The sequence below is a fragment of the Aquiflexum gelatinilyticum genome, assembly GCF_024813435.1.
Classification (GTDB): Bacteria; Bacteroidota; Bacteroidia; order Cytophagales; family Cyclobacteriaceae; genus Cognataquiflexum; species Cognataquiflexum gelatinilyticum.
Genome location: NZ_JANAEZ010000001.1, coordinates 104,912 through 335,597, shown reverse-complemented (window position 1 = coordinate 335,597; position 230,686 = coordinate 104,912). Strand labels below are relative to the sequence as shown.

Genomic DNA, 230,686 nt, shown 5'->3' with positions numbered 1-230,686 from the left:
AATCTTGGTACGAAGGCGCCAAAAATGTCTCGTTTGTCAATCCGTCGGACAAAGTTCTCCAAGCTGATTCCCAATTCAACTGGGAAACGATGGGATTGAAATTCCCAAACACCACCATCAAAGAATTTGAACCTAACAGGCTGCTGGCTTGGGAATCCAAGATCAAAAGTATTCAGGGATACCATGTTTGGCTGATCGTACCTACAGCTGAAGGGTGCAAAGTCATCACAGAAGAGGCGCAAAACGGTTGGCTGACATTTTTTGAGAAGACTTTTCAGGGTAAAAAGCTCCACAATCTCCATGATGTTTGGCTACGAGAACTGAAAATGAGGGCTGAAATGGTAGATTAAACAAAAAGGGTATGAATTCGAATAAAGTTTGATTGCTTGAAGGATGCCGGGATTTTCAGATACAAAGTTGAGTTTCTATGTTTGTTCTTTATGGATTGGATTACCTTTAGGAAAACATCAGAAAATGCGTGAAATCATCGTTATCGGAGCTGGACTGAGTGGGCTTACTGTTGCATATAACCTTCGGAAACGGGGGATTTTTTGTAAAGTATTGGAAGCACAAGATAGGATTGGGGGAAGGATTCAAACTGTATTCGGAAAAGCGGGTACTCCCATGGAAATGGGGGCGACTTGGTTTGGTGATGTCCATGTACATCTTTTGAAGCTACTTCAGGAGTTGGAAATCGGCTTTTTCAAGCAAAAAGAAGAGGGCATCGCCTTGTTTGAGACCATGTCCTTTGAGCCTCCCCATCAATATTATATCCCGGCTTCAGAGTCTTCTTCCTACAGGGTTCAGGGTGGTACTTCGTCTCTGATCTCCGCTTTGGCAAAATATGTAAGAGAGGAAAACATCATCCTCAACATGCACATTCTTGAAATAAGCGAAGACAATGATCAACTCATACTGATGGACCAAAATGGAAAGGAATACCTTTGTCATCATCTTGTGGTCGCGATGCCTCCTAGGATTTTTGCCTACGGCATCAAGGTACATCCTGAGCTGCCCAAAGAAGCTTCCGAAATCCTTCAAAACGTTCAGACTTGGATGAGTGGTTCGGTAAAATTTGCTGTGGAATATGCTTCCCCATTTTGGAGAGAAAAAGGATTTTCAGGGAATGTTTACAGCCAATCAGGACTGGCAACTGAAATATATGACCACACTGATTTTGAGGAGTCAAAGTTTGCACTCAAAGGATTCCTGAACGGCAGCGCATCTCATTTTAGTCTCGAGGAGAGAAAGAAGAGGGTCATCCAACAACTTGTACAATACTACGGGCACGAAGCGGCAGAATTCCTCAGCTACACCGATAAAATCTGGGATGACAAATACGTCAAGTCTCCCCAAGATGGGTTTTTGCTTCCTCATCAGAACAACGGCCATCCGATTTTCAATGGCTCTTTTATGGAAGGCAAGCTCTTTTTGTGTGGAGCTGAGACTGCCAAAACCTATGGTGGTTATATGGACGGTGCGGTAAAGGCAGCCCATGTGGTCTCAGAAAATTTATTCAGCCAAATCTTATGAAAAAACTTTTGTTGCAGATCGCCTCGGTCTTATTGCCAAACATGGTCGTAGGACGGGCATATCAGGCACTTACCAACCCACAGATCAAGAGGCTACGCGCACATGAAATCGAAATTCTGGAAAGGGCAGAAAAAGAACAAATCCATTTCAACGGATTTTTGATCCAAACATACAAATGGGGAAGTGGCTCCAAAAAAGTCCTTTTGATCCATGGATGGGAAGGTCAGTCCGGGAATTTTGCTGAAATCATAGAGGGTCTGTTGCGTGCAGATTACACCGTCTTTGCCTTTGACGGTCCCTCACATGGCAACAGTTCCAAAGGTCCGACAAGTCTGATGGAATTCACCAAATTGGTGGGAGAGATGATCAGAAAGTTTGAGGTGACCAAGTTGGTCAGCCATTCCTTTGGAGGGGTAGCCACTACATATTCACTGAGTACCAATCCCGACATCCGGATCGAAAGATATGTCTTGCTTACTGCCCCTGATAAGTTTTCTGAGAGGATTGACCATGTTGCAAAACAGATGGGGATTTCTGAAAATGTAAAAAGAAAACTGATACAAAGGTTAAAGAAAGAAACCGGGATGGAAGTGAGTGAGTTGAATGTTTCTTTGTTTGTCAAAAAGATTAACGTAGCAAAAGGGTTGATCCTTCAGGATAAAAATGACAGGATTGTACCTCTTTCCCAATCCAAGGCAGTACATCTAAACTGGAAAGCTTCGACTTTGGAAGTCCTTGAGGGAACCGGCCACTTCAGGATTTTGCGTGATCAAAAAGTAGTGGACAGGATTGTAGCTTTCTTGGGATAGTCACCTCAGAAGGTTCAATGGCTAAAATTGAGAATCTTAGCCGCCATTGACTTTCATGGTTTCATTGTCAAACCTGTAGACGACACCATTGTCCAATTCAATTTCCAAATCAAAAGTAAGTTCGATGTTCCCGGAAGGTACGCCGACAAATTTGAGGTAAAGCCGCTCATTCTTGAGGAATCTGTGTCTGTTGCTGATGAAATCGTTCAGGTTATATTCCTGCTGAAAATTCTGGGTAAGGACGAATTTTTCATTGATCACAGCGCCTTCCTCCAAGGTTTCGTTTTCATTGACAATAAGATTTTTTTTATTGATGATCCTGATTGACCTCAGCGTTTCAATGGAGTAAGATTCAGGTGGGCTGCAGGCATAGGCTGTATTCAAAAAGAAAGAAACCTTTTCTTGGCTTTTGATTTCGCTGACAGGCTTCAGTCCTGAGACCCAAAATGCCTTGTATAAAGTCTGATGGAAATAGTACCGGTTTGGATCAAAGGCAAAATTCTTATCAGCACGGAACAGCGTTTCTATTGAAAAAGTGGTGATGGCGAAATCTTCTGTTTCAAATACTGGATTGCATCCACAGGGACCGTTGCATTGGTCTATACAGGAAACAGGCACAATCCCCATAAAAAGCAACAATAATAATCCGGCAGCAAGATTCTTTGTCATTCTATTTTTGATTTGGATTTAAATTTAACCAAAGCTTATTTGTAAGAAACCATAAAATGAAAAAGTTGTTCTAAGCATTTTTAAAAAACCTTTGAATCTGAAACTGTCCCTGCTTTGAGTCTCTTTTCAATTTGAATGAAACTAGGTGTGATAATTTAGCCTTTGTTTATATATTCATCTTCTTTTTAATTTAACCATAAACCACATGTCCCTAAACACCCTTAACGAAAGGCCAGAGTTTATATCAAATGAAAAACTCAACAAGAAGATAGGTTATTTTTCTGCCCTTATCGATGAATTAAGCAAAAGAAAACTTTCTGAAAAGGAGGTGGAAACCATCAATGATGAAATCCAAAACATCAATTCCATCTCTATTTCTGAAAAAGACTTCGCCAAGGCCCTCACCAAATCACAAAGCAATGTGTTAAAGGTGATTGAAAAGGAGTCAAAGCTTGTGGTAAAGAACCATTACCGTAACCTGTGGCTTGTCCTGGGCATGTCAACTTTTGGAGTTCCTCTCGGTGTTGCATTTGGGATTTCCATTGGCAATTTGGGCTTGCTGGGCTTAGGTCTTCCGATTGGAATGGCGATCGGAGTTGGATTTGGTACTACGTTGGATGCCAAGGCAGCCAAAGAAGGAAGGCAACTAGATGTGGTTTTGACACCCTGATTTGATCTTTTATCCATCCGGTTTATGCAAATGACCAATATGAAAGCTGCTGTATATTATCAATATGGACCCCCTGAACTGATTCAGGTCAAGGAAATTCCTAAACCCATTCCAAATGATGACGAGGTACTTGTTAGGGTTCATGCCACGACAGTAAACAGAACAGATTGTGCGATTCTCCGAGCCCATCCTTTTATCATGAGATTTTTCACAGGATTGACCAAGCCAAGTAATCCTATTCTGGGGACAGATTTTGCAGGAATGGTAGAGGGGCTTGGAAATTCTGTAAAGGGCTTTAAAATCGGTGATCGGATTTTTGGCTTTACTGATCAGGGAATGAGTTCTCAGGCAGAATACCTTGTCTGCAAAACAGAGAAATTCATAAGCCACATGTCAAAAAACGTAAGCTTCCAACAAGCTGCAGCAAGTATAGAAGGTGCCCATTATGCCATCAATTTTATCAACAAGGTCAAGTTAGAAAAGGGACAAAGGGCTTTTGTCAATGGTGCAAGCGGTGCCATCGGGTCGGCTATGGTGCAGCTGTTGAAGTATCAAGGTCTCCATGTAACGGCTACCTGCACATATAAAAACTTGGGACTGATCAGTTCTTTGGGAGTAGATAAAGTCATTGACTACGAAAAGGAAGATTTCACACTAATCGGGGAAACTTTTGATTATGTTTTTGACGCTGTAGGTAAAAGCAGTTTTGGAAAATGCAAACCAATTCTGAAGCCTAAAGGGATCTACATTTCCTCGGAGTTGGGACCAAAAAATCAAAATCCAATCTTAGCACTTGTCACGCCTTTGATGGGAGGAAAGCAAGTCAAATTCCCTTTTCCTTCCGACATTAAAACCAGTTTGGCTTTGATGAAGAAAATGATGGAAGAAGGAAAGTTCATGCCACTTATAGACAGAGAATATTCATTCGATGATATTTCCAAAGCATATGCTTATGTCGAAACAGGTCAAAAAACAGGGACTGTGACCATTAACCTTTTATAGAAATAACCGTTTCTTCAGTCAATTTTCTCCTAATCTCTTCCAATGAAAGCCATTGTTAATTCCAAATATGGAACACCTGATGTCCTACAACTGATGGAAGTTCCAAAACCGGTTCCGAAAGACACTGAGGTTTTGGTAAAAGTCCATGCTACCACAGTCAATAGAACAGATTGCGGATTTAGAAAGCCGGATTACTTTATCATCCGATTGTTTAATGGCTTTTTTGAACCTAAAGTAAAAATACTGGGATCAGAATTTGCGGGAACAGTGGAGTCTGTTGGTTCCAAAGTCAGTAACTTTAAAACAGGTGATGAAGTCTTTGGATTAAGTACCAAAAAATTCGGGGCACATGCCGAATATATCTGTGTTCCTGAGTCAGGTTCCATAGCTATCAAACCTGTGAACTTTTCCTTTGAGGAAGCGGCAGCAGTTTGTGATGGATTGATGCTTGCAAATGGATTCCTCAAAAATCTCGATTACACCAAATCTCAAAAAATCCTCATCAATGGTGCCTCAGGGTCAATTGGGATAGCTGGAGTGCAGTTGGCCAAATACTTTGGGGCACAGGTGACGGCAGTTTGTAATACCAAGAGTATGGGCCTTGTCAAGTCATTGGGAGCAGATGAAGTCATCGACTACACAAAAACAGACTTTACACTTGCAGGCAATGACTTTGATTTTGTCTTTGATGCGGTGGGGAAAAGTTCCTATTTCAAATGCCGTAAATTACTCAAGCCAAAGGGCGTGTATGTTTCGACAGAATTTGGATACCTAGCCCAAAATGTATTCCTGACCCTATTGACACCTTTATTCGGTGGAAAAAAGGTTAAATTCCCGATTGTGACAGACAGTAAGTCAGACATTGTTTTTTTCAAAGAACTGATCGATTCAGGGAAGTACCGGGCAGTAATTGACCGGCGGTATCCTTTGTCGCAAGTCATTGAAGCCACCAAATATGTAGAGAAAGGTGAGAAAACCGGAAATGTGGTGATTGACATTGGATAAGGGTTTTTTGGAATCCTTATATTTCATTTTTTTTCAGATCTTTAATATGAATATTGACCAATTTGCTATGAAAAAAATAAGCTTCTATATCTTGGGAATAATAACAGCCTTCTGTTTTGGGTTTCTGATAAAACCTTCAGAGTCAATTTCAAACCACATAAACAACGACGAAACTTTAGAAAATATGAAACTAGGTGCATTTTCAGTCAGCCTGAGTGTCAAGGACCTACAGGCTTCCAAGGCTTTTTATGAAAACCTTGGGTTTACACAATTTGCGGGCTCTATGGAGCAAAATTACCTCATCATGAAAAATGAAAAAACACTTATCGGACTTTTTCAGGGAATGTTTGAAGGTAATATCCTGACATTTAATCCCGGATGGGATGAGAATGCTGCCGAACTTGAATCCTTTGAGGATATTAGAGCCATCCAAAAGCATTTGAAATCAAAAGGGGTCAAATTGGATGCTGAAGCAGATGAGAATTCTTCCGGCCCGGCAAGTTTGATGGTAAGAGATCCCGACGGGAATTTGATTTTGCTGGACCAACACCTGTAATTGAGGTAGGTTGCTTAAAATCAAAAAAAGAAACCTATATGTCTTGATCTTTTTGTTCAATTCATTGTAGACAAAGTTTTGGAAGGGAAACTTTATTTTTTTGCAAAGTATTGTGTTATTTTTTAGTAGTATGCTTAATGGTAAAAAATTCAAAAAAATGATTTTTACTCCATGTTTTAGGCTATTTGTATACAAAATTAACCTATTGAATAATACGCATTTACAATTATTTTTCTAAATTGCTAGAGAAGTTTTTAAAATTCATCACTTAACTTATTTAATCTTAGATATGCCACAAAACAGACCTATTAAAATTGAAGGAATTGAACCCAACGGAACTTTGAGGTTATCTGATAAAGGAAATACTATTGTTCAAAGAGGAGACACAGTAACCTGGAGTATCCATCCTGGTTCTAAGGTTCAAAAAATTAACAATATTGTTAAAAGTGGTGGGGTTGAAGTTTTTAGCGAAAAACCTGCGCCTATTGGAAGTTCAGGACATTGGAGAGGAACAATCAGCCCTACTATACAGGATGGTTCTGAGCAAAAGTATGATATTCATTATACACCTGAGGGAAGCACAGAAGTAGTTGTATTTGATCCAAAAATTATAGTGAATTCCCGATAAGTCAAGAGTAAAAAAAACAGTAAGGGTAGTTTTTGATCCTTCTTTAAGTTAGACTAAGATTCAGCTTATTCAAGGTTGTTTTTTCTTAAAACCGAATATTACTTGTTCATGTTCTCTTAGTTTCAGAGAAGGATTATTTTGTTTTACCTATTATTTGTCATTTGTCCATTTTCAACCATAAATTTTTGAAACCATGAAAATTCATTACATCACTATTGAGGGAATTGAGTCCAGAGGAAAATTAAAGCTCTCGGATAAAGGATTCACAAAAGTAAGTCCGGGAGATTTGGTGATTTGGGATATAGTTCCGGATGAAGGGGTGGTCAAAGTTAACAAAATCCTAAAAGACGAAAACTCCAACAATGTTTTCAGTATAGGGCCGGTAAGAATCAAAAACTCTACTGCTTGGCTTGGAGTGATAAATCCAACAATACTTCATGCTGAGGAAGATTACACCATCGAATACACCGCAAAAGACAAGGATTTTAGATTTGATCCTAAAATTCAAGTTAACTCTTGACTCCACTTATGAGATTCAAGATTAAAAGACATTTTTTTTCATTGACATGTTTTTTCTGTCTTTTATACCTCCATGTTTTTGCGCAAGATCAAAAACTAGCAGATAGTCTTGCAAAAGTTTATGAGCAAGGAAATGTGCCTGATGAAGATAAACTTGAGCTTTTAAGAAATCTCTCTTTCAATGAAATGAGGGATCTTGACTTGGGTCTGCGCTATGCTGAGGAACTGATTAATCTGTCAGAAAAGCTTGGAAATGACCTTTACCTATATCGTGGGTATTTGCAAAAAGGAAATAAAATCAGGTACCAAGGTGATTTGGATTTGGCATTGGATGCCTATTTTAAAAGTGCTCAGGCAGCCAAAAAAGCCAAATACAAAATAGGGGAGGGAACGACATACATTGCAGTAGCTGATGTTTATTCTTTTTCCAACAACCCTGCCAATGCGATGCTTTATTACCATAAGGCGATTTCCACTCTCAGGGAGGCAGATGATTCCGTTGCATTGGCTTCTGCTATACTCAATGCAGGAGATGAGCACCTTAATGTGAAGAATTATGATTCAGCTTTGGTTTATTTTAGGGAATCAGAATTGATTTTTGAAAATGTGGATTATCCGACCGGAAAAGCCTTTAGCCTAGGAAATTTGGGAATGGTTTATGCCAATTTTGGTCAAAGTGACCTAGCTGAGAAAAACATCAACGAAGCGATTTCAATTTTGGAAGAATTGGGAAATTTTTATCCTATCTGCACCTACCTTATCTCCATGTCAGATATTTATTTGGAAAAGGGGGATATCCTCATGGCGATGAACTGCGCAGCAAGAAGCCTAAAACTTGCACAAGTTCACGGACTTAAAGAGCAAATTTCTGATGCAAACCTCAAACTTTCTGAACTATATGAAAAAGAAGGGGACTTAAAAAAGTCCCTTGTCTATTTCAAAGACCACATAGCATATAGGGACAGCATCAATAACCTTAAATCTGTTCAAAATATGGCTGATCTCAGGACTGATTTTGAGGTTTCTCAAAAACAAATTGAAGTAGATCACTTAAATAAAGAAAGGGAAAATCAAAGAATAATCCTGATTTCTTTGGTAGTCATAATGGTTTTGGGGATTATTATTTTGGCGACCTTGTTTTGGTATTATAAAAATATCCAGAAAGAAAAGAAAAGGTCTGAAACCTTGTTGCTCAATATCCTGCCTTTAGAAACTGCCAAAGAGCTGAAATTAAATGGAAAAGTTGAAGCTGTCAAAGCGGAAAAGGTAACTGTGTTATTCACTGATTTTGTTGAGTTTTCTACTTTGGCAGAAAAAATTGAGCCAGAAAAATTGGTGCAAAGCATAGATTTTTATTTCAAAAAATTTGATGAAATCATCACCAAATATGGACTCGAAAAAATCAAAACGATTGGAGATTCATACATGTGCGCCGGAGGGATTCCAACTCCTAAAGAGGGCCATGCTTTCAGCATGGTCATGGCGGCTAAAGAGATGATGGCTTTAGTAGAGAATTCCAAGAATAATAATGACGGCTTGCCCCACTTTGAAGTTAGGATAGGAATACACACAGGACCTGTCGTAGCTGGAATTGTCGGCATCAAAAAATGGCAATATGATATATGGGGGGATACTGTAAACATTGCCTCAAGGATGGAATCCGCTTCTGTTCCGGGTAAGATCAATATTTCTGAAAGTACCTATAATGAAATCAAAAATGAGTTTAAATGTGAATATAGGGGGGAGATTGAGGTGAAAAACAGGGGACTGTTGAAAATGTATTTTTTGACCTGATTTACCAAAAGTAATTCTGGCAAACCGATGCCCCCAAGGGTCAATTATTGATCACTTTATTTGGTTTGAATCTTATTTTCGTCTTATCATTGATAAGATTTATTTTAAAACTTTAACATCAAGGATACACAATCATGCATAAAGTCAATCTCTCAGAAAAATTTTCACTTTTTCAGGATTATTGGAATCCTAGAATAGTAGGAGAGCTCAATGGACAACAAGTAAAACTAGTCAAATTCAAGGGGGAGTTTGTCTGGCATAAACATGACCTTGAAGACGAATTGTTTTTTGTGGTCGCCGGACAATTCAGGATGGAGTTTAGGGATAAAACCGTTGAATTGAAAGAGGGTGAATTTTTGATAGTCCCTAAAGGGGTCGAACACCGTCCTGTGGCTGAAGAAGAGGTTTCTGTAATGCTTTTTGAACCAGCGACAACATTAAATACAGGCGATCAAAAAGGCACATTGACAAAAGAAAGCCTAGAGAAAATCTAATTAGGGATTGAAAAAAGGAAGTCAGACTTTTAGCCCCATAAATCCTCCATCAATATTGAAATTGCTTCCTGTTATGAAGGAGGCAACATCAGAACCAAGGTAATAAACCATGGCAGCGATTTCCTCAGGTTTTCCCATCCTTCCTATCGGTTGGGTTGCTGCTAATTTTGCAAACATTTCCTTTTCTTGGCCAGGATAGTTTTTTGCCAAGAAACCGTCGACAAATGGTGTATGCACTCTTCCGGGGGAGATGCAGTTGCAACGGATATTTTGGCTAACATAGTCTCGGGCTATAGATAGGGTCATAGACATTACAGCCCCTTTGGTCATGGAATATGCAAACCGGTCAGGAATTCCTATTGTCGCTGCTACTGAACACATATTGATTATAGCCCCGCCGCCATTGGCTTTGAGCTTCGGAATTGCTGCCTGACTACAGGTAAACACGCCTTTTGCGTTGACTTGAAAAACTCTTTCAAATTCTTCTTCTGAAGTATTTTCCAGATTTCCGATATGCGAGATTCCGGCATTGTTTACCAAGACATCGATCTTTTCAGGAGTTCTTTCAAAGGTTTTTTTGACCTCCTCTAAATTCGATACATCAGCTTGGAGGAAAGTAACCTTATTTCCTTTTTCTAGTAGGTCTTTTTCCACTTCTGTTCCCAAAGACTCATTGTAATCAATGAAGTAAACATTGTTTCCCTTTGATGCAAAAAGCGTGGTGATGGCCAAGCCAATACCACTTGCCCCTCCCGTGATGATGATGTTTTTCATAGCCTAAATATAGGAAGGTGATTCCAAAATAGTAACCTGCGGTGGAGTGGGGGAGAGGCTATTTTGAGGTTTTTTTTATTTTTTTCTTTTCTAATGAATCCAATTGAAATTCAACAAGCAAAAGTTTAGGAACAACATTTGGGAAAGGAAATAAACTGAGGAATTGAAATCAGTCTTTTGTTTTCCAAAATCAATCGTTTAAAGTGAAAAATGAATAGTTATATAATTATGCTATAATAAACTCAAAATATCAATTTTGTGAACAAAATAAAGTCAGAATTGGCAAAAAAACAGTAAGATTGCCATGTATTTAATGCGGAATTTGAATCTTTAGAAGAGTCGATAATTCCCCCATGAAAGCAAAATTACTAGAGCGAAGGAAGCCATTTGACAAATCCTTTATCTCAGCCATCCACAACTACCCCCATTTTCTCAATATCTGGCATTACCATCCCGAGCTAGAATTGGTCTTTATGATCAAAAGCAAAGGTACACGGTTTGTTGGAGACAGTATACTGCCATTTTCTGAAGGTGAATTGGTTTTGATAGGTGAAGATGTGCCCCACATGTGGCAAAACGACAAGGAATATTTTGAAAAAGAAAGCAATCTTACTGCTGAGTCCATCACGCTGCATTTCAGGAAGGATTTTGGAGGGGAACAATTGCTTGATATTCCCGAAATGATCCAAATCAAAACACTTTTTGAAAAGGCTTCACAAGGCATCCTTTTTAAAGGACCTATTTTGGAGACTGCAAAGGAGAAGTTACTTGCGATCCATAATGCTGAGGGATTTTCAAGGTGGATAGGTTTGGTAGAGTTTTTGCAAGAATTGGCCTTGGAGACTGATTTTAGGTATCTTTCATCAAAAGGTTTCCAACATCCTAAAGAAAAAAACGGGGATAGCAGAATTGATAAAGTGTATTCTTTTACATTCAACAATTTTCATAGAAACATCACGTTGGAAGAAGTAGCTGATATTGCAAACCTCAATCCAACAGCATTTTGTAGGTTTTTTAAGAAAAATACCAAGAAAAACTATTCCAAATTTCTGAATGAAATCAGAATAGGATATGCCTGTAAGATGTTGCTTGAAGAGAAGATGAATATCTCAGAAATAGGTTACGAATCTGGATTTAATAACCTTTCAAATTTCAACAGGCAATTCAAAGCCTCGATGGGGCTTTCTCCCTCTGAATATCTTTCAAAACACAAAAAGTAATTAAAGTAAAACTTTAATTAAATTACATTAACTATTTGGCATACTATTTGGTAAAGTAAATTTCCCAAGCTTTTATCAAAACCAAATAGCCATGAGTAAGAGATTAAGCGTTTACATTCTTTTAATTTTTAACCTATTGGGTTCCTGTATGCCGGGTTCGGAGGAAGGTGACCTCAGTCCTATCTATGATGATTATTTGGTGCTGATGGTAATTGATGAAAGCAGCATAGATAATGGTATTGAGCCTAATAATTTTTCTGAAACAGATGTCAACGACCAAATCGCTTCTGTAGGGCAGAGGGCGCAACTAAAGTTTTTTAAAGATAATGTGGGTAAAACCATTGACCTGAATACAGGTCAAGTAGGGGATGAAGGATGGTTTGCATTGAAAAATATTCCCAATAGATGGGTTAATGCAGGTCCGACTGACAACGGCGCTCAGAATTACCTGACCCCAGGTCCAGGTTTGGGTGCCCCAAATATTGATGGCGAACAAGATATATTGTTAGACGAAATTCCTTTGGTTGCTCCGATGAGGGCTACAGGTTTAAAAATGCTTGTAGGTTCCAAGGTTTTGGCAGTAGTGTATGACAGCGATATCAGCATAAACTATTCCCCTTTGGAAGGAAATCTTCAAGGTGCGAATCTTGGATTGGTAGCTTTTGAGGTATTGGAAGTGAAATCAAAAATCGGCAGCAGCGACTCTGAACTTCCTGTTGTAACTATAAAAATTTTGAATGTAGAGTCAACAACTCAGTTTGGTATTGTGCTGTTCTCAAATGCCCCCGAGCCGTTTTCCTCTTCTGAACCTAAGGATACCAATCCACCTGCAACAGTCGATATGCCTGTTTTTGTTTTGGCAAATTAGAATCTTTTCATTTATTTTTTTATTTAACCGTTTTCCACATTTGGTCCTTTGAAAATTTCCAGAAAAAACCACCTTCATAACCCATAAACAAACTGAGGTGAATGAAGATAGCAGGCCAAACCGCCTCTAAATAAATTACCAAGACGCAAAGGATCAGACCAAACCCAAGGCTAGACCAGGCTTCTTTTGGCGGAGCAAAAATGTGGATCAAGGCATAACATATAATATTGACGAGGATTCCTACAGGTAAAGAGGTAATTAATAACAAATCATTTAGAAAAAATCCCCTAAACCATATTTCGTAAGAAATCAGGAATAAAATACGAAACAGCAAATATATAAAAATTGTAAATGTTGCAGGGTGCGGCTGGAATACATGGAATTTAAAATCTGATTTATTCACTTGAGATTTTCCGACCAAAAAGGCCAAAATTCCCAAAATAAGGACTAAAAAAACCTGAAAGTAGGTGGGTATAATTGGACCAAAAAGAAGCAGATAGGAATAGGTCATTTCGGATTTGATCAAAGGAATAATTCCCCACAGCAAAATCCCTGAGGCCAATAAAAAAAATTGGATCTTATTATTTTTTGACCATCTATTTTCAGAAAAAAACTTAAGACTTTTGGTATGGTAAGCCCACCAACTTATCAAAAACAGAATGAAATACGCAAACCCATGATAAACAAATCCAAGGTATAGGTTATTGATCATGGATTAGGGAGTTAAAAGAAGACAGTCTTTCCTGATTTTACCGATTCATCGCACGCAAATGCGATTTTAAGGCTATTGATGGCATCTTCTAGATGGTCAGTCAGATCAATATTTTCCTGAATAGCTTTTAGAAAATACTGTTGTTCCCTATCACAAAGTCCCTGATGATCAGGTTCGTCAGTCATGTCGATCCAAAAATCTTTTTTTGTAAAATGATTTTTTCCATCCAAATCTGAATGGTGTACTTTGATACTTTCGGTTTTGGTATGGGAATCCACATCATCTGATTTTCCAACTGATCCTGCTGATTTGGCTACGATAGAAACGGCGCCTTTTGGCCCGAAAACGTCTTTGATAAAGAAGGCATTGTCGGAAATCATCGGACCCCATCCTGCCTCATACCAACCTACTGATCCGTCCTCAAACCTGATTTGAAGTTGTCCATAATTGTAATTGTCTAAAGGGATTTCATCCGTTAGCCTTGCGCCAATGGCCGACACCGAAACGGGTTTTGACCGGGTCATCTGACACATCACATCAATGTAATGTACCCCACAATCAACGATTGGACTTAGACTTTTCATGAGATTTTTATGGACATCCCACATAAAGCCATGACTTTGTTGATTGAGATTCATCCGCATGACGAGTGGTTTTCCAAGTTTATGTGCTTCCTTGATGAACCTCTCCCAAGATGGATGATGCCTCAAAATATACCCCACGACTACTTTTTTATCAGCTTTTTTGGCAGCATCTATGATCCTTTGCGATCCTTCGACTGTGTCCGCCAATGGCTTTTCGATAAAAACATAGCAGCCATTTTCCAGAGCTTTGATGGCCATTTCCTCATGGGTATCGGGATAGGTAGAAATACACACCGCATCAGGTTTTGATTTGGTCAAGCCCAATTCAAAATCATCGTATAAAGGATAATTTGAACCTAATTTTTCATTCAGTTTGACTTTGCTTTCTCCCCTGGCTACAAGGCCACAGATTTCAAATTCAGGCATATTGTGATAAGAAGTGGCATGGGAAGCACCCATATTTCCACATCCGACTACAAGGATTTTAAATGGTCTTGACATTTATTTTGATGTTTATGGCTCTAATTTTTTCAAATCCGGAAGTCAGAATATTTTCAATTTCCCTTTGCAAAAACCTCCTTGATAGCTTCAAGGTAGTCAAATCCATGACCTTCTGTAGGTTCAATGTGATTTCCTTCCAGATATTCATTCCAGCAACAAACCATCACGGTATTTCCATTGGAGGCTCTATATTTTTCGGAAAACTTTTGTGCTTCCAAAAGTTTGGCTTTGAAAGTTGATTTGGTACTATGGACTTTGTCTTTGTATGGTTCACTCGGAAATCCTGTGGCTTGGGGCCATGTACCGCCCATAGGCCTCATATCCCAACCCATGGCCACAGGAATTTGGTATTCAAAATCTGAATCTCCCTTAAACTTCTCTGACCACATTTCCCAATGGCTTTTGTAATTTGAGCGCATATCATCATAAGACCTATTGTCTTTATCCATAAAGCTATGATAAACGTATGCCGTCATTCCTTCAAATCCCATCCCTTTCAGTCTTGGGACATAATCCTGAAAAAGTAATTTGTCAGTATAGTTTCCTCCACGCCAAAGCTCTCTAGGATTATTGGCCACCCATTTCGTGGGCAAAGCATATTGTCTCTCTCTTTCAGCCATAGCACCTGCAGCCACTGCTATGAATTTAATTCCTTTCAAGCCTGCTTTTTGTGCCAAACTTTTGGATCTGTCAAGCAACTCTTTCATTGTAATTCCATAGACAGAAGCCCTAGCCTCAAGGTCTTGCGGAAAATAAAGGTAAACAATTGGTCTCCCTTTATCATCCTTGAGATAATCCTTCCTATTGAAATATTTGTCAATCCATAACTGGGTGATTTTATCATGAACTTGAAGGTAAAGTTGACGATCAGGAACCTCACCTCTATAATTTCTACCTGCTGATAAGCTAGCTGGTGAGCCTACATCAAGCCAATGTCTCCACCTTTCTTCACTGTCATCAACCCAGTTTATGGCCCACTTCATTTGTTTTTCGGCAGGAAGTTTTTCGTTTTCGCTTAATAATACAGTCAGTTGCTCATTCCATTCTTCCATTCCCGGAACAGCGGTTCTCCCATCTTTGGTAGGATCAGTTTTCCAACCTTTGGGATAGTATGTTTTTGCCTGTGGAGCAAAATTCATATGATAGTAATAGTGCCTGCCAAAAAACCAATCGTATGCAAAAAAATCTATGCCATAGCTTTTCATATATTCAAGTTGCTTTTTCGCGACTTGAGGATCATTTCTTTTATAAAACCCTTTGAGACTAGGATGTGGTTTTCTTTCCAAAAATGGACCTTCATAAGGATTTTGAGCATTATAAATCCTTCCCTTTGGTCCCCATATCGCCGTATTGTTGAGGTGTCCGCAATTCTCTCTTCCTGTCAGACAAGCCCAAAAGCTGTCAATATCTTTGTTTGGGTCAGGAGAAAGATTCCATGATGGCATAAAGTAAACACCTATAAGATTACTTTTCTCAGCTTTTTGATTTTGTCCTTCATCGCTTTCTAAAGGGTCCAAAGCAATTGAGTTTTTTGAGTTGCCCAACAAAGAAGGGGAAGATTCTGGTTCAAATACAGTGGATTGCAGGGTAGTTTTCTTTGAAGAACAGCTTTCGGGACCATACATGAGAAAGGTCAAAAGAAAAAGATAGGGCAGTAATTTGATCATAGGAAAATGACTTGATTGATTATTTCTTAAAAATAAAAAACCGTGATGGAAAAGCCACCACGGTTTAAATTTATTACACAATCTTATTTTATTTTCTTGCAATAGCTTTTTTGGCTGCCTTCACAATATTCTCAGCGTTCAAACCATATTTTTCCAGCAATTGTGTTGGGGTCCCGGATTCGCCAAATGAATCCAAAACACCGATATATTCTAGTGGAGCCGGGTTGTTTCTTGCCAAAGATTGGGCAATACTGTCTCCCAAACCGCCATTGATCTGATGTTCTTCGGCAGATACAGCACAACCTGTCTTGGCGATAGATTCCAATACTGCAGCTTCGTCAAATGGCTTGATGGTGTGGATATTGATCACTTCTGCATAGATGCCTTCTTCGCGGAGCATGGCTTCAGCTACAACTGCTTCCCAAACAAGATGTCCTGTTGCAAAGATGGAAACATCTTTTCCTTCGATCATTTTCCATGCTTTTCCAATTTCGAATTTCTGATCTGCAGGTGTGAAAATTGGCCATACAGGTCTTCCAAATCTCAAATATGCGGGACCGACATGGTCGACCAAAGCCAAAGTTGCAGCTTTGGTTTGGTTATAATCACAAGGATTGATCACAGTCATGTGAGGTAACATCCTCATCATTCCGAGATCTTCCAGAATCTGATGTGTTGCGCCATCTTCCCCTAATGTGAGACCTGCATGAGAAGCACAGATTTTGACATTTTTATCGGAGTAAGCAACTGATTGTCTGATTTGGTCATAGACGCGGCCTGTTGAAAAGTTTGCGAAAGTGCCTGTGAAGGGAATTTTTCCACCGATGGACAATCCGGCAGCCAAGCCAATCATATTAGCTTCAGCGATACCTACCTGAAAAAATCTTTCAGGAAATTCTTTTTGAAAAGCCCCCATTTTCAATGATCCGATCAGATCAGCACAAAGTCCTACAACATTTGGATTTTTGCGGCCTGCCTCAAGCAACCCGTCACCGAATCCTGAGCGGGTATCTTTTTTATCCGTGTAGGTATATTTTAAATCTAAGGTCTTTTCCATGTTAATAGTCTCCTAAAGTTTCTTCCAATTGTCCCAAAGCATTTTCAAGTTCAGCATCATTCGGTGCCACACCATGCCATTTATGAGTACCTACCATGAAGTCCACGCCATAACCCATTTCGGTATACAGCAGAATCATCACAGGTTTTCCTTTTCCGGTAAGGCCTTTTGCTTCAGCCAGGCCATTTACTACTGATTCTATATCGTTTCCTTTCTTTATTTCGATCACATCCCAGCCAAATGCTTCCCATTTGGCTTTTAGGTTTTTCAAATCCATCACTTTAAGAGTCGGTCCATCGATCTGCTGACCGTTATAGTCAATAGCCGCAATCAAGTTGTCAACTTTATGGTGTGCAGCATACATGCCAGCTTCCCAAACCTGACCTTCCTGCTGCTCGCCATCACCCATCATCACGTAGACAAGCTTATCGTCTTTGTCGATTTTTTTGGCTTGCGCCACACCGATGGCTACTGAAAGTCCCTGTCCCAATGAACCGGAGGCGATTCTGATTCCGGGTAGGCCTTCGTGCGTGGCTGGGTGGCCTTGAAGTCTAGAATTCAATTTCCTAAAAGTACCCAATTCCTCTGTGCTGAAGTATCCGCTTCTGGCCAATACACTGTACCAAAGTGCAGAAACGTGCCCATTGGAAAGAAAGAACATGTCTTCACCCTTGCCATCCATCTTGAATTTGCTGTCGTGCGTCATCTCATTGAAATAGAGCGCAACAAAATATTCAGTGAGGCCTAAGGCAGCGCCAGGGTGTCCTGACTGTACGGCATGAACCATACGGAGGCAATCCCTTCTAACTTGAGAACAGATTTGTTTTAGTTGATCGATTGATTGTTTTTCCATTAGTTGGAATTATTTGAGTATTTGATTGGTATGGTTTTTAGTATCTACTTTTTCGATTATTTCTGTCAAAACCCCCTCTTCATCAATGACAAAAGTGGTTCTGGCAGTTCCCATATACTTTCTGCCATACATTGATTTTTCTACCCAGGTACCGTATGCTTCATGGACTTTTAGGTCTTCATCGGCAATGAGCGGGAAGGGGAGGTTTTGTTTTTCGATGAATTTGAGGTGGGATTTTTCGGAATCTGAACTTACTCCAAGCACGATAAAACCTGCTTTTTGCAATGTATCATAATTGTCTCTTAGATTGCATGCTTGGGCAGTACAACCTGGAGTAGCGTCTTTTGGATAAAAATAAAGTACTACTTTTCTTCCTTTGAAGTCGGAAAGTTTGATGATGTTTCCGTTTTGGTCTTTGGCTTCAAAACTAGGTGCCGGATTTCCTACTGCTAATGACATAATGTTTTTTGTTTAAAGTTGAAGATTGATTAAAGTTTGGTGGTATAGCGTTTTTCATTCCCTGCCATATCCCTTACTATCAATAGAACTTCTCCTTTGAATGGTTGTTTATCTAATTTTTCGGACCAGATCACACTTTGTTTGTGTTCATACCTCATGAGTATCCATTTTCCGTCCACATAAGCTTCAAAATCTTTGATACCGGATTTATCATCTTTGATCACAAATCTCATTTCAGCTGTGTTGACTTTTATAGGCGCTATTGTGGGAGCAGTCTTGTCTAAGTCCAAAACAAAAGTACCAAAATTTCTGGTTTTGAATCTGATATCTTCATTTTCCCATTCACCACCAACAAATGATTTTCGTCCATTATCCGCCTGAAAATAGACATGAGTGTTTTTTTTGTCCCCTGTATATCCTGTATTTCTGATCAAAACCTCCATGTTGCTTTGAAGGTATTCAGCGGGACTATTGATTCTGATGGTTGGCCCATGGCCATTTTTTTCCCTTTTTATGCGGAGAAATAGATCATCCAAAAGTGTGTTTTCTGAAAATTTGATTTCGACATCATTATTGGCAAAAGAGATTTCTTCGCCAAAGGGAATTTTGACAAGAACCCCTGGTTTTATGACTTCTGTACAAAGGTCTACCGAGTCAGGAACGCCATAGCGCATATCCCAAAGGTAATTTCTTCGGCCATCTTGGATATAGGCAGGAGGGATTTCCATTTCAAGACTGTTGACAAAAATCTTGGCCAAAGTACCCCATTCTGAACCGGTAGTCTGAATGACCATCACTTCCCTATTGAATGATATATTGGTAGTTTTATTTGCAGAAATGGCCTGGCTTCCAATTTGTGTTTTTGGATCTTCTCCTTCAACCTGCAGACTTAGAACCCGCGCATTGCCGAAGTAGTCCTTCATCGTGACTTTGAGCTGCTTTTTCTCCCCGGTTTTGGCAGAGATGGCGCCTGCTGTCAGGGAATCAGGTTCGTAAATTTTGAGTTGGTTGTTGGGATATTGGTACAGTCTGATAAACCTGTTTTGGTACATATGACTCAAAAAGAACCTCCCTTTATTGAAATCGACATGGTCAACATTGATACGGTAAAGCGGTTTTTCGTTTTCGAGCATTTCTATGACAGGAATTCCAAAAACATTATTGACACCGTCCATTTTATCCACCGCATAGATTTCTACACCAACTCGTCCGGTAATTTTTACAGGTTGGTGAAGAATATACCTTCCGCCTTCGATGATGGGGGTAAATTCTTGTCTTTGGTATCGGCCATTGACCCTAGCATCAGAATCGAGTGGGCTTAGGGCGATTTTGTATAAGACAGGAAGTGTTTTGTCTACCACTTCTTTGAACCCAAAAATAAATGGGTCTATGGCCCTGTCAAGGCTGTCTCTGATTTCAAAATGCAAATGCGGTCCACCCGAACTCCCTGTATTGCCGCCGTTTCCTATGATTTCCCCTTTTTTGATGGGGAGGAATTCAGGGTCAGGAAATACTTCCAATTCGTTTTTTTGGGCAAAATACATCTCCTTCCGCATGAATTCCATGATCTTGGGAGAGAGATTCCTGAGATGGGCATAGACCGAAGACTGACCGTTGGTATGCTTGAGGTAGATGATATTGCCATAGCCAAAGGAAGAAATTTTGATCCTGTACACGTATCCATCAGATATGGCGAGAATCGGTTCTCCATCGACACCGCCGATTTTGACGTCTATTCCTGAATGGAAATGGTTGGGACGGATTTCACTGAAATTTCCTGATAGGAGATTCCTGCTTCCGGGCTTGACCGGAAAAAGGTATTCCTGGGCATGGAGGAGGAAAGGAAAAAATAAAAATAAAATGAGGAGGTATTTACTTGACTTCAAAATCCAATAGCTTTTTATCTTCTATAAATGCTTCTAACCTATCTCCAATAGAGACTTTTCCAACCCCCGCAGGAGTTCCGGTAAAGATGAGGTCTCCTTTTTTCAAGGTGAAAAATTGGGAAACATATTCAATGATTACAGCAAAATCAAACAGCATCATGGAAGTATTTCCTTTTTGCCTCAACTCCCCATTGATATGGAGGTGGAAATTGATATCTGCAAAATTTTTGAACTCCGACACCGGTAAAAATTCGCCGATGGGAGCGGATCCGTTAAAAGCTTTGGCGATTTCCCAAGGAAGTCCTTTTGCTTTGCACTTATCCTGAAGGTCTCTTGCAGTGAAGTCAATTCCAATCCCGATTTCATCAAAGTACCGGTCAGCAAATTTTTTTTGGACATGTTTGCCTTCCTTGCACACCTTCAAAACCAATTCTACTTCATGGTGGATATTCTCCGAAAAGTCAGGATGGTAAAAGGGAGCGTTATTTTTGAGAACAGCAGTATCAGGTTTCAGAAACACCACAGGAGCAGTTGGGCGCTCGTTTTTCAGTTCCTCGATATGTTCCGCGTAGTTTCTTCCGATGGCAATAATCTTCATAAGGGAAGGGGAATTTTGACTAGGGCAAAGAAAGGGATTTTTTGTGGAAAGACATAGGGATATTGTACAGCAAAAAGATTAAAAAACTGGAAAAAGAGATGGTTTTTTTATCCTAAGGTTGCATTTAAAACGTGTTTAAAGAAACCACTATTTTAAGATTTGATTTACTTTTTGAACGAAAAAATCAAATTAGAACTTGCAAAAAGTTTGGGGATTTTTGATAATTACCCGACAAATTACGTGATTTTTGAATGGAGAAGAAACCCTCAATTCTAAGTGAGCGCGGTATAGTCAATTACAAAAAGTCCCTATAGTCTGCCCATGACATTTTGAATGTGGAATTGTAAGGTTGGATAAACCATTCCAAAGAGTGGAGACTTTCCGCAAAGGTTTGAAGAAAAGATCCGTTGAGGGATTGAAAGAAATATCGGGTCTTGATAATAACACTTTGGAAGCTGAATTGTCTCTCTCTGCCAAGACCCTTCATAGAAAAGATGTTTTTGATGAAGATCAATCTGAAAAGATGTATGAATTGGCAGAGTTATATGCTTTGGGTACCAATTATTTTGGCAGTGGGGGTTTTGAGCGTTGGATGGAGAGGCCACTTTTTACCATTTGAAATAGAATTCCCCTTGATCTTCTTGATGTTTCTGAATGGCTTGATATTCTAAAGACCGAGATTATGCGCCTGCTGTGCGTTCTATTGTTGATAAAACTTCAATCAACTTTGTGATCAATCCATTATCCCAAAATTTTCCTTCAGTTTCTTTCCGGGTTTATCCTCTAAATTTAGATCTAAGGATTATCTGTTAAAAAAGGAAAAAGGCTCAAGATTTGATCTTGAACCTTTCAAAGGAAAAATTTCATTTCTTCTTTTCATCGGTTTTTTTTTCCGGTAACATCAGTTTGATTATAAAACCAAAGCCTATGATCAGGTGGAGAAGAATCAGAAATAGGATTATTTTTGTACCGAAGGTCATGGTTTTATTTGATGGAATGGTTTAATATCATCAAAACTCAATGAAATGCTTTCAATTTAGGACAAATTCACTATGATTATCAGCAACTTGAGTTTCGAAATCCTGATACTATTTCAACTTTATGCCAACAATATTTTTATCTATTTCAATATAATACCCTAAACCTTATTGTGCCGGGAATTTCTTTCATGGCTTCGATCATTTCCGGTGAATAAGCTTTGTCAATATCCGAAATCACATATCCGATTTTTTCATTGGTCTTAAGGTATTGACCGACAATATTGATATTATAACTGGCTAGGATTTGGTTGATTTTTGCCAATACACCGGGTTCGTTTTGGTGGACGTGGATCAACCTGTGTGCATCCCTTAGGAAAGGCAATTGGATATTGGGGAAGTTTACAGAGTTGTAAGTATTTCCCGTATTGATGTATTCCATTATTTTGCCCGGGACAAATCTTGCTATGTTTTGCTGCGCTTCTAGGGTAGATCCTCCGATGTGGGGTGTCAAAATGGTATTTTTCATGCCGATCAATTCAGATGCAAAAGGCTCATCATTATTTTTAGGTTCATGCGGAAATACATCCACTGCAGTACCTGCGATATGTCCTGATTCCAAAGCTGCTTTCAGGGCAGGAATATCTACAACATGACCTCTGCTAAGATTTACCAAGTAGGAGCCCTTTTTCATCAAATCAATTTTGGATTTATCGATAAGACATTTGTTGTCTTTTCTGCCATCCACATGTAAGGAAATCACATCACAGGTCTTAAGCAATTCATCCAAAGAATCAATTTTTGTGGCATTTCCGAGCGCAAGTTTTTCGATGACATCATAGTAGTAGACATCCATGCCCATGTTTTCTGCCAAAACTGAGAGTTGGGCACCGATATTTCCATATCCTACGATTCCTAATTTTTTACCTCTGATTTCAAAACTGCCTGAGGCAGATTTATCCCATATACCTTTGTGCATGCCATGGCTTTTGTCATGGAAGCCACGCATCAGGAATATGATTTCGGCAATTGCCATTTCCACTACTGAACGGGTGTTGCTGAAAGGCGCATTAAATACCGCGATTCCCTTTTCGGTACAGGTTTCCAAGTCAATCTGATTAGTGCCAATGCAAAAAGCACCTATGGAAATCAGCCTATTCGCATTTTCCAGAACTTTTTTTGTCACATTGGTTTTGGAGCGGATGCCAAGGATACTGACATTTTTGATTTTTTCAGCAAGTTCTTCTTCGTTAAGGGCAGAGCTGATAACTTCTATATTATAGCCTTCATGTTTCATCAATTCCACGCCGATTGGGTGGACATTTTCTAGAAGGAGTACATTGATTCGACTTTTTGGGTAAGAGAATTTCTTGTTCATTTTATTGACATAAAGGATTTCATCTAAACTAGGGGCAATGTGGTCCGCTTTGGAGGTCACTTTTGGTCTTTCGACATTTTCAGTGAATGCATAGAATTTATTGGCAAGGCCTGATTCTTTGATTTCATAATCTGTGTAGCCATCTCCGATTACGTAGATGTCTCCTTCGAGATTGAGTGTTTTTATGGTTTTGGATTTACCACCGTTTTTGGAAAGGACATTCTCCCGATCGAAATCAATTATTTTGCCCGCATCATCATATATAAACTCATTCGCAAAAACATTTTCAGCTTTGATTCCATACTCCCCGACTATGGGAGTGATAAAATCCTTAAAGCCGTTAGAAATGATGATGATGTTGTCAGCGTTTTCTTCAAAAAATTCTTTGTTCCGCTGGAAGGATTTGGAGACTTTGGTTTTCAGTTCAGAGATCAATTCCGAAATCTGAGGCTTGGAAGCTTCCAATATATCCAACCTTCTTTCAAGGCTTTCGCGGAAGTTGAGACTTCCTTCCATCCCAAGGTCTGTGATGTTTTTGATGGCCTGTATTTTTTCAGCTCTCTTTGGATCATTTTTTAGGCTGATTTCTCCCAATACATCCAATGCTTCGACTTGGGTAAAAGTACTGTCAAAATCAATGATAAATTTCTTGCTGCTGGGCATTATTGCTGTGGATTTTTTATGATCTAAGCTCAAAATTAGCATATTATTAAAAAGTAAACCCTTTTATTGAACAAAATACTTTTGTGATTTTTGGCACTTACCCCTGAAATCGATTGAGAAGGTTGTATTTACATTTATCCGATGAGCCTTTCGCCTGTCAACTCATTGACTAACCATTTGATATCCATGTTTTCATCATATTCAGAATCAAGAACGAATTTTTCTTTGTCCAATAGAAATCGGTAAATAAACCAATCTGTTTTTGGTGTTGGAATATTTAGGATATCATTGAAATGTATCCATTCCAAGGTCCCTTCATTGCATTCAGGAGGAGGGATTTTTTCGATTTCAGCCCAATACACATAATTGATCCAATTATAGTTGATAGGGGAGGTTTCAGTCAGGATACCACAAAATTCCATGGTCTCTACCTTGATTCCAGTCTCTTCCCTAGTTTCTCTGAATGCTCCTGTCAGCGGAGTTTCAAAAGGATCCAACTTGCCACCAATTGGTGTGTAAAGGTCCTTATTGGGTTCCTTTAACCGCTTCAATAGTAAGAAGCTGTCTCCGTTTTTGAGCACGCATATTGTTGCTGTTTTTTTTATTCCAAGTGGTACGTTACTCATCTATTGAGTTGTTTTTGAAATGCTTCAATAAATAGACCTACATCATGTCCGTCCATCAGTGCATGGTGCACATGGATTGAAACGGGCATGGTTTTGATTCCTCGTGATTCTGTTACTTTTCCAAATGAGATCTTTGGACAAGAATCGGGAAAAGAAAAACTTCTCGCATGTGACAATGAAGTGAAGTCTATCCATGGTATCGATGAAAAGTGAACCACGTTTTCTCCTGAGCCTGCAGGAATTAGACCAGTGCTGTTTCTAACTTTTTCTATTTCTATTTTGGCAGATTTTTCAAATTCTATAAAATCTTCGAAGTAATCCAAATAAGAAAAGCCAAACGTCCCATTTTCCCTATTGATAGTTGGAGATGCATTGATTTTATCAAAGACAAGGACTTGACCGTTTTTGATTCTGTACCTGAATGCTTCTATGGAATTGACTGCCTGAAGAGAGGAATGTAGATAATAGAGAAAGAATGAGCTGCCTTTTGATTTGGAAGTCTCATATGCTTTTGTGCAATCCATCCTGACTGTCAACCCAAAAAACGGTTCTTCAAATTTACTGAAAAACAAGAAGTGGTCTTTTCGGGACCACTTTTCGATATCAAGAATCCTGTACATTCTTAATTTTTTATTTTATGGATTTAATCAATCTTTCATTTAGACTCACATAATCTGGGTTTTTAGCTTCCTTTGCCATTTCCATGGATTTGGTTGCACTTTCAATGGCTTCTTTTTTCTTACCAAGTGCCAATTCAATTTTGGCTTTCAAGTGCATCGTCCAGTATTTTGGATCTTGACTGACGGATTTTGTGATCCATTCAAAAGCCTGGTTCATGTCCTTGTTGTTGGTAAAATAATAATTGGCAGCCTGATAAAGCAATCCCGGATTCTCTGCTTCTTTATCTATCACCAAAGCCTTTATTTCTGCCATCACTATGCTGTCCACTTCGGTCTCTATCCGGAATTTCACCCTAGTGTTTTCCCATTTCATTGCGATGGTAGCTCCGGTATCCGTCATGTCCACGAAATTGATTTCCATGGTTTCATATTTTTGACCGGTTTTTCCGGGCTTCACATTAAACCTTACTAGGTCATCTTTTGGATCATATCCTACGGCACCCCACAATTTTGTATTTTTAGAAAGAATAATTGTCCATTCTGTCTTACCGGGAATGGAATAAAGCGCGTAAGATCCAGCTGGAATTAAATTCCCTTCAACTTTTGCCTCATTTTTAAAATTGATAATCGTAGCGGCATTTGCCCCTGTTCTCCAAACTTCCCCGAATGGAACTAATTCTCCAAATATTTTTCTTCCCTTCGTACTTGGACGGCTATATTCAATTATGACATCAGTAAGTCCAATTTTTTGGCTGATGGTAGCCGAAGGACTCGCCTGTGGCATTTGGATTTGTTGCCCTATTGCTAGGGTTGAAAATGTTGCAAATAATATAAATTGCAATAAAATGGATTTGGTTTTCATTTTTTTGTATATTAATTTAGTTAATCTAGATTTAACAATTGTAAAGATAATAATTTATTCAATGTGTATTATTTAAAGCCTTTTGAAAAGGTGGTACGGTTAATTTTAAATAATAGGTCCTTTTGTAACCGCTTAAAAAATTGTTTTTTTACTTAAGGAGATAGAAAAGCAATTTTGAACCGAATTAAATTTTAAAAAGTCAAATGAGTATAGCAATAATTTCACCTGGGAGAGACGTAAGTTCTTGGGTAAAAACATTTGAAAAGGTTGATTCAGGAATTGATGTTCAGGTTTTTCCAAATATAATTGACAAGAAATCTGTCGAAGTCGTCATTCTGTGGCAGCATCCAAAGGGGATTCTCAAGGAATTTCCAAATCTCAAATTGATCTGTTCTATGGGTGCTGGAGTTGACCATATTTTGAGTGATTCTGAAATACCCTTTTCAATGCCAATCACAAGGATTGTTGACCCTGGACTTACTATTCCTATGACAAATTATGTGGTCATGGCTACATTAAATTTTCAAAGGCAGCTTTTTAGGTATCAAACAAACCAAAAATTAAAAATTTGGGATATGAGCAATCCTGAACTGGAGACAAGAGTGGGAGTGATGGGGGTAGGTGCTTTGGGAAGTGATGTCATCGAAAAATTAAAGTTGCTTCGGTTTCCTGTTTTTGGATATGGAAACAGCCCAAAGTCAGGTACAGATTATCCTTATTACCATGGTGATGAACTTCCTTTATTTTTGAAGGAAGTAAATTTGATTATATGTATGTTACCCTTAACACCTAGAACCGAAAATATCCTTGACATGGGTTTTTTTCGTAAATGCAACAAAGGGACATATATAATTAATGTAGCGAGGGGTAACCATCTTGTCGAAGAGGATTTATTGGCCGCAATTGATGAAGGAATCATTTCAGGTGCTTTTTTGGATGTTTTTAGAAAAGAACCTTTACCAAAAGAGCATCCGTTTTGGAATTCTGATAAAATCACAGTCACCCCGCATATAGCAAGTGTTACCAATCCGGATTCAGCTATACCACAAATAATTGAGAATTATAAAAGAATCAAAAACCATGAACCACTTCTGAACAAGATAAACCCAATTTTAGGATATTAACCAGTAAACAAAATGGACACTACTTTTAAGATTGTTTGCCCAACAGATTTCTCAGAATGTTCACTCAATGCCATTGAATATGCTGCCAAGCTAGGGGAAATGTATAATGCTGATTTATTTTTATTCCATGTACCTGATAAAGATGATTATCAAAAACTGGCTTCAAATGAATTTCACTCTGGAGATCAATACTCTTTTATCCAAAAGAAATTGGACAGTTTGGTAAATATCGTTAGCCAAGAAAGTATTCCAAAAGGTTTGAAATCTTGTCAAAGCGAATTCATTGAAGGCAAAACGGTAAATACCATATTGGAGTATGCTGATGTCAAAGATGCTGACCTTATCATTATGGGTACTGAGGGAGTCAATGATTTTAAACAAAATTATATCGGGACAAGGGCAAGTAGGCTTGTGGAAAAATCCGAAAGAGATGTGATGGTCATTCCCCGAAAGGTATTTTTCAAATCACCAAAAAAATTGGTTTATGCTACAGATTATCTTGAAGAGGATAAACTCGCAATTCAAAAAGTGGTGGACCTAGCCCGAAATTGGGATAGTGAAATAGATATTGTTCATGTGAGTACCAAAATGAAAAATATAGATAAATCACTGCACATAACTATGGTTCAGGAACTTAAGCCATTTTTAAAATATGAAAAAGTCAACTTTGTCCTCAAGTCTTACAGGGACGAACCAGGTCTTGGATTGGAAAATTATCTGATCATTTCCAAAGGAGATATCTTGATTACCTTGAGCAAAAAGAAGACATGGTTTGAGCAGATATTTTCTAATAACCTTTCCCGAAAGATGTCATATTTCATCAATAAGCCACTCTATGTAATCAAAAAAGTTTAGTGATTTTATTTGGGTTCATTATTAAATTTTGACTTTATAAACCCGAAAAATTCATGACGGGTGGAAGGATTAGTCAAAATCTTTTTGATTACCATGAAATAATCTTTTACAGTTACCTTTTTTGATTCTTCTTCACGTTGGGTCACTTTGGTATCGTGAACAGAATCTTTCCTTTGTGAAGGAATTGGTTCAGTATTTTTATTTGGGCTATAACCGATCAGATCATCTGCCTTTGAAAAACTTGATTTGGCTCGTTCCTGATAGCCAAGTTTCTCTTCAAGCAATCCTTTGTTATTGTATGCTACCGCGTCTTCAGGATCAAGCTCAATGGCTCTTTCATAGTCCTCGATAGCTCCTTTCAAATCTCCGATTCTGTCCCTAAAGTATGCCCTGCTGGAAAAACGGTAAGGATTTTTTGGGTCTAGATTGATAGCTCTATCAAACTCAGCCAAGGCTTCCTCATCATTTTTCATCAAATGAAGTACCACTGCCCTGTCATTGATATAGCTTGGATTGTAGGGGTCCAAGTCAATCAGTTTATTGAAATCTGCCAAAGCAGAGTCAAAATCACCCAAACGTGAAAAAACACGGGCCCGGAAAAAATAGTATTCTGTATTGTTTCCGTCTTCCTTGATGCAAAAATTAATTTGGGAAAGGGCATCTTCGAATTTGCCTTCCTTGAAATGAGCGATACTTAATTGAAATTCTTTCACTTGCTTGACTGTTAATTTCTGAAGTAAATACAAAACTAGGGCTAATAAAGTTTAAAATTAATCAGACCTTATTCAGGTATTCTTTCCCTAAAATGTTTTCTTTATATATTTGAATCGAAAACTCAAACCATGGCCAACAAAGCGGAAGATGTATTAAAAGACCTAAAGTCAGGAAAATATGCACCTATCTATTTTTTACAGGGAGAGGAACCTTTTTTTATAGATCAAATATCTGATTTCATTGAAACCAATGCCCTTCAGCCACATGATAAAGGATTTAATCAGGTGGTCATGTACGGCAAAGACGTAACGGTCCCTGATATCCTGAACAATGCTAGAAGGTTTCCTATGATGGCAGATAGGCAGGTTGTCATAGTCAAAGAAGCACAGAACATCCCCCAACTTGGTAAGGACGAAATAGATCAGATGCTGATCAATTATATCAAAAATCCGCTGCCGAGTACCATTTTAGTTTTTGCCCACAAATACAAAAACCTTGACGGAAGAAAGGCATTGGCCAAGGAATTGGATAAAAGTGCGGTTTTTGTAAAATCTGAAAAGATAAAAGACAACATTTTGCCTTCTTGGATTGAAAGTTATGTGAAGAGTAAAGGACATACCATTGACAATTCAACCTCAGTTTTTTTGGCAGACAGTATTGGTAATAACCTAGAGGTAATTTCCAACGAACTTTCAAAGATGTTTCTCAACCTTCAAGGCGAGACAAAAATCACCAAAGATCACATTCAGAAGTTTATCGGGATCAATAAGGAGTACAACAACTTTGAGCTTACCAAAGCGATGGGAGTCAAAGATGTCGTCAAGGCAAATAAAATCATCCATTATTTCTCCCAAAATCCCAAAAGCCATCCCCTGATTCCAATCATTGCGCTGGTTTATGGATTTTTTAGCAAAGTCGCTTTGGTACACTTCAATAAGCAAATGGCTGATGCCGAACTTGCAAGAATTACAGGCGTTCATCCCTATTTTATCAAAGAATATAGGATAGCTGCAAATAATTACCGCTTAGGCAAGGTTATTGATTGCTTCGCATATATAAAAGAAGCGGATTTGCGTTCTAAAGGAGTCGATGCAAACGGAATGGAGAGTAAGGAGATTCTTAGAGAACTAGTATTTAAAATCATGCATTAAAAGGCATCTATTCACCCATGAGGAAAAGTTTCATTTTGTTTTTGATATTGTCGTGTGTCCACAACTTAAGTGCGCAGACAGGTCTATACCAATCAGGAAAGCAGGTTATTTTAGATGATAATTTTGAATTATTCAATAAGCACCTGTTCAGTGGTTCAAGATTTGAATATGAAGAGTTAAAAAATTCCGATCTAAACAATAACCAACAGGTTTTGGTAGATTTTTACCATGCTGTATCAGCCCTTAAGATAGAAAATCCCGGGTCAGCTGATCTCGTTAACCATTTCATAAGGAATTATCCCAATCATCCCAAAAAGAATGAAGCGGCTTTTATTTTGGGAAGTTTTTATTTTGACAGGAAAAATTACCGGGAGGCCATTCCGGCATTTCAAAAAATCGAAACTTCAGCCATCAAACCTGAGCAAAAATCAGAGATCTATTTCAAAACAGGTTATTCCTATTTTTTACTCAAAGACTTCAAAAATGCTCTCAATTATTTCAATCAAGTAAAAGTCGAGAAAGGGGGATATTCTGCTGATGCGTACTATTATGCAGGCTTTATTTCTAAAGAATCAGGAAACTATGATCAGGCAATAAAGGATTTTAAAGAAGCTGAAAAATCCGGGTTTTATGCTTCAAAAGTCCCGTACATGCTTGCAGGGATTTATTATCAACAAGGATATTTTGATGAATTGATTGATTATGCTGAGCCGGTACTTAAATCCAGACCTAATCTTGACAGAAAAGAAGAAATCCACTTGTACCTTGCAGAGGCCTATTTTGAAAAGAGAAACTTTGCTGCTGCGGCTCAAAATTATGACCTTTTTGTAAATGCCAGAAAAAGGGATTTGGACAGGTCACAGGTTTATAAAGCAGGAGTCGCCCAATTCGAAACAGGAAACTTCCAGAGAGCGAGTGATTATTTTAAGGTGTCTGCGGTCATCGAAGATGAGATCGGGCAGGTTTCCAGCTACTACCTTGGACATGCATATCTCAAATTAAACAACCCGCAGTTTGCGTCAACGAGTTTTAATGCCGCATATAAAAATACGAGCAATCCAAATATCAGAGAAGATGCCTTGGTGAATTTTGCCAAAGTCAACTTGGAAAGAGGAAGTTTTCAGGAAGCGGTCAATGCGTTGGATGCTTATTTGGATAACTATCCAAATGGGATTTATGCCAATGAAGCAGAAAATTTGCTTACGGATGCATTGATCAATACAAACAATTACCTCAGGGCAATCGAACATATTGAAAAAATGTCCCGCAAGTCTGAAAGACTAAAAGCCGCCTATCAGAAAATCACTTTCTATCAAGGTTTGGTATATTATAGAGACAAAAAGCATGATTTGGCGACAAACTACTTTGACAAGTCTCTTGCCTCACCTATAGATAAGGATTTGGTCGTCCAAGCTCATTTTTGGAAAGGTGAAAATTTTGCTGCTACGAATAGAAGTCCGCAAGCCATCAAATCTTACGAAACACTCCAAAGTCTTAAACCAACAACAACTGATCCTTATTTGGTAAAATCCTATTATGGTTTGGGTTACACCTATTTTAACCTTCAGCAATATACCAAAGCCGAAAACCAGTTTAGGCAATACGTAGACAAAGGGGGTAAAAATGATGATCCTGACAAGTATGACGAGGCATTGGTGAGGTTGGGAGATGTATATTTTGTTCAGAAAAAATTCACGGAATCACAATCCGCTTTTCAAAGGGCTATCAATGAAGGTGGTTCTTCGGTAGATTATGCTTATTTCCGCTCAGGTGTTGTTTTTAATTTTCAAAACAGAAACACGGAGGCCATAAGTCAGTTGGACAGGTTGATTTCAGGATATCCCAACAGCCTATATTTTGAAGATGCAATTTACCAAAAATCACAGATCAATATGGAAGAATCCCGCTATGCAGATGCGAGGGAAGGTTATTCCAGGTTGATCAGCAGCCGTCCCAACAGTCAGTTTGTTCCCTTTGCATTGGAGGGAAGGGCTGTAGCCAATTTTTCCCTGCAAAATTATGATCAAACCATAGAGGATTATAAAAGGATTTTACAGAACCATCCCAATTCTTCGAATGCAGAAGCGGCACTTGTAGGATTGCAGGAAGCATTGGCGCTTCAAGGCAGGTCAGAGGAGTTTTCTCAATACCTTGGTACCTACAGAAACGCCAATCCTGACAACAAAAGCCTTCAGAACCTTGAATATGAGGCAGCCAAAAACCTTTACTTCAGTAATTCATTTGATCAAGCTATCAATGCTTTTTTAGGCTATCTTAAAAACTACCCTCAATCTGCCAACCGTGATGAAGCCAATTACTTTATCGCCGATGCACATTATAAGTTGGGGCAAAAAGAGAAAGCCTTGGAATATTTTTACCTGATAGAAAAAGTAAAAGCCTCAACCCAACGAATTAAAGCAGTCCAAAGAATTGCTGCTCTTGAGATGGAACAGAGTAATTACAAACAGGCTATAGGCTTTTACAGAGAAGCCATCAATTATTCGAGAAATAAAATTGAGGAATTTGAGGTTTTTTCAGGATTAATGAATGCCTATTATCAAACCCAAAAGTTTGATTCTGCGGGCTATTTTGCGGATAGGGTGGTTCAGTTGGGAAGCGTCACCCAAGATGCAGTTCCCGAAGCAACTTTGCTCAAAGCAAAATCACAAAGGGAAATGGGTAAAGAAACAGAAGCAGATGAGACACTTATGGAATTGATCAATGAATACAAGACTGTTCATGGAGCTGAGGGACTATTTCTATTGGCAGAGGGCCAATCCCAAAAGCAAAACTATGAGCAATCAAACAATACCATATTTGATTTCTCGGGACCTTTCTTCCCTTATGATTATTGGTATGGGAGGTGTTTTATTTTGTTGGCGGATAATTACCTGAAGTTGGACGAAGTGTTTCAGGCAAAAGCGACTTTGGAATCTATTCTTGAAAATTCCAATAATGACGAAGTTAAAGAGATGGCAAACAAAAAATTGGCTGAAATAAAATAATATGAGAGGAAATCAGATGAAACGATCAATCCAAAAGGCTTTCATATTCGGTATTGCAGGTCTTGTTTTATTTTTGGTGACTCCGGAATTGGTTTTTGCCCAAGAAAAAGGGGAAGTCAAAGACCAGGAATTTATCATCCGAAAAGACAGGATATTAACCTTGCCTGTGCAGCCAAGGAGATTTGAAAGAACTCCAACCTTGCCGTCAGCAAAAAGCAATTCAAGCTTCAATTATGAGGTAAAGCCATACTTTCTTTCACTTCCTCCAGTAGGAATCAAAGCAGAGGCTGCCCAGAAAAATTTCCCAAAAACAGCCGAAGAACAGTATAGGGGATTTGTAAGACTTGGATATGGAAACTATGGCTCTCCATTATTGGAAGGACGATATAATATTTGGGAAGATGAAAACTATGACTTTGGAGCAAAATTTAAACACCAAAGCTTTGCCAAAGGTCCTGTAAGAGGAAATCAATCGTCGGAAAGTTTTACCGATTTCGGCTTGGATGGCACTTACTTTATGGATGTATTCCAGGTTTTTGGCGGGATCAAATATGACAGGCACGAATTCAATTTCTATGGATTTGACCCTTCGAACTTGAACTTGGCAGATTATGTCCCGAGCCAAAATATTTTGAACACATTCCGTCTTTTTGGAGGAATTCAGGACATTGACAAAATGGAAGGTGTCAATTATGCTGTAAAGTTAGATATCAGGGCTTTCAATGATAACTTTCAAGCTGCTGAAAATGAAGTATCTGTAGATGCCAATTCTTCCTATTGGTATAACGATAATTTACAGGGATCAATAGACTTTGATTTGTCACTTACAAGTCCTAAAGATGAGTTGTATGGTGATATCAACAGGAATTATTTTAAAATCAAACCTAATATCGGATATCAGGACGAAACTTTGAAAATCTTTGCGGGAGCCAATATTATTTTTGAAAATGATGTCACACTAAATAAAAAATCGGACTTTCATATTTTTCCAGCCGTAGGTGGAGAATATAGGCTTAGCAAAGAAATTGGTGTCTATGGGATTTTTGAAGGAGATGTTTTGAGAAAAACATATTACGATTTTGTATTGGAAAACCAATTTTTGGGTCCAAGTACCCAATTATTGAATACTATACAAAATTTTAAAACTGGAGCGGGGATCAAAGGAACAGTATTAGGAGGGGTAACTTATGAGGCTGGTTTTAACATTGGAAAGTATAGAAACATGCACTTTTTTGCCAACGGAGCTACAGACAGTTTGAGATTCAATTTGTTGTTTGATGAAAATACACGAGTATTAAACTACACAGTAAAAGTAGGTTGGGAATATGAAGGATGGTATAAAATGACGGCAACAGCTGATTATTATCACTATACATTAAGTACTTTGGGAGCTGCTTACCAAAGACCCGAATGGGAATTAAAAATCCACAACCAGTTTACTCCTGCCGATAAATGGCTGATTTACCTAAATGCCGATTTCATGGGTGGAATTGTTGGTTTCAACCAACAAAGCGATCAGACTCAAATTTTGCCTGCGATTATGGATATTCAGCTTAAAGCGGATTATCAGGTCACAGAAAGGATTTCTGCATTTGCCATTGGGAATAACCTATTAAACAGAAACAATCAAAGGTTCCTGAATTACCCTGTCAGGGGAATCCAAGGTATTGTGGGAGCAACAATTAAATTTTAGATTTACTGTGGCTTTGATTGATACCTTTGTTCAAAAATCAGTTTTGCAAGTCACCCAATTCGCTTAGTTTAAAAAGTTTTATAGACCAAGATCATTAATGGAAAACGATTCTGAAAATAACCTCGATCCGGCTGACAAAGACTATGGTTTTCCATTTGTGAAAGTGGAACCTTTACAGAATACCTCATCACATGAAGTTTCTCATCAGTCTGAGGATATCAAAGAAAGTGAACCCAAGAAAAATGAAATTTTGGAGGAACAAGTATCTGGGACAAACGACCTCAAGTTTGACTCACCGGAAATTCCTGAAAGTAAGAAAAAGAGCTCAGCCCTTTTGCTTTTTAGTCTTGTGCTTTTGATCCTAATTGTTTTGGCTTCTATGGCTTACTTCTTATACTATGAGCCGGGACAATCAAACTTGGAAGAAAAAGGCGTAATGGTAGAGAATAAAGTTGCAGAGCCGCAGATCCAACAAGCGCATGAAATAGATGAACCAGTTGAAACAATAAATGATTCTATCGTTTCAGAAGTTGAAGAAATACCAGCTCCTGTGGTTACTGAACCTGCAACCACTTCATCAGCAACAGGGAAATTGAATATATTAACAGCAAAAGAAGAAATAAGGTATTACCATTTAATAGTGGCAAGTCTCCCAAATGAAAAAATAGCAAGAGAGGAAGCACAGATTTTCTTGGATAAAGGAAAAGAAATTTGGTTGATCTTTCCTTATGGAGATACCAAAAATTACCGCCTTTCCGTTGGTAAATACAGCAGTTTTAAATCAGCAACAGATGCCTTGGCTGGTGCCAAAGCGGACTTTAATGAATCTACCTGGATTTTGAAATATTAACATGATTTTAGCACAAACTTTGAGTACTGATGGCCAAATGATGGCCGATTCCCTGTCTATGATGGAACCTGGCAAACCTAGTATCGGATTGCTTGATTTATTGATTAAAGGCGGATATATGATGATCCCGCTTTATATCTTGTTTGTCATAGCTGTATTTATTTTTGTCGAAAGACTGATTACGCTTCGAAAAGCAGCGAAATCCCCCAAACACCTGATGGATCAGATTAAAATTTTGGTTCAAAGCGGAAAAGTTGACCAAGCCAAATTCCTTTGTCAGGGAGAATCTACTCCAGTGGCCAACATGATTGCAAAAGGTTTGGAAAGAATCGGAAGTCCACTCAAAAACATTGAAGTTTCTATTGAAAATGTCGGAAAAATTGAGATCTATAAATTAGAAAAGAACCTTGGAATTCTTGCGACAGTAGCGGGAGCAGCACCTATGATAGGTTTCTTGGGTACCGTCACAGGCATGATTCAGGCTTTTATTGCTGTGGCCCAAGAAGAAGGAATGGTTTCTCCAAAACTATTGTCAACAGGCATCTATGAAGCGATGATTACCACTGCTGCCGGTTTGGTGGTAGGGATCATAGCTTACTTGGGTTATAATTACCTGGTCAGTCAGGTTTCCAAATTAGTACACAGCATGGAATATACCTCTGTGGAATTCATAGACTTATTACAGGACAAATAATATGGGCTTACAATCCAAACATAAAGTAGATGCCGCTTTCAGCATGTCATCGATGACGGATATCATTTTTCTTTTGCTGATATTCTTTATGCTGACATCCTCTTTCATCACTCCTTCAGGGCTTCCTGTAAATTTGCCTTCAAGCGAAACTTCGGATATTGTAATGCAGGAAGTAACCGTGACAGTAACCAAAGACCTCAAGTTTTCCGTTAATGATAAGGTAGTAAGCAGAGATCAGATCAAAACCGAATTGACAGCCTTATTGAAAGATAAGAAAGGCCAAGTGGTTCTTCACATCGATAAGCAAGTGCCTGTGGAATATTTGGTTGAAATCGGAGGAATAGCTGCAAACCTAGAAGCCAACGTTTCTATCGCAACACAACCGTTCAAATAGCATGCAGATTTGGGAAACAGATAGCCAAGAAGCTGAAAACAAAAGAAAAGCGCTGATCATTACCATTTTGGTGAATGTGTTGCTATTGATTGCCATTTATTTCATTGTGGTATGGAAAGAACAGATTCCACCTCTTCCTACTTATGGGATGGAATTGAATCTTGGATTTACAGATCAGGGAAGCGGAAATAACCAGACCACCACCCCTTCAGCAGAAACTGCAACCAATAACACAGAATCACCCGCTCCTGGAGAAGTTGCTGCCAAACCTGTGGAGTCTTCTGTACCTGTTTCTGAACCAAAAACCCAAGCTGCCAAGCCAAAATCTTCTCCGGCCAAAACTACCTACGAAGCACAATCCCAAACGCCTAGTCCAATAAAAGGGAGTGAGAAATCAAGTACTGCAAGCAAAGAACCTAGCCCTGCAAAAAAGGATCCTACACCAATAACCCAACCATCCACCTCTGAGGCAGAGAAAACGACTACCAAAGCCGAAGAAAAACCCAAAGTTGACCAAAGGGCAATTTTCGGAGCAGGTGGAACTTCGGGCACAAGTGCCAAAACGGCAAAAGGAAGTGCCCAAGGTTCATCTAACCAAAAAGGTGATGAAGGAAAACCTACAGGAACTGTAGATGGCAGGGCTATTATGGGATCAGGAACAGGGGAAGGAAATTCAGGACCTGCTTCGGGAGTAGGTTTAGAACTTGCAGGATGGGATTTCGCTTCCCGACCGACTATCAACGATAATGTGTCTACCCGAAACGGTAAAATAGTTTTTAAAATAACCGTTGATGACAGCGGTAAAATAGTACAGGCAGTTCCATTGGAATACAACGTCTCTAATGAAGTCCTCGCTTACTACAGGACCGTAGTAAATAAAGTCAACTTCAAGCGCCAATCTGGAAATCCCACAGCCGATTATTCTACTGGTAAAATCACTTTTATTATCAAAGTAGATTAATCCATGACTTACCAAGAAACGTTGGACTTTCTGTTCAATGCATTGCCGATGTTTCAACGGGTCGGATCTGCTGCATATAGGAATGACCTTAATAATACCCACGCAATTTGTGCTCACCTTGGTAATCCTGAGCATTCACTGAAATGTGTCCACGTAGCCGGTACAAATGGCAAAGGAAGTACTTCCCATGCCATTTGCTCAGTTCTGATGGAAGCAGGTTACAAAGTGGGATTGTATACCTCGCCACATTTGAAATCCTTCACCGAAAGGATCAAAATCAACGGAGTTGACATTCCTGAAAATGAAGTGGTTGATTTCGTTGAAGCCAATAAAGCATTTTTGGAGGAACTGAAACCCAGTTTTTTTGAGATGACTGTCGGTATGGCTTTTTGGTTTTTTGCCAAAGAGAAAGTTGACATTGCAGTGATTGAGGTGGGCATGGGAGGAAGATTGGATTCGACCAATGTTATATTGCCGGAAGTTTCGGTGATTACCAATATCGGTTTTGACCACATGCAATTTTTAGGGAATACATTGCCCTTGATAGCGGCAGAAAAAGCCGGAATAATCAAGCCAAAAGTTCCTGTGGTGATAAGTCAAAAGCAGCCAGAAACATTTTCTGTTTTTCAGACCAAGGCTGAAGAATTCAAATCCCCCATTTATTTTGCAGAAGATTATATCAAGGTGAAAAGGTCCGGATTTAGCAGCTCAGGAAGACCTGAATTTGAGATTACAGATGCTGGCAAGAAATATTCAATCGAGATCGACCTGTATGGCAATTACCAAGAAAAAAACCTCGCAGGGATGCTTCAGGCAATAAATATCCTCAAAACTTTGGGATGGAATATTGAAGAAAGTGCTATTAAAACTGGATTGTCAAAAATCGTGACCAATACAGGACTTAAAGGCAGATGGCAGATTTTAGGAAAAAACCCAATGGTCGTTTGCGATACAGGTCACAATGAAGATGGCATCAGAATGATCATTGAGCAGATTTTTGAACAGAAATTCAACAATCTATTTATGGTCATCGGGACGGTGAATGACAAAGATGTTTCAAAGGTTTTGTCCATGCTTCCCAAAAATGCTTGGTATATTTTCTGTCAGGCTACTATTCCAAGAGCAATGGGAGCAGAGGATTTGGCTCAAAAGGCCTTTGATTGCGGATTGAAAGGAGAAATAATCCCTGAAATAAATGAGGCTATCCAAAAAGCTAAAAACTTGGCTTCAAAAGAGGACTTAATATTTATCGGTGGAAGTACATTTGTAGTTGCCGAAATCAACGATTTGTAATTATGAGCAGAAGAAAACTGGAAAGATTCAAACAAAACGAACAAAGCCGAAATGTGATTCAACCCGGAAAGGAGCTTTTTGAAACAATAAAAGGTAATTGGAAATCTGTTCAGTTTGAAAATGAAAACCCTTTGGTTGTGGAATTGGCCTGTGGAAGAGGAGAGTTTACGGTTGGATTGGCTAGAGAATATCCCGGAAGTAATTTTATAGGGGTAGATATCAAAGGATCGAGAATCTGGAAAGGAAGTACAATCGCCATTTCTGAGAACTTGCACAATGTGGCATTTTTGAGAACCCAGATCCAGTTGTTGGACAGGTATTTTGATGAGGGGGAAATTGCTGAACTGTGGATCACATTTCCAGATCCATTTCCTCGGGAAGGAGATGAAAAGCGTCGCCTCACCTCCCCAAAATTTCTAGAAATGTATAAGCCTTTATTGGAAAAAAATGGAATTATTCACTTCAAAACCGATAATACAGGTTTGTTTGATTACACGTTGGAATTGATCCAAAACCGGTTTGACTGTGAAATAATGATATATACCCATGATTTTTATGATTCTCCATATAAGGATGAACACCATGGAATTCAGACCAAATATGAGAAAATGTTCAGTGAGAAAGGTGAAAAAATCAAGTATTTGAAATTCAGATTTAAAGATTTTCAACCTGTCTAATTTTTTTTAATCAAGCTTCATTTCCATTACAATGTCATCCATGACGAATCCGTTTCCTATGTCGATCACCTCCCTGTAGGCTTCATAAAAACCGATGTGCTTGTAAAATGAAATTGCACTTTCATTGAATCTGTTCACATTAAGGTATAAAAACTTATCTCCATTCATAAGTGCTATGTCCCTAATGTGGTTGATGAGTTTTTTGCCGATTCCTTTTCCTTGGGTACCGGGCAAGATGTAGATTTTGTGGATTTTCGTTTTTGTGTCATTCTTACAATGAACTTCATAGGATGCAAATCCCAAAAAATCTCCATCCTCTTTTGCCAAAAGGAAAACATGTCCCTTTTCATTGACCTGCTGTTCCAGCGCTTTTAGGTCGTACATCCAACTCAACATAAATTTGATTTGGTCAGGAGTAAGAATGTTGGAAAATGTAACAGGCCAAGTTTGATGGGCTATTTTTTGAACAATAGAAAGCTGTTTTTCTGATGCTTCGTTGATTTCTATCATGGATATATAAGGGGAATTTGTTCCAAGTATGATTTTTTTCATTGATTTTTTCCTAACCCAAAAAAACAAAAAACCCTTCAGAATTGAAGGGTTTTTATTTGGGTGAATTAAGCAAAAAAATAAATGGTCGAAAAAAAATAATACTTTGAATGAAAAAAGAATTTCTGAGATAGATAAGCGTAATCGAGAATTGTGTTTTAAATTTTCATTGTTTTTTCAAATGGATTAAGGTAAAAACATTGGGTGATTTGACCTTTTGTCCTTATCGATGAGTTAAAACTATACAAACGAAACCAAATAAACAAAATAAAAAATATGCAAAAATCACATGAATTTCATTTTTATTGTTTTTAATTTAAAAATTCCAAATAATAGTTTGAAGTATAAATTCATATATTCCAAAAGCATTTATTTGATTTTTTAAGGTTTTGGAAATTTGTATAACTTTAACTTTTATGAATACCAATGCCATTTTTACTTCTACCATCTGAAGCCGCAAGGCAAAAAAAAAATTAAAAAAAATGAAAAATTTTTTTTCTGGCGGTTTTAGAAGCTATAAAATCGTCTTGGACTTATAGATTTAAATTTTTCGGGTTAAATTTTTTCTCTATATCTGACGATTTATTTTTATTTTCCTTGAAGTAAGACCCATAATTTCCTGAAATAAGATTTTAACATCTTCCAATTCCATTAAAAATGAAAACAAGAAAAATTTTCCCCATGATTCTAACCTTCCTATTTCAACTTTTTCCTGTTTTTCTTTTTTCACAGAATTTTGATTTGGATTGGGATAGAAATCTGAATTTTAAAAGAGTTAAAGAAAATGAGATTAATAGCCCGGTTCCTGTTTTCTCTTTTCTGCTTAATGGTGAAAAAAAGTATTCGAATGATTTTTTACCGAATGAAAAGTCTTGGAATTTGGATGGGCGGGTTTCCCTAAGTATTGACAGTATAAAGAAAGGCCAAGACAACTGGACTGCTGTCTTTACTTTTTCCAATATTTCAAAAGATACGCTGAAAGTCGAAAATTTTATTCCCTTTGGAGGTTTGGAAGATCAGGTCTACATCACCGGAAAAGGCGATCACCGGTTATCCCGTTCCCACCTCTTCAGGCCGGGATATGATCCGGTCAATGTCATCCTTCCTGACAATGCATGGGAATTGGGCTATTCCAGTTTTGAAGTCGGAAATCAAGGATTTGCCGGTTTAATGAGACGCAAGTATTGGGATGGCGCCCAAAGGAGAAGGTTTGAGACTATTTTGCCTCCCAACTCCAATGTCAGCTACAGGATGTATGTAGATTCCTTTACGGGTGATTGGCAGGAAGGATTGAAGCTGGTTTTCCAAAAGAGGTTCCTTTACGATTTGGATGATTTTGACTACAGCATGTATCAAAGGGAAGACCTGAAATGGATCCGAAAGTCTTATGCGATGCATTTAATGATGGCTTGGGATGCTGATTTTTATGATAGGGAAGGAGAGAGGTTTACCATTTTTGATTTTCAACAAAGGAACAAGGAATGGTTTGGCGGGGATGATGTGATCGGAATCTGGCCAACATGGCCAACTTTGGGATTGGACCAAAGAAATCAGTGGGATTTGTTCAGAGATCTGCCGGGTGGATTGGATCAGTTGGCATCGATATCTGATAGTTTGAATCGGCTTGGAACCAAATTCTTTATTTCCTATAACCCCTGGGATGAAAGTACCCGATTGGAAGGGCATTTGGAGGGCATGACTGCTTTGATCAAGGCCACCAAAGCTGATGGCGTAGTCTTGGATACAAAAGGGAGTTCTAGCCTTGAAATACAGCAGGCTGCTGACTTGGCAAAACCCGGCGTAGTCATGTACAGCGAAGGGATGGCTGTACCCAAAGACATGCCGGGGATTGTTTCCGGAAGGGTTCACAATGCACTTTATTATCCTCCTTTACTAAACCTCAACAAACTGATCAAACCGGATTTTGCGATTTTCAGGGTGGCTGAATTGGCCTATGACCGGATCAGAAGGGAATATGCCACCTCATTTTTTAATGGATATGGAACTGAACTGAATATTTTCAGACCCGGAAGGCCTGAATGGATGAAGGAGGATTATCGGTATTTTGGAAAGACCTTGAGGATTTTGAGGGAAAACCATTCCAATTTTATTTCATTTGGATTCACTCCCCTGATACCCACTTTGTCTGATGGGGTTTTTGTCAATAAATGGCCTTTGGAAAATAAAACCATATACACCATTTTAAGTCTTAAGCCTGAGGGATTTTTTGGAAATCTTTTCGAAGTTGAAAAACCCAGGTCCGATTGGCATTATGTCGATCTTTGGAATCATGAGGAAATGCTGGTTCAGGAATCAGAGGATAAACATTTGATTCCTGTCGATTTGGAAGCTTTTCACCAGAAATGGCTTGGGACAAACAACGAAGGTGCCGTGGGGAGTATTGCTTATTTCCCCAAATTATTAGAGGTGGGTTTGGAGCAAAATAAGTTGAGTATCAAAGCCTCCAAAGGAAATGAAATCAGGGTTTGGGCGGGGGTTCCGGAATATGGGAATTCGTATTTGAGTTTAAATTCAGGCCTGAATACTGTGGACATTCGGGATAATTTTGGCCGGTATGAAGGCAAAATAGTGGTCCAATTGTTTGAGTCAGAAGAATTGATGGATGAACAAGTCATCGAAATGGAATATGGAATTCCGAGATTGATAAGTTCACCCGAAAAGACCCCAAGATCTGACAAAGCGCCAAAGGGAATGGTAAAAATCCCTTCGGGAAGTTTTGAAATGAAGGTTTCTCAGGGAGATCAATTTATCCCTTATCCTACAGCAGGCTATCCTCGAACTATTTCAATGGATGGTTTTTATATGGATAGGTATCCTATTACCAATCAGGAATTTAAAGAATTTTTGAAAGCTACAGGTTATCAGCCTTTGGATAAAAGCCGTTTTCTTGCCCATTGGGTCAATGGCCAAATTCCGGAAGGTATGGAACAACATCCGGTTGTGAATATAAGCCTTGAGGATGCTCAAGCCTATGCCAAATGGGCCGGAAAAAGATTGCCAACAGAAGCAGAATGGCAATATGCTGCCTCGTCGGGTGATGGAAGGGATTGGCCTTGGGACCAAAACCTTAAAGTGAAAAAGAGGTTTGAATATGTGACCAACACCCTGACTGTAGAGCATTTGGATGGATTGGGGGAAGAGTTTTGCAATATTGGGAATGGAATACCTGAAGCAGTGGGAAGCCATCCGAAAGGTAAAAACCCTTGGGGTTTGGAAGATTTGGTGGGTTCAGTCTGGCAAATGACGTCGGATATTTATGACAATGGAACCAATCAGATGATGATTCTGAAGGGTGGTTCCTATTTCAAGCCCTCCTCAAGTTGGTGGTATGTACAGGGTGGTCCGAGGGAAACACATTACCGGCAGATGCTGCTGAGGGTTTCTCCGGGATTTGAAAGAAATGAAACTGTGGGATTTAGATGTGTTGCGGATTATTAAATGAAACTTTGTAAATGACCATTTCTGAAAAAATTGCCAATCAGGTATTGGAAGCTGAACTTCAGTTTCAATTTAGCCGAAGCAGCGGCCCCGGTGGGCAAAATGTAAACAAAGTCAACTCCAAAGTTGAGCTCAGGTTCAATATCCCAAATTCACAGATTCTTGATGAAACTGAAAAATCGACCCTTTTAGAAAAACTTTCATCAAAAATCGATACAGAAGGAAACCTGATTATCCAAAGTCAGGAGAAGAGGTCGCAGATTCAAAACAAAGAGATTGCTGTTAGAAAATTCTATGACCTGCTCAAAAAAGCTTTTCATAAAAAGAAAATAAGGAAAGCCACCAAACCTGGGAAAGGTGCCATTGAGGATAGATTAAAGGAAAAGAAAGCCCTTTCCGAGAAGAAAAAAGGAAGGAGAGGAGAGTGGTGATTAATTTTCGTCAATTTTCAAATAGTGGTTAACCTTCACTCTTAATGCCGGAATCTGATTCAAATCCATTCCCCATAAATACTCATTGGCAAGTACCGTTTCTACGATTTCTTCGTGGCTTTCCTTTTTCCATACTTTTTTGAAAAACGCCAAAACCGCAGATTCATCTTTCAGTGGAATGTATTCACCATTGAAATCTCCTTTGTAAAACCGAATGAGGTCAGCAAATGACCGGATTAGATTTTCAGGAAATTGCCCGGTGCGAATATGGTATTCCAAAATTGTCGGTAAGACCCTGACCCTGAACTTAGAAATGGAGTTGAGGGAAATGGATATCAATTCATGCCTGATGAAGGGATTTCTGAACCTATCCAAAACTTCAGCAGCAAATTGCTCCAACTCTTCTTTTGGTAAATCAAGTGTCGGGATGATCTCTTTATAAATGGTGTCTGAGATATATGTTGAGATCTCAGGATCTTCCATCGCTTCCCCTACAGTCCTGATTCCTCTCAGATATGCAACAGGAACCATCGCCGTATGTGCACCATTTAAGATTCTGACTTTTCGAAGGCGATAGGGTTGGAGATCCTCGACTATGTGCACGTTCAGCCCTGTTTTTTCTGTTTGGAAAACAGCCTTCAATGCCTCAGGGCCTTCTATTGCCCAAAAGTGATAAGGCTCCGCAACCACTGCCAATTGGTCTCTAAAGCCTGTTTTCTTCTCAAACTCTTCAATATTCTCTTTTGGAAATCCAGGAACAATCCGGTCAACGAGCGTATTGCAGAAGGTGCATGTTGTGTCTATCCAAGCAAGGAATTCCTGAGGGAAATTCCACAATGCCGAATACCTGATCACACATTCTTTGAGTTTGTCCCCGTTATTTTCAATAAGTTCACAGGGGAGAATTGTCATGGTTTTGCTTTTATCACCTTCAAAAAAAGTAAACCTCTCGTAAAGCAATGCCGCCAACTTACCCGGAAATAATGCCGGTACTTTTTTGGGATCGGTATCTTTTTCATCGAAAACTATTCCTGCTTCCGTGGTATTGGAAATGATAAATTCCAAATCAGGATTTTTGGCCAGATCCAAATAGAAACCATATTCCAGATTAGGATTGCTTACTCCGGAGACCGAGGTGACAAGCTTATATTCATCGATGATTCTTCCGTTCTGAAATCCCCTTACGAAAACATGATAATTAAAATTCTGTCTTACAAAATCCTCAGGAATGGATTTCCCATGGCTTTGGATGATATGTATGGAACCGTCAAACTCAGTTTTTTCATTCAAAATCTCAATCATCCAATCGGCAAATCCACGGAGGAAATTCCCTGTCCCGAATTGAAGGACTTTTACAGGCCTTTTTTTCTTTGGTACCAAAGAGATGGAATCAAGGTTTGTCATAGCAGATTTAAATCTAAAATTAGACAGCAGTTTTATGGCTGTTTACATAAAAGTTTGTCAAACATCAGGGATTTTTTCTAAACTTTGATGCACTAAACAGAAAAAATATGCCTGCATTGGTTCTTGTTGAGGTCAGTATTCATGACCCTGAATTGTATGAATCTTACAAAAAGCTTACTCCCGGTTCCATAATTCCTTTTGGAGGAAAATTTGTAGTGCGCGGAGCACAAACAGAATCTTTGGAAGGAGATTGGAATCCGGAAAGATTGGTGATCCTTGAGTTCCCTTCCGTCCAAAAAGCAAAGGAATGGTGGAACTCCGAAGAATATACCAAAGCCAAAAATATCAGGTACCGGGCTGCCAAATCCAAAATGCTGGTTGTGGAGAGTTTGTGATATCGCATTTGAATTTTTGATTTAGCTCCTCAACATCCATCGACCATGCGCTTAGCCTACCACGAAGTTATTCAAACTCTTGAAAAAATCCTTCTTAAAAATGGGTTTACAGGAGACAGGGCAGTTTTATGCGCTTCTCTTTTTGCCCAAGCAAGCTTGGACGGTGTGGCTTCCCATGGATTGGACAGGTTTCCGGTGTTTTTGGAAATGATCAGGAAAAAACTTGTTCTACCAAATCAGGAAGCAACTCTTCTTGACAGCTATGGGGTTTTTGAAAGATGGAGCGGAAACCTCGGTCCAGGTCCGCTCAATGCGCACCGGTGTATGGATCGGGCGATTCGAATTTCAAAGGAATTTGGAGTAGGAATCGTTGCGCTCCAAAATACAAACCATTGGATGAGGGCTGGGAATTATGGTTGGCAAGCTGCTGAATCCGGTTGCATAGGCATCTGCTTTACCAATACCAAACCCAATATGCCTGCTTGGGGCGGGAGAGAACCGAAGCTTGGCAATAATCCTTTGGTGATCGCCATTCCGCGATCAAGTGGTCATATTGTTTTGGATATGGCCATGTCTCAGTTTTCTTACGGGAAATTGAAAACCTATCTGCGGGAAGGCAAAGAAATGCCTTTTGATGCCGGGTTTGATCCTGATGGAAACTTGACCAAATCTCCCGAAAGGGTCATAGCTAACGAATTGGCTTTGCCCATTGGATTGTGGAAAGGGGCTGGTCTATCTCTGTTACTTGATATGTTGGCCACCATTATGTCTGGTGGAAATGCAACTTTTCAGGTTGGCGAAAGTGGAGAAGAATCCGGTTTGTCGCAGGTTTTTATTTGCATGGATGCCGAGAAATTGGGAATAACGGAGTGGTCTGATCAGAAACTAGATCAAATTGTGGGAGACCTGAAAAGCTCCTTGACTTTTGCTGACAAAGAAGTCCGCTACCCTGGTGAAAACAATATGAAAACCCGCGCAGAAAACATGCAAAATGGAGTTCCTGTGGATGAGAATATTTGGAAAAGCATCATTAAGGAGCTTTGACTCGGGGGAAAAAGGATGGTGCGGGTCAACTTTGAAACCTTCCAACTTTTAAAACCTTTAACTTCATAGCGAAACACCTCTTTTCCAAGGAATAAAATCATCCTGAGCCAATAGGACCGCTTTTGGTTTAACTTCTCCTGAAGCCACTTTAATGATCATTTCCAGGATTTCCTCACCCATCTCAGGAATGCTTTTTTCGCCTGAAATGATACCTCCTGTATCAATATCAATGATGTCAGGCATTCTGTTGGCAAGTTTTGTATTGGAGGATATCTTGATCACCGGAGCAATTGGATTCCCTGTTGGCGTTCCTAATCCTGTTGTAAAAAGCATGACATTGGCCCCGGAACCTGCCATGGCAGTGGTACTTTCCACATCATTGCCCGGAGTGCAGACAAGGTTTAGACCCGGATTTTTAAAATATTCCGCATAATCGAGCACATCTGTAACAGGCGAAGTTCCGCCTTTTTTGGCAGCTCCTGCTGATTTTATTGCATCGGTGATCAAACCGTCCTTGATATTGCCGGGTGAGGGATTCATATCAAAACCAGAACCCACAGCGACTGCAGAAGCTGAATACGCTTTCATCAAAGCAGCAAATTTTTCAGCAGACTCATCGGTAGTGCAGCGGTTGATCAGTTCCTGTTCGACCCCACACAATTCAGGAAATTCTGAAAGCATGGTAGTTCCTCCTAGAGCGACTATCAGGTCTGAGGCATACCCGACTGCAGGATTTGCTGAAATACCTGAAAATCCATCTGATCCGCCGCATTCCAACCCAACAGTAAGCTTACTGAGCGGTGCAGGTTTTCTTTCCTGTTTGTTGGCTTCAACCATTCCCAAAAAGGTTTTTTTGATGGCCTCAGAAAGAAGTTGCTGCTCGGTCCCTTCCTTTTGCTGTTCCAGAATAATGAGCGGTTTTTTTAATTCCGGATTGATTTTATGGAGTTTTTCTTTCAAAATTGAAGGCTGTGCATTCTGACATCCCAAGCTTAGTACAGTTGCCCCGGCTACGTTAGGATTGTTGATATATCCCGCCAAAAGTGCGCAGAGGGATTCTGAATCCCTTCTCGTACCGCCACAGCCTCCCTGATGATCCAAGACTTTGATGCCATCAAGATTTGGAAACAACAATTTGGACTCCATTTCCTTCGCTTTCTCTACGTTCAGGTTTACGATTTCATCTTGTTTTCCTTCCTGATGCAGCTTCACCATGTTTTTGACCATTGACTTAAATGGATTTATTTTTCCATAACCCAAGGCATCATTAAAGGCATCTTTGATGACTTCTACATTCCGATTTTCACAAAAAACCAATGGGATGACCAACCAATAATTTGATGTCCCTACCTGACCGTCTTCCCGGTGAAAGCCCATAAATGTCCGCCCTTGAAACCTACTTATGGAAGGAGGATTCCATTGATAATTTTCGGTTTTCTTGCCAAAATACGCAGCCTCGTGGACAGTATTTTGGGTTGTAATCAGACTTCCCACAGGCAAATCTATCTTGGTACGGCCGACGACTGTCCCATACATATAGATCAAATCCTCTTTAGCCAAGGGCTCAATGGTAAACTTATGTTTTGCCTGAATTTCCTGTCGGAGTTTGATTGTCTTTCCTCCAAAATCTATTATACTTTCTGCAGGTAAATCCACCAAAGCGACCAATACATTGTCCTTTTCGTGGATTTGAATAAAAGTATTTGGTTTGCCGGTCATATATATCTTGATTTAACCTGATATCGTTTGCATTAACTTATATCCTGTATCTCTTGAAAACAAAATTTAAGTGTTTATTTTCATGAATGAATAGCATTTTAAAACAATGAGCAAAAAAATTATCACTATAGGCGAAGTAATGATGCGTCTCAGCACTCAGGGTCACGAAAGGTTCGTACAGGCAAGTTCTTATGAAGCTGTTTTTGGAGGATCGGAAGCAAATGTTTCCATCTGTCTTGCCAATTGGGACCAGGAAACTTACCATGTGACTGCTTTTCCCGGACATGATATTGGAAAAGCTGCGACCCGGTATTTGAGACAGACCGGTGTCAATACAGATTTCGTTTATTTCTCAGAGGGTAGGATGGGTTTGTATTTTCTGGAAAATGGTTCCATGCAACGTTCATCGAAAATTATCTATGACCGATTTGATTCTGCTTTTTCAAATTTTGATGGAAAAGACATCAATTGGGATTTGGTTTTTGATGGGGCGGATTGGTTTCATTGGACTGGAATTACGCCAGCACTCAGCCAAAATGCAGCAGACATGACGCTGAAGGCACTTAAAGTTGCAAATGCTAAGGGATTGACTATCAGTGGTGATATCAATTATCGGAGAAACCTTTGGCAATATGGCAAAGGACCTTTGGACGTGATGCCAGAGCTGATCAGATATACCCATGTCTTGGTGGCAGGAAAATCCGATTTTGAAAATTGCATGGATATCACTTTGGAAGATTGGGCAGATGCTTGTCATCAAGCGAAGAGGGATTATCCTCAGATCAAATTTATAACCAAGACAAAAAGAGAATCAATCTCTGCCTCACATAACCGTCTCAAAGGGGTTTTATGGAACGGTGAAGAAATCCTTTTCTCAAACATCTATGAAATGACCCATATCGTGGACAGAGTAGGAGGGGGCGATGCCTTTATTGCAGGGTTGATTTATGGGCTAATGCATCTTTCCGACCAGGAAGCGATCGAATTTGCCACTGCTTCATCAGTTCTTAAACATAGTATAAAGGGCGATGCCAATTTTGTGTCTTTGGAAGAGGTTCATGATCTGGTAAAAGGAGAAAATGTAGGTAAACTTTTGAGGTAAACATTGATCAGGAAAACTCAAGACTTGAATACTACCATTAACTGATTTTCAAATTTTCAATAACCTATTAACCAACTATTAAAATGAAATATACCCATCAGGAAATCCTAGAAAAAATGGCCGAAACAGGGATGATTCCTGTATTTAATCATAAGGATATTTCTATAGCCAAGGCAGTAATCGATGCATCATACATCGCAGGCATCCGGGTTTTTGAATTTACCAACCGTGAAACAAATGCTTTTGAGGTGTTCAAAGAGTTGAAGATTTATTCTGAAAAATACCCTGATTTGCTTTTGGGAATAGGGACTGTTTTCTCGGCAAAGGATGCCTCACGTTTTCATTACATCGGGACGGATTTTGTGGTTTCTCCTGCTTTGATTCCTGAAGTTGCCAATTACTGCACGATGAAAGGGATTTTTTGGGTTCCCGGATGTGCCACAGTTACGGAAGTTTTTCAGGCAAAGTCCATGGGCGCGCTTTTGGTCAAAGCATTTCCCGGAAATTTATTGGGTTCCGGATTTATCAAAAGTGTATTGTCAGTCATGCCTGATATCAAAATGATGCCCACAGGTGGAGTTGAGCCCACACAGGAAAACCTTTCGGAGTGGTTCAAAGCTGGTGTCCATTGTGTGGGGATGGGTTCGCAGTTATTTGACAAAAAAGCCATAGAAAAGGGAGAATTCGAAGTTTTGGAAAGCAATATCAAAAAAGCCCTTGTAACAATTCAAGAGATCCGAAAATGAAATTCCAATTTTACAATGAACCCATGACTGATTTAAATTCAAAAAAGAAAAATCGGAATAGTTTGTCTATTTTTTCAAAGCCCGTTTTTTTGATATTGGTCTGCCTTGCTTTGTTTTCTACCTGCAAAGGCCCGGGAGGAGTCCGGGTGATCAAATTGGGCCACGGACTTGGAGTCACGCATCCTGTCCATGAGGCGATGGTTTTCATGGCTGAAAAGGTCGCTGAAAAATCCAATGGTCAGATGCAAATCCGAATCTATCCAAACCAGCAATTAGGTACTGAAAGAGAATTGGTGGAATTGCTTCAGATCGGTAGTTTGGGCATGACAAAAGTTTCCTCAGCGACTATGGAAAGTTTTGCTCCCAGGATGCAGGTCCTTTCAATGCCGTATCTTTTCGAGGATGACGCTCATAGAGACAAGGTGCTTAAAGGTGAAATCGGAAAGCAATTACTACTTGATGCGGAAGATTTTTGGCTGAGGGGATTGTGTTACTATGATGCAGGAAAGAGGAGTTTTTATACCAAAAGCAAACCAATAGAAAATCCATCTGATCTCAAGGGTTTGAAAATCAGGGTGATGGAAAGCAATACTGCCATCAATATGGTGAAGAGTTTTGGAGGATCTCCGACACCGGTTTCCTACGGTGAGCTCTATACTGCTCTGCAACAAGGAATTGTCGATGGTGCCGAAAACAATCCTCCGAGTCTCTACACTTCTAAGCATTATGAAGTCTGTAAGTTCTATTCCATCAATGAACATACTGCTGTGCCCGATGTCCTGATAGTCAGTACCAAAGTCTGGAATCTACTTGATGAAAATGAAAAGTTATGGCTTCAAGAGGCTGCAGATGAATCCGCAATTTACCAATATAAATTGTGGGCAGAATCTGTGGAAGAATCTTACAGAGAACTTAAGAAAGCAGGAGTTACAATCCTTTATCCTGAAGTGGCTGGATTCCGAGAAGCTACTGAAAGTATGTATGAGGAATTTAAACTTACCCAGCCCAATTTATTTGAAATTGTTGATCAAATCAGAAAGATTGAGTAATGAAAACTAAAATAGGATCTTTATTTTACCTTAATCCAACCTTTTGATTTTGTTAATTCAAATTGAATCATTCAATTCTTTTAACCCAAAATTTATTTGCCAATGCTTAATCCTTCATTCAAAATAAAGCTGGACAAAGTCGTCTCAAGCCTCTTGATTATTTTGATGGCTTTAATGGTTTTTAATGTGACATGGCAGGTTTTGTCAAGGTACGTTGTGCAGAATCCAAGCTCTTTTACAGATGAATTATCGCGATATATGCTTGTTTGGTTGGGTATGTTGGGTGCCGCATATGTGGCGGGGCAAGATCAACATATCGCTATTGACATATTGCCAAAGAGACTCCATGGCAAGTCAAAAATGAAATTGATGATTCTGATCAATGCTTTGGTATTGCTGTTTGCCTTTTCTGTAATGGTTCTTGGAGGAAGTAACCTTGTTTATATCACTTTCATTTTGGAACAAAAATCTGCAACCATGCAAATTCCCCTTGCTTACATCTATACCATATTACCGGTCAGTGGACTGCTCGTGATATACTATCAGATGTTTCAGATTTCCAATCATTACAGACTTTATAACTCCTGATCTATGGAATATATCAGCATCATTATATTGATCCTCTCCTTTATTACTTTATTGGCAATTGGGGTTCCTGTTGCATGGAGCTTGGGAATTGCTAGTTTTATCACTTTGCTGGTTTCAGTTGCAGCAGGCCCATCCGCTACTACCATAGCCCAGCGTATGGCTACCGGTTTAGACAGCTTTGCTTTACTCGCTATTCCGTTTTTTGTTTTGGCAGGAGAGATAATGAATAAAGGAGGAATTGCCAACCGCTTGATAGAATTGGCAAAATCTCTGGCAGGAAGACTTCCCGGGAGTTTGTTATATGTCAATGTGATCGCGGCGATGCTTTTTGGCGCTATTGCCGGTTCAGCTGCTGCGGCTGCATCCGCATTGGGAAGTATCCTTGGCAAAAGGATGGAAACAGAAGGTTATCCCAAAGAACTTGGTGCAGCTGTCAATATCACCTCGTCGACTACAGGATTGATCATTCCTCCCTCCAATATCCTGATCGTGTATTCCTTGGCTTCCGGCGGTGTTTCTATAGCAGCATTGTTTGTAGCAGGTTATTTGCCTGGAATTTTTATTGGTTTTGTATTGATGGTTACAGCTGCGATTTTCATCAAAAAGGAAAAATTGCCTCCGGGGGAAGGGGTTTCCTTAAAGGAATTTGGAAGGACTTTCCTCCGTGCTTTTCCCTCTCTGATGCTATTGGTCATTGTAATCGGTGGGATTGTAGGAGGTGTTTTTACAGCAACAGAAGCTTCAGCCATAGCTGTGATTTATACTTTGGCTTTGTCTCTATATTACAAAGATCTTAAAATTAAGGAATTGCCCTCTATATTGTTGAAATCATCGGAGACTACAGCGATCGTCCTTCTTCTAATAGCGACATCGATGAGCATGTCTTGGGTGATGTCAAGTGAGGATATCCCTCAGGCGATTACCAATTCCCTGCTTTCTGTGAGTGATAATGTTGTGGTGATATTAATTCTGATCAATCTCATTCTACTTTTTGTCGGAATTTTTATGGATATGACGCCTGCAGTGTTGATTTTCACTCCGATTTTCCTTCCTATTGTTATTGAACTTGGGGTCGATCCTGTCCATTTCGGAATCATTATGATCATGAATCTATGTATAGGATTGTGTACTCCGCCTGTAGGTTCTGTATTGTTTATTGGGGTTCAGGTGGCAGGTACCACGTTGGAAAAAGTAATCGGTACTTTAATTCCGTTTTTTATTGCCATGATTTTGGGATTGATTGTAATTACACTCTGGCCTGGAATGACGCTATGGTTGCCTAGGCTATTTGGATTGATGTAAAAATATTATAAGGTTAAATAAAAAAAGGAGGTAAAAAAAACCTCCTTTTTGCATGATAAGATTGTTTCAGGTGGATAATATTTTTGCAATCCTGAAATCATCTTCATCTACTTCTTTGTGCCCTACAATCGCTTTGGAAATAGGAGTGAAGACGACTTTATTATTGATGATACCTGCCATTACATCATATTTTCCCTGCATTAATCCCTCTACAGCAAATACTCCAAGCTTACTGGCTAAAACCCTATCTAACGAACTTGGAGCACCACCGCGCTGAAGGTGACCAAGTATAGTCACTTTGATATCATAATAGGGGAGTTCCTTTTTGATTTTCTCTGCAATTTCCACCGCTCCACCGCTTTTTCCTCCTTCTGCTACAATGACAATGTTGGAAGACTTCATGGCTTTTGTTCTGGCCTTCAATCTTTCTACCAACCTTTCGATCGGCATTTTCTTTTCAGGGATCAATGTGGCAGCAGCAGCACTTCCAATTCCGGCATTGATGGCGATGAAGCCTGCATCTCTTCCCATTACTTCTACGAAGAATAGACGGTCGTGTGAGGTAGCCGTATCTCTGATTTTGTCGATTGCTTCTATGGCGGTGTTGCAGGCAGTATCAAAGCCGATTGTCAAGTCTGTTCCTGCCAGGTCATTGTCAATGGTGCCGGGCAACCCAATGGATGGGATTCCAAACTCATTATAAAATAAATGAGCTCCTGTCAGAGAACCGTCTCCTCCGATAATGACCAAAGCATCAATTCCGTGTTTGACAAGGTTATTATAGGCTTTTTTTCTTCCTTCGGGTGTTCTAAACTCACTGCTTCGGGCGGATTTAAGAAATGTCCCACCTCTTTCAAGAACATGGGCAATGTTTTTTGATTCAAGTTTTTTGATATCATCCTGAATCATGCCTTCATATCCTCTGTAGATGCCATACATTTCCAGATTGTAATAAAATCCTGCCCTGACTACAGCCCTGATGGCTGCATTCATGCCTGGAGCATCGCCACCTGAGGTAAGCACACCAATTCTTTTGATCGTTTTTGGTTCCATTAAAATTGTGAAGTTAATTGTTTAAACATGAGGTCGGCTGCAGCGGGATTGGTAGCGAGGGGTATGTTATGCACATCACAAATCCGCATCAACATCTGCACATCCGGTTCATGTGGGTGTTTGTCAAGGGGATCTCTAAAAAAAATAACCATTGTAAGTTCTTTTTGGGCCGCCATGGCTGCTATTTGGGCATCACCTCCTATCGGTCCTGAAAGTACTTTTTGAACTTTAATCCCTATTTTTTCAATGTGCGAACCAGTAGTACCGGTTGCCACCAATTCAATGTTTGAGTTTTGCAATTGCTTTTTAAAACCACTCAGGAAATGGACCATGTCGGCCTTTTTCCCATCATGGGCTATCAATGCTATTTTCATTGGGATTAGGTTAATAGGTTTAGTGGGTAAATTTATAAAATTTTATAGCTTAAGCCTTCTGGATATTTTTTTTTAATCATTTAGATCAAAATTTTAATTCACATTTCGGTAAAACCAAAGATTTCATTTCGTATGATGACTAAATTAAAAGATAAATATCAATAGATTTTGAATTTTTGCTATTTTGGAGCCTTATTTAAAAAAACCATAACCGTTTAATTTATGAGCCTAATAAAAGAATTTAAAGAGTTTGCCATGAAAGGCAATGTTGTCGATCTGGCTGTCGCGGTGATTATCGGAGGTGCCTTTGGCAAAATTGTGTCTTCTTTTGTCAATGACATCATCATGCCTCCAATTGGGGTGCTTTTGGGTGGGGTTGATTTCAAGGACCTCAGCATCATCATTAAAGAAGCAGAGGGCGAGTTGCCTGCTGTGGTTTTGAGCTATGGTAATTTCATCCAAAACGTGGTGGATTTTCTGATCATCGCATTTGTGATTTTTATGGCGATTAAAGGAATGAACTCCTTTAAAAAGAAAGAAGTCGAAGCGCCGGCACCACCACCTCCTGCACCTCCCAAATCTGAGTTATTGCTCGAGGAGATCAGAGATTTGCTAAAAAATAAATAAAAAAAGCAGCCATTTGGCTGCTTTTTTTATTCCTTAGGGCCACCTTCTCTACCACCGCGATGTCTCTGATACACCTGACGGGTGAATTCCCGGTTTACTCCTCCTAGTTTTATTGCCTGCTGCGGAGAAATCACTTTGGTGATTTCTTCCATAAATAACTTTTCACGGTCAAGCAGCTGCTGCTGGATTGAAAACCTTTTTTGAATGATTTCCTTTGCCCTCATTTCTGAGATTTCCTGCATTGATTCCCGATTGAGTGAGGAAACTTTATCCATCATTTTGGTTCTTTCCTCATTATATTGATTGAATATCGGCCAAAATTTTTCAGCCTGTTCAGGTTTAAGGTCTAGCCTGTTTGTAATAAACGCTACCCTTGCAGCTTCTAATTTTTCTTTGTCATATTCATTGGTGGGTTTTTGGGCAAAAGCCTCAATTCCAACAAGAAAAAGGACAGCACATATCAATAATGTCTTTTTCATGATCTTCTTTGTTTTACAACCATTCTTCGATATCAGTATCTGTTTGGCTACTTTCCGGCCCTCCCCATTCTTCTTCAATGATCTCGTCTAGGATGAGGTTGGGATTTTCTGAAAAAGAAAGAATATCTTCTGCCTGCCAATATCCTGAACTGATGTACAAGTCAATTTCTTGCTCTAAATCAGCTTCGAGTGATTGCTCCACTATTATTTCATTTTTAATAACAAAGAAATAAATCCCAATGGTAACCAAAGCCGCCGCTGCAGTCATGCGAAACAATGCGATGGTCCGGCTTTTCTTTTGTCTATTCCTTTCTAAAACACGGTTAGGGAGATCTTCGAAATAACCTTCAGGCGTTTTGAAAAGTATGTTTTTGGGTAAATTTTCCATAATTCAATTGATTAGACAGGCTTAAAACACAGAGGTTTACTCTGTATGGAGTTCAATTTCTATTTTTTTGACTGCATGGTGGTAGCTTGCTTTTAACGCTCCAACCGACGTTGATGTTATCTGACTTATTTGTTCATAGCTTAAGTCCTCATAATACCTCATGTTGAATACCAGGCGTTGTTTGTCAGGCAATTTCAATAAGGCTTTGTGCAGGCGCTTTTCAATTTCTTCCCCTGTAATCAATCCTGATCTGTCCAAATATCCTGACATGGTCTCCAAATGATCTTCTATAGAAAAGAAATACCTTTTCTTTTTTCTTTCAAGAAAATTTAGACTTTCATTGGTTGCAATTCTATACAGCCAAGTAAATAGGGAAGAGTTGCCTTGGAAATTTTCTATATTTTTAAATGCCTTGATGAATGTGTTTTGGGTAATATCATCAGCATCTTCATGAATTATCAGCATTTTTCTTATGATGCCATATACCCTTTTTTGGTACATTTCTACAAGCAGCCTATATCCCTTTTCCTTTGTTTCGGGATTACGGATCAATTCCAAAAGTTCTAGGTCACTGATTGATATCATTAGGCCTTTTGACATTTCTCCTTCCAAGAGGTTTAATTTGGGAATCATCTTTCTGAAAGGATTTCTAGTAGCCTCTCTTATGATGAATAAAAAGAAAAAATCCGATCTCCTATATGGGCTGAAGATCGGATTTTAAATTCAAAAATATCAAGAATAGCAAATCAAATTTCAAGGATGTAATCCAAAATACCTGCGTTTTTTCCTTTTGGTCTTGTGACCAAAAGTGGGAAGGTTTCATTCAGTTGAATAAGTCTTTCGGCCATGCTTCCAATAAATAAAGCGGTGGCCGCAGTCCTGCCTTTGGCACCGATAATGATCCCGTCAGCACTTATTTCTTTGGCTTTGGCGATGATTTCTTCTACCGGGTCATCGTCGTCATCCTGCGTATAGATTGGTGTGATTTTTAGGTTTTTGGTATCAATATTTCGGATAAACTTCTTGAAATTAATCTCCGCATGCATTAGCATGATGGAAGTAAATTCTTCATAACTTTTTCCGGTAAAATGATAGCCTGAGGGGATAGTGAATACATTTTGACAAATTATTTCGGCTTTACCTCCATATTTTTCCACAATAATAATTGCCTCTTCAAGAGCATCTTTCGAATAATCAGAAAAATCGGATGGTACCAATAGTTTGTCCATTTTGGGTTCCGCCTTTTCGGGAATAATCAATAAGGAGCAACTTGCTCTTCTTGCAAGCCTCTGTGAAATAACCCCTGTGCCTGGAAGAGTTACTTTTCTGCCTATAATGATCATATCAGCAGATTTTTCGTGGGCCAGTTTTAGAATTTTTTTACTTAATTGTCCTTCTTTGACCACATAAGAAAATTCAATATCTTCTTTTTTGCTAAAGTTTTTGTCCACGACATCTTTCATCTGCCTCTTCCTTTCCTCGACCATATTATCTATGAGATTGGGAAATTCCTCCAAAACTTCCTTGGGTATTTGCAGATTTCTGATGACGTTGGTAAAATAAATTTTTTTAGTCTGATTGACTCGGGACACAAAGGATGCAAACCTAACCAGGGTTTCATCTAGGTCGCTTTGGTCAAGACAAACGATGAGCTTTTTTATTTGATACATTTTATTTAGCCTTTTCGAAACACAAAGTTACGCGAATCCGATGATGAAAAATAGATGATGGAAGAATAAAATTTTGTCTATTTCCAGAATCAAAATCCATTACGGATTTTTGTACTGTAAATCAACAGATTTTGATTGAATAGTTTGGTGTGCTTGTGGTTTTTTTAGATATATTAATTTTTTTTAATTTTTCACCTAATAAAAATACATATTTTAAGTTCTCAACAAAATGATTTTTGGTCAATTATAAGTATTCCTATTTTGTATGGAAAATTTGGCAGGTTCAGATTATTTGGAGGTGAATTTGAAAGAGAAGACCCAATTCATTATATCAATAATTTGTATATTTGCACAAATGGCTCGGGTCGCCGACATGTTCCGACTTCACAATTATAAAACAATCCCGAGTGAAGCCCTTTCCAAAAACAGGCCTCATCCTTTAGTAATAAAGGACCTCGTATCTTCGGATTCAGGATAACAGTGGAAGTTTGCGGATCTCGTGGCAGCTCAAATCCTGTCAGTAAAGAGGTTTGGTAACACTCTAAGGCCTGAGCCCTTTTATTTTTTCAATTACTTTTCTCTGATTTTTTTTGGCTATTCCAAGCAAGAAAATCCCCAATGCATAAAATAACGTAATCGCAAGCGATCTGATGATAAGGTCTGGTATTCCTGGATTATTTTTGCTGAATATATAAGCCTGTATAAAGTAGATTCCTAAACCTAGAATCAGGATTTTCAGCACATCCCATGAAAATGGCTCAAAAGATAGCCTTATTTTAATATAGAGGTATTTGAGAAAATTGAAGAAAAACATCGCCAGAAAGGATGCAAATGCAGCTCCTTCGATACCGTAAGACGGAATCAGCAACAAATTAAAAACCACCACTGCGATACTCATGATGACTGTTGCTGTGATGTTAAAGATGTAATATTTTGAAAAAACGATGATTTCTCCGTTGATGGAGAAAATAACGTCGCACATTTTTCCGAAACCAATCCAAAGGACAACCCATTTACCAGCTTCATAGATGGTACCATTGGGGACAAAATGGTAGAGATTATCTACGTTTGACCAAATTCCCAAAAAAAGCAAAATACAGATTAAGGTCTGGTTTACGGCAATGTCTTTGTAAAGCTTGTCGATCTTTGGGAATTCCTGACGGGAAAAATAATCGGCGACCACAGGCATACTGACCTGAGAAATGGCCCTGCGAGGCATTTCCATCACGATGGCAATTGAAAAAGCAATGTTATAAATCGCATTGGCTTCTAATCCGATCATGGAACTCACCATCAGGCTATCAATTTTCATGATCAAAATGCCTCCTGCAGTGCCGAGTAAAGTGATGAAGCTATAATTGAGAAACTCTGATTTGAAGCCCTTTCTTTCAAAAAAGAAATCTGTTTCAATGCTGAATATCCCAATGCGGAACATGTAGCTTATCAAGCTTCCAAGGACGATAAGGTAATTGACCGATAATCCCCAAATCATCTGATCAAAGTCTATCCAACCGACTAAATAGACCGAAACAAGCACCGTCGAGAGCAGCCGCAACAAAACCTCCCTGAGTAATGTCGGTATTGAGATCTTCATATAAGACCTGCTGAAGGCATCCAAAACGGTATTAACTACTGCAAATAGGGTAATTAACAATACCACTACAAAGAAGTCAATGACCTGCGGGGAATTGACGGCAAAGGCAGCTATAATTTGGCTTTTGAAAATAAAAAACAAAAGAGAGACAGCAATAAATCCCATCAAGGTAACCAAAACACTGAAGGTGAGGAAAGACCCCTGCTTGCTTTTGAGTTGGGGAAAAAACCTCGTGATCGCATTTCCCAATCCCAATTGCGCAAAGGGAACCAAAAGCATTGCCATGTCTTGCACTGTTCTGAAGATCCCGATTTCCTCAGGTGCAAGGGAATACGGAAAGAGCCACAATACATTGAAATACCCAATTGCCACTCCCAAATAATGGGAGAGCGTAGTAAGAATGCTTTGTCGGGCAAATTTTTCCAATGAATTAATCAGTTAAACAATCCCAATAATTCTTTCTTTCTTTTGGAATAAGGATAATCTTTCAAGATTTTGTTTCTGGATTTTGATCTTTTCTTTTCAAAATCCATGTTTAAAACCTCTTGGATTATTTTGGTTAATCTATCGGGATTTTTTTGATCCAAAATAAAACCAGAATCATCTATGATCAATGGAATGTCTCCGACTGCTGAACCAATAGGAACGCAACCACACAGCATGGCTTCGGCTAATGCATTCGGAAAACCCTCAGATGTGGATAATTGGAGGTAATATCGGTGTATATTATATAATTCCCTTAACCTGTCTTTGTCCATTGGACCGGTTACTGAAATGTTTTTTGCTGTGGGCTTATAGTCAACATCACCTACCAAAGTAAATTCAGCTTGGGGAAACCTCAATGCAATCAATTCAATCAAGTCAATGCCTTTGATCCTCCCTCGGACAGGATTGGAGATTCCTTTTGCCACAGTGATAAAGGTCATCGGCTTCCTTTCCTTTCCAAAATCAATCCAAAAATCTGTATCAAAACCATTATGGATAGTCTTCATCGGGGTTTTTAGATCGGGAATCATGTTCTTCAAACCTTGTTTGGATGAAATCAGCGGATCATATTTATAATCCGATTGGATAAGAGAATCGGCTACAGGTAGTATTTTTGTGCAGTTTTTAAAACTGTAAACAGTCGCCAATCTCAGCCATTTCTTTCTGAAATTCCCGTAGTTTATCTCCGGCATATTGACGGCATCAGTTCCTCCGCATTGGATAAAAACTTTTCTCTTGAAAATTTTGCCAAAGAAAGTCGGTAGGACAGAATGGTATCCACCAAAAAAACACAAATAATACTTTGTCTTTGGCAGGAAGATAACTAATTGAAAAAACTGGAGAATAAAGAAGAAAGGGAGAGCAACCGGATTTTGGGTAAACTGAAGTGTTTTGATGGAAAATTTAGTCTGGATCATTTCAACATCTCTATCCGTAAATGCAGTCCGTACTGGATAGGTATAAATAATCATAGATGGTCTTGAAATGGATCTGAATTATTGAGAATTGACTACAGAAAGATACTGTTTTTGATTTTAAGAAATGTCCTTTCTATAAATACGGGCCATTTTCCCCTTAGTGTACTTTTGGTAATCGCGTTGTTTCTTCTGAAAACAAAATATTGATAATCCTTTTCCTCAAAGAATACCGGATAAGTCTCCATTTTGTCAAGGTAGTATCCATTTGAATTTAAAACACCAACCAAAGTTGCCGTGTCCAATGGCTGATCGATTATCTGAAGCTTTTGAGGCTCGTTGCTGATGTTGTATTGCAAAAACCTTGGAGCAGGTATGTGGATGAAAACTACTGATTTTTCATGTGAATGGGCATCGATTCTTTCAAACAGATTGGGATGCTGCTCTACAGGAATATGTTCCAAAACGTCAGGAAAAACAAAATAATCAAATGTCTGACCAGATTTGGTAAAATCGCTCATGTCAGAAACTTCGAAGCTTAGATTGGAAAATTGCTTCCAAAGGATTTTGGCCTTTTCGACGCTTTTCTCGCTGATGTCGACCGCCAAAACTTTTCCATTTGAGGTTTTCTTCGCAATCAATTGACTGACCGTGCCGATGCCACAACCAACCTCCAATACATTATGATTGGACTTTAGCCCTGATTGGACAAGCTTATCAATGATGGAAATATGACGTGAATTAATCCCCGTCTTTTCTTGTTTAGTCACATATTCATCATAAAACTCCTTTACTTCTTCCTTTTTGCTCATGGTTTTAGAAAAGGTTTAATTGACAAAAACGTTCCTCCAATCAATGTGAGTAGGATAAGATACTGAAAAATGATGGTAACCGTCTTGGTTTTATAGTAGCTATCCGGTTCAAATTTCATTAGAACCTCAGATTTTCCTGCAGGAACAGATATGCCCCGAAGCAGGTAATTGGTTCTAATTATATCGGTTTCTTGCCCATTGACAAGTGCTTTCCATCCTTTTGGATAGTAAATCTCAGAAAAGACAACCAAACCGGCTTTTGTCGCCTCAACAGAATATTTCAACTCATTTGGTTTTTGGGAAGTGATAGAAACTGAACCCGAACCAGTCTGGACTGTTCCAAACTCAGTCTCATTGACAGTTGCTTCAATTTTTGTATTCATTTGAGAAATGAGTTTGATTTCATCTTCGTTGGAAGTGACAGACCTTATATTGGATGGAAACCACGCTGGCCCATTTGCTTCGGGATTGGTAAAAACAGCATTTTCGGCCTGCCCTGCGACCACATATTTGGTGTTGAGCATATTCAGAGCTTTCAGTCCCTGCCAATCAAAATTTCCTTCCTGTGCTTTTTGGATAAAAGACTGAATTTCAGAACCCAATACGTTTTCAGTTAATTCTTGGTAACGCTTCATTTTCGCTCCATGGTAACCACCGATGCTGTTGAAGAAATAACTTGTTCGCGCATCGTTGAAAGGATTTTCCAGATTGATTACCCTAAAATATCCTTGGTCATTCAGGATTTTTGCATCAGCAGGTGTTTTTGCAAAAAACTGTGCTGAAGGACTGGCCTGAAACGAGTCTTCATTTAGGTATCTTTTATTGATCATCCAAAGGTCGATGGCAATCAACAATGCGATGGACAATCCGGCTATTTGTGTTGAGATTTTATTTTTCAAACTTGCCCAAATCAAACCTGCAGCAAGCAAAATGAAAATGAGACTTTTGAAAGCACTGCTTTGAAGCATTGATTTTCTGTCCTGTTGGATAGCGTCGACAAGCCATTCCGGGAGGTTGGCGTCTACTGGTGCCCTGAATCCAAACATTCCTGCGAAGATCACTAAAATCAATGCCAATCCTGCTGTACTTCCTAATGCTATGGAAAGATTTTTAACAAGTGTTTTGCTATCTGAATTTCTGAAGAGGTATTCCAATCCCAAACTCCCCAAAACTGGAATGGCAAAAAGCGCCATAGAAAGTGCCATAGTCACAGCTCGGAATTTGTTGTAGCCAGGAAGGAAATCAAAAATCAAGTCATTGAACCAAGCGAGATTTTTTCCAAAGGCAAGAAAAATGGACAGGATCGTAATCGAAAGGAATACATATTTATACGTTTTTGGAGCATAAATCAAACCTAAAACAAAAAGGAAAAGCATAATCGCCCCTCCATAAATAGGGCCTCCTGTTCCCGGCTGCTCGCCCCAATAGGTAGGCGCTTTTTCAATAAACCCTGTTGCTTGGGCACTTTCCACGCCATTGCTCCGCAAAGCCTGTTCTGAATTAGAATCTTTGGGCAAAGCTTCCCCACTTCCACCACCATATAAAAATGGAACCAAGAGAGTGAGAGTTTCCATTTTTCCCTGAGACCAGTTAAAGGCATAGTCTCTGTCCAAACCGCCTTCAGAAGTATTGGCTGAAGTAATATTGGATTGTCCTCTTGTGGAATATTCACCGTATTCCAGTACCGTCATAAACCTGCTAAGATTGGATCCAACAGCAAGACAGGCGCCCAAAACCAAAATAAGAATTGTTTTACTAAAAGCAGTGAGTGATTTCGATTTGTAGGCATCCACAATCTGACCGATTCCATAAATCAGCACAATCAACAAAGTGTAATAGGTAATCTGTAGGTGGTTGAATTTGAGTTGGAGCATCAAACCAAAAGCAAAAAGCGCAAGACCCAAAATCCTTTTTCCGGAGAATGCCAGGTGAATCCCTGCCAAAATCAGGGGAATCAGGCAGATGGCCCATATTTTGGCATTGTGTCCTGCATCCAAGCTGATGATGTGGAAGGTATTGAAGGCAAAGGCCACTGCACCGGCAATAGAAAATTCAGATCGGACTTTGAAACTCAAAAGCAGGATATACATGGCTAACATTCCAAAAAACAAGGAGTTGACAGGGTGGGGGAGTCCCAAAGTGACCACTTTAATCAAGAAATTGGTAATGTCTCCCGGAACTTCAAAGCTCACCAAATAAGCCGGCATTCCGCCAAACATGCTGTTGGTCCAAAGTGCTTCCTCGCCTGTTTCGACCCTGTAATCCATAACTTCCTTGGCAGCACCTTCCCATTGAAGAATGTCATATTGGAAAAGGATTTTGCCATCAAAAACGGCAGGTGAAAAATAAAACAAAACGATGAGGTAAAAGACCACAACTCCTACAAGGTGCGGCAAGATGTTATTTTTGAAGTTGATCTGCATGATCCGAGTCAGTTCTTTTTGAAAGAATGGCGCAAATTAAAAAATAAATAGGATTATCCGCCTGCTTTTGAATTTCCAAATTCACTTAAAATCCCTTTTCGTGCTTATTTAATGAAGATCACAAATTGAAAGTGGCTGGAAGAATCTTTGCTTTTAGCCAATTCTTCCAGCTACTTAAATTATAAAGTAAATCGAATTTTGAACTAAGATTCATCACAATCCATGGATTATGTTCTGCCACCTATCGACTCCTTCTATTTATCAAAAACCTTATAATATACCTCGCTCCATTTCAATTCATTCTGAAGATTTCTGATGGTGGTTTGACCATCAATATTGACAGATTCTATCCCTGCTATGTTGGCAAAGTCATTTAAAATAGTTGTGGAAAGGTTTTGACTGAAACAGGTATGGTGAGAACCTCCGGCCAAAATCCAAGCGCCGCATCCGGTTTTCATATCAGGAAGAGGCTTCCACATAACCCTTGCAACTGGCAATTTTGGCAAATCATGAGGAGCATCAACTGCCTCAACTTCATTGACAATCATCCTGAATCTATTTCCCATATCCACAAGGGAAGCATTGAGACCTTTACCGGCTTTTACATTGAAAACAAGCCTGACAGGATCTTCTTTTCCTCCTATTCCCAATGGATGAACTTCGCAGGAAGGTTTGCCTGAAGCAAGACATTCATCCACCTCAAGCATATGTGAACCCAATACAAGGGTATTTTCTGGATCAAAATGATAGGTGTAATCCTCCATAAAGGCATTTCCACCTTCTAAACCCGTCCCCATTACTTTCATTGCCCTGACAAGAGCGGCTGTTTTCCAATCTCCCTCACCGGCATAGCCAAAACCTTTGTTCATCAGTCTTTGAACAGCGATTCCGGGTAGTTGGCGCATGCCATGCAGGTCTTCAAATGTGTTGGAAAAAGCTTTGAATCCGCCTTCTGTTAAAAATCGATCCAATCCGATTTCTATCCTCGCCGCTTCAAACAAAGAGTCTCTATTTGCACCACCGGTTTTTAGATTTTCAGCCAAAATATAAGAACTCTCATATTCTTTGATCAGGTTGTTGATTTCTGAATCGGCCACGGCGTTGATTTTTTGCACCAAATCTCCTACAGGAAAGGTGTTGACAGCAAATCCTAATCGCATTTCAGCCTCGACTTTATCACCTTCTGTGACGGCTACATTGCGCATGTTGTCTCCAAACCTTGCGATTTTCATGCCCTGCCAGTCATGCCAACCGCTAGCTGCCCGGCACCAACCGTCGATTTCCTGATGGACTTCTTTTTCCTGCCAAAAGCCCACCACCACTTTTCTATTGATCCGCATACGGCTAGTCAAAAATCCAAATTCCCGGTCTCCATGAGCACTTTGGTTGAGGTTCATAAAATCCATATCGATCGAATTCCATGGAATATCACGATTGAATTGGGTATGCAGATGGAGTAGGGGTTTATTCAGGATTTTGAGACCGTTGATCCACATTTTGGCAGGAGAAAAAGTGTGCATCCAAGTAATGATGCCAATACAATCTTTGACTTGGTTTGCTTCCTGACAGATTTGAAATATCTCTTCAGTGGTTTTAACAATAGGTTTGAAAATGATTTTTACTGAAATCGCATCAGATTGGTTTAGTTCTTTGGCTATGATTTCCGAATGTTCAGAGACCTTGGCTAAAGTTTCTTCGCCATATAAATGTTGGCTGCCTGTGATAAACCAGACTTCATTTTGGGCTATTTTTTTCATTGGATTTTCGATTTTGAAACAGGAGTATTTTTATTTGAAAGATGATCTGACTAAGGCAGTCTAATCCTGAACAGCTTTTTTGGGATTTTTTTGATACGCTCTAAACAGGGAATTCATAAGCAATTCCCAGCAAATGATAAATTAAGTGTTATAATTACACATAAAATGACAATTTAAAAATAGAAAATCAAAATTAATCCTTTCATCCGTTGATTTCAGTAAGCGGAATAAAATTTTGGATGGACAATAGGGTGTCTTTATATTGCTTTTCGTCCAAAGAATAATAAAAAGCCCCTTTCTTTGAGTTTAGCTTGTCCTTGTCATTTTCTTTATTCAAAAGATTGGTAGAAAGTACTTTGCGGGTGAAATTTCTTTTGTCAAATTTTGTGTTATAGAGACCCTCATACATGTTTTGCAATTGCGGAAGCGTAAATTTATCAGGAAGTAACTCAAAAAGGATCGGGTGAAAAGCTGCTTTATACCGCAATTTGTTCAATGCAATTTCTACCATTTCCTGATGGTCAAAAATGAGTTGTGGAAGTTCTTTCATAGGAAACCACCTCGCATGAAAATCATCATTGATTTGTTGTTGGTATTTTTTGATATCGATCAGTGCAACGTATGTCACTGCGATCACTCTTTCGATCGGATCCCGATCTGGCCTGCTAAATGACTTCAATTCTTCCAGATAAATATCCTGAAGTCCGGTCAATTGTTTCAATATCCTTTTGGCCGCCTCATCCAAAGATTCCTCTGGTTGCAAAAAGCCTCCCATCAATGACCACTTTTCCTTTTCCGGAGCAAAACCACGTTGGATCAAAAGCAATTTGTATTCCGATCCATCAAATCCAAATACAATACTGTCTACGGCGACAAGAATCCTGGTTTGGTTAGAATATTTCATTTTTTCTTGGAAATCTATCTGAAATTAAGCTTTCAAAAGATATGTAAAATATTAGATTAAACACAAAGGTGAGACTTTTTGGAATCCCGATGATCATCCCAATTGAAATGGTATGTATTAAATAGGAGAAAATTATTAGTGTAATATATACATTTAATATTTGTTGCTTCAGGTTTATTTTCTAATATTAGATTATGTTTTGCCTAGGAAAAATAGGAGACAAGTTTATCCAATTAAGAAATAGATTTATATAAATACACCTCAAATACTTACAATAATGAAAACAATTGTTTTTAAAGGAATTACCGCTTTGGCAGCATTCCTGATTTCTTTTATATCAACAGCTCAGACCAACAGGTTGATCGTCAATGCTGATCAGGGAAGTGTCATTATCAATAAGCATATTTATGGTCATTTTGCAGAGCATTTAGGAAGAAATATCTATGGTGGAATCTGGGTTGGACCTGATTCCAAAATTCCCAATGAAGAAGGGTACCGATTGGATGTTATGAAAGCAATCCAAAAATTGGAGATCCCAAATCTGCGTTGGCCGGGAGGTTGCTTTGCTGACGAATACCATTGGACAGATGGAATCGGTAATCCAAAAGACCGCCCTACCATGATCAATACCCATTGGGGTGGGGTAGTTGAGGACAATTCATTCGGAACACATGAATTCATGAATTTTGCCAAGAAAATCGGTGCTGAACCATATATCACGGGTAATGTCGGAAGCGGTTCGGTCGATGAAATGTCCAAATGGATCGAATATATCAATTTTGACGGGGTCAGCCCATTGTCTAACCTCAGAAAGAGAAACGGTCAAGATGAACCTTGGAATATCAAATATTGGGGTGTTGGAAATGAAAACTGGGGCTGCGGCGGCAATATGACAGCGGAATATTATGCCAATGAATACAGAAGATACGCAACCTATGCGAGGGATTATGGGGCAAATAAATTGTATAAAATCGCAGGTGGAGCAAACAGTAATGATTACAACTGGACAGAAGTTTTAATGAAAAACATTCCTCTCAATATGATGGATGGGCTTTCAGTACATTACTATACCATGACTGGATCTTGGACTGATAAAAAGTCAGCCACTGTTTTTGACAGAGAAACATATTTGGAAACCTTGAGAAAAGCTGCAGGAATTGAGGAATTGATAGAGCGCCATGGCGCTATCATGGACCAATATGATCCTGAAAAAAGAATAGGAATGATCGTGGATGAGTGGGGAACTTGGTATCAGGTTGAGCCTGGAACTAATCCGGGATTCCTTTACCAACAAAATACCATGCGAGATGCACACGTGGCGGCTATTTCCCTGAATATTTTCAACAAGCATGCTGACAGAGTACATATGGCTAATTTGGCCCAAACGGTCAACGTGCTGCAGGCCATCATACTTACCAATGACACAGACATGATTCTTACTCCAACCTACCATGTTTTTGATCTGTATAAGCCACATAAAGATGCCACTTTGCTTTCCCACCATCTTGTGACGGAAGAAGTGTCTTATGGCAAAGAAAAATTGGAAGCTTTGAATGTTTCTACTTCCAAATCTCCCGACGGAACAGTTAACATCAGCATTGCAAATATTCATCCAGACAAGAAAATAGACCTTGATGTAGTGTTGAGAGGGATTTCAGCCAAGAGTGTAACAGCGGAATATGTGACGGCTCCGTCAATCGATTCTTACAATACTTTTGAAAAAAAGGAGGTAGTCAAAAAAGCAGCTTTCAAAGATTTCAAATTGGACAAGGACAACCTGAAAATTGCTGTTCCGGCCAATTCTGTTTTAATGGTAAGAGTAAAATAATTGAATAAGTTTTAGTAAGTAATTAATATGGGGGATCAATATGTAATTGGCTTGGACTATGGGACTGATTCTGTCAGGGCAGTTTTGGTAAACGCAAAAAACGGAGAAAGTATAGCAAGCCACGTTGTTTTATACCCAAGATGGAAAGCCGGTAAGTACTGCAATCCAGTAGAAAACCAATTCAGGCAACATCCATTGGATCATTTGGAGGGATTAGAAGCGAGTGTCAAAGGTGTGATGGAAAAATCAAAAATCCCTGCTTCACAAGTCAAAGCCATCTGTGTGGATACCACAGGTTCTTCCCCTTTGCCTGTAGATAATAAAGGCCAATCCCTGGCTATGAATCCTGCATTTGCAGAAAACCCAAATGCCATGATGGTACTTTGGAAAGACCATACGGCCATCAAGGAAGCGGATGAAATTAACCATATCGCCCGAACTTGGGGAGGGGAAGATTACACCAAATACGAAGGTGGAATTTACTCATCAGAGTGGTTTTGGTCTAAAATATTACATGTCGTAAGAGAGGACCAAAAGGTGGCTGATGCGGGGTTTTCCTGGATGGAACATTGTGATTATATCACTGCACAATTGATTGGAAATGAAGATCCTTTGACACTAAAGCGAAGCAGGTGTGCTGCAGGACATAAGGCCCTTTGGCATGAAAGCTGGGGAGGTTTGCCTCCAAAAGAGTTTTTGGGATTATTTCATCCTTATTTAGCGTCATTAAGAGATCGTCTATATTCCGAAACCTTTACTTCGGACAACCATGCAGGAAACCTTAGCCAAAATTGGGCAGAAAGGTTGGGTTTGACCACAAACACAGTTATGGCTGTAGGAACTTTTGATGCCCATGCAGGCGCTGTCGGCGGTGAGATATCAGAAAATACCCTTATCAAAGTGATGGGAACCTCCACTTGTGACATCATGATTACTTCAAAAGAGAATCTTGGGGAAAACTTGATCCAAGGTATTTGTGGGCAAGTGGATGGGTCGGTTATCCCCGGCATGATCGGTCTGGAAGCGGGTCAATCAGGTTTTGGGGATGTTTTGGCTTGGTTTAGGGATTTGATTACCAAACCAAGTATCGATTTGATCCAAAAAAGTATTCATTTGGATGAAAGCCAAAAAGCAAAACTGATTGAAGAAGTCCAAGAAAATCTCATAACTCAACTATCTGAAGAAGCTCTCAAAATTCCTGTAAGGGAATCAAAAATCGTTGCTCTAGATTGGATCAATGGCCGGAGAACTCCTGACGCCAATCAAGCTTTGAAAGGAGCGATTATGGGTTTGAATATGGGTTCGGATGCAGCGAGGATTTTCAAGTCATTGGTGGAAGCCATCAGCTTTGGTTCCAAAAAGATTGTAGATAGGTTTGAGGAAGAAGGGGTGAAAATCGATACTGTAATCGGAATGGGTGGTGTGGCCAAAAAGTCCAAACTTGTCATGCAGACATTGGCAGATGTGCTCAATATGCCCATAAAAGTGGCCACATCAGACCAAGCACCGGCTTTAGGTGCAGCCATATATGCGGCAGTTGCAGCAGGAATCCATTCTGATACACAAGCAGCAATAAAGGCCATGAGCAATGGTTTTGATGAAGTTTATTATCCAATTCCAGCAAACGTGCAACAATACAAAATGCTGTACGCGGAATATGGGAAGTTTGGAAAATTTGTGGAAGGAAAATAAAGAATGAAGCTACAGTCTTCTTATTACTTCAATTCGAGTTTTTAATTAACAAAAAAATAGACAATTTAGAACATGTCAATATATCTCACTCTCAAACAAGAATGCTACAATGCCAATATGCAATTGCCAAAATTGGATCTCGTAGTCTACACGTTTGGGAATGTCAGTGCTGTGGACAGGGAAAAAGGTGTTTTCGCCATTAAGCCTAGCGGAGTTCCTTATGAGGAACTGAAAGTTGAGGATATTGTGATTGTTGATTTTGACAATAACATCATTGAAGGAAATATGCGTTCTTCCTCGGATACCAAGACTCACGCCTTTCTTTACAAAAACTGGAAAAACATTGGTGGAATCTGCCACACCCATTCAACTTATGCTGTTTCATGGGCACAGGCGCAAAGGGATATCCCGATTTTTGGAACGACACATGCTGATCATTTGACAGTAGATATTCCTTGTGCACCACCTATGTCTGATGATTTGATCCAAGGTGATTACGAACACAATACCGGTCAACAGATTTTGGACTGCTTTGTATCCAAAGGGTTAAACCCTGAAGAAGTCGAAATGGTGCTGATTGGAAATCACGGTCCATTTGCTTGGGGAAAAAATGCCGCTAAAGCAGTTTACAATAGCAAAGTGATGGAAGAAATCGCCAGAATGGCTTATCTGACCTTACAGATCAATCCCAATGCCCCAAGGCTTAAAGATGCCTTGATAAAAAAACATTTTGAAAGGAAGCATGGAATGGATGCTTACTATGGCCAAGGTTGTTAAGGCAGGCAATCCAAAATAAATAACTATTACCCTATTAGCCGGTGGCCAGACTACAAAAAACCTTTTGCCAAATTTTTTCAAATCCAATTACCTAATACCATGTTCAATTCTCCCTTTCACAAATAAATTCTTATTTTTGCCTCAAATAGATAATGAAGCATGTTCGATAATCTCAGTTCCAAATTAGATAGAGCTTTTAAAACCCTTAAGGGTACGGGTAAAATCACCGAAATCAATGTAGCCACAACGGTAAAGGAAATCCGTAGGGCCTTGATCGATGCCGATGTCAACTATAAAGTAGCCAAAGAAGTAACCGATACCATCAAAGAACAGGCATTGGGCCGGGATGTGTTAATAGCGGTTTCTCCAGGTCAATTGTTGGTTAAAATTACCCAAGAAGAATTAACCAAATTGATGGGTGGATCCAAAGTGGATATCAGCATCAAGGGTGATCCTGCTGTCATTTTGATCTCCGGTCTTCAAGGTTCAGGAAAGACCACTTTTTCGGGAAAGTTTGCTTCTATGCTAAAGAAGCAGGGCAGGCAAGTATTGCTTGTTGCTTGTGATATATACAGACCGGCGGCAATTGATCAGCTCAAGGTATTGGGAGAGCAGATAGGGGTAGAAGTATATGCGGAGCCTGAGAACAAAAACGCGCTTGAAATTGCTAATCGCGCAATTGAATACGCAAAGAAAAATGGCAAGAAAATAGTCATTGTCGATACAGCAGGTCGATTGGCTGTGGACGAAGTGATGATGAAAGAAATAGAGGCTTTGAAAAAGGCGCTCAATCCTTCCGAAACATTGTTTGTGGTCGATTCAATGACAGGTCAGGATGCGGTAAACACCGCTAAGACTTTTGACGAAAGACTGAATTTTGACGGGGTGGTATTGACCAAATTAGATGGTGATACCCGAGGTGGTGCCGCGATTTCGATCAGACACGTAGTCAACAAACCAATCAAATTTATCTCCACAGGTGAGAAAATGGAGAACATTGATGTTTTCCATCCTGACCGTATGGCGCAAAGGATTTTGGGAATGGGAGATGTGATTTCATTGGTCGAAAGAGCGCAACAATCTTTTGATGAAGATGAAGCCAAAAGAATCAATGCCAAGATCAGAAAAAATCAATTCAACTTTGATGATTTTCTTTCCCAACTCGAGCAGATCAAAAAGATGGGAAATATCAAGGATTTGATGGGTATGATTCCCGGAATGGGAAAAGCAATGAAAGGAATGGATATTGATGATGATTCATTCAAACCCATTGAAGCCATAATCCGGAGCATGACACCTAAAGAAAGGGAGGATCCGGATATCATTGATGGGAATAGAAGAAAAAGAATTGCGAATGGCAGTGGAAGAACCATCACGGAAGTCAATAACCTGATGAAGCAGTTTGCTGATATGAGGAAAATGATGAAGCAGATGAATAAAATGGGTGGAGCACAAAAAGCCCTTGGGGGACTGATGCCAAAAATGGGCAGGAGATAAAAAATTTAGAATACAAATCAGACAAAAAATCCCCTTTTGGAAAAAAGGGGATTTTTTGTCTTTAAATCAGGAGGTTTTATTGAGTCAATTTATACTTTTTTCCAGGTAATGATTTTATAAATCCCTCAAATTCAAGGTTTAATAGTGCAGATGCTAAACTTGAAATAGAGATATTCAGTAAAATGGCCAACTGATCGATTTCCAGTTCTTTCTTTTCAAGAAGAATTGTCAAAACAGCTTCTTCTTCCTCATTATACTTTGTCAGATCTAGTATTTTATTTTTGGTATTAGTGGTTGTCAAGTTATCCTTTGACCAAGAAAGCGCCTCTTCAAGATCCCTGGGGCCTGTATAGATAGTGGCCTTCATAGTACGGATCAGATTGTTGCAACCTTCACTAAAAGTGGAAAGAAGGTTTCCCGGCACAGCAAAAACTTCCTTATTGTAACTGAAAGCAATCTCTGCAGTAATCAATGCCCCGCCTTTTTGGGCAGCTTCCACCACAATTACAGCATCTGATAAGCCTGAGATGATTCTATTTCTTTTTGGAAAATTGCTTGGATGCATGACAGTGCCTGGAGGGTATTCACTGATAAGGCCACTACCGGATTCGATCATTTGTTCGGCAGTGTTTTTATGCAAAGCAGGATAAATCTGATCTACTGATGATCCCAATATGCCAAATGTTGGTAAATTATTGGCCAATGCCGCTTTATGTGCTTCGATATCAATTCCATATGCCAAACCACTGATGACGGTAGCGTGATAAGGGCTCATATCCTCAATGATTTTTTTGGTAATATTTTTACCATATTCAGTCGCATTTCTTGTGCCCACTATTGCCAAAGTCCTGTTAGGGTTGAGGTTTATATTTCCTTTGGTATACAAGACCATAGGGCAGTCATCCATGACTTTGAGCCTTGCTGGAAAGTTTTGGTCTGAAAAGGTTAATATCCGGATTCCTTTCTTTTGACAATTGGAGATGATTTCCGAAGCTTCCTTGATGTATTGATCCTTATCCTTTCTGATTTCAGAAAGTTTTTTGTTAACTCGTGGGATTTTTGAAATTTTTCCGGGAGGAAGGTCAAAAAAATCCTTGGCTGAGCCTGTGTAGGCTAAGATGTTTCTGTATAAAGAAGGACCGATTTTAGGGATCAGATTAAGCGCTAACTCAAAAATTAACTCTTCATTATTTGGATTCGACATGCATAGTATCCCGTATTTCTACTAAAAAACGTTTGATTTGATGGAGTCTGTCCACCATTGCCGCTTTGTCAAAAACTTTTTGATGATCACCTCTGATTACTTCTTGTGCACCCTGAAGTGTGTATCCTTTAATTTTTACCAATTGGTAGATATAGCGGATTTTCTCTATATCCTCTTTGGTAAACCTACGGTTGCCTTTTTTATCCTTTTTGGGTTTGATGATGTCAAATTCTCCTTCCCAATAGCGAATTAGGGAAGGGGCAACCTTAAACATGCTAGCTACTTCTCCAATGGAGTAGTATTTTTTTTCGATTTCTTTTTCTTTGTATGGCACGGGTTTAAAGCATTACTTTAACCAAAAATATGAAAAATAATTAATTTTCAACTCTCAAATATTTTTTTCATCAATTGCCATTTACCCTCACCATTACTTCCTGGGAGTCTTTGTTGGTAATTTGACATTAATTTCTCCCATTCCTGCACAATTTGATTATTTGCATCAAGTTCTGCTTTTCGTTCAAAGGAAAAACCCGGTTCTACCTCAATTATCATGAATAATCTATTTTCCCAACGATATAATTCCATTAAAATTATACCTGCATCAGTGAAACTTTGGAGGATTTCAGGCTTTACAGATTTGTGATAAACCTCATATTCTTCAATGAGTTGTGGGTCATTGATTAAATCAAGTGTTAAACAATATTTTTGATTCATATTGGTTTTTGAGATAAATGGCTTTCAGAATAGACTTTTTAATTATTCAGAAAGCCATTTCAATTATTTTTCAACATTTCCGGGATCTTCTGTGGAGTCTTTGGTTTCTTGGGGACCTTTCAGATAGGATGGTAGATTTAATCCCGCCATATTGAAAAGATCATTCAATGGTGGTACAGTTTTCATTAAGCCTGAAACAAAATTTGCAGTAGAACCATTTCCACCATCACCGTTTGCTCCGGAATCCCAAACTGTAATTTTATCTATTTTAATGTTTTTGACTGCATCAACTTGAGTCTTGACAAGTTCCGGTAACTTCTCAATCAATAAAAGTTGGAATGCTTTGTTTGGATCTCCACCTGCAGCATCCACGACTTGCCTATAACCTTCCGCTTGCTTGGTCAATATTTCATAAAGACCTCTTGCCTCTGCGTCCATTTTGGCAAAAATTGCATCTGCCTCACCTTTTGCCTGTTCTCTGATTCTTTCTGCTTCAGCTTGTGCTTCAATGATAGCCTTTTGTTTGGCAATTTCTGTTGGTACGACCACGTTGGCGATTTGGGTTGACCTTTCCCTTTCTGACCTTGCAGCTTCAGCTTTTTGTTCAGCGACATAGGATTCTTCCAATGCCTTTGCCTGCTGTACCTTTTCAGCAGCAAGCGCTGTCCTTTGGGCTTCTGCCTCTCTTTCTCTTCGGATAGCATCTGATTGAGCAATAGAGATTTTAGCTTCATTTTCACCTTTAACTGCCAATGCATTGGCCTCAGAAGTTTTGACCCTTGTATCTCTCTCTGCTTCTGCCTTTCCGATAGACTCGTCTTTGAAGGCTTCGGCAATACTTACTTCTCTTGATTTATTGGTGATGGCTATTTTTACATCTCTGTCACGGTGGGTTTCAGCAATCTGAACATCCCGCTCTCTGTCGGCCATCGCCTTGCCTGTTTCTCCAATCTTTTCCTGTTCTGCTACTGAAATTTTAGCTTCGTTGATAGCTTTTGCAGCAGCTTCCTTGCCCAAAGCCTCGATGTATCCCGATTCGTCTTTGATGTCGGTTACGTTTACGTTTATCAACTTAAGACCGATCTTCTTTAATTCTGTGTCAACGTTTTTTGAAATGTTGTCCAAAAATTTGTCCCTGTCTGAATTGATTTCCTCAATAGTCATCGTCGCAATTACCAATCTCAACTGTCCAAAAAGAATGTCCTTAGACAATTCCTGGATTTGGTCAGGAGATAATCCCAACAATCTCTCAGCTGCATTGCCCATACTGTCAGTCTCCGTAGAAATGGCAATGGTAAACCGGCATGGAACATCCACGCGGATATTTTGACGGCTAAGTGCATTGGTCAGATTGGCTTCAATGGATATTGGTTTTAGATCAAGGTATGCATAATCCTGGATCACAGGCCAAATAAAGGCGCCTCCACCGTGAATACATTTTGCAGATGTACCTCCTGTCCGGCCATAGACTACCAATATTTTGTCCGAAGGGCACCTTTTATACCTTGATACCAATGCGGTGATTGAGACAAAAAATACTACTACTGCTGCTACAATAATGTAAATTGTTTCCATATGAGAATTTATTGTTAAAGTTTTTCTACGACAAGGATATTATCAGAATCAATCGATTTTATTTTGACCAAAGTCCCGGATTTAAGACTTTCTGATTCTGTGATGGCCCGAAGTTCTTTGAAAGAACCTTTGATACTTATTTGAACTTTACCGATTCCAGATTTTTTTTCAGGTATTGTCAGATATACCTCACCTGTTTTACCCAGGGTATCTTTGATTTTGAAAGTATTGTCTTCTGCCAGTTTCCGGATTTGGGAAATAATCAAAAAAAACATTGCCACGAATCCAATTCCCACTATCAGGGCAATTAAAATCAACAAGGTTTTATTCTCAAAAACATCATAAAATGAAATCCCTGTCCAACCAAAGCCAAGTAGAAAATGGACCAAATTACGGAATGAGAAGAACTGAAATGGCCCCTGCGCGCCTTCAAGGTTGCTGTCAAAATCCGCCTCAAGACCGTCTGTAGCATCTGCACCGATGAATGTCATGACTGTTTGTACCAAAAAGATCAAAGATGAGGGGATTGCCAAGTACCAGAAGACCTTTAATAAAGTGTCCAATTCGCTAAAATTTTCCATAGTTGTGTCAGGTTTATTTCGCCAAACTAATTAATTTATTAATTGATACAAATATTGAAATGAAAGTTGTTTGAATTTTTTTTTGTCGCTTATCAAAATCAACCAAACCGTGAGAATTTTTTTATATCTTCTTTTCATTCAATAAGGTTGAAAGTTATTTATTCAAGACTAGAAATTTTTATTTTTCTCCTATTTTGTATAAAAATAGCAACATCAATAAATTGGGTTAAATCAGTTTGGTTAGAGATTTTTAACATGTTATAAAAAGAAAATTGCATTTCGTTCAAAAAATTGTTTTAATACCCAAAAGATTATTTTATATTTTGACCTGAATTTCCAAGTCATGCGAGTTAAAAAATATGCGGTCTTCTTTTTAATGCTAGCAGTGATGCTATTTGCCGGAACTTTTGATGCATTCTCACAAGTGACTACCCTGGGCAAAGAATTCTGGTTTGGGTTCATGGAAAATAACGGGATACCTCCTGAGGCACCTGATCAGGGTATTGTGGTAATTACAGCAAGTGAACCTTCAGATGGTGTTTTGGAATATAATGGAAGATCTTTCCCCTTTTCTTTAGCTACAGGGCAACAGTTTTTTCACCGGATCGATGATTTTGATATTCTACACAGGACCTCAGGGATGATTGAATCCAAAGGGGTCTATATTATTTCTTCAGGAAATGTTTCGGTGTATGCATTCAATGAAAGATTTAGATCTGCTGATGGGACTGTGATTTTACCGATTACCACTTTGGGAAAAGATTATTTTATCACTTCCCATTTTGAGGTGATGACTACGACTGTCAATTATGAAGCAAATCAAAATAATGAAAGCACCCTTTTAGTAGTTGGTGTCGAAAACAACACCAGGGTCGAAATAACACCCTCTGTCTGGACCTTAACAGGTAATGCTCCTTTGGTACCCTTTTTTATCGACCTCAATAGAGGGCAAAGCTATCAAATCAAAGCAAGAGGCGACTTGACGGGAACAAGGGTAAGGGTGGTAGGTGAAAATGTAGAAGAATGTAAAAATCTGGCTGTTTTTGGTGGGAATAAATGGTCGAGTGTAGGTGATTGTGGTCAAGCCAATGACAACCTGTTTCAACAAGCTTATCCTGTAAACACCTGGGGAACTGAATTTTTTCATATTCCCTTGGCAGGAAGATCTTCGGGAGAATTGGTCAAAGTACTCGCCTCTGAAGACAATACTTCTGTTTTTGTAGATGGTGTTTTTAGAGGCAATATCAATTCAGGAAAATTCCTTTCTTTCAACTTCAACGCCAATCAACTTGCTACCATCAGGACTGATAAACCATCATCCGTAACTGTTTTTGCCAAAAGCCAGGCATGCAATGATCCAAACCTGCCGCTTTTCAATGACGGGGATCCTTTCATGATTACCTATAGTCCCAATCAACAATTGCTGAAAACCATTACTTTCAATGCACTTCAGCTTCCTTCCATCACCAGCCATTATGTCAATATCATAGTAAAAACTGCCTCCAAAGACAGAACACGCCTTGACGGCAATAATGTTGGAAATCAGTTTTTGCAAATTCCGGGAAGTTCTGAATATTCTTATGCAAGGATTCCGATTTTTCAGGGAGCCCATACCATGACAAACCCTGACGGTTTAATCGGGTATGTTTATGGTTTTGGTTATATAGAATCTTATGGATTTGCAGTGGGAGCAAATTTGGACAATCTCAATTTTGAAACTGAAAATCAATATGATTTTGAGGTCATCGGTGAAAAGGTAGCTTGTTATAACAAAGAAGGATTATGGGAAATCAATCCTGAAAATGAGCTTTTCACCTATTTTGTTTGGGATTTTGGCGATGGATCTGATCCCGTTGTGGGTAAGAAAGTTCCGCATACCTACACTGAGCCGGGTGAATATGAAATAAAAATCATCGCAGCCATAAGTGAAAATTCATGCGATGAACAACAAGAAGTGAAATTCAATGTAACAGTTGAAAAAACCGAAGCTGAAATCAGGGGATTGGCAAAAGCCTGTCCCAATGTTGAAGAAATCACTTATGGGTTGGTTACCGATATGGATTTTTCCAAAGTTGATTGGAGGGCAGAAGGAGGCGAAATCATTGATATTGATGAAGAAAATCAACAGGCTACTGTCCGGTGGGGTGCCGCAAATCCAAATGCGAAAATCATTGCTTTGCCTTATACTTCTGAAGGATGTCCAGGTGAAGAAATCGTGTACACAGTTGTCATCAATCCATTGATTGATGCATCAGTTCCCGAAGGGTTGAGCGAAATTTGTTTTGATCCAAATAGGTTGGATGAATATAACGTGCCTTTGGAATATGCCAATCGAGGATATGAATGGTTTATTGAAGGAGGTGAGTTTGTCAATGGAAATGAAGGAAGTAAAATCCAGGTAAGGTGGATTAACCAAGGTATTACTGGCAAGATTTGGTACCGAGAATATAGCTTGTTGGATGATTTTTGTGAAGGAACTTCTCCTAAACTGGAAGTAGTGGTAAATCCGCTGCTTGAGGCTTCTGTTTCTTCCAAAGAAAATGTGCTTTGTTTTGGCCAATCAAACGGTAAAATCGAACTCCTTGTCAAAGGTGGAAAGGCACCTTATAAGTACGAATGGAGTCATGCCCCTACTTTGAATGCCCCAAATGCGCTTAGTCTTTCTGCAGGGAATTATTCTGTGAAGATCACAGATTCATTTGGATGCTTTGTTTTGGTAGAAAACGTGGAAATTACGCAACCTCAATTGCTTGAATTGGTGAGCGTGGATATTGAAGGTACAACCTGTTTTGGGAGGCCTGATGGTATTGCAAATATCATTGTGCAAGGCGGGGTTATGCCTTATACGATAGACTTTCCATCGGACAATATTGTGGATGGTAACATAATCCTTGAAGGCCTTGAAGGGACCTCACAATCTTATTTGGTTACTGATGCCAATGGTTGTAGCATCCCTGTTGCTTTCCAAGTAGAATCACCCATGCCGGCCATTGCAGAAGTCAGGATCCAAAAGGCCAGCTGCCCGGGACAATCAAATGGGGAATTGTATGTGGCTGAAACAAAGGGCATAGGACCATTCTCTTATACATGGCAATACAACAATACTCAAGGTTCTACCCTGACAGGTGTTCCAAAAGGAGAATATGAAGTGAGCATTCGTGATAGCAGAGGCTGTATCAGTGAAGGAAAAGGTCAAGTGGTAGAAGAAATGCCGGTTTTCAGAATGCCGACAGGTTTTATTCCAAGTGATGGACTGTATGCGCCAGTCGCAAATTGTGAAGTGCCTTTTCTGTTGAAGATTTTTAACAGATGGGGAGGATTGGTTTATTCAGGGGATTCTGGTTGGGATGGAAAAGTCAATGGTGAGGATGCACCAATCGGATCTTATACATATGTTATTTTGTTGGAAGTAAGTGTCAATGGAAAACTGACCACAGCTGAGGATAAAGGAGTTTTTGCATTGCTAAGGTGATTACCCCCTTCTTGAAAACAAGTTAAACCCTTTCTAAGGTATTTTCATTAAGGTCCAAAATGCATGAAGGAAAAAAATCCCTGATTAATCCTCACTAAATCGAATTCTTATAGAAAAATTTTTTCACCTTTTTGTAACAAAACAAGTCAGAAAAGGCTTCCACATTGGGCTTATGTTCATTTTCACGAAATAAAATTGATAAATTACATTTCATAAAATGTATTCTTTTTGAGAATGCTGTACCAAAGTAAAATATCCTCTTATGTTTTGGTTTTGATGCTGTTTCTGGGCTGCTTCAATCCTGTATATGGACAGCTATCCACCATAGGAAGGGAATTTTTTTTAGGTTTTATGGAAAACAACAGGATTGTTCCAAATAGAATAGACCAAGCTTCCATCATCATCTCCGCAAGTGAAGACGCGAGCGGTATTATCCAATACATAAATAACACCATTCCTTTTTCCATAAAATCAGGCGAACAGTTTGTTTATGATTTCCCCCAAGATGGTTTGGACATCATCCACAGGAGCTCTGGAAAAATAGAAAACCTTGGCGTGTATGTCAGTGCAGATGGGAATATTGCAGTCCATGCTTTCAATTTCCGGCAAAGAAGTGCGGACGGAACCGTTGTCTTGCCACTTTCTTCATTGGGAAAAGATTATTTGGTTACAGCCCATGCCGAAAAATTTGCCCCCGGAGTGTCCGGTGGTAGCAATATCAATTATGAAAGTACCCTTTTGGTTGTCGCGGTGGAAGACGAAACCAATGTCGAAATAATTACCACCACAGCTACTGTAAATACGATTCCGGCAGATGCCCCCATCAATATCAAACTCAAAAGAGGCGAGAGTTACCAAATCAAAGCTATTGGAGATTTGACAGGTACCAGGGTGAGGGTCACTGGAAGTCAGGATGGAGATTGTAAAAATATTGCAGTCTTTGGTGGAAATAAAATGACTTCTGTAGGCACCGATTGTGAAGGGACTACCGGTGACCATTTGTACCAGCAGGCTTATCCTCTTTTTTCGTGGGGAAAAGAATATATCCATGTTCCCTTGAAGGGCAGAACCTCAGGCGAAATGGTCAAGGTATTGGCATCAGAAAACAACACCCAGATTTTTGTAAACGGTGTTTCTAAAGGGAATCTAAACTCCGGGAAGTTTTCCACTTTTGTTTTTGGACCGGAGGAATTGGCAAACATCACTGCCACAAAACCTATTGCCGTTACAGTTTTTGCAAAAAGTCAATGGTGCAATATCCAAAACGGGCCACTTGCCAGCAACGGAGACCCGACGATGATTACCCTTAGCCCCAATCCACAGTTGATCAAGAGTGTGGCATTTTCTGCAGTGAAAGTGGTAGGTATCGTCAACCATTATGTGAATATCATTGCAAAAACCGGTACCCAAGGTGGGACGGTTTTAGATGGAGTCAATGTCGGAAATCAATTTTCTCCCGTGCCAGGAAATGAAGGATATGTCTATGCCCAAGTAGAGATATCAGAAGGAGTGCACACCATGACCAATCCGGACGGGGTGATCGCTTATGTGTACGGCTCAGGATTTATAGAATCTTATGGCTATTCTGCCGGTGCAAGCCTTTCCAACCTGAATTTTGAAACTGAGGTGAAATATGATTTTGAGGTAGAAGGGGACAAGGTTGCCTGTTTGGGTGAAACAGGTGTATGGAAAATCATTCCTACAAACCCAAAATTCGAAATTTTTGAATGGACCTTTGGAGACGGAACAGACATGCAGGAAGGGCAGGAAGTCGATCATTTGTTTGAAGAACCGGGTATTTACCAAATCAAAATCGTAGCCTTTACAGGTGACCGTGCCTGTGACCAGATTGAAGAGGCATTTTTTGATGTAGAAGTGGTCGAATCATCCGGAGAAATATCAGGTGCCGACAACGTCTGTCCTTTGATCGATGAAGCAGTTTATGAATTTGTGAATTTCCAGAATACAGGAAAGGTCATTTGGGAAGTCACAGGTGGTGAAATCATTGACTCGGATAAATATTCCGCAAAAATCCGATGGGGTGATTTTGATCCGGAGGCAAAGGTGATAGCCATTCCTGTGACAGATCAGGGATGTCTTGGCAAACCGGTAGAAATGGGGATTTTAATCAATCCTGCCATTGAACCTGAGCTTCCTGAGGGAAGAAGTCAAATTTGTTTTGGTGAAAGCGAGAGTTTCAAATACAAAGTGAAAAACCTGATTCCTGACCGAAAATACCAATGGTTTGTCACCGGTGGTACCATCATTTCAGGTGAAAACACTACCGAAGTTACAGTACAATGGCAGGGAGTTGGCTCGCAGGGAGAGATCTGGTTTGAGGAATACAGCCAAATCAACACATCCTGTGGAGGGGAATCCAAAAGGCTCAAAGTCAAAGTCAATCCGCCGATGGAAGCCAATTTGATAGCTTTCACCGAAGAAATTTGTGCAGGCTCCAAGTTGGGCAGAATTGAAATCCTGGCAGTTGGAGGAACAGGGGACTTTAATTTCGAGTGGTCACATGACCCTTTACTGAAAGGAAATTTGGCAGAAGGATTGGGAATAGGAACATATTCTGTTTTGGTAAAAGACTCAGGGGGCTGCGAAATTCTCTTTGAGAACCTTGAAATTTCATCTTCCGAAGCATTTGAATTGATTGGAACTCCTTCCATTACAAATGCAAGTTGTTTTGACTTGGCGGATGGAAAAGTTGATTTTGACCTTCGAGGCGGAACAAAGCCATATAGGGTAGAAGGATTTGATTTTGTAGTCACTGAGAATCAATTGGAGGTATTTGGACTTCCAAGAGGTGACCACCGCTTGGTGGTTAAAGATGTAATTGGTTGTGAATTTATTTTGGAGGTAAACATCGATTCTCCACCGGCTATTTCTGTTGACTTTCAAATTCAGAAGTTTGCTTGTTCAGGATTGGCAAATGGCTCTCTTTTGGCCATTCCCCAAGGTGGAGTTGCACCGTTTTTGTTTCTTTGGGATTGGGAAAACAGTAGCGCTCCAAATATCATTGACATACCTTCAGGAGAATATGGATTGACAGTAGAAGATGCCAACGGCTGCCAAAAGAAGGTTTTTGGAAAAATGGAGGAAGGTGTTCCCATTCTGAGGATGCCGACGGGATTTATTCCAAAAGATGGTCTTTTTCAGGGAGTCAGCAACTGTGATCTCCAATTTAGCCTTTGGGTATACGACAAATGGGGAAGTTTAGTCTATGCAGGAGAAAAAGGATGGGATGGGAAAATCGGCGATCAGGATGCTACAATAGGTACCTATACCTATAGGATAGATTATTTCTTCAATATTGAAGGAGAAAAACAAACGCTGCAGCAGCGAGGTTCTTTCACTTTGTTGAAGTAGAATTGAGAAGGCTTTTTAGATTTATTGTTGGCAGTATCCTGAGATTAATTAATTTTAGATTTCAAAACATTTTTAAATCATCCTTTTTAATTCAATCATGAAAAAAATTTTAATCACCGGCGGTGCCGGATACATCGGTTCTCATACCGCTGTTGCACTTGTCAATTCGGGTTATGAACCTGTCATTGTTGATAATTTTTCCAACTCAGAAAAATCAGCTTTGGAAGGAATCAAATCGATACTTGGCAAAGAAGTAAAGTCTTATGAAGTGGATTGCCTTGATAAGAACGGCATGGAAAAAGTCTTTCAGGAAAATGATTTTTCAGGAGTCATCCATTTTGCCGCTTCCAAAGCCGTGGGAGAGAGTACAAGGTTGCCTTTGAAATATTATTCCAACAACATCGATTCACTTATCATTCTTTTGGAATTGATGTCAAAATACAAGGTGAAAGACCTCGTTTTCTCCTCATCGTGCACCGTTTACGGCCAACCAAAAGTATTGCCGGTCACAGAAGCCACGCCGAGACAGGACGCAGAGAGTCCCTATGGCAACACCAAGAAGATTTGTGAGGATATCCTAAGGGATTTCATTTTGAGTGGAGCAGCTTCAAGGATTGTTGCCTTGCGGTATTTCAATCCCGTAGGCGCGCATCCAAGTTCGGCGATAGGGGAGTTGCCCATCGGTGTTCCTGCCAACCTGATTCCATTTGTCACCCAAACGGCCGCAGGTATCAGGGAGAAAATCACCGTCTTCGGCAATGATTATGATACTCCTGACGGTACATGTGTCAGGGATTATATCCATGTGATGGACTTGGCGGATGCGCATGTCAAAGCTTTGAAATACCTGTCCGAACAAAAAGATAACTTTTATGACATCTTCAATGTCGGAACCGGCAACGGCAATACGGTTTTGGAAGTCATCAAGACTTTTGAGAAAGTAAGCGGTCAAAAATTGAATTATGAGATTGGCCCAAGAAGAACAGGCGATATCGAAAAAGTATGGGCCAATACGGACAAAATCAACAAGGTTTTAGGTTGGGAAGCCAAGTATTCTTTGGAAGATTCGATGAGAGATTCATGGAATTGGCAGGTGAAATTGGGGAAGAAATAAAAAATCAATACTGATTTTAAAATTTATATGTTTGAAATAGAATCGAATAGGTAATGATTGGGCAATTTTTCAAAATCATTTTTTGCAAAAAAGCTTCAAATAATTACCTTTGCCACACTCTAAACGAAGAGTATTAAAACGGAGTGGTAGTTCAGCTGGTTAGAATGCCTGCCTGTCACGCAGGAGGTCGCGGGTTCGAGTCCCGTCCATTCCGCATAAAATCTTATTTAATCTAACTTGGAGTGGTAGTTCAGCTGGTTAGAATGCCTGCCTGTCACGCAGGAGGTCGCGGGTTCGAGTCCCGTCCATTCCGCAAAAGCCTCAGATAATATCTGGGGCTTTTTGTTTTTTCAAGCCTTTATGATTTTCTGAAATTCATTTGTTTTCATAAGATTTATTCAATCATCCCACAAACAATGATCTTCAAATACAAATAATTTTTCTTCGCAATAATCTTTTTATCTTTGCCTCAGTCAAAAAAACCAATTATGCTATTAGAATTCGAAAAACCAATTGCTGATTTGGAGTCCAAACTTCAGGAAATGAAGGATTTGGCCAAAGGAAGGAATATAAATTTGACTCCTGATATACAGTCATTGGAAGATAAAATTCAGACTTTGAAAAAAGAAACTTTCCAAAACCTGACCAGGTGGCAGCGGGTTCAGCTATCCCGTCATGCTGACCGCCCCTATTCGTTGGATTATATCTATGAGATTACCAACGATTTTATAGAATTGCACGGCGACCGGACTGTGAAGGACGACAAAGCGATGATCGGAGGTTTGGGAGATATTGATGGCAGGACGGTGATGTTTATCGGTCAGCAGAAGGGCCGCAATACCAAGCAGCGTCAAGAACGTAATTTTGGTATGGCCAATCCGGAAGGGTATAGAAAAGCCCTCAGGCTGATGAAAATGGCCGAAAAATTTGGAAAGCCCATCGTCACTTTGATTGACACTCCCGGAGCGTTTCCGGGCCTTGAAGCAGAAGAAAGAGGTCAGGGAGAAGCCATTGCACGAAACCTCAAAGAGATGTTTATGCTTAAAGTGCCCGTCGTCTGTATCATCATCGGTGAAGGTGCCTCAGGTGGCGCATTGGGAATTGCGATAGGTGACAAAGTATATATGCTGGAAAATACCTGGTATTCGGTTATTTCTCCGGAGTCCTGTTCTTCGATTTTATGGAGAAGTTGGGATTACAAGGAACAAGCCGCGGAAGCATTAAAGCTGACAGCACCGGATATGAAAAACAATGGTCTGATCGATGGTATCATCGCCGAACCGCTAGGCGGCGCACACAAAGACATGCAAACCATGGCAAAAACCATCAAAGCGACGATTATCGAAGCATTGAAGGAATTGGATAAAATTAAACCTGAAAAGCGCATTGATCAGAGAATTGAAAAATTCTGCGCGATGGGGGTTGTTGAAGAATAGTGCCTAATTTGAGTCCCACAAAAAAGCTGAGCTTCTCTTTCTAAGGATGATGGTTCTCTGATTTTTGTGGGATTTTTTATATCCTGTAAGTTATGAAATTACATGTCATCAATACCGGATTTTTCAAACTTGACGGAGGGGCAATGTTTGGCGTTGTTCCAAAATCCCTTTGGTCCAAAACCAATCCGGCAGATGAAAATAACCTTTGTTCTTGGGCGATGCGTTGTCTTTTGGTAGAGGTGGGAAATAGGCTTGTATTGATAGATAATGGCATAGGAGAGAAGCAGGATGCCAAATTTTTCTCTCATTATTATCTCCATGGAACCGACAGTCTGGAAAAATCCATCCGTTCTAAAGGTTTTGACTTTGCGGATATCACAGATAATTTCCTGACACATTTGCATTTTGACCATAGTGGAGGTGGAGTGAAGTATCGCCAAGCTGATCCAAACCGTGTTGAAATGACTTTTCCCAATGCGATTTATTGGACCAATGAGGACCATTGGAATTGGGCGATCCATCCCAATGCTCGGGAAAAGGCTTCTTTTCTTAAAGAAAACCTGCTTCCCATGCAGGAAAGCGGGCAGTTGGAATTTCTTGATTTGGAAAAAAAGGAATTGTTTGAAGGATTTTCTTTTATGACCGCAGACGGCCATACTGACAAGCAAATGCTTCCCAAAATCCAATACAAAGGCAGGACTGTTGTCTTTGTGGCCGACTTGCTTCCTTCTGTGGGCCATATTCCTTTGCCCTATGTCATGGGATATGATACCAGGCCTTTGTTGACTTTGGAAGAAAAAAGAGTTTTTTTGGAGGAGGCTGCCAAAAACGAATATGTCCTTTTCCTCGAGCATGACCCCGTTCATGAATGTTGCACTGTGAAAATGACTGAAAAAGGCGTAAAATTAGACCAAACATTCTCTCTTGATGAACTCTGAAAAAAAAATAGGCATTGCACTTTCCGGCGGAGGAGTCCGAGGAGTGGCCCATTTGGGCGTTTTGAAAGGGCTCAACGAACACAATATTTTCCCCAATAGAGTAAGTGGAACCAGTGCCGGAGCAATTGCGGGAGCTTTATATTGCGCTGGGAATTCTCCTGATGAGATTTTTGAAATCATTGTCAAGACAAATTATTTCAAATTTCTAAGACCTGCGATCAGCTGGACGGGGATTTTGAAAATGGATTCTGTAGAGGAACTTTATCTCAAATATCTTCCGGACAATGATTTTGCAAAGCTGAAAATACCCTTGACAGTTGCTGCGACGGATGTGAAAAGAGCAAAAGTTGTTTATTTTTCAGAAGGTCAATTGATCAAACCAATAATGGCTTCTTCTTGTATACCCGGTATGTTTGACCCAATCGAAATCGGAAAAAACCATTTTGTGGACGGAGGAGTCCTAAACAACCTGCCTGTTGAACCGCTAGATGGAATCTGTGATGCGATTATCGGGGTCAATTGCAATTGTCTTCAAGTGGAGCATAACATCAAAAACATCAAAAGTCTCATCGAAAGATCAGTCATTATGGCAATGAATTATAACGTTTATAGCCGAAAAAATAAATGTGATTACTTCATCGAACCACCCGGATTGGCACGTTATGGGGTATTTGATATCAAGAAGGCAAAAGATATCTTCGATGCCGGATATCAGACAGCCATTGAATATATAGCGGAGAATGAAACTATTTTGGAGTTGAGTCAAAAAAAGAAAAAATCTATAAAAGCATGATGAAGTTTTTGTCAAGAATTGTTTTTTGGTTGAGCGGTTGGAAACTGAATGTGGGCTGGCCAAAGGATCTTAAAAAAGCAGTGCTGATAGCTATACCACACACAAGCAATTGGGATTTGCTGTATGCCCGTGCTGCATTTTTTCTGATGGATATCCCTGTTAAGTTTACTATCAAAAAAGAGGTAATGGTTGGACCTTTGGGTTGGTTGATAAAAGTCTTGGGTGGAATTGCCATCGATAGGCAGCGAATTCCCGGAGGAAGAAAACAGACCTATACAGAAGCCATGGTCAATATGCTCAAAGAATCCGAGGAGCTAGTCATCATGGTGACACCTGAAGGCACAAGAAGCTATGCTCCAAAATGGAAATCAGGCTTTTACCATATTGCCTTGGGAGCGAATGTTCCAATCGTAATCGGCTATCTTGATTACAAAAAGAAAGAAGCCGGCATCGGCCCGGTTATCTATCCAAATGGGAATATGGATGAGCAGATTGAAGAAATGAAGGTTTTTGGAAGGACAGTGACAGGAAAGCATCCGCAAAAAGGAATCCGCTGATTATTCCACAGTCAGGGTAATGTCGTCAAAGTAAATTTTCCCGGTCGTTCTTGATCCCATGACAAGGTAAACTACAATATTGTCCACCTCTTCAGGGGTATTTGGCAAAGTAAGCCTCAATTGGGTCCATTCAAAAGTCCCTGAAACTCCGATTTGATTTTGTGTGGTCACATACCTTCCAAAGGTATTTCCATTGCTGTCTTCCACAGGAAATGCCCTGATGGAGATGAAAACATTACTTTCTGGTCCTTTCAGTTCGATGTTTTCACCTTTTAGATGTGCTCTCAATACCAATTTCCTACCTTTTGAAGGCATGGGCCCATTGTAAGATTGTCTCCAGGTCGCTGAGTTGGTGTTAAGGCTATCACTGTTTTCGATAAAAAGTGACTTCTTAGAAGATCTGAATACCTCTGTACTTGAACCTAGGTTAAAACCCGGCTCAGTAACCGGAACCCATGGAGAAATAGATCCGTCAGGAGACTCAAGATCCGAATTTCTCAATAGTTGGGTTTTGGCAGGCAAGTCATCATCTTGAGCGCAAGAGATCAGGATGCCTAAAACCAAAATTAAGAAGTGACTTTTTTTCATTGGGATTTATGATTTCCAATTACAGGAACGGACAGGAAACCTGAATGTTTTGACCAATATCGATTTCAACTTTTCTCAATATGTTCAAACTCAAAATTCATATTTAAATCCCGAAATTCCCAATTGAAAAAGTTGGATTGACATATCATGTCCCGCTTTTTTCCAGGAAATGCATATGAGGAAATTATCTATATACTATGAAGAAATGATCCAAAGCATCTTTTCGATTTTATAAAACGTTTGTGGAATTCAATGTGGTAAAATTTATTGATGTCAAATGTCATTTTTACCAAATTTTTTCCTGAAATAAAATTAATATTCATATATTTTAGACAATTACCCCGAAGACCACCATAAACCCAAAACAACATGCAAGACAGTATCATCACCGCCGTTTTTCTACCCTTGGCTTTGGCCTTTATCATGCTAGGTATGGGCTTGTCTCTAACCGTAAAAGATTTTAAAAACATCTTTGTTTATCCTAAGGCAATGATTTTGGGGTTAACCAATCAACTCATTCTTTTACCGATTTTTGGTTATGCCTTGATTCAGTTATTTGGTCTGACGGGTGCTTTGGCAGTAGGTGTGATGATTTTGGCAGCATGTCCCGGCGGCGCCACCTCCAATTTGATAAGCCACCTATCCAAAGGAGATACTGCACTTTCCATCAGCCTGACAGCTGTGAGTTCATTGGTCACGATAATAAGCATACCTCTCATTGTTAACTTCGCGATTTCCCATTTTGGGGAGGAGGGAAGCATCACATTGCCTGTGATGGAGACCATCATTCAGATCGCCGGCGTCACCGTCGTACCGGTTTCTATCGGAATGATTCTCCATAAAAAATTTCCAAAACTTTCCCAAAAAGCTGACAGACTTGTGCGCATTGCCTCAGCAGTTTTCTTTGCACTTATCCTGATTGCAGCCATATTGAAGGAAAGGGAGAATCTGGTTGATTTTTTTATTCAGTCCGGGCCCATTACTCTGATGCTCAACTTATTGACCTTGACAGTTGGGTTCTTTTTGGCCAGGGTTTTTCTTTTGTCCAAAAGACAAGCCATAACCATTGCCATCGAATCAGGTATCCAAAATGGGACTTTGGGAATCATGATAGCAGCAACTTTGCTCAAAAATTCTGAAATGACCATTCCTGTAGCCATTTACAGTTTGATTATGTTTATGACTGCTACAGTGATCATTTTGATGACAAACAGGAAAACAGCCTAAGGTTTTACAAGGTCAATAAGAAATTACTTTCATTTGGTGGAACTGCTAGTCCCAATTTCACACAGATATCAGAGAAATAGCCCGGCAAATCAGCTTCTAGCTTAATCGTTTCTTTCGTCATTGGATGGACAAATTCAAACTGCCAGGCATGGAGGAGAAGGTTATCCATTCCAAAAGTATCCCTGAAAAAATGATTTTGTCTGTTGTCTCCATGTGTGCTATCGCCGATTACGTAATGCCTGTCATGAGCCAAATGCCGCCTGATCTGATGCATTCGGCCGGTGTGAGGATAGACCTTAAGAAGTGAATAACGGCTTGTAGGATATCTCGAAGTGGAAGCAATGGGAATTTCATTCTGTGAAAGGGTCCAATATTCCGATTTGGCTTCCTGCAAATCTCCTATTAGTTTTTTTTTCAAGGGATGTTCAATAACCCCATGATTTTCAGTCATGTATCCTCTGACTACTGTTAGATAAAATTTCTTAACATCTTCAGTAGGAAACAAAGGCTGTACAAGCGAAGCAGCTTCAGAGGACAATCCAAATACCAAAACTCCTGAAGTAGGTCTGTCAATCCTATGTAAGGGAAATACTTTTTGACCGATCTGTTCTTTAAGGACCCTTTCAGCTATCAACAAATTTTCTTCAAATGCAATATTAGTACGGTGTACCAACATGCCTGCGGGCTTGTTTACTGCTACAAAATATTCATCCTGGTAAAGGATTTCCAGATTCAAATTTTCCAAAAGCTATAGAATTTAGGTGCTAAGGTAAGGTATTCAAATTTTTCACCAAACAATCCCCTCCTTCCCTTTCCCACTTATCCTTCCCAAAAATCCCTTGATATAAATACCAAAGAAGGTTTTTTGATTTCGCCTATATTGGGAATGAATATAGCCTAAAACCATCATGAAAAAACATTTACTCACTGCAGCGCTCATGCTCATTACCTTTTCTTGGGTATTTGCACAGGAAACAAGGGAAATAAAAGTAGAATCTTCCTCTGTTACAAACGGGGAAGTAATGATCAAAGGAAAGCGTGTTCCATACAAAACTACGGCCGGGACAATGCCTGTATGGAATGAAGAAGGTAAACCTATCGCCACTTTATTTTACACCTATTATGAGAGGACTGATGTGGCGGACAAAGCCAATAGACCATTGGTGTTTTCTTTCAACGGAGGACCAGGTTCAGGATCACTTTGGATGCATCTTGCCTATACAGGGCCTTACAAATTGAATATTGACGATGAGGGGTATCCGCTTCAGCCTTATGGTGTTACCCAAAATCCGCATTCAATCCTTGACGTAGCAGACATTGTATATATCGATCCGGTAAATACCGGTTATTCGAGAATTTTGGACAAGGAAGTTCCCCGTTCAACTTTCTTCGGAATCAACTCTGACATCAAATATCTTGCGGATTGGGTCAAAACATTTGTAACAAGACAAAACAGATGGCAATCACCAAAATACCTGATCGGTGAAAGTTATGGAACAACGCGGGTAGCTGGATTGGTTCACGAGTTGCAAAATGCGCATTGGATGTATTTCAATGGAGTTGTTTTGGTTTCTCCGACTCCTATGGGATTGGATAGAAGCGGTCCCGTTGCCAAAGCCAACTACCTTCCTTATTATGCAGCAACGGCTTGGTATCACAAAGCGCTTCCTGCTGATCTTCAAAGCAGAGACCTGGACAGTATCTTGGCAGAAGTTGAAAAATACACCTTGGATGTGGTGATTCCTGCGATTTCAAAAGGAGGTTCATTAGATCCTGCAGTGAGGGCAGAGGTAGCCAAGAAAATGGCGTACTATTCAGGATTAAGCGAGCAGGTGATTCTTCAACATGCCTTGGCTGTACCTACGAGCTATTTTTGGAAAGAATTACTGAGAGACAAAGGATTGACCGTAGGCAGGTTGGACAGCCGTTACAGAGGCATCGACCAAACAGATGCCGGAGAGAGATTTGATTATGATCCTGCTTTGACAGCATGGAACCATGCATTTTCTCCTGCGATGAATTATTATGCCAAGAATGTTTTGAAGTACAACACAGACCTGACTTACAATCTATTCGGACCGGTTCATCCTTGGGACAGGAGCAATGAAAATACAGGAAACCAGTTGGCACAGGCGATGTTGCAAAATCCATACCTTCATGTGATGACCCAATCAGGATATTATGACGGCGGTACGGATTATTTCAATGCTAAGTATAACATGTGGCAAATGGATCCTGCCGGCAAAATGCAGGAAAGACTTATCTTCAAAGGATACAGAAGTGGTCATATGATGTACCTGAGAGCTGAGGACCTTGCGACTTCTAATGAAGACATCAGGCAGTTTATCCAAAAGTCATTGCCTGGAAAAGGAGTGCCGGCGAAGTATTGATTACTGCTAAAAGATAAAATAAGCCATTTCAACCGAAATGGCTTATTTTTTTACAATTTAATTTGAAAATCACTTTATCAAACCACTAAACTCCTCCAGATTTTTTGGTCTTTGTTCCAACCCGATAGCCTCAGCAATCATCCCGTAAATTTCTTCTTTTTTCTTGCCTGTTTTTCTAAGCAATTGGATCGAGGTCACATCTGAAGATTTTGAAAGCTTTTGGTTGTTTGGACCTTGGATAAGGGGATGATGAAAAAAGGTGTTTCCGGCAAAGTTATTCTCATCCAGAAATTTGGATAGGTATACCTGTGCAATTGTGGAACCCCATAAATCCTTGCCCCGTACGATGAGGTCTACTCCATAATGGATGTCATCTACCAGAGATGTCAATTGGTATGAAGGCATGGCGTCTTTCTTTCTGACCACAAAATCCGTCAGGATCCCGGGAAGTTTCCCGTTTACGATTCCGAGGTTAAGCTCTTTGAATGGGACATCTAGGTGCATTTTGGCTTTGATTCTCCAGGTAATTTCAGGCTGATCAAAAGGCAGATTTCTTCTCAGGCAAAACCCTGTATAATATCCCTTTGGGTTCATTTTTTCGATTTTCTTGCGGCTGCAGTCACAGGCAAAAAGAACCTTTTTATTCCTCAATTCCTCAAGTGCTTTGTTGTACAAAGGCAGACGGTGGATTTGTGCATGATTCTGTTCAAAATCCGCCATATCTCTTGGGCCTTGGTCGTATGGGATTTCCAAAAAATCAAGTGAATCAAAAATGTCCTGAACAAACCTTGGCTTATACCTTTCACGGTCAAGGTCATCAATTCTCAACAAAACCTTCGCTTCATTTTTTTTAGCTAAATGATGGGTGATGATAAATGAATAGATATTTCCGATATGGAGAAACCCACTTGGCGTGGGAGCAAATCTTGTCAATTTGAATTCAGACATGGGTTGGTATTGATTGAATAAGGTATTTTGAAATCTTTTTTGTAACTAGTTTGGGATTTTCCTGACAGCCTATTTTTGAAAATGAAGAACTTCCAACATCTCTCTTTATCAGTAGTATTTATCCTCGTTTTTTGTTTTGGATCATGTGACTCAAAACTAACAGGAAGTAAGTTAATTCAAAAATCCATCGAATACCATGATCCAAAGGGGCAATGGCAAGAATTGAATAGGGTTTTTTATTTTGCTGATTCCCGACCCGGCAAACCGTCCAGACAATATACTGTTCAGATAGACCTTCCGGGTAATTATTTTAAGTATATCAATAGCAGTGAAAACTTTGTTTATGAGGTAGATGGTGAGAATTGCATTGGCTCGGAACAGGGAAGTAAAGAATGCGAAAGGGCCTTGATGCTCCGCAATTATTATGGATACCTTTGGGGATTGCCGATGAAGTTGGTGGACAAAGGAACTGAGATAGATTATGAATACAAATTAGAAGATTTCAACGGGATAGAAGCCTTTGTTGTCCGTGTACCCTATGAAAAGGACATTTGGTATTTTTACCTTAACCCTGAAAACTATTCCATGATGGCTTATAAATTTTATCAAGACGAAGAAAACAACATAGGGGAAATCATCTATCTCAAAGAGGAAGTCATCGTGGGCGAAATGAAAATTCCTGCAGAAAGATCTTGGTACAGGATAGAAAACGATGAGTTTTTAGGAACGGATTTTCTTTTGAAAACCGAAGATCCAATTGTCGAAAATCAGGATTAATATCTTTTAACCATTGAAATTTTTCAAAACCACAGGTCGGAATTAAATTCGAACTGTGAAAAAATTCTGCCTAATCCTTTTCATTTTCTTTGCTTCAGCCCAGATCAAAGCTTTGTCCCAAGTACTAACAGGAAATGTGCTTGATGGCCTGGACAAAGGTTTTTTGGATAAAGTGTGGGTAATCAATCTCCAAAACAAGGACAGCAGTCTTACCAACGAAAGGGGATATTTTAGAGTTAAAGCCGCTGCAGGAGACTCCATATTAATTTCAAAAACCTATTATATACCAAAAATTCTCATTGCAGGAGAGGAAAAGCACATCTTGACAGATATTTATCTAGATGCCAGAACTTTGCCAAGATTTGACTTGTACGGTGAAAGCTATGTAATCCCTTTCAAGGTTGGGAATCAATCTACCATGAGAGGCCTTTCAGACAGGCCAGCTGGTCCTGGTAAAATCTATGCCGGTTTGGCTAATAATCAGTCACTCCAACCTGGACTGACTTTGGATGGTCCCATTTCCTATTTTATGAAAAGTGAAAGGCAAAAAAGGCAATATGCAAGAAAGTTAGCTTTTTTGGCAAGTCAGGAGGATTACCTAAAGCTGATTCAGTCGGACTCCGTAATGGCAGCTTTAAAATATGAATATAACCTGACGGATGAAGACCTTGATGGGTTAATTATCGAGTTTAACCTTCAAAACATCGATCATCAATTTGTAGGGATGGAGTGGGAAAGAGTGGAAAAATTACTGATTGATTTTTTGGATAACCGGGCAGGTTATAAAAGAAAAGAAGATTAAAAAAAACCACTTCCGAAGGAAGCGGCTTTTATGAACTTAAACTAGCAATCTGAAATTTTTTATAAGACTTTTGGTCGAATAAATGTAAGTACAATTGGTGCCTGGATTCCCGATAACAAAACATGAATTTTAGTTTATGAGAGATATTTGTTTTCCCTGAACCAGGACTTATTTGTAAAGTTGAATCGATAGGCTTTTTTAATCGTGTATACTCTAAAAGTAAAAAATCAGTTGCTTCATTCAATATTTTGATACATTGAATTTCTTAATCTTTGACCAAAGTATTTTTTATATTCTCTTTTTGATTGACCATGTAACCAAAAACCTGGCAACCATTTCTCCCTCTGGATTTGTCCCTGTGGATATCATAGTGATGGTATTGCTTTCACCGGGTTTCAATTCATCTACCAAATTCTCCAATTCACGCCCCTGATTACAGGTAAAAGTTATTTTTTGATTTGCCTTTTTATGGTATTCAGCTCTGAAGTCGACAACCAACATGCTAAAACTCCCTTTGCCTGCCATGCCCACCTGACAAAGAGCTCCTGTGCTCAATTCTGCTGCACCGGCCATTGCTGCAAAATATATGGACTTAAATGGATTTTGACTTCTCCAAAAGTAGGGGATGGTAACAACACATTTTTCTAAGGACAAATGCTTGATTTTCAATCTCCAAAACACAGCGGAAGGCAATTTAAACAACATGGCCCACCAAAAAATAAATGGGTTACTCATTCGGTCAATATGTTTTTTGGCCTCGGGTGTCATATTCTTTTTTGATTTTATTGTTTCAAATTAATCAAAAAATTGAGACCCTGTTTTTGATGTGGCATCTTTTTTGGGCAATTTTGAATTAAAATCAGATGTATGTTTAAGAAGATAGCGTTTTTTATTGCAATGGGGATATTTGTGTATTCCTGTGCCCAGGTTCCTATGAGTGGAAGGAGTCAGCTTGCCTTGGTTGACAATGCTGAATTGCTTCCAATGGCTTTCGTAGAATACGATAAAGTTTTGAAGGAAGGAAAGGTAATTACCAACACCGCAGATGGTCAAATGGTAGTAAAAGTGGGAAAGCGGATCGCTTCCGCCGTAGAAAAGTATATGAAAGCCAACGGATTTGAAAACGAGCTTCAAGGGTTTCAATGGGAGTTTAACCTAATCCAGGAAGCAATTGTAAATGCATGGTGTATGCCAGGAGGTAAAGTTGCATTTTATACAGGAATAATTCCGGTTTGTCAGGATGAGGCTGGTATAGCAGTTGTAATGGGACACGAGGTGGCCCACGCTATAGCTAACCATGGAAGGGAAAGAATGTCAAACGGGATGTTAATGAATGGACTTCTTGGGACAGCACAAGCTGCAATGGGACAAAACCCAACATTGACACAAAACCTCATGTTGCAGGCTTTCGGTGTCGGTGGGGAATTGGGAATGCTGTCCTTCAGTAGAAAACATGAATTGGAAGCTGACCAATTGGGATTGAATTTTATGGCTTTGGCAGGATATGACCCGAGGGTGGCTCCGGCATTTTGGGAGAGAATGGAGAAAGCAGGGTCCGGTGAAGCACCACCTGAATTCCTTTCCACCCATCCAGGCCCGAAAAAAAGGATAGATGAATTGAATAAACAAATGTCGGTTGCTTTGGAATATTATGAACAAAGCAAAAAGTAATTGGGGCTTTTGTTTGAAACAAAAAATGCAGCCTGATAGATTTCAGGCTGCATTTTTTATTTCATTACCAATTAACCAATATTACCTCTGGTTGAAGCTTCTCAATTTGACTTGAGTGAATTTTCTTTTTGTGTCCAAAGGGAAATCTCCTTTCATCATCCAATCATAGTAAGAAGGTTCTTCTTTGAGGACATTTTCAATGGTTTTTCCTTTGTGCTTGCCAAAATTGAAACATTCCTCTCCGATTTCATTGAAAATAAATCTGCCGGCCAAGTCGACCATTTTTTCATTGAGTAAGTTATGGATTTTCTTCATGTCATTTTGGAAAACCCCTAATTTGTTTCCCTGCAAATCTTCAGCTTCTTCACCGTCATACTTTTCCATTTGGGCTTTGAATACCTCATAGGAAGCTATGGTATCTGCTTCTGCACTATGCGCATTTTCAAGGGTTTTGCCGCAATAGAACTTATATGCTGCTGATAAGTTTCGCTTTTCCATCATGTGGAAAATCTTTTGAGAATCAAGGATGTTTCTTTTTTCGATATCAAAATCGATCCCTGATCTTAGGAATTCTTCCACCAATAGAGGAATATCAAACTTAAGCACATTGAAACCTGCCAAATCAGCGCCCTCTAGAAACTGAAATAATTCTCGCGAAAGGGATTTGAATGTAGGAGAGTCTTTTACATCTTTATCATATATGCCATGAATGGCCGAACTCTCTGCAGGAATGGGAATAGTTGGGTTGATAAGTGAGGTTTTGATTTCCTGTCTTCCGTTTGGGTGAACTTTCAAAATTGAAAATTCAACAATCCTGTCGGTCGAAATATTGATACCGGTAGATTCAAGGTCAAAAAATGCAATTGGAGATTTGAGATTAAGATTCATCAGGAATGGGTTTGATTGATTTTTGATTTTAAGATAGATAAGTCCATGTCATCGTAATTTCCGGAACTCATCAGCAAAAGATTGGTACATACGTAGTCAAATGACTCTAAGAAAGCTTTAAGCTTTTCAATTTCTGTGAAAAGGATGAGGTCTTTTCTCCGGAATGCATGCTGTAACCGACTTTCATCCATCAGTTCAAGCTTCTTCAAAGATACGGCTTTTGGGTTTAAATAAATAACCGCTATGTCCGCCAAGTCAATCGTATGTGCGTAATTATCCACAAACTCCTTATTCAAAGAACTATAGGTATGAAGTTCCTGGACGGCTATCAGTTTTCTTTCAGGGAACTGATTTTTGACTGCATTTACTGTGGCTTTTAGTTTTGAGGGAGCGTGTGCAAAATCCCTGAAAAGAATTGCTGTTTCTGATTTTGCCAATATTTCCTGTCTTTTTGCAGCTCCTTTGAATTCAGGGATGGCTTCATAAAACTGTTGCTTTGTAATGCCAATAGATTCACAGATATGAAGTGCGCCTTGGAGATTTTGAAGGTTGTGTTCACCAAAAATGTTTAGTTCCACATCTCCCCCCACTGTTGTCAGATAAGTCTTTCCCTCATTTATTTTGTAAGGATGAGCTTTGTAGGGAATTAGATTGATTTTTTTTGGATCGCAACCCTCACCTAAATCGTTCACGTTTCTATCCTCCTGACAATAAATAAAAGTCCCACCTAACGGTGTCATTTTTACCAAAATCTCAAACTGCTCTTTGTAATTTTCGAAAGTGGGAAATACATTAAAATGATCCCATGCAATACCGCTCATAAGGAGGATGTCATGGTGGTAATGGAAAAACTTGGGTCTTCTATCCAATGGCGAGGTAAGGTATTCATCTCCCTCAATGATGATAATCGGTGCATTGGAAAGCTTGACCATCAGGTCAAAACCCTCAATCTGAGCCCCCACAAGGTAATCGAAATCCAATCCATGGTAATGCAAAACATGTAATATCATTGAAGTAATGGTTGTTTTTCCATGACTTCCTGAGATCACTACTCTTTTTTTCTCCTTACTTTGCTCATAGATGAATTCGGGAAAAGAAAAAATCGGAAGATTCAGTTCCTTGGCTTTTTGAAGCTCAGGATTGTCAATTCGGGCATGCATTCCAAGTATAATTCCATCGAGGTCAGCCTTAATCTTATCGGTAAACCAACCTTTTTCTTTTGGTAAGATTCCTGCTTTTTCCAATCTGGTTCTTGATGGTTCATAGATTTCATCATCTGAACCTGAAACCTCATATCCTTTGGCAACCATTGAAAGTGCCAAATTGTGCATTACTGCACCTCCTATAGCTATAAAATGATATTTCTTTGACATAAATCTTCTGCAATTTCCAAAAGTAACAATTCGTGCCATTTCGAATGGGCAGAAACTGGATTAATTTTTAAGAACAAAATCAAATACATCACTAAATCAGAATCTATTCACACCAAAATAATTCTCTCTGATTTCACAATAGATTGGGCTAATAATTTGATAATGTACCCGTTATGAAATGTGTTGATAACAAGTGTATAAATTGTTCAAAAAGATACAGTCAAAGCATTTACTTTTGTTATTATGGCAGACAATAAACCTACTGGAAAAGACAGGATCACAAGCAGAAGAAAACCGGAATTGGGACTTACCTCAGGAATGGGAAAATTACCTCCTCAGGCAACGGATTTGGAAGAGGCTGTATTGGGTGCCTTGATGCTTGAAAAGGATGCCTTGACCGCTGTGGTCGACATTTTGAAACCTGAAAGTTTTTATAAAGAATCCCACAAGGCAATATTCACTGCTATTCTTGATCTTTTTTCGGATAGCCAGCCAATCGATTTGCTTACCGTCACCAACCAACTCAGAAAAAAAGGACAGTTGGAACTGGCAGGAGGTGCTTTTTTTATCACCGAACTTACTTCAAGGGTTTCATCAGCTGCCAATATAGAATACCACGCGAGGATTGTGACTGAGCAATCCATGAAAAGAGAAATTATCAGCATTGCGTCTGAAGTACAGCGCGAGGCGTTCGAGGACACGACAGATGTTTTCGAGTTGTTGGATAAAATGGAGCAATCGCTTTTTCAGATTTCAGAAAAGAATATCAGAAAAAATTATGCTGATATGCGGTCGATCCTGAAAGAAGCAATCATGGAATTGGAGTCCAAGAAGGGTCAAAAAGATGGTTTGACAGGAGTTCCAAGCGGATTCACGGCATTGGACAGGGTTACATCAGGATGGCAAAAATCAGATTTGGTCATTATAGCTGCAAGACCTGCAATGGGAAAAACAGCTTTTGTTTTGTCAGTACTTCGAAATGCTGCAGTAGATCATAACCGGCCTGTTGCAATTTTTTCTTTGGAAATGTCATCCATTCAGTTGGTCAACCGTCTGATTTCCTCAGAGGCAGAATTGGATTCTGAAAAGATCAAAAAGGGGAATCTTGCTGAATATGAATGGGAGCAATTGGTTCACAAAACCGGTAAATTATCAAAAGCACCTCTTTTTGTGGATGATACTCCGGCTCTTTCTATTTTGGAACTCAGGGCAAAATGTAGGAAACTCAAAGCCCAACATGACATACAAATGATAGTCATAGATTATCTTCAGTTGATGTCGGGTGACAATAAATCTGGTGGTCAAGGAGGAAATAGGGAACAAGAAATCGCCAGTATATCCAGGGCTTTAAAGAAAATAGCTAAAGAACTCAGTGTTCCGGTGATCGCATTATCACAGTTATCTAGAGCTGTGGAAACCAGAGGAGGGGATAAGAGGCCGCAATTATCGGATTTGAGGGAATCAGGAGCGATAGAACAAGATGCAGATATGGTCATGTTCCTTTATCGACCTGAATATTATGGCATTACTGAAGATGAAGACGGTAATTCAACCGCCGGTGTTGGAGAAGTAATCATTGCAAAGCACAGAAATGGTTCCTTGGATACTGTAAAACTGAGGTTTATCGGAAAATACACCAAGTTTACTGACCTCGAAATGAATATTCCCTACAAATCCCAAGAGCCTCTTTATGGCCACAAATTCCCAAGTGGTTCTTCAGGACAGGCATTTGAATCGGGAAATACCATCAGGCTTTCCAGTAAAGCTAATGGAGGGGATTTGGATGATTCATTTCCCGGTGGAATTGGTAGCGGTAAACCTGCGCCGTTTTGAAACTTTAAATTGATTAAGTTTTTAAATAACAAATATCACTTAACCAAAATTTCTTGAAAGCAATCGTTCTCAATAGAACCCTACCAGAAGGAATAGAATTTACTGATTTGACTTTGCCGAAATTGGGCTCGGATGAAGTCAAAATCAAGGTCAAGTCAGCCGCACTCAACCATCGGGATGAGTGGTGTCGTCAGGGCAAATATGCCAATTTACATGATGGAATTATTTTGGGTTCAGATGCTTCTGGAATCGTGGTTGAAGTGGGCAAAGAGGTTGATCCTGATTGGATAGAAAAGGAAGTAATTATCAATCCTGCCTCAGATTGGGGAGAAAATTCAAATGTCCAGGCCAAAAACTTCAAAATCATGGGAATGCCAGAACATGGGACTTTGGCGGAATATGTTCAGGTTAAGTCAGATAGAATCCATCTTAAACCCGATCATTTGAATTGGGATGAAGCAGCAGCCCTGCCTTTGGGGGGAGTGACTGCATTTCGGGCTTTATTTCGGCAAGGAAATATCCATGCCAGTGACCAAGTTTTAATCACAGGTTTTGGCGGTGGAGTAGCGCAATTTGGAGTACAGTTTGCGCTGAGTACGGGTGCAAAAGTTTATATTAACAGCAGCAGTGAAGAAAAAATCCAAAAAGGTTTGGGCTTAGGATGTTCAGGAGGTTTCAATTACAATGATGAAAGTTGGACGGAGAAAGCAATTTCGCAAACAGGCGGCTTTGATTTAATCTTGGACAGTGCTATGGGTGAAACATTGAACAATCTTATCAAAGTCACCAAGCCTGCAGGAAGAGTGGTTTTTTATGGAGCAACAAGAGGGAATCCTACAGGATTTGATGGAAGAAGGCTTTTTTGGAATCAGATCAAAATGATCGGAAATACTATGGGAAATGATGAGGACTTTGGTAATATGTTGGAATATGTCACCAAAAATAAAATTACTCCTTTGATTGATCAGGTATTTGATTTAGATAATTCATTGGAAGCTTTTGAGCGGATGAAAGAAGGGAAGCAAACAGGAAAAATTGTAATCAGGATCTCTCAGTAAAGGTCATTTTCAAACAAAAAATTCTGAAAGCTGTTTTTAAGTTCTTTGATTGCTTTTAAATCCTTTTGTGATTCTGCCAAATGTATCCCTTTTTCATAAATGATTTTTGAAAATTGGACTTCTCCTAAATCCGCAAAAAATGCAGCTGCATGAAAATAGGTAGGAAGGTATTCCGGAAATTCTCCGAGTAGTTTTTTGAAATGAAAAGTTGCTTGTATCGGATCAACTTCAATAAATTCCAAAGCAAGAGCGTATATGTTGAAAGGATTGTCTGGTTCCTCCTCAGCAAATGATTTCAACATTTCAATGCGTGACACTTTGGACATGAATTCTTTTTTATATTATATCCTAATTACTAAATTCACGCAATTTAAAAATAAATAACCTAAATATACATAGATGAAAATTCTTGTTTGCATTACCCATGTGCCGGATACCACATCCAAAATCCAATTTACAGATAACAACACCAAGTTTGATAAAAACGGTGTCCAATTCATAATTGGGCCTTATGACGACTATGCTTTGGCAAGGGCAGTGGAGTTAAAGGAGCAATTGGGAGCTAATCTGACAGTTTTGAATGTAGGAGAAGCTGAGACCGAACCAACCTTGAGAAAAGCTTTGGCTATCGGAGCTGACGACGCCATACGGATCAATTCATTCCCAAAAGATTCCCTTTTCGTGGCAAAGCAGATTGCAGCAATTGCCAAGCAGAATGGTTATGACCTAATATTGATGGGAAGGGAATCTATAGATTTCAATGGAGGAATGGTACATGGTATGGTTGGGGAATTGCTTGGAATTCCATCTATTTCACCTGTGATGAAGTTGGAGATTGAAGGTGAAAAAGTGAAAATGGCAAGAGAAATCGAAGGAGGAAAGGAATATGTGGAGGCAAAACTTCCTTTGATAGCAGGTTGTCAAGAGCCTATTGCAGAATGGAAAATTCCAAACATGAGAGGTATTATGTCAGCAAGGACAAAACCCCTTGTCGTAATAGAACCAAGTTCTGATAATCCGGTGACGGAGGTTACTTCTTTTGTCCTTCCACCTACTAAAGGCGCCGTAAAATTGGTAGACAAAGACAATGTGGGAGAATTGGTGAGGTTGCTTAAAAACGAAGCAAAAGTACTTTAATATTTAATTAATAACTACTTGAAAAACAAATTGATATGTCAGTTTTAGTATATATAGAACATGCGGAAGGATCCGTCAAAAAAACAAGTTTGGAAGCGATTTCTTATGCCAAAGCATTATCTGATAAGCTTTCTTTGGGAGAGGTGATTGCAGTGGCTTTGGGAGCAATTTCTACAGATGAATTGTCGAAAGCTGGACCTGCCGGCGCTTCAAAAGTCATCCATGTGGGTGATCAAAAGTTAAATGATGGGATCATCCAAGCCCATGCAGAAGCTGTTGCGCAAGTATATAAAAAAGTAGGTGCATCCACTTTAGTATTGGCAAAATCTTCTTTGGGAGACGCCGTAGCTGCAAGACTTGCAATTAAATTGGATGCGGGATTGGTTTCAAATGTTGTTGAACTTCCCGATGCAACCTCAGGATATAAAGTCAAGAGAAGTATTTATACAGGGAAAGCATTTGCTGAAACTATGGTTAATACTGAAAACAAAATTCTTGCGGTCAAAAAAAATGCAGTGGATCTAAAAACTGATGGACCTGCAGTTGTGGTAGAAGAAGTTACACTTGAAATTCCTGCAGCAGATTTTGTCACAAGTATTACCTCTACAGACAAGGCAACCGGGGAAATTTTACTTCCGGAGGCGGATATTGTTGTGTCAGGAGGAAGAGGAATGAAAGGACCTGAAAATTGGGGTATGATCGAAGAGTTAGCCAAGGAACTCGAAGCTGCGACAGGATGCTCAAAACCAGTATCCGATATAGGATGGAGGCCACATCATGAGCACGTGGGTCAGACCGGCGTCAAAGTTGCCCCAACTTTATATATAGCTGTTGGAATTTCGGGCGCTATTCAACATCTTGCGGGGGTAAATTCATCAAAATGCATCGTCGTTATTAACAAAGACCCTGAGGCTCCTTTCTTCAAAGCAGCTGATTACGGTATAGTAGGGGATGCATTTGAAATTCTTCCAAAGCTAATAGAAGCTGTCAAAGCCCAAAAATAAATAACTGTGGATCAGACCATTGAATTAGAAATTTTAGGATTATCATCAAATCATTCCCAATCCGGCTCTTTTACTTTGGTAATGGGTGAAGTAGGTGGGAGTAGGAGGCTTCCCATAGTTATTGGAATGTTTGAGGCTCAGGCAATTGCCATTGAGATTGAGAAAATCATCCCCAACAGACCTATGACGCATGATCTGTTTAAATCATTTTCTTCTAATTTCAATTTCTCTATTGACCATATTCTGATTTCAGATATGAGAGAAGGTGTCTTTTATGCAAAAATTGTGTGTAAAAATGTTTCAAAAACAGTGGAGATAGATGCAAGGCCATCAGATGCGATAGCAATAGCAGTAAGATTTGATGCTCCCATATTTTGTATTTCAAAAGTAATGTCTGAAGCGGCAATAGAATTCAATGAGGATGACGAAAAAAGAGATTCCCAAAAGCCCATCAAATCTAGTAAAACCTCTACTACAACCCCAAAAAGCTCTGATTCCTTAAAGGATTTCAGTTTGGATAAGCTAAACCAAATGCTGGACAAAGCCATCAACAATGAAGATTATGAAAAGGCTGCCAGAATAAGGGATGAGATTAACAGGAGAAACTAATTGGTAAGCCTGGCATAATCCAGGCTTACTTTCTTTAATTTATAAGGGTTTTGTTTTTTAATTATTTTAGCCCAATAGAAATTATAATAATTGAAAAACATTTAATCTGAATTACTGCATGGATTATTTTCGAGGTTTGATAGGTATTTTGGTTCTTCTTGCTGTTGCCTTTATTTTTTCAAGTAACAAAAAAAATGTGGATTGGAGACTTGTTGGGATTGGAGTGGCATTGCAGGCTTTATTTGGTTTTTTGATAACAAAAGTCGAAGCCGTAGCCCAATTATTTTCTTTGGTAAGCCGGGCTTTTGTAAAATTTCTAAGTTTTTCTGCCGATGGCGCGACATTTATATTTGGAGACCTAGCTACGAATTCATTTGGTTTCATTTTTGCTTTTCAGGTATTGCCCACTATAATTTTCTTTTCGACAGTTTCTGCAGGATTGTACTATTTGGGCGTTTTGCAGAAAGTTGTGTTTGGAATTGCTTGGGTAATGGCCAGAACCATGAGGCTTTCGGGTCCTGAGTCCCTTTCTGCTGCAGGAAATATATTTCTTGGTCAGACCGAAGCCCCGCTTTTGGTTCGGCCATTTATTCCTACCATGTCAAAATCAGAATTGATGTGTTTGATGACCGGAGGAATGGCAACAATTGCAGGAGGGGTTTTGGCCGGTTATGTAGCATTTTTGGGCGGAGATAATCCTGCTGAGCAAACAAAATTTGCAGCCTACCTTTTGGGTGCAAGTATCATGAATGCTCCTGCAGCAATAGTGATGTCCAAAATCATGATTCCTGAATCAGACAGGGATTCTATTAATAGTAAGCTAGAGGTCAATGAAGAAAGTATGGGGGTGAATCTTATTGATGCTATGTCGATTGGTGCCTCTGAGGGTTTGAAACTTGCCCTGAATGTTGGTGGTATGCTTCTCGCATTCATTGCGGTGATTGCGGCACTGAATTATATACTTTCAGGACTTATTGGAAACTATACAGGGTTGAATGATTTGATTGTTTCTTCTACCAATGGTCAATTCAAAGGCTTTTCTTTAGAATATATTCTCGGTCAGATTTTTCGGGTGTTTGCTTGGGTAATAGGTATAGAGTGGAGTCAAACTTTGCAGGTGGGCTCATTATTAGGTCAAAAAACAGTAATAAATGAATTCGTGGCTTACCTAAGTTTGGCAGATATGAAAAATGCAGGTACCCTTTCTTCAAAATCTATTGTAATTGCAACTTATGCACTCTGTGGTTTTTCCAATTTCAGTTCCATTGCTATTCAAGTAGGAGGAATTGGCAGTATTGCTCCAAACCAGCAAGGTAACCTTTCAAAACTAGGGATGAGGGCTTTGATGGCTGCGACTTTGGCATGTTTGATGACCGCAACCATTGCAGGGGCATTATTCTAAAACAAAAGGCCTGAATTTCTTCAGGCCTTTGATATTAATCTTCATGGACGACAATTTTTTCAATTTTATCACCTTGTCGGATTAAATCTATTACTTCTAATCCTTCCACAACCTTTCCAAAACAAGTATGTCTTCGGTCCAAGTGCGCAGTGTTATCTCTGCTGTGACAAATAAAAAATTGAGAACCTCCGGTATTTCTTCCTGCATGAGCCATAGATAAGACACCACGGTCGTGGTATTGGTTTTCACCGTCAAGTTCACATTCTATTTTGTAACCCGGTCCGCCGGTCCCGTTTCCTATTGGGCATCCACCCTGAATTACGAAATTTGGTATTACTCTATGGAAGGTCAACCCATCATAGAATCCTTTTTTAGAAAGCGTGATGAAGTTTTCAACTGCTTTTGGGGCATCTTTATCATAAAATTCCACTTTCATGAGGCCTTTTTCAGTATGTATTTCTGCTGTTTTCATAAATTTTATTTTGCCAAAAATAACAAATATTATTTGGTGTACTCCCAAATTGAAGAAAATAAAAAAGGAGTGCATTACACTCCTTTGGTTTGGGTTTATTTTCTGAAAAATATCAATTGACTAAAACAGTTTCTTGTCTTTCGGTGATTTTTTAAAACTGAAATCATATTTCAAATATAAATATTTATTGGATATAGAATAATAATAATCCTTATTTTTTGGCTAAACAATCGATTACGGAATTTTTTATTACCTAAATAAATGATTGGAAGACATTTGTACTTCTTTTCTCAACTTAAATGAAAAAGAGGTGAGTTTACTTGAGGATTAAAAATTTGGTTTTGACTCAAGAATAGTACAATTTGGTAATTTCTATTATCATTGCGATTGGAAAAAGTTTAATTAACCTTTAAAAATCAGAAATATTGGAAAATGAATTTGAAAAGAATCTTGGAGCAGGCTCTTTAGATTTGTATCCAGGTCCTACTATTTTCGGGCACCCAAAAGGCCTGATGACCTTGTTTTTTACAGAAATGTGGGAAAGGTTCAGTTTTTATGGCATGAGAGCCCTTTTGATTCTGTTTATGACGACCGCTATAGTCGATGGGGGTTTGGGGTTCGATGACAAAACTTCCGGTGCAATTTATGGTCTGTACACTATGGGAGTATATCTTCTGGCCCTTCCTGGAGGATGGTTTGCGGACAGGCTTTTTGGTTTGAAGAAATCTGTTTGGTATGGAGGGATCATCATCGCATTGGGACATTTTACCATGGCTTTGCCGGGATTGTTTAAGATATTCAGTGAAGAAGCGTCTGTTAAAGAATCGCTTTCTTCAATGGATACAAATTCTTTCTTTTTGGGATTGATTTTGATTGTCATAGGTACAGGTTTGCTTAAACCTAATATCAGTTCAGTAGTAGGTCAGTTGTATCCTTCAGGAAGTGTAAAAAGAGATGCCGGATTTTCTATTTTCTATATGGGGATTAATTTGGGTGGTTTTATTGCACCATTGGCTTGTAGTGCTGTTGCGACAGTTGATTGGCACCTGGGTTTTGGTTTGGCGGGACTAGGTATGGTTTTCGGGCTTATTCAATATAAAATGACCGCTAAAAGCCTTAATGGCTATGGTGATGATTTAGTTTTTGATACCAAAGAAAAAAAAGAAGAAAAAACCAAAATCCTAAAAGCATTGATCGGGATAGGTACAATCTTGGGTTTAGTGTTTGCTTTGATTTTTCTTGGAATAATTCCCGTCAACGCCAGTTCTTTGGCAGAAGGCTCAGGGATAGTATTTTTGATTTTAGCTTATGTATACCTGATTTATGTCATTGTATTTGGGGGGTTGGATGATGGAGAAAGAAAAAAAGTAATTGTGATTGGCATCTTATTTGTCTTTTCGGCTTTGTTTTGGTCAGGATTTGAACAAGCGGGATCCACTTTGAACTTATTTGCCGAAAGATTTACTGACAGGAGCTTCATGGGTGGAGAAATTCCTGCGGGCTTTTTTCAATCTGTCAATTCAATGTTCATTATTATCTTTGCCCCATTTTTTGGAGCAATGTGGATTTGGCTTGGGAGAAAAAACCTAGAGCCAAGTTCTCCGATCAAGTTTGCGATGGGATTGTTGCTTCTTGGTATAGGATTTTTGGTAATGTATTTTGCCGCAAAGATTGCTGCTTCAGGTGATTTGGCTGCACCCACTTGGCTAATATTTACTTATATGATCCATACATTTGGGGAGTTGAGTCTAAGCCCTGTAGGACTTAGCTTGGTTACCAAATTGGCCCCAAAGAGATATGGAGGTCAAATGATGGGGATTTGGTTTCTTTCAGTTGCCTTGGGCAATTTATTTGCAGGTTTGATTGCAGGGGAGGCTAGCGGAGGGTCTGAGGAGGCATTATCCCAAATGCCGGGTCAGTATATGATCATTGTCATTACTGCAGTTGGTGCAGGTCTCTTATTACTACTCTTAAGTAAACCTATCAAAAAGTTGATGGGTAATGTCCATTAAAAACTCAAAAAAAAGAAAATAAAAAAGGGTCTTAAATGACCCTTTTTTATTTTCTTTTAACTTCCTTAGGAGCTTTGGTGCTTCTAAAATCAATAAGGGAAAGGCCTGCGCCAAGTCCTGCAAGGATACAAACTATCAATAAGAACAATTGTGCACCTGAAGCAATAGGGGAACTGAATATTTGAAATAACATATTGGAAGGATTTCTTATGACTAATTTTTCGAAAGATAGTATAGAATGAATTTTGGACAAAATTTGAAATAAAAAAAGCAGGAAGAATGTTCAAACTTCCTGCTTTTTTTGTCCTAATCAATCAATTTCGTCATCAAAGTCTTCATCGAAATCGTCGTCATCGAAATCATCGTCTTCCAAATCGTCGAAATCTTCATCGAGAAGCTCGCTGTCTTCGTCTAGATCGTAGACCTCATCTTTAAATTCCTCAGCAAACTCATCGTCATCATCGAAATCTTCGATTTCTTCAAAATCGTCTTCAAAATCGTCCATAATATGAATAAGGTTAATGGTTTAAATATCAAATGGATTGATGGGCACTAATTAAAACAAAATAAATATTTAAGCAAATACCTTGTCAAGGTTATTTTTTTGCAACATAATAGCATCTAGCTTTACACTTTCCTCAAGCCACTGATTTTCTAGCATTTCCAACCAAGTTTCAAAATAAAGTAATACGTCACTGAGGTTGTTTTTTTTCAAATGGTCTCTTTTTGGAAACGGGATATTCTTAAGTATTTTAGGGTCAGACAATTTTTCAAGATGGCGGAGTTCATTTATGGTAAGACCTTTTTCGAGCATCTTACTGATCATAAGATCCATTGGATAGCCACTATCAGGACAATAATCAATCAATTGGTCATTCCAATCTCCAGATTTTTCCATTGCAAATCTATGGATCTCAGCTTTTGATAAGTGTATAAGCTCTTGGGCAAGATTTCCGCAATTGCAAGAACCCATATGTCCCCATTGATAAGGAGAACCTTTCTTTAATTTATCGATCGTATTTCTGATCGCAGCGATCAATTCAAACTTTGAAGCAGACATGGTAAGAAATTTTTATAAAAAGTTAACAATAAAATACCTTACTGGTTTGTCTAAAAAGAATATATTTTAAAAAATGGTCAATTATTTAATTGAAAATGTTTTGGATGTATTTTTTCACCAGAGGCTTAGATAGGTATTTCTTTACAACAGCATAATTTGTCGCCTTTACAATGTCTCTTTCGTCCACTGAACTGCTCAAAATGTAGATTTCAGGACTTAAATCCTTTGGTCTAAATTCTTCGAGAAAATCCCAACCTGTCATTTCAGGCATATTCAGATCCAAAAATAGGTAGTTGGGGTCAATATGATAAATATCTTGAAGTGCTTTTGTCGCACTTTGAAATTTAAAAATCTTATGAGGTACTTTAATATTTTTACTGATCAGCTTTTCGGTGACAAAAGTGCTGATTGGGTCGTCGTCTATGAGAACTATTCTTACCATATAATGCAAAATATTGAGTTTGAAATACAATATGTACAATACAAAATTACAGCTTAACTTCGTATTTACAATAGTTCTTCAATAAATTATCACTGATTTTTACTTTTTGGAGGGTTTGAATTTCTCTTTTCCTGTCGCAAGGTGAAAAAACAGGATGAAATCTGAAGCAAGCGAAAAAAATGGATGTTTAAATGTTGCAGGTTTGTTCTTTTCAAAAAAGAAATGTCCGACCCAGGCAAACCCATATCCAACAATGGGAATAGCGAAAAGCAGGGTATAATTGGAGAGATAGATAGCTGTTCCAAGAATAAAAAACAGCAGTGCAGTACCAATAAAATGCAATGTTCGGCTCGTCGGGTTTTGATGTTCAGACAAGTAATAAGGATAAAATTCCTTTAGGTTGGCGAATGGTTTTTTTGTGTTATTCATTTGAAAATTAATCGGCTTTTTTTGATTGAATATGTGTTTTGTAAGTTTCTGCTATTTTTTCAATTGACTTTAGGGCCTTATTTTTTTTGTCTTTTGGACTTGTTACTTCAGAAACTGCGGTAAGCTGCATCAGGATTTTGTCATTATTTGGATCAATAAAGTCAACCATTAGCTGCATGAGTTGATAATTCTTTGTGGAAACCATATTTTGTTGGTTATAAAACCTAGGATCAAACATCCATGGGTCCCAAACCCGGCCTCCCCACATTGGATATTGGTTGTTATAAACCTCTTTTTGCCTTGGGTCTTCATTTGAGGTATATCTTATGACTAATTCCGGATTTTCTCTTTCATAGCGGAGTCCTTGCGCCTCAAGCAGGTACTGTAATTCATCCGATACAAGCGCATCTAAATAAGTATCATTAAAACCCCGGTGACCTATTTCTTTATTGATAATTACAAAACTTCCATATTCTTTGTATGGAGCAAATTCTGTTTTCTCTTTAAAAATTTCTATGGAACTGCACGAAGCCGTAAAAAAAGTTATGAGGAGCAGCGGAAGGATATTTTTATTTTTGAATATCATGGTATTGCAATGAAGATTTATTTTTACCCAATATTTAACTCTAATATTTCAAAAAAGGATTTATTTGCATAAAATACTTCCTTAAAATTTCCCTGCTTCGGGTTAAAGTCCAAATTGTTATATTCTAAATCTTATTTAAGAATTTGTTTATTTTGCTTTTGTTATCTCTTAATCAAAACTTATGAAAAAATTATTTACCCTTTATTTTATTTTCTTATTGGCAAATTTTGCCTACTCGCAAGAAAGTGATATTCCTTCCGACAGTGTCTCTAAAGCATTAAAGGATACCACTTATTGGAATTCAGAATTAAGTATTGGCTTTAACCTTAATCAAGCTTCTTTTTCAGGAAATTGGAAAGCTGGAGGGGTAAATTCTTTTGCTTTGGGTTCTATATTTAGCGGAAAAGCCAACTATGCCAAAGAGAAATTGAGTTGGGACAATCAAGTCGAATTGATTTACGGAATTGTAAAAAACGACGATTTGGGTGTTAGAAAATCAAATGACAGAATTTTCTTTGATTCAAAACTAGGTTACAAAATCACCGATAAATGGAGCTATTTTACTTCCTTGAACTTTATCACCCAATTTACGGATGGATTTGATTACACTCCGGATGACCCGCTTTTGATTTCACGATTTTTTGCTCCGGCGTTTCTGACTTCCGGATTTGGTTTTGAATATAAGCCAAACGAAAATTTTGCAATGAGACTTGCCCCATTTTCTCCGAGATTTACTTTTGTGACTGACACGGAGTTAATCAATAATGTTCCGAATAATTATGGTGTACCCGAAGGGCAAAAATTAAGGACTGAATGGTTGGCTTTTCAGGTTTTTATGACTTACAATAAGAAATTCAGCGATAACCTTACTTTGAACTCCAGGTATCAGATTTTTGCGAATTTGGAGACTATAGAGTTCCGTACCATTGATCACCGATTGGATTTCACACTTATTGCAAAAATAACCCGATACGTAGATGTGACTTTTACAAGTATCAATGTTTACGATATTGACATGGTAGATGGGATACAATTTAGCCAAGCCCTCGCTTTAGGTATTTTGTACAAAGTCAACAATAAAAAGTAGGTTTTTCATTACCTTTTCTTTAAAAAATTTTGATTATTACATTTATGTATTATTTTTGTTTCAATTGTGGTAGTTAAATAATAGTTGGTTTAGTTTTCATAAAAAGGGCAGGAGAGTTTCTCCTGCTTTTTTACTTTTTGAGAATCTTTATACTGATTACAGGCATTTCAGTAAGTCCGATGAGGTTTTCTGTCACACTTGGAGAGAAATATTGCTTCAAATCTGATTTTCCAGAAGTAATGACTGCAATTCCATCTGCATCGATTTTTTCTCCATATTGTATAATTCCCCTTTCTTCTTTGAATGCATCAATGATGTTGATTTCATGCTCATAATTTGCATATTGGCTTAAGAATGTTTTTCCTATGCTCATGATATCATTGGTTTCAAGGAAGTAAGTTGGGGTGTTTACGTACAGAATTTTCAATTTCACCTGAAGAATTTCTGCAAGGTTCTCTACAATTTTAAATGTTTGGCCTGTTTCTTCCCTGAAATTGGTTGCAAATACCAACTTCTCAAGTTGGAGTTTTTTAGGAAGATTCTTGACTACAAATACTGGAACTATTGAATTTCTTAGCATGCTGTACGTGTTTGTTCCCAGAATATAATCTTTAAAACCATAAATTCCATGTGAACCCATGACGACCATATCAATATGTTCATCTTCTACAAATCGATGGATTTTCTCATTGCTGTTGTTGAAAACCAGCACTTTTCGGCATTTAATTCCAATAGATTCGGCTTGCTTTAGCAATTCTGTGAGTTTCTGTTTTGACTGAGAAATGGCTTCCTTGGCATCAGGAAAAATATTTTCCTGCTCTTTGGTCAATTTTGACCAATCTACAGGTGTGTTGATGACATGAAGGAAAACCAACTCAGCCCCAATTTTTTGGGCTAAGAACAGAGCATATTTTTCAGCATTTTTTGCACAGTCTGAAAAATCTGTTGGGACAAGTATCTTTTCCATGGCTCTTGGGGTTTATTTTTTCTGAATTATTATAAAAATACCCTTGCAAAAAGTAAATTATACTATTCTATATCAGTGACTTGTATGATATATGTCAGTAAGAAAAAAAGCCCCAAGGTTTCCCTTGAGGCTTTGTGCGCGCGGAAGGATTCGAACCCTCAACCCTCGGAGCCGAAATCCGATATTCTATCCAATTGAACTACGCACGCTTATTACACTGCTAATATTAAGAAATAGCAGCCTTTACTTTTTCTGCCGCATCCTTTAGGGTGATGGCAGAAGATACTTTTAAACCTGATTCGTCTATGATTCTAGCACCCTCTTCTGCATTGGTACCTTGTAGCCTTACAATTATTGGAACAGGAATATTTCCAATAGACTTGTACGCTTCTACTACACCATTTGCAATTCTGTCACACCTTACAATACCACCAAAAACATTTATAAGAATCGCTTTGACATTAGGATCTTGAAGAATGATTCTAAAACCTGCTTCCACTGTGACGGCATTGGCTCCACCTCCTACGTCTAGGAAGTTGGCAGGCTCACCACCGGAAAGTTTGATCATATCCATAGTTGCCATAGCTAATCCGGCTCCATTGACCATACAACCCACATTTCCATCTAGTTTCACATAGTTAAGTCCGGATTTTCCCGCTTCTACTTCTAAAGGGTCTTCTTCAGCGACATCTCTCAATGCAGCCAAATCCTGATGCCTGTATAATGCATTGTCATCCAGATTCACTTTAGCATCTACCGCAAGGATTTTATCGTCGGATGTTTTCAATACAGGATTGATTTCAAACTGAGCAGAATCAGAACCTACATAAGCATTGTATAGATAGGTAATGAACTTCACCATTTCTTTAAAGGCATTGCCTTCCAGACCTAATTTGAAAGCTACTTTTCTGGCTTGGAAACCTTGCAACCCAACTTTGGGATCAATCCATTCTTTGATTATTTTTTCAGGATGTTTTTCGGCGACTTCTTCAATGTCCATTCCACCTTCAGTCGAAGCCATGATTACATTGCTTCCTTTTCCTCTATCCAACAAAATGGATAGGTAATATTCTTTTGGTTCGGAAGCACCCGGATAATATACATCCTCGGCAACCAACACTTTATTTACTTTTTTTCCTTCAGCACCTGTTTGGATGGTTACCAATGTTCCACCAAGAATTCCGGCAGCTTTTACAGGAACATCTTCTAGGCTTTTGGCTAAAACAACTCCTCTCGAACCTGTTTCATTGACCAATCCTTTTCCTCTTCCACCTGCATGAATTTGGGCTTTGATTACATACCAGGACGTTCCGGTAGCAGCGTTCAGCTTTTTGGCAGCTTCCAATGCTCCTTCGGGGCTGTCAGCGACTATCCCTTCCTGAATCCTGACGCCATAGCTTTTCAAAAGTTCTTTAGCTTGATATTCGTGTATGTTCATCCTTATGAAAATTTTTGCCCGAAGTTAAGCGCTACTTGTTTATTTATCAAATTAACATTCGGTCTTTTGGTAAATAAATCCATTCAATGGTTACATAGGAATCTGTAATATTTATATTTGGTGACCAAAAACACATTATATGTTAGTTGCAAAAGGAATCCACAAAAACTATGGAGACTTGCATGTCCTCAAAGGCGTGGACGTGAGTATCAATTCTGGCGAAGTTGTTTCTATTGTGGGATCCTCGGGAGCAGGAAAAAGTACTTTATTACATATTATGGGAACTTTGGACCAAGCTGAAAAAGGCGAGGTGCGGATCGGAAATACCTTGATAACAGGTCTGAAAGGGGATAAGCTTGCCGAGTTTAGAAATAAGGAAATCGGTTTTATTTTTCAGTTTCACAATCTACTTCCAGAATTTACAGCCGAAGAAAATATCATAATACCCGGACTCATTGCAAATATGCGTATAGAGGAAATCAGGCAAAGGGCAAGGCAATTGGCTGAAAGGTTGGGGATAAGCAGTAGACTAGGGCACAAACCTTCAGAACTTTCAGGCGGAGAACAACAAAGGGTAGCCGTTGCAAGGGCTTTGGTCAACGATCCCAAAATTGTATTTGCGGACGAACCTAGCGGAAACCTTGATTCCAAAAGTGCCCAAGCCCTTCATAAATTGTTTTTTGAATTGAGAAAGGAATTTGGCCAGTCTTTTGTCATTGTTACCCATAACCAAGAGTTAGCCCAAATGGCCGACAGAACACTTGTCATGCAGGATGGAAAAATAATCGGGCAATAAATCACTCCTTTAATTGCTTCACCATTTCATCGACATGTTTTTTTGATTCAAACATATCAGAATAAACCCCCTGAATGACTTGGTTACTGTCAATGAAATAAGTGACTCTCTTTGGCATATTTACTATTGGTATCAAAGCATCATAAGATTTACAGACCTTTCCTGAAGCATCACTAAGTAATTCGAAGGGAAGTTTATGTTCTTTTTTGAATTTATGATGGGTAGTAATTGTATCTCTGCTGATTCCTACAACCGGGATATCCAATTCCTGAAAAGCTTCAAACTGATCTCTAAAATCACAAGCTTCTGCCGTACATACTTTTGTGAAATCTTTCGGGTAAAAATAAATTACACAGGGTTTGCTGGATGCGTTTTTTGACAAGGTAAAATTTTCCCCGGAGGTAGATGGTAACGTAAAGTCAGGTGCTTTCTGCCCTTTTTTGAGTGCCATTCAGATTTATTTATTTTCAATTATAATACTTTAAATTTCACCGATTGTTCAAAATGACCATCATAATTCAAATATAATTTGAACCAATCTGTAAAGGTTTTTTTTATTCCATTAGATTTGAAAAAGCCTTAATTCTTTGAATAAAAAAAGCGTCCAACACATGTTATTGGCAGGGTTTCTATTTTCCCTGATGAATGTTTCTGTCAAACTGATTCCACATATTCCTGCCATAGAAATTATCCTTTTTAGGTCTGTATTCAGTTTGATTCTGACTTATATTTTGCTCAGGAAGGAAGCTGTCCCGGTTTTTGGAAATAACAAAAAACTTCTGATACTCAGAGGAATCGCAGGTTCTGTTGGTTTGATAACATTTTTTTATACACTTCAGAGCATTCCGCTTGCCAGTGCAGTGACGATCAATTATCTCGCACCCATTTTTACAACCATTCTGGGAATCTTCATTGTAAAAGAGAAAGTGAGAGCCAAGCAATTCCTCTATTTTGGAGTTTCGTTTGCAGGAGTGGTTATTATCCAAGGTTTTGATCCGAGGATCACTTTTTTGGATATGACCATTGGATTGGTTTCTGCTTTGGCCATGGGTCTGGCATATAATATCATCAGAAAAATAAAAAACTCAGAACATCCTTTGGTCATCATGTTCTATTTTCCATTCATTACCATTCCGGTCGCAGCATTGATCAGCTATTTTGTTTGGGTGATTCCTATAGGATGGGATTGGGGAATTTTGTTGGCTGTAGGATTGCTGACCCAGTTTGCGCAATATTTTATGACTTTGGCTTACCAAAATGCCAACCTTTCCAAAGTGGCTAGCCTCAGTTATATAGGGATAATCTACGCCTTAAGTTTTGGTTTCCTTATTTTCAATGAAACCTATAGCCTTATGGTATTTTTCGGTATGATTTTGGTGCTATTTGGGGTGGCGATGAATATATTTAAATAAAGTGGTTACGTTATAATAATCTGTTTCGACAAACAACAAAGCGCGATTTCATGAAATATCTTATAGGATTTTTAGTTCTGGTAATTTCATTTGCCTTTCTGGCATGTGAATCTACAAATGTTCCTGATGATGGAGATTTGGTGTCCTTCGATTGTGCGGATTTTGCTTATCCGGACACGATATTTTATATCAATGAAAATTTAGATAACAAAATCATTCCTGTCAAAAACCTGAACGGCACTTTTTCTTCCGTTCCCGAAGGCCTTGTCATCAACGAATCGACCGGGGAGATTGACATCAATGAAAGTGAAACAGGCTTGAAATACAGAATTTCATTTAGCCCATCTGGTTCTGAAATTTCTTGTACCTATGAATTGACTATAGGAGGGGTCAATTATCTTGACAAGGTTTATATCCTGGATCAAGATGATTTTTTGGCAGTACCGATATTCAATGCTGAGCGGGATGCCATCAGCCCATGTCCGGATGATGATGACAGTGACGACGACGATGATGATTCGGATGATAACAGTGTTTGTAAATTTGGTGAATTAGGTCCTGACGATGAGGATATTTCCGATTTGGGTATAGAAATCAATAATTCTACAGGAATCATAGATCTTAAGAAAACATTGGAAAACGGTGCGTTTGGTGACAATCCTGTCAACGGGTCAGAGTTGGATGCCAAGTTGTACTACAGATTGCAGGACCAAACCTTGGGAGCATTGAATGACATAGATTTAAAAATCTTTTATTTCGCTACTTTGGCGGATGTTCCTCAGAGTCTTTTGGATGAGATAGACCAAAAAAATGCTGACTTATTGGAAGAAAGAAATGGAATAATGAATTCCAATGCGAGGATATTTGCAGAAAACCCCAAAGCGAAACCAAGACCACCTTACCTTTTGATTGTTGCGAGGTTACAATAATTTGGGTATTATTACCCAAATTATTTAATGCCATTGATCTGTGCACCTAAGGTGGTTTCTAATTTTCATCACATTACTCTTTCAAAATCCCCCAGCCGGTGATAGTCCTGATTTTGCCAAAAAATATCAGGAGGCAATAGCTTTTTTTCAGGCAGAAGAGCCCACTGAATTAACCGATAGCCTTGCCAGATCACTTTTTTTGGAGGTTGTTTCCGGTGCAGCTTCTAATGAAATCGAAAGCTGGGTTTTGTTGGATTCTTATGAAAAACTTGGAAGCCTGGCTTTGATTGGCGGTGATTTGTCCGCCGCAGTCAATCATTACCGAAAGGGACTGGAATTAAAAAACAACCAAAATATTTTAGATTCACTGTTTTTTGGATCTAACTTATTTATTGGAGAGACTTATTACCTTTTGAGTAAGGCAGATAGCAGTATCTATTTTTTGGAAGAAGCGGAAAAATTAATCCCTTTGAAAAAATCCAATGAGGAAGCTTCAAGATTGTATAATTCATTGGGTGTAATTTATTTTGAATCAGGTAATTATACCCAAGCAATTAATTACTTCAATAAATCAAAAAACCTTATCATCCCACGGGAATCTTACGATGCACTTGAGCCATATTACAAATATGCCTTGTTCAGTTTCATGAATAATATCGGCACATCCTTATTGCAACTTGGAAAAACAGATAGTGCATTACATATTTATAATAATCTCCTTGGTTTTGAAATCAATAAGAATCAGGTTTATTCCCAACTGTCCAAGATTTACCTCAAGAAGGAAAATCCCGACTCTTCTCTATATTTTTTGGATAAAATAATATCTCCTGAATATGTGAACAATCATTCATACCAAAACCAATTGGCAGAAATTCTATTGTCAAAAGGAAAATTGGACGAAGCCAAAACCGGTTTGCTTGAGTTTTTGGAAAAAAACGGGGGAATGAATCACAAAGTCGCTGATTTCAAACTTGGTAAAACTTTTCAGATTTTAGGTAAGATTGCCTTTCAACAAAAAGATTTTCAAAACGCAGTCCATTATTTTCACCAATCTATCATTCAGACCGATGGATTGTTTGATAATCAAGACATTTTTGAAAATCCAAAGGAATACAGTGTTGGTTTTGCCACTTTTTCATTGGTAGAAAGCCTGGTGGGTAAGGCCCAAAGTTTTATAAAACTGCATGAAAAGGAGAATAATCAGGCTTATTGGGATGCAGGTTTGGAAACCTATCAGACAGCATTTGATATCGCGTCTTTCGTGGGTAATTTTTATGACAATGATGAAGCTCGGATATTTTTAGGTGATTTTGTTTTGGAAGCATACCAAGAAGCGGTGAATACGCTATTAATCTATACTGATTCTGAAGACAAAAAAACTCGGATATACAAAGCAATAGCATGGGTGGAAAGCAGTAAATCCACCTCTTTGAATATCGGGATGAGGGAAAAAAAGCTTAAAAAGATATCAGGAATTCCAATAGCGCTCCTTCAAAAGGAAAGCGATTTGCAATTTTCCATTTCAAAAATACAGCAGAGAATTCTTAATGAAAATAAAGAAGAGGAATTGAGGGTCTTACAATCAGAGCTCACCGACAGGCGTTTGGAGCTTTCGAGACTGCATAAGGAATTCAATGATATTCCTGATTTTGTTGCCCAAAAGACAAAAAATCAGTCAATTGACTTGAATTATATCCAAGAATCAATTTTGGATAAAAACACATTACTGTTATCATTTTTTGAATTGAAAGACAGGGTTTTACTTTTTACTTTGGATCAAGATGAAATTCTGGTAACAGAAATAGGGGATAAGGAAACTTTGGAAGGCAAGATTCTAGAATTTAAAAAGAGAATAATTGGTTACGAGGCTGGTGAGAAATATGAATTTGGAGGTGCAGGAAATGTTCTCTTTGAAAAAATATTGGGTCCGGTATCTGATAAATTGGACGAGTATGACCACTTGATGGTGATTCCCCATGGAATTTTGGCAGACTTACCTTTTGATTCGTTTGAATCATCACCCTCAAAATTTTTGATTTTTGACCATTCCATTTCCTATCAATTTTCTCTCAAACTTTTGGAATCATTCGAGTCTCGAGACTTTGAGGATGAAGTCAAAACCGGATTTGCACCGTTTTATGACAATTCGTGGAAAGATGAAAATATCAATCTTACCCAACTTCCCTATTCCAAAGATGAAATCAATTCTTTGCATGGAAAAAGTTTTATCAGCAGTGAGGGTACTAAACGAAATTTTTTGGAAACAGCGTCCGGTTCTGAGGTGATCCATTTGTCAACCCATGCGCTTCCAGATCCCAATGATCCGCAACAGGCATTTATTACTTTCTTTCCCGGAGATATTGAGAGTAGGTTGTTTACCCATGAAATCTATAACCTAGATTTATCCAAATCAGCTTTGGTATTTCTTAGTGCATGCGAAACGAATTTTGGAAGTCTCAGCAAAAGCGAAGGTATATTGAGTATCTCGAGGGCATTTGCCTTTGCAGGTTGTCCAAATATCATTTCGACCTTATGGAAAGCAGAGGACAAGTCAACCGCATACATAACTGATAGATTTTATTCACACGTTGAGAATGGATTGTCTTATGCTGAGGCGTTAAGAGAGGCAAAAAAAGACCTTTTGGAAGATGAAAAAATGGCTCAGTTTCATCATCCTGTTTTTTGGGCTCACCTGGTTTTGGTTGGATCCATTCCGGCAAAAACTTACTTTGATTATTTGCCTGTTTATTTATGGATATTTGCATTTATACTTTTGGGGTTTGGATTCCTTTTAGTCAAAAACAGGTTTTCAAACATGTCTCATTCAGGATAAATTCTATTCAAAATTGAAATGGTTTTTATTTTCATTTAAAAACAAAAACCACCATCATCGATGGCGGTTTTTTCGTTCACTAGGGCCTAAAATTAAATTAACGTTTACTTTAGTCTAACTCAACCTCTATTTCAGAAGAAGCTTTTATATTATTTTTAACTTTTTCATAGAGCGATTTATTGCTGTTTTTGGAGATAATAACCATTCCATCTGTTTCTACAGCCTCTTGTAACTCAGAATCAGATACATTTTGAAACCAGTTTAAAGCATTGATTTCAAATAGCGCAAGGGGATTGTTGATTCTGTCCACTTTGAAGTAATTATCGTCATCTTCCGCTTCAATTTCTACTTCGAAATCAATATCATCTCCAAAAAACTCAAACTTAAATGGCTTGCTAGTTCCGTCAGCATTGTTGATTTTTCCTTCGAAATAGATACTTGGTTCATTTTTGTAATCAATCAGATCAACTTCCAATTCTATTTCTTTGTACTCTCCTTCAGGAATATTGATGAAAAAATCAGTGGATTTGTCCAAAGCGTCAAATGTGATTTTTCGGATGTCTCTGAATTTTATTTCAATCTCATTGCTGTCATCTCCACCATTGTCATCGTCGCTATCGTCATTATTATCATCGTCGCTATTATCATCACTATCATCGTCACTTGTACCGGTTCCCCTTTGCTTTAGCTCAAGTTCCAATTCTTTGATTTGGATAAAACCGCCTTCGATACTTAGGCTACTGTTCAAGGTTCTTGCGTTTTCGGCATTGAGTTGGTTTGTCTTCAGGATAAAAGCTATCCCCATTTTTCCTTCTCCAATACCCGGGATTTCTTCTTCCGGATTACAGGAAGAAAACATAATGGCAGCTACCAAAGCTAAAGAGGCTAAATAATTTTTTAATGTTCTCATAGTTGAATGTTTTTAGTTTCGTTTGTTGGTCGAATCTGCTTTGTGAAATGTAACCGCGGACTATGAAAATTTTTATTTTTTTATTCTTTGAGTTTAAATCTTGCAGAAATCATGGTTTGAAAAGGTCCAAAGCAAATATTTTGATCCTGTCATCTATGCCAAAAGACCCATGATAAGTATGTTTAGGGTTTGAGACAATTTGAGCCATGGTAGATTTTGCCGCTTCGTAGTTTTCTGATTTGAGATAACTCAAAAAGAGATAATAGTCTATCTCATCTTCAAAAAGCTTTTCCTGACTGTCGGCATTGATTTTCTTCAGCTTGTTGAGATACAATATGGCATTGGTATCATCACCAAGTTCAAAATAAGATACTGCAGCCAGGAATAGGATTTTTCTATCAGGTTCCTCGATCGAGACTCCTTTGGTTACAGAATCCCAACTTTTGTTTTTGAAGTGAGTTTCAAGAATTTTTTCTTCATCTCCGTCCGAACGCATGGTCGGGATTTCGTATGCAATATATTTTTCTTGATATAGGCTGTTAGGGAGGTTTTGTACCCAATAATTACCAACCAAAAGCAGAGTCATAGTGGCTGCAATTCCGATCACCCATCCAAATGGTTTGAATTTGACTACTTTGCCTTTGGGGCTTTGGTTTGATTGCTCTTTTTCAAATTCCCGATAGATTTTGTTTACCGTTTCTTTATGTCCAGACATTCGGATACTTTCTCTTGAAAATGCCAGGATATCAAGTAATTCCTTCAGGTCAGGATTTGAATTTATTTCTGACAGAAGTTTATCGGCTTCTTCTTGGTTTAGGTTACCGTCCAGGTAATCATCCAATAGGGCTATATATTTATCATCCAGCATATTGAAGTGCGTTTTTAACTGTGGAATATGTTTTTTCGTCGGACTGGATTTTTTCAATCAGACTTTTGAGGCATTTATGTTTTTTGTTTCTAAGAACTTGTTCACTGGAGAAGTCTTCCTTTTCCATGATGTCTTTCATGGACAGGTTTTCGTAGTAGAAAAGAAGGAGAATATTTCTGCATTTGTCGCCAAGGGTCTGAAAAAGATCCATTATCAATTTGCGGCTTTCGTGTTTTGCAAGGCTTTGGCTTATATCCTGACTTACCGACTCCTTTTCTTTTTCAAATATTTCATTCCTAACTCCCATACTTTTCCTTTTTCTTAATTCAGTGATCCAAAGATTTTTTACAATGGAATAAAGGAAAGATTTTACCCCGGATTCTTGCCTGTATTTATTTTCCTCCACGGTTTTGATAAAAACCAGGAATGCTTCCTGAATGATGTCTGCGGCGTCATCTGTACTTCCGCTGTTTTGCAGTACATAGTTTTCGAGATACCTGTAATAGCCATCATACATAAACCTTATTGCCGGGTTTATATTATTGCGACTACTTATAGCTTCTATCAATTCTTGGTCTGAATATTTATCAGTTTTTTTCATTCCCTTATACCTGTTTGTCGTAGCTGCTTGTTGGATTGTAACCGTTTGGATTCCCAATTATAAAAAGAATTGAGAATTGAAGCGCTTAAATATGTTTCTCTTTTGGTCAAGTGATATATTGCGAATTGAAAGAAAATAAAACGGCTTTTCTAAAAGAAATTTTTCATATGAAAATCACAAAGGATTTATACCAAGGGTCATTGGCGCTATTGACCGATTTTTATCAATTAACCATGGCATATGGGTATTGGAAATCCGGAAAAGCCGAACAGGAAGCTGTTTTCAACCTATTTTTTCGAAAGCATCCTTTTCAAAGCGGTTTTACACTTGCTGCGGGATTGGAATATGTCATTGACTTTTGCAGAAATTTCCATTTTGATGAGGAGGATTTGGCTTTCCTTTTGGAAATGAAAAACAGTGATGGTTCTCCCACGTTTGAGCCTTCCTTTATTTCATATCTCAAGGAAATGGAATTCAAATGTAGCATTGAAGCTGTGAAAGAAGGCACGGTGGTTTTTCCCCATATCCCGATGGTAAAAGTGACAGGCCCTTTGATTCAATGTCAATTGTTGGAAACACCATTGTTGAACATTGTTAATTTCCAGACTTTGATCGCAACCAAAGCCGCAAGGATTTCATTTGCGGCGCAGGGAGATCCAGTAATGGAATTTGGTCTGAGAAGGGCGCAGGGAATAGATGGCGCATTAGCGGCAAGCCGTGCCTCTTATATCGGAGGCTGTGCTTCTACAAGCAATGTTTTGGCAGGAAAATTATTCGGAATCCCTGTATCGGGAACACATGCCCACAGTTGGATTATGTCTTTTGATTCAGAATTGGAAGCTTTCAAAGCCTATGCAGATGCATTTCCCGATAAATGTGTTTTTTTGGTGGATACTTATGATACCATCTCCGGAATCAAAAATGCAATTGAAGTTGGCAAATTCCTCAGAGAAAAAGGTAAGGAATGGGTAGGTGTCAGGATTGACTCAGGTGATTTGGCTTATTACAGCAATATCGCCCGTGAAATGATGGATGAAGCGGGATTTCCGGATGCCAAGGTTGTCGCTTCCAATGACCTTGATGAACATATTATTACTTCATTAAAAATTCAGGAAGCTTCTATTGATATTTGGGGAGTTGGGACAAAGTTGGTGACCGCTTTTGACCAACCTGCCCTTGGTGCGGTTTACAAACTTTCAGCCATCAAAACCAAAGAGGGGACTTGGGAACCTAAGGTGAAAGTCTCTCAGCAATCTATCAAAATCAATATTCCCGGAAATCATCAGGTGGTCCGTTTCAGTAAAAATGGAAAAGCAGTGGCTGACATGATCTATTTAAATTCCCAAAATCTGGACAGGGATGAATTTATTATCATTGATCCCATAGACCCAACCAAAAGAAAAAAAATCAAAGCTAAAGGATTGGATCAAGAGGTTTTGCTGAAGCCGATTTTTGAAAAAGGGAAGAAAGTTTATTCAATGCCTGACATCCATCAGGTGAAAGCAAATGCAGCAAGGAACCTGTCTCAGTTTGACAAGGCCTTGAAACGTCTGGTAAATCCCCATATTTATCCTGTAGGCCTTGAAGAAAGCCTTTACCAGCTCCGAAATGACTTGGTATTCAAAATGAAAAATTACGATGGAGAAGAAAATAATATTTAGCATTCCGGATTACAGGTACCTTCAGGAAGAAGTATTGCAACTTGGTGACTTTGAACGAGGAATAATAGAGGTCAGGTTATTTCCTGATGGCGAGCGATATCAGCGTATCATGACTCCGGTCAACGGAAAAGATGTTGTACTTATCGGTGGTACCATATCTGACTCGGATACACTTGAAATTTATGATTTAGCTTACGCACTTATCAAGTATGGTGCACGATCCATCCGATTGGTTTTTCCATATTTTGGATACAGTACCATGGAAAGGGCTGTAAAAATAGGGGAGGTGGTCACCGCAAAATCACGTGCAGTTATGTTTTCATCCTTGCCAAGAACAAGCCTTGGAAATCATTTCGTTTTCTTTGACTTACACTCAGAAGGAATCCCACATTATTTTGAAGGACAGGCATTGATCTACCATGTATATTGCAAGCCCATCATCATCAAAGCTGCATTGGAATTAGCAGAGGATGGATTTGTGATGGCTTGCACCGATGCAGGACGGGCCAAATGGGTCGAATCTTTGGCCAATGAAATGGGTGTGAATGCGGCATTTGTTTTCAAAAGAAGAATTTCCGGTGCTAAGACAGAGGTGACGAGTATCTCGGCCGATGTGGAAGGAAAAGATGTGGTCATCTATGATGATATGGTCAGGACCGGGGGTTCTTTGATCAGCGCTGCTAAAGCTTACAAATCTGCCGGTGCAAAAAAGATATTCACCATAACTACCCATGGCTTGTTTACCAATGAGGCATTGAAAAAAATCCAAGATTCAGGTGTGATCGAAAAAGTGGTATCTACCAACAGCCATCCCAACAGCTTTGCCTCAAAATCCGATTTTCTTCAAATCGAATCTGTCGCTTCTTTGATCCTTGAACAATTGATTTAAATTGTCTTACCAATAACTATTTCCAAATAATCATTTACCACAGACCAATGAAAGCACTTATTATCGTAGATGTCCAAAATGACTTTATTCCGGGAGGAGCTTTGGCTGTAAATGAAGGCGATCAAATTGTGCCGGTAATTAATGAACTTCAGCAAAAGTTTGATTTTATAGTAGCAACTCAGGATTGGCACCCAGCGGAGCATGGAAGCTTTTCCGCTAACCATTCTCAAAAGAGTGTTGGAGAATTTATTGATCTCAATGGTGTGAATCAGATTTTGTGGCCGGTTCATTGTGTCCAAGGGTCCAAAGGAGCAGAATTCCATCCTGATCTCAAGAATGATAAGTGGAAGGCAATATTTAAAAAGGGGACCCATCCAAAAGTTGATTCTTACAGCGGTTTTTTTGACAACAATAAACAGGGAGACACAGGGTTAAGTGCTTATTTAAAAGAAAATGATATTGACGAAGTTTTTGTCTGTGGTCTCGCCACTGATTATTGTGTAAAATTCACAGTTCTAGATGCGATTTCTGAAGGCTTTAAGACAACCCTGATTGCTGATGCAACCCGTGCAGTCAATATTAATGAAAATGACTACATACATGCCATTGAAGAAATGGCTCAAGGAGGAGCCAAAGTTGTTTTGGCAGAAGAGATTCTTTATTTCTCGTGATTAATAATACATTATCAAATTCATTACCCACATAATTTTGCAATTCAATAAATAACAAGATTCAATCATGAAACAGTATTTTAGGTTGCTTTCACTTACGGTTTTGGGTTTTTTATTGATATCAGTCAAAAGCTTTGGTCAAAATAACCGGGAAACAGAATTTAACAATATTGGTTGGTATGTCTTTTTTGGAAATTTCAAATTAGATGACAAGTGGAGCGTTCATGGGGAGTTCCAATGGCGAAGGACAGATTGGATTACGAATCCGCAGCAGAATCTATATAGGATAGGAGTAAATTACAAAATCCATTCCCAAGTGACTTTTAGGGTGGGATATGCATTTATCGACACCTTTAATTATGGGGATCAGCCTATCGCAGCCAATGGAATAAGATTTCCTGAAAACCGATTATATCAAATGGCAATAATCAATAATCCAATCGGGAAGTTTAATCTTACGCACAGGTTTATGCTTGAGCAACGTTGGGTTGGGAGAAGCCTAGATCCCAATGCTACCAAAGCTGATGAGTCTGTATTTCTAAAAAGATTCCGATATATGTTTCGGGGAGATATCCCACTTGCAGGACCGACTTTGGAGGATAAAGAACCTTATCTTGCCATTTATGATGAGATCATGATTGGTTTTGGAGAAAATGTCAACCAAAATATTTTTGACCAAAACCGATTGGGAATCCTTGGAGGTTATCGCTTTTCAGGATCTTTCAGGGTTGAAGGTGGCTACTTCAATCAGACCGTACAGTTTGGTCGTCTTGTAAATGGCAAAAATTACTTTCAAAATAATCAAGGGCTTATCATAAATTCATATTTCAACTTTTGATTTTTAGAACCTAAAGCAGGGAATGATTGTGCTCCGACGGTTTCGCTGATTTGGATCACCGTACAGGAATGAATATCTGATAGAAATTTCATGGGCACCTCCTGAGCTGCTCAACGCGAGTTTGGAAGTGGTAAAATCAAAACTGTAGCCGATGTCGAGTCCGCTTTCCAAAGTCATACCGATTAAACCGATGAAGGCTTCGTTATTTGGAAGGGAGTATTTGACCGGAAAACCGCGATACCAAACTCCGACAACTAAGGGTTGGATAAAAAATTGTGCCCCTATATCTAATTGATTGAAAGGATCTTGGTGCTTGTAATTGAAAGCCAGAAAGGCAGATCTTTCTTGTCTTGAATTACTGTAATAATTATTGATAAACCCTTCACCCAAATCAAATTTAATTCCACCATGTGCTGATAATTTCATGGGAAGTTTACTGACATTTCCATCTAAAAAGGAGGTATTGGGTTGGGTAAGGTGATGTCCTGAAATACCTACCCATGCTGTTTCTGTATGGAATAACATTCCAAAGTTAAAATCCATAAATTGATGTCTGTAATTATCCGAGAACAACTCGCCGCTAAAGTCATCTACAATTCCTCTGTTGATATCAAGCTGTGACCCAAAAACCAAATCACCAAAGTAAGCATCCCGAGAAATATAACTTGCCTGGCCTCCAAACCGCAAGAATGATTCGAATCCAAGCTGCAGCCTGTAAGAATATGTCAGCCCGATTTCATTGGTACTAAGCTTTGCCATACTCTCTCTGTTTCCATTGAAAATCAATCCAATGCCGCTATTTATATCAAACATATAATGGTCGATATAAGCTGAATACGAGTTGAATGAGTGATCCAATCCAGGCCATTGATTCCTGTAGTTGGCACCCACCCGTGTCAGTTCAGAAGCACCCGTAAAAGCAGGATTCAAAAACAGTGGTGCTGCATAAAACTGGGAAAATTGGACATCCTGAGCACTGGCTTCAAAAGTCAGAAAAAGGATTGAAATTAGGTAAAGTATCTTTTTCATATCAATCAGGACTTTTTAATGAAATATTGGCTTTGTTAACTGGCTTTATTATTTTAAAAAAGACAGTATTGAATTCTTCTGTCAGATTCTTTATCTCTACTTGTGAAAAAACAAAAACTCCGCGTTTGCTTAAAATTGCTAAATTTTGATATATCTGAATTGTTGAATTCAGGAAATTTGCAATAAGTAAAGATTCAATTGAGTAAAGTTTTTTCATGTAATACATACTTTGAATTCATCTCCAACTTAGAGTTTGAGCGGTTCGATTAATTTTAAAACAACCAGTACCGATTAGATTTTTCAAAGTGACTCTGTGGAGTACTTTTTGACTTGTGCTGATGCTAATCAGTGGGTTTTATTCCCAGATTTTTGCATGTTAAGTCTTAGAAAAGGTATTTCAATTTTTGATATAAAATTCTATGTATTTTATATATACATAAAGGAAATACTTTAAATCGGGTGATTTACAGTAATAAACAGAATTTTATAAGAAAAACAAAGGAATGACGGTAAAAAATATATTTGGGAAATAAGGGAAGAAAATGAATCTTCTGGATAAATCAGAGGAGAATTTCCTTTTCAAAAATTTTTAAATAATAATCCAAAAATTGATCCATTTTTTAAAAATAAAACCGCTAAACAGGAACAATACCGTCACCATTATTTCAGGACGACGGTATTGATGATTTGTTTTGTTTTAACTAGAGCACGAGTGTAAATACACCTGTCTGACTGCCTTTTTCTCCGTCTACAGCTTTGAAAATTATCTTGTAGACATAGTTGCCATTAGGACTCATGGTTCCATTTAATCTTCCATCCCAACCTGCATCTTCCTTACTGAATGCGGAATAAACCAATTCACCCCACTTATTGAAAATATGAAGTTCAAAATCCTCAATACCTCTCATTTTTGGCATGAAGGTGTCATTAAGACCATCATTATTTGGTGTAAAGGCGTTGGGAACAAGAATCCTGTAGGAGCCGAAAACTTCGATCTGCATCGTGGTTTCGGATACACATCCCAAAGCATCAAAAGTTTTTAAAGTAATGGTGTATTTTCCTACTTTGGTAAATGTATGAATTGGGTTTTGGTCATTGCTCTTTGTACCATCTCCAAAATCCCATTCCCAAGCAATTACCTGTCCAAGTGTGGCGTCATTGAACTGTACCGGTTCGTTGACCAAAATTTCACCTTGTTCACCAATTGAAATTACTGTGTAGGAGAATGATGCATCGGTAAATGCTACCGGCATAGTTACTTCTTTGGAAACTTCAACTAGGCATCCATTTCTATCTGTAACAATGGCAGTTATCTCACCGTCTTCATAGAAATTAATCTCTTCGACATTGGAAGATCCTGTATTCCATTCAATTCGGTAATCTGGTGTTCCTCCTTTAATATCCAACCAAGCCACACCTGTCAATTCACGGTTTTCGCAGTCCACATCAAATCTGGTAAACAATCTTACCTCAAGTAAATCAGGCTGTTTGATTTCAAAAATCTTGGTTTCAATACAGCCATTATCATCTGTAATACTTACAGTGTAGGTTCCCGCAGGAAGATTTGACCTGTTCAAAGTTTCGATAGGAGTGTCTGACCATTTGATCCTGTAAGGCTGAATACCTCCACGAACATCCAAATCGATAAATCCATTTTCATCCCCGAAGCAATCCAGCATTTCTGAATGGGTGCTTTCGATTTCGATGGGATCCGGTTCAGATACTACAAATGTTCCACCTGTCACGCAACCATTTCTATCAGTTATCAAGACACTGTAGGTATCAGGTTGAAGATTTCTAATGACCCGGCTGTTGGCACCATTGGACCATTTGTAGATGTATGGAGCAGCGCCACCAAAGACATTCAGAGTGATGACACCGTTATTGCTTCCGGCACATTGGCTGTTTTCTACGGTTTCTCTGAAGCTCAGCAACTCAGGTTCACGGATATTATATGTTCCTGTGACAATACAGCCCAATGCATCTTCTACTGTAACATTGTAGGTTCCTGCAGCGAGATTGGTAGCAGCCAACTGGCCTTCGACTCCATTGCTCCAATTGATCTTGTATGGAGCCTTTCCTCCTGTAATTCCAATTTCAATTAAACCGTCCATACCATTGAAGCAGGATACTGCTTTGATATTCAATAGGCTTATTCTCAGATTCAAAGGCTTTTCAATTTCTATGGTTTCTGAAACTGTACATCCTTTTGCGTCTGTTACGATTAAGGTATATGAGCCCGGCAATAGATCGGTTACAGTGGAAGTGGTTGCTCCATTAGACCAATTGTAAGAATAAGGCGCTAATCCACCTGTCACACTTGCAATTATTTCACCTCTTTCTCCATTCGTACATACAGCAAATTTGCCAACCAAATCAATTTCCATTGGAGATGTAGGCGGTGGAACAGTGAAATCTTCATTTACTGTACATCCTTTTGAATCAGTTACCGTCACTGAATAGATTCCTGGAGTAATTCCTACGAGGTTTTGGGTTGTAGCGCCATTTGACCATGCATAGGTATAAGGAGCAGTTCCTCCTGTTACGGTCAGGTTCAATTCTATCAATTGGTCAAACTCGCAAAGTTCGGTTGAAATTACTGATGAAACTGCCAAAACTGCCGAAGGCTCTGTGATGGTATAAGTTTCACTAGCAAGGCACGAGTTTTCATCTATTACAAAAACAGTGTATTCACCCGCCCTAAGTCCGGAGATTTCAGTACCTGACATACCATTACTCCATTGGATAGTATAGGCACCTGTTCCACCTGTTATATTGATTTTGATGCTGCCATCGGTTCCAAACTTACAGGAAACATTCTGAATCGATTCCATATTAACTACTATTGGAAGTGGTTCTTCTATTTCAAAAGTCTGATTTACAATACATCCTTGGCTATCCCTGACATTCACAGTATAGGTTCCGCCTGCTTTGTTATTAATGGCTCTTGTTGTCTCTCCGGATGACCATTGGTAAGTATATGGACCTGTGCCTCCGGATACGATAAGGTCAATATTTCCATTGTTTTCTCCTGCGCATCGCACATGGGAGATGATTGGCTGAATAGTCAATGGTTCAGCAGGCTGTGTGATGGTATATTCCCGAATTGATTCACAGCCAAAAGGATCTCTCACAGTGGCCACATAAATTCCTTCTGGTAGGTTATTGATTACATTTCCTGTTCCGACAGTTGCTCCAGTTACTTTATTTGTCCAAGAGACAGTGAAGCTGCCGTTTCCACCACTGATATTTAAGGAAATACTTCCGTCACTTCCTCCAAAACAGCTTACATTTTTGATGGTCTCAACGACCAGAATCGGGGCAGGCTGGGTAATAATTACATTACTTCTAACTATACAACCGTTGGCATCAGTGATGACTACTTCATAGTTTCCTGGAGCTAATCCTGTTCTGGAAGTTTGGGTATTTCCATCTGACCACCTTACAGTATATGGAGCAGTACCGCCTGAGAATACCGCCTCAGCAGTTCCATTATTTTGGTTAAAACAGCTGACATTTGCCTTATTGACAGTAAGGGTAAGTGGAGTAGGCTGATTGATGGTTATTTGTGTGGTTGGTGAAGCACAGCCATTTGCATCCAATATATAGACATTGTATGTATTTGGTCTAAGTCCGTTTGCAGTAAGTCCCGGATATTGGATACCATCAATTACCAAGGTATATCCAGGCTTTCCGCCGGAACCTACTACGGTGATCGAACCATTTTGTGATCCAAAGCAAGTGATGTCTGTAAAAGATGAAGTGAATGTTACAGGAGTAGTATCTCCGATCACAAAATCCATAGTGGCTTCGCAATTATTTTCGTCCAAAACCACTAATGTATAACTTCCGGCAGGAACTCCCGACAAATCCTGATTGGTACCCACAACTATATTTGAAGCATCAAGCCATCTGTATGTGTAGCTTCCTGTTCCTCCAGTTACTGAAACTTTGATTTCACCATCTGAGGAACCAAAGCAGCTTATATCAATGATTTCGTCTTGGAATATCTCGATCGGAGTGGTGTCAGCAATTGTTACAACATCTGACCATTCACAACCCTTGGCATCAATTACCCTGAGGTTATATGTCCCAGGAGCCAAATCTGTAAAGCTGATTTCGCCACTTGGGTCTACGGTATGTTCTACTCCATTGAGATAAGCCAAATATGATCCATTGCCTCCTGATATTTTTAGATTGATATCTGAAAGATCTCCAAAGCAAAGCACTTCATCAAGATTATCTACAATGACACTCAGCGGTAGTGCAGGCTGATCAATGATGACCTGAATGACCTCAGACTTACAGGTGCCATTTATAGTAAATGCATTGTAAGTTCCTGCTGTAAGACCAGTGACGGTATTGCCTGAAATCTCAACCCCATTGAAGAAAATTCTATATGTGGCAAAGTTGCCACCTGAAGGGGTAAAGACAACAGTTCCGTCACTTCCTCCAAAACAGGAGACATCCGTAGTAACAGCGTTCAGAACAACTTTTGTAGGTTCTTCAATTTGAATCGTCTCTATTACGTCAGCACAGCCTCCATCGGACACGGTATAGGTGTAGAATCCGGCTACCAATCCTGTCAATGTAGTTTGGTTGTCAGAACCAGGGACAGGTGCGAAAGTGGTATTGTCTATTGAATAAGTCCAAGAAACCGCATATGGTTTGGTTCCTCCTGTTATTTGTAGATTAATCTCTGAAGTTCCTCCGAAGCAAAGGATGTCTTGATAGCTCGCAGATGCAAGAAGAGGAAGTGGTTGTGCTAAGGTTTTTGGTGGAATGGCAACAGAACAGCCATTGGCATCCACAGCTGTGAAAGTGTAAGCAACCAATGCCTCCAGATTATTGAAAACCACCACTTGATTTTCATTTGCAGAATAATCAACTCCTTGGAAAGTGATTGTATAAGGAGCCGTTCCACCGGTCAATGAAAGTGAAATGCTGCCATCGCCAGACTCAAAACAGCTCAGGTCAGAAGATGTGTAATCTAAAATACTTAGAGGAGCTGCAGGCTGGGCAATATTAATATTGACATCTGCCGAAACACAACCTTTCACATTGTCTATAGCATAAACCAAATAATTTCCTGCTTTGGCCATGAATGTGTTTCCAAAAATCTGGCTTCCATTCACAAAGTAGGTGAAATTGGTGGAAGATCCGGAAGCAGCTTGAAGAGTAACCAAAGCAGATTCACCGTAGCAAAGTATCGAATCGGCTGTATAAGTTACCGTCACCTGGCTTCCGTCTGGAATAATGACGGTGTTGGAAACTACTATACAGCCATTTGCTTCTTGTACAGAATACCTGTATTGTCCTGCAACTGCATTGCTCAATCTTTTACTAGTTTCAGGTAAGGTTTCCCAAGTACTGGTTCCTGTATTGAATTTTTCCCACACAAAGGAGTAAGGCTCTGTACCTCCAACAGGAGTCAATTCAATAAAGGTTGAACCTCCAAAGCAAAGTATGGTTCCTGAATCTGCAGTGACTGTGAATAAACTTGGCTGAGTTATGGACACCAGTTCAGTTACCTGACAAACATTGTTGATGTCCCAAACTTCCAAAGTATAATTTCCAGCGCTCAAACTTGCAAAAGAATAAACCGTATTTTGGTTAAGGTTTGTCAAAGTTTGGACAGGTCCGGAAACGGGAGTCAATGTTGCTCTGTAAACAGGTCTTCCTCCGAGAATTTCAAATTCAATGGATCCTGTATTTGATCCAAAGCAATTGGCATTATCTATGACCAAATTGGTGATCTCCAAAGGCCTATCAGGTTGCCCGATTACTACCAACTCTGGATCTGACTCACAACCAAAGTTATCAACCAGTGTAATTTGATAATTTCCAGGAGCCACATTAAAGAAGGACGTCTGAACACCCTGACTCGCTCCATTGATAAATACTGTAAATGTCCTACCACCCTGAACAACTGGACTTAATATTTCAATGATTCCGTCATTTGCTCCAAAACAGCTTACATCTTGGGAGCTTGTATTGAAATCAGGTTTGACAGGCGAAATAATGGTAAAGGTCCCTGTATTATCAGGACAGCCTGTATCTCCAATAGTCCAAACATAATCTCCGGCAGGCAACTCATCAAAATCAAATGAACCAGAATCTTGGTTGTTATATATTTTTGAGTAACCGTTGATTGAGGTGACAGATAATGTTTTTCCAGGTAATCCGCCGGCGAATGTTAAATTGAATGAACCAAAATCCCCGAAGCAGATTGGTTGGATAACAGACTGGGAGATCAAGATTTCGTCAGGTTGTTCTATAATATAATCGGGAGAATCAATCATACAGCCTCCTGCATAGGTAATTTCCATGAAGTAAGTACCTGCAATCAGTGAACTTAAGGTAGCTTCAGTAATTGGTATTTTTCCACCTATTAGGTCTCTTCTGTACCATTGGACTGTGATTCCAGTTGTATTACCGGATACTACAAACCTGATTACTCCATCGTTTCCACCAAAACAGGTAACATCCTTTTCTACCTCTACATCAAATACAGGCGGATTTGGTTCATTAATGGTAATAGTTGAAAAATCCTCGCAACCTGCAGCATCTGTAACCTTGACATTATAAGTACCTATTGACAAACCTGAAAGTATTGAATTTGTAATAGTCTGCCAGATTCCACCTAGTTCAATGGAGTAGGTGTAAGAAGGAACTCCACCGAAAGCGGATAAGAATAATATCCCTGATTCTCCGGGACAGCTTGCATCTTGCGGATTTGTGAAAAGTTGCAATGGATTTTTTGGACCTGGAACGTTGTAGGTCTGGGTAACCATACATGCTCCTGCCAAGCTATACTCAACCATGTAGAAGCCTGGTTTCAAACCGGTAACGGTTGTGGTATTTTCTGCTATTTGAGTATTGGTGCTTAAGTCTATCCACCTGTTATAACTTAACCCGGGAACCCATCCCACATAGGCAACTTCTATAGATCCATCAGTATATGCACAAGTAGGTGCGCTGATGTTTATAAGATTGATTTCTAAAGGATCTGGCTGGGTAATTTCGATGTTTTCAAGTCTGAAAGTACAGCCATTTGCGTCCCTCACTGTAACTGAATAAAATCCTGCCGCCAGATTATTTGGGTTTTGATTGATAAAACCATGATCCCATGCAAAGAAATAGACACCTGTTCCTCCTGTTACATTGATGGATATTCTTCCATCATTTCTTCCAAAGCAGGATACTTCATCTTTACTTACAAGTGATACCAACAATGGATCAGGGGCATTGACAGTTACTTCCAATTCACTGGAGCAGGAATTGGCATCTGTGACGATCACTTTATAAGTACCTTCTCCGATATTGGATAAAGTTTGTGTGGTACCTGAAATAGGTGTAAATATTCCGGGCGTTGTTTCTTTTTCCCATCTTATAACATATGCCGGATTTCCTCCACCGATCTGGATTTCAATTCTTCCATCAGTTGAGTCATGACATTTTGGATCGACGACATTTAGCAAGCTGACGACAATGCCACTTGCAGGCTGGCTAACCGAGATGTCCGTCAATTCTTTGAAACAGCCATTGGCATCTGTTACAGTTACATTATATAGGCCTGCTGGGATCGCACTGATGTCTTGAGATGTGGATGTAAATCCTGAAGGCCCTGTCCATGCATAGGTATAGGCACCTGTTCCTCCGGATACTGAAATATTTATCCCGCCACTGCTTTCACCAAAGCAAAGGATGTTTAAAATCCCATCCAGTTCTAGATCCAATTCCGGAGTAGGAGGGATGGTAAACGTTTCTTGGACAAAACATGAGTTATTTCCGAGATCAAAAACCTTCACGGTATATTGGCCCGGAGCCACATTGGTCAAATTTTGATCAGTTGAAATAATGTTTGAAAAATTACCTGCTTCAAACCAATTCACACCAAGATTGCCTGTTCCCCCTGCAATGTCAATGGAAATTCCTCCGTTATTTTGACCAAAACAAACCTCAGGGGTAATTACCACATTGCTGATGGTGATTTCCGGCAGTGAGGTGACATCAAAATTCAAATTAGGAACCACACAGCCATTAGCATCCCTGATTTCAATAAAGTTATTGGTGGATGCACCCAATCCGCCGATTGTGATCCCGCCGATTGAAGTGGTGGAAAAGGCTCCACCATTGAGTGCATATGAATATGGTAAAGTTCCTCCAGATACAGTGAAACTTACTGTGCCGGTCAATTCTCCAAAACAGGCTACATCTACCACCACAGGTGGCGTAACCGCAAGAGGAAGTGGTTCGATCACTGTATATTCTTTGGAAACAGAGCATCCGTTTTGGTCAGTGACTATTAACTTATAGATGCCACCTGTTAAGTTAAAAATATCAAGGTTTGTTTGGCCAAGTAAGTCTTCAAAAGTCCCTAAAATTGCTTTTTGCCATTGGTAGGTCAATGTTCCTGTACCACCATTGGCAGTGAGTCCGGTTATAGATCCGTTTCCATCTCCTGCACAAAGTAGGTTATTGATAACCAGGTTATTTTCATTGATTGCAATTCCGGCTGGGTTTACAACATCCACAAATTCTGTGATATTACAATTGAGGCCGTAAGAAACAACTACCTCATATTGACCTGCAGGTAAGTCTGTAAAAGTTACATCAGTACCGCTTTTGGTTTCTCCGTTTGCGGTGACAGTAAAAGACAAGACATTATCTGCGATTTCAACTCTGATACTGCCATCATTTCCTCCAAAACAAATTGGATTAACGGGTGTGTAAGTAACCACCGGTGCGTCAGGAACAGGAACAACAACACTGAATTCTACTTCACAACCCTTGTTGTCTCTAACTTTAACAGTATTTGCTCCGGCTGGAAGATTAAATGCAGTAGCAGTAGTTTCACCATTACTCCATAAATAAGTATAGCTACCCCATCCACCAGCGATATTAAATACACGGGCAGAGCCGTCATTTGATCCGGCGCAGGCCAAACCGTTTAGAAGTTCTATTTCGCCAGTGATTGGGGCAGGAGGTCCGGCGATTGTTACATTAAGGTCAATAAAACAGCCTTCTTTATCTGAAACCCTAACAGTATAACTACCCGGTGCTAATCCTGTAACAGTTCTTGTTGTCTTCCCATTGCTCCAAAGGTATTTATACCCGCCCCATCCACCTGATCGGTTTACTGTAGCCGAACCGTTGTTTTGACCAAAACAGGTTTCAGTATTGGTTGTAACCGATGCTGATAAAGCGGAAGGAGGAGCAGGGACATTTACTGTATAATTGAGAGTACATTCAGGATAATTTACTCCTCCATGCTTTACAGTAATAGTATGGACACCGGGTCCAAAACCAGTAAAAGTCTTTGTTCCGGTAGTTGCGCCAATAGAAATGCTTTCCTCATTTACGGCAACTGTTCCATTCGGACGGGTGATCGTAACGAGAGCATTTGCAGGAGGAAACGTAAATCCCATAAATAACCTCGTGATGTCTATTTTGATAGTCCCGTCGGTTCCACCAAAACAAGTGACTCCTTCTGCAGTAGGCACTGCAGCCAAAAGTGTCTCATTTCCAATATTGAAGACCAATTCTTCAGGACAATCCTCTAAACGATATTGATCTATAATCTCAAGAACATAATCACCTTGGGCTAATTGATCATAATATATTTGGCCTCCCGGGGCAGGAAGCCAACCGGTGACATAGGTTCCGTCTGACCTTCTTATTCTAAATTGAACAGTTCCTACAAATCCGGAGGCATCAAAAGTGATTCCACCGTTTTCGATACAAGTTTCAGGAAATGTACCTACCCCTGCACCCGGTGTCAAAACAAGAGGCTCGATTTCTTCAATTTCAATTTCAGTCAATTCCTTACAACCGGTAGCGTCGATTACCTCCACCAAATATTTACCGGCAGGAACTCCGCTTAGGTCCAAATTCCTTCCGCTGATGACATTGGTTTGAACAATTGTATTTGTTTCGTCATAAAAGTTGATAGTGAATGGAGGAATACCATTTTCAATGGTTCCATAGACGATACCAAATGATTCACCTGCGCAGGCTTGACTTTCGTCATATAATATATTGAGTATGAAATTTGTACTTCCTTTGAAATTAATGACTTCCGAGTAGGTGTTGCCCACATTATCGGTTACCGTTAGGGTATAGTCACCGGCTTTGGCTTGCTCAATGGTGCTGAATTGAGTTTCGTTTAATCCTGCATCTGTTTGGATAATTTCCCCACCAAAACTCCAGACATAAGTGTAGGGAGCGACACCATTTCGAACACGGATTTCTGCCTTTTTTTCACATTCTGAAAAAACAAAGACATCCCGGATAATTGGGGCTGCTAAACTTTCGTTGATCTGAACAAATGTGGTCAGAAAATAGACAACCCATAAAAATGTAACAGAGTAAAGTTTTCTCATAAAAGATCTACTTTGAATTCATCTCCCATTTAGGGTTTGAGCGTTTTAATTAATTTTTAATCAATCTGTCCCAATTGTGTATTTCAAAGTGACTCTTTAGAGTACTTATTTGACCTACTGGCATTTTTTTCAGTGAATTTTATTCTCTGATTTTTGCAGAATAAGTCTTAGAAAAGGTATTTCATTTTTTGATATAAAATTCTATGTATTTTATATATACATAAAGGAAATACTTTAAATCGGGTGATTTAGAGTAATAAATAGAATATTATAATAAAATCAAAGAAATGGTAATAAAAATTGAAACAAGCGAATCAGAGTATTATACTAATATTTTGCCTATTCGGAAGGGAAAAAAATGGTTTTAGAACATTCCAAAAAACAGTCTCTAAACTGAAATATCTTTCTTCAAAAACAGGGAAATAAAGCAAAAAAAAAGCCGGCCAGAATTCTGGACGGCGGTTTGAACTGTATATTTTGTTATTGAAAATTATAAAAGAGGATTCTATACCAAATCTTTGACCTCGATCTGCTTTCCCCGAAAATCAGCGCTTTGGCCTTTTTTCAAATCCCACAGTGCTGAAATTAATGGAGAATCTCTGGAAACCAACTGGTATTCTACACCTTCCAAAACAACTTTTCCCATAGGAATAGAAACCCAAATATTTCCCATCGGAACTTGGATCAAGGCTCCTTCATCCACTTTTTCCATTTCTTTTACAGGGACAGCGTTCAACTGGGCCAACATTACCCTTGATGAAGCAAGTCTTTTCTCCAAAATATCCCTTGTCTGATGCAACATTTCCTGATGGGTCTCGAATTTATCTCCTGCAGAACTTTTTTCTTCGACCTCGGAAGATTCCTGCAATTCAGTAAGCTGACGTTGGATGTCTTTAATCTGATCTCTTAGCATTTCTTGGGCTTTGGCCAATAACGCTGATTTGGTGGTAGAATTCATGGGTGCAAATTAAATTGAAAAAAGGGAGAAAAAGGAATTTAGACCTTCTAAAGAATCTTTTTTCTTGGCCTATTTTAGAATGAAGACATTTCCAAAACCCAGGAATAGTTCTTTTTGTCTATATATTCCTACATTTTAAAAAGTAGGATTTCAAAAATGAAACTCCCAATCCAATTTTTTACCTCCGGCCAACCAAAGTAAAAGGAAGCATAAACAGGTTTCTGATAAAGGAAAAAGAAAGGTCTATTGCAAATCCCAACAACCTGAATGGTAATAATAATAACCAAATAAGGGGATAGAGGATTAAGGCGATGATTGCAATCGGCCAACATAGAATAAAAAGGATGCACCAAAGAAGGAAACTGATCATAGTTATAGTGTTTAAAGTTGTAGCTGCAATCATTATACCAATCAAAATTTGTTGCCATTCTGATAAATCAGACTAATTTTAAATTTTAACATGTATTGAAACTGTACACTTTTCGAACAGTTGATCTCATGAAGGATCGATCTTTTTGCTCAATTTTCTATTTCTGATGAAAGGTGTCTGAAACAAAACCCAAAACCTCAGGAAGGGAGGTTCTCCAATAAGTCCATGTATGACCACCGTCCCTAATCCTGAATTCATGAGGAATTTCTTTCTTCCTCAAAGCAATATGTACAAGGCTGTTGCCCTCATATAAAAAATCATCATCTCCGCAGTCAAAATACCATTTGACGGTTTTCATTTTTTCTGCATCATTAAGGGTTATTTGTTGGAGTGCGTTGTGTCTGTCATAGTAAGGTCGAAGGTCAGATTCATTTTTAACGACTACTTTATTGGTTTCGAGACTTTTTTGGAATTCTTCAAATGTGGTATTTCTAAGCGATGCACTCAGTGGGCAGGCCGAAGAGAAAAGTTCCGGTCGGTGCATGGCATAGAAGAAAGTGCCACCGCCTCCCATTGACAAACCTGCAATGGCACGATATCTTTTTTCGGTCTTAATCCTGAATTTCTTTTCCACTTCAGGAATCAATTCTTCAAAAAAGAAATCTTCATATCTCCATTCGTTGTTTACATCATTGAAATACCCTCTTTTTCCGGTATTGGCATCCGGCATAATGATAATCATGGCTGTGGCTTTTCCTTCTTGGATAGCTTTGTCAGCTATATGTTGCACTTCTCCAAACTGTACCCAGCCCGTCTGATCATCTCCTCCACCATGAAGCAGATATAGTACAGGATAGGATCGTTGGGAAGTTTCATAACCCGCAGGAAGGTAAACAGCATATTTCCTTTCCATGTTGAGGATTTTACTAGAAATGGTAAGCTCATCAAATATTTTGCTTTCTTGAGCAAAAGTGGAAAGGACTAGAGGCATCAATATCAGAGAAAGCAGTATTTTTTTCATAGCGATTTGGGATTTATTGTTTCTCAAAAATCAAGATCGGACCAATAAGTCTTTCCTTTATTTTTAATACAAAATATTAATATATACTTTTTTGTCCAACGATTACACTGTTTTCGGTTCCTGAAGTAATCCTATGGTCAATATCTGTTTTTGAACTTTGGACGAATCGCTTATCTTGTTTACAAAAATCCAAGCAATGAAAAGAAGAGAATTTTTAATGTCAACATCTGTGGCTACAGCAGCCCTTGTCAGCTCACCGTTTTCAACATTATTGGCACAACAAGAAGGTTTAAGGAAATTCAGAATTGCTCTTAATCCGGGGATTATTGGGGTCAAGGCCAATTTTGCCCAAACTTTGGATTACGCCATCAAATATCAATATGAAGCTATCAGTCCTTTTACTCAAGAAATAATGGAAAACTACACTGATGGTCAGCTAAATGAAATTCTTGCTAAAATGAAGGAATACGGAATAACTTATGATTCTACGAATATTCCTGTGGAGTTTCGCCGTGACAACAGCAGATTCAACGATGATTTCAAAGGATTGAGAAAGTTTTGCCAGACGATGGAAAAGCAGGGTGCATCCCTAATGAATACCTGGATCATTTCTTCACATAATGAACTGACATACAATGAAAACATGAAACAGCACGCTTATCGGCTAGGTGAATGTGCCAAGGTAATGAAAGATCATGGGATCCGTTTTGGATTGGAATACCTTGGAATGAGGACAATGATGACCCAAAACCGCTATCCCTTTATAGGCAGTATGAAGGAAGGAAAGGAATTGATCAATGAAATCGGTGAAAGTAATGTTGGATTTGTATTGGACACCTTCCATTGGTATTGTGCAAACGACACTTTGGATGATATCAGGACGCTTCAGCCTGAAGACGTTGTGGTGGTCGATCTGAATGATGCAAGGTTGGGATTTACCAGGGAAACTCAATGGGATGGGAAAAGAGAACTTCCTATGGCCACAGGAGTGATCAATACCAAGGATTTTCTTCAGGGCATTATTGATATCGGTTATGAAGGTCCTGTGAGGGCTGAACCTTTCAATCAGAATCTAAATGACATGGAAAATGAGGATGCGCTTAGAGCCAATATGGATGCGATCAAGAAAGCTTTGGCAACTGTAGGTTTAGATTAAAAATAAAGAGGCAAATTTATTTTCTTAAAAAGAAAAATCAAGTTATTAAACAATACCAAGTTATCATTTGGGAGCTGAAAGATGGAACACCTGTGTGGATTTTCAGGTTATATTGAATATGCTATATTTTATATCTTGATGTAAATGGACTTTTCAGATATTCTTTACCAAATAAAAACTCAACATCAGGATAAATCTTCAGATTTACTTTTGGCTGTCATAGATCACATTCGTCCACCAAAAGGTAGGCTCTATCTTGCTAAAGATAATCTGAACACTTTTAAAGATGGTTTGAAAAAGGATCCGGAACTTATTGTGATGTTTCGGTCATATTTGAAAGCCCTGTTTGACCAGAAACAGTACATACAGATTTTATCAGAATCCGGTATCCTCACTGGCAAAGGATTTTTTCCGGAAGCTTTTGAGAGAATCAATACTTACTTCCTTCCCAAGGTTTATGATGAAATGGACGTGATGGCCATTTTTGTTTCAGTTTTTCATAAAAAATGGGATTACCTCTGGATCAGTGATATTCCAACTGAGGATTATGCCGACTTTTTTGAATTGCTCGGATGTATCGAAATCGAAAATTTGTCTGAAAAGGACCGTTTGATTTCCCAATCGCTCAACAGCATTCTTGTACTTTCCCAAAGGATATCTGCTTTGGGCTTAGAACCTGAAATCCTGTCTAAGCTCCCGGAATTGGAATATTTTGATTCTCCCTTTATCGTTCAAAACAAATCTGTTTTTGATTATGTAGACCAATTCCAAAATATTGAAGATTTTGATAAATCTGATCAAAACACAGATTTCAAACACCTCATGGTCATGCTGTCTCAATGTGAGGAATACTTGCTCTTGATTCGTAAGGACAAAAAGAAATTTGGAACTGATTTGCATCTTTCTTATATGCTACTTCGGCTCAGTCAAAATATCGATAGGCTTAAATCTCTCTTAAAGCTGGTTACAAAATCAAAAGACAAGTCAAATTTTCAAGGGGAAATTGAATTGCTGAAAATTCTTGTAAAGGCTGTAAATAGAAAAAACAGTCTAGGTGATCACATTGAACAAAATGTCAATCTATTGGCTTTTCAGATTACAGAACATGCCGGCAAAACAGGAGAACATTATATAGCCAATTCTTCCAAAGAATGGTGGGATATGTTGGTTTCCTCCATGGGTGGTGGCTTTATTGTCGGATTTCTTTCTGTCATCAAAGTTCTGATTTATTACCTGAGGCTACCACTTTTTGGGGAAACTTTTCTTTACAGTATGAATTACTCTATTGGGTTTATTGGAATTCACCTGACTCATTCCACTCTGGCCACCAAGCAGCCCGCCATGACAGCTTCCAAACTTGCTGCTGCTTTGGATGAAGTTGAGAAACCAAAATCTGTAGCGCTGGGTAACTTGGCTGAATTTGTGGTTAAAATTTTCAGATCACAATTCATCGCTTTCGTAGGAAATGTAATTGTGGCTTTCCCTGTGGCATTTCTGATTGCTTATGGTTACCATTATTTCTCGGGCAGTCATATTGCCGGTCAAGAGAAAGCCTTCAAATTAATCTCAGAAATGAACCCGATAAATAGTCTGGCTTTGTTTCATGCAGGAATTACTGGTGTTTTTCTTTTTCTTTCAGGAATGATTTCCGGTTATTATGACAATAAAAATGTCTACAATCAAATTCCCAAAAGAATCAAAAACCACAAAGGATTGATCAGGGTTTTTGGTCAAAAAAGAACAGATAGTCTTAGCGATTACCTTGATAATAATCTCGGAAGCCTGGCTGGAAATTTCTTTCTTGGTGTTTTCTTAGGTTCTTTGGGTTCATTAGGAATAATTTTCGGTCTGCCTCTTGACGTCCAACATATTACATTTGCAAGTGGTAATTTCGGGTTGGCATTTGTTTCAGTCGGGGAGCAACTGACTTTGAATGAGGTTTTATTGACGGTATCAGGAATTTTCGGGATAGGAGTAATGAACTTTCTGGTGAGTTTTTCTCTGGCGATCTTTGTCGCAATCAAATCAAGAAATGTAACATTCAAGCAAAGCAAGAAACTTTTTGGGATCTTAATGCTCCGGTTTTTGAAAAGTCCCCATCACTTTTTTCTGCCGATTTACGATAATGTTTCTCTAAAAGAAAATAAGTCCAATAAAGAGAAAGATGATAGGGTTTCGATAAATGACAAAAACCCTGAATCTGGAGAGAGGAAGGTAAGACCTATAAAAAAATAAACCTATCCTTGATTTTCAGGGATATATTCCCACATTCTAAATCCACCCTGAAATGCAAGGTTGTTGTTCCCAAACCTGCAGCCTTGAGGCAGTTCGGTCAAGAGTTTGGAATTGCCCCCACCGATAACCACATCATCAGGAAGAAATGCATCAGAAAATTTTGAAATAATGTTTTTGACATGATATTGCCATTTCTTTTGACCCATTCTCTCCAAGCCACGCAGTCCTGCATAATCTTCGAAAGTCCCTTTCTTATATTCCTGATGTGCAAGTTCCATTGGTACTACGCTTCCATCTACGACAAGGGCTGATCCCAATCCGGTACCTAACCCTAAAAATAACAACACACCCTCCCGATAAGAACCTAAAGCCTGCATTGATGCATCATTCATGATTTTTACATGTTTTCCAAAAGCTGAATCAAAGTCAAATCCAATCCAACCTTGGCCAAGATTCTTGGGTTCGGTCATGATTTTGCCTTTTTTGATAATACCAGGATACCCAATGGAGATGTAGTCATATTCCCAATCTTTGGTAAATTCCAAGACTTCTGAAACCATTTTTTCAGGATTCATAAAACTCCCTGAAGGGATTTTCCTTCTTTCCTGATCGTTATTTGCCTTTACCTTGACGTTTGTTCCTCCGATATCTATGACGAGTATTTTCAAATTAGTAGGGGTTATTTACTGCAAGTTAAAAAATAGACTTGCTCTTTCAAATGAAGAATAGACATTAGAATACTTACAAATCACAAATTTGAAGCTAAAATATTAAAATAAAGGCATATAAGTTTGGAATTTGAACTTTAAAAAAATAGGAAATTAGCGATTAAGGTAAATGAGTTGGTTTCATTTTCAAAAAATAGGTTTTGAAGTGGAGGTGAAACAATGAATAGATTTTTGTTTATCTAATCTCAAAAAGGCCAACTCCCAATTCTTTAAATGTTTTGTTTATCAATAAAACATGATAAACATCATGAATCAATTTGATAATACCCTCTATTTTTTACTTCTGTAATGACCATCTTTGATAAAAGCCATTCAATATGAAGGTTAAAATCCCAAATATCGAAAAGAATCAATTTCTGGATGAGATTGGGGATATTGCCCGTTTTACTGCAAGATTTTTTAGGGAAGTGTCCAAGCCAAAACAGGAATACAGAGAATTTATCAACCAATGCTTTTCTATAGGATATAAAACATTGACATTGGTGGGAGTGACAGCCTTCATCATGGGACTTGTATTGACAATACAATCGAGGCCTACTTTGGTCGAATTCGGAGCAGAATCATATCTCCCATCCATGGTCTCTGTTTCGTTGATCAGAGAAATCGCTCCTGTGATTACAGCTTTGATCTGTGCAGGAAAAATCGGTTCAGGTATGGGGGCAGAGCTTGGATCGATGCGCGTGACAGAGCAAATCGATGCCATGGAAGTCTCAGGCACCAATCCATTTAAATACCTGGTAGTAACAAGGGTTATGGCGGCAACCTTAATGGTACCTGTTCTTTCGAGTCTGGCAAATGCCATTTCACTCTATGGGGGCTATTTGGGGGTTAATATCCGAGGTCAGGTCAGTTGGCATTTGTACTGGTTTCAAGTGTTTGGCGTATTGGATTTTAGCGACATGCTTCCTTCTCTGATCAAAACATTTTTCTTTGGTTTTGCCATCGGAATAATCGGGACTTATAAAGGATACAATTCAATCAAAGGAACTGAAGGAGTTGGAAGGTCCGCCACCACTGCGGTAATCGTCGCTTCTTTGTTGGTGTTTATCATCGACTTGATTGCGGTTCAGATTACAGACATATTAGGTTTGACTTAAATGGAAAGGGCTTTAAAACCGGTCATTGAAGTAAAGAATGTGAACAAATCATTTGGTGAAAACCATGTGCTGCGCGACTTTTCAATGGAGGTAATACCCGGAGAAAATCTCGTCATCTTAGGAAAATCCGGTTCAGGAAAATCAGTTTTGATCAAATGCATCATAAAACTGATGCAGCCTGACTCAGGTCAGATCGTAGTTCTTGATGAAGATATCAATGATCTCGATCAGGAGGAACTCGATAAATTGAGAGCAAAAGTTGGTTTTCTATTTCAAAGCAATGCATTGTACGATTCTATGACAGTGCGGGAAAACCTGGAATTTCCATTACGGATCCATTGGACCAAAGAAGAAAGAGAAAAAAATGCACAGGAGGCTGTGCGAGAAGCTTTGGAGGATGTTGGATTATCGCATACAGTAAATATGATGCCTTCCGAGCTTTCGGGTGGAATGCGTAAGCGGATAGCTTTGGCACGTGCACTAATATTAAAGCCTAGCGTAATTCTTTATGACGAGCCGACAACAGGCTTGGATCCAATTACAGCCAGAGAAATCAGTGAACTTATGGTAAGCATGCAAAAAAAATATAATGCTACCTCTGTCATTATTTCCCATGATATGAACTGCATCCGCATCGCTTCCAACCGGGTGATCATGTTGATCGAAGGAAGAAGATATGCAGATGATACTTATGAAAATCTTCGTTTATCCAAAGATCCCAAAATTAGGGAGTTTTTCAACTGACTATGAAAGAGAAGAAGAAAATTGAAAATTCGAAATTGGGACTGATGGTACTCGCCGGTCTCCTTTTCCTTGTATATACGCTTTACATGATCGGGAAAAACCAAAATATTTTTGGTTCATCCATCACCATCATTTCTGTAGTTGAGAATGTAAATGGACTAGTGCCTGGAAATAATGTCCGTTTTCAGGGAATCGATGTGGGAACTGTCAAATCTGTAGAAATGGCTAATGACTCTTCCATCCATGTCACCCTTTATATTCAAAAGAAAATGCAACCTTTCATCAGGAAAAACGCGATTACTTCCATCAATACTGACGGCCTGATGGGAAACAAAATAATGCATATCCTGCCTCAGGAAGGCAATGCCGAGCCCATTGAGGAAGGAGATACCTTGTATTCCAAACAACCCTTGGACACAGATGAAATGTTGGAAAAACTAGGCATAACCGGTGATTATCTTGAAATAACCCTACGCAACCTCTCGGAAGTATCAGATAAATTGAATAAGAGCGAAAGCCTTTGGTCATTACTTTCAGATGAACATCTTCCTCAGGAAATCAAAAATACCATCTTGGAATTTAGAAAAGCCGGTTCCAACGCTGCGGCACTTGCCAAGGAGGGAAAGGAACTTGTGGAGGAATTTGAGCAGGGAAAAGGGATTGTTCAAAAGGCTTTTAAAGACTCTGTAATGGCAGAAAATCTAAGTGAATCCATAGAGAATATCTTAAAAACAAGTTCTGATGCGGCGAAAATGATGGAAGAAATCAGGAAAATCGTAAATAATATCGAATCCGGTGAAGGAACCGCAGGCTTGATTATCAAAGACAGCTTGATGAGGGAAACCCTTATGAAAAGTATGGAGAACATTGAACAGAGTACCTACAATTTTAACCAGAACATGGAAGCGCTGAAAGGGAATTTTCTTTTCAGGAAATATTATAAAAAGCAGGAAAAGGAACTAAGAAAGGAAGAGGAAAATCAGAAGAAAGACTGATTTGATAATGGAATTCAAATTTCATATGCTGTGACTTTGAAAAAGTTAGGGAACTATAATTTTGTCGGGTATTTATGGGAAAGGTTTCAAAATCAATATTGGTAATTGTCATGGGACTTCCGGGTTCAGGCAAGAGTTTTTTTGCAAAAAATCTGGCCAAAGAAATTGGTGCTGAATATCTCGGAAGTGATGAACTCCGAAAGGAACTTGGATTGATGGGTAATTATCAATTGGGCATCAAATTGTCTGTCTATGAGGAAATGTTCAATAGAGCAAAAAAGATCCATAAATCACGGAAAAGTCTGGTATTGGATGGGACTTTTTACCTTCAACAAGTCCGTGATTTGTTTTACTTTCTGTCTAAAACTACATCTTGGCAATGTTATATAATTCATGTCACAGCCCCAGAAGAATTGATAGCCAAAAGGCTTTCTAAACCCAGAGAAGACAGTGAGGCTGATCTGGAAGTGTATCAGAAGATAAAATCAGAATTTGAACCCATTCTTGAGGATCATCTAATTATAGAATCTACCGATACAAATCTCGACGAAAGTTTGAAAAAAGCAGTGAAATTCATAAGGTCAAGACATGGAAAGGCAAGAAGTCAAGGAATTGATGGATAAAGGAACTTTTGAAGAGAGGCCTATCCATGGAGCTTTGGAAGAAACCAATATCTCATGGGTAATTCTAAGCAGAAGCCATGCTTTTAAAATCAAAAAAAGCATCAAATTGTCATTTTTGGATTATTCCACTCTTGAGTTAAGGAAAAAGTACTGCGAAAAGGAATTGGAATTGAACAGGCGCTTTTCTGAAATTTATCTTTCTGTTCAGCCTGTCGTCTTTTTTCAGGGAATTTGGGTCATTGGTGGAAATAAGGGTAAGATCAAAGATTATGCTGTGTGCATGAAACGGATGCAAAGCCAAAAAAGAATGGATGTGCTACTTAAGCAAAACAAAGTCAGTGCTACAAGTATTTCTCTTTTGGCCAATCAGGTTGCTGAGTTTCATAAAAAAGCAGAAATCATTTTCAAAGACTATAACCATAATCAGGCAATGGGAATATTTAATGATTTGACTTCTGTTCAGGAAGTGGTTTATAAAGAATTTGGGCGGGATTATTTGGAAATAATTCCCAAGCTAATTTCTTGGAGTGACCGTTTCTTGGAAACACATGGCAAAAGGTTATTGGAGCGGAGTAGGGAAGGATTCATCAGGGATGTTCATGGAGACGTTCATAGCGGCAATATTTTTTTGTATCAAAAACCCATCATATTTGACTGTATCGAATTTCTTGATGAATTTAGGCAGATTGATGTTTTGTATGAGATTGCCTTTCTCTGTATGGACCTGGAGTGTTTTGGTAGGAAAGACCTGTCAGATTTATTTTTTGAGGAATACAGTAAAATTGTAACCTGTTGTCCTAAAAAAGAAGACCTAGCCATTTTCCTGTATTACAAATCTCTCCGGGCCAATGTGCGCGCCAAAGTGTTTCTATTGAACAGTAAATTTGAGGTGGATCCAAAGAAGAAATTGCAGGAATTGGTAAAGGGGAAAAAGTACTTAGATCTTGCAATGAGATATGCTGAACTTCTCAAGAGTTAAAATCTGGGAATGTTGAACTTTTTTGAATCGTATTCAAGGCTATTAATCCATTAAAATCCAACTTCAAACAGTATTTCTTTTAAACCTACATTTGCCCAATCAGAACAAAAAACCAAAATCATTGCTTCTTTGATGGATTAAAATTAAGTTTAATAGGATTTGATTTCGACTACCCCAATCTAACCTGTTCAATGAAGCATTTCCTTAAACCCGTTCTAATCTTTGTTCTATTTTTTGTCTTTTTTCAAAGTTGCAGGCAACCTTCTCCCGAGGAAACCGAAACCCAAGAAACTGATGAGGGTATCTTTGCCGAACATGTCCGAACTTCGGAATTTCAGACGCCCGAGGAAGAACGTTTGGATTTTGTCCTACCTGAAGGATTTGAGGTGACACTTTTTGCCTCAGAGCCTGATATCACCAAACCTATCAATATGGCATTTGATGAAAAGGGTAGGCTTTGGGTCACCCAATCTTCTGAATATCCGGTAGCTGCCGGCCAAGGCGAAGGAAGAGACAGGATTACTATTTTAGAGGATACAGACGGTGATGGCAAAGCTGACAAAATCCAGGACTTCGCCAATGACCTAAATATTCCCATCGGGATTGTCCCGATCAAAAACGGCGCAATTGCCTATTCCATTCCCAATGTGTATAAATTTTTGGACGAAGATGGGGATGGGAGATCGGAGAGTAGGGAAGTTTTGCTAGGTCCATTTGAGCACAAAGACACCCACGGGATGGTCAATAACCTCTTTCGCGGATTTGACGGTTGGATTCATGCTTCCCATGGTTTCTCAAATATTTCTACCGTTGCAGGAAAAGATGGACATGCCATCAAAATGGTATCGGGGAATACTTTCCGCTTTAAATCCGACGGCAGCAGGGTAGAAAAAACCACCGATGGCCGGATCAATCCATTTGGATCTGACTATGATGAAATGGGTTATCACTATTCTGCAGACTGCCATACATTGCCGATTTACCAGTTGATCTGGGGGGGTAGTTATACGCAATGGGGCAAGAAAGAGCCCAACATGGGTTTTGCACCGACAATGATGGATTATGGCCTGAAGTCCACAGCGCTATCGGGTTTGGTTTACTACACAGATGATCAGTTTCCGGAAGAATACCGAAACAGTTTCTATTCGGGTGATGTGGTAACCTGCAGGATCAGCCAGAATACAATGGAATTTAACGGCAGCACTCCAAAAGCAATAGCCCAATCCGATTTTTTAGTCAGCAAAGATCCTTGGTTTCGGCCTGTAGACATCAAAATAGGCCCTGATGGGGCGATGTACATCGCTGATTTTTACAACAGAATCATTGGTCATTATGAAGTTCCACTCGACCATCCCGGGCGGGATAGGGTGAGTGGCAGGATCTGGAAAATAACCTACAAGGGAAATAGCAGAAAAGTAACCGATTGGTCAAAAGCTAGTCAGGAGGAACTGATTCAAGCAATGGGAAACAGAATCCTCCAAATCCGAATGGTGGCGACCGATGAATTGGTGGACAGGTTCGGAATGAATGCTATACCTGCTTTGGCCAAAATGGTTGAAAACAAAAAAACAAGTCCTGAACAATTGATTCAAGGGTTGTGGGCATTGTATAGACTAGATGCATTGCCGGATAATGTCCTCCAAAACTCCCTTGAATACCCAGATAGGAAAGTCAGACTGCATGCCTACAAAATTCTTTCGAATTATAGTCAACATACGGAAAAGCAATTTGCTAAGGCCATCTCTTACCTAACAGATTCAGATCCACACGTCCAGAGGGCAGCGGCAGAATTTTTGAGTTTGCATCCCAACGAAATGGCGTATAAGAAGCTTATTGAACTTCATTCAAATATACCTGAACACGATACGCATTTGGCATATACCATGCTGATGGCAATTTCCAATCACTTTCAGGAAAAAGAAATCCTACAAATGGCTGTGAAGGAAAATTGGGATGAAAAGCAAGCTAAAGTAGTTGCATTGGTCATTTCTGACCTGAATGTTTCTGAAGCAGGTGATTTTCTTTTGGAACATTTAAATAAATTTCAAGAATCGGATAAGAACAGTATAGGATTTACCGAAACCATCGCTAAAACCATCTCACCTTCCAAAATTGAAAACCTGATTCAATGGGTAAAACAAAAATCTGAAGCCGAACCGGATGTAGCCCATTTGCTTGCAAAAGCGACCGAACAAGGTATGAACCAAAGGGCTATGTCAGTTCCGACTTCATATAAACTTTGGTATGTTAATTTGGCTGAAAGTACCTTGAAATCAATTCCTTCCAAGCTAAAATATACGGACCTTGAAAAAGAGAAAATTCTATTCGCTACAGAAACTGCAGGAAAAAATAAGGTTTCAACTCTTAATTCAGAACTGAAAGAATTACTGACCAAAGCAAATTCAGATGAAGAAATCAGATCTTCTGCCGCAAGGGCTTTGATGACGATTGACCCCAAGTCAAACTCAATCCTTATAGCTCAGACTATGAGTGATAGCCGTGAAGAAATAAGTATGCGAAGAAAACTTGCATCAGCTTTGGGACTTTGGGAAAATCCAAAATCAAGAGAATTGCTTGGGGAAGGATTGAGAAATGCGCCTACAGAACTACAAGAAACCATCAGTATGGAATTGGCAAAAAGTGGAGAGGGAAAAACGCAATTGATGACTTATATCAAAAAAGGATATGCTCCTGCTAGAATGTTGAAACAAAGGGCTGTGGAGGAAAATATGTTAGCCAATATCAGCACCCTACAGCGAAAAGAATTCGAAGCACTTACCGCTAATCTGGTTCCTATCTCAGAAGAGAGGCAAAAATTGATTGAGGAAAGACTAGCTGAATTTACACCCGATAACAAATCATTGGCTGACGGTGCTGTTATTTTTGAGCAAAACTGCAGCAGTTGCCATCAGATTGACAAGAAAGGAGGTTTGATAGGACCGCAATTGGACGGAGTCGGGAATTGGGGACAAACAGCCTTGGCCACCAAAATCCTTGACCCCAACAGAAACATTACGGAGAATTTCAGAACCTACAATATTTCCCTGAACAATGGTCAAACTGTCTCGGGACTATATAGAAGAGAGGAAGGACAGACAATCGTTTTGGCAGACCAAACAGGGAAAGAATTTTCAGTTTCGAAACCTGAAATCAAAGAAATGATACCTTCCAAATATACCTTGATGCCTGACAATTTTAATACAGCAATTTCTAAAGAAGAATTCAACGCATTACTTGTGTACCTATTAAACACAAAATAAGAAACGATGAAAATTTTCAATAATTCCATTCATACCGTTTATAAAACATTCAAAATGTGCTTATTGAACAAAAATTATAGGATTTCGATAAAATCGGTTTCTTTGGTTTTGACCTTAATTCAAAGCAGTTTTTCTCAAAACCAAGCCGTCAAAGGAGACAATATTTCATTCCAAAAGCAGGTTTTGACTTCCGAGTTTTTAGCAGAAGGCGTAGGAGTAGGGGACGTCAATCAGGATGGAAGGATGGATGTGATGGCAGGGGCCTATTGGTTTGAAGCACCGGATTGGAAAAAGCATGAGATCACCCAACCCCAAAAATTTGAATATGACAAAGGATACAGTAATGCCTTCATTTGCCATGGCATGGATGTCAACAAAGACGGATGGGTCGATTTTGTGAGGATAGGATTTCCCGGAAAGGAAGTGTTTTGGTTTGAAAATCCCAAAAACCAGTCAGGTCATTGGAAAAGGCATGTGATCCATCCCACTTTGGGCAATGAATCTGCGGGTTTCTATGACATCGATGGCGATGGGGATTTGGAGATTTTGGGAGGAAATTCAGCCACGGGTCAGATGGTTTGGCTTAAACCATTAAATTACAACGGAAGAATTGAATGGAAAGAATATACCATCAGCCAAAATGAAAAACGAGGTTCTGAGCCTTATTCACATGGTCTGGGTTTTGGGGACATCAACGGAGATGGCAGAAAAGATGTGGTCATCAAAGAAGGTTGGTGGGAAGCACCACAGGATCCCCGGACCCCGAATTGGAAATTCCACCCCGCGAATCTTGGTGAACCTGCAGCCCAGATGTATGCCTACGACTTCAATGGTGATGGATTGCAGGATGTGTTGTCATCTTCTGCACATCAACTTGGAATATGGTGGCATGAGCAAGGAAAAGGTCAGGATGGAAATCCAACTTGGAGGACCCATCTGATTGATGATACATATACCCAGACACATGGAGTTGCTTTCGTGGATATTAATACCAATGGATTGCCTGATTTTGTGACTGGCAAAAGGTACTTTGCCCATATGGGTTCCGATCCCGGGGAGTTTGATACGCCGTATTTATATTGGTATGAGTATATTCCCGGTTCAAAACCCAAATGGATTCCCCATAAAATTGATGATGATTCTGGTGTGGGGGTTCATGTTCTTTGTGAAGATATGAATAAAGATGGATTACCTGACATCATCATTTCCAACAAAAAAGGAGTTTTTGTTTTTACTCAGATCAGAAATTAACTCACCAAAAAAATAATGGGACTCTACCTTTCAAAATATATCTGATTTCAATAAGTTTATTTATTTGATTTTAATAGTGATGTCTGTACTTTGATTTAAAGTGATTCGGGTATCTACATACAACGGGGGAGGGCCCGAGTTTCCTTTTTGAGTTCGCAAAAAACCATAACTGTTGGGATTTATTGCCAGCCTGTTATCCAATTTTCCATCGAAATCGGGGTCTTGAAAACAGGCAAGAGCAAATTCCCCTTTTGGCATTCCATAAATAACCTGTATGGTTTCCTTTTTGTCTACAATAAATTGACCGGGCCTTAGCCCGATTGATCTTGCTTTTGCCTGTTCTTTTTCGTTCCTGAAAATATAACTAACCACTCCAGATGGTTTGTTGGTTTTGAATCTAAGCACTAAATCAAAATGTTTGTTTTGATAAATTTGATCAATATGTTGTTGACTTGGATCCATCAGGTGCTCCGCCAAAAGATCAACATCCAATGAAAGTTGCATCATTTTCAAACTCTGCTGAATTAAATTTCCGTTTATAGTTTCAGTTAAAGGTTTAAATTGAAATGTTGGGGAATTTATGGGACTTACCTCGATATCAGAATCAGATTCGAAATTCAAATCGTTTAAACAGATTTCTTTGATATTTTTGTGAGAAATCGAGTAATATGAAATACTCATCTCGCTAAGATTATAGGCTATTGTCCAGTAGGTTTTGTAATGTTCTTGGTTTTCCTCGCTGTTTCTTAAAATTTCAAAGGCTTCATCTGCTTTGTTGACTCTTCCTTTTGATAATTGACTTTTGATTTGACTATACCTATCAAGATCTCCTCTAGAATTTTTATCAACATTATTTTTATGGTTTTCATAATATTTCTGACACTCATTATAGGGTGCATTTGTAATTACCTGGTCTGTGCCTTCAATAGGATGGATAATTGTTTTTCCTTCTTTATATTCTAAAACAAAAGCATTTCCTGATTGGTCTGCAATAAAAAACTGAACTGTTTCAATCGGGTGGATGGTAAGTTCATGAAGATGGGTCAGAACCTCCGAGGCGGTGGCGTAACTATCCAATTGGAATTGAATCCATTCTGATTCTGAAATACTTGGTTGACCATTACTAGGATAAATACTATAGGCTTTGTAAAGTTGTTCTACTACCAAACCTGCTTCATTGATCCCTCCGATGGGGAATTCTTTACCAAATTGATTAAAGGTGACAGAACCATATTGTGAAACCCATTGGGCTTGGTTGGTCCCATAGAATCCATAAGCATATTTTTTTTGGCCTTTTTTGTTTTTAAAAATGTATCCATGTCCGGCTTTCCAATCAAAATTTTTGACTAATAGCATGTTTTGATCTCTGCTGAAAAATGCAGAACTGCCAAAACTTGACGAACTAGAAATACCCCATAAGACCAGAATTAGAATTCGGTACTTAAACATATCGCTTAGAATTTTATTCCTTTTAGAATAGACTTAGTATGGCAATTGATTTTGATAATCATGAAAAAACCATTAGCCAACTTGAAAGTCTATGCCAAAGAATTGGGTGGATGATGTTTCAAAAATACATTTAAATGTATTTGAAATACAATAAAATATATTTAAAATATTTATAAAAAAATATAAAACATTGTTAATGAGAATATTAATGTCAAGTAAATAAAGTTTAGAAATCAGAAAAATCGTAAAAACTCCCGTCTTTTGGGCAAAAAAATAGGTTGAAAATATTTCCTATTTGGAAAATGAGTTATTTTAAATTGGTTGTTTCAAGGGACGCCTTTTGCTTTTTTTAAAAATTTGAAACTTAAAAAATAAATTTGTATTTCTTTTTTTTACGATAATCATTCATGCTCTCAAACAACAAAACAACTAATTATCCTATTTATTCATGCAAAAAAGCTGCCCTAAAAATTGTTAATAACTTTATTTCAGCCAGTTATGAAAATAGTTTATTTTTTCCACTTTTTGGAAATTGGATAAATGACCTCAAAAGAAAATTTAAAATTACAAGGTCTTAAGTGGTAAATAAATTCCGCTATGAAAGAGGAGTTCTTCCTTGGTTAATTAGAACTCTCTTCATTCTGATATCTTTCAGCATAATCATTCTCATCCATTCCTTTGCTGAACCTTCTGAGATTGTAAGTGAAACTCAGCATGACATACGTCTGCAACACATTTGATTGAATATCTTCAACGAACGTTTCGGTAATATTTCTCCTTACGTTGGCGTTTTCACCAAACAAGTCATAAACCATCAGACTGATTTCGCCACGTTGGTTGTTGAATATTTTTTTGCCGACACTCATATTGACCAGTGAAAAATTGGTGTCAAATCCCTGGGATAATCCTGAATTGATCTGATGGTTGAGATCGAGTCGGTAGATAATTCCTTCCCAAATGATCCAGTTAAAATTCACCCGAAATCTCTGCTGGAAAAATTTACTATTGAGGCTTGAATTGAGGCTGTTATTTACTTCATTGAAAGACGACCTTGACCAAATATTGAAATCTACCTGATCACTGATATTACTGCTTAATGAAAATCCTGTACTCAAGCGACTGGAATTGTTGAATCCTATTTGGTCATTGACCTGACCAGGTCTTTGGGTAAATCCCAATCCTGCATTGATATTGAAGTTGGATTTGATAAATCCGAATGGCATCCCATAACTGAACCAAGACCTGAAATCTTTAAATCCGTCCAAATTTACTGGTTTATTCAACTGCGAACCTGTTTCCAAAATGATGCCGTCCTGAATTTCTGTAGGTTCACTTGCGATCAAAGTGCTATTGGAAATAAAATTGTCGACAAACCTTGATTGGGCAAAAATGTTCCAGTTTTTATCTGTGTCCGGATTGTTGCTTCGGAACCTAAACCTGATTTGGTTGGTGTATGATTGATCCAAATCGGGATTTCCTGTCCGCAGCTGAAGCGGATTAGTATTGTCAATCACCGCCTGAAGCTGGGATATTTGGGGCTCATTGGTATATGTATCGTAGTCAAACTGCAGATTGGTATTCGTTGAGAATTTGTATTCCATTCTCACCGTCGGAGTGAAATTTTGAAAAGTTTTGTTCAGAATATCAGGATTTGGAAAGAACTGATTGTTTTTGAGCCGTGCATCCTGATACTCCAATTCGGTTTGGACTTTTAATTTCTCGGAGAGATATTGATATCCGAATTCCAATTCCTGGGTGAGGTATTTGCTTTGAAAGGTATTGCTCAAAGCTGTGTCTAGAGAAAGATTCCCTGATTCAAAATCCCCGTTTTCTACATTGAATGTAAGTTTATCTGAATCATTTAACCTGTTTCCGATTTGATATTCCAATTCCATTTGTCCTTTTTGACCCAAAGGCTCTGTATATGAAACACGGCTTTGCCAAAAGTCTCCAGTCCTTTCTCTTGTTGTTCTTTGGTCGATGATTTCCTCCCTGTTTCCGCTTTCCTCATAGAAAGTATTTTCTGCTTTTCTATCAGATGAATCTTCATTCCAACCTTTTGCAAAATTGGTCCTAAAGGTAATAGTCCTACCAGGTTTGTCAAATTTGTGGCTGTAGAGTAGTCGATTAAATAAATCAAAATCTTGATATTTCCCTGTTTTGAGGTTCCTGACCGAATTGATCAAGTCAAAACCATTATCAGTTTCTCCTATGAAACCTGAGTTTTCGGTTTCATACCGCGCCGAAAACCTGGGGATATAAAGGATTCTGTTTTTGTCATTAATGTTATAATCCAATCTAAGGTTTGCCTGATGTTGGTTGTTGATTCTTACATCAGTACTGTTTTCCCTATAAAATTTGTCAGAATCATCAGTTGTGACAAAATCCCTGAATCTGTCCACTACGCCAACATTTTTCCTTTTGGTAAACATATAACTTCCTGTCACTTTGATTTTGTCCATCCACAAATCTGTGTAATTCAATCCCAAAATGTTGGTAGTGATGACACCTTGTTGAGGGTTGTTATTGTCTTGGGCATTTGGATCGCTTGTATAATTTAGGATATTGACATTATTGGTCAATCCTGTAAAAGTGATTCTTCTTTCTTCGTCAAAAGCATTGATACTTGCACCTACCAAATAGCGGTCATCAGTCCCATAACCTGCTGTTGTTTTTCCAAATTGGCCTTTCCTTCTGCTGGCTTTGGTAATGATGTTAATGGTTTTGAGCCTTTCACCATCATCAAAACCACTTAACTGTGATTTCTCACTCTTTTGGTCAAAAACTTCAATGCTTTGGATTACTTCTGCGGGAAGATTTTGAAGCGCAGTCTTTACATCTGTACCAAAAAATGGTTTACCATCTACCAGGATCTGGGCAATTGCTTCTCCTTGGGCTTGTAATATTCCGTCCTCAGAACTCACTCCCGGAAGTTTTTCTATTAAAGTCTGCGCACTTGCATCATTCATCGTTTTGAAAGCATCCGCATTAAATAGGGTGGTGTCACCTTTTTGGGTTCCGGTAGAACGCCTTGCTTCGATAATTACTTCATTGAGATCTGTCGCAACTTCACTTACCGGAATATTACCGAGATCGAGATTTGAGGTCAGTTCTAAAGTTTGAAAAAAGTCTCTGAATCCCAAATACTGAACTTTAAGGATGTAATCTCCTTGCCTTACTCCTGAAAAGGTGAAATTTCCATCTATATCAGAAACCGTTCCGGTTACCTGGGAAGAATCACTTACAGTCAGTAATAGTACATTGACAAAAGGCAAAGCCTCCTGTTTGCCTTCAACAATGACGACACCTTTAATATTGAATGATTGAGAAAAACTTTGAATGGTAAAAAAACCAAAAATGAAAATTGATAATATGTACTTCATTGAAATGTTATAATGGTAACTTTTTATAATTCAAATGGATAGGTTCATTGGAACTACGCCAAACCTAAAAGCAAACTTAAAGGGCTCTTGTTCGCCAATGAAGGGTTAATTTGCTGAGTGGTATATTTTCTCGAAGAACCGCCGTCTGACTTATTTAGGATATCAGTTTATTTTCTGGATCGCCATTATTTGAAATGAAATGATGTTTATAATTCAATCATTTAAACTCCGTAAGGATGTGGTTGGGATTAATTAGTTTTGCTCAATGAATTTTCTTTACTCTTTTTAGATAAAACAAACTAATGTGTTGTTCGTTATCTAAGCAGACAATTTGTAACAATTCAGACAACTGTGTTAACTTTGTTTTTTAGGTTATTATTTTAAATTGGTTTTAATAAAAATTATTCTTTCTAATTGCCTAAAAATATTTTAATGAATACTGTCTAAACGAGGCTTTCACCCAATTGGCTAAAGAAAAGATGGAAAAATGATTAATCTTATTCTTTAATGAAAAAAACAACAAAACCCTTTTATGTTTTGATTCCTGATGGAGAGACATTTGCATTTCCCTATATTCTCCATAGTTTGTCAGAAATCAGAAATTTCAGACTTATTGTAATGTCGACAAAGAAAGACTTTCCATTAAGATATTCAAGGTATGTCCATAGATTCCTGTTTTTTCCTAAGCAAAATGATAAAAGAGATTGGATAAAAATTATAAATACTGTAACAGAAAAATATGGTGTTGACCTGATTATGCCCATTTTCGAGACGGGTATTAAAATCCTTCTTGAAAATAAACCTCTACTTTTGCATAATTCATCCAAACTAGTCCCTTTACCTTCATTACATGATTTTAATGTGGCTAGCAATAAGGCTTTATTGGCAGTCCATCTTGACAATATTGGTTTGTCAGGGCCAAAAACTGCTCCTTTAACCTCAGATATCATCAATGAAGAGACTAATTTGATGTTAAAATTCCCCGTATTATCTAAGCCACTTAAGTCAGGAAGCGGAAGGGGAATAGTTAAATTTGAAGACCATAAATCATTGAAGGATCATTTTGAAACTATTGGACTTAATGAACCCTATATCCTTCAAGAGTATATTCAAGGTCAGGATTACGGTTGCAACGTATTATGTCTTAACGGTGAAATCTTGGCATATACCATTCAAAAAGGAAACCTTTGGGGCTCAAAGCCTTACTCAGCTCAAATAGGATTGGATTTTGTTTATAATGAAGACTTGTTTCAAGCAGTAAAAAAACTGATGAAGTCCTTAAATTGGAACGGTGTAGCGAATATTGACCTGATTTTTGATCCAAAAAATGATGTTTTCCATATTTTAGAGATAAATCCGAGATTTTGGAGTTCTATTACAGCATCACTTTTGGCCGGGATAAATTTTCCTAAGCTCTTAATTTACCTTTCTATCGGAGAAAAAATTGAACCGCAAGATTACAAAAGAATGGGATATGTGGTATTGTATGGACTTAAGGAATATTGTAGAAAAAATAAAATTTCGATTTATGATTTAGGATTTATCTGGAATAGTACTCCGATAAGATATAAAATCAAAGATCCGGGTCCATTGGCTTATGAATATGTGATGAAAACGAAAAAACAAATCTTGGTAAAAATTAACAAGCTATTTGGTAGGAAGGAGGTTTGATTTTTTAATAAGTGACTTTTTGATCCTTTAAAAATAAACTTCCGGTTTTTTTTATTGAAAAGTAAGCAATTAGAATAATCTGGTCATTTCCCGATGCAGAAATTCCCAAATATTTGAATATCAATACAATGTATAATATGAGGCAACAAATAGGCAACAGTTTATAAAAATAAAGAATCAAACACAATCAAATGACCTAGGCATAAAGCTGTCAAACCCCCCCTACTTTTCATGGATTTAAAACCAAAATATATAAAATAAGCCAAATATTTCGCAAATTAATTTCAATAGAATTAAGATAGTTAATATCTTATTAAGAACTTAATTATCATCTTTACGTGAATTAAGTTCTTCCAGGACAATTTTCAAATTATATTGTGTATTTGCCAAGGCCTCAGGCAGATCTTCTCGGTCATAAACTTCGATTGCTTTTTCAAAAGCACTAACTGATAGATTCAAATAATTCAGTCCTTCTAGGCTTTCGTCCCTTATGCCTAAATCCATAAACACAACAGCTAAATTTATTTGTGTCGTAGCCCATTCTAATGGAAATTTTGTTAAATTATATATCTCAAAAGTTTTCTGAAAACCCTCCACAGCTTTGTTGAAATAATCAAGCTTTTTCTGGCCAAGGGATCGTCTGCCTAAATCCCAGTAAACACCACCTAAATTATTTTGTGTCATAGCCCACTCCAGCGGATTATCTGATTGGGAATAAACTTCAAATGCTTTGTTATAAGCAGCTAAAGCCTCATTTAAATAATTCATACCTTGATCGCCTCCTACCCGTTTTCCCAAAGACCTAAGCACTCCACCTAAATTTATTTGTGTTCCTGCCCACATCTGGGGCATTTCAGCAAGTTTAGCTCCTTCTAAAACTTTCCCATAAGCAGCTTCTGCCTTTTTTAAATAAATTATACCCTCATTAGAGAAATCTTCCGTGCCTAATCCAAAAAATATAACAGCCAATTGATGTTGAATCATAGCCCAATCCTTTGGCATTTCTTCTAGAGTAAAAACTTCTAATGCTTTTTGATAGAATTCTATGGCTTGTTCCATATAATCAATGCCTTTTTGACCTCCTTCAAGTAAGCCCATATCTGAAATAAGATGGCCTAAATTCATTTGTGTACCAGCCCAATCATCCGGATCTTCTTCTTTTGTCCATTTCTCCAAAGCTTTCAGATATGCATTTTCAGCTTTTAGAAAGTATTCCATGCTTTGTTGATTTCCAATTTTTAAGCCCAAATATGAATGGATATTTCCTATTCTGAATTGTGAATCCGCCCATTCGTGTGCTTGATCATTCTGGCTATAAACTTCCATCGCATTCTCGATAGCTTCAAGGGCCTTCCTTAGATATTCCACACCTAGTTTACCATCTGTCTGTTTACCCAAATTCGAAAGTGCAATTGCTAAATTGGATTGTGTTAAAGCCCACTTCTGAGGCAATAAAACTTGGGTATTTATATCCAAAGCATTCTTATATGCCGCAATTGCCAGATGGAAATATTCAGCACCTGTTTCATTCTGTAAAGCTTTTCCTAAATCAGAAAAAACAAGACCTAGATTACTTTGGGTATCTGCCCAGGCTTGAGGCATACTTTCTTTGGTTCGTACTTCCAAAGCTTCCCTATAAGCTTCTACTGACTGGTTCAAATAATCCAACCTCTGGTGATCATTTGTTTTTAAACCCAAATTCCAAAGGGCAAGTCCTAAATTGTTTTTTGTTCTCGCCCAGTCCTGAGGTATTGTCATTCGGGTGAACACTTTCAAGGATTCTCGAAATGCCAGTTCTGCCTCATTTAGATATATAAGACCCTTTTGACCATTTGTATTTGTACCTAATTCAATATAAGCATTACCCAAATTTGTTTGGGTATTTGCCCAATCCTTAGGAAATGAAGTTTTGTTATATATTTTTAAAGCATTGCCAAAAGCTTCTATTGCCAGATTTTGGTAATGGAGATCTTGATGACCTTTTGTCTTTATACCCAATTCGACATAAAGATTTCCTAAATTATTTTGTGTCATCGCCCAAGCTTGAGGCAGTTCTGTTTGGGTATTTACTTCCAACGCATTACGATAAGCTATTTCAGCCTGAAGTAGATAGTCCAGCATCTCCTTACCTCCTGCTAGGTTTCCTAATTTTCGAAGTATAGAACCTAAATTGATTTGAGTAACCGCCCAACCTTGGGGCAATTCTGATTTTGTATATACTTCTAAAGCTTTTCTATAAGTCATTTCCGATTGATGTAAAAAATCCAAGCCCACTTGACCATCTACCCTTGAACCTAGGTCCGAAAGGAGGTTACCTAAATTATTTTGTGTTTCAGCCCATTGTTGGGGTGTGTTTTTTTTATCCCTAACTTCCAATGCTTTCTGATAGGCGGCTAATGCCTGTTCAAAGTAATCAACACCTTGCCTTCCATTTACCCTATTTCCTAAATTCCAAAGAACAACACCCAAATTGCTTTGTGCCAATGCCCAAACTTCGGGAGCCTTGTCTGGAATTAAAATTTTTATCACTTTCTGAATAGATTCTTCTGCCTGTTTCAGATTTTCCAAACCTTTTCCACTACCATCACGCTTCCCCATTTCAGTGTAAATGGTTGCTAAATTTATGTATGTTAGTGCCCATTGCTCGGTCATTTCTAAAGGATTTTGTATTTCCAATGCATTCTTGTTTGCCTCTATTGCCTTTTCTAGATAATCTAATGAGATTTGCCCATCTACCATGGTGCCCAATTTCATAAATACAAAGCCTAAATTATATTGGGAGATGGCCCATTCTTTTGGAAATATCTTTTGAGTCCTTCCTTCTAAAGCTTTTTGATGAGCAACTACTGCTTGGTGAAGATATTCCAAACCTTTAAGTCCAGATTCTCTCATTCCTAAAGCTAAAAGCGATTCACCCAAATTATTCTGTATGTATGCCCATATTTCAGGATGTTCGGTTTTAGTAAATTCCTCAAGAAGTAATTCATTTGTGTTTTTGGCACTTATTAAAAATTTGATTGCTCTGTCCCCATTTACTCTAGTTCCAATATGCACATGTGTCATTCCAATATACATTTGAAGTAACCCCCAATCCTCTAGGTGGTCCTTTTTATCTACTAAAGCTTCTGCGTTATGAAACCGAATCAAAGCAGAATCAAACTGATATGCTAGATACCATGCCTCACCGGCACTTTTCCAGTCTTCAAAGGCTGCAAATCTTTTATTCTCAGCTGCTTCCTCCAATGCTTTAAAGGAGAGTTGGTTTTTACGGGCTGCTTGTTCAAAATTTTCGGCTGCTTCTGTAAAATTCTTTTGGTAAAACGCAGCCAATCCTAGGGTTCGGAAATCATCACTACTTTGAGCTTCTTTAGCCCATTGGTCAAAAGCAATTTTTACTTCATCTACTGAAAATCCATATTTTTCTGCCCATTCCTGCAAATAATAGGTGAAATCAATAGATGTAGGTTCCATTGATTGCTTTACTATTTGTTTAGAGGAGCCAGATTTGAGTTGAGTAATTTGAGCAGAAAGTTGAGCAACGAGTTTTTCGATCCGTCCATGGGTCCATAGAGCCATAGATCCATGAGGAACCATTACTACTTGGGTGGTATGTACTTTTTGATATTTAATATTTGGAAGATTCCAATATCCGTCCAAGGGGTGATTTATCACCCATCCATCCTTAGGCACTCGCAGTATTACACGTTCCCCGGATACAAATTCATTGGATAAATTTATGTTGAATACACCCAGCTCATCAGTATTATTTCCAAATAGACCATTTATCGAAATGCGTTCATTGGCCATTGGTCTTTCATCATCAGACATAACAATTCCTTTTAACGTAATTGTTTGGGCTAATATTGAGACAGCCAAGAATTGAATAAAAAAGATGAACAACCAGGCTTTCACAGATGATTTTTTTTTAATTAATCGGAACTTCTTTCTTTAAGTGCATTTCTATCGGACCGGGTAATGTTTTATACTCATTCCGGGATTCATAACCTGAAGCCTCGACATAAACCCTTACCGCATCACCCGCCTCTCCTGGTACATCATTAAATATAAAGCCTCCTTCATTTGTTGTAATAGTTGATTCACCAGGAAGCTTATCTATTTTTATTATTGCTCCAACAATTGGCTGGTTTTCTTCATTGTAAATTATACCCTTTACAGAAATAGAAGCAATTACCTCTTCAGTTTCCAAAGGGAAAGCCTCGCGCCATTTCTTTGGAATATCAATCAAAATTACTAAGATGCCTAAAGTCCCAGCAATCAATGCAATGTAGGTTTGCCAAAGCTCATACCACTTTTTATTCTTTTCCGAGCTATTGAGGGGATGATGGATAGTTATATTTTCTCCATTAACCTGGTAAACATTGCCCTGTATGGTCCAACCTTCTTGTTTGTATATCATCTTAGCCTTGGCTAATACTGCCATAGGAGAATTCTCCTTTATTTCATCTAATTTATCCAAAACTTCTTGTTGGCTATAAATTTGATGTGGTACAATCTGATCCAATTTTTTTTTGATAAAATGAAGTGAGTTGGAAAGCAAAGCATACTCAATGGCTTGAATGGAAATTAGGGTAGGAGGTAGAGGTGTGGTATCCAACAAAACTGGAATAATTTTTTTTTTGAGTGCTAATGCCGTATTCCATTCAAATTCTACAAAGTGGGATTTAGCAGCATGCTTTGACCAAAGCAACATAAATTTGGATTGCTTAGCAATACCTTCACCAATAGCTTTGGGCCAATTTTCCCCAGCATAAATACTTTCCTGATCGATCCAAACCATAATTCCTTTTTCCCTTAGAAGTGTCTGAATTTGCTGAACCGATTTATAATCATCTCTACTGTAACTGAGGAAAATGCTCGATTCCATGGTATAAAAATTTAATTTTTATTTGTTTCAGTTATTTAATAAAAGGCTACTTTTTAAAAAATCCTATAGGGCAAAACAATAGACAAGCGTAATTACCTTTATTAAAAAGATTTATTAGTTGTTTTCTAATGTAACATCTTTGGATAGCATGAATTTAATTATCTTTTTATTGAATTAAAATATTATTCAAAATTTTCTATTCTAAAATATTTTTTAAGTAGTTCAGAACCAGAAATTTGATCATAGATTTCAATCCGTTAGATCAAAAAACAAGATTTAATCACCCTCCCTTAAACACCAACCCCTCCAATTCCAAATCCCTCAATTTCATTCCGGCAAGTAAAAGGTTATCTGACTCGATATATTCTTGGCATTCATGGATCATCTCAATTAGTTTTTTGGCCTTATTGATCCTCTCAAAAGGGAATGGGTTGGGATTAGATGAAATAATCATATTGAGTTTTAGGTTGATCTGTTCTTCCTTTTGTTTCAGCTCGGATTTTACTTTTACCACTTCCATAAATGTTAACTATTTAAACATAATAAAGTCAATAATACAAACAATTGTAATACAAATCCATGCTTCTCAATTTGATGATCTGATTAAATTTCTAGACCTTATTTAACTCTCTGCAGTTTAAACGAATAACGTTTTGTACTATGCATGATTTTAATTCCCCTTTGTCCATCCCGTCTCCAAAGACTATATTTACCTCAAAGAGCCTTTTTGTGAATTTCTTTACCCTATGCAAATAATTTATCAACGTTCAGAATTCCTGAAAAAACTGTTTCCTGACATTGACATCCATGACAATGATCAATTGATCCGGGTGTTGAAGGAGTTTTACAGCGTTGGACAGCTTTCGGCTGATGTGAAGATTTCAGAGGACACCATAGAGATCAATGTCCCTGATGCTCCTCTAGGCGGAGATCCTGCAGCATTTCAGAAAGCGAACAAACTATGTGAACATGGAAGGTTCTCAGAAGCACGTCCAATCTTGGAAGAACTTATCATCAAATACCCTTTTATAAGTGAATACCACAGGACATTTGCCCAAACTTATGAAGAGGAGGGAGGCCATGAAAAAGCCATTGATATTTTGATCGATGCCTTAAAATGGGATCCCAAAAATCATTGGGCATTGATTCTGATGGGAAACATCTATTTCAGGTATTACAACGATTTGAACGTTGCAATGACTTATTTCGACCAAGTGGTCGAATCTGACCCCAATAATTATATCGCACTCAATAATATCGGGGGCACATTTTTACAAGCCGGAAAGCTTACACTTGCTGAAAGATACTTGGGTAAGGCGTATAAAGCCAATCCAAAATTTCCCAATATCACTTTAGGGATGGGCTTACTTAATTTTCAAAAGGGTGATTTCAGAAGTGCCTTTGAGTTTTCCATTCAGACTTTAAGATTTGAACAGAAATTGGAAAGCCAAGTCTACAAGACTGCCCTTAAACTGGCTTTGGATTCTTCAGATGCACTTATTGAAAAACAGACCGGAAAAGAATCATTGGTTGATTTTATCCAAGAAATTGAGAAACTGACAGGTAAAGAGGTTGTAATTGAACAGGATTCAACCATCTCCACAGCTGCCAAGGTAGAGTTTGCAGAAAATCACCATAGAGACTTTCATAGAATTCTTCATAACCCAAAATACCCACAGACAGATCATTTGATTGCGCATGAATTGGTTCATTTAAAACTTGCAGAAGAAGCGAGGAAGAAAAAATGTAACAAGTTATTTATAGGCAAGGACTCTAAAATTGAAACTTTCAGGAAAGGAATCCAGAGCACCCTAAAGAAACTTGAAAAGAGAGGGGTTTCTCCTGAAAATATTGATAAGTATGCAAAAAGCCTTTTCGATGGAATACTCAGTCAAGTTTACAACACAGCCATTGATCTCTTTATTGAAGACTTTTTATACAATCAGTACCCTGAGTTGAGATATATTCAATTCAGATCATTATACCAGATGAATCAGGAAGGCCATAAGGCGGTCAATGACCCCAAAATCATTGAACTTTCCCCTCCGGATATTTTGGCCAAAAGCAGAATATTCAATGTGGTTTCAGCAAGACATTTTGAGGATCTGTTTGGTGTAAAAATGGAAAAACAATATGTCCTCCGCCCATTTGAAAAAGACCAAGCGGACCTTTTTTGGGATGAATTCAAAGAGTATAGAAGCGATAGAAAGGAAGGGGAGGAGTATGAGCTGGTTCAGCATTGGGGTGAGGATTTGGAATTGGGATCCTATTTTGAACTTGTAGATGAAATAGAATACCGGTCTCAAAACCAACCACCATCAAAATCTCCGGAAGATGTTCTGACACGGATCGAGCAGGATCCCATGCAGTTAAATTCCTTTGACCTTGAGGAAGAAGAGAGTCTGAAGAAATTCCAAGAAGAGCATGAAGGAAAAGATATCAATATGGCGGTGGCCATGTATATGGTAGGGGCATTGGAACATTTTAGAGGAATGTCCAAAGACAAAGTCAAGGATATTGCCTTTGAAATTGCGATGCTTGGTCAAACAGGAATTTCCCCTGAGAAAAAAGGATACAAGCTGAATAAAATCTCCAATACTACTTTTACCGGATATAAGTTACTTGCCTATTATTATGTTAGTTGGGCGATCGCTATTCCGGATATGCTTGGGGAGCTTCAGATGCCATTTGATAAGGAGTATCTACTGGCTTTGTCACTTACCAAATAATTTTTTATGGAAAAACTTAAAGACGTCATTAGGAATCATGATTTTAACCCAGAGGACTATGATGGTTTTATGTGCAGTGAGTTTCAGTTTATGCGATTTTTCTTTTTGGAAAACAGAGATCTTTTAACATGTTTTGATGAAGTAAATAGCTTTTTGGCAGCCAACGGATTTCTTGAACTTAATTTTACGGATTTTAAAGAAGAATTGTCAATAAGCGCGGATGGAGTGGGCCTTTATGCCGATCCTTATGTCAATGAAACGAACAGGAAATTGATATTGACAATTAACAAATATGATCCTTGGAATAATTCTATTGACCTGATGATTGTTGAATTGATAAGGTTACGAAAAGAGAAAGATTGGGCTAAATTCCAAAACCCTAAAAATTTAGCTTTGGCCTTGAGTATTGAAACATCAAAATTATTGGAGCAATTTCTAGGAGAAAAGCCTGCGGAAGTCAATAAGCAAAAAATCAAGGAAAAATTAGCTACTGTTTTTTCTTACAGTTTGCTTTTGGCTGAAAACTACGGATTAGACATAAAAGAAATCGTCTTGGAAAAGATCCAAAACCACAATGAAGAATACCCTATTGAGAATGGAAAAGGTTTAAATGAAAAAGCAGATAAATAAATGCTTTAATTTTCAAGAGAACAAATTTAATTAAACACCCATATATGATTTCACCCAATTCTAGCTCGAAAGGCTATGTGTATATTTTGATCAACATTTCTATGCCAGGATTAGTGAAATTGGGCAAATCCACAAGAAGCCCTGAGATCCGAGCAGCAGAATTATCCCAAGCATCTGGAGTTCCCCATAGTTTTCAAATTGTTTATCAGACATTAGTCGATAATTGTGATTTAGCGGAAAAAGAGGTTCATAAGTTTCTAAACCCTTATAGAGAGAACAATAACAGGGAATTCTTTAGAATACCGGTAAACAGGGCTATTGATGTTTTACGAAAGGTGATAGTTGATAACAATTTGAAAGAATCTGACTTGGATATTGACCCTTACAGATTTTCTTATGATGAGTTCCACTCCGCGGAGGCTCTATTTGAAAAAGTTATTTCAAACGAAAATTACTGGGAACAAGCAAAGCTTCATTTGAAAGGAGGGCATCTTCTCAATTGGCTGGAAAAAAAATCAGAGTTTGATGCTTTGGTTAATGCTGATCATTTTAAAGATAAAAGTGATGATTTAGATTTTTATTTTTCCCTGATTGTGTTTTCTGTTTTGCCAGGTAAGTTTAGGATTTTCGGATATGAAATAGGCTCTATATTAGACATTCATAACTTTTATGAACGAGAATTTAACGATGAAGAAAAATTTCCAAAATTATTATTATCAGGTAAACTATTAAAAGTTTATCAAGGGTATTTAAATGCAAAAAAATTAGAAGATGATAGCATTGTTACATGGCTAAAATTTACAAATTGGTCATTGGGTAAACCATATCAGGATAGAAAAGTAAGAGTAAAGACGATGTTAAAATGGAAAGTTAAGTCAAGTAACTTTTTATTTTTCAATTCAATGAGTTATGAAAAATCTGAATATTTAATTGATAAAACTTCATGGACATTAATGTCAGAAGTTTTGGGTATTCCATCTGATATTAAGGAAAAGGCACTTTCACAAAATGAAGATGATGTAATTGAAAGTGTAAAGTATCTTAAAGTTGTAGAAAAAATATTAACCGGAGAAGAGTCAAGTTCATCATTTAGTAAGTCTGGCAAAAAAGATCTTACTGTTCTATTGCCAAAAGAAGAATATTTAAATGAACTTAAAAGGCTCAACGGTAAAGAGTACTTATCTTTTTTAGAATGTGCGATTACAATTGAAGAATTTAAAAAAATGGATGAGGAATATTTACTTCCAGAAAACCTTGTTTCGACACTGTTTAATCCGTTGACCTTTTATGAATTTTTGATCGTAAGAGAAATGTTAAGATATTTTTTAGGGAATAGTAAAAATAATTTTGCAAGTGCTACGGTATTCAAAAGGGAGCTTATGATTCAGTTTGATCCTTATTTAAAGATTCTAGCAAAGGAATATTCATATATTGAAGCTGATTCAACAAACAAAATCGCAATTCGAAACAAAATTTTTAACCCGAAAAACTTTCAATTATTCGAAAATCAAATTGGGGTAATTGTAAAACTTAAAAGCCATTTTTCTTACCGAAGAGGATTTGTTTTCACTAAAACTGAGATCAAAGAAAAAGTTAAAAAAATTACTGAGGAGTATATTATACCTCATGATATTAAAAATAAACTTTTAGAATTGGACTTAAGCGCTCTGGAAGAATTTTTAAGCGAGTTTTCTCCAAAAATAAAGTCTGAAGACTTGGACGATAGGGTTATACACCAAACCCTTCTTTTCAGTATCAAGAACGGTCTAAAGAGAAATTATCAAGAGGCATTTTTTCTTTTGAGCAAAACTTTTCCATCAGTAGATAATTCTCAAAAGGTTGGAAATAAAATATTTGAAAAAACCCCAATAACACAAATACCAATGGGTTTGCACTACAGTATGGTTTCAACTTTTTCACTAGAATTTATTCCCACTAACATATTTTTAAGCAATTTGGTATTACCTTCTGAACTTACTCAGCAACTTAGATCCAATAATCTCGAAAGTTACTTAAATGGTTTAGCTACTTTTTTTAAACACGCCAATAATTGGATGCCTAAGAAAACGCTAAAAGCTATTGAAGAGATTTTTATAATACCTAATCATATTCAAATGGGTTTAATTGGGTATGGTGTTAATGAATATATACAATCTATAAATTTTCTCAAAGATCTTGGTTTGGAAATTGTTAATGGGCTAGAAAAGGATAACATCATATTTAGGACAAAAGGATTTATAAGAACCTTGGAGGGATCAAATAAAAGGTTATTGAGAAGAAGTCTTCGAAACTCTTTTCCAGAAAGGGAAAATTACGATTCTAAACCCTTCTCTTTTTTTGAAAAAGGAAGATTATCATTTAGGACCGAATTAAATGAATCAATATCAAAGGTGAATAAGTTATTAGCGGATTCAAATGTTGATAAAACTTTTCTTGTGTGGTACGAGAACGATTTAATTCAAAAGAAGGAACTTTTGGAATATCAGGAATCAGTTGGACAAGGTGGTTTTTCACATTTTAATTTGATTTATGATTTGAATTCATGTAATCATACAGAGGCAAAAAAAATAATTATTGCCAAATACGATAAGAGACTGGACAAAACACTTAATGATTTGAAAAAAGAAATTAGAGTTAAATTTCAATTTTTGCCGAATGGTCTTATTGAATTACTAACAACATATTTAGATTGTATTAAAGTCGGCGAAATAGGCTTTTCCGAAAGTGATAAAGAATTTATCAGGGGATTAAAAAAATATGCAGAGTTAAACTCCTTTTCATTGATTCTTAAGAAAAAATCCTTCCATCAGTTTCTAAAAGAACATAATTATCAGTATAGGGAAAAAGGTCCTTTTGGAGAATCTTTTTTGAACTATATAAGTGAAAACTGCTAAGAGACCCAAATTTATTTTTGTTCTTAAAAATTGATTTGAGGGAGGAAAAAATCTAATACCCCTCCATCAATGTCTTCACCAAGCAATCCCTCAGGTCTGTATAATACTGAATATTGATCTTGGTGATCATATCGTCGGATAAATCATTGAGTTGCTTGCGGGCATTTAGCGGGATCAGTAGGGAGGTTAAACATGAATTAAAATCTTTGATAAGTTATTCATAATAATTTTCGAACTTCCTATTAATTGCCTTTAACATCCCTCCATATTCCGCGGAAAAACTCCCTGCACATTTGAATTCTATCCTTCAAATCCAATCCTTCATCATTTTGAGGAATTTGAAGTATGGATTCTGGTCTAAGCTTGCCATCTGCAATTAAATTTTCCAAATACTGATTGGAAACGTCGTCGTTTGCTTTGAATCTGAATCCTTCATTTACAGTCCTTAGAAAAAGAATTACTTCACCAAGAGTAACCTGTAAGTCGCTGTCAAAATTTTCTAATTGACTTCCTAAAACATGATGATTCAGTTCCAATAAAAACGGACACCAACTTCTTCCTCTGTAATTGGTTTTGAATAGCATTCTTACCTCATAAGGTTGGTTTTCATCAGGCCAATGAAAGAATCCTGCAGTCTGACGGTCCTTCCAAAATCTGAAACTATCATACTTGATATAATAGTAGATGAAGTCTTTTGGCTTATTAGGTAGTTCCTCATAGGCTTTGAAGTACTGAACTACTATTTTTTCATCAGTCATATTGGGATCTTCAATCTTTTTATCCAAATACTTCGATAAGACTGCTGAGGTATTTTCAAAGCCTTCGCGAGCTTCACTTTGAGTAAATAATTCTCTCCAAACAGAAGCTGACTTATTCGCAAACCTCTTATAATTCCGATATTTCTGAGCAAAATTTCCAAAAGTCAACATAGCCAAGCTGATCTTAGCGTAATCACAGCCTTGCTGGAATACTTCTATAAACTTTTGTGCATTCAGACTCATATCCTCTGAAATCCCTATAATTGAAACATTCCCTCTTAATAGAAAATGATCTTCAAGCTTGTAAATTACATTTTTCAAATCAGGGAATCTCTCTGTCAAACCTGTTTTGGTGGCCTCTTCCTCAAGTTGTCTCTTTGAAAGTTTTGACTGAGCCGATAGTTTATTCTCTTCAATAAGCAATTCCACATCCTTGTAGAGGAAAGTCGGTAAATATTCATTCCTCAATTGGTCCTCTGATGAAGCAAAAAGATTTCTGAGAAGTCTGAATTTATTAGCATCAACTTCCTCTTTTTCCAAAGACATGTAGATAAAGGCATACAACATGAGCTGCTCTGCCACGGAAAAACCATTGGTTTTCCCGTCCTTATAACCGTATGTTCTGACACATTTTCTAAAAAGATTAATATCAGGGCTATTGAAGAAAATCCTGGTTTTCTTAACAGAAAATTCAGCCTCTTGGATATACAATAGGTTTTCAAAATAGATGGGATTCTTCCCTTCTAGCCGTTCAAAAAGGTTGATGCATTTGAATAAGAATTCAACACTCTCTTCATTTTGATATACTTCATGAATTACATTCAGCCAATACTTATCATCAAGATCAAGCTTATTTTTAATAATCAATAGATCTGTGATGTACCAAAAGAAACTAAGGAATCCAGAATCCACCTCTTTTGCAATATCGAGATCTGCTTTCGTATCCGCTTTAAAAATATTCCAAAACAAATCAGACCATTCCTTATCGATTTTATTATTGAAGATTTCTGCTTTTTCGCCTGTAAGAACTTCGGAAAATTGGGACTTGAAATGCTCAAAATCCGTCAATTCCTTTCCTCTGGAGTTCATCTTGATGTACAAGTCGTCAGGTAGGCCAAGGTCTTCCATGGGAAGAAGATGAAAACGAATTCTAGGTTGATCTCCCACCAACTTTTGCCAAACCTCCGGAACTTCAAAAAATAGCTTATGAATATCATTCAATACCTCCAACATAGAGGCAATTGTTGGGTCATTGTTCCATGCAGAGAAAAACTTTGGTTGCTCAATAATCAGTTGCTTAATATTTACATTGCCTGTTAATGATGGATTAAACTTAACCAACTCTTCACAAAAAGCTCTTGAACTTTTCCTTGTAGAATAAGAGAATTTATTGAGCCATTCTTTGCTTTCCATTAACTTACCCTCTTTCACTGCCACATACCAATGCAATAAAAATAAGGTCGTTAATCGCTGCTGCCCGTCCAATGGCATAAAATAACTGACCTCTTGCTGATTTGAGTTTTTCTCAGACCGAATATAACCATACACAAAATCAAGATCCAAAGCTTGTTTTGAAGCATCTGTCAAGGTTTCATAAATAGCTTTGAGAAATCGCTCCCTGATTCTTGGTACTTTTCCGGTAGTTCTCCCTTGAGCGTAGTCCCGCTGAATTGCGGGAATAATTACTTTATGTTTTTTGAGCAATTGAAACAAACTATTCGTTTTCATGCGATTCTATTTTTTTAGGCTATATGGAAGCTCTTGTGGCAAAAATTTATTCCCAAGTCTGAGGCACTTCTTCATGCTCGATTTCATCCTCCTCATATTTAGCATTTTTTGGTAAATAGGGATAAAGCTTCTGTTTTATTTCTTCCAGATACTTGAAGCGGTCATTTGCCGACCAGAAATAATACTGGGAGTTGATCCCATCCTTTGTATAGTATTTCATAAATAGACGCCTGGTGCAGATCGGGATAAAGCTGCCTTCAATATCTAAGTTAATGATTACCCTTCTTTTGATTTCAAAAACAGCATTGTTCAAAGCAGCATTATCCGGCTGGCTCAGTAAGGCCAAGTTAGAAATACCTTCACTGTCTTTATCTATTTCCTGATCATTGACAAAAAGATCATTCACTTGCTGAAATAAGGAATTGAATCTATCCCAAGTCAGTAAAGTGGTATTGTATTTTTCAATTTCTAAAATCAGCTTTTGAATGCGATTGGTATCAAATTCATCTTTTGGGTTATCGGCTAACTCCTGAAGGAGATTTTGGTGAACTGAAAGCCAAAGGTTCCAAGGTTCTTTTTTTGTTTTCTCAAAATTCTCGGAATTGCGGGCATGAATATGCTCAATGCTCCAGTGATTGCCTTTATGTTGTTTGAAGGGATAATAATCATCTATGGATTTAGAATCCCTGATTGTCTCCACATTGAAAAACAATAGGGCATTGAATAGTTGACTATTATGTCCTCTATAAACCAATTCTGTTATTTCAAACGCCAAAGATTCCTGAATTAAAAGATTTAATACTTTGTCAAAATCCTGTTTTTTCTTCTTCATGGAAACTTTTGCCAAACCTGCCAATCCAGGGTTTTCAAATTTTTTAAATGGCTTGGCGGCAATTAGGTAGCCTATTTTATGATAAAGGTTTCTGTCTTTAAACCACTCCTGCAGTGTGAAGTAAAACCTCTCAATTTCGGACCAAATTTCATCAAGCTTTTGCTCTTTTTGCTTTTCCCAAAATTGGAGGAAAGTATATAGCGGGTCCTTCTCTGTAGGCTGCTTGCCTGAGATCATATCCAAAATCAGCTCAATTTTGGAGTCAAAAGCTGCTCTGTTTTTATTGGTAATAAAGGACCAAAACTTTTGATCTTGGTCATTCAGGGTCTGCTCGATCTCGTCCCAAAGATGGGCGATTTCTATCTGCTTGATTTTTCGCTCCTCAAGAGTATAGTCTTTGAAACTATTTTCAGATAGAAAAAGCGCTTTGGTCAATTCCGCATTGGTCAGAGGAATTTTACCAAGATTCAGACGCTCAAATAAGTTTCTGCTGTTTTCCTCAGGTAAAACCTCATACCAAATGATTTTTGCATCGCCTAAAAACTTTTCGAAAAATCTAGCCCCATAAAATTTTATAAGGGAATTCCTTTTTTCAAGCTCCCAGCTCCTAATGGCTTGAAAAGCACTTGAAATATGGAAAAAATCAATATTGTCTTTATTGATTTTGACCTTGTCGTCCGATTCGATTGAAAGTTGATCAAAAAACTCCACACATTTTAACCTGGTTTCATAGCTGATTTTAAATTTTTCTGATTTATCCGGACCAGTCCAATAAATGTTTCCGTAGTTAATGATCAAATAAATGGTCGTTAAACGTTGCTGTCCATCGATTACCTCATACCAGTCTCCTTCTAAGTCAGCGGAGGCTTTATAAACATCGGACATTTTCTTTACCACAATCGGCTGTAAGCAATAGAATGTCTTTTCTGTTTTACCCGGTATCTCTTTAGGGAAAAAATTATCAATATCCTCAAGTAGCTGAACAACCTGTTGATTTGTCCAACGATATCCCCGCTGATAGTGTGGGATAAAGAACTGTTTGTCTAAAAGCTGGTCTATCTTCTTTAATTCCAATGGATCATTCATTCTAAAAGATTTTTGTCAGTTAATATTTCAAAAGATTCACTAATTAACAGCTATTTAAACAACCCACCATACCCACCTTTTGGCTCCTTCACTTTCAGTGATTTGGCTTTGGAAGTTTTATAGGTTTTGGTTTTGACATCGCTGAAGACTGTATTGGGAGGAACGGGCTGACCTTTTTGCTCATAGTAATCCTCCACATCTTTTTTCTTATGCAGGCCTTTTTTGACCTCCTCCTCGAAATTCTGATGATTCAGTTCCAGCAAGCGCTTGAGGATTTCCTTTCGGGAATCGGGATGGAGAGTGAGGCGAAGCCGGTCTTTCTCCGAAAGGTATTCCACCTCATAGAAATCATGCCTTAGCTGAATATCCGTCCAGCCATAAGCTTCCAATACCGCTTCATCCATCTGCATATGCAGCTCTCGGAGTTTGAGGATGCCCTTAATGGCCTCATAAAATGAAATCGTATTGACCGTTTTTTCTAAATGCTTTTGCAAGGATAATACTTGCTTGTCTTTATCATTAATGCTTTGGGCTGAAATCGCTTTACTGTGAAACAGATTATAGGTCTTTGTAAGTCCTAATTGCATACCCAACATCAGTTGTTTACGGTGCTCGTGGTAGGCTTCGCCAATGGTTTCTAGTTTAAGCTGTAAATCCTTTGCAAGATTATCTAAAATCGGAAAAGTGTCAATACAATCTCGATTCGTGTACCGAATATCAAATTTCATTGTAGAACCATATTTCCATGCCCAATCTTTGTGGATTGATGACTGCAAAAAAGAGTATTCCCAATATTCACTTCGAACTACTACAGATGTTGCAACATCAAAAATAGCACCCACATCAACAAAGGATTGGTTCACATATTTTGAAACACGACAAGAAACAAGAACTCTATTTAATTTATTGATCTTTTTATAGAGGGCAGGACGTTTTTCACAGTGTTGCCACCATTTTTCAGGTAAAGGATGTCTCAAAGCATATTGTCCAATAATTGGATTCCCTTCTTCATCTTCTTTCCATCGTTGTCTTTCTGGTTTTACTTTTTCTAAAAGGATTTTATATGGTCTAGTAAACTTTAATGCATCCTCCTCTGTCCAATCTTGAAAATTAATTACATATCTACTTGGATTTTGGTCTGGGTTGTTATTTAAATCATCACCGTTTAAATAAGGTTGAATGACATTTATATTTATTGGGTCATCAGCAATTAATTGTTCTGCTTCATTTGAGTCGAGGACAAAACCCATCCCCAAAATAATACTTCCCTGATAGCTTTTACCATCATTGGCAAACAAAGGGATTGGAGTTCCAGTATTGTCAGCTTCATCCAAAAAAGGTGAAATTTGATCGGTTTTCTTCCCATTTAAGATGAACTGGCCTTTCCAATCACCTTTATATATTGTGATTAATGATACCTCAACTGCAGCTAATCCTGGCCACCTCATTCCTTTTACAGCATGATTTAATGAAGATCCATTTTGAATAATTTTCTCCAAACCAAACTCCCTAGCCTTACCTTGTGCAACTGTATTTGTAGAAATAAGAGATTGAAATCCTTTTTCTCTTAGAACATTGTTAATTCTTAAAAAGAAATAGACAACTAAATCAATTGTTGCTCCTTCGGAAAAATTAAATCTTATCCATTCTAAAAAGTTTTCGCCATAAGCATCCTTCAATCGTCTATCCCCCAAGAATGGCGGATTCCCTAAAATACAATCAAATCCACCTTCACTAAACACTTCAGGAAACTCTAAAAACCAATGAAAAAAACGTTTATTTTGTGAAATGGCAGTTGCCTTAGCAGTTTTCATGGTTTGCCAGCCTTTATAGCCTGATAGAATCTGGCGGTACTCGCTATCTGTGACAAACAGGTCCTTGGTAGCCTCATTTTTAGGAATATAGAACTGGGCCACCTGGATATCCGCCATAGCTTTCATAAACTGATAGCCCTTGCCATTCAGGAATTTTTGGTAGGCTCGTTGCTTACTTTCGATCTGATTTGGAGTGTTCTCAGGCAGGGCACGGAAATACCCATATTCTGCCATGGCTTCTCGGACCGTATTATCTAAGTCACTTTGAACTTCAGTATCGAGTTGGGTTCCTGCGGATTTGCTATCCCGCTCTTTTCGTTCTATTTTATTTTTTTTGAGCAGGGAGGATGCGATTGGCTTCACATCTTCACCCAAGGCCTTAAAGGCTTCATCTGCGATACCTTTTTCCAGTTCTTCACGATGGGCAAGTCCAACGATGGCATTGCCACATTTGATATGGTGATCCAAGAAGTTAAGTGGCTCACCCGGATTGTGTGCCTCGAGCCAGAGGGCTACTTTGCATAGCTCAACAGCAAGGGGATTTAAGTCCACTCCATAAATGCAGTCCCTGATTACCTCCCGCAAGGCATGCCTATAGTATTCGGGAGAAGGCTGCTCCACTATAGTTTGATTATTGCTGGCTTTGGTCTCCTGAAGACAGGCCAGCTTGAAGGCGATCTTTCTCGCAGCAGATAAAAGAATATGACCACTACCGCAAGCCACATCACAGACAGTGATGGAAAGAAGAGCTTTGATTGGGTCAGCTTCTTTCAGCTTATCTTCTATGATGTAATCCAGAGAGTGCTTAATCAGCGGTTGAACCAATTCTTCAGGAGTATAGTGAGAGCCAGAATCACCTCTTCCAGTACCTGGTTTGAAATCAAATTTTATATGATCCAAGATAACTGGATCATAATCCAGCAAACCTTCATAGACAGATCCAAATTCCTCTACATTCAATGCACTATAATTAACTCGCATTGCCTGTCCAGTATTTTTATTGATAAAAACAGACAGCCCTTTGAAGGCTTCTAAAAAGTACTTATTGCTCAATTCACTCTGTGACAGAAAGCCTAGACTGTTTGGTCCAAAAAGCTCTCCCCCGAGTGGTTTAATATCTAAGGGTGCCCCAAATTTTTCTGACTCAAATAGCCGAAAAGTTTGCTTGAGTGAGTACCAAAGGTCTTCAAATCGCTTATCTGCTATTCCTCTACGCTCTGATAACCTCCTTAATCTGTCTATACTATAGAATCGGTAGTATATGTCCCGCTTACGTTTGTTCGCATTTTTATCATAAATCAGTTGACGCTCTTCAGTCACCATTAAGAATAGTAGGCGATAGATCAGACGAAGCAGGTATTGGTAATAAGTCTTCTCTGAAATAGCATTAGTCTCCAAGGCTTCTCTTAACGCTTGGTTTTTGGGATGTTTTAAAAATCCATTACCGAAAACCTTAATACTATTTTCTACTGCGTCACTCAGCCCTTCCCTAATTCTTGTACCGCTTTCGAGAGAAAGTTGGTGATACTGTTCTAGGATAGCTGAAGCTGTTTCATCACTTTTGATTGGCAAACGGGAGGCATGTAACAACCTGAATAGTATAGCAAAATCAGCAAATACCTCTTCCTCCATCATCTGTTTCAGATCAAATTCCAAGTAGGATAGTTTGACAAGTCGACTACTGTCACGTAGCAGTCTCAACTGAAAGCCGTTTGTCATCAGCGCATAGCTATGCTCTGTGAGGTTAAGATATTCCTGTACCAGAGCGTGAGGAGACATCCTACGGGTAGCATTACTGGGCTTTACATCTAAGGTCGAGCGCTTGTCAGGGGCTTCTAAAACAAAATCCTGGTAGCCCACAATATGTACGGGGAAGCGATCCCGCTTGACATCCCGGTGAGAAATGGCGTAGGAATTATTTCCGACTACCTCTTTCCCACTGGTCTCCAAATGATAATCCATTAAGCTAAGCAAAGGAATCATCCAATATTTTCGAACTTCCTCATTTCCTGATTTTTCCTTTTGAAGGGCTTCGGTTCTTCTTCGAAATATTCTCCAAAGGTCCTGAGCATCGGCCCAAGCCCGGGCGATTTCATCTTTCACCTTATCACCGGCCTGCATGCCAAAGTCTGTAGCCTTCTGCCCAGCAAGCTCTTCGCCTGCAAGGATTTTTTCTAAAATATCTGAAGAAATGATATTTCCCTCTATGCGTATGGTCTGAAAATTCATGTCAATCAATTTTAATTCTAGGGCTTATTTTTTGTCAGGAATAAGGACATAGATACCCATGATGTCCATTGGAAGTACAGGTAATACCGGTTGGTATTTCACCCCCCCCACAAGCTTTCTGAATTTTTCATGGGCTGTTACCAATACTTCTGCTCTTTGCAAAGCGACTCGATCAAAATCAGCTTTTATATCGTCTAAAGCATCTAGTTCTTCTTTCAACGTTGCCTGCTTTCTAGGCTCTGTTAGCATGTCCGTAGAGCTTGCAATCTCTAATAGTTTTTTAGCTTGGTCTAATCCCAAAAATTGCTTTTCCTCTGCCATTCCTTCATAACCCCAGAGAAGCATTTCTTCAGCAACCAGTTGCGTAGCACCACCTTTTTCTCCGATTACATTTCTGACACGGAATAAAAGCAGGGTGGTTTGTTGATCCACTGCCTTTGTCTTGATCACTGCTGCTCTGGCGATTTTGAAATTGGGTTCAGGATTGAGGGCTGCGGCCATGATATATTGGCTGAGTTGCTCTACAAAAGCGTGGTTCCTCCCCAGGTAAATGTATGCTTCAGGGGTAGGGGACTTGAAGGTGACTTGTATATATTGTTTTTTTATATCTAGAACCAAGGCTGTTTTTAATACCTCTGGAATATTGTTAAAATACAAACGGAAACCCTCTTTATATGGATCTATTTGAACTCCAAGATAGGCCATGGCTTCCTTGACAAAGTTCTTCACTGTATCAGGATTCCCAATAGCGGCATCCACGGCTTTTAGGTCATCTTCAATATCCTTCGCCTTAATGGCATGCTGGGCAAATAGGTCTCTTGAAGCTTTTTCACGTTTGGCGGCATCATCCAGCTTTTTGGTGAATTGCAATTCAGCCTTTTTGATTTCATCAGAACCATCAAATAAACCTAACTGAAGATTTTCCTGAATCTTTTTCGGGTTCAATAAGACAGATTGCAAAACCGCATCCATAATGGATTGTGAATCATCTGGAAAAGGCATAGATATTTTCAGGTCCCGCTTGATTTCTTTCACTTTATGTATCAATACCTTCAGAACTACTCCATCGATTGGATTGTCCTTGCCATAGAGTAGGTAAGTTTTGATAGAAGGCGATGATTGTCCAAACCTGTCCACCCGTCCCTCTCTTTGCTCCAATCGATTGGGATTCCAAGGAAGATCATAATGTAGAACTGCATTGAATGATTCTTGTAAGTTTATCCCTTCTGACAAGCAATCTGTAGCTATCAGAACCCGCTTTGGTGAGGGTTTCATATCATCGATTCGTTGTTTTCTTACCTCATCAGGATCTTCACTGGTGATAACTTGCACATCTAAATCTTTTCCGAATTTTCTTTTTAAAACTGTACCTAGCACTTCACCAAGGTATTTGGCTGTTGCTATATACCGACAAAAAATCACAGCATTAAAGTGATATGGAGATTCGTTAAGCCAGTCAGATACAATGGTTAAGGCATCTTTAGCTTTATAGTCTAATTTGACCCCTTGTGCCTGCTCCAATAATTTTTGAAGCTTTTTAATAGATCTGATTTCATCTGATTCCCATTCTGCTTTATCCATAACCTGAGATGGAGTATTGTCTGCATCAAAGGCTTCATCATTATCCAACACAGGGTTTTCTGTTAGATCAACCTCTTCCTCCAGTTCTAGGTTTTGTTTGTTGATTCTCCGCTCCAGCATTTCCAGACCTGCCTGAGGACTGGACATACAGCCCCGCATCAAAGCTAAAGCTGTCCAATACCTCATACGTTGTTTGATTTTGCTTTCTTTTTGAGTACCCACTGTCAAGCCTCTGGCAAAATCCAAAAGTTCGTTGTAAAACAAGGCATACTCTGCGCTTAGCTTATATCCCACTTCTGCGCTATCTCTCATAGGGAACAGGGTTTCCTCGTCCATCCATTTGACCACATCAGCTCGCTTACGCTGTACAAAATGACCGGCTATTTCTTTTCTTTCTTCCTGTTTGGCATCTCCCAAGGTAATCTTTTCAAATTTTGGTTTCAACAACCCTAAAAGTGATTGAAATTCTTCAGCTTTTCCAGAGTGTGGGGTGGCAGTTAAAAGTACCAAATGCTGATTGGGTTTTTGAGCTAAATCATAGATCAAAGAATATCTTAAATGCTGTCCTTTATTTGTCCCTGCAGGCTTTGCACAGGTATGTACTTCATCTACTATACAGAATTCAGGACATTCTTTGATAAAGACATTTCTTCTGGTATCTGACTTGATATAGTCTACTGAGATCACTTGGTAAGGGAAATATTGAAAAACACTGACATCTCCCTGAATTTCCCTATCCAGTCTTGCTTGAGAATTGGAGCGTATGATCACTGCATCTATATCAAACTTGTCTTTGATTTCCCTTTGCCACTGATCGCATAAATGTGGCGGACAGATGACTGCAAATCTTTTGATTTCCCTTCGCTCAAGCAATTCTTTTGCAATCAGCAAAGATTCCGGAGTCTTACCAATACCTACGTCATCCGCAATCATCAAACGGATTACTTCCTGTTGTAGTGCCATAATCAGAGGAACCATCTGATACGATCTAGGTCTAAAAGACAATTTTGCCATACTCCTGAAGGGACCTGCACCATTTCTAAAAGATAGCCTGGCAGCATTGTACAATAACTTGGCCGTGGCAAAATCACCCAATTGATCTACTGTAGGTTTTGGAAAATCAGTGGACTCAATTTTATCATCCGGATTATTCAAAGGCAGAAAAATACCAGTAATTTCATCCTCAGATCCTCCTAAAGGTTTTATCAACATTACTTCTTCATCATCTGATGGCTGAACAATCCATTCCCTATTTCGGACTTTTACTAAAGACCCTGGTTGAAAATCCATATCTCTTTATTTTACTTTTTTGAAAATGTCAGGTCTTTCTATAATCTTCTCGGCAAGGTTGTCTTTATAATAATATACCCAAACCTGTTCTCCTCTTTTCTTGATTGCATTCCTAATTTGCTTATCCCTTTCTTTTATTTCTACTTGGTCATGTGGAGTGCCATCACAGTATACCCAAATGTCAGGCTCATAAAAAAAATCCGTTTGAGTATATATCCCCTCGGTTCTTTTTTGGGCATTATCCGGGAGCTTGAGACCATTTTCATACAGATATTCCAAGAACTCTTTTTCTGTAGAAGAATTTTTATCGTAAGAAGCTAATAACTTCTCATATTGGGAATCATAGTCGATTTGATCATTCTTTAAATTGACTTCTATCTGAGAATCCCTGAGCATATACAGCGCATCTTTTATCAAAAATCTATCAATGATCGAATGATGGAACTGATTGTAATAGCTGAGCAAGTCATCATAAGAAGCGGGTTCTTGATAATTTTGATCATCGAATCGGCAAATTTCAATCGCTCTATTGATTATTTTTTTGAAAGTATCTTTATTTTCAATCAATTGGGAAAGAATTCCTAAACTACCCTCAGAAGACTCATAGATGAAGATGTTCGGATTGTTTGCACTTCCCATGATGGTCACTGCTATTTCATTGGACTCTATTTGAAATTCCAGTTCAATTGACCTTTTTAAGGCATATTGCATGGTGATTACGCCTTCCTTATTAAGCTTAAGTGCTTTTACAGGCTGTATGTAAAGTGCATCAGCATTGTCCCATGTGAAAAGCATTACATCAGCAGCATTTTCTTCATTTCCTTCGGGTACGTAATTTTGATTTTTCCAAAACCCGGAATTTAGTCCAATTCTAAAGCCCTCTTGATTGGTATGTTTCCAACCTGTATTGATTTTATACATTTTGGCTGTAGGGATAAACTGCAGATTGAGATAAGAAATGTCACCATTTTTTAAAATAGCTTTTCGCACCGTATCCATTCCTCCTGGAATATTAAAATACACCTGTTCCTCAAAACCCTGAGAGGTTCTTTCTTCTTCGGCACAGCTAATATTTTCTCTTTGAATGGCTCGGGTTTCCGAAAGTTCAAGTAATGATGCAAAAATCCGTCTCGAAGAATCATTGTCCAATGGCTCACCTGTAAATGGACAATGATCGCTGTTGAAGTCATCTCCATCCAAGAAATATCCTGAATTGGTAGCTGCTTTGGCCTGTTTGATATTGTTATTAATATCCTGAGTAATCATTTGGACAATAGAATATTTTTTACCGTCATGATAAATTATATTTCTTGGACCAAATTCTTTAAGCGCAATAAATCTAGGCCGGGAAATGTATGTACCCCTGTCATCCTGTAAAAATGTCCTTACCGGAAGTCGGGTAAAATTATATCCGGGTAAGAAACCTTCAGAAGCTAAATATCTATAAGGATAAAATTCTGAAAAACTGTTGTTACCTGTATCATTACACTTTAGAACATCAATTTGAAGAGTGGCTTGTTTTTGATTTCTTTCAGCTTGTCTATACTCTGGACTTCTGGCAGCATAAATACCTGAATTGATGATTGAAGTCGCATCTTCCCTCATAGCTATGGAAGCCTTGTAAATATTTCTCCATCGTTGAACCGCATGATCCAACTCCATTTCAATTCTAATGATTGTGGTCTCTACCCAGTCATGATTGAACCAAGGCTTGGCATGGAGTTCTTCTTTGAAGTCTGCTATAGCTAAGTTAAACCGTTGTATAAATTTGATTTTTTGATCTGGGCTAAATTGAAGTTTTACTTTTACACTATTATTTAATTTCAGATTATCCAATTCATTCAAAAGGGTGAAAATGCTTGAATTCAGTTCTTCCAAAGTAATTTCAGAAAGAATGTAAGCATGGAGATGGCTTTTCAGAAGATCCTCATTTTTCAAATCCAGGGTAGGGGGTACCACGTTTCCAGAAACCATTTCTAAAGATTTGGAATAATAATTCCGATCATGAGCAGAATATGATCCGCAATAAGTAAACACTAATGCTGATTGACCACTTCTACCAGCCCTTCCACTTCGTTGGGCATAATTGGCAGGGTTTGGTGGTACATTTCTCATGTGGACTATGTCAAGCGAAGCAATGTCGATTCCCAATTCCATGGTAGGTGAGCAAAACAAAGCACTGATATCTCCGTCTCCGAATAATTCTTCCCGTCTCTTTCTTTCATCAGAATCTGTGATCTGACCTGTATGATTAGATGCTACAAGCTTCTTCATGTTGGAAAGGTCGGTGCTATATACTTTTTTGAAAAACTGATTAGCTTCTTTATCCGCACCTCTGTAAGATAGGTTTTTAACTTCGTCTCTTCTGACCGTTTCACCATTCCCTTTTTTCCAAATTAGGTAATCGATATTTAACCTATAGACATTTGTATTCTCGTTATTGGAATCCAGGACTTGTAAGCTGTTCAAATAACCTGCATTCCCCAAGACATCAAAAATTTGATCTACAGCTTGATAGTAGATTTCATTATTAATTCTATCATCTGAATATACCTCATTAAAAAGTCTCTTAAAATATTTTCCATATCCACTGGTTGGTCCAGCACTTACAGTTTCCATATTTAAATGTCTGGATATAGATTTAATTCTGATATGATTTGACAAAGCAGGCTTGGGTGTTTCTTTGAAAGAATATGGGGCTTTTAGTTTTTGGTTAATATTTGAGGACTTTGTTTCAATGGCGTCAGCGGAAAGGAAATCTTCCGCTCTAATCGCATACTCTTTTCTGAAAAAATCCAAGGTTTGAAAAATGAACTCATATCTTTCTTGAGGATTGAGCCTCTCAAGAATTTGAATATTTTCCCAATAAGCCTCGACTTCACAGATTTCTCTAAGATCCTTATAATCAAAATCCAATAAACCACATTGCTCCAAATTAGGCAAGACCACTCTCCAACTCCTCCTTAAATCCTGAAGTGCCTGAAACATAATAAAATCTTTAAGGGCATTTAAATTATCCCTTATTGGCCCGGGAAAAGTTCCTGGATTTATGGCATAATCGGCTTGATTTAGATTTATAGCATCAGCAAGTTTAGTAGGTAGCTGAGTGTACTCAAGAGTTCCTGTTTCCGAGTTTTCTATAGCCCTGAATACAGCTGACCTGATCTGAACTGTTTGGATGAAATCATTAAAATGTCCTGATTGTAAGGCGGCATCCTGTCTGTTATCTGTGAAAGAAAGTACTTTTTGTTTATTACTTTCCATCCCCACTTCAGCCATTTGCTTCAAAATAGAAAAAATAAGAGTAGTTGTTGAAGTGCTTCTACCTTCACTTCCCAGTGTAGCTAGTTTGGTAGATTCTTTTGTATCACCATGATAGAAAGTGCCTGATGTAGGGTCAAAAAGAAGTTTGGCAGCCATATACCAGCCTTCGTATGGATAATTTCTATTGTTCTCCTCTTCAGTAAAATTTCCTAAATCGTCAAAGAATATCCTTACAGGAATTCTGTTGGCAACGTGGTTTCTAAATCCCAAAATCTGACCATTGGTCCTTCTTCTTATCCAAGCTTCCGGCAAATTCTGAGCATCTTCTTCAGGATTCCAAACCGAGGCATCAGGTATAATGTATCCTTCTAAATGATCATTTTCTTCTTCCTCAGTTCTGCTCCAATTATTAAACCCTCTTGGTAAAAATTGGCCTTCCGGGCTTTTGGTGACACAGTAAAATTCCTTGCCGCTTTCCCTACTGAACACCACAGGAAATAGTGGCTTTTTCTGATCATCAATCACTATAAAGGGACTGGAATCAAGAGTTATATGTCTATCGGGTTCATTGGAAGACCCTAATGTCATGTAAACTGAACCTGTCTGAGATATAAATTGGTGAATTTTAAGGGGGAGAATAGACTTTTCTTTGGAGTCGGTGGCAGCTAGAAAAGCATTATAAAGATTGATCCAATTTAGTCCCTTAACAACAAAGCTCTTAGCCTGATCAATTTCAAATCCTATTATATCAACTAACTTACTGCTGATTTCAGGAATTGACAATGGCTTATTTCTAATAATAATTCCTTCCTTTTCAACCAAAGCAACTTCATTCTCTAGCCATCTGATCAACTCATTGTTTACCAAGAAATCCTTTGAAATGTCTCCACCAGGTTCTACTTGGCAATCATGGATCAATTTCCTCACATTGATTGTTTCTGCGCCAAGCTGTCTTTGGAGCTTTTCTATTATAATTTGTTCTGCCTTGAATCTAGATCCAAAAAAAGAGGAGGCTACTTCAGCGACTTTCTCCTTTTGGCTTTGAATTGTTCCTCCTGAAACCATTGTTGCAGAAGTCCCAATACAGGAAATTTCTTTGTCTTTACACTTCGCTTTTATTCTCCTTATCAACATCCCTACATCAGCACCTTGGCGACCTCTGAAAGTATGTAGTTCGTCAAAGGCAATAAATTTCAGATTATTATAGATAGATGATTTTAATTGATCTTCTCTATTTCTAGTTAATATATATTCCAGCATCACATAGTTGGTCAAAAGGATGTCTGGAGGGTTATTAATTGTATCTTCTTTTTCTTCTTTTTTTTCCTGACCAGTATACTGTTTGAAGGTGAAAGGGAATTTATGTCCAGTTTTTTCGAAGTAGTTTTTAGCATATTTCCCTAATTCCTTATGCTGGGAATTAATCAAAGCATTCATCGGGTAAACGATAATAGCTTTCACACCATTTTCTAGATGTGGGTTCTTAGCTAAGTAATTGAAAATAGTTCCAAGAAAAGTCAAGCTCTTACCAGATCCAGTTCCTGAGGTGACGATAAAGTCTTTACCCTGCGAACCCAAAGTCAACGCCTCAACTTGATGGTCATATAAACTAAAACCAGCAAAAATATCAGCTAACTTAGCATCCAGTACTCCTGTTTTAATTAGTTCTTCGGTACTACTTGAAACCTGAAATGATGGGTTGAATTGAATTAAAGGATCTTTCCAAAGCTTTCCACTATTGATGGCTTCCTCTACAACTGAAGCAATAGCATCATCACTAATATTTATAAAGCTCTGAATATAAGATTTATAGTCGTCAATGATTGATTGGTGAAGCGAAACAATATTCATGATGTATTTCTAAAGTTTTAAAATAATATTTAATTATACATAATACTCTTCATTTTTCCGTTCTAAAATCCATTATCTATCCTCCAATTTTTTGTAAAGGTTTGTCAACCTGCAATTTTGTGAACTTATGATTTTGGCTTAAAGATCATATTATGCAAATCCTAAATTTTGTAGGGTAAATATTCCAAAAATTGCATAAAAGGCATTTATTTAATGGTAATAGCAACCTCTACAAACCTACAGAAGGGGTTGGCCAATTTGATTTGGGCGGGACTTTTGCATTCTGGTTCTAGGATGGTTGGTGATCCTACAAGAACAAACAAAGCCCTAGCTCTTGAGATGGCCACATTGAAGCGGTGAGGGCTATAAAGGAATTCCATTCCACGGGGTGCGTCCTGAGGACTAGAAGTAGCCACAGAATAGATCACCACAGGAGCTTCTTGGCCTTGGAATTTATCTACCGTACCAATTTCAATCTCCGGTAAAACTGCTTTGAGCAATCCTACCTGAGCATTGTAAGGTGAAATGATTTTGATGTCTGTAGCTGCTAACATTTTCGATTTCCCCTCTTTGTCAGTGTAGGTCACATCTCCTTTACAGAGGTCATTGACAAGTGTCACAATTACTGCCATTTCTTCCTCCGAACTATTTGTATTGCCTTGGTGAGGTGTTGCGAGAAAGCGAAGTCCTGAACCCTGTAGAAGGGTATTACCACTGATACTTTGGTTTTCCAGACCTCCAATAGGCATTAGTTTGCTTTCATAAAATTGCTCTGAAATAAAAGAACAGATGTTAGGGTGCATGCGCCAAGTTTTGTCCAGAAAAATACCTTTTTCAGGTAAGATGGTTTGGTGGTCTTGAAGGATATGAGCAAGAGCAGAGACTTCTGTTCCCTCCGGATGGACACCTTGCTGAGGTTGCTGCAATTGTTGAGGATCACCAAGCAGGATCAGGTTTTTAGCCGATTGTGCAACAGCCAAAGTGTCAATTAAAGATAATTGCCCAGCCTCATCAACAAAGAGATAGTCAACCGCATCTTCAAACATAGTTTTGGCCCACATGAAAGATGTACCTGCGATGATTTGACTAGAAGCAAGTTTGGATTCAATGACTTCATTTGTGTTATTGGTAAACCAAGGGCAACTATCATCTTCCAAAGCAATCTTTTGGGAAATGTATATAGGGAACTGAGAATCCTCAGCATATTCCCAAATTTTTTCTAAGAGGTTGGTGATGACTTTATGACTGAGAGCTGTAACACCCACCTTCTTTCCTTGTTTGATAAGATCAAGTATCATTCTGCTTGCAGTGTGACTCTTCCCTGCGCCAGGAGGTCCTTGTATGGGAAGATAACTATAATTCAATGAACTCGCCCATTGAGTTGTGGTTTGGAGTAAGTCAGCGTTAATAGTGCTTTCGAAATATCCATCTGGAGATTTTCTTAACAAAAGCTCCCTGGCTGCTTTATATGGTATTTCTTGAGAGTCTAGCTCATTATTTATGACCCAAGATGCCATTGTAATAATAGCTTCTTCTTTTACATCTGAAGGGAAATCTTCCACCATTAAAACTGAGATAGGATGAATATCTCTATTAGAAGGACCTTTTTTAATTCGGATAGTTTGGGCCCCCATGTCTATTTTGATCACCTCTCCTAGAGGTTTTCCATCTATATTTCTAACATTTTTACCTCCTCTAATATCTGTTTCCTGATAGTCAAACTTATAGGTGTCTATAACAGATCTTTTTATTAGCTCACGTTGTCCAGTGAAGCTCATCCTACTAAGCGCATTTTTTTCTTCCAAGAGATCTTCTTCCGAAAGTTCCAAAAGTCTGAAAAATTCCCACCAGAAAGATTTTTTCTCTCTCCTATACCAATCAAGCATGTGCGCTAGAAGGTACTTCCCTTGCTGAACAGGAGTCCTCTCTTCACGATTGACAGGCATGCCTTTCATTAAGGCATCGAAAAGAGGTTGAATTTTTTCTTGATGCGCAGTGATTTTCTCACTGGCCTCCGTGGGTTTTGATTCAGGTCTTGGAATATTAATACCAGAATCAATCCATTCTTGCCTGAGTTGTTCGAGCCAGTTGTGGAGCCTATAGGTACTAATACAGTCATCTTGGTTGTACAGCTTGATGGCTGCGAACATTTCTGTTGTGGCTTCTTCTGTCTTGTTGATTTCAAGAAGGAATTCATACATGCTTTTATTCTTGGCAACGTCTCTGAGATCTATTTCACGCTCATATCCGTAGAATTTCTCAAGGTCTTTAATAGAGTATTTTTCCACGCTTGCACGAACTCCCTGCCTGACTACCCCATAGAGGTCTATAAAAGTTTCAGATCGCAGCAATTGATCCATTTCGTTTTCGAAAGAAACATATTTTCCCATTAATCTTTTGAAAGCAGACACTTCATAAGGAGCATAGTGATAGATATGCATCTCAGGATGTGCATACTTAATCTGCATTGCCAACTCCATAAACTGCTCAAAAATCTGCTTTTCCTCGATTTCATCTTTTGCCCAAAGGGCATGGTATTCTCCTTGATAAAACCATCCTATCAGATATTCTAGTCCACCTGGATCTACTAAAGGATCTCCTTCCAAGTCGAGGTATATATCGTGTTCTGAAGGTTTAGGAAGTCGGTAGAAACCTATATGTTCTTCAAGGTCCAATAATTCATAGATAGGACGGTGATTTTCATTCCGGCTTCTCCATTGGATATTGGCTTGGTCCCGGAGATTTTGGTAAGTTTGTTTTGCTCCTTTCTTGGGTTTAAATAGAATAGGATTTATTGTCATTGCATAATTTTCAAGTGTCTCAATCCCGTGAATTTTAACTTCTTTTATCTGTGAGTTTCCCATTCCGGCTATAAAACTCAAATGATCGTCATCCCTTCTCTTTTTGTTGCACACTTCCCACCAAGAGCAGATGTCACAATGAGCAACTGGCTCTGGGTAGGTGTTAGGATCCTTTTCATTTACAGCTTCCAAAAAGCGTTTTTTTACTAATCTGACATAAGCCATGTAATCATTCGTTCGGTAGCTAATAACCCCTTCAGGGGTTTTTACCAACATGATTTCAGGGAATTTTCCTTGGATTTCGGCTACTGCTTCAGTATATAGACTGATTTGAATGATGGTAGCCGCTTTGGTTTCGGTAGCAAGCTTGGTATCGATCACTTGATAGGAGAAATCTCCTAAAATACTAGATTCTTCCACTTTGATTAAAAAATCGGCCCAACCCTGCCATTCACTTTCCTTTCCTAATCTAGCCTGATATATAATATCAAAACCTTTATTCATCGCAGTTACTGTCTTTTCAAATGCCATGCTGTCTCCACTTTGAATTGAATAGACTGTTTTTCCTTCTGCCTTGAATTCATTTAGAATTTTAGCCTCAAAGACTTCCCCCTTTTCCCTCAAGGCGAGCATTACTTTGTTGGTATATTGAGGCTTTTCTCTTTTGCCTTCCAAGGCTTCTTTTTCGAGATTAATCAAATGCTTGCAATAAATGTAATTAGACAAATCACTTGGAGAATAAATATGTTTGTCTACCATCTTTCTCATAATTAGAATCCTTAATTGAAATGATGGATTAAGGTAAGCAACTAATTACTTTAATAAAAGGATAGAAAAATATTCTGTGACATATTATGTCATTCTTTTTTACATTTTAAAATTCTGGTGATTATGCAGTTCAAATAAGTCTTTGAACAATTAAAATCGTCATTCCTTTTTCAAAATTTCTGAATTGATTAACCTCCACTTTGAAATTGATTTTTTCGAGGAAATCCATCCACATTTTTACAATAATTACTTCATCATGTCTATTTGCATCGTCAAGCAAAATCAAAACCCTATCTGAAAAATATTCATGTAATAAGGGGATTGCAGGGTAACGAGCTAAAAATTGTGTGGTTCTTGGCGGGCCATCAATAATTAATAAATCTATTTTATCCGTAAATTTTAGATTACATGTTTCGTACCATTTCCAGATTTGCTCTTGGATGGTATAATCTCTTAGGGGACAATATTCAACACAAGAGATATCTTTAATTTCGTTGACCTCAATATTCTCATTCGTGGTTTTTGCATAAAATCTATCGTGGTCCAAGGCTATTGCTTTACCATGATTATTCATCTTTAATGCTAACCCAATAATTACTGAAGAAACACCACTGCTGGCCTCAAAAACAAACTGAGGTTTTTCTTTTAGAATTACCTCAACAATTTTTGCTAAAAAATCGGGGGAACCGACCCAACCCCTTGTTGCCGGAAAAAATTTTAAATTTGGTAAAGAATTGTAGATAGAAAGTAATGACTCAATCTGTAAAAATTGGTTTTCAAATTTTTGATCAAGTTTAGAAATTATTGAACTTAATGCTAAATCTATTGATTTCTCCTGATTTGATTCAAGATTACTCTTTTTGGTTTGGTATTGAATAAACTCCTCTAAGGGTTTTGATATCGCATCAAAGTTTATATAATCTAACTTTTTGCTAAAAAGATCTAATTTTTTTTCAATCCGAAATAACTCGTCACTTCTTTTACTTAGGTTATATAGATTTATGGGCAGGTAAACTATTGCTTTTATAGCCTTGAATATTTTATTTACAATTCTCATTTAAAGCTTCCTGAGTCTATAATCAATTTAAATTTCTACAATATAGTCGGAACATTTAGAACATAATTCATAACATTTTCTTAGTCCCATTCGAAGATCACTGATTTGCTTCCTTCTGATTTCACCATACCATATATCTATTATATTATCTTTTCTAATATCCCCAATTTTGTGGACACTATAATAATCTTGACAGCACATCACAACTGAACCATCATATCTTACATCTATCTTTTTTTCAATTTTTGAACATCCTGCGGTAAGGGGTAAAGGAAGTTTTTCTTCTTTATGAGAGACATAACCGGCTCTATTTCCAAAATTGTCTCCACCCTTAATGATATAAAATTCCCAATTATGATCTGACAGTTTAAGCTCCTCCTGAAAATAATCACATTTAGCCTGAAAGTCTTCTTCAGTTTTCCAATCATAGATTGAAAGTGCAAATTCCTTTATATTATAATTTTTTAATCGGTCGACAACTTCCTTTGTCAAAAAATCTCCATTTGTGAATATATAGTTGTTTAATCCTAACTCTTTACATTTTTCGAAAAAGGTAAAAATCCTTTTATCAGTAAAAACTTCGTTGTAAAAATGAAATGAAATGAGGCCCTTATATTCTATTTCTGCAAGTTCAAACAATACTTTAAAGATTAATTCTTCAGGCATCCGAACTTTTTCTCTATTATCACTAGATCTGGTACAAAATGAGCAAGACCTATTGCAATAGGAGTTGCTTTCAATGGAGATTTTTTCAAAAAGTGGGTAGGGGATGCTGCTCATGATTATTAATTTAGCTTTATTCTAAATCCGTCTATATCATCAAAATATGTTATGTACTTCCTTGGTATTTCATAAACTGATTTTGCCTCTTGAGCATAGTTTGACATACATGTCAAAGCATTTAAAAAGCCTGTTTCCTTTAAAATATCAATAGTTTCTTGATTGAAATCTCCATGGGGGTAAGAAAATGAAATAATTTCCTTTCCTAACAATTGCTCTAAAACGTCTTTACACTCATTTAATTGGTAAAATGATTCTTTCCTGTTTATCTGTGTTAACCTAACATGATCCATAGTATGTGCACCAACTTCTACTCCGAGCTTATTGAGTTCGCATAACATGCTTTTTGAAAGGATCTTTAAATGAGGTAATTTTTTCCCTCCCCATTCTGCCTGTTTTCCCAGATATCCGGCAACGGGATAAATCATGGAAGGAAATCCAAATTTCTCAAGAATAGGGTAGGTAATGCTATAAAATTTTTCGCATCCATCATCAAAAGTCAGTACTACATATTTATCATCAATGACCTTCTTGTTGAATATTAAATCCAAGGCTTGATACAAAGAAATTACCTTATATTCAGAATTATATAGAAATTCCATTTGAAGGTGAAACGTTGTCGAGTTGCAAAAGCAATCTAGATTGGTATAGGTTTGCGGTCTATCACCAATTTGATGATATAAGAGTATGTTTATATTGTTAGAAGGGTCTGTTTTTATGGTAGTCATCACTTAATGTGGTTAATCTAAGAGTTCATTAGACTGGTTAAAGCTTGTGAGGAGTTGTAAACACCATTCAAGTTCAATTCACAATCAGGGGCTTTAGGATTATTGATCGCATTAAGAATCCTAAGTGATAAGGTCTCTGAATTTAGATCATCTGATTTTAAAATGTCCAAATTACCATTCTTTTGAAAAAGCTGAATTCTCATATTTTGCTCTTCATTTCCTCCAGAAAATCCTCTTTGGTAAATTAACATTGGTTTTTTTGCAGAAACAGATTCAATAATTGAGTTATAGCCTCCCAGTGAAATTACTAAAGACGCGTTTGAAAGATATTTTAAGTATTTTCTACTGTCAAAGAGATGAATTTCGATTCCCTTAGACTTAAGGGAAATAACCTTCTCTTGTTGTTTTTTAAAGTCTTTTTGAAATGCACCTGAGAATAGTACCAGATTGTGTCTCTTTTTTTCTTTAATTCTTAAATGACTATCAATTAGGCTATCCAGCAATTCATTACCCATCCGTCCTGCTGCAACCGACGCAAGTATTAAAGGGGGTTTTTTGACATTTTTTACTTTAGGAATTTCCCTAGTGATATATCCTGTTTGAATAACAGGGATTTTAATCATTTCTGTTTTTGAAAAACTTTTTGATAACCCTGCAAAATTCCCATCTCCATGAACGAGAACCAAGTCATACCATTTATTAATTAATTCACAGACATAATCATCTCTTTTTCCTCCTCCTTTGGATTCAATAATGTCCCTTACACTTGATACGATTTTGGCCTTGGGGTTTTCAATTTTTACTTTATCGATTAATTCCAACACTTCATTTTCAAAAAGTAGTCCAAAAGGGAAATGTTCAGTTATAAGAATATCAGGTTTAATTTCTTCAACTGACTGTGTTATTATTTTTTTCCGGCTTTTAAAGCACTGTTCTATGTTTATAGATGGATCGACCGACAATAATGAGTCCGAATTTTCTTCCTTATAAATAGCCGGCATCTGGATGATTTTTAAATTTTCGGGTATATCAAAATTTGGCACAGCTTCCCCTCCATTAAGTATAAATATTTGAAAGTGATTGCTCAAACCTCTTGCTAGCTCCACTGCTCTGACTAAATGTCCAATTCCATATACATATTGGCAGTGGAGAAGTATTTTTTGATTCATTCTTTGCTTGGAATACATTATTGAAAGATTAATAAAGGGAATTATAATCTACTTTACCCTTTAATTTTTCATTTTTGAAAAATCCCATAATTACTTTTGAGGCATATGGAGCCTGGGTTTCAGGACCTATATACCCTGCTATATGGGGCGTAATTTTGATATTTGGTTGTTTATGAAAAGGATGGTTTTCCGGTAATGGTTCTTTTTCCAAAACATCAAGGCATGCTCCCGAAAGTTTGCCCATTTCCAGTGCTTTTAATAGGTCAGATTCAATTAAATGGTCCCCTCTTCCAACATTTATCAGAAAAGCTCCATCCGGTAGATGATTAAATAGGTTGATGTTAAGAATCCCCTTTGTTTCTCTTGTTAAAGGCAATTGACAGACTAGGATATTTGATTTTTTTACTAATTCCACTTTTTCATCTTCTCCGATATAAACATCTTTTATTATTCTATTTTTTGATGTTTTAACCCATCCAGCCACTTCGAAACCTAAATTTTTTAACTTCTCAGCAATGGTGGACCCTATAAGACCAAGGCCCATTATACCAATTATAAGCTTTTCCTTTCTAATGATGTCAAAAACATTTGACGCATCCATCTGTAATTTTCTAAGATTTAATGTAGGGTAGAATTTATTTAAAATTTGTTCGACCACATAGTCTGCGACACGGTTTCTTAAGTAGGGATCAACAAGTCTTATCAGTGGAATTTTATGCGGTAGATTTGATGAATTTATAATGTGATTCACACCGCTTCCACATGATAATATTAACTTCAAATTCGGGAGTTTGATAAGAAAGTCGGGTACTGAAAGCCAAATAATTACAACATGGATATCGGAAAGGTTTACATCGCTAACTGAAGTTACTATGTTATATCCTATCAAATCATTTGATAAAATACTATGAAACTCATTCACTCCCTTTACATCTGGTTGAATCAGGACTGTTTTCATTTTGAATAATCTTCTACAAAGCCGAATGCTGATTTTACAATATTGGATGCATTACTTTTTCTCAGAATATTTGAGGAATATATTCCACTCATTATCTGGACAGGAACAAGATGATCTTCAATTTGAGAGTTAATCAATTCTTTACTTTTTCTCCCTGTAAGGTAATCAGCAAATTCCTCTACTACTTTAAATTTTACCCATTCCATTGTTATCATGGATTCAGATTCCAAATTTTCTTCATCAGTTAAATCACTTAGTTTGTAAATTTTTGGCTGTGTTGAAGAATCGGCGAAGATTGGATTACGAAAAACATAAATCTCAAAATGATTCTTACCACCCAGATACTCTTCTCGACCCATGTTTGCATCGTGTTGGTCAGATGCTTGATAAGCGTGAATCTGAATGTTTTGAAAAGGCCCCTGCTGTATATTATAACTTTCGTGTTTAATTCTTCCATTGCCTTTATATAAATCTTTTCCTGGATTGATCCATGTTCGGCCGGCAAAACCATTATGGATGAGGTTTACATTAAAGTTTGCAATGGCCTCCTCATTCTTTTTTAAGGTAATTATTGCGGAAAGATCAATTTCTCCAAAATCACCACAAATTAGCCTGAGTTGTTCGTCGCTCCATTTATTTACCAAATCATATTGTTCACCGAAGATTGCTTTATAATCTTCTTTTTTTAATTGAGTGAAAAAACCATTTGGTTGAATAAAGGAACTGACAATTTCCATTGTATCTGCTATTTTTTCATGAACTCCGGCTGCTTTGTAAAACTGGTAGATTGTATCAAAAATATGATAACCGCTATGTGATGCTTTCCCATAGCCAGATGAATACGGATGGTACTGTTGGGTAACAATTTCATTTGGAAACCGCCATTGACCATCAGAATGATAAGCTTGAACAAAAGTAATAGGGCAGTTAGTTTTTTCACCAACCTCACGAATTTTGTCAATGACAAACTGAAACCCCTTATGAAATCTGCGATGTGAATTAATCATAAATACAGTTTCTTTTTCAAACTGTAATTTTTTGTATTTTTCTAGTAAGATAAAATAATCATCCAGTATCCCTTCCGCATTTGAAAGATCACTTATAGCGTTCACCCTGGTTGTTATTGGTTTATCCATAAGAATATTTAAACCATTTTGTAACGCCCATTCGGCATAAGCTTTATGTACTAGTGGTTCAGTTGCTATTATTACACCTGATATTCCTTTTTCTCGAACAAAATTTGAAAGTCTCTTTGCAAATTCAGCAGGAATAACATCTGTAAATGGTTGAATTAACCATAACTCAGTTTGTTCAAATTTTTTTGCAGCCTTATGAACTTCCGAAGCTTGGCTTTCTAAGTCAATTATTAATTCTAATTTAATTTTGCTGATTCTATGCAAAGCTGGAAGGTAAACCCGCCTGGCATGTGGGCCACAACCAATTAATATAACATTTGATTTTTTATTGATTGCCATTTTATATTGTTTGAAGATATTTTTTTGTAATAGCTATATTAACCGGAAGTTGTTTTATAGCATTAATTAAAAGCGGGTTTATTTTCCTTTCCTCTAATGCTTGACTAATAAAGGCTATATGCAGGTCAATCTCTTCGTCCTTTTCTGCCCTAATCCTAATATCGGTTTTGCCCAAGCTATCACAGAGAAAAAGTATACCAATTTCTTCCTTGAAATCATGAAAATTGGATGCAATATCTAAAAATACCTTTTCGCATTCTTTACTTTCAGAGAAGCTTATTGAATAACCATGTGACGCTCTTCTTGCTGCGTCACGAGATTTACCTAGTTCAAAATGTAAACCTGCAATTCGCCCTATGTAAGCTATTTGTGGAATTGTTAAACCAAAGGAGTTTTTTAGTAGTTTATGAATGAAGGAGTCTTCAGAAACAATTAAAGTTTCAGAAATTTCTTCATGGCCGTAAAAATTATGCTCTAATTTACCACCTTCATTTTTGAATTTTCTTGCAAATTTTCCAATATCATGCAAAATAATTCCAATTTTAATTAAGTCGTGTTTCGCTATATTATCAATTTTTACTTCTAGTTTACTTTTGATCTTATCTTCAACTTGCCAATTGATAAAATACTCGGATATAGTCGCTATGTATGCATCTAATACAACTTTTGTATGCGTAATTATACCAAATTGATGCCAGTTACTTACATGTTCAATTGGGTCATCAGGATTTATTAGGAAATTTTCGTTCTCAGGCCTAGTCTCGATTATCTGCCTGGCAATATCTACCAGCATATCTAAAAGTTTATTAGAAATGCTATTTATGTCCTGAGGATGTAAACCTTCGTTATTCAATTTCATGTTATTAAACTATTTTTTATCAATAAGGCATTTCACCCGCAATGGTCACACGCTTTAAAACCCTTCTAATACTGGAATCAAATGACGGTCTGTAATGTATCGTAGACCGATTGTCCCAGAATACCAAATCACCATTATGCCATTGATGTTCGTATTTGTAACTAAGGTTAATTATATGGTCATACAATTTTGAAAACAATTCATTTCCAACTTTATAAGGAACACCAACAAAATCTAACTCATATGCAATATTCAAGTAAAGAATTTTTTCTTTAGTAAGAGGATGCGTTCTAACCAAAGGATGCGGGAAGGTATCCCCCGGAGGAATATCAATGTCTCTATCAACATATTTCGCTGAAACAGAACCAAATGGTCTATAAAAAGGATTATACGTAATTGAATTTATTTCTTCAATAATCGATTTGATTTCAGAATCAAGCATATTGTATGCCTGTACCATATCGAACCATACTGTTGGTGCAGAATTTAGATGAATATCCAATGCGTATAGCAAAGATGCTGATGATGGACATTTTAACCACTGGTGATCTGAATGCGGCAGTACTTCCTGATGCCCTAAATAAGATTTCGAATATTCATTGGCTTGATTTCCAACAATTACAATGGAATTACCTGAATCCTGACTACCTAAAACGGGAAAATTCTTGTCCGGGACAAATGGAGGACCAAAGCGAAAGGCAAATTCACTCAATTGATCATCATTGAGATTTTGATTTTTGAAAATGACAACCTTATAGCGATTGAGTAATTCCTGAATTTGAAGTATTTGGGAGGGGGTTAAGCCCAAAGATAAATCGGCTTCGTGAACGGTAACCCCAATTCCATTATTATTTTCCGAAAATCGAAATTTTGTCATACTTAGATTTGTGTTTTGTATTTTTTGTACATTCTTTCAATTACTTCTTTAAGTTCATTTTTGTAGGATTCGGGAGAAATCACTTGGAGCCCATCCCCATAGGATAAAAGTAATTGTCGGAGTTCATGGTTTGGAATTACTTCAATTTGGATTATTATTCCTCTATCTGTAGAATCTATTTTTTTTTGGGAACCATGCAGCGGTTTAGTCAATATGTATGGACTGATTTCAATATCAATGAGTAAATTGATTTTTATTGGCTCTTGGTTTGAACGAAAGCTAACTCCAATGATGTCTTCAAAATACTCCGTGAAGTCAACAGCTGTATTTTTTTTAAATTTTATAATATCAGGTGCAATACTTTTAATTCTATCCAGAGGAAGATTATAAATCAATTCATTCGAATCATTTAAACCAAAAAGGAACCACCTTTTATTGAATTGCTTTAAATAATAGGGGTGAATTGTCATAGATATCGGTTGGGTTTCTTTGAATGATTGGTATTCAATCTTAAGTGAAATTTCCTTGATAATGCTTTTATAAAGTATTGGCAAGTAATCTAAACCTACTAAAAATTCATTTTCGTCAAATCTAATAACTTCTTTAATCACATCTTGTCTAAAAAGTGATTGAAGTTTAGGAATTAATTCATTGACCCACTCAAATTGAGGTAATCCTCTAAATCGAAGCAGAACCATCAATGCTGCATTAATTGCATCTAGCTCTTCATCACTGATTTTTTGATTTTTGATACTGAAATCTTTTTCAAAGTATCGGTAATATACTTTTTTACCTTGCTTGATTCTTTCCAACGGAATTGACCATCCTGCTTCACTTTCCATGAATTTGATATCATCAAATAATTGCCTTTTTTCAATTTTTGATCCCTCTCCATTAAAGTCTTCCAACGCTCTATTTACCTCCTCTAATAGATCTTCAATAAAATACAATCTGTATTTATTGCTAAAGCATTTATCAAGCATATGATACCTTAAATAAGCGTTTTTGTTTATACTCATAAATCCACAAAATTTAGGGTTAAGGAATCCATTCCAAACTCCAAATCAGTTAAATTACTAAACTTAAAATCATCAATTTTTAGGGTAGCCTTTTCGGAATTGGAACTATCAATTAAACAAGAACAAGAAGGACATTTTAAGTAATTTAGCCTGTCGATATTAAATGATTGTAATTTTTCACCACAGTTAAAGCAATTCAAATAATCATTCCTCAATTTCAATGAATTATTTTCGATTTCGGAAAGTAGTTCCTGAATACAGCTGATAATGTTTTCTTTGTCAGGTCTGCTTTTCGATTTGTACAGTGAATCATTTTCAATGCTGGCCTTAATTTCTTCGAATGATAGTTTTGCTTTGGGGTAAGAATGGAATTTATAGGTGTAGGTGGTTATCTTAAATTCTAGATATTTTTCTGGAATATATTTAATGTATTCTTTTAGCAACTGTTTGAATTTGAATTCCTTCTGAATAATATCTAAGTAACCCGACAACAAGAATTTCCGAATCAATACGCCAACACGTTCAACACTATCTGGGTCTAATGGATTTATAGGAATAAGTCTTGAATTATATATAGTTGTTTTATCGTCGTAATAAAGAATAAACGTCTGCCTATCTTTTAATAGAGAAATAAGTTTTTCATCAAATTCTGGCAAATTACCAACTATGACTAGGTTGATTTGCTTTTCGCCAATTCTTAGGATGAGTGAACCTTTATCGGACTCTTGAAAGGTCACTTTACTTAGTTGTAGATGTTCAGCTTCAAAATTTGTGTAGTTACCTTTAGGCTCGAAATCCAAATTGGTTTTAAGTGTGTAGCATATAAGGCCTTTGGTAAATGCTCTCAGCCCTTTAATGACATCTTGTTCAAACTTTATTTTCTCTGATTCACTTTTCTCAGGTTTGACCTTATCAAGTTCAATCCACAATGTTTTAATATATCGGTAGTGCTTGTGATTTACCAAAACATTTGTATTACGAAGGGTTATTGACTGTGTAGCCCGCTTATTGATTAAATCAAAAAGATTAGATTTCCTAAGAAGCAATAACCTTTTGTTTATTTGATTTAATGCTTCTTCAGTTTCGGTGAGTGTTGAACCATCTTTGTTTTTTCCATGAAAATGGTCGTCTTCGTAAACAGCGCCAATCAAGCTTAGATTTCTATTGATTTTTTTATACCAACCTTTTTGGTCATTCCTATTTTTAAGAAGTTTCTCATAATCTGCTAAGAATAATTTGATGTCCTGAATTTCCTTCATCCTAGAATTGATGTAGATTAAACACCTCTCAAGGAAGGCAATCGTTAATTGGTTTTCATAGATATCTAAATTTGATTCCAATTCTTCATTTAGTATGCGACTTGGCTTGAAACTTACTATACTTTTGTGAACCCAATCTTCGGTATGAGAGGCTAAATACTGATAACTTTTTGAAGGTATTCTTTTTGCCCTTGAAACATGAACCTTTTCTATTTCTCTTTCAAGCAGGTAATGGGGCACTCTAAATATTTCTTCCAAATGAAAAACCTTTTCGTAAAGTAGTTTTTCGAAATCATTCAATCCCAACTTATTTCTGATTCTTCTTATTAATGGAATTACAGTGAAGTTGTCATTTCCGGCTTTTTTTATGTCAATGGCAATGTCAATCAAGATATCTTGAATACTTTTATTTTTATCCAACAATAATTCCTGCCGGATAGCTTTTTTTGTTTGAAAGTTAGAATAGGTGATATCCCTTATATTACCGTCATCTCCGATAATACAAAACCTTCCAAAATCTATTTGATTTGGTAGTTCCTGCTCTGAGACAGTTATATTGCCATATCTGTCAAATAGGTTCATTATTTCTTGCTTATTTCGTTATTAAGTAATTCAACAGCTAATCCTGGTTGATACATAAAGGAATTATGAAATAACTTGACATAATCATCTTTAAACTTAGTCAAATTGGCTTTATCAAGGTCATATCTATTTTTTAGGGTTCTGAATAAACGACTTGAAATTAAATGGTCAACAGCAATGGCAACATCCTTTTCTTTATCCTTACCGGATTCAACAAATACACTAATAAATTTTTCTGCTTGAAATTCAAGACGATTTCCAATTCCAATTCCTTTTTCCGTAAGAAGAATTTTTATATCATCTGAATTTATGAATAAGTGGAATTTATTGAAGGATTCCTTGTTGTGTTGTTCGGCTTTTTCAAACTTATCTTTAAGCCAACTGTATTTCACATTGAATGATGCTTCACTCAGCCTAAAATCCTTTTTGTCAGGATGATTCTTAGGCATTTCCATCAAATTGGATCGGTCGTAGGTTTTAGGAGCAAACTCTAAAGTAGTTTCATCATGATTTGCTGTTCCAACGAACCTTACATTTTCTGGTATTTTAAGTTTTCCCCCTTTAATTAAAGTAGGCAAGACTTCGTTGGGTGTGTTTGACAGTCCTATATATCTTTCGCTTGGAGATTGTTCCAACAAAGAAAGGAAATCTGCAAAATAATGTTCTGGCCTTGAAAGATTCATCTCGTCAAGAATAATCAGGAATAAAGTGTCAGAGTATTTTGGCTGATTAGCAATGTAAAGAGCTTTAAAGAAGTCTGTTTCTTTGTATTTATGTTCAAAAGAATTGTAATATCCCATCAAGTCCATATTATCACGCCAACCCGACTGAACCGCGCATATGCGATAAGGTGCTTTATTCTGGTTATCATCATCCACGCCAACATAATATCCATCAGTTACCAAAGCCTTGGCAAACTCTCTAGGCAAACTGGTTTTTCCTGTACCACTTATCCCTTGTAAAATGCTGATTGGTGACATATTCAAGCCTGAAAGAAATATTCTAATTGTTTCCAAAGAATAATAAAAGGGTTTATCAGATTTAAAGGCCATCCATTGTTGGACATAACTTGTAAGGTCAGCTAAATTGGATGGAGCATCTTTTTTTTGCTGGAGATGATTGTATCCAAGGTTTCTTGTGTCAGCATCACAATTCTTTCCAAATTCAAAAGCATCTGCTTTTTTTGTTGATTCGCCCTTTAGTTGGTCAATTGTTATTGATAAATCATCAATTGTTTTCTTCAAAGACGCTTCCCTAACTTTTGCACTTTCTATTTGATTCTTGTATGCATTAATCTCGATAACATAAGAATCCATGTTGCTCAAAATTCGTTTAAGCTCGAGCAGCTCACCTTCATTTATCTTGGTTTGATATTCAACAACTTTAGCCTGAAGTTCTTCAATTTTTGCTTGTTTGGTTTCTAGTTCAAATTGCTCGGGGCGTTCTTTTAGCTCTCTTTTATGGTTTTCCAATTCCTTTGTTAAAAAAGAGTGCCGTATTAAAATTTCTTGTGGCTCGTTTGATTCAAAAGCGTTTTGCAAGTCTTCAAAAAGCTGTTTCAGGTTGGCATTTTCCTGCTCCAAAGTTGTTGCTTTGCGCTGGATTCTCCCCAATTCTGCGGTTTTTAAATTTAATTGCTCAGAATATTTGGTTTCAAAATTGTCTTGTAGGTCATCTTTAAAAATTTGTTTTTCAACTTCAAACTTCCTTTTCTCTTTCTTGAGTTCTGCTTGCTGTTTTTCAAATTCAGCACTTTCCTTTATGTGACCTGAGAATTCTTCAAGGTTCTTCTTGTGAAACTCCGAAAGTTCCTTTAGTAAGTTTTCGGTGTCTGTAAAAACCCTTTTTTCAGTATCTTTAATTGTGTCCAGAAGTCTTCTAATAACAGCAGTATATTCTCCATTGTCTAGGGCAAATTCTCTTTCTGTAAGCTCCTTATCTTTTTTGTTATAGTCTTCAATTTTCTTCTTGAAATCGGCTTTTATTCCATCTGCTTCTTTTTTTGAAGCGTCAAATTCATCTTTAAGTTTAGTTGTCTTATCTTTTTCGTCTTTGGTTGAAATCATTAAAGCTTCTAATCTCTTATTGATTTCCTTAACATAGGTCCAATATCTTGACAAGTCTTCCTTTGCTTCGTTCTCTCTCAGTTTGGTTTCCGATTCTTGGGTCAATTGCTCAACAGGTTGGACAGTTTGAAGCTCTTCTTGTTTTGCCTCTATTTCCAACTTCTGCTCTACTGTTAGAGTAGGCTTTACAGATTGAGTTGTCTTTGGTTGTTGGGTATTTTGTGGAACTTGCTTATTCCTATTTTTATTCTTTGCCATATCAATTGTTTTGAATGTAATCGTTTAAAAATGATTTTATGAAGCCATAAAATTTCTGAACATCCTCTTTGGTTAGTGATTTCAGAGCTTTTTCAGATGAAGTTTGCCCATGGCCTTTTTCGTTTCTTAGCTGAGCTACTTCTATAAAAAGTTCAATTCGGTCTTTAAGAATATTAAAAAGTACAGATTTATTATCATAGTTATAAGTAAGTACAAATGAAGCCAAATAGGATAGTAAGGAAGTGCCCCTCAATAAGGAACTTTTACTTACATTTAATAATGGTTGCGGTACCAATGTATTGCTCGAAAACAATCTTTGGCGATAGATACCAATAAGCCCATTTTTTTTCTTTGATAGATCGTTATCTAAATCTGAATAGACAAGTTCATAGAATGAAATCCTCCTCTCCTTATCTTGCTTTAAAATGTTTTCTAAAGCGTTTTGTAGATTTAGAGAAAATGAAACACTGGCATCTAAATTATTATAACTGTGATTTTCAAGGAGAATTAAATTTTTGATAATAGTTTCAAGATACATTTGTAAATTCTTATCCAGACTATTAAATCCCATTGAAAAATCAGAAAGCAGCCTTTCTTCGATTAGTTTATTGACCTGCTCTTGATAATCTGATAAAATTTTACCTCCAAGGGTTTTCGCATCAGCAAACCTCCTTTGAATACTTTCCAATAAGTTTTTGTTAGCCTGATTATTGATGTAAAATTTTAAGGCGACATTATCACCAAACCCAAACGGGTCAAGAATTCTCCAATCTGGCTCATATGTTTGGTCATCATTTTGGTATAGATATACATAAGTGCAAGCCCATACGATTTCAGGTTGGTCATTCAAAAACCGAATACTTAGTTGGGCAGACAATTTCTCAATCTTAGATTCATCTGTTTCAGACTGAATACCTTTTCTATTTGTGTTTTGAACCAGTTGTAATACTTCTCTTTCTGATGGCCTATTATAGTTTTCCTTACTTTTTAAAGCTTCATCCAAAAAGAACGGAAGATCAGTATAGTCATCACCATCACCTTTTGTACCGGTTACTATTTTAGGATGTTGATCTTTTGCATTATCTATTAAATCTGCAGGAAAAACTTGATTGATATAGTACGGGTAAAGTTTATCCTGATTTGTAAATTTAAATGTATAGCCAATCTTTCTTTTTCCTGAATTAATAATCAATCCATCAACCTCTAATAATTTTTCCTTCCCTTTTTCATTTAAAGAGCCATATTCGTTTAATAATCCTTTACTGTGAAGTTCAGAAGCAACGATACCAACTAATTTAGCATCCAGACCAGTAAATTCGGCAATGGTTTCATCCTTCATGCCAGGCTTAGCTTTAAATTTCAGAACTAGCTTTTGGAAAAAATTCAATCCATGTTCAAACTCATTTGTTTCTATCCGATACATATACAGCGGGATAGCAACCATTATGCACTTGGGGGATGGTCTTCGCTTAATTTGAAAGTATATATTGTTATATCCTATTGCCATAAATTGAATCTGTTGATAGGTTTGTATAAAACTCATAAAGACCCTCTACATAGGTTTTGCCAAATTCATCAGAGAACATTTCTCCATCCCCGGCAACTATTAGTAATTTTTGAGCCCGTGAGAATGCCACATTTAGTCTGTTTTCGAGGGTTAAAAAGCCAAATACTTTCTTATAATTATCGTGGTTACGATTGATGATGTTAGAACGCACCGTACTCAAAATGACGATATCAAATTCCTTTCCTTGAAATGAATCGACGGAACCTATTCTTAGTTTTTCTCTTCCATCAGGTGTCTCACGGTACTGCAGCGTAATTTCATAATTGCCATCTGCTTTTATTTCAGCGTAGCCTTTTTTGGTGGCTTCTTTAAAAATATCATCTACTTGCTTCGCGTAAAAGGTGATTATCCCTACACTTAGATTTTCAAAATTTGGATCTGTTTTTAAATCATCTAAAAGTTTAATTATCCTTTGAGATTCAGCGTTTCTGGATTTACTTTTTCCACTTTGCTCAAGTCCTGAATTCTTTTTAACATCAAAGAATACTGCTACCTTATCTTTAGCCCAAGACAATTCTAATCTGTGTCTTTTAAGTTCTGCTTGATTCGGTATTCCTGCTTTAAGTTCATTTTTGTAATATACTTTACTTATAAAATCTCCAATAAAAGGATGCATGCGAAACTGTTCCGTTAGAGTAATCGTCCTTTGGGGATTTGCGGTATGAAGATTTTTAAAAATTACTCCAAACAATGATTCTTCTAACTTCTTTCTTGTTTCAGCTGCAACAAATCTATCCGAAAGCTTTGTTGATGTTTCTTCTGCAATATCATCCTCCAATAAATGAGGTAACTGATTTTGGTCTCCTACCATAATGATTCTCTCTGTGGCTTTGGCCATTGGAATAAGCAAGTCCAAAGGGTTTGAACGAGCTGCTTCTTCAAGAATCACATTGTCAATATTTGAGTAAGAACTCATTTCTTTTCCACCTGCAACTTGATTGGTGGCGGCTAAACTTTCACCGTAATCTTTGATTGTGTTTCTTATATAATCAGCATTTCCATCAAGTTCGTCACGCAATACTTCAAGATTTGCAGTCAAGAAGGTTTCTTCATCTTCATATAACGTTTCTTCTTTATGCTTGAAATATCCAATTGTCTTTTTGATCCAACTTAAAATGGAAAGGTTATTTCCTGAAATGTTGGTGGCAGAATTATTTAATTGCTCCAAGTAGAATTCCTGAATTTTTCCTAATTCATGAAGTGTCGATAGGTCAGGATTATCAATTGGACAGTTAGTCAGAAAAGTTTTTTCATCATCCGAAAACGGAAGATCCGATTTTAATAGTCTTTGTATCTTGTAAAATCCATCATCATTATATGCTTCCAACTCTATCCTGATACCTTTTACATAAGCGATATTCTTGTCCCTGTTTAATTCATTGAATTTTCTGTCGCCATTAATTTCATTCCATTCATTCCAAAGTTCATCATTGATTTCAATAGTGCTCAAAAGAGTCTCAATGTCTTGTTTTAGCTTTTCTTCATTATTTTCAGTTAGATAGATAGCTTTTATATCCGATAGTTTTAAGGAAATTCGGTGAGCAGAACCTTTTGTAGAAAGCCTTTGCAGGGAATTATCAATATGCAGTTTAATCTCTTCAATCAGTTTGTCCTCAGCCCTGATATTGCTTTGAGTCTCTTTCCCTATCTTAATAGTAGGAAGTCCGAGTGTGTATATTTTAGAAGCTATGTGCTCTACAGTATCATTTTGAAAAGCAGAAACTAAAATTAGTTTTCCGTTATAGTTTTTCTTACCCTGCTCTGCAATTTCAATAAGCCTGTCGCAAATAGCAGCTACAACAGTAGATTTGCCCGTGCCTGGAGGTCCTTGAATAATTGCTATGTCAGGTGTATTAATCGCAATCTCAACAGCCTCTTTTTGATTTGTGGTTAAGTCGTCTACGCCAAATTTATCTTTTAAAAATTTTCTTGTTCTTTCTGATAGAGGCTTTTCTTTCCTCTTCTTATCCAGCATCGCATCTGCAGCACCCTCTATTGCAAAAAGTAAGTTTCGGGTTATAAACTTTCTGTCTTCACGCAAACTTTTTAAAGCTCTTTCTCTTCTTTTGTTGACGATTTCATCACCAATCAAGGAGATAACAATTTTTCCTTCTTCAGGTATTGAACTCAATTCATCATACAATTCAAATGAAAAATCGTTGCTGATTGATTTTGATAAATATCGCTTTTTATCTGTTGCTTTGGTTTCTTCTTCAACAGATAGTTCAAATGAAGTATTAAGCAAATCATCTTTACTTTCATTTATTAACGACTTCAACTCTTCAGTCAAATTCTTAATTCGAACTTTAGTAATTCCATCAGGCAGAAATCTGGTTCGTATAAATGCTAATTCTCCTAACTTTTCTTTCAATTGGTTTGCCCGTTCTAATTCAATGGCTGAATAGGTCTGCCATAAAGAAATTAATGTGTTGCCTTTTGCTTCTTCGGCTTTAATTGTTTCGTATGCTTCCTTTGCCTTTGAAGCCTCAACAAATTTTATCGATGGGTATTGGGCTACGTTAAGTAGTAAAAAATCTCCATGCTTCTTGGTAAAGGGCTTGTTAGTAATTTTTTGAACAATCCATTTATTGTCTTGTACAATAATATCGACTCGTTTCCGACTTCCATGAATTGTGAAGCTTTGTTCCGTTTTTCCAGGATAAGTTTGTATGAAAATGAATTCTGAATTATTTGATTTGAAAACAAAGTCATTTGTAAGATTGTCTGATAACTTTTCAATCTTCACACTCTTGTTCGCCAAAATAATATTATCACCAAATCCTATTTCTAAAGAATCATTGAATGCTTGACTTATACCACAAGGCAAAAAATTTATTTCAACAGTATCACCCCTCAAGTTCGTAATCCAGAATAAACTTTGAATGAGTTTACTGATTTCGAATTCTCTCGCATTGAACGCACTATTTGAAAAAGTTACTCTTAATGGAGATTTATTAAAGCTGAATAAGATTTGGTTTGATTCAATCTGTTCTGCTTTTAGAAGAATAGGTTTATTCCCCCATTTTATAGCTCCTGTGATGATTTTACCACTAAAGGAGTACTGAAAAGCTTCCTCAGGGAAGTTGGTTAATATTTCGTTTAATTCAGTCATGTTAATCTATTGTTAGCACTCGTTGAGAAGTGATTAAGTCTTTTAAATGGAGCATATACTTTTGTTTATCCTGTTGACTAGCATCGACAACACGAATTTTTTTTGGAGTGTCTAGAACAATTGTTTTGCTGCCTTCACTTAATCCAATTCGGGGACTAATATTGAATTTCACTCCATTTAGTGGAGACAAGAGTAGTTTTGATTCACTGCTTTCAATTAAATGTTCAATCTTTAGAAGCGGTGCCAATGGCTCTATATCTGTCAACAAGAAATTGAAAGCCGCTATTTCTTTTGGTGTGTTTTCATCCATCAATATCTCATCATATATTTCGGGTTGCAACGAGAATAGCTTTTTAATCTCATGTGTCTGTTCATCCAAGTATTCTACCTCTTCCCATCTTCGCATTTGAATACGTTTAACTTTTTGGGGTTTATAGCCACAGAAACTACACTGCTTTAAATTATTAAATGGATACCTTAGGTTACAATCATTGTTTCCGCATTTAAGAAGTTCATTTAAAGCAAGGTTAAGCATATCGAACCATTGTGCCATACTTGGTCTTTCGATCGGATTATTTAGTCCTTCTTCAAAATTCTTTCGAAAAAGATTTAATAGTTTTTCGGGCATTACCTTTTCGGAAGGTAGACCAGTACTTCTTTCGTTGGAAAAATCTCTCGAATGATCAACCCAAGGCAGCTTACCTGCGAGAGCTTCTTCTTCGAGTTCTGGTTCTCCTTCTGAAACATAGTCCCCAATTAGTGGGTGGTTCAGTGTAAGAAGTTCGTAAGCCAATACTGCAAATGAAAAGCAGTCAGACATGGTTGTGTTGGGGCCATAATTAGAGACAACTTCAGGGGCACCATAAAAAGGAGTGTATATATTATTGACTATACTTGTTTTATATCTAAGGTTATCCAAATCAATTAAGAAAACATTGTCAGCATCATGTCTTTCCGATATAAAGACATTGTTTGGAGATAGGTCGCAATAAGCAAGTCCCTTACTATGAATTGCTCTAAAAAGGGCTGCTAGACGAATAAGTACGTTATATCTTTTTAAAAGTCCCCCTGAATTCAAATACCATTCTGTAAGGTTTTTATTCTCCGTTCCAAGTTTTAGTGTTGATAGGGGAATCATTCCAGAAGCAAACTCAGCGATATAACCGTTCTTAGGTTGTGTAATTTGTCTTAATGGTATAGCAAATTCTTTTTTATCTAACCCTAAATTCATTAAAAAATTGATTTTAGTTTTGGTTGTGTTGTCGTCAAAACTTTGGTTGAGGAGTTTTACGATGTGTTTTTGGTCATTTAGCAAATAGGTAATACCTTGAGAACCTCCCCCAATTTTCTCTAGTACCTTATAACTGATATTTTTTGAATCTACTACGTTCATCTATATATTATTTGTCCAAATGAATACCAATGACTTATCGTCATTATTTTTTTCGCTAATAAAATTTTCTATGTCTTGCTTCAAAACATCATTTCGTATTGATGAATCAATTTGCTTAAATTTGGATTTGAAGTAATTGTGTAAGGATTCAATTTTTCCTATTTCTAATTCATCTCCAATTCCATCTGTTGCAATCAGGAAGTCGAATGAATGACCAAATTCGTATAAAGCAAGATTGAAATTTTCATTCCTTCCAGAACCAAGACAATCAGTTTCATTAGAAAAGTCTTTACTTGCTGATTGCAGATATCGAAACAATCCATCTATTCTTAACGAAACCAATACATCACCAAGCTGCCCAACAATTATTTTCTTATCCTTTTTAGAAACTGCAACAAATGAGTTTGTTGTTCTGTAATCTTTTATGGATTTGGATAATTTGTTTATCTCACTTTCCCAACGTGTCTTAATTTGCTCATTTAGTAATTGCAATTCTGAAGTCAATTGAAAATCCATCATTTCTTCAATTACTGTTTTACACGCCAATTTCGCTCCTTCTAAAGAATGCTTGGAAGAGCCCAATCCGTCTGATATGGTAGCAATCAAAATATCATCATCCTCCATTAATTGAATGAAGTCCTGATTGGGAATTTCTTCGTCTTTATTCCCACGTATACTGGCTTTTATAACTGTAGTTGGTAACTTCATTAAAAGTCAATTGTATCGTCTTCAGGCAATTGAGGTATTTGTTGCATATCTGGTTTTTGGCTTTTCATTCTTTGAGTTACTGACATGGTAACAAATCTGAAAAACTTCCTGATATCTCTCGCATTTTCACCTAATACAAGGTACTCGGGTGAACTTACAAACTTGGAAAGCATATTCTGGTCTGCATCATCACCTATTGCCATTGCTATGCGAAATGCTTTTGAAGACCGTCCATCATTTATTAAGGCATTCATAGGAGAAATAAAATCATCAGTCGGAATTCCATCAGTCAATAAAACAATTGTCGGTTTGTAAGACCTTGAGGGAATTTGTGACTTGTCCTCAATTAACCCTTTCAGCATTTCAAATGCACCACCCATTGGAGTCCTACCTTGTGCCCGATAAATTGGGGCATCAACCTGGCCTATTGGAGTCAAAGGAATGTCACATACCGCACTTTCACCGCCAAAGCTGAATAGAGAAACATGTATCTCCGCCTTATTGCTGTCTTCATCTTTAATAGAGTTTATGAAGTCTTTTAGAGCAATGTTTAATGCGTCAATCTTTCCATTTGTACCCATGCTGCCACTCCTGTCCACTGCTAAAATAACAGGAAGGGGTCTTGGTTTTTGAATTAAGAAGTCATTTAATGAGTCCATACTTTATGTTTTTATTTTAAGATACAAAAAAAGTAAAGTTCTGTGCACTCAATCTGCACTTGAAAAAATCATTTACTTCTGCCTGAATTAGATTCAATGTTATTTTGGAGATTGTGTAAGCAACTAATGTTGATTTTTGTTAATTTTTTTTGCCTTAAATTGTGAATGATGAAAAGAAGGTCAAGAGTTAATAGGGGGAGTTATTTTTGAATAAATAGTCATTAAGATTTTAAATTCTGATATGCGGATACCTTCATATTTTCAACTATTAGTGTTTGTAAGGTAAAAGACATATTAAGTATTATTGAATTGGAATTGGTTTTTGAAATCAGCTGGATTTAAATATACCTACCTATTATATTTTTTGACTCAATTCAAACCTAACCATTACATTCTGACAAAAAAATACCGTAAACACGGTAATTTTAACTTTGTGCTGTAAATGTTGGTCTTCTTCTAAAAATTTTTACTTTTGAAAAGAGATTATAACTCCAGGGATTTCGGAATAAATCCGGAAAAAGCAACAGTAATTTCTACTCTGGGAAAGATAAACTCTGGGAAAAATTTGGAGTGGAGAAGGGTGTGCTCTGCTTACCTTGTTTTAAAGCACGATTGGGACGGGATTTCAGAAAAGAGGACTTTATCTTTTGTTTTAAACTATAAGGATAATCCAGAAGGAAAAACTATTCTGGAGAGATAACCTTTAAATTCTAAAATCTATTGTTAGTTAAGTCCTTTTATTTCTATATTCGTCAGCTTTTTGTCGCACCTGATGAGTACAGAAACTATTGACCCAAGGTTGATCAAGGATCGTATAGACCTTGAAAATGGAATTACAGAGTATATATTGGAGAATTATTTAGACTCTGGTGAGGAGACAAAACTCGGACATGTTTTTAAATTTTTACCTTCTGGAATTCTCCATAAGGAGGAAACCGGCATAGGGGCAACCACTCTTGAACTCAAGTCAAAAAGGAACTCCATTATCGTGGAACCTCTCAGAAGTACCGCCCTGACAAAGAGCAGCCTTTCTGAAGATTACTTTTTTGTAGGTACCAAGCCGGATGGGGTGACGGTTTCCGATGAGGAAATCAAAGAATTTATTACCAAGCAGGAACGGAGCGGTGAATTTATAAAGATCATATGTGTGGCAGACAGTCTGAAAAGAGTCATCAATGTACTTGGGAAAGAAAAACTAGAATCAGATGAATACCATCTTTTAATAGACGAATCGGATTCTTTCCAAACTGCATCATCATATAGAAAGAGTTTGGATCTTGTGCTTGACCAGTATAAAGAATATTTTAGGCCGGAACGAAGGTCAATGGTAACAGCTACACCGTTGGACTTTTCGGATCCGTTGCTCAAATCCGAGCTTGTCACCAAATTCAGATACCATCACCTTTACAAAAAGGATTTGGTCATGGTCCTTACCGATAAAGTCACCGGAAAGCTGTATGACCTGATCAAAAAGCACTTCGAAGAGACTCCCGAAGAAAAACTAGTCGTAGCATATAACCATGTTGGGGAAATAAGGAATCTTGCCGATAAGCTTTGTGAAAAGAAGATTAGAACCAAAAAGGATATCAAGGTACTGTGCAGTTACAGAAGTGAACATAAAGTAAAAAAATATTTCCACGAACTCGAAAGTACAATGCTGCCGGCAAAACTTGTTTTCAAAAGCTCGGCATATTTTGTCGGCTATGACATTGATGAACCCTATCATCTTATTATAGGTACAAGTACCGGGAACAACGTAATGCAGCTCTCAGAACTTACTATTAAACAGATTATCGGAAGGGCAAGAAAAGGATTGCATTCTATAACAGTGGTATCTTCCCAAAAAATACTACCTGAGGTCAAACGTTATGACTTGGCACAGCTCCTAGAGATAGCCAATCACCAGTTGGAGGGTTACAGATGTCTTGTCAGGAATTTTGAAAGAAGCAAACATTTGTTGGAAGAAGTCCTTATGCTTAAGGAAAGAGTAGAAGGGGCGATGCACATTGGCGGATTCACACCGATACGCACTAACCTTGAAGGACAACCTGACATTAGCTATCTGAATATAGATGGCTATCTTGAGCAGACCCGGGTCAAAAAGGAGATTTATTCGGTTCATGGCGGACTTGAAAAAGCACTTACCAAAATAGGTTATAATGTGATTTCAAAGTCTGAGGTTGCAGCAGAAGTAGTTTCGGCATCAGAAAACAAGTTAAAGGAATTGGCAGCCATGAAGGCTGAAGTTGAAAAAGATCTCCCCGGATCCTCAGGTGTTTTTGATCTGAAAGTTTTGGAAAAGGATGGGGGTTCTGAAAGCCAAAAACTTGCTTATGAGATATACAATGAATATCAACATTACATTGATGCAGATTTTCTAAAAGAACAGATTGTTATCAAAATGAGCTTTTCCAGTGAAGGAGGATCAAAAAAATCGCTCAATTTATTTAAACAGGTGCTTTATTATCATGTTTTGGATCCTTCAGTTCCATTCAAAAAACATATACTTTCCAGAATCAATGTGGGCAATAAATACAGTAAAGATTACCTGTTAACATGTGTAAACGATGCTCTGGCAATGGCAGGATTACATCATGTTTATTCAGAATTCAAACAGGCAAAGAAAATATTAAATAATTTTTTTGAGATTAAAGGAGATGAAAGGCCGAAAAAAGTACCAAAACCAGAGGTCAAAAACCAAAAGGTTCTTTCTTTTAGAATGACTAAAGACCGGTTAGAAAATGAGATTGCATATCCTCTTCCCAAAAAGTATAAATCGTTTGATATTGATAGATTCAGGGCATTAAGTAAATTGAGGAAATTTCGTATCTATACATAAACAAACAAAAATTCCTCATTTTTTGTAAGTGTGAAAGCTGAACATACCTCAACAGTGGTATGCATTTTACCGGAGAACTGAAAAATCAAATCCTTTTGTCCCAAGAACATTTGATAGCTAAACCCGACACTTTTGCATTTTCCCTGCTTGCTTTAATAACCTAAATCATGTCGATATTCCCTCTATAGAGAGAGGTTGAAGCTTTTAGCAAACAGGCGATTCTACTCATTGATTTTACCTCTTTGTCCCATAAATGCCTACACAAGTCTTGCAGGCCGTGGAACAGGTCAGTTTTTCTTTCATATCGGGCAGGATAGGAGGGAAGACCTATTTGATATATGGAAACGAGAGCAGGTACCTCCCCACTTACCTTCCCCCCGTATCGTTCATGGCAACGCCTACCCCCCGGGGTTCAACTTGATCTATTGGAAAATCTAAAAAGTTTTCCGGAAAAAGATTCCTCCAATAGGATCCACAGTCCATAAAATAATAAGGTCCTACCAACCTTGATAGGCCTGTATTTTCCTAAGCTGTTGTCAAACCACCAAACACATGCTATGCCGACAGGGGCAAACCTTAACCTGTCCAAAACAACCTGGATCCTTCCAAACCCAAGACCTAAAGTTTTCCTCCTACCCCCCGGTAAATCCAACTAATAAACAATTATAATGAATTTACCTTCAGAAAAAACAACACAGGGAAAAGTCAGAATTGTGGTCAAGGGGCAGGATAGCTTCAGGACCTCAGCTGCAGCTATGTTCATTGCTTCCGGATTTGAAAGAAATCCTGACAATGTTGCCGTCATTGATACCAACAGCAACTACCATAAGCTGTTTGCAGGTTGGGGCTTCCACCAACTCTCTCAGGTTAACCATCCATGCACCTTGGAAAAGATGCTACAATCGATTGAAGACTGTGAAACAAAAAAAGTTATAGTACTTGACAGCCTTGATTCGTTTGTTTCTACCCTTCTCGCAATCCACAGCCACGAAGGGGAAAAAGACTGGATCTCAATTCTCAAAAACTTCCAGATCCTGGTTGCTAGGCTTATGCTAAGCTCTTGCCATGTAATCGTTTCTATTAGGATCCGGAAGGAAATGCCTGAAGGACCTGAAGTGTTTGGACTGGATGAACTTTTGGTTTCCGGAAGTATCAGGGAACTTTCTTCCTGTGAATTTGAAAATTTAAAAAGCAAACTGATAAGCCTAATTTAACTGTGGATTGAAATGAAAAAAGGGATGGCCTTTGACCATCCTTTTTTTATACACTTTGTTGACCGGTCGCTTAAATGGAGTTAACTCTTCCCAGTTTAACTTCATAAGGATTTCCAATTATCCTCATATCGATCTTTTACGAAATAATCGATGATTTCTAAGGTATCAGGATCAATCAGGTCCAAAGTTTCAGATGTTTTTTGCACAGTCGGATCAAGCCAATCAACGAGTAATCTTGCTCTTTTGAATGCAGCACTTCTTTCCATATCGAATTGACCTTCTTCTTTTCTTTTGGATTCTAAAGTATCAAGAAACATTCTCATCCGTATGGCAAGGTGATGCCGGTCCGTTTGTCTAATCAAGTGTTTCATGAATTTCGCTTCCGTTAAAGCTGCATCCCTGCGCTCATATTTGATTTTTTCAAATTCCCTATCACGCTCTTCCGCAAGCCTTACCTTTTCGCGTTCTTCTTTGACCCGTACACTTTCATCTTTGAGTCCTTTGACAATGGAATCAAGAAAATACCCTAGGTCATAACCTTTCCTTTCCACCCACTTTCTACCCGCCCAATTATTGAGATATTCGAACACAAGAAAACCGGTTGGCACCAAAGTGTGGTTCTTGAAATCAAGCCTTCTTGGAGCCCGCTTCTTGCTCACCTTCTCATAAAGCCTTATTTTGACCAGCTCACCGTCTACCAGAAAGAAACATTCACCAAAGTTAATCTTGATTGTGAATCCCTCTTTCTCACAGCTCTTAATGATCATATCATATGCTCTCAAGCCTCTGGGTAAGGACTCAGGGGAAATCCTTATGTCCAAAAAACCTGAATCGGCAATAAGGATATTCTTCATCCTGCCGGAATTGTCAGGCACTTTTCCGGTCAGGTGTATTCTCACCGATTCCACGAGTGGATGGGGTTCCAAAAGTTCATCTGGTATTTTTGTTATATCCCCCTGTATCTTTTCGTCAAGAAACTTCTTTTTAACTTTCTTTTTTACAACAAAATCATCGGGTCTTTCCCTTAAAGTGATTTCTTTTTGTCCATAGTAGTTCTTGGGAAGTTTTGGCAGTTCAGGTTTTTCTTCAGCAGTACCTGCGATTACCCTGTTCCAATACCCCGGATAGGGTACTGGAATGTTCATCTTATTACATGCTTTGCTAAGTCCACGGTCACTGATTTCATAGATCTCGGCAATTTTCTTCATGGGCATGGACCATACAAGGTCGTAGAGTTCTTCTCTTGTCAATACTTTATAGTTTTGCATACCTCAACTCTCTCAATTGATTTATTATTGACTCTTTTACATGTGGATACTCCTCAAGATCAGTAACGAAGTGACTGGCATTTTTAAGTTCAGGTGTATCCTCTGGATTGGATAAATTAAATGGTTTAAAACTAAAAAAAGGTGTTTTCCCTTTTTCAATAAACTCCTTGGCAATTAATCTTGAAATACTAAGAGTTCTTCCTTTAAACATAAATGCTGCTTCGACCGCTGCTGATATAAGCCCTTTGCACCCCACCAATTTGAGGTGTGACCAAAACTCCTGTGGAGTGAGTATTTCCGATATGTACAAACTTTCTACCTCAAGTGATTCAATAAACTCCTCTAGAGAAAATTCAAAGTCAGTGTAATAGGTTGAATTCCAGTAACTGAGAAATTTTTTTTCGGTATAAATCCTGTCAAAAATTTCGGCCAACAAATATGAAGGGATGTAAATTCTGTTCTCCTCATCATTTATCCAATAGAGGACTTGCTCAAAAATATATTCTTGATCGAAGATTTTAAAAGATTTATCTCCTTCGATAAAACCTATAACACAGTGCTTGGATGAGTAGATATACACTCCTTCAACTACATTGTCTTTGAAATCTGCCAATTTAATTTTAATCAAGGGTTGTTCGTTAGATTGCATGGTGTTTTTGTTTTTGCTTTAAATAAATAAAGGGAGATTATGCAGCTTTTTATAAAGCATAAGTTAAATCTCCCTTTACTTGCTGAATTGTCATGAAACCATCCTCTTATTGGGTCCTTCCCCGGATTGTGAAGTAAAAGCAGAACTATTAGTTGCTGATGGCTCTTAATTTTTCGTTCTCTGCCTCCATTTGTTTGTGCATCTCATGTTCCTCCATTCTCATCGCTTGCAAGATGTCAAAAGATCCATTATGTCCATCCCCATCAGCGGCATACCAGGCCAGTATTTCATGACCCCGGGGAGAATCAATTGCAATCTGTCTTCGGTTGAGATTTCTATCGAACACCCTAGAAGATTTGAAATAGTGATGATTTGGATACAAATTTGGCCTTGGTTCATAAATAAGGTATTTGAACCCGGCATCCATTAATGATTCTGCCTTACTTTTCGCATACTCGAACCGCTCCTGGCGGACCTCAAGTTGAAATTTGCTATTGTTATCCATTTTATTTTTGACCTTTATTCCTGGTCAGGGAGTTACAGTTTTTTTACTTTTCTCAATTTCGAATCTAACAGATCCCTATCGCTCAAGAATTTAGAGAAATAGGGAATTCCGGTTTTGGTAATTATCCTTGGGATTACTGACTTCTTTTTTCCACCTCTATATTCTTCTGTTTCATAGCTCATGTATTTAAACAAAACTTCTTCACTGGGCATATTATCTGATTCTAAAAACCCTTCCTCCCGTAAGAGAGCTATAAATTTGTTTGGCCCATACTTACTGCCAACCAAGGCCACAAAGAATTTTATGGAAATTGTTCCCGATTCGTGATACTTCATGATGTCTGTGATTAATTGTTGGAATAATTTAATGCTGCTAATGCAAGCTCAGATGTAGTCATACAATAGTTGTCTTTTGTAAGTATCCATTTGTCTAAAGAGTTCTTTGAAAAGAAAAGCTTGCGACGATTTGGAAGACGGAAAACTGGAATTTCATGCTTATGTGTAAGCTGGTATAAGTAGCCAACCTTATACCCCAAGTATTCAGCAGCCTGCTGAATTGTCATAATGTGATCGTTTGATTCCTGTTTAGAGGAGTCATAATTTAAATTTCTCATAAACTCTATGTTAAGGTTACAAATTTGAATCAATACGGTCATATAAAAAATTTATTATTACGTTATGTTGCACCGTAATTTTTTAACACGTAGATAGATCTCAGACCTGCCACAATCAAATAAGTGCAAAAACAGTAAACAGATGAAATACTTTAAAAAAATCACATTCTCGTTGGCTTATAATAATTATCCGAAGCAATCAAAAAATGAGATTTAATAACTGGGACGAGACTTAAAAAATTTTGTGTGTTGACTGTAACTAGCTAAAAATTTATCTTTAAATTTTTCCCATTGATACTTCTGGTAATTTTTGCTTATATCATTGATCGGGTCCTTTGATTTGGTTTGTTTGAAGGTCACATATGGTCTATATAAACTCCATGGTGTTTCGTGAGAAGTTTTCATAAAACTATACATAAACAATAATCGGATTAGGTTTCCTAATACAGAAGGTTTTCTAAAAACAACATTGGATATGGGGATTTTACAAGTTAATAAGTCACGGAAACTATCATAATCTGATAAAATCATTTCCTCTTTTTCTAAATAGTTATAAAAATCTCTAATTAAATCCTCACTACAACCATTTTTTGACACATCATATAAATCCTCAAAATTATCCAAGGCTTTATAGCGAGAGGAACGGGCAGCTATATCCAAAAAAATATTTCTCAATGCATCCTCAGTCTTAAAATGAGTATTTAATTTAAACTTCAACATCTCAAAAAACTCCTCTTTACTTTTTAAAAGTATTGATGCATCATTTAATTCTCCATTAAATTGATATTTTAAAAAATCAGTTTTATCTATAACAAAACCTTTGGAAACTTTCGTCTTTTCAGCAGCTTCTAACTGAACAAGTAGGGAATCTGAATAAGTATTTATTTCATTTAATATTTTTGATGTGGAATATTCTTCCCCTGCCAACTTTCTTATCATTCTGATCTTTCCTGTTCTTATCAAACAATCAATTAACTCTCCAATATAAATTTTATTAAAAGTTTCCCTGCTGGAAAAGAGGCTTTCCCAACCTTCTGAATTTCCTTTGGTTCTAAGGAGATGCTTTTTCAAATTTGGACTTTTTATAAATTGCTCTAGTTCATAGAATATGCCATTTGTTTCTTCCATGATCATTTATTTGAGGTTTTCAAGTATAATCTTATCGACAGCCTGTTTTTTTTGCTGATCCATCACTTTAGCATAAATCTGAGTGGTTTTGAGAGACTTATGACCAAGCAATTTAGAAACGGTAAATATATCTGTTCCCTTAGAGAGATGCATCACCGCATTAGTATGCCTTGCTGCATGGAAAGTCACCTTCCTATGGATACCTGCTTTCACCATCCAAGATTCCAATTTTTGATTGTTCCATGCACTGTAATGAAGTCCACGGAATACTGTTCCTCCTTCCCCATCTCTTTGACCCATAAGGACTGCAGCTTGCTGTGGAATAATCAATGTTTCCTCGGCCTGTGTCTTTCTTTGCCTGAATCGGATAAAAAAACCGTTATCTGAGGTGTGCCTCACATCTTCCCACCTTAATTTTTGAATGTCGGTAAAACGAAGGCCAGTCAAACAAGAAAATAGAAATGCGGATTTCAATACAGCAATATCACAGTCCGTTTTCACCAAAGCCTCTAATTCCTCAATTGTCAGAAATTCCCTCCTTGTTTCGATGGGTCTGAAAGGTGCTACACGTTCTGCAGGATTGACTGGGATTATTCCATCCGTTTTTGCCTGCTTCATTGCTGCCAAAAATTTATTGAAGTAAGAAACCTTGGAATTAAGGGACAATGTCTCCCGATTGGACTTGATAGCTTTATCCAGATGCTTTTTGAATCCCTCAATAAATCCCACAGTAATATTCTCAAAAGTAACTCCAGGATGGGCATATTCCTTAAAGTGTTTGATCATGCTTTTCCAGTTCCCATCGTTACCTGAACTCGTATTTTTATTTATGGAAAGTTTTTCAAGATAGGGTATGAACAGTGATTTCTGCTTTTTTATGTCATGCACATCGTAGGCTCCGGAGAGAAAATCCAACTGTTTCTGATGACAGATGGCTTCGGCCAGTCGAAGGGTTTCTTTGTTCCTAGCTACCTGGGCAGCCGAAAGTTTTCCTTTTTCAGGTTCAGGGATCAAAAAGATGTCAAGGTATTCAGTCTTTCTGAAACCCTTCTGATAGTAATCTAGGTACAAAGCCAGTTTTTTTCCTTTTTTCCTTTTTCTCAATTTTACTTTCATACACCAAGTAATTTAGAGATGCTTTCTTTGGGTACAATCACACGGTTACCAAGTCTGACAACCTGAAGTTTACCGGAAGCTATATTCCGCTCTATGGTCCGCTTGCTGACTCCTAAATATATTGCCGATTCTGAAATAGATAAATAGTCTTTTTCACGGATCCCCGTAACTTTCAGATTTTCTGATCCAATTTTTTTTTGGTCATTGCCATTTTCTTCCGGGTCAGTAAACTCTTCTTTGTATGAAAAAAGTTTTTCCTCCCGTTTGACTTGTTTATAATGTCTTCGGTTGCAGGAATGGGAGCAATATCTGGTATGGAGTGTTTTGGCTTCAAACTCTTCCTTACAATAGTCGCATTTTCTTTTTACCCTTATATTGGAACTCATTATGCATTTATTTGAGGAGAGAAAGATAAACTGACACAATGCGACATAATATGACTTGAGACGACATTGAATGACATAGACCGACATAGACCGACATAATTTCCCGAATTTTTATTTGGCAACAAATTTTAAATTATCTGGCAACAAATTAGCAACAAAAAAGTGTAAAACAATATCAAATAGGAACAAAAAAATAGGGCTTTATCAGCCCTAAATCAATTAAAATCAAACATAATCAAGTTGACTACTTCCCGATACAAAACTTTGAGAAGATGTTGGCTAACAAATCATCTGTTGTAATCTCACCTGTGATTTCCCCAAGGTAATGGAGCGACCGACGGATATCCATCGCCAAAAAATCATTGGTGATCTGCCTGTCCAAACCTTCCAACACATCCAATAACGACTGTCTCGTTTTGACCAAAGAATCATAATGACGGATATTGATCACGATGGTGTTTCCTGTTCGGAATTTATCCAGATTGACCAACTCCAAAATGCGGCTTTTCAACACTTCAAGATTTTCCTTTTGCCCTGCGGAAATAAAAATGGTATCTGGATACTTTGCCTTCAGTTCCCTCACAAAATCCGGTGACGCCTTATCGATTTTGTTGGCAACTTTGATAAAAGGAACTCCCTGATTTTCTAACCTATTGATATCCCGATTGATTTCGACCATATCCGTATCTGTCAGGTCAAAAAGGTACAGAATAAGAGATGCTGTTTTCATCTTCTCCTGAGTCCGGCTGACTCCGATTGCTTCGATGATATCCGTTGTTTCCCGCAGTCCAGCGGTATCTATAAAGCGGAAAATTACCCCGCCGATATTGATTTCATCTTCGATAAAATCCCGGGTGGTGCCAGCAATTTCTGACACAATTGCTTTTTCCTCATTGAGCAAGGCATTGAGCAATGTGGACTTCCCAGCATTGGGTTTGCCGGCGATGACCGTGGGAACACCATTTTTGATCACATTGCCCAAGTCAAAACTTGATATCAGCAGTTCAACGGCGCGGAGCAATTTTTCCACCAGGACCTTCAGGTCATTCCTGTTTGCAAACTCCACGTCTTCCTCCCCAAAATCAAGTTCAAGCTCTATCATCGAAGCAAAATGGATCAGCTCATTTCGGAGTTTTTGAATCTCGCTGCTGAAGCCACCGCGCATTTGATTCATGGCTGCTTGGTGGGAGGTCTCAGAATCTGAATGGATCAAGTCAGCTACTGCCTCAGCCTGTGCCAGGTCAAACTGCCCATGGAGAAAAGCCCTTTGGGTAAATTCTCCCGGTTTGGCCGGTCGGGCACCATGGCTAACAAAAAGCTTGATGACCTGATTGACAATATAGGAGGATCCGTGGGTGGAGATTTCCACCACGTTTTCTTTGGTAAAGGATTTCGGTGCGACAAAAATGGAGACCAAAACTTCATCTATGATTTTTTCTTCATCGCGGATAGTTCCAAAATGTATGGTATGGGAGGCCTGCTTTTCAAGGTCTTTCCCTTTAAAAATCCTGTTTGTGATTTTGATTGCATCCTTTCCCGAAAGTCGGATGACCGCAATGGCACCAACTCCCTGAGGGGTGGCCAATGCCACGATGGTATCTTCTTTTTCGTGAAGGGAAAATGACATACTTACTTTCCGAATTTGTTTAGAAGGTCTTCCATACCTGTAAGGAATGGAACAGGTTCTCTATAACCTGGGAATTGGGCGATGTTTTCCATGGCGGCATCCATGATTACAAAATTTGGATATGAACTTACCCTCATCGCTCTTGCCATGGTGGCTTCGGTATATTCTTTGCCTTTGAAACTGAATTTCCTCTTGACGTCTTCTGCATTCATTTTGACAGCATAGAAGTTATTGTTGATAAATCCAATGACTTCAGGGTCGGTAAAAGTGTCCTTATCCATTTTCTTGCACCATCCACACCAATCGGTGTAAACATCCACAAAGATCATTTTGGGTTCTTCAGCAGTTTTTGCAGCAGCCTCCTCAAATGTCAGCCAAGTGATTTTGTCCTGTGCCATTGCGATTTGGAAGCTGAATAGGGTGATCAGCAAAGCGCCAAATAACTTTTTCATATGGTTAATCTTATTTTGTTCAAATTTAACGACTTGCTTTGGTTTGAAGTTCAATTTCCTTGATTAAAGTATCAAGCATCAGATATCTAGGCATTAGACACAAGATTCAAGATTTTGGGAAATTAAGAATTAAGAATGATGAATTTATAATGTTCGATTACCACAAAACAGTTAACCAAATAACCATTTAACCCCATTCACATCATCACCAAAATATTCCCCGCGACATCCTTAGACATGAAAATTGATTTTTTGTTGTCTACTAATATTTCTACTGAACCGTCAAATTCCGTTTTGTCCATGACTTTGATCCTTGCACCAATGTAGGCTCCCACTTTGTCCAAGTACCTCAGGAAAGCAGGACTGCTGTCTTTGACTGCTACTATCTGACCTGTTGAACCTAATTCAATTTCATTCAGTGGGAGACGTGGCCTTACCCTTACATCCCCAAATTCATCTGGGATAGGATCTCCATGTGGATCGAACTTGGGATAACCCAGATACTCATCTAATCTTTGAATCAGACTTTTTGATTTGACATGGGACAAAGCATCCGCTACCTCATGAACTTCATCCCAAGAGAATTTTAATTTCTGAACCAAAAATACTTCCCATATGCGGTGCTTTCTGATTGTTTGAAGGGCCAATTTTTTACCTTCTTCAGTAATGTGGAGACCGTAGTATTTGCGGTATTCAATTACTTCTTTTTCGCCTAACTTCCGAAGCATGTCACTAACCGAGGCAGGCTTAGTTTTCATTTCCGTGGATACATCATTGGTTGACACTCCTTTTTTTCCACCATCAGACAAGTGGTAGATGGCTTTCAAATAATTTTCTTCAGCAGAGGTAAGGGTAATCATAGTTCTAGTTGGTTTAGGTGTAAAGATAGAAATTTAGATTGGCCTTAAAAATATTTTCATACAGGCTAAATCAGGTGTGGATAACTCAATATGGATCGTGATTAGCGATTTAGATAAGTCTAAAAATAATATTAGATAAGCAAAAATATAATCTTAAATTGCTGTTATACAATAATATAATTTCAATTTTATTTCTATTTTATTATGGATTTGTTCAGGATTACAGAGTTTCCATATTCTCAAAAAGGGTTTCCAAGAAGGCCAAAACGTGGATAACTTTTTTGGTTTTAAGTAATTTTTTTATGCTTGAGGTAGGGGAGAGAATCCTGATTTGTAAAAAAGAATTAGTAACATATGGGTTAAATAACCCCTCTTTAGATAATAAAAATTGGTTAAAACCTAAGAATCAGGACAAAGCAAATCAACACAAAAGTTCAATCTCTATAGGCCAACTGTTCGATTTTTTGCAAAAAAAGAGTTTCATCACTTTTCCACAATATTTCTTCTCCGGGTTTTTTTACAAAAAATTCAGTATCCAAAAAACCTTCAAGTTTTTCTTGGGCATGGTTGGTGTCAGTGAAATCAATCCCAATTCCGGCAGGATATTCAGAACAGATTGAATGCCACAAGGTATTTTTTTGAAAGAGGCAGGGCTTACCCAAAGCAATGCTTTCATATAATTTGCTTGGAATTTTAGGGCTTATGCTAGGGATCTGATGGTATGGAAGAAGGACAATATCTGTTTCCTGATACCCCTTTAAGATATCAGAATAGGGCAGGGGATTTTCGGAAATTTGGAGATGGATTGACTTTTGGTCAAGGCAGATTCTTCGAAGTTTTTCGCCATAATCTATCATAGTGATATGGCCTAATATTGTCAAAGAAGCCTGTGGAAAATGTCTCAAAATGGTTTGGAACCATTTGATGCCTTCTATGATTCCATATACTTCTGTCAAGGTACCGGATATTAGAAACCTTAGTTTCCTCTTTTCATTTAATTTTACTGGTTTGACATCCTGTATCTGGCCAAAATATTTGTTTTGAAGAACAGTGTAGTTTTTAATCCTTGAAAATTCCTTTTGGTACACTTTCTCTGCAAAAAAATAGTGCTCGATAAAAGGATTTGAACAGCATTCAATAAACCTTACGAGTAATTTGGAAAGGCTTTTATTCAAGCCTCTGAGTGTTTTGTTTTGTTCAAGATTTAGGACATAATTTTCGCGTATGTCATAGACCAAATTATACCTGAAAAACAATTTCCCCAATAATGCTGCAGGCAATAACTCGAAAGTGGTAATAATGACTAATTTTGGCTTTACCTGAATTAAGATTTTTATTAACCTCAGACCAAGCACTGCCCTTGAGAAGTCATTTCTGTTTTTGGAAAAAATAGAATGAAATCTGATGTTTTTTTCATCGGTTTCTTTTTTTATCGAAAATCCTATGATGTTAATAAGGTATTTATTTGTTTCACGCATCGAAATGGCAAACCTGTAATATAGCCTCGGGTCTTTTAGCGGTTTAAGCACAGAGGCAATCACAATTTGGGTTTGAGACATAATCGGGTAAAAATTAGAAAGACAGAAATCAAAAATATGGAATTATTAAAGTCAATTATCGAAAAAGCCTGGGAAAACAGGGAATTACTTAAAGAAAAAGAGGTTGAAATAGCAATCAAAACAGTCATTAGTGAATTGGATAGCGGCGGAATTCGAGTTGCAGAGCCTTTAGAGGACGGTTCTTGGAAAGTCAATGATTGGGTCAAGAAGGCTGTTATTCTTTATTTCCCGATCCAAAAAATGCATACTATTGAGGTTGGGCCTTTTGAATTCCATGATAAAATGGCCTTGAAAACCAACTATGCCAAGCAGGGTGTCCGGGTGGTTCCACATGCCGTGGCTAGGTATGGTGCATTTTTGGCAAGTGGCGTAATAATGATGCCATCTTACGTAAATATTGGGGCATATGTAGATAGTGGCACGATGGTTGATACATGGGCGACTGTTGGTTCTTGTGCCCAAATAGGTAAAAATGTCCACCTCAGTGGCGGTGTCGGAATAGGAGGGGTTTTAGAGCCCGTTCAGGCTGCACCTGTCATTGTAGAGGATGGAGCTTTTATCGGCTCAAGAGCAATCATCGTAGAGGGAGTAAGGATTGGAAAAGAGGCTGTAATAGGAGCAGGCGTAACGCTTACTGCGAGTTCCAAGATCATTGATGTTACAGGTTCTGAGCCAAAAGAATATAAAGGTTTTGTTCCTGAAAGATCTGTGGTGATTCCGGGATCCTTGACAAAGAAATTTCCTGCAGGCGAATTTCAGGTTCCATGTGCCTTGATCATTGGCCAAAGAAAACCTTCCACCGACCTAAAAACGTCCCTTAACGATGCATTGAGAGAAAATAATGTAGCCGTTTAAAGATTATCATTACCAAAATGAAAGTAAAGATTTGGGTTTTTGCCTCCCTTATTGGCATGATGTTGATGTCATCCTGTTCGGAAAATATTTCCAATAAGGGAGATGCTTTATTTAGCCAAAAGCAATATGAAGAAGCTTTGGCTGAATATGACAGGGTTTTGAAAAATAATCCCAAATACTTTAAAGGCCTTTATAACAGAGGTAGGGCCTATGAGGAATTGGGGGAATTCAAAAAGGCAGAAAAGGATTTTCTTGCTGCTTTTGCCATTGACAGCAAAAATACCCAAGTCATGATGAGCCTTTCCAATATTTATCAAAAGCAAAAAAACCATAATTCGGCACTTCTTTATGCTGATTATGCCGTGCAGGTTCCTGGCGCTCCAGCTATGGCTTACTTTCTAAAAGGCAGGGCATTGCATCAAATCGGCAATACAGGTGAAGCTATGAAGGAATACAGTGCAGCCATCCAAATGGACAAGAATTTTGGGCAGGCGTATTACTATCGAGGAATGCTGAAAATCGCAACGGATAAGAAAAAATCAGGTTGTGAAGACATCAAAGCGGCGCTTAAGTTGGATTTCAAAGAAGCTCAAATGGCCCTAGAAAAATATTGTAAGTAAAAAATCTTTTTGATACACTTTATCAAAAAAACCTGAGGTTCCATCAGGTTTTTTCTATTTATACCCTTTACCCAACAGTGAAATAACCCTTTACCATTAATCAAATAAACAATTAACACTTAACCAAATAACCACCCCTCAATGGCTCATTTCCTTTAATTTTTCAAATCCATTGAAATACCTCGGTTGATTAATAGGCTTATGGTCACAGATTTCTTCTGATAATAACCTGCCTTGACCCCTACAAGTCCTGCAATCGCTCAATTCCTTCAAACTTCCCATACATTTTGGGCAGGTATGTTTTCCTTCTCCCGAGCATTTTTCACATTCATAGTATTCTATGATATTGAATACATTTTTTTTGGTGACCAAACCCGAGCCCCGACATTTTATACACCCTACGACACCCCTTGCTCTACAGTACATACAGGCTTGTTCTATCTGTTTTTCACCTTCACATGTAGGACAATTTAAGTAACGATAGCCGCGGTTGTCACATAACTTACAATTGTAAATACTTGCCATATTGGATTTTAACTTAACTTCCAAATCTTTGGCAGCTTCATAATTATCTCCCTTGAATCCGTTGATCTCAAGGTATTTATTCAAAAAATTGAGACTATTATCATATTGGCCAAGTTCAAAAAGAGTCTCAGCAAAAAAGTAAGGCATTTCGGGAGGAATTGAAAGGTTGCTTTCGATGATTTGCCTAAAGTAAGCATTGGCTTTCTCGTAATCCTTTCTTTCCATTTCTGCCAAGGCACTGTTCATCAACCTAGTAGATCCCCCAAGATTAGGTTTAACCTGGGAAAAAACTGAATTGGTCATGGAGATGACAAATATTCCAGTAATTATAAATTTGAAAAGATGATTTGGATTCAATACAGGCTGGGGGAAAACCATTGGCTAATTGGGAATCTTACTTTTTTTACTACAGACAAAGTAAATACCTTTAATCAACAAAACAATGGTAAAAATCTGTTTGAATTTTTAAAAAAAATCAAAATCTTGAGAAAAATTGTTTAAGAACTTTGAATTTATCACCCAAATAGAGTCGCCTTATATCGGAATACTAGCTATTAGGATCCTTGGAAAGATGGCAAAAAATCGTTTGTTGGGATGAATTAATGACGTTCATTTATATTAATCCATTTGGCTTATTTAATTATTCCTTTCACTTAAAAATTTAAATTTTATGGCAAAAACAATTACCATGATCGAAGGAATCGGTCCCGCAAACAAAGAAAAACTTGCTGCAGCAGGAATTACCACTGTTGAAGGCCTTTTAGAAAAAGGAGCTTCTAAAAAAGGACGCAAAGAAATTGCTGATGCAAGCGGAATTGGAGAAGGGGTAATTCTGGACTGGGTCAATATGGCTGACTTGTTCAGAATAAATGGAATAGCAAGTCAGTTCGCAGAATTGCTTAAAGCTGCGGGGGTAGATACAGTCAAAGAACTTAGAACCCGAAATGCTGAAAACCTTCACAAAGCTTTGACTGAAACCAATGCTGAAAAAAACCTGACAAGGGTTGTTCCAGCACTTTCCCAAATTGAGGATTTTATCGGTCAAGCCAAACATCTTGAGCCAATGGTTACCCATTGATATCAATTCATTCCAATAAAAACCTGGATACAGCTATTTGTATTCAGGTTTTTTTATTTTAGCTGAAATATTTAACCCAATTCATTTTTACCATGAGTAAAGCAGAGGATTTTAAACAACACTTAGAACAAGGCTACACTTTCAAAGGGAATTCAATTATCCTCGGAACCGGAATTTTGAACCATGAGCCTATTCCACACGCTCAGGTCAAAATCCCTCTAAAAACATTAAACAGGCATGGTTTGATTGCCGGCGCTACAGGAACGGGAAAAACAAAAACCCTTCAGGTGATTGCAGAACAGCTTTCACTCAATGGGGTTCCCTCTGTCCTGATGGACCTGAAAGGGGATTTATCAGGAATTGCCCAATCCGGGAGTATGAATCCGCATATTGAAAAGAGAGCCGGATTAATTGGGATTGATTATCAGGCTATCGGTTTACCTGTAGAATTGATGTCTATCAGCCATGAAAAAGGAGTGAAACTCAAAGCCACTGTATCTGAATTTGGCCCTGTCCTGATTTCGCAGATAATGGAACTGAATGATACACAAAGAGGTGTGATAGCATTGGTTTTCAGGTATTGTGACACGCATCATTTGCCTTTGCTAGACCTGAAAGACCTCAAGAAAGTCCTTCAGTTTGTGATCAATGAAGGCAAAGAAGAAATCAGCAAAGAATTTGGAGCTGTTTCTTCTGCAACAGTGAATACCATCATGAGGAAAATCATTGAACTTGAACAACAAGGGGCAGAGAATTTTTTTGGAGAACCTTCCTTTGATGTGCAGGATTTTGTAAGAACAGTAGATGGCAAGGGTGTGGTTTCGATCATCCGGCTGACGGATATCCAAAATCAGCCGAAGCTTTTTTCAACCTTTATGTTAAGCTTGCTTTCGGAGATTTATGAGACTTTTCCCGAACAGGGTGATGCCGACAAACCAAAATTATGCCTCTTTATCGATGAGGCCCATTTGGTCTTTTCCACTGCATCTAAGGATTTGATCGAAAAAATTGAAGCCATTGTAAAGTTGATCAGATCTAAAGGAGTTGGGGTATTCTTCTGTACCCAGACACCAACAGATGTACCTGATAACGTATTGGGACAGTTGGGTTTAAAGATCCAACATTCATTGAGAGCTTTTACTGCCAAAGACCGAAAAGCCATTACCAAAACGGCCGAAAATTATCCATTGTCAGCATTCTACAAAACTGATGAAGTCTTGACTTCAATGGGGATTGGAGAGGCATTGGTGACAGTTTTGAATGAAAAAGGAATCCCGACCCCTTTGGCACATACACTTTTGCGTCCTCCTGTTTCGAGGATGGATATTTTGACTGAAAGTGAAATTGACAGCTTGGTCCATCGCTCTTCCCTTGTTAAAAAGTATAATGTAGAAATAGACAGGGAAAGTGCTTTTGAACTTTTGGATCAAAAGATCAGCAGGGCAGAAGCTGCGGCAGAAGCCTCCAAAAACCAATCTATTCCAAGTGCAAAATCCAAAGGAAAGCCTATCCAGGAAACCTCCATCATCGAAGAACTCAGCAAAAACACCATGGTAAGACAAATCGGTAG

At 38.1% G+C, this 230,686-nt stretch carries 188 protein-coding genes and 3 tRNA genes (2 of these 191 cut by a window edge); 89 read left to right on the top strand and 102 right to left on the bottom strand.

What is annotated here, in order from left to right; all coding sequences use genetic code 11:
• From NK987_RS01390 to NK987_RS01380, 3 genes are all read left to right on the top strand, one after another.
• A protein-coding gene (locus NK987_RS01390) for an SRPBCC domain-containing protein (RefSeq protein WP_259262415.1) crosses the window boundary here: on the top strand, positions 1 to 350 show its 3' portion. It extends 214 nt beyond the left edge of the window; the window shows 350 of its 564 coding nt (coding positions 215–564); its start codon lies beyond the left edge, outside the window; it ends in the stop codon at positions 348 to 350.
• A gap of 124 nt (positions 351 to 474) precedes the next feature.
• Complete coding sequence (locus NK987_RS01385; RefSeq protein WP_259262414.1) at positions 475 to 1,533, top strand: flavin monoamine oxidase family protein; 1,059 nt, start codon at positions 475 to 477, stop codon at positions 1,531 to 1,533.
• On the top strand, positions 1,530 to 2,342 hold the full coding sequence (locus NK987_RS01380) for an alpha/beta fold hydrolase (protein WP_259262413.1): 813 nt from the start codon (positions 1,530 to 1,532) through the stop codon (positions 2,340 to 2,342). The genes NK987_RS01385 and NK987_RS01380 overlap by 4 nt, the downstream gene beginning before the upstream one ends.
• 36 nt (positions 2,343 to 2,378) lie before the next feature.
• Here NK987_RS01380 and NK987_RS01375 read toward each other — a convergent pair whose 3' ends face one another.
• Positions 2,379 to 3,011, bottom strand: a complete 633-nt coding sequence (locus NK987_RS01375) for a hypothetical protein (protein ID WP_259262412.1) — start codon at positions 3,009 to 3,011, stop codon at positions 2,379 to 2,381.
• 205 nt (positions 3,012 to 3,216) lie between these two features.
• Between NK987_RS01375 and NK987_RS01370 the strand changes: the two genes are divergently transcribed.
• From NK987_RS01370 to NK987_RS01335, 8 genes are all read left to right on the top strand, one after another.
• Positions 3,217 to 3,681, top strand: a complete 465-nt coding sequence (locus NK987_RS01370; RefSeq protein WP_259262411.1) for a hypothetical protein — start codon at positions 3,217 to 3,219, stop codon at positions 3,679 to 3,681.
• A 24-nt stretch (positions 3,682 to 3,705) separates the two neighbouring features.
• Positions 3,706 to 4,683 carry an NAD(P)-dependent alcohol dehydrogenase gene (locus NK987_RS01365; RefSeq protein ID WP_259262410.1) on the top strand — a complete coding sequence of 326 codons (978 nt, stop codon included), beginning with the start codon at positions 3,706 to 3,708 and terminating at the stop codon, positions 4,681 to 4,683.
• Positions 4,684 to 4,725: 42 nt separating this feature from the next.
• Positions 4,726 to 5,688 (top strand): NAD(P)-dependent alcohol dehydrogenase, encoded by a 963-nt coding sequence (locus NK987_RS01360; protein ID WP_259262409.1) that lies wholly within the window; start codon positions 4,726 to 4,728, stop codon positions 5,686 to 5,688.
• A gap of 67 nt (positions 5,689 to 5,755) precedes the next feature.
• On the top strand, positions 5,756 to 6,244 hold the full coding sequence (locus NK987_RS01355) for a VOC family protein (protein WP_338021180.1): 489 nt from the start codon (positions 5,756 to 5,758) through the stop codon (positions 6,242 to 6,244).
• A gap of 289 nt (positions 6,245 to 6,533) precedes the next feature.
• A complete protein-coding gene (locus tag NK987_RS01350; RefSeq protein ID WP_259262408.1) occupies positions 6,534 to 6,872 on the top strand; it encodes a hypothetical protein in 339 nt (112 codons plus the stop codon).
• A gap of 193 nt (positions 6,873 to 7,065) precedes the next feature.
• Positions 7,066 to 7,392 carry a hypothetical protein gene (locus tag NK987_RS01345; protein WP_259262407.1) on the top strand — a complete coding sequence of 109 codons (327 nt, stop codon included), beginning with the start codon at positions 7,066 to 7,068 and terminating at the stop codon, positions 7,390 to 7,392.
• Positions 7,393 to 7,400: 8 nt separating this feature from the next.
• Positions 7,401 to 9,185 carry an adenylate/guanylate cyclase domain-containing protein gene (locus tag NK987_RS01340; protein WP_259262406.1) on the top strand — a complete coding sequence of 595 codons (1,785 nt, stop codon included), beginning with the start codon at positions 7,401 to 7,403 and terminating at the stop codon, positions 9,183 to 9,185.
• A 134-nt stretch (positions 9,186 to 9,319) separates the two neighbouring features.
• Positions 9,320 to 9,679 (top strand): cupin domain-containing protein, encoded by a 360-nt coding sequence (locus NK987_RS01335; protein ID WP_259262405.1) that lies wholly within the window; start codon positions 9,320 to 9,322, stop codon positions 9,677 to 9,679.
• Positions 9,680 to 9,700: 21 nt separating this feature from the next.
• Here NK987_RS01335 and NK987_RS01330 read toward each other — a convergent pair whose 3' ends face one another.
• The gene (locus tag NK987_RS01330) at positions 9,701 to 10,453 is read right to left on the bottom strand and encodes an SDR family NAD(P)-dependent oxidoreductase (RefSeq protein WP_259262404.1); all 753 of its coding nucleotides are present in this window, start codon (positions 10,451 to 10,453) and stop codon (positions 9,701 to 9,703) included.
• Positions 10,454 to 10,806: 353 nt separating this feature from the next.
• On the opposite strand from NK987_RS01330, the gene NK987_RS01325 reads away from it, so the two are divergent.
• Together NK987_RS01325 and NK987_RS01320 are read left to right on the top strand one after the other, a co-directional pair.
• Positions 10,807 to 11,673, top strand: coding sequence for an AraC family transcriptional regulator (locus NK987_RS01325; RefSeq protein WP_258423441.1), 867 nt, complete (start codon positions 10,807 to 10,809; stop codon positions 11,671 to 11,673).
• A gap of 91 nt (positions 11,674 to 11,764) precedes the next feature.
• The gene (locus tag NK987_RS01320; protein ID WP_258423442.1) at positions 11,765 to 12,541 is read left to right on the top strand and encodes a hypothetical protein; all 777 of its coding nucleotides are present in this window, start codon (positions 11,765 to 11,767) and stop codon (positions 12,539 to 12,541) included.
• Between the two features lie 19 nt (positions 12,542 to 12,560).
• Here the strand turns inward: NK987_RS01320 and NK987_RS01315 are convergent, their stop codons facing one another.
• The 8 genes from NK987_RS01315 to NK987_RS01280 all read right to left on the bottom strand — a co-directional run bounded on the left by NK987_RS01315 (position 12,561) and on the right by NK987_RS01280 (position 20,858).
• Positions 12,561 to 13,253: a CPBP family intramembrane glutamic endopeptidase gene (locus NK987_RS01315; RefSeq protein WP_259262403.1), complete on the bottom strand. Its 693-nt coding sequence runs from the start codon at positions 13,251 to 13,253 to the stop codon at positions 12,561 to 12,563.
• A gap of 11 nt (positions 13,254 to 13,264) precedes the next feature.
• A complete protein-coding gene (locus NK987_RS01310; RefSeq protein WP_259262402.1) occupies positions 13,265 to 14,338 on the bottom strand; it encodes a Gfo/Idh/MocA family protein in 1,074 nt (357 codons plus the stop codon).
• Between the two features lie 53 nt (positions 14,339 to 14,391).
• Positions 14,392 to 16,005, bottom strand: a complete 1,614-nt coding sequence (locus tag NK987_RS01305; protein ID WP_259262401.1) for a glycoside hydrolase family 99-like domain-containing protein — start codon at positions 16,003 to 16,005, stop codon at positions 14,392 to 14,394.
• Positions 16,006 to 16,093: 88 nt separating this feature from the next.
• The gene (locus NK987_RS01300) at positions 16,094 to 17,062 is read right to left on the bottom strand and encodes a transketolase family protein (protein ID WP_259262400.1); all 969 of its coding nucleotides are present in this window, start codon (positions 17,060 to 17,062) and stop codon (positions 16,094 to 16,096) included.
• Position 17,063: 1 nt separating this feature from the next.
• Entirely contained in the window at positions 17,064 to 17,915 is an 852-nt protein-coding gene (locus tag NK987_RS01295; RefSeq protein ID WP_259262399.1) for a transketolase, read from the bottom strand.
• 9 nt (positions 17,916 to 17,924) lie between these two features.
• A complete protein-coding gene (gene bcp, locus NK987_RS01290) occupies positions 17,925 to 18,374 on the bottom strand; it encodes a thioredoxin-dependent thiol peroxidase (RefSeq protein ID WP_259262398.1) in 450 nt (149 codons plus the stop codon).
• A 29-nt stretch (positions 18,375 to 18,403) separates the two neighbouring features.
• Positions 18,404 to 20,260, bottom strand: a complete 1,857-nt coding sequence (locus NK987_RS01285; RefSeq protein ID WP_259262397.1) for a M23 family metallopeptidase — start codon at positions 20,258 to 20,260, stop codon at positions 18,404 to 18,406.
• Positions 20,247 to 20,858: a fumarylacetoacetate hydrolase family protein gene (locus NK987_RS01280; RefSeq protein WP_259262396.1), complete on the bottom strand. Its 612-nt coding sequence runs from the start codon at positions 20,856 to 20,858 to the stop codon at positions 20,247 to 20,249. The genes NK987_RS01285 and NK987_RS01280 overlap by 14 nt, the downstream gene beginning before the upstream one ends.
• Positions 20,859 to 21,228: 370 nt before the next feature.
• Here NK987_RS01280 and NK987_RS01275 point away from each other — a divergent pair, with 370 nt between their 5' ends.
• Entirely contained in the window at positions 21,229 to 21,477 is a 249-nt protein-coding gene (locus NK987_RS01275; RefSeq protein ID WP_258423451.1) for an antitoxin Xre-like helix-turn-helix domain-containing protein, read from the top strand.
• A 506-nt stretch (positions 21,478 to 21,983) separates the two neighbouring features.
• Here the strand turns inward: NK987_RS01275 and serA are convergent.
• From serA to NK987_RS01255, 4 genes are all read right to left on the bottom strand, one after another.
• Complete coding sequence (serA, locus tag NK987_RS01270) at positions 21,984 to 23,876, bottom strand: phosphoglycerate dehydrogenase (protein WP_259262395.1); 1,893 nt, start codon at positions 23,874 to 23,876, stop codon at positions 21,984 to 21,986.
• A 134-nt stretch (positions 23,877 to 24,010) separates the two neighbouring features.
• Positions 24,011 to 24,502, bottom strand: coding sequence for an NUDIX hydrolase (locus NK987_RS01265; RefSeq protein WP_259262394.1), 492 nt, complete (start codon positions 24,500 to 24,502; stop codon positions 24,011 to 24,013).
• Entirely contained in the window at positions 24,499 to 25,122 is a 624-nt protein-coding gene (locus NK987_RS01260) for a chloramphenicol acetyltransferase (protein WP_258423454.1), read from the bottom strand. The genes NK987_RS01265 and NK987_RS01260 overlap by 4 nt, the downstream gene beginning before the upstream one ends.
• Before the next feature lie 10 nt (positions 25,123 to 25,132).
• Positions 25,133 to 25,984 (bottom strand): DUF2911 domain-containing protein, encoded by an 852-nt coding sequence (locus NK987_RS01255; protein ID WP_259262393.1) that lies wholly within the window; start codon positions 25,982 to 25,984, stop codon positions 25,133 to 25,135.
• Between the two features lie 203 nt (positions 25,985 to 26,187).
• On the opposite strand from NK987_RS01255, the gene NK987_RS01250 reads away from it, so the two are divergent.
• Positions 26,188 to 27,108, top strand: a complete 921-nt coding sequence (locus NK987_RS01250; RefSeq protein ID WP_258423456.1) for a 2-hydroxyacid dehydrogenase — start codon at positions 26,188 to 26,190, stop codon at positions 27,106 to 27,108.
• Between the two features lie 12 nt (positions 27,109 to 27,120).
• A complete protein-coding gene (locus tag NK987_RS01245) occupies positions 27,121 to 27,963 on the top strand; it encodes a universal stress protein (RefSeq protein WP_259262392.1) in 843 nt (280 codons plus the stop codon).
• 5 nt (positions 27,964 to 27,968) lie between these two features.
• On the opposite strand, the gene NK987_RS01240 is transcribed toward NK987_RS01245, so the two are convergent.
• Positions 27,969 to 28,676, bottom strand: coding sequence for a tetratricopeptide repeat protein (locus NK987_RS01240; protein ID WP_259262391.1), 708 nt, complete (start codon positions 28,674 to 28,676; stop codon positions 27,969 to 27,971).
• 129 nt (positions 28,677 to 28,805) lie between these two features.
• Between NK987_RS01240 and holA the strand changes: the two genes are divergently transcribed.
• The 9 genes from holA to trmB all read left to right on the top strand — a co-directional run bounded on the left by holA (position 28,806) and on the right by trmB (position 39,395).
• On the top strand, positions 28,806 to 29,828 hold the full coding sequence (gene holA / locus NK987_RS01235; protein WP_259262390.1) for a DNA polymerase III subunit delta: 1,023 nt from the start codon (positions 28,806 to 28,808) through the stop codon (positions 29,826 to 29,828).
• A gap of 17 nt (positions 29,829 to 29,845) precedes the next feature.
• Positions 29,846 to 32,833, top strand: coding sequence for a tetratricopeptide repeat protein (locus NK987_RS01230; protein WP_259262389.1), 2,988 nt, complete (start codon positions 29,846 to 29,848; stop codon positions 32,831 to 32,833).
• 16 nt (positions 32,834 to 32,849) lie between these two features.
• Positions 32,850 to 34,526: a TonB-dependent receptor gene (locus NK987_RS01225; protein ID WP_259262388.1), complete on the top strand. Its 1,677-nt coding sequence runs from the start codon at positions 32,850 to 32,852 to the stop codon at positions 34,524 to 34,526.
• A 97-nt stretch (positions 34,527 to 34,623) separates the two neighbouring features.
• Positions 34,624 to 35,376, top strand: a complete 753-nt coding sequence (locus NK987_RS01220; RefSeq protein WP_259262387.1) for an SPOR domain-containing protein — start codon at positions 34,624 to 34,626, stop codon at positions 35,374 to 35,376.
• Position 35,377: 1 nt separating this feature from the next.
• On the top strand, positions 35,378 to 36,070 hold the full coding sequence (locus NK987_RS01215) for a MotA/TolQ/ExbB proton channel family protein (RefSeq protein ID WP_258423464.1): 693 nt from the start codon (positions 35,378 to 35,380) through the stop codon (positions 36,068 to 36,070).
• A 1-nt stretch (position 36,071) separates the two neighbouring features.
• The gene (locus tag NK987_RS01210) at positions 36,072 to 36,464 is read left to right on the top strand and encodes an ExbD/TolR family protein (protein WP_258423465.1); all 393 of its coding nucleotides are present in this window, start codon (positions 36,072 to 36,074) and stop codon (positions 36,462 to 36,464) included.
• Position 36,465: 1 nt separating this feature from the next.
• Positions 36,466 to 37,425, top strand: a complete 960-nt coding sequence (locus NK987_RS01205; protein WP_259262386.1) for an energy transducer TonB — start codon at positions 36,466 to 36,468, stop codon at positions 37,423 to 37,425.
• Positions 37,426 to 37,428: 3 nt separating this feature from the next.
• Positions 37,429 to 38,718 (top strand): bifunctional folylpolyglutamate synthase/dihydrofolate synthase, encoded by a 1,290-nt coding sequence (locus tag NK987_RS01200; RefSeq protein ID WP_259262385.1) that lies wholly within the window; start codon positions 37,429 to 37,431, stop codon positions 38,716 to 38,718.
• A 2-nt stretch (positions 38,719 to 38,720) separates the two neighbouring features.
• The gene (gene trmB, locus NK987_RS01195; protein WP_259262384.1) at positions 38,721 to 39,395 is read left to right on the top strand and encodes a tRNA (guanosine(46)-N7)-methyltransferase TrmB; all 675 of its coding nucleotides are present in this window, start codon (positions 38,721 to 38,723) and stop codon (positions 39,393 to 39,395) included.
• Between the two features lie 6 nt (positions 39,396 to 39,401).
• On the opposite strand, the gene NK987_RS01190 is transcribed toward trmB, so the two are convergent.
• Positions 39,402 to 39,947 (bottom strand): GNAT family N-acetyltransferase, encoded by a 546-nt coding sequence (locus NK987_RS01190; protein WP_259262383.1) that lies wholly within the window; start codon positions 39,945 to 39,947, stop codon positions 39,402 to 39,404.
• A gap of 654 nt (positions 39,948 to 40,601) precedes the next feature.
• On the opposite strand from NK987_RS01190, the gene NK987_RS01185 reads away from it, so the two are divergent.
• Positions 40,602 to 43,403, top strand: coding sequence for a formylglycine-generating enzyme family protein (locus tag NK987_RS01185; RefSeq protein ID WP_259262382.1), 2,802 nt, complete (start codon positions 40,602 to 40,604; stop codon positions 43,401 to 43,403).
• A gap of 14 nt (positions 43,404 to 43,417) precedes the next feature.
• Positions 43,418 to 43,834 carry an alternative ribosome rescue aminoacyl-tRNA hydrolase ArfB gene (gene arfB / locus NK987_RS01180; RefSeq protein WP_259262381.1) on the top strand — a complete coding sequence of 139 codons (417 nt, stop codon included), beginning with the start codon at positions 43,418 to 43,420 and terminating at the stop codon, positions 43,832 to 43,834.
• On the opposite strand, the gene NK987_RS01175 is transcribed toward arfB, so the two are convergent.
• Positions 43,835 to 45,238, bottom strand: coding sequence for a tagaturonate reductase (locus NK987_RS01175; protein WP_259262380.1), 1,404 nt, complete (start codon positions 45,236 to 45,238; stop codon positions 43,835 to 43,837).
• Positions 45,239 to 45,345: 107 nt separating this feature from the next.
• Between NK987_RS01175 and NK987_RS01170 the strand changes: the two genes are divergently transcribed.
• A complete protein-coding gene (locus NK987_RS01170; RefSeq protein ID WP_259262379.1) occupies positions 45,346 to 45,633 on the top strand; it encodes a DUF1330 domain-containing protein in 288 nt (95 codons plus the stop codon).
• A 45-nt stretch (positions 45,634 to 45,678) separates the two neighbouring features.
• A complete protein-coding gene (yiaK, locus tag NK987_RS01165) occupies positions 45,679 to 46,677 on the top strand; it encodes a 3-dehydro-L-gulonate 2-dehydrogenase (protein ID WP_259262378.1) in 999 nt (332 codons plus the stop codon).
• Between the two features lie 63 nt (positions 46,678 to 46,740).
• On the opposite strand, the gene NK987_RS01160 is transcribed toward yiaK, so the two are convergent.
• Positions 46,741 to 48,396 (bottom strand): UxaA family hydrolase, encoded by a 1,656-nt coding sequence (locus tag NK987_RS01160; protein WP_259262377.1) that lies wholly within the window; start codon positions 48,394 to 48,396, stop codon positions 46,741 to 46,743.
• A gap of 106 nt (positions 48,397 to 48,502) precedes the next feature.
• Here NK987_RS01160 and NK987_RS01155 point away from each other — a divergent pair, with 106 nt between their 5' ends.
• The 5 genes from NK987_RS01155 to NK987_RS01135 all read left to right on the top strand — a co-directional run bounded on the left by NK987_RS01155 (position 48,503) and on the right by NK987_RS01135 (position 53,183).
• Entirely contained in the window at positions 48,503 to 49,498 is a 996-nt protein-coding gene (locus tag NK987_RS01155; protein WP_258423477.1) for a sugar kinase, read from the top strand.
• 83 nt (positions 49,499 to 49,581) lie between these two features.
• The gene (locus NK987_RS01150) at positions 49,582 to 50,244 is read left to right on the top strand and encodes a beta/alpha barrel domain-containing protein (protein ID WP_258423478.1); all 663 of its coding nucleotides are present in this window, start codon (positions 49,582 to 49,584) and stop codon (positions 50,242 to 50,244) included.
• On the top strand, positions 50,241 to 51,293 hold the full coding sequence (locus tag NK987_RS01145) for a TRAP transporter substrate-binding protein (RefSeq protein ID WP_259262376.1): 1,053 nt from the start codon (positions 50,241 to 50,243) through the stop codon (positions 51,291 to 51,293). The genes NK987_RS01150 and NK987_RS01145 overlap by 4 nt, the downstream gene beginning before the upstream one ends.
• A gap of 102 nt (positions 51,294 to 51,395) precedes the next feature.
• The gene (locus NK987_RS01140; RefSeq protein ID WP_258423480.1) at positions 51,396 to 51,881 is read left to right on the top strand and encodes a TRAP transporter small permease; all 486 of its coding nucleotides are present in this window, start codon (positions 51,396 to 51,398) and stop codon (positions 51,879 to 51,881) included.
• Positions 51,882 to 51,884: 3 nt separating this feature from the next.
• Entirely contained in the window at positions 51,885 to 53,183 is a 1,299-nt protein-coding gene (locus tag NK987_RS01135; protein WP_259262375.1) for a TRAP transporter large permease, read from the top strand.
• A gap of 66 nt (positions 53,184 to 53,249) precedes the next feature.
• Here the strand turns inward: NK987_RS01135 and pfkA are convergent, their stop codons facing one another.
• Both pfkA and NK987_RS01125 read right to left on the bottom strand, forming a co-directional pair.
• On the bottom strand, positions 53,250 to 54,236 hold the full coding sequence (pfkA, locus tag NK987_RS01130; protein ID WP_258423482.1) for a 6-phosphofructokinase: 987 nt from the start codon (positions 54,234 to 54,236) through the stop codon (positions 53,250 to 53,252).
• Positions 54,236 to 54,610 (bottom strand): methylglyoxal synthase, encoded by a 375-nt coding sequence (locus tag NK987_RS01125; RefSeq protein WP_258423483.1) that lies wholly within the window; start codon positions 54,608 to 54,610, stop codon positions 54,236 to 54,238. The genes pfkA and NK987_RS01125 overlap by 1 nt, the downstream gene beginning before the upstream one ends.
• A gap of 222 nt (positions 54,611 to 54,832) precedes the next feature.
• Here NK987_RS01125 and mscL point away from each other — a divergent pair, with 222 nt between their 5' ends.
• Positions 54,833 to 55,237 carry a large-conductance mechanosensitive channel protein MscL gene (gene mscL / locus NK987_RS01120; protein ID WP_259262374.1) on the top strand — a complete coding sequence of 135 codons (405 nt, stop codon included), beginning with the start codon at positions 54,833 to 54,835 and terminating at the stop codon, positions 55,235 to 55,237.
• Positions 55,238 to 55,263: 26 nt separating this feature from the next.
• On the opposite strand, the gene NK987_RS01115 is transcribed toward mscL, so the two are convergent.
• The 10 genes from NK987_RS01115 to NK987_RS01070 all read right to left on the bottom strand — a co-directional run bounded on the left by NK987_RS01115 (position 55,264) and on the right by NK987_RS01070 (position 66,664).
• Positions 55,264 to 55,716, bottom strand: coding sequence for a type 2 periplasmic-binding domain-containing protein (locus NK987_RS01115; protein WP_259262373.1), 453 nt, complete (start codon positions 55,714 to 55,716; stop codon positions 55,264 to 55,266).
• A 13-nt stretch (positions 55,717 to 55,729) separates the two neighbouring features.
• A complete protein-coding gene (locus tag NK987_RS01110; RefSeq protein ID WP_259262372.1) occupies positions 55,730 to 56,104 on the bottom strand; it encodes a hypothetical protein in 375 nt (124 codons plus the stop codon).
• Positions 56,105 to 56,140: 36 nt separating this feature from the next.
• Positions 56,141 to 56,689 (bottom strand): RNA polymerase sigma factor, encoded by a 549-nt coding sequence (locus NK987_RS01105; protein ID WP_258423510.1) that lies wholly within the window; start codon positions 56,687 to 56,689, stop codon positions 56,141 to 56,143.
• Between the two features lie 161 nt (positions 56,690 to 56,850).
• Positions 56,851 to 57,774 carry a universal stress protein gene (locus tag NK987_RS01100; protein WP_258423487.1) on the bottom strand — a complete coding sequence of 308 codons (924 nt, stop codon included), beginning with the start codon at positions 57,772 to 57,774 and terminating at the stop codon, positions 56,851 to 56,853.
• Between the two features lie 541 nt (positions 57,775 to 58,315).
• Positions 58,316 to 59,794 (bottom strand): oligosaccharide flippase family protein, encoded by a 1,479-nt coding sequence (locus NK987_RS01095; protein ID WP_259262371.1) that lies wholly within the window; start codon positions 59,792 to 59,794, stop codon positions 58,316 to 58,318.
• 8 nt (positions 59,795 to 59,802) lie between these two features.
• A complete protein-coding gene (locus NK987_RS01090) occupies positions 59,803 to 60,825 on the bottom strand; it encodes a glycosyltransferase family 4 protein (RefSeq protein WP_259262370.1) in 1,023 nt (340 codons plus the stop codon).
• Between the two features lie 38 nt (positions 60,826 to 60,863).
• Entirely contained in the window at positions 60,864 to 61,580 is a 717-nt protein-coding gene (locus NK987_RS01085; RefSeq protein WP_259262369.1) for a class I SAM-dependent methyltransferase, read from the bottom strand.
• Positions 61,577 to 64,003: a YfhO family protein gene (locus NK987_RS01080; protein WP_259262368.1), complete on the bottom strand. Its 2,427-nt coding sequence runs from the start codon at positions 64,001 to 64,003 to the stop codon at positions 61,577 to 61,579. Before NK987_RS01080 ends, NK987_RS01085 begins: the two co-directional genes overlap by 4 nt.
• A gap of 254 nt (positions 64,004 to 64,257) precedes the next feature.
• Positions 64,258 to 65,760, bottom strand: a complete 1,503-nt coding sequence (gene araA / locus NK987_RS01075; protein ID WP_259262367.1) for an L-arabinose isomerase — start codon at positions 65,758 to 65,760, stop codon at positions 64,258 to 64,260.
• 202 nt (positions 65,761 to 65,962) lie between these two features.
• Positions 65,963 to 66,664: an NUDIX hydrolase gene (locus NK987_RS01070; RefSeq protein ID WP_259262366.1), complete on the bottom strand. Its 702-nt coding sequence runs from the start codon at positions 66,662 to 66,664 to the stop codon at positions 65,963 to 65,965.
• A gap of 277 nt (positions 66,665 to 66,941) precedes the next feature.
• On the opposite strand from NK987_RS01070, the gene NK987_RS01065 reads away from it, so the two are divergent.
• The 4 genes from NK987_RS01065 (at position 66,942) to ffh (ending at position 72,458) form a co-directional block, all read left to right on the top strand.
• Positions 66,942 to 68,492: an alpha-N-arabinofuranosidase gene (locus NK987_RS01065; RefSeq protein WP_259262365.1), complete on the top strand. Its 1,551-nt coding sequence runs from the start codon at positions 66,942 to 66,944 to the stop codon at positions 68,490 to 68,492.
• 27 nt (positions 68,493 to 68,519) lie between these two features.
• Positions 68,520 to 70,184 carry a ribulokinase gene (locus tag NK987_RS01060; RefSeq protein WP_259262364.1) on the top strand — a complete coding sequence of 555 codons (1,665 nt, stop codon included), beginning with the start codon at positions 68,520 to 68,522 and terminating at the stop codon, positions 70,182 to 70,184.
• Between the two features lie 72 nt (positions 70,185 to 70,256).
• The gene (locus NK987_RS01055; RefSeq protein WP_259262363.1) at positions 70,257 to 70,961 is read left to right on the top strand and encodes an L-ribulose-5-phosphate 4-epimerase; all 705 of its coding nucleotides are present in this window, start codon (positions 70,257 to 70,259) and stop codon (positions 70,959 to 70,961) included.
• A gap of 159 nt (positions 70,962 to 71,120) precedes the next feature.
• Positions 71,121 to 72,458, top strand: coding sequence for a signal recognition particle protein (gene ffh, locus NK987_RS01050; RefSeq protein WP_259262362.1), 1,338 nt, complete (start codon positions 71,121 to 71,123; stop codon positions 72,456 to 72,458).
• Between the two features lie 76 nt (positions 72,459 to 72,534).
• Here the strand turns inward: ffh and dprA are convergent, their stop codons facing one another.
• The 5 genes from dprA to NK987_RS01025 form a co-directional block, all read right to left on the bottom strand.
• Complete coding sequence (dprA, locus tag NK987_RS01045; RefSeq protein ID WP_259262361.1) at positions 72,535 to 73,662, bottom strand: DNA-processing protein DprA; 1,128 nt, start codon at positions 73,660 to 73,662, stop codon at positions 72,535 to 72,537.
• The gene (locus NK987_RS01040) at positions 73,646 to 73,996 is read right to left on the bottom strand and encodes a MerR family transcriptional regulator (protein ID WP_258423499.1); all 351 of its coding nucleotides are present in this window, start codon (positions 73,994 to 73,996) and stop codon (positions 73,646 to 73,648) included. The genes dprA and NK987_RS01040 overlap by 17 nt, the downstream gene beginning before the upstream one ends.
• A gap of 47 nt (positions 73,997 to 74,043) precedes the next feature.
• A complete protein-coding gene (locus NK987_RS01035; RefSeq protein WP_259262360.1) occupies positions 74,044 to 74,376 on the bottom strand; it encodes an L-rhamnose mutarotase in 333 nt (110 codons plus the stop codon).
• Between the two features lie 63 nt (positions 74,377 to 74,439).
• Positions 74,440 to 75,951, bottom strand: coding sequence for a flotillin family protein (locus NK987_RS01030; protein ID WP_259262359.1), 1,512 nt, complete (start codon positions 75,949 to 75,951; stop codon positions 74,440 to 74,442).
• A 14-nt stretch (positions 75,952 to 75,965) separates the two neighbouring features.
• Positions 75,966 to 76,532, bottom strand: coding sequence for a serine protease (locus tag NK987_RS01025; protein WP_258423502.1), 567 nt, complete (start codon positions 76,530 to 76,532; stop codon positions 75,966 to 75,968).
• 343 nt (positions 76,533 to 76,875) lie between these two features.
• Between NK987_RS01025 and NK987_RS01020 the strand changes: the two genes are divergently transcribed.
• The 9 genes from NK987_RS01020 (at position 76,876) to NK987_RS00980 (ending at position 88,214) form a co-directional block, all read left to right on the top strand.
• Positions 76,876 to 80,004, top strand: coding sequence for a PKD domain-containing protein (locus NK987_RS01020; protein WP_259262358.1), 3,129 nt, complete (start codon positions 76,876 to 76,878; stop codon positions 80,002 to 80,004).
• Positions 80,005 to 80,238: 234 nt separating this feature from the next.
• On the top strand, positions 80,239 to 83,376 hold the full coding sequence (locus NK987_RS01015; RefSeq protein ID WP_259262904.1) for a PKD domain-containing protein: 3,138 nt from the start codon (positions 80,239 to 80,241) through the stop codon (positions 83,374 to 83,376).
• A 97-nt stretch (positions 83,377 to 83,473) separates the two neighbouring features.
• On the top strand, positions 83,474 to 84,490 hold the full coding sequence (galE, locus tag NK987_RS01010; protein ID WP_259262357.1) for a UDP-glucose 4-epimerase GalE: 1,017 nt from the start codon (positions 83,474 to 83,476) through the stop codon (positions 84,488 to 84,490).
• 140 nt (positions 84,491 to 84,630) lie between these two features.
• Positions 84,631 to 84,704, top strand: a tRNA-Asp gene (locus tag NK987_RS01005).
• A 25-nt stretch (positions 84,705 to 84,729) separates the two neighbouring features.
• Positions 84,730 to 84,803 (top strand) — tRNA-Asp (locus NK987_RS01000).
• A gap of 175 nt (positions 84,804 to 84,978) precedes the next feature.
• Entirely contained in the window at positions 84,979 to 85,926 is a 948-nt protein-coding gene (locus NK987_RS00995) for an acetyl-CoA carboxylase carboxyltransferase subunit alpha (protein ID WP_259262356.1), read from the top strand.
• A 92-nt stretch (positions 85,927 to 86,018) separates the two neighbouring features.
• Positions 86,019 to 86,864: an MBL fold metallo-hydrolase gene (locus NK987_RS00990; RefSeq protein WP_259262355.1), complete on the top strand. Its 846-nt coding sequence runs from the start codon at positions 86,019 to 86,021 to the stop codon at positions 86,862 to 86,864.
• Positions 86,854 to 87,657, top strand: coding sequence for a patatin-like phospholipase family protein (locus NK987_RS00985; protein ID WP_259262354.1), 804 nt, complete (start codon positions 86,854 to 86,856; stop codon positions 87,655 to 87,657). Before NK987_RS00990 ends, NK987_RS00985 begins: the two co-directional genes overlap by 11 nt.
• On the top strand, positions 87,654 to 88,214 hold the full coding sequence (locus NK987_RS00980; RefSeq protein WP_259262353.1) for a 1-acyl-sn-glycerol-3-phosphate acyltransferase: 561 nt from the start codon (positions 87,654 to 87,656) through the stop codon (positions 88,212 to 88,214). Before NK987_RS00985 ends, NK987_RS00980 begins: the two co-directional genes overlap by 4 nt.
• On the opposite strand, the gene NK987_RS00975 is transcribed toward NK987_RS00980, so the two are convergent.
• Positions 88,215 to 88,802: a hypothetical protein gene (locus NK987_RS00975; protein WP_259262352.1), complete on the bottom strand. Its 588-nt coding sequence runs from the start codon at positions 88,800 to 88,802 to the stop codon at positions 88,215 to 88,217.
• A gap of 369 nt (positions 88,803 to 89,171) precedes the next feature.
• On the opposite strand from NK987_RS00975, the gene NK987_RS00970 reads away from it, so the two are divergent.
• Positions 89,172 to 90,029 (top strand): bile acid:sodium symporter family protein, encoded by an 858-nt coding sequence (locus tag NK987_RS00970; protein ID WP_259262351.1) that lies wholly within the window; start codon positions 89,172 to 89,174, stop codon positions 90,027 to 90,029.
• Between the two features lie 4 nt (positions 90,030 to 90,033).
• On the opposite strand, the gene NK987_RS00965 is transcribed toward NK987_RS00970, so the two are convergent.
• On the bottom strand, positions 90,034 to 90,774 hold the full coding sequence (locus tag NK987_RS00965; RefSeq protein ID WP_338021179.1) for a pseudouridine synthase: 741 nt from the start codon (positions 90,772 to 90,774) through the stop codon (positions 90,034 to 90,036).
• A 163-nt stretch (positions 90,775 to 90,937) separates the two neighbouring features.
• On the opposite strand from NK987_RS00965, the gene NK987_RS00960 reads away from it, so the two are divergent.
• A complete protein-coding gene (locus NK987_RS00960) occupies positions 90,938 to 92,419 on the top strand; it encodes a S10 family peptidase (RefSeq protein WP_259262350.1) in 1,482 nt (493 codons plus the stop codon).
• 69 nt (positions 92,420 to 92,488) lie between these two features.
• On the opposite strand, the gene NK987_RS00955 is transcribed toward NK987_RS00960, so the two are convergent.
• On the bottom strand, positions 92,489 to 93,367 hold the full coding sequence (locus NK987_RS00955; protein ID WP_259262349.1) for a glutamate--tRNA ligase family protein: 879 nt from the start codon (positions 93,365 to 93,367) through the stop codon (positions 92,489 to 92,491).
• An 81-nt stretch (positions 93,368 to 93,448) separates the two neighbouring features.
• Between NK987_RS00955 and NK987_RS00950 the strand changes: the two genes are divergently transcribed.
• Both NK987_RS00950 and NK987_RS00945 read left to right on the top strand, forming a co-directional pair.
• Positions 93,449 to 94,144 carry a DUF6503 family protein gene (locus NK987_RS00950; RefSeq protein ID WP_259262348.1) on the top strand — a complete coding sequence of 232 codons (696 nt, stop codon included), beginning with the start codon at positions 93,449 to 93,451 and terminating at the stop codon, positions 94,142 to 94,144.
• 55 nt (positions 94,145 to 94,199) lie between these two features.
• Entirely contained in the window at positions 94,200 to 94,946 is a 747-nt protein-coding gene (locus NK987_RS00945) for a hypothetical protein (protein WP_259262347.1), read from the top strand.
• A gap of 288 nt (positions 94,947 to 95,234) precedes the next feature.
• Here NK987_RS00945 and NK987_RS00940 read toward each other — a convergent pair whose 3' ends face one another.
• Complete coding sequence (locus NK987_RS00940; protein WP_259262346.1) at positions 95,235 to 95,681, bottom strand: DUF4442 domain-containing protein; 447 nt, start codon at positions 95,679 to 95,681, stop codon at positions 95,235 to 95,237.
• A 132-nt stretch (positions 95,682 to 95,813) separates the two neighbouring features.
• On the opposite strand from NK987_RS00940, the gene NK987_RS00935 reads away from it, so the two are divergent.
• A complete protein-coding gene (locus NK987_RS00935; protein WP_259262345.1) occupies positions 95,814 to 96,617 on the top strand; it encodes a M48 family metallopeptidase in 804 nt (267 codons plus the stop codon).
• 81 nt (positions 96,618 to 96,698) lie between these two features.
• Here NK987_RS00935 and NK987_RS00930 read toward each other — a convergent pair whose 3' ends face one another.
• The gene (locus tag NK987_RS00930) at positions 96,699 to 97,505 is read right to left on the bottom strand and encodes a 3'-5' exonuclease (RefSeq protein WP_259262344.1); all 807 of its coding nucleotides are present in this window, start codon (positions 97,503 to 97,505) and stop codon (positions 96,699 to 96,701) included.
• Positions 97,505 to 98,878, bottom strand: coding sequence for a UDP-N-acetylmuramate--L-alanine ligase (locus tag NK987_RS00925; RefSeq protein WP_259262343.1), 1,374 nt, complete (start codon positions 98,876 to 98,878; stop codon positions 97,505 to 97,507). The genes NK987_RS00930 and NK987_RS00925 overlap by 1 nt, the downstream gene beginning before the upstream one ends.
• Positions 98,879 to 99,121: 243 nt before the next feature.
• Here NK987_RS00925 and dnaB point away from each other — a divergent pair, with 243 nt between their 5' ends.
• Positions 99,122 to 100,711 (top strand): replicative DNA helicase, encoded by a 1,590-nt coding sequence (dnaB, locus tag NK987_RS00920; protein WP_258423527.1) that lies wholly within the window; start codon positions 99,122 to 99,124, stop codon positions 100,709 to 100,711.
• A gap of 53 nt (positions 100,712 to 100,764) precedes the next feature.
• Positions 100,765 to 101,769, top strand: a complete 1,005-nt coding sequence (locus tag NK987_RS00915; protein ID WP_259262342.1) for a quinone oxidoreductase family protein — start codon at positions 100,765 to 100,767, stop codon at positions 101,767 to 101,769.
• Here the strand turns inward: NK987_RS00915 and NK987_RS00910 are convergent.
• The gene (locus NK987_RS00910; protein WP_259262341.1) at positions 101,763 to 102,095 is read right to left on the bottom strand and encodes a tetratricopeptide repeat protein; all 333 of its coding nucleotides are present in this window, start codon (positions 102,093 to 102,095) and stop codon (positions 101,763 to 101,765) included. The two genes, NK987_RS00915 and NK987_RS00910, sit on opposite strands and share 7 nt — an antisense overlap.
• Before the next feature lie 73 nt (positions 102,096 to 102,168).
• Here NK987_RS00910 and NK987_RS00905 point away from each other — a divergent pair, with 73 nt between their 5' ends.
• The 4 genes from NK987_RS00905 to NK987_RS00890 all read left to right on the top strand — a co-directional run bounded on the left by NK987_RS00905 (position 102,169) and on the right by NK987_RS00890 (position 105,921).
• Positions 102,169 to 102,906, top strand: a complete 738-nt coding sequence (locus NK987_RS00905; protein ID WP_259262340.1) for an electron transfer flavoprotein subunit beta/FixA family protein — start codon at positions 102,169 to 102,171, stop codon at positions 102,904 to 102,906.
• 35 nt (positions 102,907 to 102,941) lie between these two features.
• Positions 102,942 to 103,910 (top strand): electron transfer flavoprotein subunit alpha/FixB family protein, encoded by a 969-nt coding sequence (locus NK987_RS00900; RefSeq protein ID WP_259262339.1) that lies wholly within the window; start codon positions 102,942 to 102,944, stop codon positions 103,908 to 103,910.
• A 6-nt stretch (positions 103,911 to 103,916) separates the two neighbouring features.
• Positions 103,917 to 104,519, top strand: coding sequence for a bifunctional nuclease family protein (locus NK987_RS00895; RefSeq protein ID WP_258423531.1), 603 nt, complete (start codon positions 103,917 to 103,919; stop codon positions 104,517 to 104,519).
• A gap of 118 nt (positions 104,520 to 104,637) precedes the next feature.
• Complete coding sequence (locus NK987_RS00890) at positions 104,638 to 105,921, top strand: NupC/NupG family nucleoside CNT transporter (protein ID WP_258423532.1); 1,284 nt, start codon at positions 104,638 to 104,640, stop codon at positions 105,919 to 105,921.
• Positions 105,922 to 105,955: 34 nt separating this feature from the next.
• Here NK987_RS00890 and NK987_RS00885 read toward each other — a convergent pair whose 3' ends face one another.
• Positions 105,956 to 106,393 (bottom strand): peptidylprolyl isomerase, encoded by a 438-nt coding sequence (locus tag NK987_RS00885; RefSeq protein ID WP_258424577.1) that lies wholly within the window; start codon positions 106,391 to 106,393, stop codon positions 105,956 to 105,958.
• A gap of 512 nt (positions 106,394 to 106,905) precedes the next feature.
• Between NK987_RS00885 and NK987_RS00880 the strand changes: the two genes are divergently transcribed.
• On the top strand, positions 106,906 to 108,405 hold the full coding sequence (locus NK987_RS00880; RefSeq protein ID WP_420839783.1) for a peptide MFS transporter: 1,500 nt from the start codon (positions 106,906 to 106,908) through the stop codon (positions 108,403 to 108,405).
• Positions 108,406 to 108,451: 46 nt separating this feature from the next.
• Here NK987_RS00880 and NK987_RS00875 read toward each other — a convergent pair whose 3' ends face one another.
• The 6 genes from NK987_RS00875 to NK987_RS00850 form a co-directional block, all read right to left on the bottom strand.
• Positions 108,452 to 108,598, bottom strand: a complete 147-nt coding sequence (locus NK987_RS00875; protein WP_258424575.1) for a hypothetical protein — start codon at positions 108,596 to 108,598, stop codon at positions 108,452 to 108,454.
• Between the two features lie 117 nt (positions 108,599 to 108,715).
• Positions 108,716 to 108,910 (bottom strand): hypothetical protein, encoded by a 195-nt coding sequence (locus tag NK987_RS00870; protein WP_241124775.1) that lies wholly within the window; start codon positions 108,908 to 108,910, stop codon positions 108,716 to 108,718.
• Positions 108,911 to 108,979: 69 nt separating this feature from the next.
• Positions 108,980 to 109,465, bottom strand: coding sequence for a hypothetical protein (locus NK987_RS00865; protein ID WP_259262338.1), 486 nt, complete (start codon positions 109,463 to 109,465; stop codon positions 108,980 to 108,982).
• 85 nt (positions 109,466 to 109,550) lie between these two features.
• A complete protein-coding gene (locus NK987_RS00860) occupies positions 109,551 to 109,907 on the bottom strand; it encodes a response regulator (RefSeq protein WP_259262337.1) in 357 nt (118 codons plus the stop codon).
• Positions 109,908 to 110,006: 99 nt separating this feature from the next.
• The gene (locus tag NK987_RS00855) at positions 110,007 to 110,336 is read right to left on the bottom strand and encodes an Mpo1-like protein (protein ID WP_259262336.1); all 330 of its coding nucleotides are present in this window, start codon (positions 110,334 to 110,336) and stop codon (positions 110,007 to 110,009) included.
• 7 nt (positions 110,337 to 110,343) lie between these two features.
• A complete protein-coding gene (locus NK987_RS00850; protein WP_258424571.1) occupies positions 110,344 to 110,922 on the bottom strand; it encodes a DUF4136 domain-containing protein in 579 nt (192 codons plus the stop codon).
• Positions 110,923 to 111,103: 181 nt separating this feature from the next.
• Here NK987_RS00850 and NK987_RS00845 point away from each other — a divergent pair, with 181 nt between their 5' ends.
• Positions 111,104 to 112,009 (top strand): DUF3078 domain-containing protein, encoded by a 906-nt coding sequence (locus tag NK987_RS00845; RefSeq protein WP_258424570.1) that lies wholly within the window; start codon positions 111,104 to 111,106, stop codon positions 112,007 to 112,009.
• 130 nt (positions 112,010 to 112,139) lie between these two features.
• On the opposite strand, the gene NK987_RS00840 is transcribed toward NK987_RS00845, so the two are convergent.
• The 3 genes from NK987_RS00840 to sucC form a co-directional block, all read right to left on the bottom strand.
• Positions 112,140 to 112,976 carry a universal stress protein gene (locus tag NK987_RS00840; protein WP_259262335.1) on the bottom strand — a complete coding sequence of 279 codons (837 nt, stop codon included), beginning with the start codon at positions 112,974 to 112,976 and terminating at the stop codon, positions 112,140 to 112,142.
• A gap of 135 nt (positions 112,977 to 113,111) precedes the next feature.
• Positions 113,112 to 113,185: transfer RNA gene (locus NK987_RS00835), tRNA-Arg, on the bottom strand.
• 17 nt (positions 113,186 to 113,202) lie between these two features.
• Positions 113,203 to 114,414 (bottom strand): ADP-forming succinate--CoA ligase subunit beta, encoded by a 1,212-nt coding sequence (sucC, locus tag NK987_RS00830; protein WP_259262334.1) that lies wholly within the window; start codon positions 114,412 to 114,414, stop codon positions 113,203 to 113,205.
• 139 nt (positions 114,415 to 114,553) lie between these two features.
• Between sucC and NK987_RS00825 the strand changes: the two genes are divergently transcribed.
• Positions 114,554 to 115,210, top strand: a complete 657-nt coding sequence (locus NK987_RS00825; protein ID WP_259262333.1) for an ABC transporter ATP-binding protein — start codon at positions 114,554 to 114,556, stop codon at positions 115,208 to 115,210.
• Between the two features lies 1 nt (position 115,211).
• On the opposite strand, the gene NK987_RS00820 is transcribed toward NK987_RS00825, so the two are convergent.
• Positions 115,212 to 115,661, bottom strand: coding sequence for a peroxiredoxin (locus NK987_RS00820; protein WP_259262332.1), 450 nt, complete (start codon positions 115,659 to 115,661; stop codon positions 115,212 to 115,214).
• 160 nt (positions 115,662 to 115,821) lie between these two features.
• Here NK987_RS00820 and NK987_RS00815 point away from each other — a divergent pair, with 160 nt between their 5' ends.
• Genes NK987_RS00815 through NK987_RS00805 form a run of 3 tightly spaced genes read left to right on the top strand, consistent with a single transcriptional unit; the run spans position 115,822 to position 120,384 of the window.
• Positions 115,822 to 116,622: a DMT family transporter gene (locus NK987_RS00815; RefSeq protein WP_259262902.1), complete on the top strand. Its 801-nt coding sequence runs from the start codon at positions 115,822 to 115,824 to the stop codon at positions 116,620 to 116,622.
• Between the two features lie 50 nt (positions 116,623 to 116,672).
• Positions 116,673 to 117,551 (top strand): hypothetical protein, encoded by an 879-nt coding sequence (locus tag NK987_RS00810; RefSeq protein ID WP_259262331.1) that lies wholly within the window; start codon positions 116,673 to 116,675, stop codon positions 117,549 to 117,551.
• 40 nt (positions 117,552 to 117,591) lie between these two features.
• A complete protein-coding gene (locus NK987_RS00805) occupies positions 117,592 to 120,384 on the top strand; it encodes a CHAT domain-containing protein (protein WP_259262330.1) in 2,793 nt (930 codons plus the stop codon).
• Between the two features lie 109 nt (positions 120,385 to 120,493).
• Here the strand turns inward: NK987_RS00805 and NK987_RS00800 are convergent, their stop codons facing one another.
• From NK987_RS00800 to NK987_RS00790, 3 genes are all read right to left on the bottom strand, one after another.
• The gene (locus tag NK987_RS00800; RefSeq protein WP_259262329.1) at positions 120,494 to 121,294 is read right to left on the bottom strand and encodes a hypothetical protein; all 801 of its coding nucleotides are present in this window, start codon (positions 121,292 to 121,294) and stop codon (positions 120,494 to 120,496) included.
• Positions 121,295 to 121,403: 109 nt separating this feature from the next.
• The gene (locus tag NK987_RS00795; RefSeq protein ID WP_259262328.1) at positions 121,404 to 122,162 is read right to left on the bottom strand and encodes a tetratricopeptide repeat protein; all 759 of its coding nucleotides are present in this window, start codon (positions 122,160 to 122,162) and stop codon (positions 121,404 to 121,406) included.
• On the bottom strand, positions 122,152 to 122,763 hold the full coding sequence (locus tag NK987_RS00790; protein ID WP_259262327.1) for an RNA polymerase sigma factor: 612 nt from the start codon (positions 122,761 to 122,763) through the stop codon (positions 122,152 to 122,154). The genes NK987_RS00795 and NK987_RS00790 overlap by 11 nt, the downstream gene beginning before the upstream one ends.
• A 167-nt stretch (positions 122,764 to 122,930) precedes the next feature.
• On the opposite strand from NK987_RS00790, the gene NK987_RS00785 reads away from it, so the two are divergent.
• The 4 genes from NK987_RS00785 (at position 122,931) to NK987_RS00770 (ending at position 126,822) form a co-directional block, all read left to right on the top strand.
• Positions 122,931 to 124,424 carry a nicotinate phosphoribosyltransferase gene (locus NK987_RS00785; RefSeq protein ID WP_259262326.1) on the top strand — a complete coding sequence of 498 codons (1,494 nt, stop codon included), beginning with the start codon at positions 122,931 to 122,933 and terminating at the stop codon, positions 124,422 to 124,424.
• Positions 124,402 to 125,313 (top strand): ribose-phosphate diphosphokinase, encoded by a 912-nt coding sequence (gene prs / locus NK987_RS00780; RefSeq protein WP_259262325.1) that lies wholly within the window; start codon positions 124,402 to 124,404, stop codon positions 125,311 to 125,313. Before NK987_RS00785 ends, prs begins: the two co-directional genes overlap by 23 nt.
• Before the next feature lie 47 nt (positions 125,314 to 125,360).
• Entirely contained in the window at positions 125,361 to 125,984 is a 624-nt protein-coding gene (gene pncA / locus NK987_RS00775; protein WP_259262324.1) for a bifunctional nicotinamidase/pyrazinamidase, read from the top strand.
• A gap of 67 nt (positions 125,985 to 126,051) precedes the next feature.
• The gene (locus NK987_RS00770; RefSeq protein WP_259262323.1) at positions 126,052 to 126,822 is read left to right on the top strand and encodes a DUF2490 domain-containing protein; all 771 of its coding nucleotides are present in this window, start codon (positions 126,052 to 126,054) and stop codon (positions 126,820 to 126,822) included.
• A gap of 3 nt (positions 126,823 to 126,825) precedes the next feature.
• On the opposite strand, the gene NK987_RS00765 is transcribed toward NK987_RS00770, so the two are convergent.
• The 5 genes from NK987_RS00765 to NK987_RS00745 all read right to left on the bottom strand — a co-directional run bounded on the left by NK987_RS00765 (position 126,826) and on the right by NK987_RS00745 (position 140,585).
• Positions 126,826 to 127,851, bottom strand: a complete 1,026-nt coding sequence (locus NK987_RS00765) for a PorP/SprF family type IX secretion system membrane protein (RefSeq protein WP_258424556.1) — start codon at positions 127,849 to 127,851, stop codon at positions 126,826 to 126,828.
• Between the two features lies 1 nt (position 127,852).
• Positions 127,853 to 128,068 carry a hypothetical protein gene (locus tag NK987_RS00760; RefSeq protein WP_259262322.1) on the bottom strand — a complete coding sequence of 72 codons (216 nt, stop codon included), beginning with the start codon at positions 128,066 to 128,068 and terminating at the stop codon, positions 127,853 to 127,855.
• 484 nt (positions 128,069 to 128,552) lie between these two features.
• Positions 128,553 to 138,236, bottom strand: coding sequence for a T9SS type B sorting domain-containing protein (locus tag NK987_RS00755; protein ID WP_259262321.1), 9,684 nt, complete (start codon positions 138,234 to 138,236; stop codon positions 128,553 to 128,555).
• A 505-nt stretch (positions 138,237 to 138,741) separates the two neighbouring features.
• Positions 138,742 to 139,194, bottom strand: coding sequence for a hypothetical protein (locus NK987_RS00750; RefSeq protein ID WP_259262320.1), 453 nt, complete (start codon positions 139,192 to 139,194; stop codon positions 138,742 to 138,744).
• A gap of 527 nt (positions 139,195 to 139,721) precedes the next feature.
• Positions 139,722 to 140,585 carry an alpha/beta hydrolase gene (locus NK987_RS00745; protein WP_259262319.1) on the bottom strand — a complete coding sequence of 288 codons (864 nt, stop codon included), beginning with the start codon at positions 140,583 to 140,585 and terminating at the stop codon, positions 139,722 to 139,724.
• 196 nt (positions 140,586 to 140,781) lie between these two features.
• Between NK987_RS00745 and NK987_RS00740 the strand changes: the two genes are divergently transcribed.
• Together NK987_RS00740 and NK987_RS00735 are read left to right on the top strand one after the other, a co-directional pair.
• A complete protein-coding gene (locus NK987_RS00740; RefSeq protein ID WP_259262318.1) occupies positions 140,782 to 141,741 on the top strand; it encodes a sugar phosphate isomerase/epimerase family protein in 960 nt (319 codons plus the stop codon).
• A gap of 144 nt (positions 141,742 to 141,885) precedes the next feature.
• Positions 141,886 to 143,976 carry a site-specific recombinase gene (locus NK987_RS00735; protein WP_259262317.1) on the top strand — a complete coding sequence of 697 codons (2,091 nt, stop codon included), beginning with the start codon at positions 141,886 to 141,888 and terminating at the stop codon, positions 143,974 to 143,976.
• Between the two features lie 2 nt (positions 143,977 to 143,978).
• On the opposite strand, the gene NK987_RS00730 is transcribed toward NK987_RS00735, so the two are convergent.
• A complete protein-coding gene (locus NK987_RS00730; protein ID WP_259262316.1) occupies positions 143,979 to 144,644 on the bottom strand; it encodes an ROK family protein in 666 nt (221 codons plus the stop codon).
• 377 nt (positions 144,645 to 145,021) lie between these two features.
• On the opposite strand from NK987_RS00730, the gene NK987_RS00725 reads away from it, so the two are divergent.
• From NK987_RS00725 to NK987_RS00695, 7 genes are all read left to right on the top strand, one after another.
• Positions 145,022 to 145,801, top strand: a complete 780-nt coding sequence (locus NK987_RS00725; RefSeq protein WP_259262315.1) for an MlaE family ABC transporter permease — start codon at positions 145,022 to 145,024, stop codon at positions 145,799 to 145,801.
• On the top strand, positions 145,802 to 146,545 hold the full coding sequence (locus NK987_RS00720; RefSeq protein WP_259262314.1) for an ABC transporter ATP-binding protein: 744 nt from the start codon (positions 145,802 to 145,804) through the stop codon (positions 146,543 to 146,545).
• A 2-nt stretch (positions 146,546 to 146,547) separates the two neighbouring features.
• On the top strand, positions 146,548 to 147,540 hold the full coding sequence (locus tag NK987_RS00715; protein WP_259262313.1) for an MlaD family protein: 993 nt from the start codon (positions 146,548 to 146,550) through the stop codon (positions 147,538 to 147,540).
• Between the two features lie 74 nt (positions 147,541 to 147,614).
• Positions 147,615 to 148,163, top strand: coding sequence for a P-loop nucleotide/nucleoside kinase family protein (locus tag NK987_RS00710; RefSeq protein ID WP_259262312.1), 549 nt, complete (start codon positions 147,615 to 147,617; stop codon positions 148,161 to 148,163).
• The gene (locus tag NK987_RS00705; protein WP_259262311.1) at positions 148,129 to 149,142 is read left to right on the top strand and encodes a hypothetical protein; all 1,014 of its coding nucleotides are present in this window, start codon (positions 148,129 to 148,131) and stop codon (positions 149,140 to 149,142) included. The genes NK987_RS00710 and NK987_RS00705 overlap by 35 nt, the downstream gene beginning before the upstream one ends.
• Positions 149,143 to 149,333: 191 nt before the next feature.
• Complete coding sequence (locus NK987_RS00700; RefSeq protein WP_259262310.1) at positions 149,334 to 152,402, top strand: PVC-type heme-binding CxxCH protein; 3,069 nt, start codon at positions 149,334 to 149,336, stop codon at positions 152,400 to 152,402.
• Between the two features lie 6 nt (positions 152,403 to 152,408).
• Positions 152,409 to 153,653: an FG-GAP repeat domain-containing protein gene (locus tag NK987_RS00695; RefSeq protein WP_259262309.1), complete on the top strand. Its 1,245-nt coding sequence runs from the start codon at positions 152,409 to 152,411 to the stop codon at positions 153,651 to 153,653.
• A 60-nt stretch (positions 153,654 to 153,713) separates the two neighbouring features.
• On the opposite strand, the gene NK987_RS00690 is transcribed toward NK987_RS00695, so the two are convergent.
• Together NK987_RS00690 and NK987_RS00685 are read right to left on the bottom strand one after the other, a co-directional pair.
• Positions 153,714 to 155,009, bottom strand: coding sequence for a linear amide C-N hydrolase (locus NK987_RS00690; RefSeq protein ID WP_259262308.1), 1,296 nt, complete (start codon positions 155,007 to 155,009; stop codon positions 153,714 to 153,716).
• Between the two features lie 713 nt (positions 155,010 to 155,722).
• Entirely contained in the window at positions 155,723 to 158,485 is a 2,763-nt protein-coding gene (locus NK987_RS00685; protein ID WP_259262307.1) for an outer membrane beta-barrel protein, read from the bottom strand.
• 507 nt (positions 158,486 to 158,992) lie between these two features.
• On the opposite strand from NK987_RS00685, the gene NK987_RS00680 reads away from it, so the two are divergent.
• Entirely contained in the window at positions 158,993 to 160,156 is a 1,164-nt protein-coding gene (locus NK987_RS00680; protein ID WP_258424540.1) for an ATP-grasp domain-containing protein, read from the top strand.
• 321 nt (positions 160,157 to 160,477) lie between these two features.
• On the opposite strand, the gene NK987_RS21445 is transcribed toward NK987_RS00680, so the two are convergent.
• The 3 genes from NK987_RS21445 to NK987_RS00665 all read right to left on the bottom strand — a co-directional run bounded on the left by NK987_RS21445 (position 160,478) and on the right by NK987_RS00665 (position 165,561).
• A complete protein-coding gene (locus NK987_RS21445; RefSeq protein WP_259262306.1) occupies positions 160,478 to 164,068 on the bottom strand; it encodes a tetratricopeptide repeat protein in 3,591 nt (1,196 codons plus the stop codon).
• Positions 164,069 to 164,081: 13 nt separating this feature from the next.
• Positions 164,082 to 165,041, bottom strand: a complete 960-nt coding sequence (locus NK987_RS00670) for a TIR domain-containing protein (RefSeq protein WP_259262305.1) — start codon at positions 165,039 to 165,041, stop codon at positions 164,082 to 164,084.
• Positions 165,042 to 165,321: 280 nt separating this feature from the next.
• Positions 165,322 to 165,561, bottom strand: a complete 240-nt coding sequence (locus NK987_RS00665; RefSeq protein WP_259262304.1) for a hypothetical protein — start codon at positions 165,559 to 165,561, stop codon at positions 165,322 to 165,324.
• A 226-nt stretch (positions 165,562 to 165,787) separates the two neighbouring features.
• On the opposite strand from NK987_RS00665, the gene NK987_RS00660 reads away from it, so the two are divergent.
• The 3 genes from NK987_RS00660 to NK987_RS00650 are packed head-to-tail and all read left to right on the top strand — an operon-like array spanning position 165,788 to position 171,294.
• Entirely contained in the window at positions 165,788 to 167,770 is a 1,983-nt protein-coding gene (locus tag NK987_RS00660) for a tetratricopeptide repeat protein (protein ID WP_259262303.1), read from the top strand.
• Between the two features lie 6 nt (positions 167,771 to 167,776).
• Positions 167,777 to 168,400, top strand: a complete 624-nt coding sequence (locus NK987_RS00655; RefSeq protein WP_259262302.1) for a MazG-like family protein — start codon at positions 167,777 to 167,779, stop codon at positions 168,398 to 168,400.
• 44 nt (positions 168,401 to 168,444) lie between these two features.
• The gene (locus NK987_RS00650; RefSeq protein WP_259262301.1) at positions 168,445 to 171,294 is read left to right on the top strand and encodes a GIY-YIG nuclease family protein; all 2,850 of its coding nucleotides are present in this window, start codon (positions 168,445 to 168,447) and stop codon (positions 171,292 to 171,294) included.
• A 242-nt stretch (positions 171,295 to 171,536) separates the two neighbouring features.
• Here NK987_RS00650 and NK987_RS00645 read toward each other — a convergent pair whose 3' ends face one another.
• The 22 genes from NK987_RS00645 to NK987_RS00540 form a co-directional block, all read right to left on the bottom strand.
• A complete protein-coding gene (locus tag NK987_RS00645) occupies positions 171,537 to 173,780 on the bottom strand; it encodes a DUF262 domain-containing protein (RefSeq protein WP_259262300.1) in 2,244 nt (747 codons plus the stop codon).
• A gap of 46 nt (positions 173,781 to 173,826) precedes the next feature.
• A complete protein-coding gene (locus tag NK987_RS00640) occupies positions 173,827 to 175,698 on the bottom strand; it encodes a DUF262 domain-containing protein (RefSeq protein WP_259262299.1) in 1,872 nt (623 codons plus the stop codon).
• A gap of 50 nt (positions 175,699 to 175,748) precedes the next feature.
• Positions 175,749 to 179,741, bottom strand: coding sequence for an Eco57I restriction-modification methylase domain-containing protein (locus NK987_RS00635; protein ID WP_259262298.1), 3,993 nt, complete (start codon positions 179,739 to 179,741; stop codon positions 175,749 to 175,751).
• Positions 179,742 to 179,765: 24 nt separating this feature from the next.
• Positions 179,766 to 182,612: a helicase-related protein gene (locus tag NK987_RS00630; RefSeq protein ID WP_259262297.1), complete on the bottom strand. Its 2,847-nt coding sequence runs from the start codon at positions 182,610 to 182,612 to the stop codon at positions 179,766 to 179,768.
• A 6-nt stretch (positions 182,613 to 182,618) separates the two neighbouring features.
• The gene (locus tag NK987_RS00625) at positions 182,619 to 187,727 is read right to left on the bottom strand and encodes a DEAD/DEAH box helicase (RefSeq protein ID WP_259262296.1); all 5,109 of its coding nucleotides are present in this window, start codon (positions 187,725 to 187,727) and stop codon (positions 182,619 to 182,621) included.
• 206 nt (positions 187,728 to 187,933) lie between these two features.
• A complete protein-coding gene (locus NK987_RS00620; RefSeq protein ID WP_259262295.1) occupies positions 187,934 to 191,296 on the bottom strand; it encodes a TM0106 family RecB-like putative nuclease in 3,363 nt (1,120 codons plus the stop codon).
• 130 nt (positions 191,297 to 191,426) lie between these two features.
• Positions 191,427 to 192,353 (bottom strand): class I SAM-dependent methyltransferase, encoded by a 927-nt coding sequence (locus tag NK987_RS00615; RefSeq protein WP_259262294.1) that lies wholly within the window; start codon positions 192,351 to 192,353, stop codon positions 191,427 to 191,429.
• A 27-nt stretch (positions 192,354 to 192,380) separates the two neighbouring features.
• Positions 192,381 to 193,133, bottom strand: a complete 753-nt coding sequence (locus NK987_RS00610; protein WP_259262293.1) for a radical SAM/SPASM domain-containing protein — start codon at positions 193,131 to 193,133, stop codon at positions 192,381 to 192,383.
• Positions 193,134 to 193,138: 5 nt separating this feature from the next.
• On the bottom strand, positions 193,139 to 193,684 hold the full coding sequence (locus NK987_RS00605; protein WP_259262292.1) for a polysaccharide deacetylase family protein: 546 nt from the start codon (positions 193,682 to 193,684) through the stop codon (positions 193,139 to 193,141).
• A gap of 194 nt (positions 193,685 to 193,878) precedes the next feature.
• Positions 193,879 to 195,030 (bottom strand): glycosyltransferase family protein, encoded by a 1,152-nt coding sequence (locus NK987_RS00600; RefSeq protein ID WP_259262291.1) that lies wholly within the window; start codon positions 195,028 to 195,030, stop codon positions 193,879 to 193,881.
• Between the two features lie 28 nt (positions 195,031 to 195,058).
• Positions 195,059 to 195,988 carry an NAD(P)-dependent oxidoreductase gene (locus NK987_RS00595; protein WP_259262290.1) on the bottom strand — a complete coding sequence of 310 codons (930 nt, stop codon included), beginning with the start codon at positions 195,986 to 195,988 and terminating at the stop codon, positions 195,059 to 195,061.
• Complete coding sequence (locus NK987_RS00590; RefSeq protein WP_259262289.1) at positions 195,985 to 197,463, bottom strand: Gfo/Idh/MocA family oxidoreductase; 1,479 nt, start codon at positions 197,461 to 197,463, stop codon at positions 195,985 to 195,987. The genes NK987_RS00595 and NK987_RS00590 overlap by 4 nt, the downstream gene beginning before the upstream one ends.
• A gap of 1 nt (position 197,464) precedes the next feature.
• A complete protein-coding gene (locus NK987_RS00585) occupies positions 197,465 to 198,322 on the bottom strand; it encodes an HD domain-containing protein (RefSeq protein WP_259262288.1) in 858 nt (285 codons plus the stop codon).
• 19 nt (positions 198,323 to 198,341) lie between these two features.
• Entirely contained in the window at positions 198,342 to 199,199 is an 858-nt protein-coding gene (locus NK987_RS00580; protein ID WP_259262287.1) for a TauD/TfdA dioxygenase family protein, read from the bottom strand.
• 2 nt (positions 199,200 to 199,201) lie between these two features.
• Positions 199,202 to 200,218, bottom strand: coding sequence for a helix-turn-helix transcriptional regulator (locus tag NK987_RS00575; protein ID WP_259262286.1), 1,017 nt, complete (start codon positions 200,216 to 200,218; stop codon positions 199,202 to 199,204).
• A complete protein-coding gene (locus NK987_RS00570; protein ID WP_259262285.1) occupies positions 200,215 to 202,059 on the bottom strand; it encodes a DUF2357 domain-containing protein in 1,845 nt (614 codons plus the stop codon). The genes NK987_RS00575 and NK987_RS00570 overlap by 4 nt, the downstream gene beginning before the upstream one ends.
• A complete protein-coding gene (locus NK987_RS00565; protein ID WP_259262284.1) occupies positions 202,059 to 204,383 on the bottom strand; it encodes a hypothetical protein in 2,325 nt (774 codons plus the stop codon). Before NK987_RS00565 ends, NK987_RS00570 begins: the two co-directional genes overlap by 1 nt.
• A 1-nt stretch (position 204,384) precedes the next feature.
• Positions 204,385 to 205,806 carry a hypothetical protein gene (locus NK987_RS00560; RefSeq protein WP_259262283.1) on the bottom strand — a complete coding sequence of 474 codons (1,422 nt, stop codon included), beginning with the start codon at positions 205,804 to 205,806 and terminating at the stop codon, positions 204,385 to 204,387.
• Positions 205,807 to 205,873: 67 nt separating this feature from the next.
• Positions 205,874 to 209,062, bottom strand: coding sequence for a DEAD/DEAH box helicase (locus NK987_RS00555; RefSeq protein WP_259262282.1), 3,189 nt, complete (start codon positions 209,060 to 209,062; stop codon positions 205,874 to 205,876).
• A gap of 1 nt (position 209,063) precedes the next feature.
• On the bottom strand, positions 209,064 to 210,455 hold the full coding sequence (locus NK987_RS00550) for a protein kinase domain-containing protein (RefSeq protein WP_259262281.1): 1,392 nt from the start codon (positions 210,453 to 210,455) through the stop codon (positions 209,064 to 209,066).
• Entirely contained in the window at positions 210,456 to 211,163 is a 708-nt protein-coding gene (locus NK987_RS00545) for a protein phosphatase 2C domain-containing protein (protein ID WP_259262280.1), read from the bottom strand.
• On the bottom strand, positions 211,163 to 211,822 hold the full coding sequence (locus NK987_RS00540; protein ID WP_259262279.1) for a vWA domain-containing protein: 660 nt from the start codon (positions 211,820 to 211,822) through the stop codon (positions 211,163 to 211,165). Before NK987_RS00540 ends, NK987_RS00545 begins: the two co-directional genes overlap by 1 nt.
• A 472-nt stretch (positions 211,823 to 212,294) precedes the next feature.
• Between NK987_RS00540 and NK987_RS00535 the strand changes: the two genes are divergently transcribed.
• The 3 genes from NK987_RS00535 (at position 212,295) to NK987_RS00525 (ending at position 215,875) form a co-directional block, all read left to right on the top strand.
• Positions 212,295 to 212,522, top strand: coding sequence for a hypothetical protein (locus NK987_RS00535; protein ID WP_259262278.1), 228 nt, complete (start codon positions 212,295 to 212,297; stop codon positions 212,520 to 212,522).
• A gap of 72 nt (positions 212,523 to 212,594) precedes the next feature.
• Positions 212,595 to 214,661 carry a P-loop NTPase family protein gene (locus NK987_RS00530; protein WP_259262277.1) on the top strand — a complete coding sequence of 689 codons (2,067 nt, stop codon included), beginning with the start codon at positions 212,595 to 212,597 and terminating at the stop codon, positions 214,659 to 214,661.
• Positions 214,662 to 215,329: 668 nt separating this feature from the next.
• Positions 215,330 to 215,875, top strand: coding sequence for a hypothetical protein (locus NK987_RS00525; protein WP_259262276.1), 546 nt, complete (start codon positions 215,330 to 215,332; stop codon positions 215,873 to 215,875).
• Between the two features lie 101 nt (positions 215,876 to 215,976).
• Here NK987_RS00525 and NK987_RS00520 read toward each other — a convergent pair whose 3' ends face one another.
• The 12 genes from NK987_RS00520 to NK987_RS00465 form a co-directional block, all read right to left on the bottom strand.
• Positions 215,977 to 217,143: a hypothetical protein gene (locus NK987_RS00520; RefSeq protein WP_259262275.1), complete on the bottom strand. Its 1,167-nt coding sequence runs from the start codon at positions 217,141 to 217,143 to the stop codon at positions 215,977 to 215,979.
• Complete coding sequence (locus tag NK987_RS00515) at positions 217,130 to 217,792, bottom strand: hypothetical protein (RefSeq protein ID WP_259262274.1); 663 nt, start codon at positions 217,790 to 217,792, stop codon at positions 217,130 to 217,132. Before NK987_RS00515 ends, NK987_RS00520 begins: the two co-directional genes overlap by 14 nt.
• 148 nt (positions 217,793 to 217,940) lie before the next feature.
• On the bottom strand, positions 217,941 to 218,297 hold the full coding sequence (locus tag NK987_RS00510) for a hypothetical protein (RefSeq protein ID WP_259262273.1): 357 nt from the start codon (positions 218,295 to 218,297) through the stop codon (positions 217,941 to 217,943).
• Between the two features lie 32 nt (positions 218,298 to 218,329).
• The gene (locus NK987_RS00505) at positions 218,330 to 218,632 is read right to left on the bottom strand and encodes a hypothetical protein (RefSeq protein WP_259262272.1); all 303 of its coding nucleotides are present in this window, start codon (positions 218,630 to 218,632) and stop codon (positions 218,330 to 218,332) included.
• Positions 218,633 to 218,643: 11 nt separating this feature from the next.
• Positions 218,644 to 218,910: a helix-turn-helix domain-containing protein gene (locus NK987_RS00500; protein ID WP_259262271.1), complete on the bottom strand. Its 267-nt coding sequence runs from the start codon at positions 218,908 to 218,910 to the stop codon at positions 218,644 to 218,646.
• Positions 218,911 to 219,123: 213 nt separating this feature from the next.
• Positions 219,124 to 220,038, bottom strand: coding sequence for a hypothetical protein (locus NK987_RS00495; RefSeq protein ID WP_259262270.1), 915 nt, complete (start codon positions 220,036 to 220,038; stop codon positions 219,124 to 219,126).
• Positions 220,039 to 220,044: 6 nt separating this feature from the next.
• Positions 220,045 to 221,154, bottom strand: a complete 1,110-nt coding sequence (locus NK987_RS00490; RefSeq protein WP_259262269.1) for a tyrosine-type recombinase/integrase — start codon at positions 221,152 to 221,154, stop codon at positions 220,045 to 220,047.
• Complete coding sequence (locus tag NK987_RS00485) at positions 221,151 to 221,540, bottom strand: excisionase family DNA-binding protein (protein ID WP_259262268.1); 390 nt, start codon at positions 221,538 to 221,540, stop codon at positions 221,151 to 221,153. Before NK987_RS00485 ends, NK987_RS00490 begins: the two co-directional genes overlap by 4 nt.
• Positions 221,541 to 221,784: 244 nt before the next feature.
• The gene (mnmE, locus tag NK987_RS00480; protein ID WP_259262267.1) at positions 221,785 to 223,167 is read right to left on the bottom strand and encodes a tRNA uridine-5-carboxymethylaminomethyl(34) synthesis GTPase MnmE; all 1,383 of its coding nucleotides are present in this window, start codon (positions 223,165 to 223,167) and stop codon (positions 221,785 to 221,787) included.
• 2 nt (positions 223,168 to 223,169) lie between these two features.
• A complete protein-coding gene (locus NK987_RS00475) occupies positions 223,170 to 223,619 on the bottom strand; it encodes a thioredoxin family protein (RefSeq protein ID WP_258424538.1) in 450 nt (149 codons plus the stop codon).
• 197 nt (positions 223,620 to 223,816) lie between these two features.
• Entirely contained in the window at positions 223,817 to 224,479 is a 663-nt protein-coding gene (locus NK987_RS00470; RefSeq protein ID WP_259262266.1) for a metal-dependent transcriptional regulator, read from the bottom strand.
• A gap of 434 nt (positions 224,480 to 224,913) precedes the next feature.
• Positions 224,914 to 226,038 (bottom strand): glycosyltransferase, encoded by a 1,125-nt coding sequence (locus NK987_RS00465; RefSeq protein WP_259262265.1) that lies wholly within the window; start codon positions 226,036 to 226,038, stop codon positions 224,914 to 224,916.
• A 36-nt stretch (positions 226,039 to 226,074) separates the two neighbouring features.
• Between NK987_RS00465 and NK987_RS00460 the strand changes: the two genes are divergently transcribed.
• Together NK987_RS00460 and NK987_RS00455 are read left to right on the top strand one after the other, a co-directional pair.
• Positions 226,075 to 226,893 carry a 2,3,4,5-tetrahydropyridine-2,6-dicarboxylate N-succinyltransferase gene (locus NK987_RS00460; RefSeq protein WP_259262264.1) on the top strand — a complete coding sequence of 273 codons (819 nt, stop codon included), beginning with the start codon at positions 226,075 to 226,077 and terminating at the stop codon, positions 226,891 to 226,893.
• A 17-nt stretch (positions 226,894 to 226,910) separates the two neighbouring features.
• Complete coding sequence (locus NK987_RS00455; RefSeq protein WP_259262263.1) at positions 226,911 to 227,513, top strand: tetratricopeptide repeat protein; 603 nt, start codon at positions 226,911 to 226,913, stop codon at positions 227,511 to 227,513.
• A 138-nt stretch (positions 227,514 to 227,651) separates the two neighbouring features.
• Here NK987_RS00455 and NK987_RS00450 read toward each other — a convergent pair whose 3' ends face one another.
• Entirely contained in the window at positions 227,652 to 228,341 is a 690-nt protein-coding gene (locus NK987_RS00450) for a molecular chaperone DnaJ (RefSeq protein WP_259262262.1), read from the bottom strand.
• A 367-nt stretch (positions 228,342 to 228,708) separates the two neighbouring features.
• Here NK987_RS00450 and NK987_RS00445 point away from each other — a divergent pair, with 367 nt between their 5' ends.
• Both NK987_RS00445 and NK987_RS00440 read left to right on the top strand, forming a co-directional pair.
• Positions 228,709 to 229,116, top strand: coding sequence for a DUF4332 domain-containing protein (locus NK987_RS00445; RefSeq protein ID WP_259262261.1), 408 nt, complete (start codon positions 228,709 to 228,711; stop codon positions 229,114 to 229,116).
• A 92-nt stretch (positions 229,117 to 229,208) separates the two neighbouring features.
• On the top strand, positions 229,209 to 230,686 hold the 5' portion of the coding sequence (locus NK987_RS00440) for a helicase HerA-like domain-containing protein (protein WP_259262260.1). 64 nt of this gene lie beyond the right edge of the window; 1,478 of the gene's 1,542 nt are visible here — the first part of the coding sequence; it begins with the start codon at positions 229,209 to 229,211; its stop codon lies beyond the right edge, outside the window.

Excerpts from the sequence above, each read along its gene's own strand:
- NK987_RS01385 (WP_259262414.1), top strand. The coding sequence starts at position 475 with ATGCGTGAAATCATCGTTATCGGAGCTGGACTGAGTGGGCTTACTGTT.
- NK987_RS01380 (WP_259262413.1), top strand. The coding sequence starts at position 1,530 with ATGAAAAAACTTTTGTTGCAGATCGCCTCGGTCTTATTGCCAAACATG.
- NK987_RS01375 (WP_259262412.1), bottom strand. The coding sequence starts at position 3,011 with ATGACAAAGAATCTTGCTGCCGGATTATTATTGTTGCTTTTTATGGGG.
- NK987_RS01370 (WP_259262411.1), top strand. The coding sequence starts at position 3,217 with ATGTCCCTAAACACCCTTAACGAAAGGCCAGAGTTTATATCAAATGAA.
- NK987_RS01365 (WP_259262410.1), top strand. The coding sequence starts at position 3,706 with ATGCAAATGACCAATATGAAAGCTGCTGTATATTATCAATATGGACCC.
- NK987_RS01360 (WP_259262409.1), top strand. The coding sequence starts at position 4,726 with ATGAAAGCCATTGTTAATTCCAAATATGGAACACCTGATGTCCTACAA.
- NK987_RS01355 (WP_338021180.1), top strand. The coding sequence starts at position 5,756 with ATGAAAAAAATAAGCTTCTATATCTTGGGAATAATAACAGCCTTCTGT.
- NK987_RS01350 (WP_259262408.1), top strand. The coding sequence starts at position 6,534 with ATGCCACAAAACAGACCTATTAAAATTGAAGGAATTGAACCCAACGGA.
- NK987_RS01345 (WP_259262407.1), top strand. The coding sequence starts at position 7,066 with ATGAAAATTCATTACATCACTATTGAGGGAATTGAGTCCAGAGGAAAA.
- NK987_RS01340 (WP_259262406.1), top strand. The coding sequence starts at position 7,401 with ATGAGATTCAAGATTAAAAGACATTTTTTTTCATTGACATGTTTTTTC.
- NK987_RS01335 (WP_259262405.1), top strand. The coding sequence starts at position 9,320 with ATGCATAAAGTCAATCTCTCAGAAAAATTTTCACTTTTTCAGGATTAT.
- NK987_RS01330 (WP_259262404.1), bottom strand. The coding sequence starts at position 10,453 with ATGAAAAACATCATCATCACGGGAGGGGCAAGTGGTATTGGCTTGGCC.
- NK987_RS01325 (WP_258423441.1), top strand. The coding sequence starts at position 10,807 with ATGAAAGCAAAATTACTAGAGCGAAGGAAGCCATTTGACAAATCCTTT.
- NK987_RS01320 (WP_258423442.1), top strand. The coding sequence starts at position 11,765 with ATGAGTAAGAGATTAAGCGTTTACATTCTTTTAATTTTTAACCTATTG.
- NK987_RS01315 (WP_259262403.1), bottom strand. The coding sequence starts at position 13,253 with ATGATCAATAACCTATACCTTGGATTTGTTTATCATGGGTTTGCGTAT.
- NK987_RS01310 (WP_259262402.1), bottom strand. The coding sequence starts at position 14,338 with ATGTCAAGACCATTTAAAATCCTTGTAGTCGGATGTGGAAATATGGGT.
- NK987_RS01305 (WP_259262401.1), bottom strand. The coding sequence starts at position 16,005 with ATGATCAAATTACTGCCCTATCTTTTTCTTTTGACCTTTCTCATGTAT.
- NK987_RS01300 (WP_259262400.1), bottom strand. The coding sequence starts at position 17,062 with ATGGAAAAGACCTTAGATTTAAAATATACCTACACGGATAAAAAAGAT.
- NK987_RS01295 (WP_259262399.1), bottom strand. The coding sequence starts at position 17,915 with ATGGAAAAACAATCAATCGATCAACTAAAACAAATCTGTTCTCAAGTT.
- bcp (WP_259262398.1), bottom strand. The coding sequence starts at position 18,374 with ATGTCATTAGCAGTAGGAAATCCGGCACCTAGTTTTGAAGCCAAAGAC.
- NK987_RS01280 (WP_259262396.1), bottom strand. The coding sequence starts at position 20,858 with ATGAAGATTATTGCCATCGGAAGAAACTACGCGGAACATATCGAGGAA.
- serA (WP_259262395.1), bottom strand. The coding sequence starts at position 23,876 with ATGCCCAGCAGCAAGAAATTTATCATTGATTTTGACAGTACTTTTACC.
- NK987_RS01265 (WP_259262394.1), bottom strand. The coding sequence starts at position 24,502 with ATGAGTAACGTACCACTTGGAATAAAAAAAACAGCAACAATATGCGTG.
- NK987_RS01260 (WP_258423454.1), bottom strand. The coding sequence starts at position 25,122 with ATGTACAGGATTCTTGATATCGAAAAGTGGTCCCGAAAAGACCACTTC.
- NK987_RS01255 (WP_259262393.1), bottom strand. The coding sequence starts at position 25,984 with ATGAAAACCAAATCCATTTTATTGCAATTTATATTATTTGCAACATTT.
- NK987_RS01250 (WP_258423456.1), top strand. The coding sequence starts at position 26,188 with ATGAGTATAGCAATAATTTCACCTGGGAGAGACGTAAGTTCTTGGGTA.
- NK987_RS01245 (WP_259262392.1), top strand. The coding sequence starts at position 27,121 with ATGGACACTACTTTTAAGATTGTTTGCCCAACAGATTTCTCAGAATGT.
- holA (WP_259262390.1), top strand. The coding sequence starts at position 28,806 with ATGGCCAACAAAGCGGAAGATGTATTAAAAGACCTAAAGTCAGGAAAA.
- NK987_RS01230 (WP_259262389.1), top strand. The coding sequence starts at position 29,846 with ATGAGGAAAAGTTTCATTTTGTTTTTGATATTGTCGTGTGTCCACAAC.
- NK987_RS01225 (WP_259262388.1), top strand. The coding sequence starts at position 32,850 with ATGAAACGATCAATCCAAAAGGCTTTCATATTCGGTATTGCAGGTCTT.
- NK987_RS01220 (WP_259262387.1), top strand. The coding sequence starts at position 34,624 with ATGGAAAACGATTCTGAAAATAACCTCGATCCGGCTGACAAAGACTAT.
- NK987_RS01215 (WP_258423464.1), top strand. The coding sequence starts at position 35,378 with ATGATTTTAGCACAAACTTTGAGTACTGATGGCCAAATGATGGCCGAT.
- NK987_RS01210 (WP_258423465.1), top strand. The coding sequence starts at position 36,072 with ATGGGCTTACAATCCAAACATAAAGTAGATGCCGCTTTCAGCATGTCA.
- NK987_RS01205 (WP_259262386.1), top strand. The coding sequence starts at position 36,466 with ATGCAGATTTGGGAAACAGATAGCCAAGAAGCTGAAAACAAAAGAAAA.
- NK987_RS01200 (WP_259262385.1), top strand. The coding sequence starts at position 37,429 with ATGACTTACCAAGAAACGTTGGACTTTCTGTTCAATGCATTGCCGATG.
- trmB (WP_259262384.1), top strand. The coding sequence starts at position 38,721 with ATGAGCAGAAGAAAACTGGAAAGATTCAAACAAAACGAACAAAGCCGA.
- NK987_RS01190 (WP_259262383.1), bottom strand. The coding sequence starts at position 39,947 with ATGAAAAAAATCATACTTGGAACAAATTCCCCTTATATATCCATGATA.
- NK987_RS01185 (WP_259262382.1), top strand. The coding sequence starts at position 40,602 with ATGAAAACAAGAAAAATTTTCCCCATGATTCTAACCTTCCTATTTCAA.
- arfB (WP_259262381.1), top strand. The coding sequence starts at position 43,418 with ATGACCATTTCTGAAAAAATTGCCAATCAGGTATTGGAAGCTGAACTT.
- NK987_RS01175 (WP_259262380.1), bottom strand. The coding sequence starts at position 45,238 with ATGACAAACCTTGATTCCATCTCTTTGGTACCAAAGAAAAAAAGGCCT.
- NK987_RS01170 (WP_259262379.1), top strand. The coding sequence starts at position 45,346 with ATGCCTGCATTGGTTCTTGTTGAGGTCAGTATTCATGACCCTGAATTG.
- yiaK (WP_259262378.1), top strand. The coding sequence starts at position 45,679 with ATGCGCTTAGCCTACCACGAAGTTATTCAAACTCTTGAAAAAATCCTT.
- NK987_RS01160 (WP_259262377.1), bottom strand. The coding sequence starts at position 48,396 with ATGACCGGCAAACCAAATACTTTTATTCAAATCCACGAAAAGGACAAT.
- NK987_RS01155 (WP_258423477.1), top strand. The coding sequence starts at position 48,503 with ATGAGCAAAAAAATTATCACTATAGGCGAAGTAATGATGCGTCTCAGC.
- NK987_RS01150 (WP_258423478.1), top strand. The coding sequence starts at position 49,582 with ATGAAATATACCCATCAGGAAATCCTAGAAAAAATGGCCGAAACAGGG.
- NK987_RS01145 (WP_259262376.1), top strand. The coding sequence starts at position 50,241 with ATGAAATTCCAATTTTACAATGAACCCATGACTGATTTAAATTCAAAA.
- NK987_RS01140 (WP_258423480.1), top strand. The coding sequence starts at position 51,396 with ATGCTTAATCCTTCATTCAAAATAAAGCTGGACAAAGTCGTCTCAAGC.
- NK987_RS01135 (WP_259262375.1), top strand. The coding sequence starts at position 51,885 with ATGGAATATATCAGCATCATTATATTGATCCTCTCCTTTATTACTTTA.
- pfkA (WP_258423482.1), bottom strand. The coding sequence starts at position 54,236 with ATGGAACCAAAAACGATCAAAAGAATTGGTGTGCTTACCTCAGGTGGC.
- NK987_RS01125 (WP_258423483.1), bottom strand. The coding sequence starts at position 54,610 with ATGAAAATAGCATTGATAGCCCATGATGGGAAAAAGGCCGACATGGTC.
- mscL (WP_259262374.1), top strand. The coding sequence starts at position 54,833 with ATGAGCCTAATAAAAGAATTTAAAGAGTTTGCCATGAAAGGCAATGTT.
- NK987_RS01115 (WP_259262373.1), bottom strand. The coding sequence starts at position 55,716 with ATGAAAAAGACATTATTGATATGTGCTGTCCTTTTTCTTGTTGGAATT.
- NK987_RS01110 (WP_259262372.1), bottom strand. The coding sequence starts at position 56,104 with ATGGAAAATTTACCCAAAAACATACTTTTCAAAACGCCTGAAGGTTAT.
- NK987_RS01105 (WP_258423510.1), bottom strand. The coding sequence starts at position 56,689 with ATGATATCAATCAGTGACCTAGAACTTTTGGAATTGATCCGTAATCCC.
- NK987_RS01100 (WP_258423487.1), bottom strand. The coding sequence starts at position 57,774 with ATGTATCAAATAAAAAAGCTCATCGTTTGTCTTGACCAAAGCGACCTA.
- NK987_RS01090 (WP_259262370.1), bottom strand. The coding sequence starts at position 60,825 with ATGATTATTTATACCTATCCAGTACGGACTGCATTTACGGATAGAGAT.
- NK987_RS01085 (WP_259262369.1), bottom strand. The coding sequence starts at position 61,580 with ATGAGCAAAAAGGAAGAAGTAAAGGAGTTTTATGATGAATATGTGACT.
- NK987_RS01080 (WP_259262368.1), bottom strand. The coding sequence starts at position 64,003 with ATGCAGATCAACTTCAAAAATAACATCTTGCCGCACCTTGTAGGAGTT.
- araA (WP_259262367.1), bottom strand. The coding sequence starts at position 65,760 with ATGAAAAAAATAGCCCAAAATGAAGTCTGGTTTATCACAGGCAGCCAA.
- NK987_RS01070 (WP_259262366.1), bottom strand. The coding sequence starts at position 66,664 with ATGAAATATTCTAACCAAACCAGGATTCTTGTCGCCGTAGACAGTATT.
- NK987_RS01065 (WP_259262365.1), top strand. The coding sequence starts at position 66,942 with ATGAAAACAATTGTTTTTAAAGGAATTACCGCTTTGGCAGCATTCCTG.
- NK987_RS01060 (WP_259262364.1), top strand. The coding sequence starts at position 68,520 with ATGGGGGATCAATATGTAATTGGCTTGGACTATGGGACTGATTCTGTC.
- NK987_RS01055 (WP_259262363.1), top strand. The coding sequence starts at position 70,257 with ATGTCAATATATCTCACTCTCAAACAAGAATGCTACAATGCCAATATG.
- ffh (WP_259262362.1), top strand. The coding sequence starts at position 71,121 with ATGTTCGATAATCTCAGTTCCAAATTAGATAGAGCTTTTAAAACCCTT.
- dprA (WP_259262361.1), bottom strand. The coding sequence starts at position 73,662 with ATGTCGAATCCAAATAATGAAGAGTTAATTTTTGAGTTAGCGCTTAAT.
- NK987_RS01035 (WP_259262360.1), bottom strand. The coding sequence starts at position 74,376 with ATGAATCAAAAATATTGTTTAACACTTGATTTAATCAATGACCCACAA.
- NK987_RS01030 (WP_259262359.1), bottom strand. The coding sequence starts at position 75,951 with ATGGAAACAATTTACATTATTGTAGCAGCAGTAGTAGTATTTTTTGTC.
- NK987_RS01025 (WP_258423502.1), bottom strand. The coding sequence starts at position 76,532 with ATGGAAAATTTTAGCGAATTGGACACTTTATTAAAGGTCTTCTGGTAC.
- NK987_RS01020 (WP_259262358.1), top strand. The coding sequence starts at position 76,876 with ATGCGAGTTAAAAAATATGCGGTCTTCTTTTTAATGCTAGCAGTGATG.
- NK987_RS01015 (WP_259262904.1), top strand. The coding sequence starts at position 80,239 with ATGCTGTACCAAAGTAAAATATCCTCTTATGTTTTGGTTTTGATGCTG.
- galE (WP_259262357.1), top strand. The coding sequence starts at position 83,474 with ATGAAAAAAATTTTAATCACCGGCGGTGCCGGATACATCGGTTCTCAT.
- NK987_RS00995 (WP_259262356.1), top strand. The coding sequence starts at position 84,979 with ATGCTATTAGAATTCGAAAAACCAATTGCTGATTTGGAGTCCAAACTT.
- NK987_RS00990 (WP_259262355.1), top strand. The coding sequence starts at position 86,019 with ATGAAATTACATGTCATCAATACCGGATTTTTCAAACTTGACGGAGGG.
- NK987_RS00985 (WP_259262354.1), top strand. The coding sequence starts at position 86,854 with ATGAACTCTGAAAAAAAAATAGGCATTGCACTTTCCGGCGGAGGAGTC.
- NK987_RS00980 (WP_259262353.1), top strand. The coding sequence starts at position 87,654 with ATGATGAAGTTTTTGTCAAGAATTGTTTTTTGGTTGAGCGGTTGGAAA.
- NK987_RS00975 (WP_259262352.1), bottom strand. The coding sequence starts at position 88,802 with ATGAAAAAAAGTCACTTCTTAATTTTGGTTTTAGGCATCCTGATCTCT.
- NK987_RS00970 (WP_259262351.1), top strand. The coding sequence starts at position 89,172 with ATGCAAGACAGTATCATCACCGCCGTTTTTCTACCCTTGGCTTTGGCC.
- NK987_RS00960 (WP_259262350.1), top strand. The coding sequence starts at position 90,938 with ATGAAAAAACATTTACTCACTGCAGCGCTCATGCTCATTACCTTTTCT.
- NK987_RS00955 (WP_259262349.1), bottom strand. The coding sequence starts at position 93,367 with ATGTCTGAATTCAAATTGACAAGATTTGCTCCCACGCCAAGTGGGTTT.
- NK987_RS00950 (WP_259262348.1), top strand. The coding sequence starts at position 93,449 with ATGAAGAACTTCCAACATCTCTCTTTATCAGTAGTATTTATCCTCGTT.
- NK987_RS00940 (WP_259262346.1), bottom strand. The coding sequence starts at position 95,681 with ATGAGTAACCCATTTATTTTTTGGTGGGCCATGTTGTTTAAATTGCCT.
- NK987_RS00935 (WP_259262345.1), top strand. The coding sequence starts at position 95,814 with ATGTTTAAGAAGATAGCGTTTTTTATTGCAATGGGGATATTTGTGTAT.
- NK987_RS00930 (WP_259262344.1), bottom strand. The coding sequence starts at position 97,505 with ATGAATCTTAATCTCAAATCTCCAATTGCATTTTTTGACCTTGAATCT.
- NK987_RS00925 (WP_259262343.1), bottom strand. The coding sequence starts at position 98,878 with ATGTCAAAGAAATATCATTTTATAGCTATAGGAGGTGCAGTAATGCAC.
- dnaB (WP_258423527.1), top strand. The coding sequence starts at position 99,122 with ATGGCAGACAATAAACCTACTGGAAAAGACAGGATCACAAGCAGAAGA.
- NK987_RS00910 (WP_259262341.1), bottom strand. The coding sequence starts at position 102,095 with ATGTCCAAAGTGTCACGCATTGAAATGTTGAAATCATTTGCTGAGGAG.
- NK987_RS00905 (WP_259262340.1), top strand. The coding sequence starts at position 102,169 with ATGAAAATTCTTGTTTGCATTACCCATGTGCCGGATACCACATCCAAA.
- NK987_RS00900 (WP_259262339.1), top strand. The coding sequence starts at position 102,942 with ATGTCAGTTTTAGTATATATAGAACATGCGGAAGGATCCGTCAAAAAA.
- NK987_RS00890 (WP_258423532.1), top strand. The coding sequence starts at position 104,638 with ATGGATTATTTTCGAGGTTTGATAGGTATTTTGGTTCTTCTTGCTGTT.
- NK987_RS00885 (WP_258424577.1), bottom strand. The coding sequence starts at position 106,393 with ATGAAAACAGCAGAAATACATACTGAAAAAGGCCTCATGAAAGTGGAA.
- NK987_RS00880 (WP_420839783.1), top strand. The coding sequence starts at position 106,906 with ATGACCTTGTTTTTTACAGAAATGTGGGAAAGGTTCAGTTTTTATGGC.
- NK987_RS00875 (WP_258424575.1), bottom strand. The coding sequence starts at position 108,598 with ATGTTATTTCAAATATTCAGTTCCCCTATTGCTTCAGGTGCACAATTG.
- NK987_RS00870 (WP_241124775.1), bottom strand. The coding sequence starts at position 108,910 with ATGGACGATTTTGAAGACGATTTTGAAGAAATCGAAGATTTCGATGAT.
- NK987_RS00865 (WP_259262338.1), bottom strand. The coding sequence starts at position 109,465 with ATGTCTGCTTCAAAGTTTGAATTGATCGCTGCGATCAGAAATACGATC.
- NK987_RS00860 (WP_259262337.1), bottom strand. The coding sequence starts at position 109,907 with ATGGTAAGAATAGTTCTCATAGACGACGACCCAATCAGCACTTTTGTC.
- NK987_RS00855 (WP_259262336.1), bottom strand. The coding sequence starts at position 110,336 with ATGAATAACACAAAAAAACCATTCGCCAACCTAAAGGAATTTTATCCT.
- NK987_RS00850 (WP_258424571.1), bottom strand. The coding sequence starts at position 110,922 with ATGATATTCAAAAATAAAAATATCCTTCCGCTGCTCCTCATAACTTTT.
- NK987_RS00845 (WP_258424570.1), top strand. The coding sequence starts at position 111,104 with ATGAAAAAATTATTTACCCTTTATTTTATTTTCTTATTGGCAAATTTT.
- NK987_RS00840 (WP_259262335.1), bottom strand. The coding sequence starts at position 112,976 with ATGGAAAAGATACTTGTCCCAACAGATTTTTCAGACTGTGCAAAAAAT.
- sucC (WP_259262334.1), bottom strand. The coding sequence starts at position 114,414 with ATGAACATACACGAATATCAAGCTAAAGAACTTTTGAAAAGCTATGGC.
- NK987_RS00825 (WP_259262333.1), top strand. The coding sequence starts at position 114,554 with ATGTTAGTTGCAAAAGGAATCCACAAAAACTATGGAGACTTGCATGTC.
- NK987_RS00820 (WP_259262332.1), bottom strand. The coding sequence starts at position 115,661 with ATGGCACTCAAAAAAGGGCAGAAAGCACCTGACTTTACGTTACCATCT.
- NK987_RS00815 (WP_259262902.1), top strand. The coding sequence starts at position 115,822 with ATGTTATTGGCAGGGTTTCTATTTTCCCTGATGAATGTTTCTGTCAAA.
- NK987_RS00810 (WP_259262331.1), top strand. The coding sequence starts at position 116,673 with ATGAAATATCTTATAGGATTTTTAGTTCTGGTAATTTCATTTGCCTTT.
- NK987_RS00800 (WP_259262329.1), bottom strand. The coding sequence starts at position 121,294 with ATGAGAACATTAAAAAATTATTTAGCCTCTTTAGCTTTGGTAGCTGCC.
- NK987_RS00795 (WP_259262328.1), bottom strand. The coding sequence starts at position 122,162 with ATGCTGGATGATAAATATATAGCCCTATTGGATGATTACCTGGACGGT.
- NK987_RS00790 (WP_259262327.1), bottom strand. The coding sequence starts at position 122,763 with ATGAAAAAAACTGATAAATATTCAGACCAAGAATTGATAGAAGCTATA.
- NK987_RS00785 (WP_259262326.1), top strand. The coding sequence starts at position 122,931 with ATGAAAATCACAAAGGATTTATACCAAGGGTCATTGGCGCTATTGACC.
- prs (WP_259262325.1), top strand. The coding sequence starts at position 124,402 with ATGGAGAAGAAAATAATATTTAGCATTCCGGATTACAGGTACCTTCAG.
- pncA (WP_259262324.1), top strand. The coding sequence starts at position 125,361 with ATGAAAGCACTTATTATCGTAGATGTCCAAAATGACTTTATTCCGGGA.
- NK987_RS00770 (WP_259262323.1), top strand. The coding sequence starts at position 126,052 with ATGAAACAGTATTTTAGGTTGCTTTCACTTACGGTTTTGGGTTTTTTA.
- NK987_RS00765 (WP_258424556.1), bottom strand. The coding sequence starts at position 127,851 with ATGAAAAAGATACTTTACCTAATTTCAATCCTTTTTCTGACTTTTGAA.
- NK987_RS00760 (WP_259262322.1), bottom strand. The coding sequence starts at position 128,068 with ATGAAAAAACTTTACTCAATTGAATCTTTACTTATTGCAAATTTCCTG.
- NK987_RS00755 (WP_259262321.1), bottom strand. The coding sequence starts at position 138,236 with ATGAGAAAACTTTACTCTGTTACATTTTTATGGGTTGTCTATTTTCTG.
- NK987_RS00750 (WP_259262320.1), bottom strand. The coding sequence starts at position 139,194 with ATGAATTCTACCACCAAATCAGCGTTATTGGCCAAAGCCCAAGAAATG.
- NK987_RS00745 (WP_259262319.1), bottom strand. The coding sequence starts at position 140,585 with ATGAAAAAAATACTGCTTTCTCTGATATTGATGCCTCTAGTCCTTTCC.
- NK987_RS00740 (WP_259262318.1), top strand. The coding sequence starts at position 140,782 with ATGAAAAGAAGAGAATTTTTAATGTCAACATCTGTGGCTACAGCAGCC.
- NK987_RS00735 (WP_259262317.1), top strand. The coding sequence starts at position 141,886 with ATGGACTTTTCAGATATTCTTTACCAAATAAAAACTCAACATCAGGAT.
- NK987_RS00725 (WP_259262315.1), top strand. The coding sequence starts at position 145,022 with ATGAAGGTTAAAATCCCAAATATCGAAAAGAATCAATTTCTGGATGAG.
- NK987_RS00720 (WP_259262314.1), top strand. The coding sequence starts at position 145,802 with ATGGAAAGGGCTTTAAAACCGGTCATTGAAGTAAAGAATGTGAACAAA.
- NK987_RS00715 (WP_259262313.1), top strand. The coding sequence starts at position 146,548 with ATGAAAGAGAAGAAGAAAATTGAAAATTCGAAATTGGGACTGATGGTA.
- NK987_RS00710 (WP_259262312.1), top strand. The coding sequence starts at position 147,615 with ATGGGAAAGGTTTCAAAATCAATATTGGTAATTGTCATGGGACTTCCG.
- NK987_RS00705 (WP_259262311.1), top strand. The coding sequence starts at position 148,129 with ATGGAAAGGCAAGAAGTCAAGGAATTGATGGATAAAGGAACTTTTGAA.
- NK987_RS00700 (WP_259262310.1), top strand. The coding sequence starts at position 149,334 with ATGAAGCATTTCCTTAAACCCGTTCTAATCTTTGTTCTATTTTTTGTC.
- NK987_RS00695 (WP_259262309.1), top strand. The coding sequence starts at position 152,409 with ATGAAAATTTTCAATAATTCCATTCATACCGTTTATAAAACATTCAAA.
- NK987_RS00690 (WP_259262308.1), bottom strand. The coding sequence starts at position 155,009 with ATGCTATTAGTCAAAAATTTTGATTGGAAAGCCGGACATGGATACATT.
- NK987_RS00685 (WP_259262307.1), bottom strand. The coding sequence starts at position 158,485 with ATGAAGTACATATTATCAATTTTCATTTTTGGTTTTTTTACCATTCAA.
- NK987_RS00680 (WP_258424540.1), top strand. The coding sequence starts at position 158,993 with ATGAAAAAAACAACAAAACCCTTTTATGTTTTGATTCCTGATGGAGAG.
- NK987_RS00670 (WP_259262305.1), bottom strand. The coding sequence starts at position 165,041 with ATGGAATCGAGCATTTTCCTCAGTTACAGTAGAGATGATTATAAATCG.
- NK987_RS00665 (WP_259262304.1), bottom strand. The coding sequence starts at position 165,561 with ATGGAAGTGGTAAAAGTAAAATCCGAGCTGAAACAAAAGGAAGAACAG.
- NK987_RS00660 (WP_259262303.1), top strand. The coding sequence starts at position 165,788 with ATGCAAATAATTTATCAACGTTCAGAATTCCTGAAAAAACTGTTTCCT.
- NK987_RS00655 (WP_259262302.1), top strand. The coding sequence starts at position 167,777 with ATGGAAAAACTTAAAGACGTCATTAGGAATCATGATTTTAACCCAGAG.
- NK987_RS00650 (WP_259262301.1), top strand. The coding sequence starts at position 168,445 with ATGATTTCACCCAATTCTAGCTCGAAAGGCTATGTGTATATTTTGATC.
- NK987_RS00645 (WP_259262300.1), bottom strand. The coding sequence starts at position 173,780 with ATGAAAACGAATAGTTTGTTTCAATTGCTCAAAAAACATAAAGTAATT.
- NK987_RS00640 (WP_259262299.1), bottom strand. The coding sequence starts at position 175,698 with ATGAATGATCCATTGGAATTAAAGAAGATAGACCAGCTTTTAGACAAA.
- NK987_RS00635 (WP_259262298.1), bottom strand. The coding sequence starts at position 179,741 with ATGAATTTTCAGACCATACGCATAGAGGGAAATATCATTTCTTCAGAT.
- NK987_RS00630 (WP_259262297.1), bottom strand. The coding sequence starts at position 182,612 with ATGGATTTTCAACCAGGGTCTTTAGTAAAAGTCCGAAATAGGGAATGG.
- NK987_RS00625 (WP_259262296.1), bottom strand. The coding sequence starts at position 187,727 with ATGAATATTGTTTCGCTTCACCAATCAATCATTGACGACTATAAATCT.
- NK987_RS00620 (WP_259262295.1), bottom strand. The coding sequence starts at position 191,296 with ATGAGAAAGATGGTAGACAAACATATTTATTCTCCAAGTGATTTGTCT.
- NK987_RS00615 (WP_259262294.1), bottom strand. The coding sequence starts at position 192,353 with ATGAGAATTGTAAATAAAATATTCAAGGCTATAAAAGCAATAGTTTAC.
- NK987_RS00610 (WP_259262293.1), bottom strand. The coding sequence starts at position 193,133 with ATGAGCAGCATCCCCTACCCACTTTTTGAAAAAATCTCCATTGAAAGC.
- NK987_RS00600 (WP_259262291.1), bottom strand. The coding sequence starts at position 195,030 with ATGAATCAAAAAATACTTCTCCACTGCCAATATGTATATGGAATTGGA.
- NK987_RS00595 (WP_259262290.1), bottom strand. The coding sequence starts at position 195,988 with ATGAAAACAGTCCTGATTCAACCAGATGTAAAGGGAGTGAATGAGTTT.
- NK987_RS00590 (WP_259262289.1), bottom strand. The coding sequence starts at position 197,463 with ATGGCAATCAATAAAAAATCAAATGTTATATTAATTGGTTGTGGCCCA.
- NK987_RS00585 (WP_259262288.1), bottom strand. The coding sequence starts at position 198,322 with ATGAAATTGAATAACGAAGGTTTACATCCTCAGGACATAAATAGCATT.
- NK987_RS00580 (WP_259262287.1), bottom strand. The coding sequence starts at position 199,199 with ATGACAAAATTTCGATTTTCGGAAAATAATAATGGAATTGGGGTTACC.
- NK987_RS00575 (WP_259262286.1), bottom strand. The coding sequence starts at position 200,218 with ATGAGTATAAACAAAAACGCTTATTTAAGGTATCATATGCTTGATAAA.
- NK987_RS00570 (WP_259262285.1), bottom strand. The coding sequence starts at position 202,059 with ATGAACCTATTTGACAGATATGGCAATATAACTGTCTCAGAGCAGGAA.
- NK987_RS00565 (WP_259262284.1), bottom strand. The coding sequence starts at position 204,383 with ATGGCAAAGAATAAAAATAGGAATAAGCAAGTTCCACAAAATACCCAA.
- NK987_RS00560 (WP_259262283.1), bottom strand. The coding sequence starts at position 205,806 with ATGTATCGGATAGAAACAAATGAGTTTGAACATGGATTGAATTTTTTC.
- NK987_RS00555 (WP_259262282.1), bottom strand. The coding sequence starts at position 209,062 with ATGACTGAATTAAACGAAATATTAACCAACTTCCCTGAGGAAGCTTTT.
- NK987_RS00550 (WP_259262281.1), bottom strand. The coding sequence starts at position 210,455 with ATGAACGTAGTAGATTCAAAAAATATCAGTTATAAGGTACTAGAGAAA.
- NK987_RS00545 (WP_259262280.1), bottom strand. The coding sequence starts at position 211,163 with ATGAAGTTACCAACTACAGTTATAAAAGCCAGTATACGTGGGAATAAA.
- NK987_RS00540 (WP_259262279.1), bottom strand. The coding sequence starts at position 211,822 with ATGGACTCATTAAATGACTTCTTAATTCAAAAACCAAGACCCCTTCCT.
- NK987_RS00530 (WP_259262277.1), top strand. The coding sequence starts at position 212,595 with ATGAGTACAGAAACTATTGACCCAAGGTTGATCAAGGATCGTATAGAC.
- NK987_RS00525 (WP_259262276.1), top strand. The coding sequence starts at position 215,330 with ATGAATTTACCTTCAGAAAAAACAACACAGGGAAAAGTCAGAATTGTG.
- NK987_RS00520 (WP_259262275.1), bottom strand. The coding sequence starts at position 217,143 with ATGCAAAACTATAAAGTATTGACAAGAGAAGAACTCTACGACCTTGTA.
- NK987_RS00515 (WP_259262274.1), bottom strand. The coding sequence starts at position 217,792 with ATGCAATCTAACGAACAACCCTTGATTAAAATTAAATTGGCAGATTTC.
- NK987_RS00510 (WP_259262273.1), bottom strand. The coding sequence starts at position 218,297 with ATGGATAACAATAGCAAATTTCAACTTGAGGTCCGCCAGGAGCGGTTC.
- NK987_RS00505 (WP_259262272.1), bottom strand. The coding sequence starts at position 218,632 with ATGAAGTATCACGAATCGGGAACAATTTCCATAAAATTCTTTGTGGCC.
- NK987_RS00500 (WP_259262271.1), bottom strand. The coding sequence starts at position 218,910 with ATGAGAAATTTAAATTATGACTCCTCTAAACAGGAATCAAACGATCAC.
- NK987_RS00495 (WP_259262270.1), bottom strand. The coding sequence starts at position 220,038 with ATGGAAGAAACAAATGGCATATTCTATGAACTAGAGCAATTTATAAAA.
- NK987_RS00490 (WP_259262269.1), bottom strand. The coding sequence starts at position 221,154 with ATGAAAGTAAAATTGAGAAAAAGGAAAAAAGGAAAAAAACTGGCTTTG.
- NK987_RS00485 (WP_259262268.1), bottom strand. The coding sequence starts at position 221,540 with ATGAGTTCCAATATAAGGGTAAAAAGAAAATGCGACTATTGTAAGGAA.
- mnmE (WP_259262267.1), bottom strand. The coding sequence starts at position 223,167 with ATGTCATTTTCCCTTCACGAAAAAGAAGATACCATCGTGGCATTGGCC.
- NK987_RS00475 (WP_258424538.1), bottom strand. The coding sequence starts at position 223,619 with ATGAAAAAGTTATTTGGCGCTTTGCTGATCACCCTATTCAGCTTCCAA.
- NK987_RS00470 (WP_259262266.1), bottom strand. The coding sequence starts at position 224,479 with ATGATTACCCTTACCTCTGCTGAAGAAAATTATTTGAAAGCCATCTAC.
- NK987_RS00465 (WP_259262265.1), bottom strand. The coding sequence starts at position 226,038 with ATGTCTCAAACCCAAATTGTGATTGCCTCTGTGCTTAAACCGCTAAAA.
- NK987_RS00460 (WP_259262264.1), top strand. The coding sequence starts at position 226,075 with ATGGAATTATTAAAGTCAATTATCGAAAAAGCCTGGGAAAACAGGGAA.
- NK987_RS00455 (WP_259262263.1), top strand. The coding sequence starts at position 226,911 with ATGAAAGTAAAGATTTGGGTTTTTGCCTCCCTTATTGGCATGATGTTG.
- NK987_RS00450 (WP_259262262.1), bottom strand. The coding sequence starts at position 228,341 with ATGACCAATTCAGTTTTTTCCCAGGTTAAACCTAATCTTGGGGGATCT.
- NK987_RS00445 (WP_259262261.1), top strand. The coding sequence starts at position 228,709 with ATGGCAAAAACAATTACCATGATCGAAGGAATCGGTCCCGCAAACAAA.